This is a genomic window from Aeromonas sp. S19(2024) (genome assembly GCF_041402625.1).
Taxonomy (GTDB): domain Bacteria; phylum Pseudomonadota; class Gammaproteobacteria; order Enterobacterales; family Aeromonadaceae; genus Aeromonas; species Aeromonas caviae.
The window spans coordinates 1-229,782 of record NZ_JBGLQU010000002.1 but is presented as its reverse complement, the minus strand read 5'-3'; the positions used below and the strand labels follow the sequence as shown (position 1 = coordinate 229,782).

The 229,782-nt window shown below is 61.6% G+C and carries 206 protein-coding genes, 3 tRNA genes, 3 pseudogenes and 2 riboswitches (1 of these 214 only partly in view); of the genes and pseudogenes, 87 read left to right on the top strand and 125 right to left on the bottom strand.

The window, feature by feature from the left end; genetic code table 11:
- Positions 1–897: the 5' portion of an FAD-binding oxidoreductase gene (locus ACB037_RS05425; protein WP_045523899.1), read on the bottom strand. 381 nt of this gene lie to the left of the window's left edge; the window shows 897 of its 1,278 coding nt (coding positions 1–897); the start codon lies at positions 895–897; its stop codon lies beyond the left edge, outside the window.
- A gap of 49 nt (positions 898–946) precedes the next feature.
- Positions 947–1,555 carry an HTH-type transcriptional regulator PuuR gene (puuR, locus tag ACB037_RS05420; RefSeq protein ID WP_029314011.1) on the bottom strand — a complete coding sequence of 203 codons (609 nt, stop codon included), beginning with the start codon at positions 1,553–1,555 and terminating at the stop codon, positions 947–949.
- A 309-nt stretch (positions 1,556–1,864) separates the two neighbouring features.
- On the opposite strand from puuR, the gene ACB037_RS05415 reads away from it, so the two are divergent.
- From ACB037_RS05415 to ACB037_RS05395, 5 genes are all read left to right on the top strand, one after another.
- Positions 1,865–3,328, top strand: a complete 1,464-nt coding sequence (locus ACB037_RS05415) for an NAD-dependent succinate-semialdehyde dehydrogenase (protein WP_371174997.1) — start codon at positions 1,865–1,867, stop codon at positions 3,326–3,328.
- Between the two features lie 232 nt (positions 3,329–3,560).
- A complete protein-coding gene (gene gabT, locus ACB037_RS05410) occupies positions 3,561–4,850 on the top strand; it encodes a 4-aminobutyrate--2-oxoglutarate transaminase (protein ID WP_042014742.1) in 1,290 nt (429 codons plus the stop codon).
- A gap of 233 nt (positions 4,851–5,083) precedes the next feature.
- Entirely contained in the window at positions 5,084–5,221 is a 138-nt protein-coding gene (locus ACB037_RS05405; protein ID WP_164882979.1) for a hypothetical protein, read from the top strand.
- Positions 5,221–6,564: an APC family permease gene (locus tag ACB037_RS05400; protein WP_041214747.1), complete on the top strand. Its 1,344-nt coding sequence runs from the start codon at positions 5,221–5,223 to the stop codon at positions 6,562–6,564. Before ACB037_RS05405 ends, ACB037_RS05400 begins: the two co-directional genes overlap by 1 nt.
- A gap of 470 nt (positions 6,565–7,034) precedes the next feature.
- Entirely contained in the window at positions 7,035–8,378 is a 1,344-nt protein-coding gene (locus tag ACB037_RS05395; protein ID WP_041213316.1) for an APC family permease, read from the top strand.
- Between the two features lie 75 nt (positions 8,379–8,453).
- On the opposite strand, the gene ACB037_RS05390 is transcribed toward ACB037_RS05395, so the two are convergent.
- Entirely contained in the window at positions 8,454–8,846 is a 393-nt protein-coding gene (locus ACB037_RS05390; protein ID WP_371174996.1) for a hypothetical protein, read from the bottom strand.
- 255 nt (positions 8,847–9,101) lie between these two features.
- Between ACB037_RS05390 and ACB037_RS05385 the strand changes: the two genes are divergently transcribed.
- From ACB037_RS05385 to ACB037_RS05370, 4 genes are all read left to right on the top strand, one after another.
- Positions 9,102–10,256, top strand: coding sequence for a Na/Pi symporter (locus ACB037_RS05385; protein WP_371174995.1), 1,155 nt, complete (start codon positions 9,102–9,104; stop codon positions 10,254–10,256).
- 133 nt (positions 10,257–10,389) lie between these two features.
- Positions 10,390–10,860, top strand: a complete 471-nt coding sequence (locus ACB037_RS05380; RefSeq protein WP_325781956.1) for an FKBP-type peptidyl-prolyl cis-trans isomerase — start codon at positions 10,390–10,392, stop codon at positions 10,858–10,860.
- A 382-nt stretch (positions 10,861–11,242) separates the two neighbouring features.
- Positions 11,243–12,010: a class III extradiol ring-cleavage dioxygenase gene (locus tag ACB037_RS05375; RefSeq protein WP_209794486.1), complete on the top strand. Its 768-nt coding sequence runs from the start codon at positions 11,243–11,245 to the stop codon at positions 12,008–12,010.
- A gap of 164 nt (positions 12,011–12,174) precedes the next feature.
- Positions 12,175–15,399 carry an ATP-binding protein gene (locus ACB037_RS05370; RefSeq protein ID WP_371174994.1) on the top strand — a complete coding sequence of 1,075 codons (3,225 nt, stop codon included), beginning with the start codon at positions 12,175–12,177 and terminating at the stop codon, positions 15,397–15,399.
- Positions 15,400–15,666: 267 nt separating this feature from the next.
- Here ACB037_RS05370 and ACB037_RS05365 read toward each other — a convergent pair whose 3' ends face one another.
- On the bottom strand, positions 15,667–15,867 hold the full coding sequence (locus ACB037_RS05365) for a YbfA family protein (RefSeq protein WP_010673543.1): 201 nt from the start codon (positions 15,865–15,867) through the stop codon (positions 15,667–15,669).
- Positions 15,868–16,081: 214 nt separating this feature from the next.
- Between ACB037_RS05365 and ACB037_RS05360 the strand changes: the two genes are divergently transcribed.
- Positions 16,082–16,369, top strand: coding sequence for a hypothetical protein (locus ACB037_RS05360; protein WP_102948758.1), 288 nt, complete (start codon positions 16,082–16,084; stop codon positions 16,367–16,369).
- A 63-nt stretch (positions 16,370–16,432) separates the two neighbouring features.
- On the opposite strand, the gene ACB037_RS05355 is transcribed toward ACB037_RS05360, so the two are convergent.
- Together ACB037_RS05355 and ACB037_RS05350 are read right to left on the bottom strand one after the other, a co-directional pair.
- Positions 16,433–16,506: transfer RNA gene (locus ACB037_RS05355), tRNA-Cys, on the bottom strand.
- 55 nt (positions 16,507–16,561) lie between these two features.
- Positions 16,562–16,637 (bottom strand) — tRNA-Gly (locus ACB037_RS05350).
- Between the two features lie 249 nt (positions 16,638–16,886).
- On the opposite strand from ACB037_RS05350, the gene ACB037_RS05345 reads away from it, so the two are divergent.
- Positions 16,887–20,324, top strand: a complete 3,438-nt coding sequence (locus ACB037_RS05345; RefSeq protein WP_371174993.1) for an ATP-binding protein — start codon at positions 16,887–16,889, stop codon at positions 20,322–20,324.
- 380 nt (positions 20,325–20,704) lie between these two features.
- Here ACB037_RS05345 and ACB037_RS05340 read toward each other — a convergent pair.
- Positions 20,705–20,794, bottom strand: a tRNA-Ser gene (locus ACB037_RS05340).
- A 340-nt stretch (positions 20,795–21,134) separates the two neighbouring features.
- Here ACB037_RS05340 and ACB037_RS05335 point away from each other — a divergent pair.
- A complete protein-coding gene (locus ACB037_RS05335) occupies positions 21,135–22,052 on the top strand; it encodes a L,D-transpeptidase family protein (protein WP_323951642.1) in 918 nt (305 codons plus the stop codon).
- A gap of 13 nt (positions 22,053–22,065) precedes the next feature.
- Positions 22,066–23,058 (top strand): DUF481 domain-containing protein, encoded by a 993-nt coding sequence (locus ACB037_RS05330; RefSeq protein WP_045523882.1) that lies wholly within the window; start codon positions 22,066–22,068, stop codon positions 23,056–23,058.
- 63 nt (positions 23,059–23,121) lie between these two features.
- On the opposite strand, the gene ACB037_RS05325 is transcribed toward ACB037_RS05330, so the two are convergent.
- The 3 genes from ACB037_RS05325 to ACB037_RS05315 form a co-directional block, all read right to left on the bottom strand.
- On the bottom strand, positions 23,122–23,847 hold the full coding sequence (locus ACB037_RS05325; RefSeq protein ID WP_010673529.1) for a MaoC family dehydratase: 726 nt from the start codon (positions 23,845–23,847) through the stop codon (positions 23,122–23,124).
- Between the two features lie 236 nt (positions 23,848–24,083).
- The gene (gene rlmF, locus ACB037_RS05320; RefSeq protein ID WP_371174992.1) at positions 24,084–25,037 is read right to left on the bottom strand and encodes a 23S rRNA (adenine(1618)-N(6))-methyltransferase RlmF; all 954 of its coding nucleotides are present in this window, start codon (positions 25,035–25,037) and stop codon (positions 24,084–24,086) included.
- 150 nt (positions 25,038–25,187) lie between these two features.
- Positions 25,188–25,676 carry a C40 family peptidase gene (locus ACB037_RS05315; RefSeq protein ID WP_039039319.1) on the bottom strand — a complete coding sequence of 163 codons (489 nt, stop codon included), beginning with the start codon at positions 25,674–25,676 and terminating at the stop codon, positions 25,188–25,190.
- Positions 25,677–25,952: 276 nt separating this feature from the next.
- Here ACB037_RS05315 and ACB037_RS05310 point away from each other — a divergent pair, with 276 nt between their 5' ends.
- Both ACB037_RS05310 and ACB037_RS05305 read left to right on the top strand, forming a co-directional pair.
- Positions 25,953–26,675, top strand: a complete 723-nt coding sequence (locus ACB037_RS05310) for a 4'-phosphopantetheinyl transferase superfamily protein (protein ID WP_371174991.1) — start codon at positions 25,953–25,955, stop codon at positions 26,673–26,675.
- On the top strand, positions 26,672–27,520 hold the full coding sequence (locus tag ACB037_RS05305; RefSeq protein WP_319872820.1) for a tetratricopeptide repeat protein: 849 nt from the start codon (positions 26,672–26,674) through the stop codon (positions 27,518–27,520). The genes ACB037_RS05310 and ACB037_RS05305 overlap by 4 nt, the downstream gene beginning before the upstream one ends.
- A 142-nt stretch (positions 27,521–27,662) precedes the next feature.
- Here ACB037_RS05305 and ACB037_RS05300 read toward each other — a convergent pair whose 3' ends face one another.
- Positions 27,663–27,905 carry an Lpp/OprI family alanine-zipper lipoprotein gene (locus tag ACB037_RS05300; RefSeq protein WP_010634682.1) on the bottom strand — a complete coding sequence of 81 codons (243 nt, stop codon included), beginning with the start codon at positions 27,903–27,905 and terminating at the stop codon, positions 27,663–27,665.
- A gap of 225 nt (positions 27,906–28,130) precedes the next feature.
- Complete coding sequence (gene ribB, locus ACB037_RS05295; protein ID WP_010673523.1) at positions 28,131–28,784, bottom strand: 3,4-dihydroxy-2-butanone-4-phosphate synthase; 654 nt, start codon at positions 28,782–28,784, stop codon at positions 28,131–28,133.
- Positions 28,785–28,888: 104 nt separating this feature from the next.
- Positions 28,889–29,046, bottom strand: a riboswitch (FMN riboswitch).
- Between the two features lie 209 nt (positions 29,047–29,255).
- Between ribB and purU the strand changes: the two genes are divergently transcribed.
- Positions 29,256–30,092: a formyltetrahydrofolate deformylase gene (gene purU / locus ACB037_RS05290; RefSeq protein ID WP_029313992.1), complete on the top strand. Its 837-nt coding sequence runs from the start codon at positions 29,256–29,258 to the stop codon at positions 30,090–30,092.
- A gap of 58 nt (positions 30,093–30,150) precedes the next feature.
- Here the strand turns inward: purU and ACB037_RS05285 are convergent, their stop codons facing one another.
- A complete protein-coding gene (locus ACB037_RS05285) occupies positions 30,151–31,419 on the bottom strand; it encodes a DUF945 family protein (RefSeq protein ID WP_043152436.1) in 1,269 nt (422 codons plus the stop codon).
- A gap of 109 nt (positions 31,420–31,528) precedes the next feature.
- Positions 31,529–33,010 carry a cardiolipin synthase gene (gene cls / locus ACB037_RS05280; protein ID WP_010673520.1) on the bottom strand — a complete coding sequence of 494 codons (1,482 nt, stop codon included), beginning with the start codon at positions 33,008–33,010 and terminating at the stop codon, positions 31,529–31,531.
- A gap of 96 nt (positions 33,011–33,106) precedes the next feature.
- On the opposite strand from cls, the gene ACB037_RS05275 reads away from it, so the two are divergent.
- A complete protein-coding gene (locus tag ACB037_RS05275) occupies positions 33,107–33,649 on the top strand; it encodes a DUF1439 domain-containing protein (RefSeq protein WP_029313991.1) in 543 nt (180 codons plus the stop codon).
- A gap of 4 nt (positions 33,650–33,653) precedes the next feature.
- On the opposite strand, the gene ACB037_RS05270 is transcribed toward ACB037_RS05275, so the two are convergent.
- On the bottom strand, positions 33,654–34,094 hold the full coding sequence (locus ACB037_RS05270; RefSeq protein ID WP_223919618.1) for a GNAT family N-acetyltransferase: 441 nt from the start codon (positions 34,092–34,094) through the stop codon (positions 33,654–33,656).
- Between the two features lie 342 nt (positions 34,095–34,436).
- Here ACB037_RS05270 and ACB037_RS05265 point away from each other — a divergent pair, with 342 nt between their 5' ends.
- Positions 34,437–35,177: a lytic transglycosylase domain-containing protein gene (locus ACB037_RS05265; RefSeq protein ID WP_371175113.1), complete on the top strand. Its 741-nt coding sequence runs from the start codon at positions 34,437–34,439 to the stop codon at positions 35,175–35,177.
- Positions 35,178–35,279: 102 nt separating this feature from the next.
- On the opposite strand, the gene aqpZ is transcribed toward ACB037_RS05265, so the two are convergent.
- From aqpZ to ACB037_RS05245, 4 genes are all read right to left on the bottom strand, one after another.
- Positions 35,280–35,966, bottom strand: a complete 687-nt coding sequence (gene aqpZ, locus ACB037_RS05260; RefSeq protein ID WP_010673516.1) for an aquaporin Z — start codon at positions 35,964–35,966, stop codon at positions 35,280–35,282.
- 300 nt (positions 35,967–36,266) lie between these two features.
- Entirely contained in the window at positions 36,267–36,788 is a 522-nt protein-coding gene (gene ruvC, locus ACB037_RS05255) for a crossover junction endodeoxyribonuclease RuvC (protein WP_010673515.1), read from the bottom strand.
- Positions 36,789–37,022: 234 nt separating this feature from the next.
- Complete coding sequence (locus ACB037_RS05250; RefSeq protein WP_371174990.1) at positions 37,023–37,931, bottom strand: Gfo/Idh/MocA family protein; 909 nt, start codon at positions 37,929–37,931, stop codon at positions 37,023–37,025.
- Positions 37,932–38,214: 283 nt separating this feature from the next.
- Positions 38,215–38,442, bottom strand: a complete 228-nt coding sequence (locus tag ACB037_RS05245) for a hypothetical protein (RefSeq protein ID WP_039039312.1) — start codon at positions 38,440–38,442, stop codon at positions 38,215–38,217.
- Positions 38,443–39,076: 634 nt separating this feature from the next.
- On the opposite strand from ACB037_RS05245, the gene ACB037_RS05240 reads away from it, so the two are divergent.
- Genes ACB037_RS05240 through ACB037_RS05230 form a run of 3 tightly spaced genes read left to right on the top strand, consistent with a single transcriptional unit; the run spans position 39,077 to position 43,061 of the window.
- Positions 39,077–40,612 carry an OmpA family protein gene (locus ACB037_RS05240; RefSeq protein ID WP_371174989.1) on the top strand — a complete coding sequence of 512 codons (1,536 nt, stop codon included), beginning with the start codon at positions 39,077–39,079 and terminating at the stop codon, positions 40,610–40,612.
- A 17-nt stretch (positions 40,613–40,629) separates the two neighbouring features.
- Entirely contained in the window at positions 40,630–42,225 is a 1,596-nt protein-coding gene (locus ACB037_RS05235; RefSeq protein ID WP_139737448.1) for an SPOR domain-containing protein, read from the top strand.
- 2 nt (positions 42,226–42,227) lie between these two features.
- Entirely contained in the window at positions 42,228–43,061 is an 834-nt protein-coding gene (locus ACB037_RS05230) for a hypothetical protein (RefSeq protein WP_342040306.1), read from the top strand.
- A 743-nt stretch (positions 43,062–43,804) separates the two neighbouring features.
- Here the strand turns inward: ACB037_RS05230 and ACB037_RS05225 are convergent.
- Positions 43,805–44,755 (bottom strand): transposase, encoded by a 951-nt coding sequence (locus tag ACB037_RS05225; protein ID WP_371174988.1) that lies wholly within the window; start codon positions 44,753–44,755, stop codon positions 43,805–43,807.
- A 445-nt stretch (positions 44,756–45,200) separates the two neighbouring features.
- Here ACB037_RS05225 and ACB037_RS05220 point away from each other — a divergent pair, with 445 nt between their 5' ends.
- On the top strand, positions 45,201–46,232 hold the full coding sequence (locus ACB037_RS05220; protein ID WP_371174987.1) for a DUF4917 family protein: 1,032 nt from the start codon (positions 45,201–45,203) through the stop codon (positions 46,230–46,232).
- A gap of 127 nt (positions 46,233–46,359) precedes the next feature.
- Positions 46,360–46,677, top strand: coding sequence for a hypothetical protein (locus ACB037_RS05215; protein WP_371174986.1), 318 nt, complete (start codon positions 46,360–46,362; stop codon positions 46,675–46,677).
- Between the two features lie 59 nt (positions 46,678–46,736).
- Here ACB037_RS05215 and ACB037_RS05210 read toward each other — a convergent pair whose 3' ends face one another.
- The 3 genes from ACB037_RS05210 to ACB037_RS05200 form a co-directional block, all read right to left on the bottom strand.
- A complete protein-coding gene (locus ACB037_RS05210) occupies positions 46,737–49,103 on the bottom strand; it encodes a YgiQ family radical SAM protein (protein WP_371174985.1) in 2,367 nt (788 codons plus the stop codon).
- A 196-nt stretch (positions 49,104–49,299) separates the two neighbouring features.
- Entirely contained in the window at positions 49,300–52,452 is a 3,153-nt protein-coding gene (locus ACB037_RS05205; RefSeq protein ID WP_371174984.1) for an efflux RND transporter permease subunit, read from the bottom strand.
- Entirely contained in the window at positions 52,452–53,504 is a 1,053-nt protein-coding gene (locus tag ACB037_RS05200) for an efflux RND transporter periplasmic adaptor subunit (RefSeq protein WP_039039307.1), read from the bottom strand. Before ACB037_RS05200 ends, ACB037_RS05205 begins: the two co-directional genes overlap by 1 nt.
- A gap of 210 nt (positions 53,505–53,714) precedes the next feature.
- On the opposite strand from ACB037_RS05200, the gene ACB037_RS05195 reads away from it, so the two are divergent.
- Positions 53,715–55,271 (top strand): sensor domain-containing diguanylate cyclase, encoded by a 1,557-nt coding sequence (locus ACB037_RS05195; protein WP_039039306.1) that lies wholly within the window; start codon positions 53,715–53,717, stop codon positions 55,269–55,271.
- Between the two features lie 34 nt (positions 55,272–55,305).
- Positions 55,306–56,175 carry a patatin-like phospholipase RssA gene (gene rssA, locus ACB037_RS05190; protein ID WP_029313973.1) on the top strand — a complete coding sequence of 290 codons (870 nt, stop codon included), beginning with the start codon at positions 55,306–55,308 and terminating at the stop codon, positions 56,173–56,175.
- A 65-nt stretch (positions 56,176–56,240) separates the two neighbouring features.
- On the opposite strand, the gene ACB037_RS05185 is transcribed toward rssA, so the two are convergent.
- Positions 56,241–57,602, bottom strand: coding sequence for a sodium-dependent transporter (locus ACB037_RS05185; protein ID WP_042882462.1), 1,362 nt, complete (start codon positions 57,600–57,602; stop codon positions 56,241–56,243).
- Positions 57,603–57,797: 195 nt separating this feature from the next.
- Positions 57,798–58,064, bottom strand: coding sequence for a helix-turn-helix domain-containing protein (locus tag ACB037_RS05180; protein ID WP_371174983.1), 267 nt, complete (start codon positions 58,062–58,064; stop codon positions 57,798–57,800).
- Between the two features lie 258 nt (positions 58,065–58,322).
- On the opposite strand from ACB037_RS05180, the gene ACB037_RS05175 reads away from it, so the two are divergent.
- From ACB037_RS05175 to ACB037_RS05160, 4 genes are all read left to right on the top strand, one after another.
- The gene (locus ACB037_RS05175) at positions 58,323–58,910 is read left to right on the top strand and encodes a hypothetical protein (protein ID WP_103244459.1); all 588 of its coding nucleotides are present in this window, start codon (positions 58,323–58,325) and stop codon (positions 58,908–58,910) included.
- Between the two features lie 305 nt (positions 58,911–59,215).
- Positions 59,216–60,235, top strand: coding sequence for a porin OmpA (gene ompA / locus ACB037_RS05170; RefSeq protein WP_010673501.1), 1,020 nt, complete (start codon positions 59,216–59,218; stop codon positions 60,233–60,235).
- Between the two features lie 422 nt (positions 60,236–60,657).
- Positions 60,658–61,659, top strand: coding sequence for a porin OmpA (gene ompA / locus ACB037_RS05165; RefSeq protein WP_039039303.1), 1,002 nt, complete (start codon positions 60,658–60,660; stop codon positions 61,657–61,659).
- Between the two features lie 219 nt (positions 61,660–61,878).
- Positions 61,879–62,937: an OmpA family protein gene (locus ACB037_RS05160; protein ID WP_048208140.1), complete on the top strand. Its 1,059-nt coding sequence runs from the start codon at positions 61,879–61,881 to the stop codon at positions 62,935–62,937.
- 74 nt (positions 62,938–63,011) lie between these two features.
- Here ACB037_RS05160 and ACB037_RS05155 read toward each other — a convergent pair whose 3' ends face one another.
- Positions 63,012–64,706: an NAD-dependent malic enzyme gene (locus ACB037_RS05155; protein WP_039039301.1), complete on the bottom strand. Its 1,695-nt coding sequence runs from the start codon at positions 64,704–64,706 to the stop codon at positions 63,012–63,014.
- Positions 64,707–64,761: 55 nt separating this feature from the next.
- Positions 64,762–65,619 carry an AraC family transcriptional regulator gene (locus tag ACB037_RS05150; protein ID WP_041213342.1) on the bottom strand — a complete coding sequence of 286 codons (858 nt, stop codon included), beginning with the start codon at positions 65,617–65,619 and terminating at the stop codon, positions 64,762–64,764.
- Positions 65,620–65,739: 120 nt separating this feature from the next.
- Between ACB037_RS05150 and ACB037_RS05145 the strand changes: the two genes are divergently transcribed.
- Positions 65,740–67,119: an MATE family efflux transporter gene (locus ACB037_RS05145; RefSeq protein WP_041213343.1), complete on the top strand. Its 1,380-nt coding sequence runs from the start codon at positions 65,740–65,742 to the stop codon at positions 67,117–67,119.
- 151 nt (positions 67,120–67,270) lie between these two features.
- Positions 67,271–67,519, top strand: coding sequence for a YciN family protein (locus tag ACB037_RS05140; protein WP_010673495.1), 249 nt, complete (start codon positions 67,271–67,273; stop codon positions 67,517–67,519).
- Positions 67,520–67,549: 30 nt separating this feature from the next.
- On the opposite strand, the gene ACB037_RS05135 is transcribed toward ACB037_RS05140, so the two are convergent.
- Entirely contained in the window at positions 67,550–68,689 is a 1,140-nt protein-coding gene (locus tag ACB037_RS05135) for a diguanylate cyclase (protein ID WP_219596010.1), read from the bottom strand.
- A gap of 243 nt (positions 68,690–68,932) precedes the next feature.
- On the opposite strand from ACB037_RS05135, the gene ACB037_RS05130 reads away from it, so the two are divergent.
- Both ACB037_RS05130 and ACB037_RS05125 read left to right on the top strand, forming a co-directional pair.
- Positions 68,933–70,330, top strand: coding sequence for a nucleobase:cation symporter-2 family protein (locus tag ACB037_RS05130; RefSeq protein ID WP_180906983.1), 1,398 nt, complete (start codon positions 68,933–68,935; stop codon positions 70,328–70,330).
- Positions 70,331–70,430: 100 nt separating this feature from the next.
- Positions 70,431–71,144, top strand: a complete 714-nt coding sequence (locus ACB037_RS05125; protein WP_371174982.1) for a protein ligase — start codon at positions 70,431–70,433, stop codon at positions 71,142–71,144.
- Positions 71,145–71,345: 201 nt separating this feature from the next.
- On the opposite strand, the gene ACB037_RS05120 is transcribed toward ACB037_RS05125, so the two are convergent.
- Positions 71,346–72,722 (bottom strand): alanine/glycine:cation symporter family protein, encoded by a 1,377-nt coding sequence (locus ACB037_RS05120; protein ID WP_371174981.1) that lies wholly within the window; start codon positions 72,720–72,722, stop codon positions 71,346–71,348.
- Between the two features lie 249 nt (positions 72,723–72,971).
- Positions 72,972–73,082: riboswitch (glycine riboswitch) on the bottom strand.
- Positions 73,083–73,588: 506 nt separating this feature from the next.
- Between ACB037_RS05120 and ACB037_RS05115 the strand changes: the two genes are divergently transcribed.
- The gene (locus tag ACB037_RS05115) at positions 73,589–74,737 is read left to right on the top strand and encodes a type III PLP-dependent enzyme (RefSeq protein WP_010673490.1); all 1,149 of its coding nucleotides are present in this window, start codon (positions 73,589–73,591) and stop codon (positions 74,735–74,737) included.
- Between the two features lie 65 nt (positions 74,738–74,802).
- Here the strand turns inward: ACB037_RS05115 and ACB037_RS05110 are convergent, their stop codons facing one another.
- The 3 genes from ACB037_RS05110 to yfcD all read right to left on the bottom strand — a co-directional run bounded on the left by ACB037_RS05110 (position 74,803) and on the right by yfcD (position 77,009).
- Positions 74,803–75,771 (bottom strand): calcium/sodium antiporter, encoded by a 969-nt coding sequence (locus ACB037_RS05110; RefSeq protein ID WP_010673489.1) that lies wholly within the window; start codon positions 75,769–75,771, stop codon positions 74,803–74,805.
- Positions 75,772–75,895: 124 nt separating this feature from the next.
- Positions 75,896–76,366: a peroxiredoxin gene (locus ACB037_RS05105; RefSeq protein ID WP_069651707.1), complete on the bottom strand. Its 471-nt coding sequence runs from the start codon at positions 76,364–76,366 to the stop codon at positions 75,896–75,898.
- Positions 76,367–76,478: 112 nt separating this feature from the next.
- Entirely contained in the window at positions 76,479–77,009 is a 531-nt protein-coding gene (yfcD, locus tag ACB037_RS05100; protein ID WP_080769921.1) for an NUDIX hydrolase YfcD, read from the bottom strand.
- Positions 77,010–77,186: 177 nt separating this feature from the next.
- Between yfcD and ACB037_RS05095 the strand changes: the two genes are divergently transcribed.
- The gene (locus ACB037_RS05095) at positions 77,187–77,402 is read left to right on the top strand and encodes a DUF1107 family protein (protein WP_010673486.1); all 216 of its coding nucleotides are present in this window, start codon (positions 77,187–77,189) and stop codon (positions 77,400–77,402) included.
- A 95-nt stretch (positions 77,403–77,497) separates the two neighbouring features.
- On the opposite strand, the gene ACB037_RS05090 is transcribed toward ACB037_RS05095, so the two are convergent.
- From ACB037_RS05090 to ACB037_RS04985, 22 genes and pseudogenes are all read right to left on the bottom strand, one after another.
- Complete coding sequence (locus tag ACB037_RS05090) at positions 77,498–78,241, bottom strand: amino acid ABC transporter ATP-binding protein (RefSeq protein WP_010673485.1); 744 nt, start codon at positions 78,239–78,241, stop codon at positions 77,498–77,500.
- A 13-nt stretch (positions 78,242–78,254) separates the two neighbouring features.
- Complete coding sequence (locus ACB037_RS05085; protein ID WP_010673484.1) at positions 78,255–79,349, bottom strand: amino acid ABC transporter permease; 1,095 nt, start codon at positions 79,347–79,349, stop codon at positions 78,255–78,257.
- Between the two features lie 9 nt (positions 79,350–79,358).
- Positions 79,359–80,546, bottom strand: coding sequence for an amino acid ABC transporter permease (locus tag ACB037_RS05080; protein ID WP_371174980.1), 1,188 nt, complete (start codon positions 80,544–80,546; stop codon positions 79,359–79,361).
- Positions 80,547–80,608: 62 nt separating this feature from the next.
- Positions 80,609–81,628, bottom strand: coding sequence for an amino acid ABC transporter substrate-binding protein (locus ACB037_RS05075; RefSeq protein WP_010673482.1), 1,020 nt, complete (start codon positions 81,626–81,628; stop codon positions 80,609–80,611).
- Between the two features lie 460 nt (positions 81,629–82,088).
- Positions 82,089–82,400: a DUF2845 domain-containing protein gene (locus ACB037_RS05070; protein WP_029313965.1), complete on the bottom strand. Its 312-nt coding sequence runs from the start codon at positions 82,398–82,400 to the stop codon at positions 82,089–82,091.
- Entirely contained in the window at positions 82,385–83,398 is a 1,014-nt protein-coding gene (locus ACB037_RS05065; protein ID WP_371174979.1) for an ABC transporter permease, read from the bottom strand. Before ACB037_RS05065 ends, ACB037_RS05070 begins: the two co-directional genes overlap by 16 nt.
- Before the next feature lie 79 nt (positions 83,399–83,477).
- Positions 83,478–84,359 (bottom strand): ABC transporter ATP-binding protein, encoded by an 882-nt coding sequence (locus ACB037_RS05060; protein ID WP_045523520.1) that lies wholly within the window; start codon positions 84,357–84,359, stop codon positions 83,478–83,480.
- Positions 84,360–84,496: 137 nt separating this feature from the next.
- On the bottom strand, positions 84,497–85,108 hold the full coding sequence (locus ACB037_RS05055; RefSeq protein ID WP_010673478.1) for an FKBP-type peptidyl-prolyl cis-trans isomerase: 612 nt from the start codon (positions 85,106–85,108) through the stop codon (positions 84,497–84,499).
- A gap of 191 nt (positions 85,109–85,299) precedes the next feature.
- A pseudogene (locus tag ACB037_RS05050) lies at positions 85,300–85,389 on the bottom strand (copper homeostasis protein CutC); the annotation flags it as partial.
- A 38-nt stretch (positions 85,390–85,427) separates the two neighbouring features.
- Positions 85,428–85,547, bottom strand: a complete 120-nt coding sequence (locus ACB037_RS05045) for a copper homeostasis protein CutC (protein WP_371174978.1) — start codon at positions 85,545–85,547, stop codon at positions 85,428–85,430.
- An 8-nt stretch (positions 85,548–85,555) separates the two neighbouring features.
- Positions 85,556–85,645: pseudogene (locus ACB037_RS05040) on the bottom strand (copper homeostasis protein CutC); the annotation flags it as partial.
- A gap of 38 nt (positions 85,646–85,683) precedes the next feature.
- Positions 85,684–85,788, bottom strand: a complete 105-nt coding sequence (locus ACB037_RS05035) for a copper homeostasis protein CutC (RefSeq protein ID WP_371174977.1) — start codon at positions 85,786–85,788, stop codon at positions 85,684–85,686.
- Between the two features lie 18 nt (positions 85,789–85,806).
- Complete coding sequence (locus tag ACB037_RS05030) at positions 85,807–86,532, bottom strand: copper homeostasis protein CutC (protein WP_151028551.1); 726 nt, start codon at positions 86,530–86,532, stop codon at positions 85,807–85,809.
- Positions 86,533–86,573: 41 nt separating this feature from the next.
- Positions 86,574–87,476 (bottom strand): ROK family protein, encoded by a 903-nt coding sequence (locus ACB037_RS05025; protein ID WP_201894445.1) that lies wholly within the window; start codon positions 87,474–87,476, stop codon positions 86,574–86,576.
- Positions 87,477–87,585: 109 nt separating this feature from the next.
- Positions 87,586–88,092: a GNAT family N-acetyltransferase gene (locus tag ACB037_RS05020; protein ID WP_039039287.1), complete on the bottom strand. Its 507-nt coding sequence runs from the start codon at positions 88,090–88,092 to the stop codon at positions 87,586–87,588.
- Complete coding sequence (locus ACB037_RS05015; RefSeq protein ID WP_010673474.1) at positions 88,080–88,895, bottom strand: M48 family metallopeptidase; 816 nt, start codon at positions 88,893–88,895, stop codon at positions 88,080–88,082. Before ACB037_RS05015 ends, ACB037_RS05020 begins: the two co-directional genes overlap by 13 nt.
- Before the next feature lie 152 nt (positions 88,896–89,047).
- Complete coding sequence (locus ACB037_RS05010) at positions 89,048–90,022, bottom strand: PstS family phosphate ABC transporter substrate-binding protein (RefSeq protein ID WP_270821877.1); 975 nt, start codon at positions 90,020–90,022, stop codon at positions 89,048–89,050.
- A 273-nt stretch (positions 90,023–90,295) separates the two neighbouring features.
- Positions 90,296–91,591 carry a phosphate regulon sensor histidine kinase PhoR gene (phoR, locus tag ACB037_RS05005; protein WP_266142290.1) on the bottom strand — a complete coding sequence of 432 codons (1,296 nt, stop codon included), beginning with the start codon at positions 91,589–91,591 and terminating at the stop codon, positions 90,296–90,298.
- A 72-nt stretch (positions 91,592–91,663) separates the two neighbouring features.
- Positions 91,664–92,353 (bottom strand): phosphate regulon transcriptional regulator PhoB, encoded by a 690-nt coding sequence (phoB, locus tag ACB037_RS05000; protein WP_010673471.1) that lies wholly within the window; start codon positions 92,351–92,353, stop codon positions 91,664–91,666.
- A gap of 102 nt (positions 92,354–92,455) precedes the next feature.
- Positions 92,456–92,866, bottom strand: coding sequence for a VOC family protein (locus ACB037_RS04995; protein ID WP_010673470.1), 411 nt, complete (start codon positions 92,864–92,866; stop codon positions 92,456–92,458).
- Positions 92,867–92,934: 68 nt separating this feature from the next.
- Complete coding sequence (locus ACB037_RS04990) at positions 92,935–94,221, bottom strand: GGDEF domain-containing protein (RefSeq protein ID WP_143237890.1); 1,287 nt, start codon at positions 94,219–94,221, stop codon at positions 92,935–92,937.
- A 283-nt stretch (positions 94,222–94,504) separates the two neighbouring features.
- Complete coding sequence (locus ACB037_RS04985) at positions 94,505–96,181, bottom strand: sigma-54-dependent Fis family transcriptional regulator (protein ID WP_371174976.1); 1,677 nt, start codon at positions 96,179–96,181, stop codon at positions 94,505–94,507.
- 290 nt (positions 96,182–96,471) lie between these two features.
- Here ACB037_RS04985 and ACB037_RS04980 point away from each other — a divergent pair, with 290 nt between their 5' ends.
- Positions 96,472–97,989: an aldehyde dehydrogenase family protein gene (locus ACB037_RS04980; RefSeq protein ID WP_371174975.1), complete on the top strand. Its 1,518-nt coding sequence runs from the start codon at positions 96,472–96,474 to the stop codon at positions 97,987–97,989.
- Between the two features lie 51 nt (positions 97,990–98,040).
- Here ACB037_RS04980 and ACB037_RS04975 read toward each other — a convergent pair whose 3' ends face one another.
- Positions 98,041–98,835 carry a helix-turn-helix transcriptional regulator gene (locus tag ACB037_RS04975; protein WP_010673466.1) on the bottom strand — a complete coding sequence of 265 codons (795 nt, stop codon included), beginning with the start codon at positions 98,833–98,835 and terminating at the stop codon, positions 98,041–98,043.
- A 96-nt stretch (positions 98,836–98,931) separates the two neighbouring features.
- On the opposite strand from ACB037_RS04975, the gene ACB037_RS04970 reads away from it, so the two are divergent.
- Positions 98,932–99,819: a DMT family transporter gene (locus tag ACB037_RS04970; RefSeq protein ID WP_371174974.1), complete on the top strand. Its 888-nt coding sequence runs from the start codon at positions 98,932–98,934 to the stop codon at positions 99,817–99,819.
- Positions 99,820–99,914: 95 nt separating this feature from the next.
- Here ACB037_RS04970 and ACB037_RS04965 read toward each other — a convergent pair whose 3' ends face one another.
- Positions 99,915–100,319, bottom strand: a complete 405-nt coding sequence (locus ACB037_RS04965; RefSeq protein WP_039039282.1) for a carboxymuconolactone decarboxylase family protein — start codon at positions 100,317–100,319, stop codon at positions 99,915–99,917.
- Positions 100,316–101,299 (bottom strand): aldo/keto reductase, encoded by a 984-nt coding sequence (locus tag ACB037_RS04960; protein WP_201922277.1) that lies wholly within the window; start codon positions 101,297–101,299, stop codon positions 100,316–100,318. Before ACB037_RS04960 ends, ACB037_RS04965 begins: the two co-directional genes overlap by 4 nt.
- 99 nt (positions 101,300–101,398) lie before the next feature.
- Here ACB037_RS04960 and ACB037_RS04955 point away from each other — a divergent pair, with 99 nt between their 5' ends.
- On the top strand, positions 101,399–102,307 hold the full coding sequence (locus ACB037_RS04955; protein ID WP_371174973.1) for a LysR family transcriptional regulator: 909 nt from the start codon (positions 101,399–101,401) through the stop codon (positions 102,305–102,307).
- A 114-nt stretch (positions 102,308–102,421) separates the two neighbouring features.
- Here ACB037_RS04955 and ACB037_RS04950 read toward each other — a convergent pair whose 3' ends face one another.
- Positions 102,422–103,114 (bottom strand): response regulator, encoded by a 693-nt coding sequence (locus ACB037_RS04950; protein WP_039039279.1) that lies wholly within the window; start codon positions 103,112–103,114, stop codon positions 102,422–102,424.
- 3 nt (positions 103,115–103,117) lie between these two features.
- Positions 103,118–104,683, bottom strand: coding sequence for a sensor histidine kinase (locus ACB037_RS04945; protein ID WP_010673460.1), 1,566 nt, complete (start codon positions 104,681–104,683; stop codon positions 103,118–103,120).
- A gap of 258 nt (positions 104,684–104,941) precedes the next feature.
- Here ACB037_RS04945 and slyA point away from each other — a divergent pair, with 258 nt between their 5' ends.
- The 4 genes from slyA (at position 104,942) to ACB037_RS04925 (ending at position 108,054) form a co-directional block, all read left to right on the top strand.
- Positions 104,942–105,415 (top strand): transcriptional regulator SlyA, encoded by a 474-nt coding sequence (slyA, locus tag ACB037_RS04940; protein WP_010673459.1) that lies wholly within the window; start codon positions 104,942–104,944, stop codon positions 105,413–105,415.
- 1 nt (position 105,416) lies between these two features.
- A complete protein-coding gene (locus ACB037_RS04935) occupies positions 105,417–106,472 on the top strand; it encodes an HlyD family secretion protein (RefSeq protein WP_010673458.1) in 1,056 nt (351 codons plus the stop codon).
- A 10-nt stretch (positions 106,473–106,482) separates the two neighbouring features.
- Entirely contained in the window at positions 106,483–107,511 is a 1,029-nt protein-coding gene (locus ACB037_RS04930; protein WP_010673457.1) for a DUF2955 domain-containing protein, read from the top strand.
- Between the two features lie 183 nt (positions 107,512–107,694).
- Complete coding sequence (locus ACB037_RS04925) at positions 107,695–108,054, top strand: MliC family protein (RefSeq protein ID WP_010673456.1); 360 nt, start codon at positions 107,695–107,697, stop codon at positions 108,052–108,054.
- A 58-nt stretch (positions 108,055–108,112) separates the two neighbouring features.
- On the opposite strand, the gene ACB037_RS04920 is transcribed toward ACB037_RS04925, so the two are convergent.
- The 4 genes from ACB037_RS04920 to nrdD form a co-directional block, all read right to left on the bottom strand.
- Positions 108,113–108,505 (bottom strand): energy transducer TonB, encoded by a 393-nt coding sequence (locus ACB037_RS04920; RefSeq protein ID WP_371174972.1) that lies wholly within the window; start codon positions 108,503–108,505, stop codon positions 108,113–108,115.
- Between the two features lie 133 nt (positions 108,506–108,638).
- A complete protein-coding gene (locus ACB037_RS04915; protein ID WP_010673454.1) occupies positions 108,639–108,809 on the bottom strand; it encodes a YqaE/Pmp3 family membrane protein in 171 nt (56 codons plus the stop codon).
- 57 nt (positions 108,810–108,866) lie between these two features.
- The gene (nrdG, locus tag ACB037_RS04910) at positions 108,867–109,376 is read right to left on the bottom strand and encodes an anaerobic ribonucleoside-triphosphate reductase-activating protein (RefSeq protein ID WP_371174971.1); all 510 of its coding nucleotides are present in this window, start codon (positions 109,374–109,376) and stop codon (positions 108,867–108,869) included.
- A 109-nt stretch (positions 109,377–109,485) separates the two neighbouring features.
- Positions 109,486–111,603, bottom strand: a complete 2,118-nt coding sequence (gene nrdD, locus ACB037_RS04905) for an anaerobic ribonucleoside-triphosphate reductase (protein WP_069651718.1) — start codon at positions 111,601–111,603, stop codon at positions 109,486–109,488.
- 439 nt (positions 111,604–112,042) lie between these two features.
- Here nrdD and ACB037_RS04900 point away from each other — a divergent pair, with 439 nt between their 5' ends.
- Positions 112,043–113,011, top strand: coding sequence for an ABC transporter substrate-binding protein (locus tag ACB037_RS04900; RefSeq protein ID WP_371174970.1), 969 nt, complete (start codon positions 112,043–112,045; stop codon positions 113,009–113,011).
- 57 nt (positions 113,012–113,068) lie between these two features.
- Here ACB037_RS04900 and ligA read toward each other — a convergent pair whose 3' ends face one another.
- From ligA to ACB037_RS04885, 3 genes are all read right to left on the bottom strand, one after another.
- Positions 113,069–115,075: an NAD-dependent DNA ligase LigA gene (gene ligA, locus ACB037_RS04895; RefSeq protein ID WP_371174969.1), complete on the bottom strand. Its 2,007-nt coding sequence runs from the start codon at positions 115,073–115,075 to the stop codon at positions 113,069–113,071.
- Positions 115,076–115,174: 99 nt separating this feature from the next.
- On the bottom strand, positions 115,175–116,305 hold the full coding sequence (gene zipA, locus ACB037_RS04890) for a cell division protein ZipA (protein WP_371174968.1): 1,131 nt from the start codon (positions 116,303–116,305) through the stop codon (positions 115,175–115,177).
- 15 nt (positions 116,306–116,320) lie between these two features.
- Positions 116,321–119,695, bottom strand: a complete 3,375-nt coding sequence (locus tag ACB037_RS04885; RefSeq protein ID WP_371174967.1) for an AAA family ATPase — start codon at positions 119,693–119,695, stop codon at positions 116,321–116,323.
- Positions 119,696–119,805: 110 nt separating this feature from the next.
- Here ACB037_RS04885 and cysZ point away from each other — a divergent pair, with 110 nt between their 5' ends.
- Entirely contained in the window at positions 119,806–120,570 is a 765-nt protein-coding gene (gene cysZ, locus ACB037_RS04880; protein ID WP_010673447.1) for a sulfate transporter CysZ, read from the top strand.
- A gap of 134 nt (positions 120,571–120,704) precedes the next feature.
- Complete coding sequence (locus ACB037_RS04875) at positions 120,705–121,319, top strand: trimeric intracellular cation channel family protein (protein ID WP_371174966.1); 615 nt, start codon at positions 120,705–120,707, stop codon at positions 121,317–121,319.
- Positions 121,320–121,413: 94 nt separating this feature from the next.
- Here the strand turns inward: ACB037_RS04875 and ACB037_RS04870 are convergent, their stop codons facing one another.
- From ACB037_RS04870 to ACB037_RS04855, 4 genes are all read right to left on the bottom strand, one after another.
- Positions 121,414–121,665 (bottom strand): DUF3862 domain-containing protein, encoded by a 252-nt coding sequence (locus ACB037_RS04870; protein ID WP_371174965.1) that lies wholly within the window; start codon positions 121,663–121,665, stop codon positions 121,414–121,416.
- 103 nt (positions 121,666–121,768) lie between these two features.
- Positions 121,769–122,314 (bottom strand): DUF882 domain-containing protein, encoded by a 546-nt coding sequence (locus ACB037_RS04865; RefSeq protein WP_039039271.1) that lies wholly within the window; start codon positions 122,312–122,314, stop codon positions 121,769–121,771.
- A 148-nt stretch (positions 122,315–122,462) separates the two neighbouring features.
- Positions 122,463–123,944, bottom strand: a complete 1,482-nt coding sequence (locus tag ACB037_RS04860; protein ID WP_371174964.1) for a murein L,D-transpeptidase — start codon at positions 123,942–123,944, stop codon at positions 122,463–122,465.
- 91 nt (positions 123,945–124,035) lie between these two features.
- Positions 124,036–124,803 (bottom strand): ABC transporter substrate-binding protein, encoded by a 768-nt coding sequence (locus tag ACB037_RS04855; RefSeq protein WP_069651724.1) that lies wholly within the window; start codon positions 124,801–124,803, stop codon positions 124,036–124,038.
- Between the two features lie 309 nt (positions 124,804–125,112).
- Between ACB037_RS04855 and ACB037_RS04850 the strand changes: the two genes are divergently transcribed.
- The 5 genes from ACB037_RS04850 to ACB037_RS04830 all read left to right on the top strand — a co-directional run bounded on the left by ACB037_RS04850 (position 125,113) and on the right by ACB037_RS04830 (position 130,639).
- Positions 125,113–125,658: a hypothetical protein gene (locus ACB037_RS04850; protein WP_010673441.1), complete on the top strand. Its 546-nt coding sequence runs from the start codon at positions 125,113–125,115 to the stop codon at positions 125,656–125,658.
- A gap of 57 nt (positions 125,659–125,715) precedes the next feature.
- Positions 125,716–126,774: a glycosyltransferase family 2 protein gene (locus ACB037_RS04845; protein WP_371174963.1), complete on the top strand. Its 1,059-nt coding sequence runs from the start codon at positions 125,716–125,718 to the stop codon at positions 126,772–126,774.
- Positions 126,771–127,142 carry a GtrA family protein gene (locus ACB037_RS04840; protein ID WP_010673439.1) on the top strand — a complete coding sequence of 124 codons (372 nt, stop codon included), beginning with the start codon at positions 126,771–126,773 and terminating at the stop codon, positions 127,140–127,142. The genes ACB037_RS04845 and ACB037_RS04840 overlap by 4 nt, the downstream gene beginning before the upstream one ends.
- Positions 127,142–128,308: a membrane protein gene (locus tag ACB037_RS04835; RefSeq protein WP_029313951.1), complete on the top strand. Its 1,167-nt coding sequence runs from the start codon at positions 127,142–127,144 to the stop codon at positions 128,306–128,308. Before ACB037_RS04840 ends, ACB037_RS04835 begins: the two co-directional genes overlap by 1 nt.
- Positions 128,309–128,515: 207 nt before the next feature.
- Positions 128,516–130,639 (top strand): alpha-amylase, encoded by a 2,124-nt coding sequence (locus ACB037_RS04830; protein WP_371174962.1) that lies wholly within the window; start codon positions 128,516–128,518, stop codon positions 130,637–130,639.
- A gap of 63 nt (positions 130,640–130,702) precedes the next feature.
- Here the strand turns inward: ACB037_RS04830 and ACB037_RS04825 are convergent, their stop codons facing one another.
- A complete protein-coding gene (locus ACB037_RS04825) occupies positions 130,703–131,329 on the bottom strand; it encodes a glutathione S-transferase (protein ID WP_214005284.1) in 627 nt (208 codons plus the stop codon).
- A 158-nt stretch (positions 131,330–131,487) separates the two neighbouring features.
- On the opposite strand from ACB037_RS04825, the gene ACB037_RS04820 reads away from it, so the two are divergent.
- The 5 genes and pseudogenes from ACB037_RS04820 (at position 131,488) to ACB037_RS04800 (ending at position 135,303) form a co-directional block, all read left to right on the top strand.
- The gene (locus ACB037_RS04820; RefSeq protein WP_319885689.1) at positions 131,488–132,132 is read left to right on the top strand and encodes a response regulator transcription factor; all 645 of its coding nucleotides are present in this window, start codon (positions 131,488–131,490) and stop codon (positions 132,130–132,132) included.
- 147 nt (positions 132,133–132,279) lie between these two features.
- A pseudogene (locus tag ACB037_RS04815) lies at positions 132,280–132,354 on the top strand (DNA-binding response regulator); the annotation flags it as partial.
- A gap of 159 nt (positions 132,355–132,513) precedes the next feature.
- Complete coding sequence (locus tag ACB037_RS04810) at positions 132,514–133,095, top strand: TetR/AcrR family transcriptional regulator (protein ID WP_201888666.1); 582 nt, start codon at positions 132,514–132,516, stop codon at positions 133,093–133,095.
- Positions 133,096–133,167: 72 nt separating this feature from the next.
- A complete protein-coding gene (locus ACB037_RS04805; RefSeq protein WP_324035794.1) occupies positions 133,168–134,025 on the top strand; it encodes an alpha/beta fold hydrolase in 858 nt (285 codons plus the stop codon).
- 117 nt (positions 134,026–134,142) lie between these two features.
- A complete protein-coding gene (locus ACB037_RS04800) occupies positions 134,143–135,303 on the top strand; it encodes a patatin-like phospholipase family protein (RefSeq protein ID WP_288212477.1) in 1,161 nt (386 codons plus the stop codon).
- A gap of 27 nt (positions 135,304–135,330) precedes the next feature.
- Here the strand turns inward: ACB037_RS04800 and ACB037_RS04795 are convergent, their stop codons facing one another.
- Positions 135,331–137,283: a monovalent cation:proton antiporter family protein gene (locus tag ACB037_RS04795; RefSeq protein ID WP_164882937.1), complete on the bottom strand. Its 1,953-nt coding sequence runs from the start codon at positions 137,281–137,283 to the stop codon at positions 135,331–135,333.
- 164 nt (positions 137,284–137,447) lie between these two features.
- Between ACB037_RS04795 and ACB037_RS04790 the strand changes: the two genes are divergently transcribed.
- Positions 137,448–138,374 (top strand): GGDEF domain-containing protein, encoded by a 927-nt coding sequence (locus ACB037_RS04790; RefSeq protein ID WP_039039444.1) that lies wholly within the window; start codon positions 137,448–137,450, stop codon positions 138,372–138,374.
- Positions 138,375–138,416: 42 nt separating this feature from the next.
- On the opposite strand, the gene tilS is transcribed toward ACB037_RS04790, so the two are convergent.
- A complete protein-coding gene (gene tilS, locus ACB037_RS04785; RefSeq protein WP_371174961.1) occupies positions 138,417–139,751 on the bottom strand; it encodes a tRNA lysidine(34) synthetase TilS in 1,335 nt (444 codons plus the stop codon).
- Positions 139,752–139,880: 129 nt separating this feature from the next.
- On the opposite strand from tilS, the gene ACB037_RS04780 reads away from it, so the two are divergent.
- The 4 genes from ACB037_RS04780 (at position 139,881) to ACB037_RS04765 (ending at position 145,149) form a co-directional block, all read left to right on the top strand.
- A complete protein-coding gene (locus ACB037_RS04780; protein WP_371174960.1) occupies positions 139,881–141,911 on the top strand; it encodes a M13 family metallopeptidase in 2,031 nt (676 codons plus the stop codon).
- A 112-nt stretch (positions 141,912–142,023) separates the two neighbouring features.
- Complete coding sequence (locus ACB037_RS04775; protein ID WP_010673427.1) at positions 142,024–142,461, top strand: PliI family lysozyme inhibitor of I-type lysozyme; 438 nt, start codon at positions 142,024–142,026, stop codon at positions 142,459–142,461.
- A 351-nt stretch (positions 142,462–142,812) separates the two neighbouring features.
- The gene (locus tag ACB037_RS04770) at positions 142,813–144,540 is read left to right on the top strand and encodes an ABC-F family ATP-binding cassette domain-containing protein (protein ID WP_371174959.1); all 1,728 of its coding nucleotides are present in this window, start codon (positions 142,813–142,815) and stop codon (positions 144,538–144,540) included.
- A 72-nt stretch (positions 144,541–144,612) separates the two neighbouring features.
- Entirely contained in the window at positions 144,613–145,149 is a 537-nt protein-coding gene (locus ACB037_RS04765; RefSeq protein ID WP_039039439.1) for a GNAT family N-acetyltransferase, read from the top strand.
- A gap of 43 nt (positions 145,150–145,192) precedes the next feature.
- On the opposite strand, the gene yjeH is transcribed toward ACB037_RS04765, so the two are convergent.
- Both yjeH and ACB037_RS04755 read right to left on the bottom strand, forming a co-directional pair.
- Positions 145,193–146,473: an L-methionine/branched-chain amino acid transporter gene (gene yjeH, locus ACB037_RS04760; RefSeq protein ID WP_371174958.1), complete on the bottom strand. Its 1,281-nt coding sequence runs from the start codon at positions 146,471–146,473 to the stop codon at positions 145,193–145,195.
- A 126-nt stretch (positions 146,474–146,599) separates the two neighbouring features.
- Positions 146,600–147,892 carry an HAAAP family serine/threonine permease gene (locus tag ACB037_RS04755; RefSeq protein WP_042864259.1) on the bottom strand — a complete coding sequence of 431 codons (1,293 nt, stop codon included), beginning with the start codon at positions 147,890–147,892 and terminating at the stop codon, positions 146,600–146,602.
- A 496-nt stretch (positions 147,893–148,388) separates the two neighbouring features.
- Here ACB037_RS04755 and ACB037_RS04750 point away from each other — a divergent pair, with 496 nt between their 5' ends.
- Positions 148,389–149,294, top strand: a complete 906-nt coding sequence (locus ACB037_RS04750) for a LysR family transcriptional regulator (RefSeq protein ID WP_039039436.1) — start codon at positions 148,389–148,391, stop codon at positions 149,292–149,294.
- Between the two features lie 106 nt (positions 149,295–149,400).
- Entirely contained in the window at positions 149,401–150,792 is a 1,392-nt protein-coding gene (locus ACB037_RS04745; RefSeq protein ID WP_113977720.1) for an MATE family efflux transporter, read from the top strand.
- A gap of 80 nt (positions 150,793–150,872) precedes the next feature.
- On the opposite strand, the gene accA is transcribed toward ACB037_RS04745, so the two are convergent.
- From accA to rpsB, 17 genes are all read right to left on the bottom strand, one after another.
- Positions 150,873–151,823 (bottom strand): acetyl-CoA carboxylase carboxyl transferase subunit alpha, encoded by a 951-nt coding sequence (gene accA, locus ACB037_RS04740; RefSeq protein ID WP_010673419.1) that lies wholly within the window; start codon positions 151,821–151,823, stop codon positions 150,873–150,875.
- Positions 151,824–151,839: 16 nt separating this feature from the next.
- Positions 151,840–155,319, bottom strand: a complete 3,480-nt coding sequence (dnaE, locus tag ACB037_RS04735; protein WP_039039451.1) for a DNA polymerase III subunit alpha — start codon at positions 155,317–155,319, stop codon at positions 151,840–151,842.
- A 53-nt stretch (positions 155,320–155,372) separates the two neighbouring features.
- Complete coding sequence (gene rnhB / locus ACB037_RS04730) at positions 155,373–155,963, bottom strand: ribonuclease HII (RefSeq protein ID WP_039039433.1); 591 nt, start codon at positions 155,961–155,963, stop codon at positions 155,373–155,375.
- Between the two features lie 78 nt (positions 155,964–156,041).
- A complete protein-coding gene (gene lpxB, locus ACB037_RS04725; protein WP_039039432.1) occupies positions 156,042–157,181 on the bottom strand; it encodes a lipid-A-disaccharide synthase in 1,140 nt (379 codons plus the stop codon).
- A complete protein-coding gene (lpxA, locus tag ACB037_RS04720) occupies positions 157,174–157,965 on the bottom strand; it encodes an acyl-ACP--UDP-N-acetylglucosamine O-acyltransferase (RefSeq protein WP_371174957.1) in 792 nt (263 codons plus the stop codon). The genes lpxB and lpxA overlap by 8 nt, the downstream gene beginning before the upstream one ends.
- Positions 157,966–157,967: 2 nt before the next feature.
- Complete coding sequence (gene fabZ / locus ACB037_RS04715; protein ID WP_010673414.1) at positions 157,968–158,429, bottom strand: 3-hydroxyacyl-ACP dehydratase FabZ; 462 nt, start codon at positions 158,427–158,429, stop codon at positions 157,968–157,970.
- A gap of 24 nt (positions 158,430–158,453) precedes the next feature.
- Positions 158,454–159,473, bottom strand: a complete 1,020-nt coding sequence (lpxD, locus tag ACB037_RS04710) for a UDP-3-O-(3-hydroxymyristoyl)glucosamine N-acyltransferase (protein ID WP_039039449.1) — start codon at positions 159,471–159,473, stop codon at positions 158,454–158,456.
- Positions 159,474–159,476: 3 nt separating this feature from the next.
- Positions 159,477–159,989: an OmpH family outer membrane protein gene (locus ACB037_RS04705; protein ID WP_029313943.1), complete on the bottom strand. Its 513-nt coding sequence runs from the start codon at positions 159,987–159,989 to the stop codon at positions 159,477–159,479.
- Positions 159,990–160,136: 147 nt separating this feature from the next.
- Entirely contained in the window at positions 160,137–162,560 is a 2,424-nt protein-coding gene (gene bamA / locus ACB037_RS04700) for an outer membrane protein assembly factor BamA (RefSeq protein WP_029313941.1), read from the bottom strand.
- A 34-nt stretch (positions 162,561–162,594) separates the two neighbouring features.
- The gene (rseP, locus tag ACB037_RS04695; protein ID WP_043152308.1) at positions 162,595–163,947 is read right to left on the bottom strand and encodes a sigma E protease regulator RseP; all 1,353 of its coding nucleotides are present in this window, start codon (positions 163,945–163,947) and stop codon (positions 162,595–162,597) included.
- A 76-nt stretch (positions 163,948–164,023) separates the two neighbouring features.
- Positions 164,024–165,220 carry a 1-deoxy-D-xylulose-5-phosphate reductoisomerase gene (ispC, locus tag ACB037_RS04690; protein ID WP_010673409.1) on the bottom strand — a complete coding sequence of 399 codons (1,197 nt, stop codon included), beginning with the start codon at positions 165,218–165,220 and terminating at the stop codon, positions 164,024–164,026.
- 67 nt (positions 165,221–165,287) lie between these two features.
- Positions 165,288–166,145, bottom strand: coding sequence for a phosphatidate cytidylyltransferase (locus ACB037_RS04685; protein WP_039039428.1), 858 nt, complete (start codon positions 166,143–166,145; stop codon positions 165,288–165,290).
- A gap of 27 nt (positions 166,146–166,172) precedes the next feature.
- Positions 166,173–166,949: a polyprenyl diphosphate synthase gene (gene uppS, locus ACB037_RS04680; protein WP_039039427.1), complete on the bottom strand. Its 777-nt coding sequence runs from the start codon at positions 166,947–166,949 to the stop codon at positions 166,173–166,175.
- A gap of 72 nt (positions 166,950–167,021) precedes the next feature.
- On the bottom strand, positions 167,022–167,579 hold the full coding sequence (gene frr, locus ACB037_RS04675; RefSeq protein WP_010673406.1) for a ribosome recycling factor: 558 nt from the start codon (positions 167,577–167,579) through the stop codon (positions 167,022–167,024).
- 95 nt (positions 167,580–167,674) lie between these two features.
- Positions 167,675–168,409: a UMP kinase gene (gene pyrH, locus ACB037_RS04670; protein ID WP_010673405.1), complete on the bottom strand. Its 735-nt coding sequence runs from the start codon at positions 168,407–168,409 to the stop codon at positions 167,675–167,677.
- Between the two features lie 71 nt (positions 168,410–168,480).
- A complete protein-coding gene (gene tsf / locus ACB037_RS04665) occupies positions 168,481–169,362 on the bottom strand; it encodes a translation elongation factor Ts (RefSeq protein ID WP_010673404.1) in 882 nt (293 codons plus the stop codon).
- Between the two features lie 104 nt (positions 169,363–169,466).
- Positions 169,467–170,195, bottom strand: a complete 729-nt coding sequence (gene rpsB / locus ACB037_RS04660) for a 30S ribosomal protein S2 (protein WP_010673403.1) — start codon at positions 170,193–170,195, stop codon at positions 169,467–169,469.
- 358 nt (positions 170,196–170,553) lie between these two features.
- On the opposite strand from rpsB, the gene map reads away from it, so the two are divergent.
- The 4 genes from map to ACB037_RS04640 all read left to right on the top strand — a co-directional run bounded on the left by map (position 170,554) and on the right by ACB037_RS04640 (position 175,714).
- Positions 170,554–171,342 (top strand): type I methionyl aminopeptidase, encoded by a 789-nt coding sequence (gene map / locus ACB037_RS04655; protein WP_371174956.1) that lies wholly within the window; start codon positions 170,554–170,556, stop codon positions 171,340–171,342.
- Between the two features lie 64 nt (positions 171,343–171,406).
- Positions 171,407–174,049, top strand: a complete 2,643-nt coding sequence (glnD, locus tag ACB037_RS04650) for a bifunctional uridylyltransferase/uridylyl-removing protein GlnD (RefSeq protein ID WP_042015535.1) — start codon at positions 171,407–171,409, stop codon at positions 174,047–174,049.
- 178 nt (positions 174,050–174,227) lie between these two features.
- Positions 174,228–175,055, top strand: a complete 828-nt coding sequence (dapD, locus tag ACB037_RS04645) for a 2,3,4,5-tetrahydropyridine-2,6-dicarboxylate N-succinyltransferase (RefSeq protein WP_010673400.1) — start codon at positions 174,228–174,230, stop codon at positions 175,053–175,055.
- 275 nt (positions 175,056–175,330) lie between these two features.
- Positions 175,331–175,714, top strand: a complete 384-nt coding sequence (locus ACB037_RS04640) for a DUF3461 family protein (RefSeq protein ID WP_039039426.1) — start codon at positions 175,331–175,333, stop codon at positions 175,712–175,714.
- 161 nt (positions 175,715–175,875) lie between these two features.
- Here ACB037_RS04640 and ptsG read toward each other — a convergent pair whose 3' ends face one another.
- The 6 genes from ptsG to ACB037_RS04610 all read right to left on the bottom strand — a co-directional run bounded on the left by ptsG (position 175,876) and on the right by ACB037_RS04610 (position 182,393).
- Positions 175,876–177,309, bottom strand: a complete 1,434-nt coding sequence (gene ptsG, locus ACB037_RS04635) for a PTS glucose transporter subunit IIBC (protein ID WP_045523587.1) — start codon at positions 177,307–177,309, stop codon at positions 175,876–175,878.
- Between the two features lie 429 nt (positions 177,310–177,738).
- Entirely contained in the window at positions 177,739–178,713 is a 975-nt protein-coding gene (locus tag ACB037_RS04630) for a MalM family protein (RefSeq protein WP_042015533.1), read from the bottom strand.
- A gap of 90 nt (positions 178,714–178,803) precedes the next feature.
- Entirely contained in the window at positions 178,804–180,129 is a 1,326-nt protein-coding gene (locus ACB037_RS04625; RefSeq protein ID WP_069651741.1) for a maltoporin, read from the bottom strand.
- 527 nt (positions 180,130–180,656) lie between these two features.
- Positions 180,657–181,097 carry a flavodoxin gene (locus ACB037_RS04620; RefSeq protein ID WP_039039423.1) on the bottom strand — a complete coding sequence of 147 codons (441 nt, stop codon included), beginning with the start codon at positions 181,095–181,097 and terminating at the stop codon, positions 180,657–180,659.
- 184 nt (positions 181,098–181,281) lie between these two features.
- Positions 181,282–182,058, bottom strand: a complete 777-nt coding sequence (gene truC / locus ACB037_RS04615) for a tRNA pseudouridine(65) synthase TruC (RefSeq protein ID WP_324046314.1) — start codon at positions 182,056–182,058, stop codon at positions 181,282–181,284.
- Positions 182,058–182,393 carry a YqcC family protein gene (locus ACB037_RS04610; RefSeq protein WP_041211288.1) on the bottom strand — a complete coding sequence of 112 codons (336 nt, stop codon included), beginning with the start codon at positions 182,391–182,393 and terminating at the stop codon, positions 182,058–182,060. The genes truC and ACB037_RS04610 overlap by 1 nt, the downstream gene beginning before the upstream one ends.
- A 197-nt stretch (positions 182,394–182,590) precedes the next feature.
- Here ACB037_RS04610 and ACB037_RS04605 point away from each other — a divergent pair, with 197 nt between their 5' ends.
- From ACB037_RS04605 to ACB037_RS04585, 5 genes are all read left to right on the top strand, one after another.
- On the top strand, positions 182,591–183,619 hold the full coding sequence (locus tag ACB037_RS04605; protein WP_371174955.1) for a DUF3549 family protein: 1,029 nt from the start codon (positions 182,591–182,593) through the stop codon (positions 183,617–183,619).
- A 68-nt stretch (positions 183,620–183,687) separates the two neighbouring features.
- Positions 183,688–183,984 (top strand): DUF3301 domain-containing protein, encoded by a 297-nt coding sequence (locus ACB037_RS04600; protein WP_039039421.1) that lies wholly within the window; start codon positions 183,688–183,690, stop codon positions 183,982–183,984.
- Positions 183,985–184,043: 59 nt separating this feature from the next.
- Positions 184,044–184,280 carry a DUF2789 domain-containing protein gene (locus tag ACB037_RS04595; RefSeq protein ID WP_039039420.1) on the top strand — a complete coding sequence of 79 codons (237 nt, stop codon included), beginning with the start codon at positions 184,044–184,046 and terminating at the stop codon, positions 184,278–184,280.
- Between the two features lie 181 nt (positions 184,281–184,461).
- Positions 184,462–184,767, top strand: a complete 306-nt coding sequence (locus ACB037_RS04590) for a hypothetical protein (protein WP_371174954.1) — start codon at positions 184,462–184,464, stop codon at positions 184,765–184,767.
- Between the two features lie 9 nt (positions 184,768–184,776).
- Positions 184,777–185,562, top strand: a complete 786-nt coding sequence (locus ACB037_RS04585; RefSeq protein ID WP_257709635.1) for a Zn-ribbon-containing protein — start codon at positions 184,777–184,779, stop codon at positions 185,560–185,562.
- A 73-nt stretch (positions 185,563–185,635) separates the two neighbouring features.
- Here the strand turns inward: ACB037_RS04585 and syd are convergent, their stop codons facing one another.
- The gene (gene syd / locus ACB037_RS04580) at positions 185,636–186,184 is read right to left on the bottom strand and encodes a SecY-interacting protein (RefSeq protein ID WP_049636267.1); all 549 of its coding nucleotides are present in this window, start codon (positions 186,182–186,184) and stop codon (positions 185,636–185,638) included.
- 105 nt (positions 186,185–186,289) lie between these two features.
- Between syd and queF the strand changes: the two genes are divergently transcribed.
- The 7 genes from queF (at position 186,290) to ACB037_RS04545 (ending at position 195,359) form a co-directional block, all read left to right on the top strand.
- Entirely contained in the window at positions 186,290–187,138 is an 849-nt protein-coding gene (queF, locus tag ACB037_RS04575) for an NADPH-dependent 7-cyano-7-deazaguanine reductase QueF (RefSeq protein WP_371174953.1), read from the top strand.
- A 116-nt stretch (positions 187,139–187,254) separates the two neighbouring features.
- Positions 187,255–189,525 (top strand): hypothetical protein, encoded by a 2,271-nt coding sequence (locus ACB037_RS04570; protein ID WP_041214682.1) that lies wholly within the window; start codon positions 187,255–187,257, stop codon positions 189,523–189,525.
- An 85-nt stretch (positions 189,526–189,610) separates the two neighbouring features.
- Complete coding sequence (locus ACB037_RS04565; protein WP_029313929.1) at positions 189,611–191,212, top strand: diguanylate cyclase; 1,602 nt, start codon at positions 189,611–189,613, stop codon at positions 191,210–191,212.
- 157 nt (positions 191,213–191,369) lie between these two features.
- Positions 191,370–192,725 (top strand): nucleotide 5'-monophosphate nucleosidase PpnN, encoded by a 1,356-nt coding sequence (gene ppnN / locus ACB037_RS04560; protein ID WP_010673382.1) that lies wholly within the window; start codon positions 191,370–191,372, stop codon positions 192,723–192,725.
- Between the two features lie 122 nt (positions 192,726–192,847).
- Positions 192,848–193,645, top strand: coding sequence for a flap endonuclease Xni (gene xni, locus ACB037_RS04555; protein WP_069785575.1), 798 nt, complete (start codon positions 192,848–192,850; stop codon positions 193,643–193,645).
- Between the two features lie 142 nt (positions 193,646–193,787).
- On the top strand, positions 193,788–194,795 hold the full coding sequence (locus ACB037_RS04550) for an isocitrate dehydrogenase (RefSeq protein ID WP_010673380.1): 1,008 nt from the start codon (positions 193,788–193,790) through the stop codon (positions 194,793–194,795).
- Between the two features lie 120 nt (positions 194,796–194,915).
- On the top strand, positions 194,916–195,359 hold the full coding sequence (locus tag ACB037_RS04545) for a hypothetical protein (protein WP_371174952.1): 444 nt from the start codon (positions 194,916–194,918) through the stop codon (positions 195,357–195,359).
- Positions 195,360–195,425: 66 nt separating this feature from the next.
- Here ACB037_RS04545 and rlmM read toward each other — a convergent pair whose 3' ends face one another.
- The 6 genes from rlmM to dinB all read right to left on the bottom strand — a co-directional run bounded on the left by rlmM (position 195,426) and on the right by dinB (position 202,053).
- Positions 195,426–196,520 carry a 23S rRNA (cytidine(2498)-2'-O)-methyltransferase RlmM gene (gene rlmM / locus ACB037_RS04540; protein ID WP_371174951.1) on the bottom strand — a complete coding sequence of 365 codons (1,095 nt, stop codon included), beginning with the start codon at positions 196,518–196,520 and terminating at the stop codon, positions 195,426–195,428.
- Positions 196,513–196,899: a DUF423 domain-containing protein gene (locus ACB037_RS04535; RefSeq protein WP_010673377.1), complete on the bottom strand. Its 387-nt coding sequence runs from the start codon at positions 196,897–196,899 to the stop codon at positions 196,513–196,515. Before ACB037_RS04535 ends, rlmM begins: the two co-directional genes overlap by 8 nt.
- Before the next feature lie 43 nt (positions 196,900–196,942).
- Positions 196,943–197,578: an alpha/beta fold hydrolase gene (locus ACB037_RS04530; RefSeq protein WP_069785574.1), complete on the bottom strand. Its 636-nt coding sequence runs from the start codon at positions 197,576–197,578 to the stop codon at positions 196,943–196,945.
- 12 nt (positions 197,579–197,590) lie between these two features.
- Positions 197,591–198,511 carry a transcriptional regulator GcvA gene (locus ACB037_RS04525; RefSeq protein ID WP_029313926.1) on the bottom strand — a complete coding sequence of 307 codons (921 nt, stop codon included), beginning with the start codon at positions 198,509–198,511 and terminating at the stop codon, positions 197,591–197,593.
- A gap of 286 nt (positions 198,512–198,797) precedes the next feature.
- The gene (locus ACB037_RS04520; protein WP_045523602.1) at positions 198,798–200,933 is read right to left on the bottom strand and encodes a methyl-accepting chemotaxis protein; all 2,136 of its coding nucleotides are present in this window, start codon (positions 200,931–200,933) and stop codon (positions 198,798–198,800) included.
- Between the two features lie 67 nt (positions 200,934–201,000).
- Positions 201,001–202,053: a DNA polymerase IV gene (dinB, locus tag ACB037_RS04515; protein WP_371174950.1), complete on the bottom strand. Its 1,053-nt coding sequence runs from the start codon at positions 202,051–202,053 to the stop codon at positions 201,001–201,003.
- 216 nt (positions 202,054–202,269) lie between these two features.
- On the opposite strand from dinB, the gene ACB037_RS04510 reads away from it, so the two are divergent.
- On the top strand, positions 202,270–202,479 hold the full coding sequence (locus tag ACB037_RS04510) for a hypothetical protein (protein ID WP_069785571.1): 210 nt from the start codon (positions 202,270–202,272) through the stop codon (positions 202,477–202,479).
- Positions 202,480–202,559: 80 nt separating this feature from the next.
- On the opposite strand, the gene nqrM is transcribed toward ACB037_RS04510, so the two are convergent.
- The 9 genes from nqrM to ACB037_RS04465 all read right to left on the bottom strand — a co-directional run bounded on the left by nqrM (position 202,560) and on the right by ACB037_RS04465 (position 210,386).
- Positions 202,560–202,784, bottom strand: coding sequence for a (Na+)-NQR maturation NqrM (gene nqrM / locus ACB037_RS04505; protein ID WP_010673371.1), 225 nt, complete (start codon positions 202,782–202,784; stop codon positions 202,560–202,562).
- Positions 202,785–202,795: 11 nt separating this feature from the next.
- A complete protein-coding gene (locus tag ACB037_RS04500) occupies positions 202,796–203,833 on the bottom strand; it encodes an FAD:protein FMN transferase (RefSeq protein ID WP_029313924.1) in 1,038 nt (345 codons plus the stop codon).
- Between the two features lie 3 nt (positions 203,834–203,836).
- The gene (gene nqrF, locus ACB037_RS04495; RefSeq protein ID WP_010673369.1) at positions 203,837–205,060 is read right to left on the bottom strand and encodes an NADH:ubiquinone reductase (Na(+)-transporting) subunit F; all 1,224 of its coding nucleotides are present in this window, start codon (positions 205,058–205,060) and stop codon (positions 203,837–203,839) included.
- Positions 205,061–205,077: 17 nt separating this feature from the next.
- Entirely contained in the window at positions 205,078–205,674 is a 597-nt protein-coding gene (gene nqrE / locus ACB037_RS04490) for an NADH:ubiquinone reductase (Na(+)-transporting) subunit E (RefSeq protein ID WP_005303538.1), read from the bottom strand.
- Between the two features lie 3 nt (positions 205,675–205,677).
- Positions 205,678–206,310 (bottom strand): NADH:ubiquinone reductase (Na(+)-transporting) subunit D, encoded by a 633-nt coding sequence (locus ACB037_RS04485; RefSeq protein ID WP_005303545.1) that lies wholly within the window; start codon positions 206,308–206,310, stop codon positions 205,678–205,680.
- A complete protein-coding gene (locus ACB037_RS04480; protein WP_029313922.1) occupies positions 206,303–207,091 on the bottom strand; it encodes a Na(+)-translocating NADH-quinone reductase subunit C in 789 nt (262 codons plus the stop codon). Before ACB037_RS04480 ends, ACB037_RS04485 begins: the two co-directional genes overlap by 8 nt.
- Entirely contained in the window at positions 207,081–208,310 is a 1,230-nt protein-coding gene (locus tag ACB037_RS04475; protein ID WP_371174949.1) for an NADH:ubiquinone reductase (Na(+)-transporting) subunit B, read from the bottom strand. The genes ACB037_RS04480 and ACB037_RS04475 overlap by 11 nt, the downstream gene beginning before the upstream one ends.
- 3 nt (positions 208,311–208,313) lie before the next feature.
- Positions 208,314–209,657 carry a Na(+)-translocating NADH-quinone reductase subunit A gene (locus ACB037_RS04470; protein ID WP_029313920.1) on the bottom strand — a complete coding sequence of 448 codons (1,344 nt, stop codon included), beginning with the start codon at positions 209,655–209,657 and terminating at the stop codon, positions 208,314–208,316.
- A gap of 420 nt (positions 209,658–210,077) precedes the next feature.
- Positions 210,078–210,386, bottom strand: a complete 309-nt coding sequence (locus ACB037_RS04465) for a BolA family transcriptional regulator (protein WP_010673364.1) — start codon at positions 210,384–210,386, stop codon at positions 210,078–210,080.
- A 207-nt stretch (positions 210,387–210,593) separates the two neighbouring features.
- Here ACB037_RS04465 and ACB037_RS04460 point away from each other — a divergent pair, with 207 nt between their 5' ends.
- The 6 genes from ACB037_RS04460 to ACB037_RS04435 all read left to right on the top strand — a co-directional run bounded on the left by ACB037_RS04460 (position 210,594) and on the right by ACB037_RS04435 (position 215,786).
- Complete coding sequence (locus ACB037_RS04460) at positions 210,594–211,727, top strand: methyltransferase (protein WP_371174948.1); 1,134 nt, start codon at positions 210,594–210,596, stop codon at positions 211,725–211,727.
- Positions 211,728–211,751: 24 nt separating this feature from the next.
- Entirely contained in the window at positions 211,752–212,324 is a 573-nt protein-coding gene (locus tag ACB037_RS04455; RefSeq protein WP_201888484.1) for a YajG family lipoprotein, read from the top strand.
- Between the two features lie 14 nt (positions 212,325–212,338).
- Positions 212,339–212,890: a peptidylprolyl isomerase gene (locus tag ACB037_RS04450; protein WP_041211273.1), complete on the top strand. Its 552-nt coding sequence runs from the start codon at positions 212,339–212,341 to the stop codon at positions 212,888–212,890.
- Between the two features lie 114 nt (positions 212,891–213,004).
- A complete protein-coding gene (locus ACB037_RS04445; RefSeq protein ID WP_371174947.1) occupies positions 213,005–213,334 on the top strand; it encodes a hypothetical protein in 330 nt (109 codons plus the stop codon).
- A gap of 85 nt (positions 213,335–213,419) precedes the next feature.
- On the top strand, positions 213,420–214,823 hold the full coding sequence (locus ACB037_RS04440) for an MFS transporter (protein ID WP_010673359.1): 1,404 nt from the start codon (positions 213,420–213,422) through the stop codon (positions 214,821–214,823).
- A gap of 156 nt (positions 214,824–214,979) precedes the next feature.
- On the top strand, positions 214,980–215,786 hold the full coding sequence (locus ACB037_RS04435; RefSeq protein ID WP_039040713.1) for an outer membrane protein OmpK: 807 nt from the start codon (positions 214,980–214,982) through the stop codon (positions 215,784–215,786).
- A 102-nt stretch (positions 215,787–215,888) separates the two neighbouring features.
- On the opposite strand, the gene ACB037_RS04430 is transcribed toward ACB037_RS04435, so the two are convergent.
- Positions 215,889–216,371, bottom strand: a complete 483-nt coding sequence (locus ACB037_RS04430) for a YajQ family cyclic di-GMP-binding protein (protein ID WP_010673357.1) — start codon at positions 216,369–216,371, stop codon at positions 215,889–215,891.
- A 358-nt stretch (positions 216,372–216,729) separates the two neighbouring features.
- Here ACB037_RS04430 and ACB037_RS04425 point away from each other — a divergent pair, with 358 nt between their 5' ends.
- Together ACB037_RS04425 and ACB037_RS04420 are read left to right on the top strand one after the other, a co-directional pair.
- The gene (locus tag ACB037_RS04425) at positions 216,730–217,677 is read left to right on the top strand and encodes a ketopantoate reductase family protein (protein ID WP_371174946.1); all 948 of its coding nucleotides are present in this window, start codon (positions 216,730–216,732) and stop codon (positions 217,675–217,677) included.
- Positions 217,678–217,707: 30 nt separating this feature from the next.
- On the top strand, positions 217,708–218,283 hold the full coding sequence (locus ACB037_RS04420; RefSeq protein ID WP_371174945.1) for a DJ-1 family glyoxalase III: 576 nt from the start codon (positions 217,708–217,710) through the stop codon (positions 218,281–218,283).
- Between the two features lie 117 nt (positions 218,284–218,400).
- Here ACB037_RS04420 and ACB037_RS04415 read toward each other — a convergent pair whose 3' ends face one another.
- The 10 genes from ACB037_RS04415 to tssI all read right to left on the bottom strand — a co-directional run.
- Positions 218,401–219,132 (bottom strand): hypothetical protein, encoded by a 732-nt coding sequence (locus tag ACB037_RS04415; protein ID WP_139736608.1) that lies wholly within the window; start codon positions 219,130–219,132, stop codon positions 218,401–218,403.
- The gene (locus tag ACB037_RS04410) at positions 219,132–219,392 is read right to left on the bottom strand and encodes a hypothetical protein (protein WP_139736609.1); all 261 of its coding nucleotides are present in this window, start codon (positions 219,390–219,392) and stop codon (positions 219,132–219,134) included. Before ACB037_RS04410 ends, ACB037_RS04415 begins: the two co-directional genes overlap by 1 nt.
- Before the next feature lie 376 nt (positions 219,393–219,768).
- Positions 219,769–220,554, bottom strand: coding sequence for a hypothetical protein (locus ACB037_RS04405; protein ID WP_371174944.1), 786 nt, complete (start codon positions 220,552–220,554; stop codon positions 219,769–219,771).
- The gene (locus ACB037_RS04400) at positions 220,551–220,844 is read right to left on the bottom strand and encodes a hypothetical protein (RefSeq protein ID WP_371174943.1); all 294 of its coding nucleotides are present in this window, start codon (positions 220,842–220,844) and stop codon (positions 220,551–220,553) included. The genes ACB037_RS04405 and ACB037_RS04400 overlap by 4 nt, the downstream gene beginning before the upstream one ends.
- Before the next feature lie 295 nt (positions 220,845–221,139).
- Entirely contained in the window at positions 221,140–221,934 is a 795-nt protein-coding gene (locus tag ACB037_RS04395; protein ID WP_319859976.1) for a hypothetical protein, read from the bottom strand.
- A 498-nt stretch (positions 221,935–222,432) separates the two neighbouring features.
- Positions 222,433–223,176, bottom strand: coding sequence for a hypothetical protein (locus tag ACB037_RS04390; RefSeq protein ID WP_371174942.1), 744 nt, complete (start codon positions 223,174–223,176; stop codon positions 222,433–222,435).
- 119 nt (positions 223,177–223,295) lie between these two features.
- Entirely contained in the window at positions 223,296–224,102 is an 807-nt protein-coding gene (locus tag ACB037_RS04385) for a hypothetical protein (protein ID WP_111736017.1), read from the bottom strand.
- Positions 224,102–227,275, bottom strand: coding sequence for a T6SS effector BTH_I2691 family protein (locus tag ACB037_RS04380; RefSeq protein ID WP_139736613.1), 3,174 nt, complete (start codon positions 227,273–227,275; stop codon positions 224,102–224,104). The genes ACB037_RS04385 and ACB037_RS04380 overlap by 1 nt, the downstream gene beginning before the upstream one ends.
- The gene (locus ACB037_RS04375) at positions 227,272–228,141 is read right to left on the bottom strand and encodes a DUF4123 domain-containing protein (RefSeq protein WP_371174941.1); all 870 of its coding nucleotides are present in this window, start codon (positions 228,139–228,141) and stop codon (positions 227,272–227,274) included. Before ACB037_RS04375 ends, ACB037_RS04380 begins: the two co-directional genes overlap by 4 nt.
- Positions 228,141–229,782 (bottom strand): type VI secretion system tip protein TssI/VgrG (gene tssI / locus ACB037_RS04370; protein ID WP_371174940.1); only part of this gene is annotated, 1,642 nt, incomplete at its 5' end. The genes tssI and ACB037_RS04375, both read right to left, overlap by 1 nt.

The following is a 229,782-nucleotide window of genomic DNA, read 5'->3' as shown; positions in this document are numbered from 1 at the left end:
GCCGCCATAGATGAGCCGGTGATCGCCGGAGGTACGGTAGTAGTCGAGCAGGTAGTTGCAATCCTCCAGACAGTAGTTCTGTGGCAAGAGTGAACGGGCCCGCTCCTCTCCCAGCACTTCGGTGGCGATCACCTGGGTGCCGCAAGGCATGCTCTTGCTGGCCAGTTCCGGCACCAGATTGCCGAGGTAGGCGTTGCCGGCCACCACGATAAAGCGTGCCTTCACCGCCCCTTTGGCGGTCTTGACCAACGCCGGCTGACCCGGAGTAATGCTGGTGACGGCGGACTGCTCGAAGATAAGCCCCCCCTGCATGCGGATGGCTTCCGCCTCCCCCAGCGCCAGATTGAGAGGGTGAATATGGCCGCCGCTCTTGTCGAGCAGGGCGCCGACGTAGCGATCGCTCGCGACCACCTCGCGCACCCCCTTGGCATCGAGCAGCTCCAGCTGGTCGTTGCCCCACTTCTCCCAGCGCGCCTTCTGCGCCTTGAGCTCGTGCAGCTGCTTCTCGGTCTCGGCGGCAAAGACGCCCCCCTCCTGCAGATCGCACTGGATGTTGTAGCGCTTGATCCGCTCGCGGATGATCTGGCCCCCCTCAAACAGCATGGAGCCGAGCAGCCTGGCCTGATCCGGCGGGCAGTTCGCTTCGATGGTGTCGATGTCGCGGCTGTAGGAGTTGACGATCTGGCCGCCGTTGCGGCCGCTGGCGCCAAAGCCGACTCGCGCGGCCTCCAGCACCACCACCTTGTACCCCTTCTCCACCAGATGCAGCGCACTGGAGAGGCCGGTGTAGCCTGCGCCTATGACGCAGACGTCGCACTCCAGCTGCTCGGTGAGCGTGGGATAGGGCGCGTGTTTGTTGGCACTGGCTGCGTAGTAACTCTTTACATGTTCGGTCATGATCCCTGTTTCCTTACCGGTTCGTTTCCAACACAACGGGTTGTTCACATTAAAAGCTGGCCGGGGTGTGGGCGCTGACGATGCGGCAGACCTGCCCCGAGGGATTGCTGAAACTGTGGGGCTCGCCGGTGTCGATGACATAGCTGTCCCCGGCGCACAGTTCATAGGTCTGGCCGGCCAGGGTCAGCAGCACCGACCCTTCCAGCACGGTCCCCACCTCTTCCCCCTGATGCTTCACCACGCCGCCGGTGTCGGTGCCGGGGGCATAGGTCTCCAGCATGAAGCCGAGCTGGCGCCGATTGTTGCCGTTGTGCACCAGCTTCATGGAGACCCCCTGGCTGCCGAGCTCGATGAGCTGCTCCGCCTTGATCACCACGCTGGGCGTGCTCGCCACCTCCTCTTCGGCGAAGAAGCGCGACAACGGCAGCTCGTAGACGCTCAGCAGCTTTTGCAGGGAGGCCACCGAGGGGCTCACCTTGTTCTGCTCTATCATGCAGATGGCGCCGTGGGTCAGGCCGCTCAGCTCCGCCACCCGGCGCTGGGAGAGCCCGAGCTCCCTGCGGATCCGGGCAAGCCGCTCCCCCATGTTTCTCTCGTGCTCCGCCAGGGGGTTGTCCGTCATGGTCCGCCACCGGACCTCGCCACGGGATTGCTCCATCGCCCACCTCCTTCCATGGTCATTCGAATACCTGGGGCCGACTGGTCAATATAGTGAGTCAGGCACGTCAGCCCCGTTCACTATCCTGCACAACCCAGAGCGTTCATTATTTTGCACACCCTGCGCAATGAAAACCGCTACAATCGCGCTAACAGCCCCATTTCTAGCATGTGACGCCCAGTTCACTCAAATATATTTAACACTTGAAAAACATTTCGGCTCATTTTATGGTCGTTACGTGCTTATTATTCTATACGGCGGTGCCCACATAAACGCGCCACCCAGACCCACTATCGAGGCCCCTTACATATGTCAGCATCACAACCTGCTCTCTCCCTGATCAAATCCCTGGCCTATGTCGACGGCCGCTGGTGCGAGTCCCTGGGCGGGCGCCGGTTCGAGGTCCTGAACCCGGCCACCGGCCAGGTCATCACCCAGGTGCCCGACATGGACGGGGAGGATACCCGCCTCGCCATCGCGGCCGCCCACGCGGCGCAACCCGCCTGGGCGGCCCTCACCGCCAAGGAGCGCAGCAGCAAACTCTACGCCTGGTTCGAGCGCATCATGGCCAACCAGGAGAAGCTCGCCCGCATCATGACCTGCGAGCAGGGCAAGCCGCTGGCGGAAGCCAAAGGAGAGGTGGCCTACGGCGCCAGCTTCATCCAGTGGTTCGCGGAAGAGGGCAAGCGTGCCTATGGCCGCACCATCCCCGGCTTCTCCGCCGATCGGCGCCTGGCCACCATCAAGCAGCCGGTGGGGGTCGTGGCCGCCATCACCCCCTGGAACTTCCCCATCGCCATGATCACCCGCAAGGCGGGTCCGGCGCTGGCCGCTGGTTGTACCATCGTCATCAAGCCCGCCGCCGAAACGCCCCTCTGCGCCCTGGCGCTGGCGGTACTGGCGGAGCTGGCGGGCATTCCCGCCGGGGTCATCAACATCGTCACCTCCCATCAGGCGAGCGCGGTGGGCAACGAGCTGTGCAGCAACCCCGTGGTGCGCAAGCTCTCCTTCACCGGCTCCACCCGCATCGGCAAACTGCTGATGCGCCAGTGCGCCGACACCATGAAGCGCCTCTCCCTGGAGCTTGGCGGCAACGCCCCCTTCATCGTCTTTGACGACGCCGACCTCGACGCCGCCGTGGCCGGGGCCCTGGCGTCCAAATACCGCAACGCCGGCCAGACCTGCGTCTGCGCCAACCGCATCCTGGTGCAGGCCAGCGTCTACGACGCCTTCGCCGAGAAGCTCGCCGCCGCGGTCAAGGCCTTCAAGGTGGGGGACGGCATGGGCGAGGGCGTCCAGATCGGGCCCCTCATCAACCCGGCCGCCGCCAGCAAGGTGGCCGAGCTGGTGCAGCAATCGGTCGCCGCCGGTGCCCGGGTGCTGGTGGGGGGCGACGCCCACCCCGCCGGTCCCCTCTTCTATCACCCCACCATCCTGACCGGGGTCACCCGGGGCAACCCCATTCTGGACGAGGAGATCTTCGGGCCCGTCGCCCCCCTGGTGCGCTTCGAGACGGAAGCCGAGGCCATTGCGCTTGCCAACGACACCCCCTATGGCCTGGCCGCCTACTTCTATGGCCGCGACATCGCCCGGGTGTGGCGGGTGGCCGAGGGGCTCGAATACGGCATGGTGGGGATCAACGAGGGGATCATCTCCACCGAACTGGCCCCCTTTGGCGGGATCAAGGAGTCGGGACTGGGCCGGGAAGGGGCGGCCGAAGGGCTGGAGGAGTACCTGGAGACCAAATACCTCTGCTTTGGCGGCATTCGCTGAGGAAAATGAAAGGGCAATCGCATCGTTAAAACAGATGCGTTATGACACAGCCCATCGCTTTTACAGATAGAAAGAGGGGGTCGCCGGTCACGACCGAGCGCCTTGTGGGCCCTGAGGGCACGCCCGGGGCCCCCTTTTGCGAACAGGCCGCCCTGCCCGAAGGCAGTTGGCGGCACACATATGGCCAGATGGCACAGGAACAGCGGGGGCCCATGCCCCTCAGGGAGGAAAGATGAGTCATTCAAGCAACAACCAGCAGTGGCAGGCCCGCCGCGAAGCGGCCGTGGTCCAGGGGGTCGGCACCCTGCTGCCGGTCTTCATCGACCGGGCGCACAACGCCGAGCTGTGGGACGTGGAGGGCAACCGCTACATCGACTTTGCCTCCGGCATCGCCGTGCTCAACACCGGCCACAACCACCCCAAGGTGGTGGCGGCGGTGCGCGAGCAGCTCGAGAAGTTCAGCCACACCTGCTTCCAGGTCACCCCCTACTCCGGCTATATCGAGCTGGCGGAAAAATTGAATGCCCTGGTGCCCGGCCCCACCCCCAAGCGCACCCTCTTCCTCTCCACCGGCGCCGAGGCGGTGGAGAACGCCATCAAGATCGCCCGCGCCCACACCGGTCGCAGCGGCACCATCGCCTTCAAGGGGGGCTTCCACGGCCGCACCATGATGGGCATGGCCCTCACCGGCAAGGTGGTGCCCTACAAGACCGGCTTCGGCCCCTTCCCGGGGGAGGTCTATCACCTCCCCTTCCCCGCCGACTACCTGGGAGTGAGTGAAGACGATGCCCTGGCCGCGCTGGATCTCTGCTTCAGCGCCGACATCGAACCCACCCGGGTGGCCGCCATCATCATCGAGCCGGTGCAGGGGGAAGGGGGCTTCTACCCCGCCTCCGCCAGCTTCATGCAGCGCCTGCGCCAGGTGTGCGACCAGCACGGCATCCTGCTCATCTGCGACGAGATCCAGACCGGTTTCTGTCGCACCGGCAAAACCTTCGCCACCGAATACAGCGGTGTCGAACCCGACATCATGACGCTGGCCAAGAGCCTGGCCGGCGGCTTCCCGCTCTCTGCCGTGGTGGGCAAGAGCGAGGTGATGAACGCCGCCAAGCCCGGTGGCCTGGGGGGCACCTATGCGGGCTCCCCCATCGCCTGCGCCGCCGCCCTGGCAGTGCTGGAGGTGATCGAGGAGGAGCGCCTGAACCAGAAGGCCCTGGCCCAGGGGGAGCAGATCAAGGCACGCCTGCACCAGCTGGCGACACGGTTTGACTGCATCGGCAACATCCGTGGCCCCGGCGCCATGGTGGCCATGGAGCTGGTGAAGGAGGGAGATGCCGCCAGACCGGACCCGGATCTCACCAAGCGGCTGGTGGCCGAGGCGGGCAAGCGGGGGCTGGTGCTGCTGGCCTGCGGCGTGCGTGGCAACGTGATCCGTTTCCTCGCCCCCCTGACCGCCCCGGCGGCCATCGTCGACGAGGGACTCGACCTGCTGGAGCAGGCTCTGTCCGCCTCCCTGGCCTGATCCGGAAGACCGCGTTCGCCCACGTGCAAAAAAATGCGTTTTTGCTCCCTTGATATGCTTGTCAAGGGGGCATCACGAATGCACAATGCGCCGCCGTATTCAAGGACCGTCCGCTCATCGGAGCCCGGTTCTTTTTTTGCGCCAAACAAATCCATAACGAGGCCGGAACAGACCGGAAATGATAACGAGGTGGCACGCCATCTCACGACACCCGCTTCTTAGTGAGGAACTCCATGGGGCATATCATCGCTTTCCTGCCGGCCCGCGCCGGTCTGCGCCATCCGTCCGCATCCCGGACTGGCGCCCCCACCGTGCAGGATGACCTCACCGTCAGCCTGATCCCGTCAGCCAGCCTGCGGGGGATCGCCTGATGCACCCGCACCCCGCCGGTCTGAAAAAAAGCCTGAAACTCTGGCACGTGGTCATTATGGGGCTGGCCTATCTCACCCCCATGGCGGTGTTCGACACCTTCGGCATCGTCACCGAGATCACCGAAGGCCATGTGCCGACCGCCTACCTGCTCGCCCTCATCGGCATGCTGTTCACCGCCATGAGCTACGGCCACCTGGTGCGCAAGTTCCCCTCGGCAGGCTCCGCCTACACCTATGCCCAGAAGGTGTTCCACCCCTATGTAGGCTTCATGGTGGGTTGGGTCTCCCTGCTCGACTACATGTTCATGCCCATGATCAACATGCTGCTGGCCAAGATCTACATGGAGGCCCTCTTCCCCGGCGTGGCCCCCTGGACCTACATCCTGGCCCTGGCCGCCGTCATGACCTTCCTGAACCTGCGGGGCATCAAGCTGGTGGCGAACTTCAACAGCCTGATCGTCATCATGCAGTTCAGCATCATCGCCGTCTTCATCGGCCTCATCGCCTGGGGCGTGAGCCACGGCGAGGGCCTCGGCACGGTGGCGAGCAGCCGCCCCTTCTTCTCCGAGCAGATGCACATCAATCCCCTGCTGACCGGCGCCTCCATCCTCTGCCTGTCGTTCCTCGGGTTTGACGCCATCACCACCCTGTCGGAGGAGACCCCGAACGCGGATCGGGTGATCCCCCGGGCCATCGTGCTCACCGCCCTCATCGGCGGCGTGCTCTTCATCTCGGTCTCCTACTTCCTGCAGCTCTTCTTCCCGGACATCTCCCGCTTCCAGCAGCCGGATGCGGTGCTGCCGGAGATCGCCCTCTATGTGGGCGGCAAGCTGTTCCAGGCGGTGGTGCTGGTCTGCACCACGGTGGCGGTGCTCGCCTCGGGGCTCGCCTCCCACGCCGGGGTGTCGCGCCTGCTCTACGTGATGGGCCGGGATCGCGCCCTGCCGAGCCGTGTCTTCGGCTACATCCACCCCACCTGGCAGACCCCGGCTCTCAACGTGCTGCTGGTGGGCATGCTGGCCCTCTCGGCGGTGGCCTTCGATCTGGAGATGGCGCTGGCGCTCATCAACTTCGGCGCCCTGGTGGCCTTCACCTTCGTCAACCTGGCGGTGATTGCCCACTTCTATCTCAGGCTGGGCCACAACAAGACCCTGAAGGATCACCTGCTGTTCCTCGCCCTGCCCCTGTGCGGCGCCGCCTGCATCGGGGTGCTCTGGCTCAACCTGGAGCCCGCCTCCTTCGAGCTGGGGCTGATCTGGGCCGCCCTCGGCGCCATCTACCTGCTGCTGCGCCTCACCGTGTTCCGGGTCCGCCTCGGCCGCCCCGAGCAGGACGCCTCCTGAGCAAAACCGGCGCCCCCAGGGCGCCGGTTTCACATGGCGGCAAAGCAGGACCCCGTCTGATGACAAGGTTGTCATCGACTTTCCGGCAGCGGTGGCGAAGTGATCGCTCACGGGGGGAACAAATTCCCCGCTGGCGGCCTTTTTCGCTTGTCTCCTCCCCCCCCTGAGGGCACAATACGGCGCCCCTTGAGAGCCGATGTTTCAACAACATCGGTTCTTTGCTTTTCTGGGGCACACCACCATTCACCAAGAGGCCGGCCATGTGCCGGAATTGATACCCAGATTGCCAAGCAATCTCCCGACGTTGTGAGGAAAAACATGGGGCATTTCACTGCTTTCCTGCCGGTCCCCGCCGGCGTGCGCCACGCATCTGTGCCACAGATGGGCGCCCCCTGTGTCCAGCGACGCGTTCCCGCGTCCCTGATCCCGTCCCATCTCGCCCACGGGGCCTGTGCAGAGGAGAAAGCGTGATGGCCGGTGCCAAGCTGCTCAAGACCCTCACTCTGTTCCAGGTCGTGGTGATGGGTCTGGCTTACCTCACGCCCATGGCGGTATTCGATACCTTCGCCATCGTCGGTGACATCACGGATGGTCGCGTGGCCACCGCCTACCTGCTGGCGCTCGGCGGCATCCTGCTGACCGCGTTCAGCTACGGCCACCTGGTGCGCCGCTTCCCGTCCGCAGGCTCCGCCTACACCTATGCCCAGAAGGTGTTCCACCCCTACGTGGGCTTCATGGTGGGCTGGTCTTCCCTGCTGGACTACATGTTCATGCCGATGATCAACATCCTGCTGGCCAAGATCTACCTGACCGCCATGTTCCCCACCGTGGAGCCCTGGATCTTCATCTTCGGTCTGGTGACCGTGATGACCTTCCTGAACCTGCGCGGCATCAAGCTGGTGGCGAACCTCAACGGCTTCATCGTCTTCATCCAGATCGCCATCATCGTCACCTTCCTCGGCCTCATCGCCTGGGGCCTGAGTCACGGTGAAGGGGCCGGCACCCTGATGAGCAGCCGTCCGTTCCATGTGGAGTCTGCCAGCATGCTGCCGCTGTTCACCGGCGCCACCATCCTCTGCTTCTCGTTCCTGGGCTTCGACGGCCTGAGCTCCCTCTCCGAAGAGACCCCGAATGCCGGCAAGGTGATCCCCCGTGCCATCGTGCTGACGGCCCTCATCGGCGGCATCATCTTCGTCACCGTCTCCTACAGCCTGCAGCTCTTCTTCCCGGATCTGGCCCGCTTCAAGGAGCCGGACGCCGTGCTGCCGGAGATCGCCCTCTACGTGGGTGGCACCCTGTTCCAGAGCGTGGTGCTGGTGTGCACCACCGCGGCCGTGCTCGCCTCCGGCATGGCGGCCCACGCCGGCGTGTCGCGCATCCTCTACGTGATGGGGCGCGATCGCATGATCCCGGAGCGGGTGTTCGGCTATATCCACCCCACCTGGCGCACCCCGGCCATCAACGTGCTGCTGGTGGGGGCCCTGGCCCTCTCCGCGGTCTCCTTCGATCTGGACATGGCCCTGGCCCTGGTGAACTTCGGCGCCCTGGTGGCCTTCACCTTCGTCAACCTCTCGGTGATCGGCCAGTTCTGGGTCCGCGAGCAGCGCAACAAGAGCCTCAAGGAGCACCTGCTGTTCCTGGTGCTGCCGCTGCTGGGGGCCGCCACCATCGGCGCCCTCTGGATCAACCTGGAGCAGAGCTCCCTGGAGCTTGGCCTCATCTGGGCTGGGATCGGGGTCACCTACCTCTTCCTGCGCCTCGCCGTGTTCCGCATCCCCTTCCGTCAGTACGAGGAAGCGGCCGACGGCCAGTAAGGCGGCACACACGCCCAAACAGAAGGGGAGCCCATGGCTCCCCTTCTTGCATTCAGACGTCCGGTGCGCGGACCCTCACCCCTGATTGAGCACGGCCGTGGCGGCCGCCTTGACCGGATCCCTGGTCACGGCGTTGACATCCTTGCGGGTCCGGTTGACCTTGTCCTGCGCCTGCTTCACACCGGCACTCTGCTTGTTCAGGGCCGCATTGGTGTGCTGCCTGGTCTCTTTCAGTCCCGCCGTCTTCTTGTCCAGCACGTCCGTGGTGTGTTTCTTCACCTCGGCATTGGCCTTCTCCTTCTGCTTGCGCACCAGCTTGTCGGCATCGCAGTTGCCCTTGACCCCCAGGGTGGCGTTCATCGCCTCGTTCCTGACCGCCTTGTCGAGGTTGCATTCGGACTTGAACACGCCAGCCTGCGCACCGGCAGACAGCAGACCCAGGGAAAGACACAACACCCATGCTTTCATAACAGCACCACTCTCGTTGAAGGAAAGGGTCAGCATATAACCCTGGGCGCACGGTGCAAGGCGCCCGTCGGGTTGTGGGCCGGATGGCGCCCTAATCCGGCTGGCTCCGACACTTTCTGTCAGCACCCGGCCGCAGGCACCGCCCTGAGAGATGTCATCAAACCATCATAAAAGTGTCACTTTGTCATATTTCTGTCATGGAGCACTGCTCTAATGCGCCCGTCCCATTCAACGCAGCACGTCCCAAGAGGCCACATGCACAGCACCGCTTCTTCCACACCGCACGAGTCCCGCGCGACCAGCCCATTGTTCAACTGGCTGGCGGTGATCACCCTCGTCTACCTGATCCTGGTCGCCGTCGGCGCCGTCTCCCACGGCTTCAAGGGCTTCTCCGGTGGCGCCGAGGGCGCGGCCCAGATCTTCGCGTTTGCCAACAACCCCTTCGTCGCGCTGCTGCTCGGCATCCTGGCCACGGCCCTGGTGCAGTCCTCCAGCACGGTCACCTCGGTGATCGTCGGCCTGGTGGCCGGCGGCCTGCCCATGGGCATGGCCATCCCCATGGTGATGGGGGCCAACCTCGGCACCACCATCACCAACACCATCGTCTCCCTCGGCCACATCCGGGACAGGGGCGAGTTTCGCCGCGCCTTCGCCGCCGCCACGGTGCACGACTTCTTCAACCTGCTGGCGGTCTTCATCTTCCTGCCGCTGGAGCTGATGTTCGGTCTGCTGCAAAAGAGCGCGGAAGGGATCGCCGGCCTACTGTTGGGCTCCGCCGACCTGTCCATGAAGGGGATGGACTTCATGAAGCCCCTCATCTCCCCGTCCCTGGATCTCATCGACGGTGCCGTCGCCTTCCTGCCGGGTAAGGGGGCATCCATCGCCACCATCGTCATCGGCATCCTGCTGATCCTGTTCTGCGTCACCGCCCTCGGCAAGGTGCTGCAACGGGTCATGGTAGGCCGCGCCAAGGAGCTGCTGCACAAGGCCCTGGGCCGCGGTCCGCTCACCGGCATCGCCTCCGGCACCCTGGTCACCGTCATGGTGCAGTCCTCCTCCACCACCACCAGCCTGATGATCCCCCTGGCGGGCGGCGGCGTGTTCAACACCCGCCAGCTCTACCCCTTCACCCTGGGGGCCAACATCGGCACCACCATCACGGCCCTGCTGGCCGCCACCGCCATCAGCGGCGCCGGAGCCCAGCTGGCCCTGACCATCGCCCTGGTGCACGTGCTGTTCAACCTGTTTGCCGTGGCGCTCATCTACGGGGTGCCCTTCCTGCGGGAGCTGCCCATCCGGGCCGCCGAGACCCTGGCCCGGGTCGGCAGCGAGAACAAGCTGCTGGCGCTGGGGTACGTGGGCGGGCTCTTCTTCGCCCTGCCCGCCCTGATGATGGTGGCGGTCAAGTAACGGCACGACGGCCGGGGGAGACGCCGCAGCCCCCGGCACATTGCCCGCCCGGTCACATCCCCCGGCATCCCCCCTCGCCCTCCCTCCCCGGCTGGGATAAGATGCGCCCTTCATGGCATGTAAGGAAAACCCGATGAAATTCATTCTGATCGCGCTGCTGGTTGCCGGCGTCGCCTACTACTTCTATTCGAGCAGCAACAACCGGAAGCTGGCGGAAGAGAACGTGCGCAAGGGCGCCGAGTTTCTCGCCGGCAACAAGGAGAAGCCCCTGGTGACCACCACGGCTTCCGGCCTGCAGTACGAGGTGCTGACCCCGGGCACCGGCACCGTCCACCCCACCGCCACCAGCAAGGTGAAGGTGCACTACGAGGGCAAGCTGCTGGACGGCACAGTGTTCGACAGCTCCATCGCCCGTGGCGAGCCCATCGAGTTCGGCCTGAACCAGGTGATCAAGGGCTGGACCGAAGGGGTGCAGCTGATGGTGGAAGGGGAGAAGACCCGCTTCTACATCCCCGCCAACCTGGCCTACGGCGATCGCGCCGCCGGCAAGATACCGCCGGGATCCGTGCTGATCTTCGATGTGGAGCTGCTGGGTATTCAGTGACGCCCTCCGGCCAGATACCACTGGGTACAGTACTCATCTTCGACGTGGAGCTGCTGGGCATTCAGTGACGCCCTCCGGCAAGATCCCACTGGGTACAGTACTCATCTTCGACGTGGAGCTGCTGGGCATTCAGTGACCCCCCTTCGTCACGGCAACAAGGCCGGCGCACTGCGCCGGCCTTGTTGTTTCTGTTCCTGTCGTTGCCGCCCGCCATCTCAGCCCCATGACTATCAACCCAAGGTGAACAGTGCTTACACATTGCACTAGATTGTTAACTCCACTCCCGGGGCAGATAATGACCTCATCGTCAGCGGCCCAGCCCCTGACCCGTTTATCGCGGTGCCGGCCAAGCGGGCCCACACCGCCAACAAGGAGTCTCGCCATGGCTATCGCCCCCGTCTGGTTCATCTCTCACGGCGCCCCGGATCTGGTCTTGCGCGACCAGCCTGCGACCCAATTTCTCAAGACCCTGCGCCTTGGGGATATCAAGGGGCTGGTGGTGCTCTCGGCCCACTGGTTCAGCCGAAGCGAGCCGCAGATCAACGTCGAGCCCAGCCCGGCCTTGATGTACGACTTCTACGGCTTCCCCGAGCCCCTCTACCGGATCCGCTGGCCCGCCAGGAGCCCCCAGTGGCTGCAAGAGGCGGTGAGCGATCAGCTGCTGCTGGCCGGCCTGCCCGCCACCCCGGTCAGGCGCGAACTGGATCACGGGGTCTGGTCGCCGCTCTCCCTGATGGATCCCCACAGCGAGATCCCCCTGGTGCAGCTCTCCCTGCCCGCCGGCTTCGGCCCCGGCCAGCTGTGGCGGCTTGGAGAGGCGCTGCAGAGCCTGCGCGAGCAGGGGATCGGCATCCTCGCCTCCGGTGCCATCACCCACAACCTGCGCGCCCTCGGGCCGGACGGCGCTCCCGTCCCCCTGTGGGCGAGCCAGTTCGCCCGCTGGCTGGAGCAGGCCATGGAGGAGGGGGACAGGGAGGCGCTGGAGGATTACCGCGCCCGTGCCCCCGGGGCGGTGGAGTCCCACCCCCACGACGATCACCTGCGCCCGCTGTTCGTGGCGCTGGGGGCCGCCGGCACCGACAGGCCCCGGAAGCTGCACGACAGCTGGGACTACGGCAGCCTCTACATGGGGGCCTACAGGTTCGGGTGAGCGAGGGACGCGACGGGGGTGTCCGGCGGGTGGCCAGGCCGTCGACCGGGCGCCTTTTTATGGGGGGATGAGCCCAAATAAGGGACTCGTTATAGCCGTTTTCCGGTAGAATGGCCGCCTTTGAACAAGACCGGGCAGGGATGACTGTCGCGTCGGGTGGCATGATGAACCTCTATCGATCACTGATCCTGCTCTGTCTGCTGTGCCTGCAACCGGTGCAGGCCTTGACCCTCTACAGCCGCCACACTCCCGAGATCCTCCCGCCCCGCTGGTCAGACGCCGAGCTGGCGTGGCTGCGGCAGACCCCGCAACTGCGGGTCGGCCTCCTGCAGCACGACTATCGCCCGTTCAGCATGATCATCGCGCAGCAGCGTTTCGAGGGCCTCTGCGCCGATTATCTCGATCTCCTGGCCAGGACCCTGCAAAAACCCCTGGAGCTGCGCACCTTTCCGGACAAGGCGCACCTGCTGCGCGCCCTGCGCCAGGGGGAGATCCACCTCGCCAGCCTCGGCAACCTGACCCTGGCGGACACGGACAGCAGCGGCATCCGCCTGAGTGTCCCCTACTTCAGTGCCCCCCTCGTCTTCTCGACCCCGAAAGCCCATCAGGGGCCTCTGCTGACACCGGGTCAGCGCGTCGCCGCCGTCCAGGGCCAGATCGACGTGCAGCGGTTCAAGCGCTACTACCCCACCCTCATCCTGGCGACCTACCCCTCCAACGCGGAGGCCTTCGACGCCGTCTTCTTCGGCCGCCAGGACGTGCTCTTGGGGGATGCCCACTCCATGCACTACCTCAACAGCGAGCGCTTCGACTACCTGCGCCAGCGCGGCGAGGCCCCGCCCGAGCTGGCGCCTGCCGAGTTCCGCTTTGCCGTCCCGGCCACCGAGCCCGCCCTGCTCAGCCTGGTCAACCGGGGGCTGGCGGCCATCGACGACCGGGCGCGCAACACCCTCTTCACCCAGTGGAACGGGCCCATCCGCGACATGAGCGAGCGAAGCGCCGATCTCTATGATGCCGCCGAGCGGGCCTGGATGCGGCAAGCGCCCCCCATCAGGGTGTGGCTGATGGACAACCTCTACCCCTATGGCGCCCTGGATCATGACGGCCAGCTGGTCGGCATGACGGTGGACATGCTGGACAAGATCCGCACACGCACCGGCCTCACCTTCGAGTTCGTGCGGGCAGACTCCGAGCGTCAGCTGGCAAAAGCCATGCAGTCAGGCGCCATCGACCTCATCGGCGCCATCTCCCAGCAGGTGGCCGAACACTACGGGCTGCACACCTCGGTGCCCTACGCCACCGACAACATCTATGTGATCCTCACCCGCCAGGAGGAACAAGGGATCGACACCCTCCGGAGTCTGGCGGGCAAGACGGTGGCGATGACGCACCATGTGCCCCTCGCACAGAGACAGGAGGGCAGCCGCATCACCCAGGTGGAGAGCGCAGCAGAGGCAATGGAAGTGCTCGCCCAGGGACGGGTGGATGCCGCCATCGTGCCCCTCTATTTTGCCCGCCATGCGCTGGACAATGACCCCCAGAGCCCGCTGCGCATCGCCGGCCCCGCCGATGACGAGCCGATCCGGATGGGGTTTGCCAGTCTGCCCGGACAGGGGATGCTGATGGGGATCCTCGACAAGACCATCCTCGCCATCCCCCCCAACGAGCTCGCCATGATGAGTTACGAGTGGCGCAACCGCAAACTGCCGGTTCCCGGCTTCATGGATCGCCACGCCCACATCGTCTACCTGGTGTTCGTGGGGCTCCTCACCCTGGCGCTGGTGCTGCTCTATCGCAACCGCATGTTCAAGCGGATGGCCAGCGCCGAGCAGGCTTCCCGCCAGCAACTGGAGGCCCATGTCAGGTTCATCCGGGCACTGGGGGAGAGCCTGCCCCACCCCATCGTCGTGCGGGACAAGAGCGGCAAGGTGCTGCTGTGCAACAGCAAATACCTGACCCAGCTCGGCGCCGAGCCAAAGGCCATCCTGGGTCAGCCCTTCGCCCAGGGGCTGTCAGGGATGCTCGATGCAGGCAGCATCGCCGTGCTGGAGCAGGACTTTGCCAGGGTATTGCAGGAGGGGCAGCCCATCTTTGCGGATCGCCTCTTCCATCACAGGGGAACCCAGAGCGACATCTATCACTGGATGGTGCCCTATTTCGACGGGGAGGGGGCCATCAGCGGGGTGATCGACGGCTGGATAGACATCACGGACCGCAAGCGGCTGGAAGAGGCGCTGCGCGAGGCCAAACAGCAGGCCGACAGCGCCAGCCGCGCCAAGAGCGACTTCCTCGCCACCATGAGCCACGAGATCCGCACCCCCATGAACGCCATCCTCGGCATGCTGGAGCTGGCCACCGAGGATCCCGCTCTCAGCCGTCACAGCGGCGAGCTGCTGCGCATCGCCGCCGACTCCGCCAACGGCCTGCTGGATCTGCTGGGGGACAGCCTGGATATCGCCTCCATAGAGGCGGGCCAGATGACCCTGACTCCCACCCCCTGCGATCTCGCTCCCCTGCTCTCGTCCGTCACCCGGGTCTTTGCGGGCATGGCCGAGCAGAAGGGGCTGCTCTATGAGGTCAGGCTGCCCGACACCCCCATGCCAAGGGTGCTGATCGATCCCCTTCGCCTGCGCCAGATCCTCTTCAATCTCATCGGCAACGCCATCAAGTTCACCGAGCAGGGCCGGGTCGCCATTACCGCCACTCTGACCGGGGGCGAGCAGCCTCCTGTGCTGCACCTCACCATCACCGACACTGGAGCCGGCATTCCTGCGGACAAGCTGCCCCGGCTCTTCACCCCCTTCTATCGCGCCCACGGCCAGGGCCAGTTCCCCGGCAGCGGGCTGGGCCTCAACATCGCCCGCATCCTGTGCCAGATGATGGGGGGGAAGATAGCCGTTCACAGCCAGGTCGGCGAAGGTACCCGGCTCGAGATAAGGCTGCCCCTCACGCTCGCTCAGCAACCCCCCGCCCCGATCACGGCAATACCGGCGCCCCAGCCCCACCAGGCTCAACCCCTCCCCCATCGGCTGCATATCCTGGTGGTCGATGACAATCACGCCAACCAGATCCTGCTGCGCCAGCAGCTCAAGCACCTGGGACACGACATCAGTGTGCGCAGCAATGGCCTGGAGGCCCTGCGCGCCCTCGCCAGCCACCCCTTCGATCTGGTCATCACCGACTGCCAGATGCCGGTGATGGACGGCTTCGAGCTAACCCGCAGCCTGCGTGCCCTTGGCCATGGCCTGCCCGTCTGGGGCTTCACCGCCCATGCCCAGCCTCGCGAGCGGGAGCTTTGCCTCGCCGCCGGCATGAACGACTGCCTGTTCAAGCCCATCGGCCTCGCCCGTCTGCGCGCGGCGCTGGCCACCCTTGGGCCTGCGCCCTGAGTACCGCCAGCCCTTCCTCCCGTCATGTCGCAAGGGCGCGGCTGAGAGTGCGACTGAGAGTGCGGCTGAGAGTGCGCCGGCGTTTGCCGCATAAAGGATCGCCCACAGGGACAAAAGACAACGTGGACCGGCCATGGATACAAGGCCGGTGGCGGTTCGAGACCCATAAAAAAACCGACACCAGGGTGTCGGTTTTTTTATATCGGGAGGTGCGCCCTGCCTGCCACGCCAGTCTGGCGCCGGGTGAAGCGGGCGTCACGGGGAGGATCAGTAGAAGATCCGCTCCCCTCGCTCGCTCATCTTGAGCCAGACCGGCTTGGTGCTGGTCTTGCTCCAGATGCGGTGCAGGTAACTGTAGAAACGGGCGCGATCCCGGCGAAACAGCATCACCGGGAAGGCGAGCAGACCCGCCATCAGGACGAAGATGCGGCGAAGGATTATCTGAGTCAGGGAGAAGGGATGAAACATGATGTAACGCCTCACTGGTAAGACCACTGAACAAAGATTACGCCAATCATTGTAGGATTACTACACCGACAGCGCCATTTTTTGATAAAAAATGGGGCTAAAAGCCTAAAAATGAAACCGGGTTACATTCTTTAACTAAAAAACAACAAAGGTGGCAAAACGCGGCCCCTGTTCCAGAGTTAACGAGGACTGGACCAGAACGGGAGAACACAGGATGAAACTTGTGGATGCAGTGCTGCTGGGGGCATTGGGCGTGCTCGCCTGGAGCCAGTGGCAGGAGTGGCGGCTCAATCGTGACGTCGCCATCGACATCCCCTATCACGGGGTCCCCACCGCCAGCCTGTGGCAATGCGGTTTGCTGATAAAGGAGATGGCCGCGCTGGCAGAACAGGGGGGCGAAGAGAGGTCCGGATCCAGGGGCGAGGCATTGGCCGAGATGGATCAGCATCTGCACAAGACGTGGCAACGGGAGGGTTGTTCACGGCTGACTGACATGCAATGAAGCATCATCTTGGGCCGCCATGGCGGATGGACAACGTCAGTGACGTGGAAAACAGGGAGAAGATGGAGGCACGTTCCGGAGTCGAACCGGACTAAACGGATTTGCAATCCGCTGCATAACCGCTTTGCTAACGCGCCATGCTGACAAGGCATTGCCTTGAGAGTGATGTCCATGGTTGGTGCCATGGAGTATTGGAGCGGGAAACGAGACTCGAACTCGCGACCCCGACCTTGGCAAGGTCGTGCTCTACCAACTGAGCTATTCCCGCATTACTGCTTGCGTGCCAGTTGCCTGACAACGAGGCGCATTATACGTACCCCGAGCCCGGGCACAACCCTTTTTTCTCACTTTGAGCCCTTTCCCGTGCTGTTTGCTCACCCTTTAGACGCCTTGGTCGAAAATCCCCCCGCTCCCTGTGACCCGACGAGCGAATTTAAGATAAAGCCATTGAAATAGTTAGCCTTTAGTCAGAAACTCATCGCGCTTAGTAACTGGATTCTCAATTGAAAATCATGCGATGAAATGGAACTTCAGGCCTCGGGGGCTCAGACCGCAGCTGATGCTGGCTTTTTTCATGTTGGGCCTGGTGCCCTTCCTGGTCGTCACCCTGTTTTTCCTCTATAGCCACGGCAAGGATCTCACCACCCAGACCTCCAACCATCTGGTCTCGGTGCGCAACATCAAGAAAAACCAGCTGCAAGACTACTTCGGCAACCTCAAGGAGCAGATCATCAACTTCTCCCAGCAGGACTTTGCCGGCAACAGTATCGGTCGCTTCTACGGTTTCACCGGTGCCTTCGAGAAGCTCGGCACCACGCCGCAGGAGGCCCGTGCCCGCGCCCAGGCCCGCTATGTGCCGGGCTCCTGGGACAAGCTGCAACAACCTGACAGTCAGGTGGAGATAGAGCCCTCCATCAGCGCCCTCATCCTGGCGGACGAGATGTATGGCCGCGTCCACCAGCGCTTCCATCGCGGCTACGCCGACATGGTGCGCAAATCGAACTACAGCGACATCTTCCTGGTCGACCTCAACGGTGACGTGGTCTACTCGGTCACCAAGCAGGCCAACTTCGCCACCAACCTGCTCTCGGGCCCCTACCAGTCCAGCGGTCTTGGCAACACCTTCGCCAAGATCAAGCGCCGCCTCGATGGCGGCCAGAAGCCCCAGCAGATCTTCGAGTTCACCGATTTTGGCCGCAACGAGCTGACCGGCCAGGTGGTCGCCTACCTCGCCGCTCCCGTGATGCAGTACGACTATGTGCGCGGCGTGGTCATCTTCGAACTGCTGCCGGACAAGCTCAACCAGATCATGGCGGAGCGGGAGGGGCTCGGTGCAACCGGCGAGACCATTCTCATCGGCCCGGACAAGCGGATGCGCGCCAACGCCTGGCTCGCCCCCGAATTCAGCGTGGAGAACAGCTTCAGCCCCGACTTCCGACCGCTGCAGACCCCCCTCATCATCAAGGCCCTCTCCGGGGAGCAGGGGGTCGGCCCCTTCCTCTCCTACCACGATGACGAGGTGCTGGCCGCCTATACCCAGGTGAAGGTGTTCGATACCGAGTGGGCCTTCATCGCCGAGATCTCCACCAGCGAGGCCTATGCCCCCATCCGCCAGCTCGAGACCCTGGTGATCCTGCTGGGAGCTGGCTCACTGCTGCTGCTGATCCTCTTCTCCCGCTGGCTCTCCCACTCCATCACGGCGCCCCTGCGATCCCTCACCGCCGCCGCCGAACAGGTGGCGGACGGCGCCCTGGATCACCCCATCACCATCCCCCGCACCGACGATGACATCGACCGGCTGGCCCAGGCGTTTCGCCACATGCAGCGCTCGGTGAAGGACAAGATCGAGCTCATCGAACGCCAGACCCAGGAGCTGCAACAGCAGGTCAAGCTGACCCACAAGCAGAACCTCAGCCTGCAACAGGCGGACAAGCTCAAAGACGAGCTCCTGGCCAACACCTCCCACGAGCTGCGCACCCCCATCCACGGCATCAAGGGGATGGCCGAGTCCATGCTCGCCAGCCAGCAGGACCTGACCGAAGGGCAGCAGAAACAACTCGGCCTCATCATCAAGAGCGCCGACGGTCTGGCCCGCCTCGTGGACGACTTGCTCGACTACCACCAGATGCGCTACGGCCAGCTGGAGATCCACCCCCAGCCGGTCTCCTCCAAGGGGGTCATCCGGCTGGTGCTGGATCTCTGCCAGCACCTGGTGCAGGCCAAGCCCCTCACCCTGGTGGACAAGAGCCCCGCCGAGCTGCCCCCTGTGCTGGCGGACGAGCAGCGCCTCGAGCAGGTGCTCTACAACCTGGTGGGCAACGCCATCAAGTACACCCCCCAGGGCAAGGTGGTGCTGAGCGCCCTGGTGGAGGGCAACTTCCTGCGCATCAAGGTGACCGACACCGGCATCGGCATCGCCAGGGACCATCTGGAGCACATCTTCGAGCCCCTGGTGCAGATGAGCCCGGAAGTGAGCAAGCAGGGAGCAGGCCTCGGTCTCTCCATCACCCGCCAGCTGGTGCACCTGATGGGGGGGGAGCTGTTCGTGGAGAGCGAGCCGAGCGTCGGCTCCACCTTCGCCTTCACCCTGCCGCTGGCCAGCGGCAAGGCGGGCAGTCTGACCCTCGACAGCCGCCAGATAGAGCACCAGCTGGTGCGCCAGCAACCCGTCATCCTGCCGGACTGGGAGAGCGAGGATCTGCCGCCCCCGCCGCAAGATGCCCCCGTCATCCTGGTGGTGGATGACGAGCCCATCAATTTGCACATACTGCGCCACCTGCTGCAGCCCTGCGGTTATCGCATCCTGCCCAGCAGTGACGGTCACGACGCCCTGACCAAGCTGGCTCAGGAGCCGGTGGATCTCATCCTGCTTGACGTGATGATGCCCACCCTCTCGGGCTTCGACGTCTGCCGCCGTCTGCGCCAGCAGCACCCCAAGGAGAAGCTGCCGGTGCTGCTGCTCACCGCCCTCAACCAGCCCAAGGAGATTGAAGAGGGTTTCAACGCCGGGGCCAACGACTATCTGGTCAAACCCTTCTGCAAGGAGGAGCTGTTCGCCCGGGTGAGGGCCCTGCTGGAGGCCTGCGCCGGGCGCGCCTCCTTGGTGGAGAACCGCCTGCTCAAACAGGAGATAGAGCACCGTCTGCTGCTCCAGGAGCAACTGCACCAGGATCAGGAACGGCTCCTCGCCCTGCTTGGCGAGGGGGCCGACCCCATGGTCTTCCTCGATGAGCAAGGAGGTGTGCTGTTTGCCTCCCGGGCCCTGGCGCGCCTGCTGGGTCAGGAGCCGGAAGCCATGGAGGGGCAGAGGCTGGACGAGTGGCTGGCCGCCCCGCTGGCAAGCCAGTGGCCCGACATGACCGCGCAGCCGGAGCGGGAGCTGGACTTCCTGGTGGCGGGCCAGCGAGACACCCTCAACGCCCGCGCCCTGCCCATCAACCTGGGGGGGCAGCACGCCTATGCGCTGACCCTTGGCACAGAACCGCGCCAGGACGACAATCGCATGGCTGCACTGGAGAACGCCCTCAAGAGCCTCTCTCGCCAGGCCATCATCGAGGATGGCCAGTTGCTGGGGGAACTGAGCCGGCTGGGAGGGGAGTTCAGGTCGCTGGCGGACGATCTCATTCGCCAGCAGGATGACGAACCTCTGCGCCGCGCCCTGGTGGACACCATGCGTCTCACCCTGGAGACCTGGCAGCAGAGCACCGGCAAGGGCAAGATAGTGCTGGCGGAGAAGAGCAAGCTGTGGCGGGTCTACATGGACCGCTCCAGTCCCCAGACCCGCACCCTCGACAAGTACCTGAACCTCGACACCCTGCCCAAGGCACCGCGCTGGAAGACGGTGGTGGCCAGCGCCGAGTACGTGCTCAAGCACTGCGCCCTGAACGAGGTGCAGCACCAGAGTCTGCACCAGAGCACCCAGCGCCTTCGCCAGCTCGCCAGCCGCAAGGCATGAGTCTCCAACCCGCAGCCACGTTGCTTTGATGATGGCTGCGGGATAGAAAACCAAGCACCAATAGCGAGCTCTGGACACATCTACTAGCAGGCTTTCTGCGCCTATCAGGGGGATCGCGATGGCTGAGCTCGCGGGGTCGCCCAGATGACCCTGCAGGTGCGGGCCCATTCCCCATCACCATGTTGGTGATGACCCCGGGAGACCTGACTGGGCCGGCAAGTGGCTAATCAGGTGAATAGACATTCGAGAGAATGGGGTGAGACTTCGCGACCCCGTGACCACAGGCCCCAAATCGGAAAAGACATTGGGAGATAGCTGAGCCGGGGGATGGACAGTAGAAATGACAAACCCGCGACAGGCGCGGGCTTGAGGGGAATAAATGGCGGAGAGACAGGGATTCGAACCCTGGGTGGCATTGCTGCCACAATTGATTTCGAGTCAATCCCGTTCGGCCACTCCGGCATCTCTCCACGGGCACTCATATTGACCCAACCCTAGCCGGGAAATCAATGTAAATCTCGTTGCAGATCAGACGACTGGCGATAAAACCGCCATCCGGCGATCCCGCCCCTCCCGACACCAGTGACGTTCACCCTGCAGCGCCTCCTCGCTCACTGTCTCCACCCTGTACCCGGTTCCGGGCGGGTGAATACGGCGAGCCTGATGGGCCGGTGACACCCGGTGACGCGCTCGCCACCGCCCTCCCGGCAGTCATGGTGCCGGACTGGTAATCCCCGCGGGATTCGTTGACAATCTCTCCTCATTTTTTGGAAGGGAACCCGTCCCTCGCCCCAGCCGATAGGAACAACCATGCTCAACACTCGTATCGTCTCACTGCTGCTGGCCGCCGCCAGCCTCTGGGCCGCACCTGTCTGGTCCAACACCTATCCCCTGCCGCCAGCGGACAGCCGTCTCATCGGCGCCCTGGAAGATTACATCGTACAGCCTGGCGATCATCTGGAACTGGTCGGCAAGCATACCCGGACAGGCTTTCTGGCACTGCTCGAAGCCAATCCCGGCGTAGACCCCTATCTGCCCACCCCGGGCACCCGGCTCACTCTGCCGACCCAGATGCTGCTGCCCGACGTGCCGCGAGAAGGCATCGTCATCAACCTGCCTGAACTTCGCCTCTACTACTTCCCCAAGGGCAAGCAGGAGGTGATGGTGCTGCCCATCGGGATCGGTGACATCGGCCGCGAGACGCCGGAGATGACCACCACCGTCATCGCGAAAAATCCCAACCCGACCTGGGTGCCCGGCCCCATGGTCCGCAAGTCCTGGCTGGAGCAGAAGGGGATCGATCTGCCCGCCGTGGTCCCCCCCGGCCCCGACAACCCCCTCGGCAAGTTCGCCATGCGTCTTGGCTATGGCAACAAGGACTACCTCATCCACGGCACCAACAAGGATTTCGGGGTCGGTCTGCGAGTCAGCGCGGGTTGTATCCGGCTGCGCCCGGATGACATCGAAACCCTGTTTGGTCTTGTTCCCGTCGGCACCCCGGTCCGTGTCATCAACCAGCCGGTCAAGATGGCGGTGGAACCCGACGGTCGTCGCTGGCTGGAGGTACACTCCCCCCTCTCCCGCACCGAAGCGGAGATGGCACAGGGGGCGCCGCTGGTGCTCTCCCCCGAAGCCGAGCAGTTCATCGCTGCCCCCGACATCGACAGTGCTCGGGTGACCTCCCTGCTCGAGCACAAGAGCGGGCTGCCCAAGCCCGTGAGCGGCTGAAGGCCTGACCACCATGAACAGAATCAGTCATGTGGTTTGCCTGTTGTTTCTGCTGCCTGGCTCCGCGGCGATGGCGGACATCCTCTGGATGCGCAACGGCGATCGTCTGAGCGGGACCATAGAGGAGATCACGGACGAGCAGATCCGTATCAAGCCCGCCTACAGCCAGGCCATGACGGTCCCGCGCCACGCCATCAAACGCTGGCGTCTGGACAAGCAGGAGAAACCCAAGCCGCTCACCAAGACGGGGATCCCCCTGCTGGACTCTCCTGATGAGGCCAATGCCTGGCTGCTGACGGGGAACGGGGATCTCAACATCAAGCTCAAGGAGAACACCAAGAAGACCAACAACGTCAATCTCAAGGTCTCCACCGAGTTTGCCAATCTGGACTGGCGTTACAGCCTGGATGGCGAGTACATCTACGAAACGGCGAACAATATCACCGACAGCCACGAGTACAAGCTCAAACCCAAGCTCGACTTCTTCTTCGACGATCACTGGTTCCTGCGATCTTCCGTCGACATCGATTACAACATGATCGAGGCAGGCTATCTGGAGATTGACTATGCCTCCGGTCCCGGATACCGCTTCTGGAATGACAGACAACGCCGGCTGGAGATCATCAGCCAGCTCGGCCTGGAGCGGGCCTATTTCAGACCGGAGGTGTGGAGCAACTCAGACCTGTTTGACGACAGGATCATCAATTACCCCTTCGTCAGCCTGGGTTGGGACTACCGGCAGCCCTTGGCACTCTGGGAAGAGAAGTTCGAGCTGTTTGGCAAGGGCAGTTATGAAAGGTTCGTCGACCAACCCTCCCCCTATCTGACCAGAAAGCAGTCCGTCAGCGGCAGCCTGGGCCTCAGGTATTACTTCAGCGATCATTTGCGTCTCTCTTGGTCAAGCGAGCTGGATTGGGACGATGCCTGGCTCGACTACCATGGCCTGAACATGGATGTGAGCGAGAAGGAGTGGCGTCACCTCATCACCCTGGGGGCGAGTTTTTAACCCGCCAGAAACGACACAGGCCCACCGAAGTGGGCCTGTGTTCATGGGTGCAAGACGAGCGCGTCAGAAATAGATCCGGGTGACCGACTCGATGACGCAGCCAGGGCGACGGATCCCCTCGATCTCTATCTTGATCTCCTTGAGGAGCTCGATGCCTCCCTTGATGGGCGTGACACGCGACAGCTTGGTCCGGGCGCGGATGTTGCTGTCCACCTTGATAGGATAAGGGAAGCGGACCTGTTCCAGGCCGAAATTCACCACCATGCGGGCGGTCGGGAACTCCGGCGTGCTCTCATCCACCGAACCGGTCAACTGGGGCAGCAGGGCCAGAGTCAGGAAGCCATGGGCAATGGTGGTCTTGAAGGGAGACTCGGCTGCCGCACGCTCGGGATCGGTGTGGATCCACTGATGATCGCCGGTCACGGTCGCGAACTGGTTGATCAACGCCTGGGTGACCTGCAACCACTCACCCACATGGGTCTCTTCACCGATGCGGGTCTGCAACTCGGCATAGAGTGCCGCCGCTTCGCCTTCGAGCTCCACCACGGGATCCTGCGCCAGGGCAGGCTGGCCATTCGCGACCTGGGTGACTCTGGCAGCCTCTTGCTGGCGGGCATCCTGTGACTCCCCCTGCAGATCCAGCACTCTTCCCAGCAAGGGGTGAAGGTGTGCCTTTTGCTGAAACTCACGCCAGTAGTCGCGGATCGCCGGAGAGAGCCAATCCTTGAGCTCAAAGGGGTGTTGCGCCAGAATTTCGCGCTTGTGCTTCAGAAAATCGACAACTTTCATTTACCGATCCCTATTCGATTCAAAGCCTGTAAAGAGGTCTAACCAGTCCTATTTTATGAAAGTTTCATCAGCAAGTACAAAAAAATCTCGGCGTACACCTGTACCAGGCGCGAAAGTGGTCACTAACATGCGAGCAAACACGGGCAGGAAAACGATTGAATGGAAGGCTGCAAACGAATCAACATCTGATCTGAAAAAGAGACAGGGCGCGTGTCGCCACTGAGCCCCGTCCTCGATCATCTCCCCTGGGCTGTCCACCAGGTCTTGCGCTGCCCATCGTCCAGGAAACTCCAGGCGAGGATCCGGCTCACCTTGTTGCCTTGCGCCATGTCGATCACCCTGACATCCTGCGCCCCCACCCGAGCCAGCGCCTTTCGTGCGGCAGGCAGATTTTCCTTTTTCGACACCAGCGAGCTGAACCAGAGGCATTGGCTGGCAAACTCCTTGCTCTGCTCTATCATGGCCGCCAGAAACGCCGCCTCGCCCCCCTCGCACCAGAGCTCGGCCTTCTGGCCGCCGAAATTGAGCACGGGCGCCCCGGCCACTGCCTGGCCCTTGCCCTTGCCCAGGTTGCGCAGCTTTCGCTCCGTCCCCTTGCTCGCTTCCGCCAGAGAAGCATGAAACGGCGGGTTGCACAGAGTCAGGGCAAAGTGCTCCTTCGGCCCCAGGATCCCGCGAAAGACATGCTTGGGGTTACCCTGATGACGGCATGTGATCTGGTTGCCCAATCCATTGCTGGTGGCCAGCAGGGTCGCCGCCTTCACCGACACAGGATCGATGTCTGAGCCCACGAAGCGCCAGCCATACTCCCGGACGCCCAGCAAGGGATAGATGCAATTGGCCCCGACACCGACATCCAGCACTCGAACCTGCTTGCCCGTCGGTACGCATCCCGCGCTCTCGGCCAGCAGATCCGCGGCTCGATGCAGGTAGTCTACCCGACCCGGAATGGGCGGGCAGAGATAGCCGGGGGGCAGATCCCAATGCGCAATGCCATAGTGCAGTGCCAGCAATGCCCGGTTGAGCGTCTTGACGGCGGCCGGATCGGCAAAGTCCAGGGTTCGGGTGCCGTGCTCGTTGGTGAACACGAAAGGCGTCAACGTCGGGGTACGCTGGCAGAGCGCGTCGAAGTCGTAGGGTGCCTGATGGCGATTGCGCGGGTGCAATCCGGTTTTCTGCTGGGGTGTCATGCTGGACCTGCCGAGGATCAAGGGGGCCACACTATAGAGAGTCGACCAGGGAAAGTCTAAACGAGGGTCATAAAAAACCGGGCCCTGAGGGCCCGGTTCAAGTGAGGTTGGAAAAACAGTCCGTACTGCGAGCCGTTTGTCCAGCCTGACTCAGATGTCTATCCGGCGTGCCTGCCAGAATTTACTGCGCCAGTAACTGCTGTCGAGCTTGGAGCGTGTCACCCCGGCGCGGGTGGAGGCATGGATGAATTCGCCATTGCCGACATAGATGCCCACGTGATTGAGGCGGCGGTTGATCTTGAAGAAGACCAGGTCTCCTTCGACCAGATCCTGTTTGGAAACCCGGGTGCCTTCATGGACCTGGGAGCGGGTATCGCGGGGTAATTCGATGCCGACTGCATTGCGGAACACTTCACGGGCGAAGGCGGAGCAATCGATGCCTCGCTGGCTGCTGCCTCCCATCCGGTAAGGAACGCCGCGCCACTCTTTGTATACGGTCAGGATTTCGTTGACGTCAGGGGTTGGTGAAACTTCGGGTTCAATCACGGGTTCCATCATGGAAACCTCGATCTTGCTCGCGACCTCGGGTTGGGGTGCCGATGCACAACCCACCATTCCGAGCGCGACCAGCAGTAGCATCAGGTGGCGCAATCCTTTATCCCCGCAAAAAGAGTGAAACTTGTTAAAATGCAGCCCGAAAGGGCAATTTATAAGGCAACAGCACCCGACTATATCCAAGAATTCTATCGAGGCAAGCGAAAATCCCAATCGACCTCACATTTTTGCAAGGAAATGCTCTGTTTAGCGCAATTTATGTGATCATGCCCAAACAATATACAATCTTGAAAGCATCGGTTTTGAGCGCATCAAACGGACTGTTATCGCTATTTCACCCCCATTTTTAAGTGAAATATTATGCTATCTGCGGATCTCTATTTGTTAAATACGGCAAGCGTTGATGCAGACCTGGTGATCAGGCTGGCATCCGAACTCGCCCCGGATGAACGCCGTCACTGGCACGAGATCCACCAGGCGGGTCGCCAGCATGAGTACCTGCTCGGCCGGGTGCTGCTGCGCCGCCTGCTGGCCGAGCGACTCCATTGCCGGGCCGATGCCCTGACTTTTGGCATCGGTGCGCATGGCAAACCGACACTGCTCAGTCATCGCTGGCAGTTCAACCTCAGCCACAGCGGAGAGTGGCTGGTGATCGCCCTCTGTGAGGAGGGCCCCCTTGGGGTGGACATCGAGATGGGATTGCGTCACCGCCCCATACTGCCGCTGGCCAAACGCTTCTATGCGCCAAGCGAATACCAATGGTTGAACACCCGGCCCCGAGAGGAGCAACATTCGGCCTTCTATCGACTATGGTCTCGCAAGGAAGCTGTGCTCAAGGCGCATGGCGATGGTATTTCCGCCGGACTCGACAAGATCTGCTTCCTTCCGGAGCAGGCATGGCAGCTCAATAATCACCTCGACAATCGCCACTATGAAATCCGTGACTGGCCCACGGGCAGCGGATGGCTCAGCCTGGCTGCCCCGACCCGCCGGGTCGATGCCCATCTGCTGGACGCACGCTTGAATTCCACCCCGCTGGACCCCATGTTGATCCACACCATTTTTCGAGAGTCAGCCTCATGATCGTCGACATCACTCCCCAGAACTTCCACGCAGAATTGCTCGATGCGTCCATGAAAAAGCCGGTCGTCATCTATTTCCACGCGCCCCAGATGCCGGAGTGCCAGGCCATGACCCCGCAGGTGGAAGCACTGGTCGGCCCGGCCAATGCAGCGGTGACCCTGGCCAAAGTCGACATGAACGACCCCCAGTTGCAACCTCTGGCCAGCCAGCTTGCCTTGCGCGCACTGCCAGCACTGGTGCTGTTCCATCAGGGGCGCCCGGATGAACAGGCCATTCTGGAAGGGCCGCAGGATGAAGCCACATTGCGCCAGTATTTCGCCGCCTTTGCCCCCAAAGAGGAGGAGTTGCTGCTCGATCAGGCAAAGCAGGCGCTGGAGAACGGGCAAGCCGATGTGGCGCACACCCATCTTGGCCAGGCCCATCGCCTCGCCCCCGAGCGTCACGACATCACGCTCTGGCTGATACAGGCCGCGCTGGATCTCAATCTCCTTGACGAGGCGCAGAGCCTGCTCTCGACCATCCCCATGGTGGCACAGGATGATCATTACCAGACCCTGAGCTCCCGCCTCTCGCTGGCGCTGCAGGCCAGCGACAGTCCTGAGCTACGCGCCCTGGAGCTGCGCCACGCTGAACAGCCGGATGACCATGCCCTCGCCCAGGAGCTGGCGGTGCTTTACAGCCAGGTTGGTAGACAGGAGGAGGCATTGGTCCTGTTGTTCACCATCCTCAAACGTGATCTCGCCTTTGGCGATGCCAAGAAGATCTATCTCGATGTGCTGGCAACCATGGGCGCACACCCTGCAGCGCAGAGTTATCGTCGCAAGCTCTACAGCCTGCTCTACTGACCGATGCGGAAATGAAAAACGGGGTGATGCCGAGTGTTCGGCATTGCCTTGTCAGGCGGGTATTAGCGGGAAAAACGCGGGTATTTGACGAATTTCAGGCAAAAAAAATGGCGCATTGAAATGCGCCATTTTTTCGCATGGATTACTTCTTGTAGGAAGTAGCCATGTTGTCGATGCGCTGGTTAGCACGCATAGCTTCTTGCTTGGCTTCTGCAACATCAGCAGCGATCTTGGACTGATCAGCACGAACAGCGCTAACATCTTGAGCCAGTTGGTCAACTTTGTTAGACAGATTCTGAACGGAAGTTTCCAGTTCGCTGGTGTTTGCACAACCGCCCAGCAGAGCGGACAGACCAACAACACCTACCAACAACATTTTTTTCATTTTTAAAAGCTCCCTTTAACTCGCCAGACGTTTAGCAAGCGGCGTGATTATGGCACAAAAAAATCATAGTTTGGATAGGCCTCATCACAGATAAATGCGTTAAAACCCTCATTTTTTTTTAGTTGCACACTTTCCGTACAAACTTTAAGCAAAAATGAGTGTCCCTGGATGAGGTTCGCACAAAGCGTAACCAAAATTTGGGCTTATTACAATTTCGTATGAGGCTCAGGCTGAACGTTCTGACAGCAATTGACGATATTGCACCAGATCTTCGATGGTCAGGACCGGCATCCGGTGCTGGCGACCGAAGGCCACCAGGTCCGGCAACCTGGCCATGGAGCCATCTTCCTTGGTCAACTCGCACAATACTCCGTAAGGTTTGAGCCCGGCGAGCTGCATCAGATCGACGGTCGCTTCGGTGTGACCACGGCGGGTCAGCACCCCACCCGTGCGGGCGCGCAGCGGGAAGACATGGCCGGGTCGATGCAGATCGGAGGGCCGGGCACCGTCGGCGATGGCCGCACGGATGGTGGTGATGCGATCGGCGGCGGACACCCCGGTGGTCACCCCCTGCGCCGCTTCGATGGTCACAGTGAAGGCAGTCTGATAGTGGCTGGAGTTGGCCTCCACCATCATCGGCAGCTCGAGCTGGCGAACCCGCTCGTCGGTCAGACAGAGGCAGACGATGCCGGAGCACTCGCGGATCATCATGGCCATCTGCTCGTTGGTCATGGTTTCTGCGGCAAAGATGAGATCGCCTTCGTTCTCGCGATCTTCATCATCGGCCACCAGCACACCCTGACCGGCACGCAGGGCGGCCAGCGCGGCTTCGACGCGAGCAATGGGATCACCGAATTCACTGAGTAGAGACTGATTCATGGTAAGACTCCTAAAAAAGACAAGGACCAGAATCAGGGCATGGAAAGGCAGACAGAAGTAGCCATGCGGCAGCCAACCCGGCAGGGTCTGGCCAGCAATATCTGTCTTATCCTCTTTCATCCGGACTATGACCGTCGGCTCCGGCATCTCACCGGATCTGCTGACCCCGTCCCGGATGAATGCCGGGTCGGGCGCTCGCGGGCTCCCCGAGTCACATCGGGATACCGCCGGTGGGGAATTTCGCCCCGCCCTGAGAATAAGCGCAGACAGCCTAAAGAAAAAAGACGCAGGATGCCAGCCAAAAACCCATCAAAGACAAACCGGGTGCTGGCTGCACGGCAATTTTCGCGCGAGCACCACCCGATACACGGCGCGCTGTCCTTTCTGATTTCGTTTGTGGCATAGTGCCAGCAAAAACGCGCGCGCCCGCGCAGACCGGGTGCCAACATCACAAACGGAATCATGACAGAGATGGAAAAGAAAATACTGCTGACCGATTGCCCCGATGCCAAGGGTCTCATCGCCAAGATCACCAACATCTGCTACAAGCACCAGCTCAACATCAACAAGAACGACGAGTTCGTGGATCACGAAAACGGCCGCTTCTTCATGCGCACCGAGCTGGAAGGGCGCTTCAACGACGAGACCCTGCTGGCCGACCTCGATGATGCCCTGCCTGCCGGCGCCCAGCGTCGTCTCGTCAAGGCGGGCAAGAAGCGCATCGTCATCCTGGTGACCAAGGAGACCCACTGCCTCGGCGACATCCTGATGAAGAACTATGCCGGCGCCCTGGACATGGACATCGTCGCGGTCATCGGCAACTACGACACCCTCGCCGAGCTGACCGGCAAGTTCGACATCCCCTTCCACTGCGTGAGCCACGAGGATCTCAGCCGCACCGAGCATGAGGAGCAAGTGCGCACGCTCATCGATGGCTACCAGCCGGATTACGTCATCCTGGCCAAATACATGCGTGTGCTGACCCCAAGCTTCGTGGAAGCCTATCCGCGCAAGATCATCAATATCCACCACTCCTTCCTGCCTGCCTTCATCGGCGCCCGCCCCTATCGTCAGGCCTTCGACCGCGGGGTCAAGCTGATTGGTGCTACCGCCCACTTCGTCACCGACGATCTGGATGAAGGCCCCATCGTCGAGCAGGACGTGATCCACGTCGATCACACCTTCAGTGCCGATGACATGGCCAAGGCCGGACGCGACGTGGAGAAATCCGTGCTGAGCCGGGCGCTGGAACTGGTGCTGAACGAGCGGGTCTTCGTCTACGGCAACAAGACCGTCGTGTTCAAATAAGCGGCTGCGCGCCCCCAGAAAAAAGGCTCCCGAGGGAGCCTTTTTCATTGCGCGGCACTCACGGGTGCAGCGGCAGACCATTGACGGTCACGGCCCCTTTGTCGAGCTTGAGCTCGGCCTGAAGCTGTGACTCCTGCGCCTTCAGATATCCCATGGCAGTGAATTGCTCCAGCATGGGGGCCAACTGGGGAACGGCCTGGCCCAGCTTCTCCCCAAGGTGGGCATGAAGCAGACCGGAGAGTGCCTGCATCCCCTCCTCGCTGCCCATCAACTGTGCCAGGGTGGTGGACGCCAGCTTGGCCTCCCCTTGCAGGCTGACAGGCTCACCGTTCAATCGCGCACTCAGATCCGCCAGTTCCAGCGTGGCCCCTCTCTGGAGCATCTTGTCCAGCGCTTCCTGGATGGCCGCTTCGTCCACCCGTTTGCTGCTGGCCTCTTGCAGCGTCTGATACCCCTCGAGATCCAGCCCCTTGAGGGAGAGATCCAGATTTCCCTGGGTCAGCGCGAGCCGGTCTTCCTCGCTCTCCATGTTGAGGGTCGCCACCTTCATCTGATAGCGAGTGGAGAGCGTCTGAAGATCGTCCCCCGCCAGCTCGGTGGCCGTGGTCAGCCCCTCCAGCGTGATCTTGACGTTCCCCGGCTGGGTCAGGGTGAAGGCCGTGAGGGTCGCATCGCTGCGGGGAGAGAGCCAGAGCCCGCTGATCTCGGCCATGTCGGCACTGCCCTTGAGATCCGCCAAGGCCAGATCTGTCTTGCTCTGGGCATCGTGGACCGTCATCCCCAACCAGTGGGCGGTGAGATGGCCATTGCCGTCGAGATCCCCGCGATAGTCGCCGTTCAAGGGCAGGAAGGTGAACTCGTTGAGCCCCTCCTTGACCTTGAAGTCACTCACCCAGAAGCGGGAACTGTTGCTCATGGTCCAGAGGCTGCTCGCCGATTCTGCCCCCAGTTGCCACTGCTGCATCCCCAGAGAGGTCAGGATGGGCGCCAGCGTGCCCTGTGCGGTATCAAGCTGGAGGTGGCTCTTGATATAGAGCGGCAACAGGCGGCTGTTGAACGCGAACTGCATCTCGATGGGTTCGCTTCCCGCCAGCTGGGGATCAAAACTCGCCAGCGTCTGGGGCGGCACCACCACCTTGAGCACGCCGTCGCGGGTGAACAGATTCTCCGTCTCCGGGCTCCAGGTGACTTCGATTCCGCTCTCCTGCTGCGCCCTGGCGATCTGCTCGGCCAGGATCCGGTCGAACGTATTGCCCGTGTACCAGCAGGCGCCAAGCCCTCCCACCACCAACACGGCTCCGACGGCCAAGGCCACTTTTTTCTTCATCAGTTCTGTTTCTCCACAATGGTTCAATGGCGGGTGCATGGGCGCACTCTACGGGGAGGATGGGCATCAACACAAGCCAGACAACGGCTTGGGTTCCACGCTCTGGCTGTCACAGCAGGGGGCTGAACAGGTAGAAGATGTTCTCAAGCAATTTTTTGTACCAGGGGCGGGCACGCCACCTGGTCAGTGACATGGGGGTCGCCTCCAGCATGTAGCCCTGCACCAGCTGGTTCATCTCGGCGACAAACACCGGGTTGTCGATGAGCAGGGTGATCTCGAAATTGAGCCAGAGACTGCGCCGGTCGAGGTTGACCGTGCCCACCAGGGCGAAATCATCGTCCACCAGCACGCTCTTGGTGTGCAGCAGTCCGGCATCATAGCGGTATATCTCCACTCCTGCCGCCAGCAGATCCTCCATGAAGGAGTTGCTGGCGTGGTTGGCCATCAGGGAGTCGTTGCGCGCAGGCAGAACTAACTGCACCAGCACGCCGCGGGCCGCCGCCGAAGAGAGGGCCGCAGCCAGCGGATCGTCCGGCACGAAATAGGGGGTGGTCAGCACCAGATGGTGACGAGCCTGGTAGATGGCGAGCAGCAGGCTCTGCTGGATGCAGTCACCGCCGACGAAGGGGCCTGAGGGAATGAGCTGGGCTCGATAGTTGGTCTGTGGCCAGGCTTCCGGCTCATGTTGCAGACTGTCGAGCAGCCGCTCGCCGGTCTCCATCTCCCAGTCCCAGACGAAGGTGGACCACATCAACGGCACCACGGGGCCCTGCACCCGGATCATGATGTCGACCCACTGGCCGACCCCGGCATCCTGCTTGAAGAAACGGGGATCCACCATGTTCATGGAGCCGGTATAACCAACCTTGTCATCGATCACCACCAGCTTGCGGTGCATGCGCAAGTCCTGGCGCTGGAAGGGGATTCGCCAGGCGCCGACCGGCAACACTTCCACGACTTTGACGCCGGCGGCGCGCAAAGTTTTGGGCCAGGAGGAGCGGAAGAAAGTCTTGCTGCCGATGGAGTCGAGCAAGACACGACAATCCACGCCGCGTGCCGCCACCTCCATCAACGCCTCGCACACCTCGTCCACATCCCCGCCGGGGTGCCAGATGTAGAACTCCAGATAACAGGATTGGGAGGAGCCCCGGATGTCGCGCACTATCTCCTCTACGATACTCTTGGGCTTGTGCAGCAGGGTCATCCGGTTGCCCGAGAGCATAGGCATGGCCAAGCGTCCCTGGATCAGATCGTGGAGCGGGCGTGCCTTGCTGCCCACCTCGCAGCAGTGCTGGGGGAAGAGGCGCGCGAGCTGGCGGATCCAGATGGCGTAAGGACGGTACATGGCCTGGGCCCGCTCCGCCCGCTTGCGACCAAGGCGTATCTCGCCAAACAGCACGTAGAAACCGACCCCGGCGAAGGGGATGGCATAGATGAGGGCCAACCAGGCAAGAGATACCCCGATGGGACGTCGCTTCATCACCACCCGCAGGGAGATCCCTGCCACGATCACGGTGTGAAACAACAGCAACAACCAGCCGAGAAAGCGGGAAAACAGCAACTGAATGTCGTATTCCAGACCGTCGAGCAAGGCGACTCCTTGGTGTATTGGACAGATGGCACGGGCAGACCCCACAGGGTCGGGATGGTATGCTATGGGGCACACCCATTCTATCAGGTCGTTAGCATGATCCTGCAATCTATGCTGCTGAGTCTGGCCATGCTAGGTCAAGGCTCATATGACATCAATGAGCAGCAGATAAATCAGTACCTGCAATCCCAGGTGCAAGTGGACAAACAGCTGGAATTGCCCGGCATCATCAAGGCCCATGTGCAACTCGAGCAGAGCGATGTGCAGATTGGTCGCCAGAGCCCGGATACCGCCAGGGTGTTTGGCAAAGGCAAGTTGAAAATCGCGCTCCCGGATCAGACCGAGTACGACGCGCGCCTCAACATGACCTATGAGGCGAGGCCCCGCTACGACAAGGCCAGGAGTGCGCTCTTCCTCGACAACATGAAGCTCATCGATTACAAGCTGGAGCCTGCTGCTGCAGAACAGAAGTTTGGTTTCATGCTGAGGATGCTGCTGCAGAGCATGGAGAAACGGCTGGAGACCCAGCCTGTCTACAAGCTGGATGACAAGGACCCCAATCAGGCCTGGCTCAAGGAAAATCTGCTGGGGCTGGAGCTGTCACCAGGTAAGATCCACCTGCTGACCAAACCCCAATAAGACGTCAGTTGAAAACAGGCGCCTTCGCCTGACGCACCAGCAGCTCGATCTGATAACCCTGTTCGTGCTGCTGGTGATAGTGGGAGTGAAGGGGTCCGTCGAGTTCATGCAGGGGAAGGTGGTCAAATCCCGCCTTGAGGTAGAAGGGTTTCTCGAACGGCAGGGCGTGACAGATCACGGGCTTGTCGGAAAGATCGCGGCAGGCATGCTGCAGCAGGCGGGACCCCAGCCCCAGAGACTGGTAGTGAGGGAGCAGACGAAAGCCGCACAAGTGGTAGTAATCCTGTTCATCGCGCAGGCGCACCGCCCCCACCAGCCAGTGCGCATCACGAACCACAAAAATCCGTTCTGCCAAATCCGGCACATAGTGGGAAAACGTCGTCTCGTAATAGTCTCTGATGAGGGAAAGATCCGCATCACAGTACTCTTCGAATCTGAGCTCCATCGCTCGCCTGCTTGTCATGCCCATTTCGCTCTGGCCATACCGGCCCTCTCCTGCTCGCTCTCTGGCTCCACGAAGAGATCTGACCAGAGTGGAGCAACAGCAAGATAACACGCCTTTAACTTACAAAAAAGCCAATAACTAGATGGAAAAGACGAGGTTGCGATCATGCGTCCCTTGACGCCATGAGCCGCGCCCCTTGTCCTGAGTGAGCACACAGGTGGGACGTCCCTCTGCCATCACATTTCCAGCCTCCCCTGTTCACGGGCACTTGTTCTGCGCCATCCCGAATGCTTTACTCAACGTGGCTAACGAGGCTTAAGGAGCAAGCCGTTGAAAGCATGGATGTTGCTGGGCATAATGCCGCTGTTTTCCCACGCAGCCCCGGCTCAGATACCGCCGCCGGCAGAGGTGGTGATCCTGACCCCGGAGACGGCTGTCTCCTCCCCGGTTCCCACGCCGCGTACCGTGGCACTCACCACGGCGCCGCTCCCCTCCCCTGAACCCGCTAAGCCTGCAAGCCGTCAGATCCAGGTCTACAAGTCGGTACAAAAGAACGGGGTCATACGCTATTCCGACATGATGCCGGAGCAGGGTCACTACGAACTGCTGTTGTTCAACGACTGCTATGCCTGCGATCCGGCGTCCAAGGTCAACTGGCGCACGACAGGCCTCTTCCTCTATGACTACGCCAGCACCATACAGGCGGCAGCCAAGGCTTATCAGGTCGAGCCTGCCCTCATCCGGGCACTTATCCATGCCGAGTCCGCTTTCAATCCTCTGGCCGTCTCCCGCAAGGGCGCCATGGGACTGACCCAGCTGATGCCCGCCACGGCGCGCGAGCTCGGGGTCGGCAACGCCCTGCTGGCGGAGCAGAACATCTTTGGCGGGGTGAAATACCTGGCGGGTCTGCTCAAGCAGTATGACGGCAATGTGGCCCTGGCCACCGCCGCCTACAATGCAGGCGCCGGTGCGGTGCAAAAACACGGCGGCATACCGCCCTATGCCGAAACCCGGGCCTATGTGGAACGGGTCAAGCTGCTGCATCAGCGCTACAAAGAGATGCTGAGCGCCAAGGGACTGTGATCATGCCGCCCCCTGTCAGCATGGCGCCCTGCCCGGTATTCCTTCAGGCATAAAAAAACACGCCCGGGGGCGTGTCGATACCACACGTTAACTAGCAACACATCACTCTTTCGTGGCGATCACACGATAGGCCAATGCACCCAGAATGGCACCGACAATGGGGGCAACCCAGAACAGCCAGAGCTGGCCCACGGCCCAGTCACCGACAAAAAGCGCCACGCCAGTGCTGCGCGCCGGGTTGACCGAGGTGTTGGTGACCGGAATGCTGATGAGGTGGATGAGGGTCAGGCACAGACCGATGGCGATGGGAGCAAACCCGGCCGGCGCACGGCTGTCGGTGGCACCCATGATGACAAACAGGAAGAAACCGGTCATCACCACTTCACACACCAGTGCGGCCAGCAGGCTGTAACCACCGGGGGAATGCTCGCCATAGCCGTTGGAAGCAAAGCCGGCGCTCACATCAAAACCCGCCTGTCCGCTGGCAATGACATAGAGCACGCCACCTGCCACGATCCCGCCAAGCACCTGGGCCACGATGTAGGGCAGCACGTTGGAGGCCGGGAAGCGGCCACCGGCCCAGAGCCCGACGGTCACGGCCGGGTTAAGGTGGCAACCCGAGATATGACCGATGGCATAGGCCATGGTCAGCACGGTCAGACCAAACGCCAGGGCGACGCCCAGCAGGCCGATCCCCACATTGGGGAAGGCGGCAGCCAGCACGGCGCTCCCGCAACCCCCCAGTACCAGCCAGAAGGTTCCCATAAATTCAGCAGCAAAAGGTTTCACTCTTGTCTCTCCCATGATGATTAACACGAGAGCCAGAAAGGCTCATACGGACACTGTTATTGAACAGGCGCCATATTATGGGAGTGTGGCGGAGCAAGACGAAACCGACCCGGCTCATCGCGGATATGTGATGAAGGTCACAAGTTATTGATAAAGTAGAAAGATATCCCCCCGCCCGGTGCGCTTCTCCACGGGAGTCCTATGGAGGGACGCGACAGATTGTGACCCTACCAGCGATTTTGCCAGCAGCTCCGGCACCCGGCGCTCCCCTGCCAACACCGGGTAGCCCTCCTCCAGGGATCAGCGATAACGGCCGCGCACCGATCCGCTGGCCCGCCCGGCCATGCGAATGAGGCTCTGACGGGTGTGGAAGTGGCAGAGCGCCACCCCGAGGGCATCCGCCGCATCCGCCTGGGGGGTGGCAGAGAGCTTGAGCAGGTGAGTCACCATGTGCTGCACCTGCTCCTTGGCGGCGCCACCGGTGCCCACCACCGCCTGCTTGATCTGGGTGGCCGAGTACTCGCTCACCGGCAGCAGGGCATTGACCGCCGCGACGATGGCACTTCCCCTGGCCTGGCCGAGCTTCAGGGCCGAGTCCGCGTTGCGCGCCATGAAGACCCGCTCGATGGCGAACTCGTCCGGCTTGAACTGGGTGATGATCTCGCTCACCCCGTCATAGACCTGCTTCAGGCGAGACGGCAGCTCCCCCAGATCGGTGCGGATGCAGCCCGATCCCAGATATTCCGCCTTGCCCGCGACGATGCGAATGACCCCGTAGCCGGTGATGCGCGAACCGGGATCGATCCCCAGAATGATGCTCATGAACGGAATACCCCGCCCACTGCGGTCAGCCATCTCATCTTCGACACCTTCTTCATTGCGATCTCTTGCCCTGCTGCTCTTGATGGCCGCCAAGATAACAAACCCGCCTTCGCTTGGCTCGCTCGCTGGCACCTTTCCCGGCTGACTGCGCAAGGAGCCACCATCTCATACAGTGCTCTGCCGCTTCTCTGGCCAGTGATGCCTGTCGGTGTCACCCAGCCCCTTGCCTCCGGGTCATCCCTTTGCCAGGGCGACGAGGCGCTCCGCCAGTCGATGGCTTTTCAGGTAGCTCTCGACCAGCGCCCCGTCTGCCCGCCCGGCGTCAATCTGCCCATACCAGTGCTCGAGCATGGCGACAAAGCCTCGGCTCGCCAGCACGGGCTGCCAGTCGCCCGGAGCCAGAGTCTGCACAGTGTTGTCTCGCGCAAGCAGGCCACGGGTGCAGTTCTCGATATGCAGAGTGAGGTTGTCGCCATAGGCATCGATGCGCTCCTCGGTGATGCCGGCGCTGCGATTCATGCTGCCGCTCACCGCCATCTGCCCGCTCTGCCAGGCGATGCTCACCCCGGCCAGCAGTTCGGGCTGCTCACTGCTGCGTCGCAGCACCGCATGCAGCTCCCCGTCCGGCTCGCCGCCATAACAGCAGAGGCTGTCGAGCACATGGATACAGTCGTCGAACAGGAACTGGCGAGGCGCCCCTGGCAGGGCGTGCCTGTGCTTTTGCCAATGGAGCTCGGTCAGCGGCTGGTCTCGTGCGGCAGCCATGGCGGGCAGATAGCGACGGTTGAAGCCCACAAACAGCGGGCAGTCCCTGGCGATGGCGAGATTGGCGAGCGCCTCCACCTCTCCTGCGTTGTCACACAGCGGCTTGTCCACAAAGGTGGGAATGCCGGCACGCAGGCACAGCTCCGCCAGTTTGCCGTGCACGACGGTGGCAGCGTGGATCATCACCGCATCAGGTCGGCTCGCCAGCAGCGCATCGACCTCGGTAAAACACTCGCCAATCCGGTACTGGCGCGCCAGTTTGCCGAGCACCGAGGGACTCCGGGTACAGAGCAGCGGGGTGACTCGCTCGTCGTTTGCCAGCAGCGGCAGATAGGCCTTCCGGGCGATATCGCCAAGGCCAATCAGGGCAATGCGCATGGGCACTCCTCTCAAGGGGATAACCAGATAACTGCCTGCACGATCTCAGGATTTCCCTCGCAGATCCAGCCTTGGCGCCATCTCGCTCCAGGCGCCTTCTGATGCAATGCGGCATCGCCCCGCGACACCCTGGCCACCTTCCTCCATCGAAGCGACCCCCGGCGGCGCGGCGCTTGAGCGGCAAACCGCGATAGCAAAACAGGCAGGGCGACAACTGTCGCCCTGCCTGTTACACCCGCACACACCGCCGCACTCGGGCGATTGGCGCTCTTCTCACGTCGAGTTACTCTGCCGATCCGGCCTGCTCTTTGGCATCCCACCACTTGCCAATCCTGGCGCCCAGCTCGGCGCAAAGCATGGCGCTGACCATGGCACCTATCATCCGGGTCATATCCGACATCTCTGTTGCAACCGGAAGCAGGGGTACGATCAGGTTAAAGGCGATGAGCCCCATCACCAGCCCGAGCCCGCTGCCTACCTTCTCTCTTCGGGATCGCGTTGTTATCGCCATCTGATTGCTCCTGACCAAACCCTTTCGACAATATTATCAAACAATGCGTTCAACAGAGGTCTTGCAATGCTTCGCACTGCCTGTGCCCCACTCTATAAACTGTTGTCAGACATATTTATCGACAATTAATCCATTATATAAACGGGCTGCCAGACGTTATTCTGCCCATGAACATTATTTCGCCAGCACTGTCAGTGGAGGCAACCACATACTTCCCCCAACAGCCCTCATCCTCAATAGCGATAATCGGCCTGCGCCTTTCACAAATCACAAGAGCGTCACAATAACCCTCTTTGTGTTCAGCGTCGGGGAGATGGGCAAAGATATTGGAAAGTCGATGTTTTTCCTATGGTTGCATCACTTTTCCACTCGCATGATCAGGTTCGTTTGGCTTATCATAGCCACTCGATACCTATTGAACCGCATAGATAATTGCCTCTTCTGACACTCAGGACATATCAGACACAGCCGCTTGCGAGAATGAGCACGCCTGGCGCCGATATTAAACATCAGCCCGCGCTAATATCTTTTATGTCAGCAAGTGTCGATATTTCACTCCACCCGAAGACGCTTTTCTCTGGCCTCACTGGCATGTCTGAATCTCGCTATTAAATATAAATGGCAAGGAATCGCTATGGATAAATCGTTTCGTCTTGCACCTCTCAGCTGTGTATTGATTGCCGCCGTGGGTTGCAGCTCTCAGCAGATGCAGAATTTCAAATCCACGGTCAATGATATCGGCAAGGATTACGGCATGCCGGTGCTTTGTGGAGCTGGCATGATTGCAGGAGGGGCTGCGGGCTACGCCATCAACGGGAAAAAAGGGGCTGTCGCGGGGGTTGCCCTCGGTGGGGCGCTGGGCTGCGCGGCAGGCTATATGTGGCAGTCCAGGCTACAAGAGCTTGACCGGATAGCAAAGGAAGAGAATCTCAACATCGCTACCGAGAAGCTGACCGTTGCCGAGCCAGCCGCAGTGACCGGTGTCCCTCAGGACGCCGGCCTTGTGGCCCAGATCCCCGATTCCGGCATGTTCTCGAGTGGTTCTGCCCAGCTCACAGAAAGCGGCCTGCGAGTGGTCACGAAACTGGCCCAGCTCTATGCCAAACCCGCAGCCGCAGACGCCTCGGATCAGCGCCGTATCCTTCTCGTCGGCCACAGTGACGCCACCGGCCCTGCAGAACTCAACCTGCGACTCTCCGAGCAACGTGCGCGAGCCGTCGGCAAGGTCCTGGTCGCATCGGGGATCCCGGCCTCTTCCATTTACTATCAAGGCGCGGGTTCGTCGCGTCCCATCGCAGACAACAGCGATCCCTTGCTTCGCGGTCAGAATCGCCGGGTCGAAATTGTAGAACTGGCGAACGAGCAGGCTCTGGTCATGCGGGCCCAATCCGAAGAGAACAACACCCGCTATCTGCGTTATGGGGCTTCCGATACCGCCAAACCGCGTGTGGCTGCGACCAAACCGGCGGCTCAGTCCGCAAGCGGTTCAAGCAAGGTGGCGGCCACGTCGCAAACCGCCCCTCGCCAACCCGCCGCCAAGCAGAGCGCTGACACCAGCACGGCCAAGGCCCTGCCCGATGCCAAGGCCGCAGTGGACTTCGGCGGCAAGCCTGCCGGCACCTATCAGTGGAACATGGCTCAGAACATCAAACCCAAGGCGAGTGGTTTTGCACTGATCAGCAGCGCATACGCAAGCGACATGCCGATGTCGAGCTGTGAGGCAGATAAGCCACGCAGTGCAGGCCAGGTACTGAGCATGGCAGACGACAAGCCTCTCCCGCGCCATGCCACCAAGGAGTACATGCCCGGCTATAACAATCGCGTCTGGGCCAATACCGTCAACGGCCACCTGGTGACTGTCTCTCCGGTTTCCATCTTGCGTGACAACGCCCAGGTCGATCGTCAACCGATCCTGCAAGTCGTTCAGGGTTACAAATCCTCGAATCAGAAGAAGCCCCAGACCCTCAAGGCGGTGGCCAACACCTATGAGGGCGAGAGTGAGGTGCTATACCGCGTCTTCACCAGCGATCCCAAGGCGTCGGTGTCCTGCATGGATCTCGTGTTCAGCAAAGGCAACGCCAAGGTAAGCCAGGGAGCCCTGTTCTATCCGGCAGGTTCCGAGGCTTATGTGGCTTCGTACATGCCCATTCCCGCCACCCATTCCAAATAAGAAAACGGAGAAACTTAGTGGAAGACTTTTCTTTGGCAGCGCTCAAGACGCTGATCCTCGCCAACCAGATGCTGACCGTTGGCATTGTTTCATTCCTCGTCAGCGCCGTGGTGGTGTGGCGGCATTGGGAGCATGTCTCCTACTTCCTGATCCGGGTATGGCACAGCCTGCCGCTGATCGGCACAGTGGCCCGTCTCGCCCGCAAGCCGGCCTCGGTCGATGGCGATGGCTGGATCAACCATGAAGTGACCCTGTCGAATGTGTACTACCGCGAATACAAGAAGCATTTAAAGGGAACAGATGCCTACAACGCCTCCCTCGACTACCTTGCCAAGGCAGGAGAGGCCGGCCGCTCCCCGCGCCCGGCGTGGGTGCTTGCTCTGGTGCTGGTGCTGGTGCTGGTCGAGGCAATGGGCTTTGCCTATGTGCTGGCAGGCTGGATGAACATGGATGCCTCCACCAATGACCGTCACCTGCTGGCAGCCGCGACGGCTCTGCTGCTCGCCGTTGCATCCGCATTCCTGGCTGAAGTGGCCGGACACTCCCTGCATCACAACAGCCTGATCGCCCGGGCGCGTCACTGGTGGCAAGGGGAAGAGCCCTCAAAACGCTCCCGTACCCTCAAGGCAAACAAGGCCATCAATCTGGAAGACTCCTTCTCGGACTCTGACAAACCTGACTACGAGCAGCTGCTGGCCCGCCTGAAAGACGTGAATTCAGGTGTCAGCCGCAAGTTTGTCTGGCTGATTGTCTGTGCTTCGTTTGTTGCCTGCATGGCAGTGGGCGCCTTCGTGGTGCGTTCAGCCACCCTCGACAGCATCGAAACCGAGATGGTCAACAACATGCGCGCCGAAACAACGGCACAGAGTGACAGCAGCATGGGGTCGCCGTTTGATCTGCCGGAAGAGTCTCAAGCCATCAACAACGAGGCGGAAGAGGCCACCATCGAAGACAAGATGCAGGCCATCCGTGAGGCCAGCCTGACCACCTACGTCATGCTGTCGCTCATCTACATCGCCATCCAGGGGATCAGCATCTGGCTTGCCAGCAAATACCACTTTGCAGGCACCCATTCCAAAACAGCCTGGCGTCTGACACACGAATACGCGACCGCCGAAGAGATGCTGGACGCGATGGACCAGCAACGCACCGCCATTGCCAGCCATGCCGATGACAAGCTCCGCCGCTTGCAGACCCTGTTGTCGAGCCGTGACCATACCAACTCGGGTGTGCTGGGGGCGCTGGAAGGGGAGAAATCCGCCCATCGCAATTTCCTGGCCTTTATCGAGTACAAGGCAGGCACCGTGCCGCCCAAGCCGGCCCCTCAGGCGGCCCCCCAGGTCGCACCGGCAGTGCAAGCCGAGCCGGCACCCGCCGTACAACCGGCTGTTGCGCAGGCAAAGGCGGCTCTCCCGCCCACCACTGACGCCCCCGGCCAGACCGGCGCTGCCGTCAAGGCCGCCGATTTCCATGATGTCACTGGCCTGCCCGAAGAGAGTCTGGCAGCAGCCAGCCGCGCACTGGGGGTAGACGAAGCGCAGTTGCGTGATATCCGTGAACAGCAGATGGCCCTCAAGACCCTGGGCCTCTTTCCCACCAAGCAGAGTGCCTAATCGTGAAGAGCACCCAGGTATTGCTACTGGCGTTGACGCTGCCTTGTGCAGCGTTGGCGGCCGAGCGTAACGACATACAGAGCTGCTATGAGCGCAATGGCCTGACCGACATCAAGCCTGCGGGCACCGGCCGCGAACTGGTGGTCATCATCGACCAGACCATTCCGATGCCTGACGATCTGCAACGCAGCAGTTGGGGGCAGATCGAGCGGTTCGTGCAGGCTGGCGATCGCGTCAAGCTCTATACCTTCTCCGCCTTCTTGCCTGGCGAATACCTTCGCCTCGCCTACGCGGGGCAACTGGATATGCCGCTGAAAGGGGAGATCCGGGACGATGTCAGCATGCGCAAATTGCGCGGCCTGGACACCTGCCTGACGACGCAGACCAAGGTCTTTCGTAACGGCTTTGGCAAACAGTTCGTGAAAGCACTTCGTGATGCCCGCCAGGACATCCCCAAGAGCGAGATCATGAACTCGCTGCGCAAGGTGGGTGAAGATATGAAGGCCGAGCAAGGCGTCAATGACCGCGTCGTGTTCCTCATTTCGGACATGCTGGAGCACTCCGATTACACCAGCTTCTATGCCACCAACAAGATCAAGCAGCTCAATGTCGGTGACGAGCTCAAGCAGGCCAAGAGCAAGGGGCTGTTTGCCGATCTGCAAGGCGCTCGCGTCTACGTCACGGGGGCCGGGCTGGTGACCGACGCGGTGAAACACGCCTATCGTTCCGGCAAGACCATGGATGCACTCGGTGACTTCTGGTCACAGTACTTCGAGCACTCCCATGCCACCCTGGTGAACTTCGGTGCTCCCAGCCTGAGCACGGATTTGCAATAACCGTCACGTTCACAGGCAGAGCCCACGCTTCTGCCCATCACACAAGGGCGACCAACTGGTCGCCCTTGTTATTTTGCCAACGCTGCCCCCCTTCGAGATATCGGCCAACCCGCCCCTTGGCATCAGGTTTGGTCATGTGAGCCAAAGGTGGGTCCCCATATTTGCCGACTCTCGTAAAAGATCCCCAAGGGACGTCGTCATCCACCCCCTTCCCCATAGGCCGAGCACGATAAGCTCCGTCATTTGGGACAGCCATCTCTATGTGCGGGAGTCCCCGGTTTGGGGCAGCCATCTTTGTGTGTGGATTGTTCCAATGACTACTTTTTTATTTGGCACAGCCATCTTTGTGTACGGATTGTTCCATTGGAGGAACCATATCACCTAATCAGTTTCACTGATGCAAAAATCACCTGCTCAAGCAACACCCACGGTGTCGCAGCGTGGTGAAAAAGGGCCTGTTGACAAAGGACCGATAGCCCCTCTCCCCAACCCGCCTTATCAACGCCTTATCAGGAGACCGCCTTATCAGGACGACCGCCTTATCAGGACAGCCATCTTTTAGAGAAAGCCCTCATCCAGCGCCCAGCACAGCACAACTCGTCATCCAGCATTTGCGATGGCATTTGTGAAACTCGGGGGATTAAAGAGAATGTCTTGGCATCGATGACGCCAATTCAGATGCGATCACACAGGCGGGGTGCTGGCGCGATACCGGACGTTGCTATGACACAAGTATTCATCACTCAAAGGGATGGTTGATGACACCGTCGCTGGCCACAGTGCCAGGCAAACTGCTGACAATGCTCTTTGTCACCCACCACTCTGATACCCTGGCGCCGAAACAGCGTCACTTGCTTGAGCCAGCGCACCTCGTCCAACCCCAGCCGCACCAGGATGGGGGCAAGAGAAGCCGGGATGTGACCCCGTTTGTCCACTCGGATGGCGCGACCTGTCCAGTCCACCAGCATCAGGTAATCCGCAAAGGCATATGGCAGGCTATCGGGTCGCGCGTCGTGCGCAAATGGCAACAACAACGGCGACAATGGGGCGGCGGACTGCTCGCCATCGAGACGCTGCTTGAGGCTGGTGTAATCGCTCTGCTCAGGCCGGTCGGCAATCGCCGCCCGTATCGGATTGAGATCAACATAGGCCATGCAGGCCAGCAGGGCTGATTCGGTGAGCAGGGCCTGGCTCTTGAAGCGCCCTTCCCAGAAATGGCCCTTGCAACCATCTTCCCGATTGGCCTGCCGAGCCAGGTTTTCGTTGAGCAACCGCACAAACCAGCTGATGGAATGTAACCGCTCCCGCCACTGTCCTATCAGTTGTTGCACCACAGCGAGTTCAGGCTCAATCAGGGATTCCCCCTGATACCAGCGTCGTACCAGCAGCGGCCACTGGAACAGCGCCGCCCAACGCTCGGCCACCTCTCGCTCGCTCCAATTGGCAGCGGTATCCGACTCGACCTTGAGCACCAGGTGATAGTGATTGCTCATCACCGCATAGGCACACACACCGATGGCAAACAGTCGCGACAATTGGCCCAACTTGTCCACTACCCACTGGCGCCGATGCTCGTAACTCTGGCCGGAGTGGGCATCTTCCCCGCACAGAAACGCCCGCCGCACACAGCGACTGACCATATGGTAGTAAGGCGTATCCTGCAAACTGATTTGACGTGAACGGGCAATGGTCATGGCTCACCCCCAGGGCAGTGACACCTCAAGCCAAGTACAGGGCTACGCCGCTGTCAAAAAGGTGGGTGTCCCAGATTTCACCCCAGGGCTACGTCGCTGTCAAAAAGGTGGGTGTCCCAGATTTTGTTGGTGTCCCAGATTTCCCAGATACCCCCAGATTTCACAATTTGCTGATCAAGTTCAAAAAACGATGTGATTCCGATGGTTACATCATTTTAAGGCTCGCTTAGGTAGCTTAGTTTGTCTTACAGTGGCTATCTGGAACCTGTTGAACTGCGATGGGTCACTGCCCTCGCTGGTCAATGGAGCATATTGGAAGCTGTCATCCATGGGCGGTAGCGTGTGCTTTAGTAGAATTACGCCTTGCTCAAAAAGGGGGACCTAGATTTCCATCCCGAATTTTTAGCTCTAAAAGTTTGGTTTCAACATATTTGAGAGATATCAAATGGAAATTAAGAGCTTTGCTGAATGTTTAGCTATCGCTGGAAATGCTAAAAAACACCTAATGTTAGGTAATGGTTTTAGCATATCACTATTCCCTAAAATTTTTAATTATAAAACATTGTCGGAAAACATTGAGTCAGCAAGGATGAAGGATCTATTTAGATCTATCGGCACGTATGACTTCGAATTTGTTATGCGACGCCTTCTCGAGACTCTTGATATAATACAGCATTATGATATAGATGGAGTTATATCTGGCCACATTAGCAATGATATTGAAGAGTTAAAACAAACATTAATTCATGTGATAAGTAAGGCCCACCCACCTAAACCATCAGAAATCACAGATCGACAATATAATAGCTGTCGTGAGTTTCTAATGCATTTCGACGGAGGAAAGATATATACATTCAATTATGATCTCCTTTTGTACTGGGTTTACATGCATTTTTTGGATATACCGAACCAGACATTGAAGTGTGATGACGGTTTTAGACATCCATATCAAGATGAATATCTTCCCCCTGAGGAAAGAGATACATCACTCCATTGGGAGATAGGCATGGAACAAGGGCAGTCTGTTTATTATATACACGGTGCCATGCACATTTTTAGTGATGGTTCAGATATAGAGAAACTATCTTACTCTAGTACTGGTATTCCCCTTGCTGAACAACTCCAAGCTTCTATTGCAAAAGATAAATTCCCAGTTTTCATATCTGAAGGTTCTACAAGCCACAAACTGGCAAGAATAAAAAAGAATGGTTATTTATCTAGAACATTCTCGTCATTAAAAAGCATTACAGGTACTTTATTTATATTTGGTCATTCAATCAGAGATGAAGATAATCATGTTTTTGACTTTATAAACCAGAATAATAACAAACTTACTATTTTCATCGGAGTTTTTGGCGATCTTGAGCAAGATCATAACAAAAAGATATTGAATAAAGTAGAAATGTGGCGCGAGGCATTTCCTAAAAAGAAATTTGAAATTTATGATGCAGCTACTGTAAACGTATGGAATAAATAATTCTTAAAAAGCAAGCTAGGATACACACCATTTCGCTGACCTAAATTAGCATCCTCACCGAAAAAGAAGGTCTATCGCGGTCAAAAAGGTGGGTGTCCCAATTATTATGATTAAATCTGGAGTTGACATGAAAAAAATAGAGAATTTTCAAGGGAAAGCACCAAAGATAAAGGGTGGTGGTCATATTCAATATCATTTATGGATTGATGATTCTGGAGCACTATATGTTCAGATGTTTGAAAATGACATTGACACACCTACCCCTGGTACATTTGACGATTTATTATTCCCAGTTTCACAATATATGAATAGTAGATGCTCAGAAGGTAAAATGTCGGTATCTCAAGGGTATAATATTAGTACTTGTGCATTTCAAAACATCAACAACAACAACACCAGTGCATTTTTAAAAGCTATTCTAAGACACCTACTACCATGTTCATAAAATTAAAAAGGCGACCATCCGGTCGCCTTTTTATTTCTATCGCTTTCCAATCAACCAACTCACCTTGCCGGTCGCTTGGCACCATTCCCTTTGGCTGCAGGCTTGCCGCCCTGAGTAGCGGGTTTGGCCCCCGGCTTGGCAGAGCCAGCGCGGGTCGGGGCTTTACCCTTGTGAGCGGGTTTCCCCTGCCCTACTGGTTTGCCCTGACCTGCGCCTTGAGAAGCTGGCTTGCCATTGCCAGCACCTTTCTGCAACTGAGAACCAGCCGGTTTGCCATTGCCTGCCTTGCCGCCAGCAGCCTTGTTGCCCGCCCCATTGCTGCGCTGATGGGTGATGGCACTGTGGCGGGTCAACGCGGGCTTGAGGCCCTTGCTGCGGCTGCGCTCGGCCTTGGCTTCACCACGGCCTTCCGGCGGCACCAGGCAGTCGGGGCCGTTGCCGATGAGGTGACCCTTGCCCATCTCCAGCAGGGCTTCGCGGATCATCGGCCAGCCGGCCGGATCGTGATAGCGCAGCAGCGCCTTGTGCAGGCGACGGCGACGCTCCCCTTTCACCACGAACACGTCCCCGCCCTGGCGGCTCACCTTGTTGAGCGGGTTTTTCTCGGTGTAATACATGGTGGTGGCGTTGGCGAGCGGCGACGGGTAGAAGTTCTGCACCTGATCGAGCTTGAAGCGGTTTGCTTTAATCCAGAGCGCCATGTTCACCATGTCTTCATCCGTGGTGCCCGGGTGGGCGGAGATGAAGTAGGGGATCAGGTACTGCTGCTTGCCCGCCTCTTTGGAGTACTTGTCGAACAGCTCCTTGAAGCTGTAGTAGCTGCCCATGCCCGGCTTCATCATCTTGGAGAGCGGGCCCTCCTCGGTGTGTTCCGGCGCGATCTTGAGGTAGCCGCCGACGTGGTACTTGGCCAGCTCCTTGATGTAGCGCGGATCTTCCACCGCGATGTCGTAACGCACCCCAGAGGCGATCAGGATCTTCTTGATGCCCTTGAGGTCGCGCGCCTTGCGATAGAGGTTGATGGTCGGGCTGTGGTCGGTGTCCATGTGCGGGCAGATGGTCGGCCAGACGCAGGAGGCACGGCGACAGGTCTGCTCGGCCTTGGGGCTCTTGCAGCGTAAGCGGTACATGTTGGCGGTGGGGCCGCCCAGATCCGAGATGACGCCGGTAAAGCCCGGCACCTTGTCGCGGATCTCTTCGATTTCTTTGAGGATCGACTCTTCCGAGCGGCTCTGGATGATGCGCCCCTCGTGCTCGGTGATGGAGCAGAAGGAGCAGCCGCCAAAGCAGCCGCGCATGATGTTGACCGAGGTCTTGATCATGTCGTAGGCCGGGATCTTCTCGTTGCCATAGGCCGGGTGCGGCACCCGCTGGTACGGCAGGCCGAACACCCCATCCATCTCGTCGGTTTCGAGCGGGAAGGCGGGCGGGTTGACCCAGATGATGCGATCACCGTGGGCCTGGGAGAGGGCGCGGGCGCAGCCCGGGTTGGTCTCATGGTGCAGGATGCGCGACGCATGGGCGTAGAGCACCTTGTCCTCCTTCACCCGCTCGAACGCCGGCAGCTTGACGTAAGTCTGCTCCCACGGCTTCTGCTTGGGCGGCTGCACCAGGATGGGCTTGGCCTCCTGCGCAGCCGGTGCAGTGCCTTCATCATCGCTGCAAGGCGCCCCTTCCATGTAGGGGTTGGGGATGGGATCGATGCGGCCAATCTGGTCGAGCTTGCTCGAATCCACCCCGCGCCAGCCCGGCAGCGGCTCCTTGCGGATGACGGCGGTGCCGCGAATGTCCTGCATGGTGTCGATGGTCTCGCCGCCTGCGATGCGGTGAGCCACCTCCACCAAGGGGCGCTCGGCGTTGCCGTAGATGAGGATGTCGGCCTTGGCGTCGATGAGAATGGAGCGACGGATGGTCTCGGACCAGTAGTCGTAGTGGGCGATACGGCGAAGCGATGCCTCGATGCCACCGATGACCACCGGGACCTCTTTATAGGCCTCCTTGCAACGCTGGGTATAGACCAGGGTGGCACGATCCGGCCGCTTGCCGCCCACATCCCCCGGGGTGTAGGCGTCGTCGTGGCGCAGCTTCTTGTCGGCGGTGTAGCGGTTGATCATGGAGTCCATGTTGCCCGCCGTCACCCCGTAGAAGAGGTTGGGCTTGCCCAGGCGCATGAAGTCATCCTTCGATGACCAGTCTGGCTGGGCGATGATGCCGACCCGAAAACCCTGGGATTCGAGCATGCGGCCAATCACCGCCATGCCGAAGCTCGGATGATCCACGTAGGCGTCGCCTGTCACCAGCACGATGTCGCAGCTGTCCCAGCCAAGCTTGTCCATCTCCGCGCGGGACATGGGCAGGAAGGGCGCCGTGCCGTAGCACTCGGCCCAGTAACGGGGATAGGAGAAGAGGTTGGTAACCGGCTGCATTTTGACCACCTGGAACAATTCGGGTCGCGCATTATACCGGCAGAGCAAGGCGGGGGCGACGGCTTTTTGCCCCTACAGAACGCGAGGGGAAGGGGCGCCTTCGAGAGGGCGCGACAGGTCGGCGTGACAGACTCCGATCTCATCAACAAGCAGGGCGCCCATTGGCGCCCTGCTTGCTGTCATCCGGGTCGGCACGCTAGGCCGCCGGTTTGTCACGCCCCTCGGGGGCCACCGCCCCCGGCACCGTGGAGGGACTGGCCGGGATTGCCGTGGCCAGTATTTCGTCCACCAGTCGGTCCCGCGCTCCCGTCATCCCCGCGCGTCTGGCGATCAGGTGATAGATGGCGGGCACCACCAGCAGGGTCACCAGGGTCGCCAAGGACAAGCCGAAGAAAACCACGGTCCCCACGGCCATCCGGCTCTCGTACCCCGCCCCCATGGAGAGCATCAGGGGCACGGCGCCGATGATGGCGGTGAGCGAGGTCATCAAGATGGGGCGCAAGCGGCGCACCGACCCCTTGATGATCGCCTCCTCGAACCCTTCACCCCGCTGGCGCAGCTGGTTGATGAACTCGACGATGAGGATGCCGTTCTTGGTCACCATGCCGATGAGCATGATCATGCCTATCTGGCTGTAGATGCTGAGCTCCTGCCCCGTGAGCCAGAGGCCGAGCAGGCCGCCGAAGATGCCGAGCGGCACCGTCATCATCACCACCGCCGGGGTCAGCAGGCTCTCGAACTGAGCCACCAGCACCAGATAGACCACCAGCAGGGCCAGGCCGAACACCAGTGCCATCTCCCCCTGGTTGTCGCGATAGTCCTTGGACTCGCCGGCGTAATCCACCGACATGCCGGTGGGCAGGTGATCTGCGGCCCAGCCATCCAGGAAGTCGAGCGCCTCCCCCAGGGTGTGGCCGGGGGCCACGTCCGCGGTGAGGGTGACCGCCTTCTGGCGCTGGTAGTGGTTGAGGCGCTGGGGGCTGGCCACCTGAGTGACGGTCGCCAGGGTGGAGAGGCTCACCATCTCGCCGCTCGCGGCCTTCAAATAGATGCGGCTGATGTCGGAGATGCCGTTGAACTGGGTCTGGTTGGCGCGCAGGTAGACATCATACTCTTCGCCCCTGTCCACATAGGTGGTCTGGCTGACGCCGCCGAGCAGGGCCTGCAGGGAGCTTGCGATGGTGGAGACCGGAATGCCGAGCTGAGTGGCTCGCTCCCGCTCTATGGTCACCTGCAGCTCCGGGGTCTTCTCGGCATAGTCGAGATCCGGGCTCTGCATCAGCCCGCTCCGGGCCGCCGCCTCCTTGAGCGCCAGCCCCTGCTGGTTGAGCTCGCCGTAATCGGAGCCTTGCAGCACGAACTGCACCGCCGCGGTGGAGCCGCCTCTGAACCCCGGCTGGAAGGTGCGGATCATCACGTCGGGGATGCCGGCGAGGCGACCGCTCAGGGAGCGGCCAAACTCGGTGGCCGTTTCGTCCCGCACCGCCCAGTCACTGAGCTGGATGATGGCCATGCCGGTCTGATCGCCACCGCGCCCGAAGGCCGGGGTGCTGAAGCTCATGGCCTGCACCACCCCCTTGCCGAGCAGCGGCAGGATGGCGGCCTCCACCTGCTGCATGTTGCGCTTCATCCGCTCGATGCTGGTGCCCTCCGCCCCTTTCACGAACACATAGAGCACGCCCCTGTCCTCGGTCGGGGTGAGGCTCGCGGGCAGCTTGCCAAAGAGGGCGCCAATGCCGCCAAGGCAGAGCAGCAACACCAGGGGCATCCAGACGGCGCGGCGCAGCACGGCTCCCAACACACGGCGATAACGCTCCTCCACCCAGCCAAGTCCCTTGTCCAGGGTGGCGGTCAGGGCGTTGGGTTTGTCCACGGCACGCATCAGCCAGGAGCCCATGGCCGGGGTCAGGGTGAGCGCCACCAGGGAGGAGAAGAGCACGGCCAAGGAGAGCAGGATGGCGAACTCGGTGAAGAGGCGCCCCACCATGCCGTCCATGAAGGCGATGGGCACGAACACCATCACCAGCACGGCGGTGGTGGCGATGACGGCAAAGCCCACCTCCCGGGTGCCGTGCCAGGCCGCCATCAAGGGGGACTCGCCCCGTTGCAGGTGGTGGTGGATGTTCTCTACCACCACGATGGCGTCATCCACCACCAGGCCAATGGCGAGGATGAGGGCCAGCAAGGTAATGAGGTTGATGGAAAAGCCCAGATACCAGGCACCGATGAAGGCCGAAATCAGGGAGACGGGTACCGTGATGGCGGGGATGAGCGTGGTGCGCCCCTGCCCGAGGAAGAGATAGAGCACGGCGACCACCAGCAGGGCGCAGATGGCGAGTGTCTCGTATACCTCGTCGATGGCCTGCTTGATGAAGATGGTGGAGTCGTAGTCGACCTCAAGGGTTGCCCCCTCCGGCAGGAAGCGCTGCATCTCCACGAGCTTTTTCTCGATGCCCTGGGCCACCGCCAGAGGATTGGCGGTGGACTGGGCGACGATGCCAATCCCCAGGCTCTCGCGGCCGTTGCGCTGATAGGCGCTGTCTTCGTTCTTTGCCCCCACCTCCACATCCGCAATGTCCGCCAGATAGATGCTCTGACCATTGGTGGCGGTTTTCACCGGCAGGGTGCGAAAATCTTCCGCACTGTGATAGAGCCGTGCGATCTGCACCGCCATGGTCATGGTGTTGTTGCGGATCTCGCCGCCCGGCAGCTCGATGTTCTCCCGCTTGAGGGCATCCTGCACGTCGGCCACCGTGATGCCGCGGGCCGCCATGTCGGCGGGGCGCAGCCGCACGTACATCACCTGGGTCAGGTCGCCGGAGAGGGAGACCTCGCTCACCCCGTCCACCAGGCTCAAAGGGTCCACCAGCATGCGATTGGCGTAATCCGTCATGGCGGTACGATCCATCTGGGTGCTGCTGAAGTTGAGCCAGATGGCCACATCCCCGTTGCCGTTGTCCTTGGTCACCATGGGCTCGTCCGCCCCGTCTGGCAGCTTGGGTCTGGCCCGGGAGATGGCGTCACGCACGTCGGAGGTGCCCTCCAGCATGTTCCAGCCGAGCTTGAACTCCACCGTGATGGAGGAGCGCCCCTTGCGGGTCACCGAGTTGATGTTCTTGATGCCGCTGATGCCGGAGAGCTGATCCTCGATGGGCTTGGTGACCTGGCTCTCCATCACCTCGGGGGCCGCCCCCTCATAGGTGGTGGTGATGGAGACGGACGGGGTCTGCACATCCGGCATCTCCCGCACGGTGAGTTTGCTGAAGGCCACCAGGCCGAACACGGTGAGCAGGGCGCTGATGACCACCGCCACCAGGGGACGGCGTACTGAGATATCGGAGAGCCACATCAGCCTTTCACCTCGCCCAGATCACGTACCTGGGCGCCGTCGCGCAGATTGACCAGCCCCTCCACCGCGATGCGATCGCCGACGTTCAACCCCTTGAGCACCCAGACGGCCTCGCCATGGGTGTCGCCAAGCTCCACCGGCACCCGCTTCACCCGTCCGTCCGCCTCCAGGCGATAGACGAAGCGCTGCTCGCCGGCGTACTCCACCGACTGGGCGGGGATCAGGGTCATCTTCTGGGGCGGCAGAGAGAGATCCACGTTCATCAGCATGCCGGGCCGCAGCTGGCCACCGGTGTTGGGCAGGATGACACGGGCCTTGATGTTCTGGGTGTCGCTGGAGATCCGGCTGTCGAGGGTCTCCAGCACGCCGGAAAAGGATTGATCCGGCCAGGCCGAGCTGGTTGCCGTCACCGCCATGCCGGGGCGCAGCAGGGAGAGGTAGCGCTCGGGCACTGCCAGATCGAGCCGCAGTTTTGCCAGCTCGTCCAGATGCAAGAGCACGTCGCCGCTGTTGACCAGGGCTCCTTCGCTGAGATCGATGAGGCTGACGGTGCCGTCGAAGGGGGCGGCCAGGGTGCGCAGGGAGAGCTCGTAACGGGCCGCATCGACCCGGGCCTGGGCCTGGGCAACAGTCGCCTCCTGCCCCTCCAGCTCCGAGGTGGTGACGGCGCCTCGCGCCACCAGCTTGCGCATGTCCCGCAGCTTGCGGGCCTCGTCGCGCACGCTGGCGCTCTGCTCGGCCAGCTCCGCCTGCTGCTTGCCCGCATCCAGGGCGATCAGGGTCTGCCCCTGTTTGACCTGCTGGCCGGAACTCACCGCGATGGTGGCAATGCGGCCGGTCACCTCGGGGCTGATGGCCACGGAGCGATTGGCCGCAAGCTTGCTCACCAGCTTGATGGAGGGCTCGGCCAGACTCTGCCTGACGGTTTCGGCCCTGATATTGATCTCTCTTGGTGCAGGCTTGCTGGCGGGTTCAGCCTGCCGCAGATGCCAGGCGCCCGCCGCCAGCAATAGAAGAAGAGGGAAAAGCCACAGCCACACGCGCGTTTTCATCACAAGATCCATGCAGTCAAAGAGAGAGGAAGAAGAGATAGCTTCATCAAGGATGGCACCATGTTACCCCCTGACTATGCCGTGACTATGTATAAATGTGACAAAACGTAACAGTCCGGTGAGAAGATCATCAAAAACGCATCTTGTCGGCACGCGCGTCAGGGTTCTGCTTTACACTGATGCCGACTCTCGCCATCTTCCGGTACGCCCATGTCCATTCCCTCCCCCGCCTTTGCCAGATACCGATTGCAGTGGCTGCTGCTGGGCCTCGGCCTGCTGCTGTTGCTGCTCGCCCTGCAACATGCGTTTCGCCAGGTTACCGAGATCAACAAGCGTGACACCATCAACGCCGCGACCCAGCTCAGCAGCCAGCACCAGCGGATGGAGACCTTCCTTGAGGCCATGCGCGGCCAGGCGGAGGAGCGCCTGCGCAGCAATCCCCAGTCCGTGCTCTCTCGCCAGCTCTATCAGGCGCTGCAATCCGACGGGGAGCACGGCATCAATCTGGATCGCATCCCCGTCGATCTGCCCCCCGCCCTCATCGGCAACCTGACCGGGCAGGGCCCGCTGCCCCATGACGGCAGCGAGCGGCAAGCCAGAATACATCTCGCCCTCAGCCTCTCCCCCCTGCTCGCCACGGCCAGCAAGCTGCTAGACAGGGACGTGGCCTGGATCTACTTCACCGGTACGGACAATTTCATCTACCTCTATCCCTGGGTGCCATCCAGCCAGTTTCGCTTCGATCCCGTGATTTACAGCAAGGCCTACTGGCAGGAGGCGATGGCCAGGTATCCCCACCTGGAGCACGCCATGCTCTCGCGCCCCTACCAGGATTTTGCCGGACGGGGGCAGATGATCACCCTCTCCCAGCCCATTACCCAGGGCGGCCAGATCATTGGCCTGCTCAGCATCGACATCCAGACCGTCACGCTGGCGCAGACCCTGCACCGCCTCGCCCCCCGGATTGGCACCCTGTTCCTGCTCAACGCCCATCAGCAGATCCTCGCCAGCAGCCAGTCCGGTACCGCGCCGCCCCCCGTCAGGACGGCGCAGTCAGCGGAATATGAGTGGCAACAGGGCGCCTTGCAGCTCGTCTATCCCATCCCGGAGACACCGCTCTCCCTCATCCATCGCATCCCGCTGCTGCCTCTGCTGCAGACGCTGTTGTGGCAATCGGCGACGGCGCTCATCACCATTCTCTGTCTGGTGGTGGCGACCGTCTCCAGCCTGCGTGCCCAGCGCCTCAACCGGCGCCTCAACTACCTGTCACGCCACGATGCCCTGACCGGCGCCTTCAACCGCCACTACTTCGATGCCTTCGAACACCGCCAGGCCCTGGCAGGCCGCCAACGTATCGGCGCCATCATGTTTGACTGCGATCACTTCAAACAGGTCAACGACCGTTTCGGCCACGGGGTGGGCGATCAGGTCCTCATCCGTCTGGTGCAGCTCTGCCAATCCCTGCTGACACGGGAGTGCCACCTGATCCGCTGGGGCGGCGAGGAGTTCCTGCTGCTCGTCGCCGATGAAGCGATCCCTCTGGCCCCTTTGGCCGAGCGGCTTCGCCTGTGCATAGCAGAGCATCCCTGGAGCGCCATCGCGGCCGAGCTGAAGGTGACCGTCAGCCTGGGCCACTGTCGTCAATCACCGGCTATCTCCTTGCAGGAGGTGATCCGCCGCGCCGATATCGCCCTCTATCAGGCCAAGGCCAACGGCCGCAATCGCAGCGAAGCGTGGCGGGATGACGGACAGGAGAAGCCGGAGTAAGCTGGACTCCCACTTCATGTCAGGAGACGCAACTGTGTCACGAAAACCCCGTCTGGGATTGGCCCTGGGTAGCGGTGCGGCCCGAGGATGGGCCCACATCGGCATCATCCGTGCCCTGGAGCGACTGGGCGTCAAGCCGGATCTGGTGGCTGGCTGCTCCATCGGCAGCTTTGTCGGCGCCGCCTATGCCGCTGGTGAACTGGACAAGCTGGAGAGCTGGGTGCGCGGCTTCAGCCGCCTGCAGGTGATGGGACTGCTCGATCCTGCCCTCTCCGGCGGCCTGTTTCGCGGTGACAAGGTATTTGGCATCGCCGCCGGCCATCTGGGGGATCCCGCCATCGAAAGCCTGCCGCTGCCCTTTGCCTGCGTCGCCACCGAACTCGATACCGGTCGCGAGATCTGGTTGCAGGAAGGGCCGCTTCGCCAGTGTGTGCGCGCCTCCTGCGGCATGCCCGGCCTCCTCACCCCGACCCGGGTGGAGGATCGCTGGCTGGTGGACGGGGCCGTGGTCAACCCGGTCCCCATCTCCCTGGCCCGCGCCATGGGAGCCGAGGTGGTGATCGCCGTCAACCTCAACACCGACATGCACCAGCCCTGGACCGACGAACCGGACGAGCCCGTGCAGGGGGGGCTGCTCAGCCAGTGGTTGAACCGGGGCGAGCGCGAACCCAGTACCCCCGGCATGTGGGGGGTGATGACGGGCTCCATCAACATCATGCAGGAGCGCATCACCCGTGCCCGGATGGCCGGGGATCCCCCCGAGATCCAGCTCTGCCCGCGCCTTGGCAACCTCTCCATCATGGATTTCCACCGCGCGAGCGACGCCATCAACGAGGGGGAAGCCTGTGTCGAGCGCAACCTGGAGCAGCTCAAGGAGGAGCTGTCACGACTCTGCCTGATATGAAGGCATATCGGGGTAAAAGACAAAAAGAGCGCCAATAGGCGCTTTTTTGTTTCGGGCGACGCGCCTCAGAACAGCCCCAGCCCCTTGAGCATCACTACCAGGATCAGCAGCGGCGACACATAGCGGATGATGAAAAACAGGGGCCTGAGGATGGGCAGCGCCAGCTTGCCTCCATTGGTCAGCGCCGTCGTCATCCGCTCGAATCCCCATACCCAGCCCACAAAGAGGCAGAGGAAGATGCCGCCAAGGGGCATCAGCACGTTGGAAGAGACGAAGTCGAACAGATCGAAGAAGGTTTTCCCGCCAACCTGCACATCCGCCAGCGTGCTGCTCGAGAGCGCACAGGTCGAGCCGACCGCCCCCAGCACCAGCAGGTTGATCAGGGTCGCCCTTGTGCGGCTCATGTGAAAGCGCTCGGAGAGCACCGAGACCGGCACCTCCAGGATGGAGAGCATGGCCCCGGTGGCTGCGATGGCGGAGAGCACGAAGAAGAGCACCATGAAGAGGTGTCCAAACGGGATGCTGGCAAAGACCGCGGGTATGGTGATGAACAGCAGGGAGGGGCCTGCGCTCGGCTCGAAGCCAAAGGCAAAGACCGCCGGGAAGATGGCGATCCCCGCCAGCATGGAGACGAAGAGATCCGCGCACATCACCCGTACCGTGGTGAGAGGGATGTGCTGATCGTCCCGAAAGTAGCTGCCATAGGTCATCATGCAGCCCATCCCGATGGAGAGCTTGAAGAACGCCAGCCCCATGGCCGTCAGCACGACGCCTGCGGTCACCTTGGAGAAATCCGGCGAGAACAGGAAATGCAGTCCTTCGCTCGCTCCGGGCAGAGTCAGGCTGCGCACGCCTATCACCAGCAGCAGGATGAAGAGCAGTGGCATCAACCGCTTGGTGACCGCTTCGATCCCCCTGGAGACCCCCATCAGCAAGATCCCCCCCATCAGGGCCAGCACCAGCCACTGCCAGAGCAGACTCTGCAAGGGATCCGTTATAAGCGAATTGAAGGCAGCACCCGTGACGGCGGGATCGGTGGAGAGGATCTCGCCGCTGGCAGCCTTGAAGATGTAGGCAAACACCCAGGCCGCCACCTCGGAGTAGAACGACATGATGAGGAAGGCCGCGCTCACCCCCATGGCGGCGATCAGCCACCAGGGTTGCCCCTTTGGAGCCAGCTTGATGAGCCCGCTGACCGCATCCGTCCTGGCCTCGCGCCCCAGCATGATCTCGGAGATCATCACCGGCAATCCCACCAGCAGGGTGGCGATGACATAGACCAGCAGAAAACCGGCGCCACCGTTCTCACCGGTCAGATAGGGAAACTTCCAGATATTGCCGAGCCCGACGGCAGACCCCAGGGTCGCGGCCAGCACGCCAAAGGTGCTGGTAAACCCATCTCTGGCTTTGGTAATGGATTGGCTCATCGTTGTCTCGCTGTGTGGATCACCGCCTGAATTAAAAGGGTCGGAGTGTTCCGTGGATTAATCCAGCCCGACAAGATGATTTAGTGAAAATCGCCGTTGACCGCACACAACGCATTATTTAATTAAATAATCATCCATTTTGACAAATAAAAAATGCCGCCTCGAGGGCGGCATTTTTATCAAGGTTGAACTGAATCAAGTCTTGGCAATATCGTCCGGACCGATCTGGCCGATTTCGGCGACTTTCTTGTCAGCCAGCAGCCAGAGGGTGAACTTGTGCAGATCGGGGTGGTGGGCCAGGGCAACCAGGAAGGCGCCTCCGACTTCACGGTAACCCAGTTCATAGTTCTTCAGGGTGGTTGGGGGGACGCCCAGCAGATCGGCAAACTTGGGACGGCTCAGGCCTACCGCTTCGCGGATCTGACGGATCTTCTTGCCAACAGTTACGATATTTGAATTCATGTGTTCCATACTCCGTTCGGCGGATTGACTCCACCTTTATTTTTCGCGACGACTCGTAGTCAAGTGTATCAGTTTTGAACGGACTCGTTATGGTCGAGCCTCTATCTATAATCAGCGTCTTTCGACGACAACCCTTCACAAACCTCGGGGATGGTAATCGCTGCGTCGCCTCAGGTAAACAGTCTCGAAAAGAAACCTTTCTTGTTGCCCGGCCATCCCTCGTATAATTCGCCGGTTATTTTCAAGAGAGTCATCAACATGGCATTTCCCGGCATCATTTCCCGTCTTCATTCCGACCCGGACTCCCTCCCCCGTCAGCTCGCCCAGGGTCTGCAGACCCGGGCCGAAGCGTTCTGGTTGCCCATGGCCATGCAGGGGGACGCCACCACCGTGCTGGCGGCCCTCCCGGACAGCTGCAGCCTCTATCTTGAAGGCCAGGCGACGCTTCCCCTGCGCAGCCACGACGGCGTCGTGGCAGAAAACGGCACCCTGGCACTGGGCAATGGTCATACGATGACGCTGGCCAGGGAGAAAGGCGATGGCGGCATCGTGCCGGAAGAAAGCCTCGCCGAGATGGCCCAATGGCTGGAAGCGGGTCATCGGCACTTCATCTGCTCCACCGCCGTCCAGCCCGTGGCGCGGGCCATCCTCAACATCTGGCCTCTCGATCCCTACCTCGCCCGTCACTTCTTGCTCAGTTTCACACCCTTGCTGTGCGAAGCAACTGAGGCGGACTATCTTGCTGTCCTCTCGGTCAGGGCGGGTGACGCCACCCCGCGGCACGCTTGGGCTGAGGCTTATATGAAGCTTGAGAAGAAACTGCATCGCGCCTACTTGGATCACTAATAAATCCCAAGAAACAGCCAGTTATCCCTACGACACAATTTGCCCCATCCCTTATCTGTGAGCTTGATCATGTTTTGAAATGGGCATAAAGTGCGCCACGTCATCGGAATGACGTCGGCTGTTCGTGGCGGAGTATGCATTGTCGACAGTGCAACCCGCGCACTTGTGCACCCAGATATGTGCCTCCTGGATGGATCTAGGATCCCTGTTCGCACCAACGTCGTTGGTCGACAGAGCCAGCAGCTTACATAAATTACAAAGTGCGAAGCACGTGAACAACGTGCCATCTCAACGAGGATTATTTTATGATGAAAATGGCTCCTTCCCTGATCGCCATCGCTATGGCCACCATGGGTGCAACTGCAGCTCACGCCGCTGACGACATCTACTTCGGCGCCGGTGTTGGTGCAACTCACTTCAACGGTCTGAACAAGATCGAAGGCGTGAACGTTGGCGAAGAAGATGCGGCTGCTGCCAATGCCTTCGTTGGTTACAACTTCAACGAATACTTCGGTTCCGAGCTGGGCTACCAGTACACCGGCCGTGGCAACACCGACGGCAACCGTTACGAGAGCCAGGGTGCCACCCTGTCCGGTATCGCTCGTCTGCCGCTGGGCAACGATTTCTCCCTGTTCGGTGAAGCTGGCGCCTACTGGGGCCACACCGACGGTCTGGGCACCAGCGATACCAAAGTATCCCCGCTGGCCGGTGCCGGTGTGACCTACAAGGTCAACGACGCGCTGGATCTGCAAGCTCGCTACCGCTACATGTGGGACGTGGCTGACCTGCACGCCGACAACGTACGCTACAAGTCCAACCAGAGCGTTGCGACCCTGGAAGCCGTTTACCACCCGTTCCGTACTTCCTACGTAGCGCCTGCTCCGGCCCCGGTTGTTGAAGAAGCACCGGCCCCGGCTCCGCAAATCGTTGAGAAGAACTTCGCCCTGAACTCCGACGTGCTGTTCGCCTTTGGCAAAGACAGCCTGAAGGCCGAAGGTGTGCAAGCCCTGAACGCTCTGTACCAGCAAATCGTTGAGTTCCAGCCGAAAGACGGCAACGCCGTTGTTGTTGGTTACACCGACCGTATCGGTTCCGACGCTTACAACCAGAAGCTGTCTGAAGCTCGTGCCCGCACCGTTGCCAACTTCCTGGTCAGCAAGGGTATGGCTGCCAGCAAGGTTGCCATCGAAGGTCGCGGCGAAGCCAACCCGGTCACCGGCACCAAGTGTGACGGCGTCAAGGCCAAGGCTCAGCTGATCTCCTGCCTGGCTCCGGACCGTCGCGTAGAAGTTCGCGTATCCGGCGTACAAGAAGTTCAAAAGTAATCTGACTTCGCTCAGGTAACGTAAAAAAGGGGATGCCACGGCATCCCCTTTTGCTGTCTCTCTCCTCCCCACAGCGACACTCTCTGTCTCACCTTTTCTCCCCTTTTCTCCCCTTTGCTCCCCTATTGCGGCCCCGCGACACCGGTGTCGGCGCTGCATATCTGTGCAGAAACTTGATCACGCTGATTCAAAAGAATACAGTAGCAACGCTTGTAAGACATTGGATGAACTATTAAAAGTGCTCAGTGCCCGGTTAGTTGTCCATGGAGAAACAGCTTCATGAGAATCCAGGTTTCCATCCATTTTTTATTCAAGCCGTCCGTGATCCGCTCACGGTGTCGCACATGAAGTGTCATCTGCGACCGGTATAACAAAGAGTGCGCAGTACGCCCATAGCACGGCAACTCAACGAGGATAAAACGATGAAAATGAAAATGGCACCAACCCTGATTGCTCTGGCCATTGCAGCCATGGGAACCACCACCGCTCAGGCGGCCGACGACTGGTACACGGGTATGGGTGCAGGTTGGGCCTATGGCCACGACCTGGATACCTTCGGCCAGGATGCTGACAAGGACGCCACCGCGCTCTCCCTGTTCGGCGGTTACAACTTCACCGAGAACTTTGCCGCCGAGCTCGGCTATCTCTATGCCGGCAAGGCCGGCGTCGATGGCGTCGACTTCAAGACCCAGGGTGCCACCCTGTCCGGTATCGCACGCCTGCCCATGAATGACATCTTCTCCGTCTTCGCCGAAGGGGGAGCCTACTTCAACCACGTCAACGGCAATGGCCAGAGCGACAACGGCACCTCGCCGCTGGCGGGTCTGGGTCTGACTGCCAAGCTCTCCGACCTTATCGACCTGCAGGCCCGCTACCGCTACATGTGGGATCTGGGTGACGATCAGAAAACCTGGAAAACCGACATGAGCGTCGCCACCCTGGAACTGGTGATGCACCCGAACCGCACCACCTATGTGGCACCGGCCCCGGCACCGGCTCCCGAGCCGGTTCCCGAGCCCGTAATGGTCGACAAGAACTTCTCCCTGAGCTCGGACGTGCTGTTTGCCTTCGGCAAATCCACCCTGAAGCCGGAAGGGGCTGCTGCGCTCAACACCCTGTATCAGCAGATCGTCGACGTCCAGCCGAAAGATGGCAGCGCCGTGGTGGTGGGTTACACCGACCGCATCGGCTCCGATGCCTACAACCTGAAGCTGTCTGAAGCCCGTGCCCGCACCGTGGCCGACTTCCTGGTTGGCAAGGGTCTGCCGGCTGGCAAGGTATCCATCGAAGGTCGTGGTGAAGCCAACCCGGTCACCGGTACCCAGTGTGACGGCATCAAGGCCAAGGCTCAGCTGATCGCATGCCTGGCACCGGATCGCCGCGTCGAAGTGCGCGTCACCGGCGTACAGGAAGTGCAGCAATAAGAGGTTGACCACCTGTTGCAAAAAGGGGCCATTCAGGCCCCTTTTTTAATGCCCGGACGGCACCGACAGCGCGGGCAGCCCACCTGCCTGCCCCACCGATTCTCCATACAGATGCGTCACTTAAATGGTTAAAGCGCTCACATCGCCTATACATAATGTTGGCTATACATAGCAAAGGGCTGGGAGCCCTATAACACCCAACATCGACGAGGATACGCGATGAACATAAGACTGAAACCTGTGTGGATTGCATTGGCATTGGCGACGAGTGCCGCCCAGGCGGCACCTGTTCACGACTGGTATGTGGGGGCTGGGGGTGGCTGGGCCTTTGCCCATGACATCGATGATTTCAGCCAGGACGTCGGCAAGGACGCAACCGCCATCAACGCCTTTGTCGGCTACAACTACAACGAGAATCTGGGGGCAGAGCTCGGCTACCTCTCCACCGGTGACTGGGATATTGCCGGCCAGGACTTCAACAGCAAAGGGGCCACCCTGTCGGTCATTGGCCGTTTGCCGCTGGGGGACATCTTCTCTGTCTTTGCCGAAGGGGGCGGTTATCTCTATCACGTCGACTCCGTCAACGGGGGAGATGACAATCTGGCTCCCCTGGCGGGTCTGGGACTGACCGCCAGACTGAGCGACTGGGTAGACATCCAGACCCGCTACCGCTACATGGTGCGAGTCGGGGACGATCCTGACAACGACAAGGTGGGCAGCGGTACCAAACGCTGGGTCAGCGACATCAGTACCGCCACCATCGAGCTGGTGCTTCACCCCAATCGCACCGTCGCCGCAGTGCCGGTGGCCGCGCCTCTGGTCGTGGCACCGCCGCCCCCGGCTCCCGAGCCGGTGGATCAGACCTTCAACCTGAGTTCGGATGTGCTGTTTGCCTTTGGCAAGGCGGAGCTCAAACCGGAGGGGATGCAGGCACTCGACGCCCTCTACCAGCAGATCGTCGACGTCAAACCCAAGGATGGCAACGCCATGGTGATGGGCTACACCGACCGCATCGGCTCGGATGCCAACAACCAGGCACTGTCGGAGGCCCGTGCAAGCACGGTCGCCAACTTCCTGATTGGCAAGGGGCTGCCCGCAGACAAGGTGAGCATTCAGGGCAACGGCGAGAGCAACCCGGTCACCGGCACCCAGTGTGATGCCATCAAGGCCAGGGCTGCCCTCATCGACTGCCTGGCCCCGGATCGCCGGGTCGAAATCCGGGTCACCGGTGTCAGCAATCCCGCCGAGCCCGCCCCCGCCGAGCAACCGGCACAATAACCTCCTCTTCCTTCACAGCCGTGCACAAAAAAGGGATGCCGAGGCATCCCTTCTGCATGTCTGTCCCCTTGGGATCAGAAGGAAGTACGACGATAGCGGCGGTACTCGGGGCGCCAGAAGTTCGCCTCGATGGCCTGATCGATCACATCATCGGGGGTCTGCACCGCCTTGCCCTGCAACATGGCGGTCTTGGCCACCATCTTGGCGATGTAGCGGGAGACCTGATGGATGTCCGCCAGATCCGGCAGCAAGGAGCCCTCTTCCCCCTTCACCAGGGGTGAACAATCCGCCAGGGCACGGCTGGCCGACATCAGCATGGCATCGGTCACCCGGTTGGCACCGGAGGCGATCACCCCAAGGCCGATACCCGGGAAGATGAAGGAGTTGTTGCACTGGGCGATGACGTAGCGCTTGCCCTTGTACTCCACCGGTGCGAACGGGCTGCCGGTGGCGACCAGCACCTGGCCGTCGGTCCAGCGAATGAGATCCGCCGGGGTGGCTTCCACCCGGGAAGTGGGGTTGGAGAGCGGGAAGATGATGGGACGGGCACAGTGCTTGTGCATGGTCTTGACCACCTCTTCGGTGAAGAGGCCCGGCTGGCCGGAGACCCCGATCAGGATGTCCGGGCGACCGTGCTCCATCACCTCCAGCAGGGAGATGTTGTCCCCCACCGGCCACTCCTTGATCCGTTCGACCGGCTGGGAGAGCTTGCGCTGGAAGTCGAGCTGGTTGGGGATCTTGTCGGTGATGAGACCGAATCGATCCACCATGAAGACCCGGCCCCGCGCCTCGGCGTCGGTCAGCCCTTCGGCCTTCATCTGCGCCACGATCTGCTCGGCGATGCCGCACCCGGCACTGCCCGCCCCGAGGAAGGCGACCCGCTTCTCGGAGAGCTTGGCACCGGAGGCCTTGCAGGCGGCGATGAGGCTGCCCAGGGTCACCGCGGCGGTCCCCTGAATGTCATCGTTGAAGCAGCACAGCTCATCCTTGTAGCGGTTGAGCAGCGGGGTGGCATTGCCCTGGGCGAAATCCTCGAACTGCAGCAGGATATCCGGCCAGCGGCGCTTGACCGCCTGGATGAAGGCATCGACGAACTCGTCGTACTCTTCGCCGGAGATGCGCGGATGGCGCCACCCCATGTAGAAGGGGTCGTTCAGCAACTGCTGGTTGTTGGTGCCCACGTCCAGCACCACCGGCAGGCAGTAGGCCGGGGAGATGCCGCCACAGGCGGTGTAGAGGGAGAGCTTGCCGATGGGAATGCCCATGCCGCCGATGCCCTGATCCCCGAGGCCCAGGATGCGTTCGCCATCGGTGACCACGATCACCTTGACGTTCTGCTTGGTGGCGTTTTGCAGCATGTCATCGATCCTGTCCTTGTCCGGATAGGAGATGAAGAGGCCGCGGGCACGACGATAGATGTTGGAGAACTCCTCGCACGCCTTGCCGACCGTCGGGGTGTAGATGACCGGCAGCATTTCGGTGAGGTGATTGTTCAGCAGGCGGTAGAAGAGCGTTTCGTTGGTATCCTGGATGTTGCGCAAATAGATGTGCTTGTCCATGTCGTTGCCAAACGCCATGAACTGGCGATAGGCACGCTCTGCCTGCTCTTCGATGGTTTCGATGTTCTGGGGCAGCAGACCTTCCAGGTTGAAGCTGCTGCGTTCTTCGCTGGTGAAGGCGCTGCCCTTGTTGAGCAACGGCGTCTCCAGCAGGGCTGGACCTGCGTAGGGAATGTAGAGGGGACGTTTCTGATTATTATCTTCAAACATGGATCTGTACCTTGACTGTGTGGCCCGTCGATCCTATGGGCTTGAGCCAACAATTTCAAAGGGTTTGCACCTCCCTTGCGAAAGGTTTGCGACCCAGTCGACGAAAGGCCCCCGGAGTCTGACCCGTCAGACGTCGAAAACGGTTGGCAAAGTTGGCGCCGTCGCTGTATCCGACCCGGGCCGCCAGCTCGGCCAGCGGCCAGTTGGTGTAGAGCAGCAACTGGCGCGCCTTGTTCATGCGAAGTCCGGTGAGCCAGGCCATGGGGCCCATGCCGAACACCTGCTGGCAGAGCCGGTGCAGATGGGGCACCGAGCAGGCCATCTGGTCGGCCAGCAGGGCCACGCTCCAGGGCTCGTCCAGACGCGCCTCCACCCGCCGAAACAGCGCCTGTAGCCGCAACTCCGGCGTGCCGCGCACCTCCCCCTGCAGGGTCCGCTCCAAGAGCGCCAGCAGCAGGCTCAGCAGCTGGGGCTGGAGTGGCGAACGTATTCCCTCCCCCTGCATCAGGCTGAGCAGATGGTAGAGCTGCTCCCCCTCCTCCCCCTGCCAGATGCGATGGCCAAGCCGGTGCAGATGCTGCCAGCGCGGCACGTCGTCCAGCAGGATCCAGCTGGTATGCCAGGCTTCCCCCACCAGCCTGAGGCCCCCCGGCACGGCGGCCGGGAGAAAGACCAGGGCTCCCGCCGGGATGGGCTGCTCCCCGCCATCGGTGAGCAGGGCGCCCCCCTCGTCATGGCTCACCATCAGGATGTGAAACTCCGGTCGGTTGCGGCGGATAAGGTAGTGCTCCCGTATCGTCGAGAGGCCGGTCAGGAAGACGCCAGCCTCCCCAAGCAGGGGCAGCCCTTCGCGTCCCAGCATCCGCTCTTCGCAGGCCGGGGCAATTTCCAGACACTCGCTGATAAATGGCATAGCACCTCAACAGGATAGTTTTGCACAAGAAAGCCGAGAGAGGCTCACAGTGAAGCCTCCCGATATCACCCCTATCATACCCACGACAAACCCTGATTTTTACCAACCCGGTTAACATAAATGAATTATTGGCAAGCGATTTTAAAACAAACCACCGATCGCGAGTTCATGACGCGACTGTGGCGACTGGCCCTGCCGGTTTCGCTGCAATCCATGATGTTCTCCCTGCTCGGCCTCATCGACATCATGATGGTGAGCCAGCTCGGCACCACGGCTGTGGCGGCGGTCGGCTTGGGCAACCGGGTCTTCTTCTTCAATCTGCTGGTGATAGCGGGGCTCTCGGGCGGGGTCTCGGTGTTGGCGGCACAATATTTCGGCCGTGGCGAGATGGCCGGGGTACGCCGCTCCCTGGCCCTGGCCCTGGTGGGCGCCCTGGCGGTGAGCCTGCCCTTTGCCCTCGTCTATGTGCTCTCACCGGGCAGCGTGCTCGGGTTTGCCAGCCAGGAGCCCGCGCTGCGCGAGCTGGCCGACGAGTTCCTGATGATCACCGGCGCCACCATCCTCTGCACCGCCGTGGTGGTGCCCCTGGAGTCGGCCCTGCGCTCGGTGGGCAATGCCGCGGCGCCGACCCGCATCGGCATCATCGCCATCATCGCCAACGTCATCCTCAACTATGCCCTCATCTTCGGCCATTTCGGCGCCGAGGCCATGGGAGTAGCCGGTTCCGCCTGGGGCACCACCCTTTCGCGCCTGCTGCAGACCGCGCTGCTGCTTGCCTATGTGTGGCGTGCCGAGCCCCGTCTCATCCCGCGCAAGCAAGACTGGCTCGCCGCCTTCAGGCGCAAGGAGGTGGTGCGCTTCACCCTGATCGCCCTGCCGCTGTTGCTGCACGACGGGCTCTGGGCCTTCGGCATGCTACTCTACGGCTTCCTCTACGCGCACCTCGGCACCGACGCCCTGGCCATCATGACCACCCTCGGCACGCTGGAGAGCATCCTCATCTCCCTCTTCTTCGGGCTGGCGGTGGCCTGCTCCACCCTGCTCGGTCACCGGCTCGGGGCAGAGGAGTATGACGAGGCCTGGCAGCACTCCCAGCTCTTCCTGCTGCTGGCCCCCGTCGGCGCCCTGCTGGTGGGGACCGCCGTCTGGCTGATGCAGGGCAGCCTGCTGCAATGGGTCGGCAACCTGCCGGGCGAGCTGATGACTGAGGCCGGCCAGGTGCTCGCCATCATGTGCCTCGGCATGCTGCTCAAGGTGTTCAACATGGTGGGGATCGTCGGGGTGCTGCGCTCGGGGGGGGACGTCAACTACAGCATCTTCATCGACATCGTCGGCATGTGGTGCATCGGCCTGCCGCTGGCCTGGGTGGCGGTCAGCCTGCTGGGCTGGCCCCTCTCCTGGGTGGTGGCGGTGGTCCTGCTGGAAGAGCTCTCCAAGGTGCTGCTGGTGCAGCGCCGCATTCGCCAGCGGCGCTGGCTGCGCAATCTGGTGCTGGGATAAGGGAAGAGCGCAAAGCGGGAAAATGCGGGGTCATATCAATGACAGAAAATCCCGCTTTGCAGTATGCTGGCCCCCTCTTCAATCAGAGGCGGGGTGCGCCGGCCATGCCGACCCTTGTGCCCCTGCCCAGTAGTCGTTTAAGGAGACGAGCATGCAACCACAAAAAGAGCGGATCACCGAGACTGCCCTGCTGGAGATGGCCAACAAGATCATTCGTGAACACGAGGACTTCATCCACGGCATGCGCGCCGACTCGGTGGAGCAGAAGGGGGACATTCTGGTGTTCAAGGGGGAGTTCTTCCTGGCTGAGGACGGCACCCCGACCGGCAAGACCATGGCGGTGTTCAACATGTTCAAGCTGCTGGCCCAGCAGCTCTCCGGCAAATACACCCTGGCCTGACGCCAGCCCCGTCATCACCGGATGCCGCCCTCAGGCGGCATCCGTTTTTGTGCGCCCTGTATCGCCCGCGGCTTTCCCTGCCTCGGCCACCACGCAGTTGCGACCCGCCATCTTGGCCATGTAGAGGCACTCGTCCGCCCGGTTGAGCAGCTCCTCCACCCCCTCGCCACGCTGGGCCAGGGTCAGACCGATGCTCACCGTCACCTCCAGCAGCTCGTCGGAGGTGGGGCTTTTCACCAACCGCGCCTCCACCGCGACCCGCAGCCGCTCCGCCACCCGCTTGGCCTGTGCCAGATCCGTGCAACCGGGCAACAGGATGGCAAACTCCTCCCCGCCGTAACGCCCGAGCACCATGCCGGGCTCCAGCTGCTCCGACAGGGTGGCCGCCACCTCCTTGAGCACCGCATCCCCCGCCAGATGGCCGAAGGTGTCGTTGATGCGCTTGAAGCGGTCCAGATCCAGCAGCAGCACCGCGAAGGGAGCCTGTTTGCGGATCATGGCGGCCCTCGCCTTCTCGAGCTGCTTCATCAGCAGGCGGCGGTTCATCATGCCGGTCAGCTCGTCCGTGGTGGATTCCCGATAGAGTTGCAGCAGCATGTTGAGCTGGCCGCACTGCACCCAGGCGCTGGCGATGGCAAAGAGCCCCAGCAGCCAGACCTGGTTGAGGGTCTGCACGCTCCAAAGAGGCTGGCCCACCAGCAACCAGTTGCCCGCCAGCATGGTGGCCAGGATCCCCCCCGCCAGTTGCAGGCTGAGGGAGAGGGGAATGGGGAAGATGGCGAACAGGCTGATGAGCAGATAGGGGAAGGCCATGTAGCCCGCCTGCATCTCCTGATCCGCGCCGAAGCTGTGCAGGCAGATGAGGGAGAAGAGCATCATCACCGCCATCAGGTAGCCCAGCGCCAGCTTCATGCGCTCGCGCTTGAAGTGGATGAGATAGGAGAGGGGGATGAGGGGCGAGAGGGCCAGCAGGCAGAAGATCCTGACCTGGAACAGCGCCTCGAACTGGATGGCTGGCAGGGTCAGCCAGTCCACCAGGGCCCAGCTCGGGAGCCCCGCCATCAGCAGACAGGTGAGCAGCCGCAGCCGCACCGTCATGAAGCCCATCCGGGTCAGGGTAAAATCTTCGGAGTGGGCGCGGGCACTCCAGAACTCCGACAGCTTCAGCATCCAGAGTCTCCATCTTCGAACCGAGGGCTCATTCTACACCGTCCCCATCCTGATGCATCAGCCTCCATCCCCTTTGTGAGGGATCGGTCTCACACAAACCGGCGGATCTTAATCGCCACAGGAAAACGTTTCAACCCATCGAGAAATAAACGAGTTTGCGCTCAATTAGCGCTGGAAAGCGCGATACCAATCACTAAAATAGCGCCCAATTTTCTCCCCTCCCCCCACACATTCGAGGTATTTATGGAACAGGCTGCCGCCCCAAGCGCCATCCGAGAGGCCCATCCCCCCAGGCGAGCCCACAGCGAACTGGTCTACGGCATCGAGGATGTCCCCCCCCTGCCCCAGACCCTGTTCGCCGCCCTGCAGCATATGCTCGCCATGTTTGTCGCCATCATCACCCCGCCCCTCATCATCGCCAACGCCCTCGGCCTCCCTGCCGATGACACCCGCTACATCGTCTCCATGTCCCTGGTCATGTCCGGCATCGCCTCCTTCATCCAGACCCGCCGTTTCGGCCCCCTCGGTTCCGGCCTGCTCTCGGTACAGGGCACCAGCTTCAACTTCCTCGGCCCCATCATCGCCTCCGGCCTCGCCCTCAAGCAGGCGGCCATGCCCACCGACGATCTGCTGGGCACCCTGTTCGGCACCATGCTGGCAGCGGCCCTCACCATCGTCGTCATGAGCCGCTTCCTGCACCTGGTCAAACGGATCATCACCCCGCTGGTGACCGGCATCGTGGTATTGCTCATCGGCCTGACCCTCATCAAGGTAGGGCTCATCAGCATGGGGGGCGGCTACGGCGCCCTGGCGGACGGCAGCTTCGCCAGCCACACCAACCTCTTTCTCTCCCTGCTGGTGCTCGGCCTCATCGTGTTGATGCAGCGCAGTCGCAACCCCTGGCTGCGCCTCTCCGCCATCATGATCGCCATGCTGGCGGGCTATGCGGTGGCACTGCTGCTGGGCAAGGTGGCTGCTCCCACCTTCGACGGCCCCCTGATGATGGTGCCTGTTCCGCTGCACTACGGGCTCGGCTTTGACTGGCAGCTGTTCGTGCCGCTCGCCATCATCTTCGTGGTGACGGCGCTGGAAGCCATCGGCGACATGACCGCCACCTCCGACATCTCCGGCGAGCCGCTGGAAGGGCCGGTCTACATGGCGCGGATCAAGGGGGGCGTGCTGGCCGACGGCGCCAACTCCATGCTGGCGGCGGTCTTCTCCACCTTCCCCATGTCCACCTTCGCCCAGAACAACGGCGTCATCCAGCTGACCGGGGTGGCCAGCCGCCACGTCGGCCTCTTCATCGCCGCCATGCTGGCCCTGCTCGGCCTGTTCCCGGCGGTGGCGAGCCTGGTGCAACAAATACCTGAACCCGTGCTCGGCGGCGCCACCATCGTCATGTTCGGCACCATCGCCGCCGCCGGGGTGCGCATCATCTCCCGGGAGGAGCTCGACCGCCGCGCCCTGATGATCCTGGCGGTGTCGCTCGCCATGGGTCTCGGAGTGGCCCAGGTGCCCGAGGTGCTGCAACACCTGCCGGAGCTGGCCAGGAGCGTGCTCTCCTACGGCGTCGCCACCGGCGGCCTCACCGCCATCCTGCTCAATCTGCTGCTGCCCAGGCGCGCCGCCGCACAGGCCTGACACTCCGCCATCCTTGCACCAAAGCCCCGCCATGCGGGGCTTTACCTTGTTTGCCCCCGCGCGTACTGTGCTTGGCAGCCTCTGCCAAAGGATGCCTTTCATGCCTTATACGCTGCTGCCCCCGCCGCCCGCCCACCAGACACCCGACCAGATCCTGGCCGAGGAGCAGCGCTGGCTGCGGGAGTGCGCCGGTGACGGCGAGCCCAGGGCCCTCCTCTGGCAGGGCCCCCAATGCCTCATCGTCACCCGCAAGGATACCCGTTTGCCCCGCTACCAGGCCGCCTGCGAGCAGCTTGCCGCCGAGGGCTGGCCGGTGTTCGTGCGCGACAGCGGCGGCACCGCCGTGCCCCACGGCGCCGGCATCCTCAACCTCTCCCTCATGCTGCCCCGCATCACCACGGATCTGGCCCACTACTACCGGCTGCTGGGGGCGCCCCTGCTCGCCCTGCTGGAGGAACACGGTCTTGCGGGCAGCTACGACTTCGTGCCCGGCTCGTTTTGCGACGGCCAGTACAACCTGGTGATCGGAGGGCGCAAGGTGACCGGCACCGCCCAGCGCTGGCTGGCGCCGGGCCGGGAGCACGACGGCGCCGTGCTGGCCCAGGCCATGCTGCTGGTGGCGGGGGATGTGGACGAGGGCACCCGGATGGCGAGCCGCTTCTACGAACTGGCCGGGGGCGATCTGCGCTTTGCTCCAGGCACCTCCACCACCCTGGCCCACGCCATTGGCTGGCAGGGGGATGAGGCGGCCCTGGTGAGACGGGTGAGCGAAGCGCTGGCGCAGCGGCTCACCGGAGATATTCCCTCCCCCTGACCCCCTGGGGGCAACAAGCGCCGCCATTCATTGCGTAAAATGCAAAAAAGCCACGATGAGCGTCGTGGCTTTTGCGTATTTCGCACAGATATTGTCAGAGGAGCCGGGATCAAGCCCCGGGTTTTGCCATCCCAGCCCGGATCCCGGTTGACACCATGGACAGGAGCCCGGTGACAGGACTTCCCGCAGGCCCGCTTCTCATCAGGCCGTCTGCGGCTCGGACTCGGACTCCGTATCCCGGTCCCGGCTGAAGTAGGCACGGGTCTCGGCGATCACCACGTGGCGTAGGCCGATGAGGCCGATGAGGTTGGGCACCGCCATCAGGCCGTTGACGATGTCGGCCAAGAGCCAGATCAGGTCCAGATGGAGGAAGGTACCGCTCGCCACCAGCACCAGATAGATGAGGCGGTAGGGTTTGATCGCCTTCACCCCGAACAGGTACTCGGTGCAGCGCTCGCCGTAGTAGTTCCAGCCAAGGATGGTGGTAAAGGCGAAGAACAGGAGGCCGATGCTCACCAGATACTGGCCCACATGGGCATCCAGCCCCTGGGCAAAGGCCAGACTGGTCATGGCCGCACCGCTTGCATCGCCGCTCCACACCCCGGTCACCACCAGCGTCAGGCCGGTCATGGTGCAGATGATGATGGTGTCGATGAAGGTGCCGGTCATGGAGACCAGCCCCTGCTCCACGCAGGAATCGGTCTTGGCCGCCGCCGCCGCGATGGGGGCCGAACCCAGGCCCGACTCGTTGGAGAAGACCCCGCGCGCCACCCCGGACTGGATCGCCAGCATAATGCCGGCGCCGACGAAACCGCCGGTGGCCGCATGGCCGGTGAAGGCGCTCCCGATCACCAGCATGACCGCATCGGGCAGGGCGCCTGCATTGTTCACCAGCACCCCGGCACAGGCGACGATGTAGAAGATGGCCATGAAGGGCACCACCTTGCTCGACACACTGGAGATGGACTGGATACCCCCCAGGGTCACCAGCGCCACGATCAGGGTCAGCACCACGGCGGTCACTTCACGGGGCACCGAGAAGGAGAGGCTCATGGCATCACTGATGGCGTTGACCTGGGGGAAGGTACCGATGCCGAAGAAGGCGACGCCGATGCCGAACAGGGCAAACAGCTTGGCGAGCGGCCTGGAGCCGAGCCCCTTCTCCAGATAGTACATGGGGCCACCCGCCATCTGGCCGTTGGCGTCCTGCTGGCGATATTTCACCGCCAGCAGGCACTCGGCGTACTTGGTGGCCATGCCGAACAGGGCGGCCATCCACATCCAGAACAGGGCGCCCGGGCCGCCGAGCTTGATGGCGGTGGCGACCCCGACGATGTTGCCGGTGCCGATGGTGGCGGAGAGGGCGGTGCACAGGGCACCAAAGCTGGAGACATCCCCTTGCTTGCCCTGCCCCTGATCGCGGCCAAAGACCAGCTTGAGGGCCAGCGGCAAACGCACGATCTGAAGCAGACCCAATCGCCAGGTGAGATAGATACCGGTCCCGACCAGCAGGATCAGCAGGGGGGGACCCCAGATAAAGCTATCGATGGCGGCGAGCGCCGATTGAAATGATGACATGCATCCTCCTTAAAAAACCACGATTAAGGAGGAGAAGGATGATCTTCCCATAGGTGTCGCGATCCCCAAAGGCGATCGGATGCAGGCAAAGAACGTGTTCACACTCTTGCTGCGAGGCCGTGATCAAGGCTCATGCGCTGCTCGAAAGCCTCATGTATTTACATACACTCCGGTTCCTGCGCTGCTCTTTGCCTTGCTGACGACCTCTCGCTACAGATCGTGAACAGTTCCAAGCTCAGGTACAACCATCCCATCCCCTCTGTCCTTTTGCCTGAGAGTTTCCGGCGCCAGATTGCGATGCAATCACGGTGCCTTGCTCCTTCGGCGCCCGATTCAACGGGTCTCTCCAGAGTATCGTCCAGTAGCAGTCCACACCGGTTGCCCGGTACCTGAAAGATTCACTTCTTCGGTGGATGGTTGCCCATCGCTCTCCTGCTACCTTCATCCGAACTAGTTTGGATTAGGAAGCGGGCATGGTAATCCAAAAAATGTGAGCTGTCTCGCACTCCCTGGCCCCGGCGCCCCCTTTTTACCTGGCCTCAACCCCCAGGCCTGATGTTATTAGTTCGTTAACTATCAACAGCTTATCAAGCTCCCTTCGGAGGTGCTCCCCATCACGGCCCTGATCGCTCCCCGTATCAAGAGCCTGTTTCGTCTCGACCAGAAAAACTTGCCGACATATCCAATCAAAATGCTTGCACACAAACTCAATAAGCCGATAATCCCGCGCATAACTAAGCACTTTGCAAGGGAGTTATGCAATGTGCCTGGTGGGTCCCTCCGGACCGCTCGCCTGAGCCGGCCGTCGCCGGTTCAATCGCATATGGCTTGGGCATATCACGCCCCCTAAGGACTATCAAAAGAGAATGAACGAGACCCTGGTCGCACAAGATTACCGTCAGTTGGTTGAACAATTCGGCTCCCCCCTGCTGCTGCTCGACAAGGCAGCCGTCCGCAAACAGTATCGGGCCCTGGCGGCCGCCCTGCCCGATGTGCGCTTGCATTATGCACTCAAGCCCCTGCCCCACGAGGCGGTGGTCTCTGTCTTGAAGGAAGAGGGGGCCTGTTTCGATCTGGCCACCAATGGCGAAGTGGATCTGGTGCGCAGCCAAGGGGTTCGCCCGGGACGCTGCATCCATACCCATCCCATCAAGCGTGACAGCGACATCCGTTATGCCCTGGAATTCGGCTGCACCGTGTTTGTCTATGACAACCCGCTGGAGCTGGAAAAGTTCCTGCCCTACAAGGATGAAGTGAAACTGCTGCTGCGGGTCAGCTTCCCGAACCCCGAGACCAAGGTCGATCTTTCCAAGAAGTTCGGCTGCACCCCGGAGCAGGCACTGCCGTTGCTGCAACTGGCCCAGGCCAAAGGGATCAAGGTGATGGGGCTGTCGTTCCACGTCGGCTCCCAGGTGCCCCACGCCCGTCGCCACGTGCAGGCCATCGACGCCTGCCGCGAGATCATGGAGCAGGCCTGGGAGCTCGGGCTCAAGCCCTGGGTGCTGGACATCGGCGGCGGCTTCCCGGTGGACTATGACGGCGGCGAGTTCGACATCGACGGTTTCTGCGCCCCGATCCGCGAGGCCCTGGCCAAGCTGCCCGCCACGGTGCAGAAGATTGCCGAGCCGGGCCGCTTCATCAGCGCGCCGGCCATGACCTCGGTCTCCAGCGTGATGGGCAAGGCCCACCGCGGCGACAAGATCTGGTACTACCTGGATGACGGTCTCTACGGCAGCTACAACGGCCAGCTCTACGACCACGTCACCTACCCGGTGAGCACGCCCTATGCCCACGGCGAACTGCACAATGCGGTGCTCTCCGGCCCCACCTGCGACAGCGTGGACGTCATCCGCGACAGCATCATGCTGCCGGATCTCGAGATCGGCGAGCTGGTGGTGGGTCGGGTGATGGGGGCCTACACCTGGGCCTCCGCCTCCACCTTCAACTTCTTCCCCAAGGCGAGCATCCTGATCCTTGACAGCGCCCAGAAGCAGAAGCTGGTTGCCGTGGCCTGAGACCAGGACCCGCGCACAAAAAAGAGGGGACGCCGCGGCGTCCCCTCTTTCATTTCATCGTCAGACTAGATGAACTGGCTCGTCAGCAGCCAGCCTGTGTAGGCGACGAAGCAGGCGAGCAGCACGCCCCCCTCCAGCCGGTTGATGCGCCCCTGCCCCTTGCGGCCCAGACACATCACCAGCAGCAACAGGGTCAGCCCCATCATGATGCTCCAGTCGCGGGAAAGCACTTCGGGCGCCACCTCGAGCGGGTGGATGCCAGCGGCGATGCCCACCACGGCCAGGGTGTTGAACAGGTTGGAACCCAGCACGTTGCCAAGGGCCAGATCGTGCTCGTTCTTGCGAATGGCGATGAGGGACGATGCCAGCTCCGGCAGGGAGGTCCCCACCGCGACTATGGTCAGGCCAATCACCAGATCGCTGATGCCAAAACCCTGGGCGATGGTCACCGCCCCCCACACCAGCAGACGGGAAGCCCCGATCAGCAGCACCAGGCCGACGATGAGCCAGAGGATGGCGCTCTTGAGAGACATCCCCTCGGAGACGATGTCCTCCTCGGTATCCGTATCCAGCGCATCCCCCTTGCCGTTCATGCCGGCCCAGATGGACCAGCCCATCAGCACTGCGAATACGGCCCCCAGAATGGCGGCATCCATCCGGCCCAGATTGCCATCGATGAGCAGGGCGCCGGAGAGCAGGGTGATGCCGAGCAGGATGGGGATCTCCTTGCGCACCACCTGGGAGGCGACGGCAATGGGGCTGATCAGGGCGGTCAGACCCAGGATCAGGGCAATATTGGTGATGTTGGAGCCATAGGCATTGCCGAGCGCGAGCCCGGGATTGCCCTGGGAGGCCGCCAGCGCGGAGACCACCATCTCGGGAGCCGAGGTACCAAAACCGATGATCACCATGCCGATCAGCAGCGGCGGCATACCGGCGTAACGGGCGGTGGCGGCGGCGCCGTCCACGAACTTGTCGGCACTCCAGACCAGCAACGCCAGTCCGGCAATCAGGGCAACAAAAGCCAGGGTCATATTGTTCTATCTCATCCACGGCAAACACGAGAGCCAGGCAAGTTGCCTGGCTCCATCCAAACGCGGCCTCAGTGTAACGGGGCCGCTTGCTATTTCAAGGTGTAATCAAACACCGATTAATCTTTCACAGCGCCGCCAGCAGGCTCTGGGCATCCGACACCTCGAACTTGCCCGGCGCCTCCACGAAGAGCCGCTCCACCACACCGTCGTTGGCGATGAGGGCAAAACGCTGGGCCCGCACGCCGCCGAAGGCCCCGGTCTCCTTGGCCAGACCCAGTGCCCGGGTCCAGCTGCCGTCGCCGTCCGCCAGCATGGTGATGTCAGAGGCGTTCTGTGCCTCCTGCCACGCCTTCATCACGAAGGCGTCGTTGACCGACAGACAGCACAGTTCCACCCCCTTGGCCTTGAACTCATCGGCCAGGACCACATAGCCCGGCAGGTGAGCGTTGGAGCAGGTGGGGGTGAAGGCGCCGGGCACCGCAAAGAGTACCACCCGCTTGTCGGCAAACAGGGCCTGGGTATCCTTCACCTGCTTGCCCTCGGCGGTGATAAAGGTAAATTCCCCTGCGGGCAGGGATTGACCGACCGTGATCATGATGACGCATCCTTCTGTGGTTCAAAGAGGCCCAGTCTACCCCATTCCACCAGAAGGCGAAGGGGTCCATCGAGCAGCAACAAAGCGATCGGGGAGCGAACGCCTGTCGCCCCTATTTCTGGCCTGATGGCAGGCGCCTTGCCTGCCAGGTGGCGATGGCGAGCAGGGAGTCGGGCGTGAACTCGCCCGCCCGATCGGCTATCTCGCCCAGGCTCATCCAGTGCACCTCGCTCACCTCTTCGGCCTGCAGTTGCAGCGGCCCCTGATAGTGACAACTGAACAGGCCGCCCCAGACCCGGTAGCGGCTGCCGCTCGCCTCCCCTTCGGCATAGAAGGTGCCGTAATCCTGTAGGGGCACGTCGCGGATCCCCAGCTCCTCGGCCAGCTCACGCCGGGCGGAAAGGGCCATGGCCTCCCCCGTGGTCACCACGCCACCGGCGCAGGCATCCAGCATGCCGGGGCAAAAATCCTTGCTCGGGGTGCGCCGCTGCACCAGGATGCGCTCAGCCTCATCCAGCACCAGGATGTAGCTGGCACGATGGCGCAGGTTTTCCTGACGCACCCTGGCGCGCTCGGCCACCCCGATCACCCTGTCCTGCTCGTCTACTATATCCACCCACTCCACGTGCGGCACCTTTGTCATGTCTGCAATGGCCGCAGTATATCGGGCCCCGGACCCGGACTCTCACTACTTTTTCAACGCCGGGGCTGCACGCCAGTCGATCACAAGACAGATTCATACAAATCTTTATTAAGTGTCACATCAGTGTCACGGTCCGTCGGCATAGTGTGCCCTGTCCAAACAACAGGGTCTCTTGCCATGAAGGTGTTCAAGCAGTGGTCTCCCCGTCGAATTGCTCGCTATATCAAGAGCTTCCATCATGGAAGTTTCATGGTTGAAGCACTGGGGCGGTTTGAGTTTCAAGGGGGGATCATCGATGTGAAGCCGTTGAGCTGTCATCAGGCGCTGAGCCTGGCCCGGCAGATCAACCTGGCCGTGCGCGATCTGCGCACCACCACCCTGTTGCCGGGCTGACATACTCCTTTCTGTCTGTCGTCGACTTCCATGTACACATTTGCCCGCCGCTCATTCGAGCGTGCGGGCTGTTTTTCTGAAGGTTGTGCCCTGCCTCAGTGCTGCAGGATCTGGGAGAGGAAGAGCTTGGTCCGATCGGACTGGGGGTTGTCAAAAAACTGATCCGGCACGTTCTCTTCGATGATTTGCCCCCGGTCCATGAAGATCACCCTGTCCGCCACCTGCTTGGCAAACCCCATCTCGTGGGTGACGCAGAGCATGGTCATCCCCTCGTGGGCCAGCTCCACCATCACATCCAGCACCTCCCGCACCATCTCGGGATCCAGCGCAGACGTCGGCTCGTCAAACAGCATCACCTGGGGATTCATGCAGAGACTGCGGGCGATGGCGACCCGCTGCTGCTGGCCACCGGAGAGCTGCCCCGGGTACTTGAGCGCCTGTTCGGGGATCCGCACCCGGCGCAGGAAGTTCATGGCGATCTCCTCGGCCTCCTTGCGCGGCAACTGCTTGACCCAGATGGGCGCCAGGCAACAGTTCTCCAGCACGGTCAGATGGGGGAAGAGGTTGAAGTGCTGGAACACCATGCCCACCTCCCGGCGCACCGTCTCGATGTTCTTGAGATCGGAGGTCAGGGCCGTGCCCTTGACCAGGATGTCTCCGCTCTGGTGCTCTTCCAGCCGGTTGATGCAGCGGATCATGGTGGACTTGCCCGACCCCGATGGTCCACAGATGACGATCTTCTCCCCTCTGCCCACCTGCAGGTTGATGTTGCGCAGCACGTGAAACTCCCCGTACCACTTGTTGACCTCTTTCAGTTCGACAACTGCGTCCGTTTTCATATCAGAACGACTCCTAATGCTTGTGGCCCGTGTTGAGTTTGCGCTCCAGATAGATGGAGTAGCGGGACATGCCAAAACAGAACATCCAGAAGATCATGGCGATAAAGACATAAGCTTCGGTGGAATACCCCAGCCAGGCCGGATCCGCCAGGGCCACCTTGGAGATGGCCAGCAGATCGAACAGCCCGATGATCAGCACCAGGCTGGTGTCCTTGAACAGGGAAATAAAGGTGTTCACCAGGGAAGGAATGGTGATCTTGAGGGCCTGGGGCATGATGATGAGGCCCATCACCTTCCAGTAGGAGAGCCCCAGGGCATCCCCCGCCTCATATTGCCCCTTGGGGATCGCCTGCAGCCCCCCTCTCACCACCTCGGCCACATAGGCCGCCTGGAACAGGATGATGCCGATGAGCGCCCGCAGCAGCTTGTCGAGCTCCACCTCGGTACTCATGAACAGTGGCAGCATGACGGACGCCATGAAGAGCACAGTAATGAGCGGCACCGCCCGCCAGAACTCGATGTAGACGGTACAGAGGCTGGAGATGACCGGCATGTGGGAGCGACGCCCCAGTGCCAGCAGGATGCCGAACGGCAGTGCTACCACTATGCCCACCACCGCCAGCACCAGGGTGAGCATCAGCCCGCCCCAGCGGTTCGTTTCCACCACCTCCAGCCCCGCTCCCCCATGGATGAGGAAGAAGGCGATGACAGGGAACACCAGCAGGGTGAAGAGCGCCAGCCACCCCTTGCGCGGGGTCTTTGGCCAGATGAGCAAGGCCAGCAGCGCCGCCAGACCGGCGAAGGTCAGGTTGATGCGCCAGTACTGATCAGCCGGGTAGAAGCCATAGAGATACTGCCCCAGCCGGCTCTCGATGAAGATCCAGCAGGCACCGCCCTGGACGCAGGCCTCGCGGCTGCTCCCCTGCCAGGTGGCCGAGAACAGCGCCCAGTCCAGTGCAGACCAGATGAGTGGCAGCAACAGATAGGCCAGCACCAGGGTCAGCAGGCCGTTCCACCAGTTGGGGAAGAGGTTCTGCCTGATCCAGGCGAGCGGCCCCCGACGGTGGTTGGGAGGCGGCAGCGCCTCCTGCAATTCATTCACGAACATGACAGCTCCCTAGCGCTCAACCAGCGTCATTCTGCGGTTGTAGATGTTCATCAGCACCGAGGTGGTGATACTGATGACGAGATAGACCCCCATGGTCATGGCGATGACCTCGATGGCCTGCCCTGTCTGGTTGAGAGTCGTCCCCATGAACACCGAGACCAGATCCGGGTAGCCGATGGCGGTCGCCAGGGAGGAGTTCTTGGTGAGGTTCAGATACTGGCTGGTCAAGGGAGGAATGATGACCCGCATGGCCTGGGGAATGATCACCAGCCGCAGCGTCTTGGTGGGCGAGAGCCCGAGGGCGGAAGCCGCCTCCGTCTGCCCCTTGCTGATGGCCAGGATGCCGGATCGCACTATCTCGGCGATGAAGGCCGCCGTATAGATGGTGAGCGCCAGCAAGAGGGCCGCGAGCTCCGGCAGCACCGTCAGCCCGCCCCGGAAGTTGAACCCCTGCAGCGCAGGCACGCTCCAGCTGAGCGGGCTGCCCGCCAGCAGGAAGGTGATGCCCGGGAGCAGCATGACCTGGGCGGCCACACAGCGCCAGAACGGGAAGATCCTGCCGGTCAGGGCCTGACGGCGGCGAGCCCAGCGGCCCAGCCCCCAGCTCAGCAGCACCGCGAGCACCAGTGCCCAGAGCACGTAGCCGAATCCCTCTTCGAACAGGGGCTTGGGCAGATAGAAACCCCGCACGTTGAGGAAGGCGAGCCCGCCTATATCCACGCTCTGACGCGGGGAAGGCAGGGTACGCAGCACCGAGAAGTACCAGAAGAAGATCTGCAGCAGCAGCGGGATGTTGCGAAACGTCTCTATGTAGACGGCCGCTATCTTGGCCACCAGCCAGTTGCGCGACAGGCGCGCGACCCCGAGTGCGAACCCGAGCAGGGTGGCAAACAGAATGCCGAGCACGGAGACCAGCAGGGTGTTGAGCAGACCCACCACGAAGGTGCGACCGAAGGTATAGGTCTCGTCGTAGGGGATGAGGCTCTGCAAGATGCCGAAACCGGCCGTGTTGCCCAGAAAATCAAAGCCTGTAGTGATACCACGGGTGGCCAGATTGGTCAGGGCATTGTTGACGATGTAGAACAGAAACCCGATAACCGCCGCGATGGCCAGGCACTGGAAGAGCAGCGCCCGCACCTTGGCGTCATACCACCAGCGGCCCTGTTCTTTCCTATGGTTTGATGCGTGTAACGCCATGAGGATGACTCCGACAAAGCCAGGGAAAACATGGGGGGCCAGGCCCCCCGGTGACTGTCGACTCAGCGGATGGGTGGCGCGTACATCAGACCGCCCTTGTTCCAGAGGGCATTGATGCCGCGATCAATCTTGAGGGGGGAACCGGCACCGACGTTGCGATCGAAGGATTCACCGTAGTTGCCGACCTGTTTGACGATGTTGTAGGCCCATTTGTCATCAAGCCCCAGCACAGTCCCTTTGGGCTCTTCCAGCCCCAGCAGACGACGGATGTCAGGGTTGGTGGACTTGAGCATCTCGTCCACGTTGGCACTGGTGACCCCGGCCTCCTCGGCATTGAGCATGGCGTTGAGGCTCCAGCGCACCACCTTGAACCACTGATCGTCACCCTGACGCACGGCTGGGCCCAGCGGCTCCTTGGAGATGACCTCCGGCAGCACCACGGCTTCCTCTGGCTTGGTGAGCTTGATCTTAAGGGCATAGAGCTGGGACTGATCCGAGGTCAGCACGTCACAGCGGCCGGCTTCGAAGCCCTTGACGGTTTGATCCGAGGTATCGAACACCACTGGAGTGTACTTCATGCCGCCATTGGCGCGGAAATAGTCGGCCAGGTTGAGCTCGGTGGTGGTACCGGACTGGATACAGACGGCGGCACCGTCAAGCTCCTTGGCGCTCTTGACCCCGAGGGACTGCTTGACCAGGAACCCCTGCCCGTCGTAGTAGTTCACCCCGGCGAACGTGAGGCCCAGCGACCCATCCCGGGTCAGGGTCCAGGTGGTGTTGCGCGAGAGCAGATCCACTTCCCCGGACTGCAGGGCAGTAAAGCGCTCCTTGGCGGTGAGGGAGACATACTTGACCTTGCTGGCGTCCCCCAGTACCGCGGCGGCCACGGCGCGGCACACGTCCACGTCGAGCCCGGTCCAGGTTCCCTTGGCATCCGGGTTGGAGAACCCGGGCAGGCCGTCACCGACCCCGCACTGCACGAATCCCTTCTTCTTGACAGCATCCAGCGTACCGTCCGCCCACGCATTGGCTGCCATCAGCGACAGCGCCATCACCATACCTGCCTTGTGTATCTGCTTCATGTCACTCTTCCCTGTGGTTTGATTCGAACAGGCATCAAAATCTAGCGAGATGCCATCGTTTCCCTGCTTTTTGGCAGCTTATCCAGCCGCAGAAAAACCTGTCAATCGGTGCAATCCGGCCCAACCATGGTGCAACAGAACAAAATATCTAAACGGGGGAATATGCACTCTCAGAATCAAAAGTAGACCCTTATTTGCCAAATAGCCTGCTGCTTAAAACCCTTCTTGGCATGAGGATTATTTTTCGAAAATAAATCGGCTGCACCGCATTGGGGCAGCCATTTCTGCTGACAACTGACTCATCAGATTCAGTTTTATGCCAAAAGCACCAGAGTGAGGCAGCATGAGCCCATATGGAAAAATGGCGATAACAGGCAGGGAAAAGCAACAGAAAAAGAGGTAAAAGGCGGGGAAATGGCGACCTCATCTCCCGCAGGCTGGGCTTCAGAAAACCAGGAGGTCATCCTCCCCGTGGACCATCCGCAATGTCGGTGATGACGCCGTTTTCGACGGTGACAAACTGCATGAATTCCCGCTTGCCGAAGTTGTAGGTCCAGCGCTCGGCATACTTGACCGTCACTCTCGCCCCGAAGCCGTTCTCCTCGAAGCGGGTGAGATCTTCCTTGAGCATCGGCTGGCCGCAGCGAACCAGCAGCTCTGCCGTGGTGTCTCCCTCGGTCAGCAAGGCGTTCTTGCAACGCAGGGTACCTGCCTGCACAGGCAAGGCCGCCACCAGCAACAACCACAGAACAGGTTTCATTTTGCACTCCATTTGAACAGCATGGCTCCCAGCGAGATGCACACCAGGGCGAACACCATGACCTGACCCAGAGGGCCTGCCACCTCCTGCCATCCCGCCCCTTCCAGCATCACGGCGCGGGCTGCTTCGATGATCTGGCTGAGGGGCAGCCTGGCCGCAAGCTGCTGCAGCCAGGCGGGCGCGCCTTCCAGCGAGAACCAGACACCGGATAAAAACATCATGGGCAAGCTGATGAGATTGAGCAAACCGCTCGCCAGCTCCTCGTTCTGCAGGCGAGCGGCGATGAGCAGGCCAAGGGAGGCCATGGCCGTTCCTCCCGCCAGAGCGATCATCAGCAGCAGCCACCCCGACCCGATGAGGGGCATATCCAGCAGCCAGTAGGCCGCGCAGAAGACCAGCAGGCTCACCACCAGGGTGATCAGCACCCGTGACAGCAACTGGGCGAAGAGAAACTCCAGCGCGCCGAGCGGCGTGGCTCGCAGCCGTTTCAGCACCCCGTTCTTGCGATAACGCACGATGACAAACCCGACCCCGAACAGGCCGGAGAACATCAGGTTCATGCCGATCACCCCGGGCAGCAGCCAGTCGCCGTAGCGGATGGCGCGCCCGCTCAGGGACTCTCTTTGCAAGGGCTCCTGCACCGCCTGGCGCAGCAGATACTCGGCCATGGCCCCCTGAGGGGCGTCCGGGTTTATCCAGTAACGCCCCCCGGCGGGTGAGAGCAGCAGGTCCAGCTGATGGTGACGGACCTTGAGCTGGCCTCTCGACGCCTCGTCATAGGGGATGATCTTGAGCAGCGGCACGGCGCGCAGCGGGGCATAGGTTGCGGGCAGTTCCCCCACCACCCCGATCTGCACCAGCGGTTTGGGCGGGCCGGAGAAGATGAGGGAGAAGCCGATGACCAGCAGGAGCGGGAAAAGCAGGTTCCACACCAGGGCCGCGCGATCGCGTACGAACTCGAGGGTGCGGGCATAGAAGAGCGCCCCGATGCGCTTGAGGGATCCCTTCATCGTCCACTCCCGGGATTACATGTCGGCAAGGCGTACCACAGCCCGGAGGCCACGGTCAGACAGAACTCGGTCATCCCTCTCATGCGCCGCTCCGCAGGCTGTGGCCGGTCAGGTTCAGGAAGAGATCTTCCAGATTGGGGGAGCGCACCTGCATGCCGGTGAGCGGCACACCAAGATCCAGCAAGGCTGGCAGCAGGGTCGCCACGTCGGGGCAACAGAGCTCCACCTGATCGCCTACCGGACGCAGGGGATAGCCGAGCCCAGCCAGGGCCGGGTGCCCCCCAAGGCGCACCAGCACGCCGTCGAAGTGTTGCGCCAGCAAGGCCGCCGGCGTATCCAGACTGAGCAGGTGGCCGTGATCGACGATGGCAATCAAATCGCACAGTTGCTGCGCTTCGTCCATGTAGTGGGTGGTGAGCACCACCGTCTTGCCCTGGGCCTTGATCGCCTCTATTCGCTGCCAGAAGTGGTGGCGCGCCTGGGGATCCAGTCCTGTGGTGGGCTCATCCAGAAACAGCAGTTCGGGATCCCCGAGCAGGGCCAGAGCCAGCAGCAGGCGCTGACGCTGGCCCCCCGAGAGCTTGCGACTGTCCCTGTCGATGAACTCGCCCAAGGCGCACAGATCGATGAGCAGCTCCCGTGGCAAGGGATTGGGGTAGAGGCTGGCGAACAGGCGCAGGGTATCGCGTACCGTCAGGAAATCCTGCAGCGCCGTGTGCTGGAACTGGATGCCGATGCGGGAGCGATAATCCGGGCCGCGCGGGGCGCCGTGAAACAGGATCCGGCCGCTGTCCGGGGTGAGGATCCCCTCCAGCAATTCTATGGTCGTGGTCTTGCCCGCCCCGTTCGGGCCGAGCAGGCCGAAGCAGCTGCCGGCGGGAATGGCAAAGCTTAGCCCGTCCACCGCCTTGACGCCGGGGAAGTGCTTGACGAGATCGACGACCTCGATGATGGCTGCCATGGCGTGTCTCCCTCACCTGGCCGGAATGGACGACGCTCTGACTATATCCAAATCCCCGCCGAAGGCACATGGCCCGTTTGGGCGGCCCAAAAACAAACGGCGACCCCAGGGTCGCCGTTTGCATCACGCCAGCCGGATCACAGGATGTCCAGCAGCTCCACTTCGAATACCAGAGCGGAGTACGGCGGGATGGAGCCGGCACCACGGGCACCGTAGGCCAGATCTTGCGGAATGTAGAGCTTCCACTTGGAGCCAACCGGCATCATCTGCAGCGCTTCCACCCAACCGGCGATCACGCCGGTCACCGGGAACTCGGCCGGTTGGCCGCGCGCAACGGAGCTGTCGAACACGCCACCGTGGGTGAAGGTACCGTGGTAGTGCACGCGCACGGACTGACCGGCAACCGGCACGGCGCCATTGCCTTCGACCATGACTTCATATTGCAGACCGGAGTCGGTGGTCTTCACTTCGGCGCGCTTGGCGTTGTCGGCCAGGAAGGCTTCGCCTTCGGCGGCAGCGGCCTTGGCGGCAGCTTCCTGCTCTTCCTGCATGCGGGCGGTGATGACCTGGAAGGCATCGTTGATATCGTCACGGCTGACCGCGAACTCCAGACCGTTCAGGGCATCTGCCAGACCTTGTTGCAGGGCCGGGATATCCAGACCGGCGAAGGCTTGTTGAGCCAGTTGGTCGCCCATGTTGCGGCCGATGCCGTAGCTGGCCTTCTGTTCGATAGAGTCGTATTGGGACATTGAGAGATTGCTCCGGGTCCTGATGGTAAAAGAGTCGGGATGATAACAGACTTTTTCGCACCGTGCTGCCAAGACGCCCCTCAATTGCCCGCCGGTGGGAGACGCTTCACATCGGCCCCCTCATCCCCGCCCCCTCTCCCGCAAGGGGAGAAGGGAGCAAAACAGGGCACCATGCCGCCGCACAGTCTGTATCAGGCCCTGTCCAGCAGAGCCCGCACCGCCGCGACCTTGGCGCCGTCGGTGATGTTGACCCGGCCATCGTCCGAGGTACCCATGTTGACGTCACAAAGAGAGGCACCATGGCGCCGCACGGTTTGTATCAGGCCCTGTCCAACAGAGCCCGCACCGCCGCGACCTTGGCGCCGTCGGTGATGTTGACCCGGCCATCGTCAGAGGTACCCATGTTGACGTCACAGAGAGCGGCACCATGGTGCCGCACGGCCTGTATCAGGCCCTGTCCAGCAGTGCCCGCACCGCTGCAACCTTGGCGCCGTCGGTGATGTTGACCCGGCCGTCGTCCGAGGTGCCCATGTTGACGTCACAGAGAGCGGCACCATGGCGCCGCACGGTCTGCATCAGGCCTTGTCCAGAAGTGCCCTCACCGCCGCGACCTTGGCGCCGTCTGTGATGTTGACCCGGCCGTCGTCCGAGGTGCCCATGTTCACACATAGAGGCACCATGGCGCCGCACGGTCTGCATCAGGCCTTGTCCAGAAGTGCCCGCACCGCCGCGACCTTGGCGCCGTCGGTGATGTTGACCCGGCCATCGTCCGAGGTGCCCATGTTCACACCATGGGGAACCATGCCGCCGCGCCAGCCCATGCCGGACATGTGCACTTCATTGACGCCGGTGAATTCGATGATGGTGCGCACGTTGTCGGCGTTGACCCCGGCCCCGGGCATCAGGCTGGCCCGTCCCGCCAGCGCCTGGTGCATGGCCTGCAGGGTTTCGAGCCCCGCCAGCGCGGTCGGCGCATGGCCGGAGCTCAGAATGCGCTCGCAACCCGCCGCGACGATCGTCTCGAGATCCAGCCGCCAGTCGGAGGAGAGATCGATGGCCCGGTGGAAGGTGACGCCGAGCGGCCCCGCCGCCTCGACCAGTTGCCGGAGCTTGCCTTCGGGTACCCGTCCATCTTCATCCAGCAGACCGACCACCACCCCTTGCAGGCCGGCGGCACGGGCGGCGGCGATATCCTGCAGCATGATGTCGAACTCCCCCTCGCCAAAACAGAAATCCCCTGCACGTGGCCGGATCATGGCGTAGACGGGGATGGTGGCGTGGCGCGCCACCTGCTGCATGAAGCCATAGGAGGGGGTGAGACCGCCCAGCCCCAGCGCAGAGCAGAGTTCGATGCGATCGGCGCCGGCCGCCTGGGCGGTGAACAGGGATTCGAGGTTGTCGATACAGATTTCAAGACGGGTCATGATGACTCCTTGTTCGGGGAGATCAGACCCTCTGTCCGATCTCACAGATTGAGCAGGGCTGCACCGCGCACACCGCCGGCTCCACCGAAGCGGGCCTCGCGGATCGCCGGCAGGGCAACACCGGGCAGCAGGTGGCCGGGCAGACGTTTGGGCAACTCCTCATAGAGGGCTGGCAGGGCGCTCAGGCCGCCCCCCAGCACCACCACATCGGGATCAATCACCGAGATGGCGGTGGCGAGGCCGGCGGCGATGATCTCGAGCCAGCAGTCGATGGTCGAGAGGGCCGCCGCCTCACGGGCATCGGCACGGGCGACGATCTGGTGGCCGCTCACCCGTTCCCCATGAACATGGTGGTATAGCCGCTCCAGGCCCGTGCCCGACGCATAAGTTTCGAAACAGACCAGGCGCCCGCAGCCACAGCGGGGACGGGGCAAATCCGGGTATTTCATCAGGATGGTGGCGGGCAGCGGGTAGTGACCTATCTCCCCCGCCAGCCAGTTGCGCCCCTGGATGAGCTTGTCCGCCAGGTAGACGGCGCCGCCGATGCCGGTGCCTATGGTGACGCCGAGGGCGCTGCCAGCACCGTCTGCGGCCCCCTGATGCACTTCCGACCAGAGGAAACAGTTGGCATCATTGTCGACCTTGACCGGTCGGCCCAGCAGCTCGGCCAGATCCGCCCCCAGATGGCGGCCATGGATGGCGGGCAGGTTGGCCGCCACTATGCTCCCGTCGAGGCGATTGAGGATCCCCGGAAACCCGATGCCGACGGCCCCTTTCACCCCGAAGCGCGCATCCGCCGCCTCGACCCGCTCGCGGATCAGCTGCTGCAACCCTTCGTAATCATTGCCGGGAGTGCTCATGCGCTCCTCGTGACAGAGATTCAAGGCGCCGTCATACACAGCGAACGCTATCTTGGTGCCGCCAATGTCAAATCCGTAGTACATGCCACACTCCCTTGCGGTGGACCCGGCCACCTCAGTCTGTCCAGATGGGGCACATTGTATTAATTCGCAAAAAAAATAAAGTGACCGAGGGCGAAAAACGGGAGCCAGCTCAAAGCAAACGGAACATTTGTCGCTGTTGGCAAGGTTGTCCGAGGCTCATCAGGGTGCGCTCCTGACCGTCGAACATGAAGCCGCGGCGCAGGTAGAATCCCTCGCCGATGTGATTGCCATCCAGCAGCCAGAGCCTGACGCACTCGCAACCGGCCCGGCGCATCTGCACCGCCACCGCCTGCCACAGCCGTTTGCCATGACCCTGACGCCAGTGATCGGGATGAAGGTAGAGCGCCCGGATCCGCGCCGTCATCAAGCCTTCCTCCAAAGAGGGCTGCCAGTAGAGCAGGCCGATGACCACGTCGTCCTGGCAGACCAGCATGGGAACGGGGCCGGGCTCGGCGAGCCGGTGTCGCCAGATCTGCAGGTGGTCGGTCACCGCCAGCTGGGCCAGCATGTCGGCCCCCAGCACCTCCCCGTAGGCCGCCAGCCAGCTCGCCCGCTGCATCACCGTCATGGCGGCGGCATCGGCGGGACGCGCCAGGCGCAGGCTTACGCCTTGCACTGGGGAACCAGCCCTGATGCTTTCGCCTGCTGGTACAGGGGCTGCACTTCGGCCTGCTGGGCCTGCAGGTTGGCGATCCGGCTCTGGTCGCTGGGGTGGGTGGAGAGCAGCTGGGGCGGTGCCTTGCCACCGGAGGCGGCGCTCATGTTCTGCCACAGGGTGACGGCTTCGGCCGGGTTGAACCCGGCGCGGGCCATCAGCTCGAGGCCGAGCCGGTCCGCTTCGCTCTCCTGGGTTCTGCCATAAGGCAGGGCTATCCCCACCTGGACCCCGAGGCCCAGGGCGGCCATGGTGGCAGCGCCCCCGAGGCTGTCGCTGCTGCCGATGGCGGCGTCGGCCACCGCCAGACCGATACCGGTCAGCTGATCCCGGGAGAGGCGCTCGTTGGAGTGCTGGGCCAGCACGTGGGTCAGCTCGTGACCGATGACGGTGGCGAGCTGGTCCTGATTCTTGGCGACTTTCAGCAGGCCGCTGTACACGCCTATCTTGCCGCCGGGCAGGGCGAAGGCGTTGATCTCCTTGGAGTCGAACACCACCACCTCCCAGCTGGTGATGCCATAGCTGGCAGGCACCTGGGCGGTCACCGCCTTGGCCACGCAGCCCACATAGGCATTCATCCTGGCATCCGTGCTCACCTTCTCCTGCTGCTTCATCTGGGTGAAGGAGTCGGCGCCCAGCTGGTTCATCTGCTGGGGGGAGAAAAGCAGCATCTGGTTGCGACCGGTCGGTGACTGGGCGCAGCCGGCCAGCAGGGCGCTGCACAAGGCCGTCAGGGCCAGTCTGGAGAGGGAAGATGCGCGCATGAGAGGGTCCTTTGCCGTGAAGTTGCCCTATTCTCGGAAATGCCGCCGCCCGGCGCAAGCCGGGCGCTGCGCCCTGCGACCAAAAAGATCCTGGAGCGCACCAATGAAAACGAGCCCGCATGGGGCTCGTTTTTCTGCAAGGGCTCGTTCTGTTACATGATGCCCAGCTTCTTCAGGTCGGCCTGAACCACCTTGGCAGGGACCGGCACATAGCCGTCCTTGGCAACGATGGTCTGGCCCGCCTTGGAGAGCATCATCTTCACAAACTCCTGCTCCATCGGGGAGAGCGGCTTGTTCGGATGCTTGTTCACGTAGACGTACAGGAAGCGCGACAGCGGATACTTGCCGGTGATGGCGTTGTCGGAGGTCGCCTCGATGAAGGTCTTGCCATCCTTGGAGAGCGGAACGGCGCGCACCCCGGAGGTGACGTAGCCGATACCGGAGTAGCCGATGCCGTTCAGGGAGGAGGAGACGGACTGTACCACGGAGGCGGAGCCCGGCTGCTCGTTCACGCCGCTCTTGAAGTCACCGTTGCACAGGGCGTGTTCCTTGAAGTAACCGTAGGTACCGGACACGGAGTTGCGACCGAACAGTTGCAGATCCTTGCCGGACCAGCTGCCGTCCAGACCCAGATCAGACCACTTGGTGGCCGCCTTGGCTTCGCCGCACTTGAGGGTGCTGGAGAAGATGGCATCGATCTGAGACATGGTCAGCCCCTTGATGGGGTTGTCCTTGTTGACGAACACGGCCAGGGCATCGACGGCGACGCGGATGGCGGTCGGCTTGTAGCCGTAGCGCTTCTCGAATGCCTCCTCTTCACCGGCCTTCATGGCGCGGCTCATGGGGCCAAACTGGGCGACGCCCTCGGTCAGGGCAGTCGGTGCGGTGGAAGAACCGGCGGCCTGGATCTGCACGTTGACGTTGGGATACATGCGCTTAAATTCTTCGGCCCACAGGGTCATCATGTTGGCCAGGGTGTCCGAGCCGACAGAGGACAGGTTGCCCGAGATGCCGCTGGTCGGTGTGTATTCCGGCAGGTCTTTATCCACACCGGCAGCCAGAGCGCTGACAGAAAACAGGGTTGCTGCGGTGAATCCGATGACACCAGCCAGTTTGTTGAGTTTCATCCAATCTCTCCAAGTCCAAGGTTGCAGAAGGCAATCGTCAGGTTGACGTCTAAACGTGGTTGACACCCGATCGCAATGATCCGTGGGCCAGCACCACTCCTTCTCCAGTGTTACAGAAGGTCCGTTCTTTAAGACGGCGCCAGTATCTGGCCTGGCAGTGACAAATTTATGGAATTTATATGACACTTTGATGACATGGGCCGAGAATGGCCCGGATGAAAAAAGGGCTGCGATGCAGCCCTTCTATCGTTGCTAACACATTGACACAAAATATTATTTCACCAGCACCATGCGGGCGGGAATGAGAAAGCTGAAGCGGCTGCCCGCACCGATCCGGCTCTCGATATCGAGATGGGCATCGTGATGACTCAGGGCATGCTTGACGATGGCAAGGCCGAGCCCGGACCCTCCGGTGTGGCGCGAGCGGGCCTTGTCGACCCGATAGAACCGCTCGGTGAGCCGTGCCAGATGCTCGGGGGGGATCCCCTCCCCCTCATCCTGCACCGCAAACAGCGCCATGCTCCCCTGCTTGCGCCACTCCACGGTGATCTTGCGCCCCGCCGGGGTGTAGTGGATGGCGTTGTAGACCAGGTTGGAGACGGCGCTGCGCAGCTGATCCTGATCCCCGCGCACCAGCAGATTGGGCTGGACCATGAAGACGATTTCGTGGGCCCGCTCGCCGGAGAGCGCCCGCGCCTCCTGCTCCAGCAGCCCCAGCATGGCGGGCATGTCCACCAGATGGGAGAGATCCACGGTGGGCGCCGCCTCGATGCGCGACAGGGTGAGCAGCTGGTTGACCAGATTGTCCATGCGGATCGTCTGCTCCATCATCACCTTGTGCGCCTTGGCCCACATGGCGGGGGGCGGCGGCTCCTCGGTCATCTCCAGATACCCCTTGAGCACGGTGAGGGGGGTGCGCAACTCGTGAGAGACGTTGGAGACGAAGTGCTTGCGCGTCTTCTCCAGGCTGCGCAGCCGGGTCACATCCCGCACCACCAGCATGGCCTGGTCCTCCGCATAGGGCATGATGCGAAATTCGAGGAACTTCTCCTCGTTGATGGGGGAGTGCATCTCGAACGGCTCGTCATACTGCCCCTTGCCCAGATAGGCGACGAAGGCGGGGTGACGGATCAGGTTGCCGATGTGCTGGCCGGCATCCTCGGGCCAGCGAAAGCCGAGCAGTTGCTCCGCCAGCCGGTTGCACCAGAGGATGCTGCCGTCGGTGCGAAACACCACGGCCGCATCGGGCAGCGCCTCCGCCCCTTCCCGAAAGCGGCGGATGAGGCCCGCCAGCTCCCGGCGCCGGGCCCGGTGACGCTGCTGCAACTTGTAGATACCGTTGAAGATGTGCTCCCAGCTGCCGCTACCGTGAGGCGGCACCAGGCTGCGATCGTGCCACAGCCAGTCCGACAGCCGCTTCTGGAAGCGGTAGTGCCAGACCAGGTGCAGCACAGTGGCCACCAGCAGGCAGAGAACGAGATGATCGATTAACCAACCTACCAAGACGAAGGGGCTGTAGAAGAACGCCATTCGCCACAACTGTCGCCGCCAGGCGTAAGGTTGCAACATTAAGATCTCCTAGAGACAGCAAAGAGCCGGGTCCAATGCCCGCCGGCAGGCGCTGGCGGCACTGGCCCTGACCTAGAGACGGGTCGAGAAGCGGTAGCCGGCCCCGCGCACCGTCTGGATCAATCTGTCGTGCCCCGTCTCTTCGATGGCCTTGCGCAGGCGGCGAATGTGCACGTCCACCGTCCTGTCCTCGACATACACATTGGTACCCCAGACGTTGTTGAGCAACTGCTCGCGGCTGTAGACCCGCTCGGGGTGGGTCATGAAGAAGTGCAGCAGCTTGAATTCGGTCGGCCCCATGTCGAGGGCCTTCTCCTCGGCACTGACCCGGTGGGAAACGGGATCCAGCTTTAGCCCCTGCACCTCGATCACCTCGTCCACCGAGGTGGGAGAGACACGGCGCATCACGGCGTGCAGGCGGGCGGTGAGCTCCTTGGGGGAGAAGGGCTTGGTGATGTAGTCGTCGGCACCGGCCTCGAGCCCGCGCACCTTGTCCTCTTCCTCGCCCCGGGCGGTCAGCATCACCACCGGGATCTGGCGAGTCATCTCATCCTGCTTGAGCTGCTTGAGGAACTGGATACCACTGCCACCTGGCATCATCCAGTCCAGCACGATGAGTTCGGGGTAGGGTTCGCGCACCTTTGCCAGTCCATCGGCGTAATCTTCAGCTTCTACTGTTTCATATCCCTTCTGCTCAAGCACGAAGCAGAGCATTTCGCGGATCGGTGCCTCGTCCTCGACCACCAGAATTCGCTTAGCCATATCCCTTCTCTCTCCTCTGTGAAGATGGGTGCGCCAATTATTAGAACTTTCTGTGACACTTTTATGACTTTATGACGGGCGGGATGATAAACGTTTTCAGATTCAGTTGGCAGCAGCGAGTTGCAGCAGGTCCCAGCGATTGCCACTGATGTCCTCGAACACCACCACGGTGCCGTAGGGTTCGAGGCGCGGCTGTTCACAGAAATGAACACCATAGGCCTGCATCCGCTCGTAATCGCCCCAGAAGTCGTCGGTCTCGAGGAACAGGAAGACCCGACCGCCCCCCTGGCGACCGATGGCGGCGCGCTGCTCCTCGTTGGCCGCGCGGGCCAGCAGCAGGGCGGAGCCGGGAGCCCCCTTGGGAGCGACCCGCACCCAGCGTTTGCCCGGTTTGCCCGGCTCGTCGAGGGGGGTGTCTTCCAGTAGCTCGAAGCCCATTCCCCGGGTGAAGAAGGCGATGGCCTCGTCGTAATCCGCCACCAGCAGCGTCAGGGCGCCAATGTGTTGTGCCATGGCATCTCTCCTCGGATGGATGATGGGGCGCATGATAGCCCCGCCCGGCCATGGGCTCCAGCGCCGGATCAGTCGGGCGCCACCTCCACCCGGTTGCGACCATTCTGCTTGGCCTGATAGAGCGCCTCGTCGGCCCGCTTGAGCGCCTGCTCCAGGCTATCCTTGCGCCGCTCGGCCACCCCGAAGGAGGCGGTGATCCCGAGCCCCAGCGGCCAGTGCCTGTACCCCTCCAGCGCCCCTCTCAGCCGCTCCGCCAGGGCGGCGGCCCGTCCCTCGTCGTAATGGAGGCAGACCAGCACGAACTCCTCCCCGCCCCAGCGCACCAGTCGGCACAGGCTGTCGCAATGGCGCAGCAGCTCGCTCACCATGTGCTTGAGCACCTCGTCCCCCACCGGGTGGCCGTGACCGTCGTTGACCCCCTTGAAGTGATCGATGTCGATATAGATGAAGGAGAGCGGCATCTCGCCGAGCTCCCCGAGCAGCTTTTCGCCGCCGAGCCGGTTGAGGGCCCCGGTCAGGGGATCGTAGCGGGCCTCCTCCTCGGTGCGCCGGTTCTGCTCGCACAGGCTCGCACTCAGGGCTTCAGCCGCGAGGCGCGCCTCCCTGGCCTTGCGCAGCCGATCCCCGAACATCAGGTTCTGGACCAGGAAGAGCAGCACGCCGTAGACAAGCCACCCCAGCAGCAGATAGCGATAGAAGTCCCCCGGCTTGCACCAGCGGCCATAGAACTCCAACCGCTCGAGCCGCAACCGGTACTCCCCCGGCAACATCTTGTCATCGGAGGCGATCTCGATGGCGTAGACATGGTGCAGATCCGGCCCCTGCTGGACCAGCGGAATGTCGTACTGCTGCACCCACCAGGAGCTGGGGGCAAAGACATTCAGGGGGACATCCTGCTCGCGGCCAAAATCCCTGGCGGTGAAGAGCACTTCGTTGAACTTGTGGGAACTCTCGTCTTCCCGCGTCGAATAGACGGGATCGTAGTTGCGCAGATAAAGGCGCCAGGCCTGTACCCCCTGCCCTTCTACATCCAGCCTCACCCGCACCCCGGTGAAGCCGGAGAGATCCAGCCCCTGCTCGGGGTTGGTCAGGGTCAGAACCAGCTCGCAGAAAGGATAGGCATATTGGCTTCGCAGGGTGCACTGGATGGCGGGTCTGTCGCCCCCCTGACTCAGGGTGGCGACGGAGGAGCCCTTGTGGGCCCTGTCATCCTGGGCACGCACGGACAAACCGGCCTGGCTCAGGATGTCGAGCCGCCGCTCGGGTCCGAATTCGAATATCGCCATGGCCAGCAGGCTCGCCGCCAGCAGGCACCAGAACAACAGCGTCGTCATGCGGGAATAGGAAGGGATCATCGGCATCACACCTGAAAAAGGGCTTTTACCCTACACCTTGAAGCGCCGGACCGCGCTGATCCAGATCCAAGGTTATTACACGCGCCGCACCGGGCGCAGACGGGTGCCGACTAACCCGCACGGGCCCCATGGGGCGCAAGCGGCATCGGCCAGCAGCCGGGAGAGAGGCGGGGGGCCTCGTCGGTCGTAAGATGGATCATTGCGCACTCCCTGCGATAGAAACATAACGAAAAAACGTCCTTGCCACCGCAGTCTACACAAGCGCTGGACGGCGCGACACCCTTCACCCCTCCTCCCGCAGCGCCCGATAGAGGGTGGTGCGACTGATGCCAAGACGGCGCGCCGCCTCGCTCACGTTGCCGCCGCACTCTGCCAGGGTCTGCTGCACCCGCTGCCGGCTCTGCTCGCGCAGGGTACTCCCTCCCAAAGGTGAGCTCTGCCCCCCCGCCACGGCGGGCAGATGCAGATGGGCAGGTTCAATCCAGCCCTGCCCCTCTGCCAGTACACAGGCCACCTCCAGCGCCTGTTTGAGCTGACGCACGTTGCCGGGCAGAGGGTGGGCCAGCAACCGCTGCTCCGCCTCCCGGCTCAGTTGTAGCCGGGGGTCCATCTGGGCGAGCAGGTTCAGGATCAGCCCCTGACGCTCGGGCACCGACCAGGCCCGCAGGGGTGCCAGTTGCTGGCGCCAGCCGCAGATGCGGTAGTAGAGATCTTCGCGAAAGGTGCCGGCCGCCACCATGGCCGCCAGATCCCGATGGCTGGCGCTGACCAGCCAGAAGTCCACCGCCTCGGGTCTGTGGCTGCCCACCGGGGTGACGACGCGCTCCTGCAACACCCGCAGCAGCCGGGTCTGGGCCTGGAGCGGCAGCTCGCCAATTTCATCCAGCATCAGGATGCCGCCGTGGGCGGCGCGCAGATAGCCCTGGCTGCCCTGGCTGCGGGCACCGCTGAAGGCCCCCCCCACGTAGCCAAACAGCTCGGCCTCCACCAGCTCCGCCGGCAGGGCGCCACAGTTGACGCACACCAGAGGGCGCTCCCGACGGCTCGAACTGGCGTGCAGGGTGCGCACCAGGTGCTCCTTGCCGCTGCCGGTCTCCCCCTCGATGAGCAATGAGATGCCCCGCTCCAGCATCTTGAGCGGCACCTGCTGCGCCTGCGATCCCCCCTCCTCAACCGCGCTCGGCAGGGGGAGCCTGGCGGCGCGCTCCCCCGCCTCCGGCACCAGCCGCAGGCCGCGGCGCTCGCGCAGCAACTGCTGACCGTCGAAGGGGTGCTGGCCGAGCCAGAGCCGACCGGCCCGGTTGGCCCCGAGCAGCTCGCCCCCCTCCCCCAGCAGCAGGCGGGCAGACCAGAGACTCTGGGGATCGAGATCCACCAGCCAGCCCGGCTGGCGGGCCAGCAGGGCGTTTTCCAGGGTCATGGCCAGGAGGCGCACGGTGCCCAGCATGTCGCCGCCGTGGTGGGCCGCATCGGTGGAGATGTCGAGCACGCCGAGCAGTTGCCCGTCCGGCCCGAGCAGGGGACAGGCGCTGCAACTGAGAAAACTGTGCTGGGCGAAGAAGTGCTGCGCCCCCAGCACCTGCACCTCGCTCTGCTCGGCCAGCGCGGTGCCGATGGCGTTGGTGCCCTTGCTCGCCTCCCCCCAGCGGGCGCCGCTGCGCAAAAAAATGCGCTCGGCATGGCGGGCAAACCGGTCGTCTCCGCTCACCGCGAGGATGGCACCCTCGCCGTCACACAGCAGCAGACGACAGGGTCTGCCCGCCAGCAACTGGCCAAAGAGCGGCAGCACGAAGCGCTGGAAGCAGGCGATGAGCGTCCTGTGCTGCTCCTGGCGAGCCGACAGCTCCCCCTGGGGCAGCAAATCCAGCTCGGCGCTCTGCTGGCGGCTCAGCCCCTGATGCAGGCAGCGCTCCCAGGAGCGCTGGATTGGGCTGGCACCGGATTGAGGCAACTCGCTCATCACACCTCCTTCTACACACTCGCGAATAGGGCCGCCTTGGGGAAGCGCCTTCATCACGTCTCCTGTTCACAAACGGCACAGTGTCACACCCGGTGTTCCGAAACGGCACAGTTCGGGGGCCGTCCTGGGGGGCACTGGTTAACCAAGATACCCCTTGGCACCCCGTTTGATAACGTTTTTGCAACCTTTTTGTGTAGAGCGCCGCCCGCTGGCACGCCCCTTGCGATGACAGGAAGCAACCGGACTGCCCGCCAGGCCGGTCAGGACCACACACACATAAGGATGATGAGATGATTTATACCGCTCCCGGTCAGGCAGGTGCCCTGGTCAGCTTCAAATCCCGTTATGACAACTTCATCGGTGGCGACTGGGTGGCGCCGCGCGCCGGCCGCTACTTTGAAAACATCTCGCCGGTGGATGGCCGGGTGTTCTGCGAGGTGGCCCGCTCCGACGCCGCCGACATCGAGCTCGCCCTGGACGCGGCCCACAAGGCGTTCGCCAGCTGGAGCAAGACCAGCGTCACCGAGCGCAGCAACCTGCTGCTGCGCATCGCCGATCGCATCGAACAGAACATCGAAGTGCTCGCCATCGCCGAGACCTGGGAGAACGGCAAGGCGGTGCGCGAGACCCTGGCCGCCGACCTGCCGCTGGTGGTGGATCACTTCCGCTACTTCGCCGGCTGCATCCGCGCCCAGGAGGGCTCCGCCGCCGAGCTGGACCAGAACACCGTCAGCTACCACTTCAAGGAGCCCATCGGCGTGGTCGGCCAGATCATCCCGTGGAACTTCCCCCTGCTGATGGCCGCCTGGAAGCTGGCCCCGGTACTGGCGGCCGGCTGCTGCAGCGTGCTCAAGCCCGCCGAGCAGACCCCGGTCACCATCATGCTGATGATGGATCTCATCAAGGACATCCTGCCCCCTGGCGTAGTCAACGTGGTCAACGGCTTCGGCGCCGAGGCGGGCCAGGCGCTCGCCACCAGCAACCGGATCCAGAAGCTGGCGTTTACCGGCTCCACCGAGGTGGGCGCCCATATCCTGCGCTGCGCCGCCGACAAGCTGATCCCCTCCACCGTGGAGCTCGGTGGCAAGTCCCCCAATATCTACTTCGCCGACGTGATGCAGCACGAGAGCAGCTACATCGACAAGGCGGTGGAAGGGATGCTGATGACCTTCTTCAACCAGGGGGAGGTGTGTACCTGCCCCTCCCGCGCCCTGGTGCAGGCCAGCATCTATGACGACTTCATGGACCGGGTGCTGGCCCGCGCCCGCACCATCGTGCAGGGCAACCCCCTCGACACCACGACCCAGGTGGGGGCCCAGGCGTCCCGCGAGCAGTTCGACAAGATCCTGAGCTACATGGAGATCGGCCGCGGCGAAGGGGCCAAGATGCTGCTAGGCGGCGGCCCGGCCAAGGTGAGCGGGCTGGAGGGGGGCTTCTACATCCAGCCCACCATCTTCTCGGGCCAGAACAAGATGCGGGTGTTCCAGGAGGAGATCTTCGGGCCGGCGCTCGGGGTCACCACCTTCAAGGACGAGGCGGATGCCCTGGCCATTGCCAACGACACCCAGTACGGGCTGGGGGCCGGCCTGTGGACCCGGGACAGCAACCTGGCCTGGCGCATGGGGCGCGGCATCCAGGCCGGCCGGGTCTGGGTCAACTGCTACCACGCCTACCCGGCCCATGCGGCCTTTGGCGGCTACAAGAAGTCGGGGATCGGTCGCGAGACCCACAAGATGATGCTGGACCACTACCAGAACACCAAGAACCTGCTGGTGAGCCACGACATCAACCCCCTCGGCTTCTTCTAAGCCCATCCCGTGATCCACAAGGGCGCCTGCGGGCGCCCTTTTTCATGCGGTTCAGGCCACGGGTTGGCCCAGCTGCTGGCGATAGCGCTGGGGGGCGCAGCCCTGTTCCCGCTGGAACATGGCGATGAAAGCCGAGGTGGAGGCGTAACCGAGACGCCAGGCGATCTCCTGCACCGGCATCTCGCCCCGCAGCCAGTCCAGCGCCTTCACCAGCCGCAGCCGGGTGCGCCACTGGCCGAGGCTCATGCCAAGCTCCTTCTGGCAGCGCCGCGCCAGGGTGCGCTCCGTGGTGTGCAGCGCCCTGGCCCACTCCACCAGCGTGCGGTTGTCCTCCGGCGCCGCCTGCAATGCCGCCAGCAAGGGTGCCAGCAGGCGATCCCGGCTCTGGGGCAGGTAGCTCGGCTGGCAACGGGTGCGGGCCAGCTTCTCGATGAAGAGCTCACCCTGACGGGCATCCCACTCATCCTCCATGTGCCCGACCCGGCGCTGGGTGAAGTCCTCCAGCAGGGCCCGCAGCAAGGGGGTGAGGGCCAGCAGCTGGGGTTCCCGTGGCAGACGCGGGGCCAGGGCGTGGCTCACGTAGATGGAGGTGTAATCCAGGGTCTGCTCGTTGAAGGCGGTGTGGGGCAGGTCCGCCGGCACCCAGATGAGGTAGTCCGGAGGCGCCACCAGCCGCTCTCCCCCCACCTCCACCACCATGACCCCCAGGCTGATGAGGCTGAGCTGACCCCAGGGGTGGGCGTGCTCGGCGCAGGCGTTGCCCCCCTGGATCTGGCTGTAGCGAAAGTAGAGGGGGTTGGGGTCGGCCAGCAGGCGATCCTGCTCGGCCAGGGTGAGGGTGCCCATGCAGATTGTCCCAAAGCGGTTATGACATGTCTTATTTACGCTACTTACCTCGTTCAAGACAAGGCTAGACTCTCCCCATCGTACCAAGGAGTGCCTATGCCTTTTCTCTTCCCCCTGCTCGCCATCCTGATCTGGGCCGCCAATACCGTGGTCTCCAAGGCCGCCGCCAGCGTGCTGGATCCCGCTGCCATCTCCTTCTATCGCTGGGTGATCGCCGCCCTCGCGCTCTCCCCCTTCTGCCTGCCGCAGCTCTGGCGCCGCCGGGCCGACATCCGCCCCTGGCTCGGCAAGCTGCTGGTGCTCTCCCTGCTCGGCATGGTGCTCTACCAGTGCCTCGCCTACTACGCCGCCCACAGCACCTCGGCCACCAACATGGGGGTCATCGGCTCCCTGCTGCCCCTGCTCACCCTGCTCATCGGGGCCTGCTGCTTTGGCCAGAAGTCGGGCAAGCAGGCGCTGCTCGGCATGAGCCTCTCCCTGTTCGGGGTGCTCTGGCTGCTGGGTCAGGGCAATCCCCTGGCATTGCTGCACAGCGGCATCAACCCCGGCGACGGCATGATGCTGCTGGGGGCGGCCAGCTATGCCCTCTATGGCCTCTTGATCCGCCGCTGGCAACTGCCCTTCGGCCCCTGGCTCAACCTCTATCTGCAGATCCTGCTGGCGGTGCTGCTGCTCATCCCGGTGGCCCTCTCTGCCGACTCCCTGGCCATTCCCGCCCAGGGCTGGAGCATGGTGCTGTTCGCCGGCCTCGCCTCCTCCATCTTCGCCGCCTACTGCTGGATGCGCGGCCTCGCCACCCTGGGGGCGGAGCGCACTTCGGTCTTCATGAACCTGATGCCCCTGTGCACGGCCCTCATCGCCGTCATTACCCTGGGGGAGCCCATCCACGGCTATCACCTGCTGGGGGGCGGCCTCATCCTGACCGGGGTCATGCTCTCCCAGCTCAAGCCGAGGGTACGCCGTCCTCTGCCGGAAGGGGCTTGAGCCGGCCAGCACCATGAAAGAAGGGAGCCTCGGCTCCCTTCTTGCTGCCCCCGTCAGGGCACGCCTGACCTTTTCGCCAGGGTGGCGTCTCCTCCTTAATCCCTGCCCCCCCGCCCCTTGTCATGGGCGGCGAAGGCGCTGCGGGCCGCACTGATGCCATTCATGCAGGCGGGCACTCCGGCATAGACGGCGACCTGGAGCAGGATCTCGATGATGGTCTCCCGGCTGACCCCCACATTGAGGGCGGCCCGGATATGGAACTCGAGCTGTCCGGGCGCCGTCCCCATCCCCATCAGGGTCGCCACCGTGAGCATCTCGCGGGTGCAGAGATCGATGCCGGGTCGGGCGAGCACATCGGCAAAGGCAAACCCCAGCACCAGCTCGGCAAGCTCCGGTGACAGGGCATCCAGGCTGGCGGCGACCCGCGTGGGCGCCTGGGGATCGAGCCGGGCCAGCAGCGCGAACGCCCGTTCACGGCGATCCGTGTGCGAGCCGCTCATGCGTTCACCCCCTTCATCCCCTCGGCGGTATAGCGCTCCCCCGCCACCGGCAGGGTCCGGATGGCCTGTCCCAGGGCCCCGAGTTCTGCTGGGGAGAGGCGCACCGAGAGGGCGCCGAGGTTATCCGCCAGGTGGGTCAGGCGCCGGGTGCCGGGGATGGGCACTATCCCCTCCCATTGCGCCAGCAGCCAGGCCAGGGCTATCTGCGCCGCCGAGCATCCCTTCTGCTGCGCCAGGGCCATGACCGCCTGCACCAGGGTGCGGTTGGTGGCGAGGTTCTCCCCCTGAAAGCGCGGCAGACTGGCCCGAAAATCCCCTTCCTCGAACACCGCCTCCTGCTGGTAACGCCCGGTCAGAAACCCGCGCCCCAGGGGGGAGTAGGCCACCAGACCAATCCCCAGCTCCCGGCAGGCGGGCAGCACCGCCGCCTCCACCTCCCGCGTCCAGAGGGAGTATTCGGTCTGCACCGCCGCCACCGGGTGCACGGCATGGGCGCGCCTCAGGGTGGCCTCGCTCACCTCGCACAGACCGATGCGGGCTATCTTGCCCTCCTGTACCAGCTGCGCCAGCCCGGCCATGGTCTCCTCGACGGGATGGGCCGGATCGAGGCGGTGCACATAGTAGAGATCGATCTGCTCGATGCCGAGGCGGCGCAGGGAGCCCTCGCAGCTCTGGCGTGCATAGCGGGCGCTGTTGTCGAGGGTACGCCTGTACTCCCCGTGCTGGCGCACGATGCCAAACTTGGTGGCGACCTTCACCTGCCCCCGCCGGGTCGCGAGAAAACGCCCGATCAGCGCCTCGTTGTGGTGGGGGCCGTACATGTCGGCGGTGTCGAGCAGGTCGATGCCCCGCTCCACCGCCTCCGCCAGCACCCGCAAGGACGTCTCATCGTCCCGCGGCCCGTAGAATTCGCTCATCCCCATGCAGCCCAGCCCCAGGGCAGAGACCTGCAGGTTGGCTCCCAGTGTTCGTCGTTGCATCGCATTTTCTCCCTGACAAGTTGCAGGGGAGTATGGTCTTCCGAAAATGAATGAGATATAGAGGTAACTGGCAACCTATCTTCCGATTATGGAAACACCATGCACGATCCCCTGCTCTGGGACGACGCCCGCGTCTTCCTGGCCATCACCCGCAGCGGCACCCTGAGCGGTGCCGCCCACGCCCTTCGCATGGGGGTGGCCACCGTCTCCCGGCGCCTGGACAGGCTGGAGGCGGCCCTCGGCCTGCCCCTGTTCAGCCGCCACCAGCAGGGTTATCGCCTGACCGACGACGGGGAGGCCCTGCTTGAGCGAGCCGAGGCGCTGGAACATGCGGGGCTGGCCTTTGGCGAGGCGGGGCAGTTGCAGGGACAGGTGGCCGGCACCGTGCGCCTCGCCACTGCCGAGAACCTGGCCAATCCCCTCATCATCCCCTCCCTGCCGACGCTCTTTGCCCAGCACCCCGAGCTGAGGGTGGAGCTGGTCACCGGGGTGCAGACGGTGAACCTGCACCGGCGCGATGCCGATCTCGCGGTGCGCATGGTCAAGCCCGATGCCGGCCACCTCACCCTGCGGCGCCTGGGCACCCTGGGCTTTGGCCTCTACGGGACCGGCGCCTACCTGGATGCCCGCAGCCCCGGGGTGGATGCCGCCAGCTTCGATCAGGATGACTTCATCGGCTGGAACGAAACCCAGAGCCACCTGCCCGCCGCCAGATGGATGACCCGCATGCTGCGCGGCCGCCCCTGCCGGGTGGAGACCGGCACCCTGGCGGCCCAGCTCGCCGCCGCCCAGGCCGGTCTGGGGCTCGCGGTGCTGCCCCACTACCTGGCCCGCCAGACGGATCTGGTCTGCCTGCTGCCGGAGCTCGGGGTGGATCAGCCCATCTGGCTGGTGCTCCACAGCGATCTCGCCCACTCCCGGCGGGTGCGGGCCGTGGCGGATCACCTCATCGCCCTGTTCGAGCGCGCCCGTACCGCCCTGCACCCCTTCTCGGGCGACCCCAGATAGAGGGGCCGGGTCGCATCGGGGCAAAACAAAAGGGAGCTCAAAGGCTCCCTTTTATCTGCGCGGCCTGCGCAGCATGGTGTGCGCGGCCTCTTCGGCGTTGTGCCAGCGGCGGGGTCACGACTCCCGGCGCCAGTGGTAACGCCGCTCCGGGCGGCCACGCTGGCCGTAGTTGAGCTCCACGTCCAGCCGATCTTCTGACTCCAGAAACTCCAGGTAGCGGCGGGCCGTGGTGCGACTCAGGGAGAGGCGCAGGGCCACGGTGTCGGTGGAGAAGGTGTTGTCCGGCTCCCCCGCCAGCAGGTCCAGCACCTGGCGCAGGGTGATGGCGTCGATCCCCTTGGGGGTTTCCCGCGCCTCCCGCCCCTGGTTGCGCGCCTTGCCCATCAGGCGGTCCAGGTCGCTCTGGGCCAGCTCCCCCGGCTCGCACAGGCGGCGATGGAGGACCAGGATCTCCTCCAGGCTCTGCTGGATACGAAACAGCCGCAGCGGCTTGATGACGTAGTCCTGCACGCCCAGGTTGAGGGCCTGCTGTATGGTCTCCACGTCGCAGGAGGCGGTCACCATCATCACCATCACCTCCCGGTTGTGGCTGCGCAGCCGGCTCACCCACTCCAGGCCCGAGCCATCGGGCAGGGAGATGTCGACCATCAGCAAGCGGGGCTCGCTCCCCGCCATCAGGCGATCCGCCTCGGCCAGGGTGCCGGCCCGCCCCATCAGGGAGAACCCGGCCGTGGAGGAGACCAGCTCCCCCAACATGGCGCCTATCCGCTCGTCATCCTCGATAATCAGCGTGAAGATTGGCTTCATGACTTACACCAATTGGTTTTTATTCAAATAGATACCGAACAGGGTCGTCTGCTCGGCGGTGCGGCGCCATTCTATCACGCCCCCCCGTCTGGCCACCGTCTTCTTGACCAGGAAGAGGCCGACACCGTGATCCCCGGTCTGGCGGCTGACACCGTAGTCGAACAGGTGATCCGCCAGCGCCTCGTCCACCCCCTCGCCACTGTCCTCCACCTCGATCACCAGCCGCCGCCCCAGATCATCGAGGGAGAGCAGCACCCTGGGCGCGGCGTGCTCGCGGTTCCCCCAGGCGGCGCGAATGCCGTTGTCCAGCAGGTTGCCGATGCAGGTGATGAGATCCGCCGACACCTCGGCCGGATACTCCCCGAGGGCCGACCCCGCATCCAGCACCAGCTCCACCCCCAGCTCCCGCGCCCGGCTGAACTTGCCGAGGATGAGCCCGGCCACCGGCTTGTTCTCGATGACCCGCAGCAGATCCTGCAACATGTTCTGGCAGGCTTCGTTCTCCTGCTGGATGAGGTCTACCGCCTGATCCACGTGGCCGAGCTGGAGCAGGCCGGAGAGGCTGCTGAGCTTGTTGGCGAATTCATGGGTCTGGATGCGCAGCATCTCGCCGTACTGGCGCAGGTGGGTCACCTGCATGCCCAGGCTGCCGGTGCCGTCTGGCCGGCTGAAGATAAGCATGCGCCCCGGCTCACGACCGCTGAGCTCCTGCCAGTGGCCGACGAAGTCATCCCCCTGCACGGTGAACCTGACCGCCCCCCCTTGCTGCAACGTGGGCACGAGGCCGGGGGCCAGCTCCGCCAGGGAGCGGCCCAGCAGGGCGTGGCGCCCGGTGCCGGGCAGTCGCAACTGATAGAAGGCTGCGCTGTTGAGCATGGTGATCCTGTGCTGGTTGTCCAGGGCCACAATCCCCTCCGAGATCCCCTCCAGCACCAGATCCTGCTGGGCGAAGCGATTGGCGATGGTCTCCGGCTCCAGATCCAGCAGGGTGCGGCGCAGCAGGTGCTGCACCCAGAGCGCCAGCAGCAGGCCGCACCCCAGCACTGCCGCGATGGCGCCGACCAGCAGGGCGATCCGCTCCTGATAGGTGCCCTCCACGGTGCGCATCAGATAACCCACCGCCACCGCGCCGATGGCCTGGCCATCGGGCCCCACCACGGGAGCGAAGCAGCGGATGGCGGGGCCCAGGGTGCCCACGTCCCGGGAGCAGTAGCTCTCGCGCGACTGGAGTGCAGGCCAGATGTCCTCCCCCCGGAAGGTCTGGCCCACCAGCTCGGGGGAGGGGTGGCTCAGGCGCCTGGCATGTTCGTCGGTCACCACCATGTAGGCGGCATCGGTGCGGCTGCAGATCCCCTGCACATAATCCCGCAGCCCGGGATCGCTCCCCTTCTCCAGGGCCCGGACCACCCGGCTGTCCGCCGCCAGCACCCGGGCCAGATCGCTCCCCTTCTCCTTCAGGTTGTTCTCCAGCAGGTGGCGCATGAAGAGAGCAAGCAGACAGCCCAGGATCAGGATCAGCAGCAGTGACAAGCCAAGCGAGAGGGTGACTAGCTGGTGGCGCAGTTTCATCGTTCAACCTTGCAGCGGACAGGAAAGCCCAGGGTGAGGGTGTCGCCCCGCCGGGTCAATGGCCAGCCTGGCGCACCTCAAAGGTGGCCACTCTAGCGCCTCCTCCGGCCGTTGTCGGTTAGCTGGCCCGCAAAGCCATATAAAAACTTAAACACCACGGCCCGGGCAAAAAACCTGAACGTGAGCTGTATCACACTATTTACTTAGCCTGCGAAATAAATATAATGCTTCGCAAGCTAAGTAATTGAGGTGCCCGTCATGAAAAAGGATCTGGAGATGTTGCGAGAACTCTCCCTCGCCGAGCAGCTGGGGCGATTGCACCGGCTCTGGCGCACCGTGGCCGATCTCGAGCTGGCGCCTCTGGGGCTCACCCATCCCCGCTGGACCGCCCTGTGGAAACTCAGCCGCCTCGGCGGCCACCTCAGCCAGAAGACCCTGGCCGAGGCCCTGGAGATAGAGCTCCCCTCCCTGATGCGGACCCTGGGTCAGCTCGAGGAGCAGGGGCTGATCGAGCGCCATTGCTGCAGCCAGGACAAGCGGGCCCGCATCGTCACCCTGACCCCGGCGGGCAAGGCGCTGCTCGATCAGATCGAGGGCCGCATCATCGCCGTGCGCCGGGAGCTGCTCACCGGCATCAGCCAGCAGGAGCTGGCCCAGTTTGAAGACATTGTGCACCGCATCTCCGCCAACGCCCTCGGCAAGATAGCCGCACAGCATGAAGAGAGAGAATAAGATGACACCGGATCAACAATTCAAGCGCTGGATAAAGTGGGCCATCGTCTGCTTCGTCCTGGTGTTTGGCTACTTTCTGCTGGCCGACATCAAGATGCCCCTGACCCCCCAGGCCATGGCCACCCGGGTCGTCACCCGGATGGCCCCCCAGGTCAGCGGCAAGGTGGTCGAAGTCGCCGTCGCCAACAACCAGCACGTCAAGCAGGGGGATCTGCTGTTCGCCCTCGACCCGGAACCCTTCCAGCTCGCCGTGGATCAGGCCAGGCTCGCCCTGGATCAGGCCAGGCAGCAGAACCGCCAGCTGGACGCGACCCTGACCGCCTATGAGGCGGAGTACAGCTCGCTGCGCACCCAGGCCGACCAGAAACAGCGGGAAGCGGCGCGTATCGACGCCCTCTACCGCCGTCACATGGTCTCTGAGCAGCAGAAAGATGACGCCGACAGCGCCGCCCGCACCGCCCGTGCCAACCTGCTCGGCAGCCAGGCCCGGGTAGAGCAGGCCCGCGTCAACCGCGGCTTGCCAGGGGAAGACAACCTGCTGCTGCGCCAGGCCCGCAACCGCCTCGCCCAGGCCGAGCTCAACCTCGCCTACAGCCGGGTTCATGCAAGCCAGGACGGCATCATCACCAACCTGCAGCTCAAGCCTGGCAGCGTGGCCAATGCGGGCTCCCCCCTGCTGGCCCTGGTCTCCGAGCAGGTGGACGTGATCGCCGATTTTCGCGAGAAGAGCCTGCGCCACGTCAGCGCCGGCAGTCAGGCCCTCGTCGCCTTCGACGGCGAGCCCGGTCGCCTCTATCCGGCCCGCGTCGCCAGCCTGGATGCCGGGGTCAGTGCCGGCCAGTTTGACGCCAACGGCCAGCTTGCGAACCCCGTCGAGTCCGATCGCTGGGTCCGGGATGCCCAGCGCCTGCGCCTGCACCTGACCCTGGAGCAACTGCCCGCCCACCTGCCGGCCGGGGCCCGCGCCACAGTGCAGCTGCTGCCGGACAACACCCTGACCGGGCTGCTGGCCCGAGGCCAGATCCGTCTGCTCAGCCTGCTGCACTACATCTATTGAGATGACGACCATGAACCTGTGGCACAGACCCCTCACCCCCAACGAACTGCGCCAGTGTCTGCGCATCGCCTTTGGCTGTACCCTGGGGTTTGTGCTGTGCAAGATCTTCGGCTGGAGCAACGGGGTCTTCTTCACCGTCACCCCGGTGCTGCTGCTCGGCCTGGTGCCGGTGATGAACGGTCACGCCGCCCGCCAGCTCATCGCCTCCGCCGCCATGTGCGGTCTGGAAGTGGGACTGCTCGGCGGCCTGTTTGGCGGCCACCCAGGGCTCATGACCCCCCTGGTCTTTTTGCTCTTCCTCTACCGTTTCGCCGCCATGTCCCGGGGCAGCCTGTTCCTGTTCGGTGCCAACGGGGTGCTCAGCCTCAGCATCATGCTGCACTTTGCCAGCTACCCCGGGATTGATCTGAACGACCTCATCTTCAGCAACCTCTGGGCCAGCGTCCTGTCGGTGCTCATCGCCTATCTGATGACGGCCCTCATTCCGGACGTGGAGGAGCGCCCCAGGCCGGCCCCCTCCCCCAAGGCGCCTCACCGGATGCGCCACGAAGCCCTGCTGGGGGCATCCATCGCGACCCTCTCGTTCCTGGTGTTCCAGATCTTCGATCTGCGCGACTCCATGTCCGCCCAGGCCACCACCCTGCTGCTGCTCTTCCCCATGCACTGGAACGGCGCCCTGGACTATGCCCGCAAGCGGGCCATGGGCACCCTGCTGGGGGTGAGTTTCGGCATCCTGGGGCAGCTGGTGCTCTATGACTGGTCCGGCTTGCTGCTGCTGGTGACCCCGGTGCTCTGGCTCGGTGCCATGCTGTTCAGCTATGCCCATGTGAAGGAGGCGAGCGGCTCCGGAGTCGGCTTCGGTGCCCTCACCACCCTCGGCATCCTGTTCGGCCAGTACCTGACCCCGGGCAACGACCTGGTGTTCAGCGCCCTCTATCGGGTGAGCAGCATCCTCTTTGCCATCGTGGTCACCCTGCTCGCCTGCTACCTCATCCACCGGCTGCTCAATCGCTTCGAGGCGACACGGTTCGGCCACTGACCCTTTTCTGCAGCCATTGGATGGCTCCCTTTCGCCCCGCTTGCCTGCCGGGGCGTTTTTTTGCCTGCCCCACGGACCGGAGGGAGACGGACGCATCCCGACGCAGGGCTCCCGCCATGAGGTTGCAGTTGTGCCTCATCCTGTTAGGCTCAAGGCCATATGACACCGTTGTGAGGATCAAACATGAAACACGCCAAGCTCTTTCTACTGGGGGCGGGCGCCATCACCCTGCTCGGCGGCTGCGATCTGGGCAGCGGCAAGCTGGGAGTGACCGGCGGCGATCCCGTCACCTATCTGTGTGAACAGAACCAGAAAGTGCAGGTTCGCTACTTCTCCCTCTCGGACGAGAGCCTTAACTTCGTCAAGCTCTCCCTCCCCGATGGCAAGGATTACACCCTGCCCCAGGCGGTTTCCGCCTCCGGCGCCCGCTATACCGACGATCACGAGGTGGTCTGGTGGAACAAGGGCAAGGAGGGGTTCGTCGAGATGCGTGATGACGCCGGGGAGTGGCAGAGCCGCTACAACGACTGCAAGGAGCAGTGATCCGCGCCGTCATGGCACACAGCACACACGAAACACCCCGGCCTGGCCGGGGTGTTTGTCATTTCACTTCCACTTCAAATCGGGCCACAACCCGAGCCGGAATGGCTTGCAGATTCTGCTCCGATGGCCGGTAGCGCAGCTGCGCCAGCCCGGAGATGGCGATGAGATCCAGCACGCCGGGAGGCTGGGACTCCAGTACCTCTGGGCTGAACAGCGTGCCATTGGAATCGATGAGGTAGCGAAGGGTCACATACCCCTTGACCGGCCTCTTCGCCGGCAGCCCCCCGACCGGGTTAAAACTGATGGCATCCCCCACCAGCACCCAGTATTCGGGCAGCGTTTCCCAGGTGACATCCACCGGAGGCTGATTCAGCTTGGCGGTGGGGCTGGCACAGCCCCCGAGCAGGGCCAGGGCGGCCCACAGAAACAACCCTTTCACACGCACTGACATTCCCTCTTCGTTGTATCGCTCGACTCCATGAGCGACGCGCCAGTGTCAGGCAAAGGGGCTCATCCGGGAAGCCCCCATCTGGCAGGCAAAAAAAAGCCAACCCCGGAGGGCTGGCCTTGTGATCTCTCACGGCTCAGGCGCGCTTGTCGCTTACCACCAGCCAGAGGGCATGAACCATGCCGGGCAGACCGCCCAGCAGGGTCAGCACTATGTTGATGAGGAAATGGAGGCTGAAGCCTACCTGGATAAAGGCGCAGACCGGGGGGAGAAAGATGGCCAGCAGGATCTTGAGCAGATTGTTCATCGGGATTCCTCGTGTAAACAGCACTTGGGGTTGGCCTAACCATAAACACCCAAGGCCTCAACTGCAAACCAGACAGGGGATCCGCTCTCCTCCTTTCCACCAGGCGTTGAGGTCGTGAACCATCTGGTTGCTGCTGCCGCGCCAGAGCAGACCGGGATCCGCCAGGGCCTTCTCGAACCTGCCATCCACCAGCACGTCCAGCAAGGCCACCAGCTCCCGCTGGGCCGGGCTGAGATCGGCCAGCAGATAGCCGGTCCAGCACCAGATGTCCTTGCCGGGGCACTCGGCCCGCACCCGCTTCACCAGCGCCAGCACATGCGGCACGTTGGCGGGGTGGAGCGGATCGCCGCCGGAGAGCGACAGTCCGCGCCGCTTGATGCGGCTGTCGTTGAGATCGTGAATGATGCGATCGCTCATCGCCTCATCGAACGGCTTGCCCCCATCGAGCCGCCAGGTGCTCTGGTTGTAGCAACCGGGGCACTGGTGCTCGCAACCCGACACGAACAGGGTGGCGCGGGTGCCGGGGCCGTTGATCACATCGACCGGGTAGTACTGGTGGTAGTGCATTCGAGTTCTCTGGGTTAACGGCCAACCCCCTCCCAACCTCCCCCTTCGAAAGGGGGAGGAGCTTCTTTGCCCCCCTGCCAAGGGGAGGGCTGGGGTGGGGTCTGCTCGCTTACATATGCTTGACGCGGCGTTTGACCTCTTCCTGCTTGCCCGCGTTGAAGGGGCGCGCATCCGGGCTGCCGAGATAGCCGCACACCCGGCGTGTCACCGACACCTTGGCCGGGTCGTGGTTGCCGCAGCGCGGGCAGGTGAAGCCCTTGGAGGTGCACTCGAACTCGCCGGTGAAACCGCAGTCGTAGCACTCGTCGATGGGGGTGTTGGTGCCGTAGTAGGGCACCTTGTCATAGCTGTAGTCCCAGACGTTCTCCAGCGCCTCCAGGTTGTGCTGGATGTTGGGGTACTCGCCGTAGCAGATGAAGCCGCCGCTGGCGATGGGCGGATAGGGCGCCTCGAAGTCCAGCTTGTCGTAGGGGTTCACCTGCTTCTCCACGTCCAGGTGGAAACTGTTGGTGTAGTAGCCCTTGTCGGTCACCCCGGCCACTACGCCAAACTCCTTGGCATCGATGCGGCAGAAACGGGTGCAGAGGTTCTCGCTCGGGGTGGAGTAGAGGCTGAAGCCGTAGCCGGTCTCCTCCTTCCACTCGTCGGTGGCCGCCTTGAGCCGCGCGATGATGGCGATGGCCTTCTGGCGCAGGGTCTCGCTGTCGAACAGGTGGACGTCGGTGCCATAGAGGGCGTTGATGGTCTCGTGTACCCCGATGTAACCCAGCGAAATGGAGGCGCGGCCATGTTTGAAGATCTCGCTGATGTTGTCATCGGCCTTGAGGCGCACCCCGCAGGCCCCTTCCATGTAGAGGATGGGGGCGACCCGGGCCTTGACCCCGTCCAGGCGCTTGATGCGGTACATGAGCGCTGTCTTGGCCACCCGCAGGGCGGCGTCCAGCTTGTCCCAGAAGTCCGCTTCATCGCGGGATTTCAGGGCAATGCGCGGCAGGTTGAGGCTCACGACCCCCAAGTTGTTGCGCCCTTCGTGGACCAGCTCGCCATTCTCTTCAAAGGCACCGAGGAAGGAGCGGCACCCCATGGGGGTCTTGAAGGAGCCTGTGACCTTGACCACCTGGTCGTGGTTGAGGATGTCCGGGTACATCCGCTTGGAGGCGCACTCCAGCGCCAGCTGCTTGATGTCGTAGTTGGGATCCCCCGGTTTGTGGTTCAGGCCATCCTTGATGGCGAACACCAGTTTCGGGAAGACGGCGGTCTTCCTGTTCTTGCCAAGGCCGGCGATGCGGTTGCCTAGGATGGCGCGCTGGATGAGGCGCGATTCCCAACTGTCCCCCAGGCCAAAGCCGAAGGTGACGAACGGCGTCTGACCGTTGGCGGTGTGCAGGGTATTGACCTCGTATTCGAGGGACTGGAAGGCGTCGTGGCACTCCTTCTCGGTGCGGGCCATGGCATAGGCATCCACGTCCCGGATCCCCCACTCCTCGGCCACCTCCCGGTGCTTGTGCCAGCTGATGGTCACATAGGGTGCCAGCACTTCGTCGATGCGGTTGATGGTGGTGCCGCCATAGATATGGCTCGCCACCTGGGCGATGATCTGGGCGGTCACCGCGGTGGCGGTGCTGATGGATTTGGGAGTGTCTATCTCCGCGTTGCCCATCTTGAAGCCGTGGGTCAGCATCCCCTGCAGATCGATCAGCATGCAGTTGAACATGGGGAAGAAGGGGGAGTAGTCGAGATCGTGGAAGTGCAGGTCGCCGCTCTCGTGGGCCTGCACCACGTCACGGGGCAGCATGTGACTGATGGCGTAATGCTTGGCAACGATGCCCGCCAGCAGGTCACGCTGGGTCGGGATCACCTTGGAGTCCTTGTTGGCGTTCTCGTTGAGCAGGGCCGCGTTGGTCTGCTCCACCAGGCCGCGGATCTCCTGGGCCAGGCGACCCCGGGCCTCGCGGGCCTGATCCCGGTCGTGACGGTATTCGATGTAGGCACGGGCGATGGCCTTGTCGTCGGAGGCCATCAGGTGGTTCTCGACCCGGTTCTGGATCTCGTGGATGTCTACCTCCCCTCGCCCCTCCAGCTCCTGGCTGACAGCGGCGGCAATGCGCTCTGCCAGCGCCGGACTGGCCTGATTGACCGCGGCCGCCGCCCGGCTGACCGCATCGCGGATCAGTTGGCCATTGAATGGTGCACGACATCCATCGCGTTTGATCACTACCGGTTTCATCGATTTTCCCCGTATTGAAAGACCTGGTGGCCACCCTCGGCTCACCCTCGTTGAGTCCCCTTCTCCACGCCCGTCCCCGGCGCAAACAAGGTCAGCCAAGGCTTGAAACACCTGGGCTGACACTGAGAGGGCGACCACTTATGCACAGCTTTATAACACTATATATGGGTATTTTTTTTATGCTTACCCCTATATGTGGGGTCTATTAGGCACCAAAGCGGTACCCTGTTTCTTGATCCAGAACAGGTTTTGGAAGGAGTGGGGCAGTTCACGACCAGCGCCAAAAGGCGCTCTTTTTGCTCACCCCAGACGGGATGCGGGCTCCCGCCCGGCAAGGGATAAAAAGAGAGGGGCACGCCTTCCGACAACAATTGACCGAGGCGCCAGAGAGCGGGAGAGCACATACTGGGGAACAGTCTGTCCCTTGCGGAAAACACACGTGACCAAGGTCTTGCTCCTGCTCTCCCTCCTCTCCCTCCCGCTGCTGGCCGCCGAGATCCTGGTGATCAGCAGCTATCACCAGAGCAACCAGTGGGATCAGAGCTACAGTGCCGGCCTCGAGCAACACCTCAAGCAGGCGCATCACCTCGGGTATCTCTATCTGGACACCAAGCGCCAGCCCGGCCAGACCCGTGACGAACTGCTCGCCAAGGGAATGGCCGCCTACCGGACCCACCAGCCGGCGCTGGTGATCCTGGGGGATGACAACGCCATCAACGCCCTCGCCCGACCCATCGCCGCCCGGGGAACGCCCGTGGTGTTTCTCGGGATGAACGAGAATCCGCGCCCCAAGGGGCTGGTCGGCCACCCCCTGATCACCGGCGTCTTGGAACGCCCTCTGCTCAAGCGCAGCATCAACGAGATGAGTCAGTTGATGGGAGGGCTGGAGCGTGCCCTGGTGCTGTTTGACGAAAGCGAGGTGTCCCGCACCGCCGTCGCCCACGAGTTCAAGGGGCGAGGCGAGCTGACGATCGGTCAGACCCGGGTCAGCAGCCGCCAGTTCACCGACTACGGACGCTGGCAGGAGGCAGTGCTCGCCAGCCGGAAAAACGGCTATCAGGCGCTCTTCCTCGGCCTCTACCACACTCTCACCGACGCTCAGGGCCAGCATGTAAGCGAGCAACAGGTACTGGCATGGACCAGCGCCAACAGCCCGGTGCCACTGTTCTGCTTCTGGGCCTTTGCGGTGGGCAGGGGAGCCGCCATCGGCGGCCTGGTGCTCGACGGCCACAGCCAGGGAGAGAGAGCCGCCGAACTGGCCAATGCCATCCTCTCGGGCACGGCGCCCGGCGCCCTCTCCCCCCGCGCCGCATCCCGCGGGGAATATCTGTTCAGCAAGAGCGAACTGGCACGCTGGCACCTGACGGCTCCCGATGCCTGGCAGAACAAGGTGAGCTACGTCGAGTGAGCCCACCAACGACAAACCCGGCCAGTGGGCCGGGTTTGTCTGCTCAAACGTGCATTCTCAGTGCTGAATGGCCGCCTGCAACTCGGCCTCGGTCCAGATGGTGATCCCCAGCTCCTGGGCCTTGGCGAGCTTGGAGCCTGCCGCCTCCCCCGCCACCAGCACGTCGGTCTTGGCCGACACCGAGCCCGCCACCTTGGCCCCCAGGGCCTGCAGCGCCGCCTTGGCATCGTTGCGGGACAAGGCGGTGAGGGTGCCGGTCAGCACGAAGGTCTTGCCGGCAAAAGGCTGATCGCTTGCCTCTTTCTTCTCGATGACCGGCCAATGGATACCGGCGGCCAGCAGGGCGTCGAGCACTTCGATGTTGTGGGGCTGGCGCAGGAAGTAGTAGACATGCTTGGCCACTATGTCTCCCACGTCAGCCACTTCCAGCAACTGCTCCACCGAGGCGGCGCGCAGGGCATCCAGGGTGAGGAAGTGGTTGGCGAGGCTCAAGGCGGTCGCCTCCCCTACTTCGCGGATCCCCAGGGCAAACAGGAAGCGGGGCAGGGTGGTGCTGCGGGCGGCATCGATGGCGGCCACCAGGTTGAGGGCCGATTTTTGCCCCATCCGATCGAGCCCGGCCAGCTGGATGGCGTTGAGGCTGAACAGGTCCGCCGGGGTCTTCACCAGCCCCTTGTCCACCAGTTGCTCCACTATCTTGTCGCCAAGGCCATCCACATCCATGGCGCGACGCGCCGCGAAGTGCTTGATGGCGGCCGCCCGCTGGGCCTCGCAGAAGAGGCCGCCGGAACAGCGGGCCACGGCCTCCCCTTCCAGCCGCTCCACCGCCGAGCCGCACACCGGGCACTCGGTCGGGAAGAGGATCGCGCGGGCATCCGCCGGGCGCTGCGCCTCCACCACAGCCACGACCTGGGGGATCACGTCCCCGGCCCGGCGCACGATCACTGTGTCGCCGATCATGACGCCAAGGCGCGCGATCTCGTCCGCATTGTGCAAAGTGGCGTTGGACACGGTGACGCCGCCGACAAACACCGGCTTGAGCTTGGCCACCGGGGTGATGGCACCGGTGCGGCCCACCTGGAACTCAACATTCTCCAGCAGGGTCATCTCCTCTTCTGCCGGGAACTTGTGGGCAGTGGCCCAGCGCGGCGCACGGGCAACGAAACCGAGCTCCCCTTGCAGGGCGATGTCATCCACCTTGTAGACCACGCCGTCGATCTCGTAGGGGAGCTCGCTACGGCGCGCCAGGATATCATCGTGAAACGCCTGGCAGCCGGCGGCACCCTCTTTGAGCTTCACTTCCGGGCTGAGCGGCAGACCCCAGGCCTTGAGCTGATTGAGGCGACCGAAGTGGGACTCCCCCAGCTCGTCGCCACCGACTCCCACGCCGTAGGCATAGAAGCTGAGGGGGCGGCTGGCGGTGATGCGTGAATCGAGCTGGCGCAGGCTGCCGGCAGCGGCGTTGCGCGGGTTGACGAACACCTTCTCCCCCGCCGCCAGCGCATCGCGGTTCATCGCCTCGAACCCCGCCTTGGGCATGAAGACCTCCCCACGCACCTCCAGCCGCGCAGGCCACCCCTGGCCGCGCAGGGTCAGGGGAATGGCCTTGATGGTGCGCACGTTCTCCGTGATCTCCTCCCCCGTGGTGCCGTCCCCGCGAGTGGCGGCCTGTACCAGCTGGCCAGCCACGTAGAGCAGGCTCACCGCCAGACCGTCGAGCTTGGGTTCGCAACAGAAGGTGAAATTCACCTCCCGCTTGAGGCGATCACTCATGCGTTGCTCGAACGCCTGCAACTCCTCGCTGCTGAAGACGTTGTCCAGACTCAGCATGGGGATCTCGTGGCGTACCTGCTTGAAGGCGGTCAGCGGCTGGCCTCCCACCCGCACGCTCGGCGAGGCCGGGGTTTTCAGCTCGGGATGCTCGGCCTCCAGCGCAATCAGCTCGCGCATCAGGCGATCGTATTCGGCGTCCGGCACCGTGGGGTTGTCCAGCACATAGTACTGATGGCCGTACTCGGTCAGCAGCTCACACAGTTGACGGTGGCGGGAGAGGATATCGCTCATGAAAAAGTCTCGAAGTGTGATGGAACATTCAGTCTGGGGCAGAAACAAAAATGCGGCACCGGGGTACCGCACTTTTCATTGTTCAAGCCCCATGGCGCATCAGTCGCGGCTGGCCTCGTAGGCCGCCAGCTCGTGACGGTAGCGGGCGATGTCGTCGTCGCTGAGGGGACTGCGCGAGGCGTCGGTCAGCATGGCATCGAGATCGCTCGCCAGCTGATCCGCGGCCTGCAACATGTGCTCGAAGGCGAAGGCGGCATTGCTGCGAAGGGGCAGTTGCATGAAGAGGGACACACCCGGGGTGCTGAACTGCTCCATGCGATAGGGGTTGAAGGTACCCGGCTTGACCATGTTGATCATGGAGAAGAGCACTTCACCCTTGCCGCCCAGATCTTCGTGACGGTGGAAGATGTCCATCTCGCCAAACTTGAAGCCCAACGCCAGCAGGGAAGAGAGCAGGGTCGCACCTTGCAGATCGTGGCCGGGACGGGCCATCAGGTTGATGACATAGACATCCTGCCAGATCTTCTCGGCCGGGGCCGGAGCGGGTTCTGGCTCGGCTGCGTGAACCGGCTCTTCATAGGCTGGCTCGTCATCGTAAGCGGGCTCTTCATAAGCCGGCTGGGCGTAGCGGGGAGCCTGCTGGGCAACCGGTGCCGGCTCGCGTGCACCGAAGGTCGGCGCCTGGGCATAGGCCGGCTCCACCAGCGGCTCTTCGTCCAGCGGCTGCATCATGGGCTCGCGCTGCGGACGGGAACGGTGTACCGGGGTACGGCGGATCACCTGGGCAGGTTTGCGCACCGGCGCGGCAGGGGCCTCTTCAACAGGGGCGGCAACCGGCTCTTCATAGTCCTCTTCTTCCTCATACACAGGCTGAGGGGGGACAGGGCGAGCGGCAGGCTTGCGCACCACGGGAGGCGGCAGATCGGCGTCGTCATCTTCATCATCGAAGGCGGGAACGGGGGCGACACGGCGGGGTTCGGGCTGACGGGCCTCGTCGCTGCGCAGTTTGGGCTCGGCACGACGGCCACCGCTCACCACACGCACCTGACCGATGCCATCGCTGTCGAAGGCGTCGTTGTCACGCTCACGGGACTTGGACTCCATCCGACCCAGGGGTTTCTCCTTGATCGGTGCCTGACGATTCTTTCTGTTGCTCCACAACCCGTGAATGAGCAATGCCGCGATGGCAATACCGCCCAGGGCAACCAAGATGTAACGCAATTCCTGCATTAGCTGCTTCTCTTTCTAGTTTTGCTCAGCCAAAGCGACGGCTTCACCGATATCGACCGACACTATGCGCGAAACCCCGGGCTCTTGCATCGTGACGCCAACCAGCTGCTCGGCCATCTCCATGGAGACCTTATTATGACTGATGTAAACGAACTGTACTGTGCTCGACATCTCTTTGACAAGAGAACAGAAGCGACCGACGTTCACTTCATCGAGCGGTGCATCCACCTCATCCAGCAGACAAAATGGTGCTGGATTGAGTCTGAAGATGGCAAAAACCAGCGCAAGGGCGGTTAGCGCCTTCTCCCCCCCGGAAAGCAGGGCAATGGTAGCATTCTTCTTGCCCGGAGGTCTTGCCATGATGCTCACTCCGGCCTCCAAAAGATCATCCGAGGTCAGCTCAAGCCAGGCACTGCCCCCCCCGAACACTTTTGGGAACAGGGATTTTAAATCTTCATTGACCTTATCGAAAGTGTCGCGGAAGCGTATTTGTGTTTCTTTATCAATTCTTTTAATGGCTTGGCTCAAGGTGTCGAGGGCCTGCTCCAGATCCTGGCACTGATTTTCCAGGTAGCTTGCGCGGGTTTTCGCCTCCTCATACTCCTCCAGTGCCGCCAGGTTAATGGCGCCAAGCGCCTCCACCTGCGCCTCCAGCGTCTGGATCTCCTGGCGCAGCTTGCCGCGATCAGCGGCAATCAGCACAGCCTGATCGAGGTCCACCAGGCGCACGCCCAGCTCTTCGAACTGCTCGTGCAGTCCCTGCCTGCGCGTCAGGTTGCGCTCGCGCTCGAGCCGCAGAGTCGCCAGCTTCTCCTGAATTTTCACCAGCTGCTTGTGATCGGCGCTTCTGGCCTGCTCCAGCTCGGTCAGCTGACGATCCAGCTCTGAGAGCCGTTGGTGACAGGCCAGTTGCTGCGCCTCAAGATTGCGCTGCTCGACCAGCAGGGGCGACAGATCCTGACTCGGAGCGGCCCCTGGCTCCTTGAGTTCCGCCAGCTCCAGGCCGAGACGGGCCAGCTCCTGCTCGCGCAGCGTGATGAGCTGGCGCTGGTTCTGCTGCTCCAGTTGCAACCGCTGGCAGGCCGCCTGCTGCTGCTCCCGGCGAAGGCGCGCCTCTTCCAGCGCCCGCTCCGCCCCGCTTACCTGCTCCTGGGCAAGCAGCAGCGCCTCGGCGAGTACCTCCCCCTGCTCCTGCTGCTCGCCAAGGGCCGCTTCATCCTGCTCAAGCCGCTCCCCGGCCGACGCCAGCCGCTGCGCCTCCTCAGCCTGCTCCTTATCGAGCCGGGCCAGCTCTTCCCCCAGCTGGCCCAGGCGCTGCAAGCGCTCCTGGCGCTGCCCCTCGCGCAGACTCCAGGCTTCGCGCAGTTGCTGCCACCGCAGCTCCTGCTCGCGCAGGGTGCGCTGAGCTAGCTCATGCGCTCCATGCTGCTGGGCCCGCGCTGCATCGGCGGCGACAAGCTGCTCGTCGAGTCTGTGCAGCGCCTCCCGGCCCGCGGCCCGCTCGGTGTGCAGCCGCTCACGCTCACCGAGCAGCGCCAGGGTACCGAGGGCCATGCCCTCCCCCAGATCCGCCCAGTTGGGGCCGAACCAGTCGCCGGCGGGAGTGAGCAGCGACTCACCGGCAGAGAGGCTGTGCAGGCGGGACAGCGCCTCCTCCCTGCTCTCTGCCAGCCAGATGGCGTTGAGGAAAGCCGGAATGTGCTCGCCCCCCAGTTGCGCCGCCAGGGTACCGGCCCTGGCTGCCTGGGCCGGGCCAATCCAGAGTCCGGGTTGCGCCAGGTTGCACTCGTCCGCCGGGATTGCGGTGAGCCAGCGGCCGAGCACCTTGTCCAGCCCCCGGGCCCACTCGGGGGGAACCTGCAACCGATCAGCCAGGGTCGCGCCCGCCATCTGCTCCCCCAGGATCTGATCCAGGGTGGCGAGGCGCGCCTCCAGCTCGCGCAGCAGGCCCTGCTGGTGACCCTGCTCTGCCTTGAGTGCTTCATGGCGCGACACACCGGCCTGCCACGCCGCATCGGCTTCCTCATGGCGGGCGCGGGAGAGCGAGAGTTCCGCCGCCAGGGCATCGAGGGCCGGTTGCAGGTTCTCCCCCTCCCCGCCAAGGGGCCCGGCCTGTTCGTCTTCCAGCTTGAGGCGGGCAAGCCGGGTCTTGGCCTGCAGCTCCTGCAGGCCATTCACCTCGGCGCGGGTCTGGTTGAGCCGCCCCTGCAACTGCCCCAATTGCTGCTGCCACTGCTGCTGACGCTGGCGCGCCTGCTCGAGCCGATCGCCCGCTGCCGCCCGCACGCTCTGCTGGTCGGTAAGCAACTGCTCACACTGCTCGAGGCGCGCCGACGCTACCTCCCCCTGCAACGTGCTCTCGCCCAGTTGCTCTAGCTGGCCGGCCAGCTGGGCCTTGAGCCCCTCGATACGCTCGCCGAGGGCCTGCCGCCTCGCCTGCCAGTCACGACCGAGTTCGTTCTGATGCAATTGCTGCTGCTCGAGGCGGGCGATGGCTTGCCCGCCGAGAAAAATCTGTTGCTGGCGGCTGGCCTGCTCGGCCTGCGCCTCCTGGCGGGCCACCGACAGGGTGACGTGACGCCCCTCGTCGGTGGTGCGCTTGGCATCGAGGGCCGCCAGCGCCTGCTCGGTCTGGGCCAGTTCGGTCTTGGCTTCGCCAAGACGTGTCTCCAGCGCCCACAGTTCCGAGCCGATCAGTTCGCTGCGGGCCGCGCGACTGCGGCTCTTGAGCTGCTTGTAGCGCTCGGCGGTCTCGGCCTGGGCCTTGAGATGCTCGAGGCGCGAGCCCAGTTCGCCGCGGATATCGCCGAGGCGTTCCAGGTTCTCCTGGGTATGGCGGATGCGCTGCTCGGTCTCCCGGCGCCGCTCCTTGTAGCGGGAGACCCCGGCGGCCTCTTCCATGAACAGCTTGAGATCGGCGGGGCGGGACTCCACCAGCCGGCTGACGGTGCCCTGTTCGATGATGGCGTAACTGCGGGGCCCAAGGCCGGTGCCGAGGAAAAGGTCGGTCACATCCTTGCGGCGGCACTTCTGGCCGTTGATCTGGTAGTGATTGGAGCCGTCGCGCAGCACTTCGCGGCGCACCGAGATCTCGGTAAAGCGGCCGAACTCGCCGGGTACCCGGTTGTGGGGATTGTCGAACACCAGCTCCACCGAGGCGCGGCCATGGGCGCTGCGGTTGATGGAGCCGTTGAAGATGACGTCGGTCATGTTCTCGCCGCGCAGATGGCGGGCGGAGCTCTCCCCCAGCACCCAGCGCACGGCGTCGATGACGTTGGATTTGCCGCAGCCGTTGGGGCCCACCACGGCGGTCATGTCGGCGTTGAGTTCGATGCGGGTCGGCTCGACAAACGACTTGAAACCGGCGAGTTTGATCAATTTCAGACGCATGGCGGCCTATGTGGGTAACGAAATAAAGAGGAGGCGGGCAGGCGACTTTACCAAATCAAAGGCTTGTTTGTAATATGCTGGCACTTTCCCCATTCACTGATGGAGCTCACATGAGCCAATCACCCCACATGGTCAAAGATTCGGTCAGCGGTGCAGACTACTTCCTGCGCGGCTTCTCACTCATCCGCCAGCCCGGCATCCGCACCTTCGTGCTGATCCCCCTGCTGGTCAACTTCGTGCTCTTTGCCGGTGCCTTCTACGCCCTGTTGCTACAACTGGACGGCCTGTTCGCCTGGCTGCACCAGCAGATCCCGAGCTGGCTCTCCTGGCTTGATTACCTGCTCTGGCCCATCGCCCTCATCACCATACTGGTGGTCTTCTCCTTCATCTTCAGCTCGGTGGCCAACTGGATAGCTGCCCCTTTCAACGGCCTGCTGGCAGAGAAGGTGGAACAGATCCTCACCGGTGAAGCCATGAATGACACCGGCATGCTGGATGTGGTGAAAGATGTACCTCGTACCTTCGGCCGCGAATGGACCAAGCTGAAATACTATCTGCCCAAGGCCATCGGTTGCCTGATCCTCTTCCTGATCCCGGTAGTGGGCCAGACCCTGGCACCCGTGCTCTGGTTCCTGCTCAGCGCCTGGATGATGGCGATCCAGTATGTCGATTATCCGTTCGACAACCACAAGATCGGCTTCATCACCATGCGCGACGCCCTCAAGCAGCGTCGTGGAAAGTGCCTGAGCTTCGGCGCCCTGGTGACCCTCTTCTCCGCCATCCCGGTGGTGAATCTCTTCGTGATGCCGGTGGCCATCTGTGGCGCCACCGCCATGTGGGTGGACCAATACCGCAGCGAGCAACTTGGACGCTGAACCGCGTCATCATGATCAAAAGAGGGGGCGAAAGCCCCCTTTTCATTACTTAATCTAATGCATAACCAAGATAGCTTGTCGCCCCAGCGCAGGGTTGTTAGGATGCGGGCCTTTCTCGCACCCTGGGATATCTCATGTTACATGCACTCTTCTTGCTCGGCCTGGTGGCCGAAGGGATGACTGGCGCGCTGGCAGCGGGTCGGCGACGGATGGATCTGTTTGGCGTCGTGATCATCGCCTCGGCGACGGCCATCGGTGGCGGTACCATTCGGGATGTGCTGCTGGGCCACTATCCCCTGCTCTGGGTCGAGCACCCCGAATACGTGCTGCTGGTGGCGGGCGCCGCCATGGCCGGGGTCATCTCGGCCCCGCTGATGCGCTACCTTGGCAAGCTGTTCCTGGCGCTCGATGCCCTGGGGCTCGTGGTCTTCTCCATCTTCGGGGCTGCCCGGGCGCTCGAGATGGGCCACGGGGCCGGCATCGCCTGCATCATGGCCGTGGTGACCGGCGTGTTCGGGGGGGTGCTGCGGGACTTGCTGTGCCAGCGTATCCCGCTGGTGTTCAAGCGCGAGCTCTATGCCGCCGTCTCGCTGATCACCGCCGCGCTCTACTGCTTTGCGCTGCACCATGGGCTGCCCAACGACTGGGCCGCTTTCGGTGCCATCGGCATCGGCTGCGTGCTGCGGCTCCTGGCGGTACGCTTCAAGTGGGGACTGCCCACCTTCAACTATCAGTACGCCACCCATTGATCGCGCCAGTTCCTGGCCATATCGCACGGATAACGAGCAACAAAAAAGCGCCATACGGCGCTTTTTTGTTGGGCATCGGCAAGAGAGGAAAGGGTCAGTTGATCCCTTCCGAGCTGAAGAAGGTCGCCTTGTCGGCGATGAAACGCACCTTGATGTTCTTGCCTTCCCCTCCCCAGACACAGCTCGTGGTGCCGAGAGCATCGTCGCAACGCTCGGCCTTGCCGAGGATGGCGCTCGCTTCGGCATAGCTCATCCCGACTTTCAGCTTGTCGTAGCTCTCGCGGTTGAGCTTGCCGCAACCAGTCAACAACAGGGCGATGAACCCCCCGATCACAATCTGCTTCATCTTTCTCTCCTCTGGCTGGAGTCCAGAGCCTAGCAGCTTGGTCCCCCTCAATGCCAGCGGCAAAAAGACACAATCGTCACTCAACCCTTGAGGAAATCCCGACTCACCAGCTGCGAACGGGACCCGTGTCCAAGTGCACGAAGTTGTCGGAAGGGTAATAACCCACACCGCCCACCTTGAGGTTCAGGGCGGCCTTGCGCAGGTGCGCCAGCTGCACGCCGGGGATGCGCACGTCAACCGCCTGCCCCAGGGTGTGGTAGCTGTGCTTGGCGACGCCGCGACTCTTGCGCCGCTTCTGCTGATTGGTGGCCGGGGAGCGATAGCCCGAGATGAGCTGGATTTCGCCGTGGCGTCCCAGCTTGTGTTGTAGCAGAAAGAGCTGATCGAACAGCTTGCGGTCGATGTTGAACACTTCGTTGCGACGGTAGTCACGGAAAATATGGTTGAGCTCCGCCAGCCCGTCGCTCAGATAGTGGCCATCTTCCCAATAACTGGCGCGTACCCGCTCGCCGGTATTGAGGTTGAAGAAACTCAGTTCCCGTCCCGAAGTGCTGCGGCTCGCCAGCGCAGGGAACGACAGCAGGCTGGTCCCCATCAGGCAACCCGCCCCCAGCAGCAGACGGCGTCGGCTTATCTCTTGTCCCAGCATCCGTTGTCCGTCCATCTCATGGTGAAGTCACACAGGTGAATGAATTTGATACAAGGGCCGAAACTACCTGCCAGAAAAAGCGCTGTCAAACCCCATTCACCCATGAAAAAGCCCGGCACGGGCCGGGCTTTTCACTCTGTGGCGAGGATCACAGCAAGCGGCTTTGATAGCTGACTCTGTCGAATCCGTAGATATCGTTGCGCAGTTGCTGACGTCCCTCTTCATCAATCCAGCTGCTCCAGTAGACGGTAAACACCGGGATAGGGTTGCTCAGGGGCAGCCACTTGGTCTGGGTCTCTTTCAGGATGCTGGCCACCTTGTCCGGCTGATAGCGGGAGTCCGCCAGCAGCAGCTCTGCCAGATCGTCGGCGTGTTCCACCCGGATGCAACCCGAGCTGAAGGCACGGGCCCCCTGCTCGAACAGCGCCTTGCGCGGGGTGGAGTGGAGATAGATGGCATCGTTGTTGGGCAGATAGAACTTGTAGCGACCCAGGGCATTGTGATCCCCCGGCTTTTGCCGCAACCGGTAAGGGAAACCGGAGGCCAGCGCATGGTGCCAGCCATCTTCGCTGAACTGCACCGGATTGCCCTCGCCGTCGATCACCTCGAACTGTTCACGATCCAGGTAGGCAGGATCGCGCCCGAGCTTGGGCAGAATGTCCTTGCTCAGGATGGAGCGCGGCACGTGCCAGGCCGGGTTCAGCACGATGGAGCGGATCTCGCTGGCGAGGATGGGGGTGGCCCGCTGCTCCTTGCCGACGATGACCCGACTGGTGAAGACCTCGCTGCCAGACTCCACCACGCTCAGGCGGTAGTCCGGAATGTTGACCAGCACATAGCGACCGGCAAGGTGATCCACCAGATCACGGCGCCACAGGTTGCGTACCAGCAGGCTGGCGCGCACCTCGGGGCCGGTATTGAGCCAGCTGCGGGTCTGACGGCCGATGATGCCGTCGGCGGTCAGGCCGTGGCGGCGCTGGAACTGCTTGATGGCCTGTTCGGTCTCGGGATCGTAGAGGCTGTCCTGGTGAGTCGGGGCACTGTCCCCCAGTTCGTTCAGGATGGAGCGGATCTGGCCGAGCTCGGTCGAGCTCTCCCCGGCCCGCAGGGTCGGCATGGAGAGGGTGGGCCAGTGCTTGGCCATGGGCATGGCCAGCAGCTTGCGCACTTCTTCGCGCACGGCGTCGTATTCCTCCACCTGTGGCCTGAGTTGCCTGACCTGCTCCAGCAGATTGTCTCCCTGGGGGGCATGGGCCAGGGGGCGGTTCAGATCCAGCTTGAGGGTCTGCATCTGTTCGCGCGCGACCAGATCCATCCCTCGCCAGGCCTGCTGGAACCGGGCCAGCTTGCCAAAGGCCTCATCGTAGAGGGCACCGCGTCGATCCGCCGGGGTCTTTTGCAACTGCTGCCAGAGGCGGTAGAAATCCGGATGCAGCTGGGCCAGCACCGCTTCCTGCAACTGCTGTTCAAGCTCATGACGAGCCTGCTCGGCCACCTCGTTCTGATACCAGTCATGCTGAATGCTGGGACTGGCCACTACCGCCTGTTCCGTGCTGGCATGAACCATGCTGGCCGGCCAGCAGCCCAGCCAGATGAGATTCGCCAATGCCAACCAATACTTCTTACCCATGCTTCTTACCACGCTTGCCTCAAATCGGTTCATTTCGGCCTGTCAGGCGCGACGGTCAGGACCCCATGATGCGTGAATGCTGGCGACTTTGCTAGCGGACGGAGGTGTAACGACGCCAGATGAGTTCCTGCTCCCCGCTGTCGCCGACGGCCACTATCGCCTCGTTGAACCGCGCTACGAATTCCCCGGACAGGGTCTTCTTGCTCAACATGAAAAAGGTGGGCGTCTCATGGATCGCCATGGTGTGGGGGACGACCGCATCCGACAGACCCTCTCTCTTCAGACCCCAGGGCGTGGCCAGACTATCCCCGAGAAAACCGTCTATCCGCCCAAGCAACAGCTTGCGATAGTTTTGCACATCGTTGACCTCGCTCACCTGGTTGCGGTATCGCTGCAGAACCTTGGTAATTTCCGGGCCGTAATAGTAGTCCCTGGTCACACCGAGGCGATGCCCGTGGGCCAGCCAGCTCGCCAGATCCGACTCCTCACCGGTACCGGATTTGCGTACCCAGAGCGATGTCCGGCCCGGGTTGTAGGGGATGGAGAACCAGGCATAACGCGCCCTCTCATCAGCAAAATACGCCTCCATCACGATGTCCAGCCGACCCCGCTCAAGATCGTGCAACCCCCGCTTCCAGGGACGCTCCACATAGACCAGACGACAACCCAGCCGATTCGACACGGCATTGAGATAGTCGACCGCAAATCCACGCAGTTCCCGACGTGCACCCTCTTGCTGGTAATAGTGGTATGGGGGCCAGTCATCGAAACCGACGCGAAGGGGGGAGGAGCAGAACGATTGCGCCCACAACGGTTGGAGGGGCAGACAGCAGAGCACACAGAGAGAGAAGAGTCTCATGGGTCATCCTTGACGACGGGACAGGCCATCTTAATTCTGCCCGGGTGAAATGGCGACAGATCCTGCCACAACAAAGCACAATATCAGCCGTTTGCCTGATGCGCCCCAGGTGGCGGCAGACAGGTTGGCGCCGAGAAAGCCACAATCAAGAAGAGGAAGCAAACGACCCCAAAGCCCCTTGGTAAGCAGGGTGATTGAGGGTTAATATGTGAGCAAATATATTTTTGTGATCCACTATGCTTTTTTTGCAATTGGATTAGCATATGCGCGAAATCTGCCTATCAATCTGTCGGGCGTCGAGTGAGTAATATGACCTACAAAAAGTTCGGTTTTCTGGCTGCCATCCTGGCACTGAGCGGTTTCTACCTTTATACCCTCTATCTGGCCGCTCACCCCAACGTGAGCCTGGCTTACAAGCTCTATTACCTGGAAGGCAAGACCCGTTTCTGGGAGCACAACTCCAGCATGACCTACCAGCCCGGCAACGAACTCAACCTGACCAAGCCGAGCCGCTTCCTCTCAAGCGAAGGCTGGGCCAAGAAGCCCAGCGAGCAAGGCACCGAGCTGAGCGGTCAGGGCGGTCTCTATTTCGTGCTGCCCAAGCAGCAGGCCCAGCCGGAGCAGCTCACCATCCAGGCCAGGATCAACAGCCCCCAGGCTGGTGCCCTGCTCAAGGTGGCGCTGGGTCATGATTTCACCACCACGGTCAAGCTGGCCAAGGCGGGCATTAACGAGATCCGCCTCAGCCTGCCGGGCGACTCCCTGACCGCCGATCCCAAGCGTCCCAACTTCCTGGCGCTCTCCGCCCCGACACCGCTCAACGTCCAGTCCGTGCGACTGACCGTGGCTCAGTGAAGCGGAATGCCCCAAGCATCTGTTCCGTAAAATAATTCTTTCAATAAGGAAGTTCCCATGTCCCGTGCCGATTTTCGACTCTCTCTGGTCGTTCCCGTTTACAACGAGGAAGAGAGCATAGACGCCTTCATCAGCGCGATAGATACCGAACTGGCCCCGCTCAAAGACCAGCTTGAAATCGTGTTCGTCAACGATGGCAGCCGTGACCGCACCCGTGAGGTGGTCGAGCAGGCCATCGCCCGGGATCCCCGTGTGACCCTGGTCAACCTGGCCCGCAACTTCGGCAAGGAATCGGCCATGACCGCCGGCCTGCACCAGGCCAAGGGCGATGCCATCGTCCCCATGGACGTGGACCTGCAGGATCCCCCCTCTCTCATTCTGGAGTTCGTCAAGCTGTGGCAGACCGGCGACTATGACACCGTCTACGGCATCCGGGTGGATCGCAGCGCCGATACCCCGATGAAACGCCTCACCGCCGGTGGCTTCTACCGCTTCTTCAACGCCCTCTCCACCAGCACCAAGCTGCCGGAGAACGCCGGTGACTTCCGCCTCATCGATCGCAAGGTGGTCGAGGCCATCAAGCAGTTGCCGGAGCGCAACCGCTTCATGAAGGGGCTGTTCGCCTGGGCCGGTTTTCGCGCCGTCGGCGTTCCCTACGAGCGCCCGGCCCGCCATGCCGGCGAAACCAAGTTCAACTACTGGAAGCTGTGGAACTTCGCCCTTGACGGCCTGATGAGCTTCTCCAGCTGGCCGCTGCGGGTGTGGAGCTACATCGGGGTCGGAGTCTCCTTCATCGCCTTCCTCTATATCCTCAAGATCATCACCCAGGTGCTCTTCTTCGGCATCGACGTGCCCGGTTACGCCTCCCTGATGTCGGTCATGCTGTTCCTCGGCGGCATCCAACTGCTGTCGCTGGGCATCATCGGCGAGTACATCGGCCGCATGTTCGTCGAGGTGAAACAGCGCCCCGTCTACCTCATCGAAGGGGTCTACGGACAGTACGCCAAGCAGGATGAAGAGCAGAAGCAGGAAGTGCCCACCACCAGCAAGAAGAGCACTGGCAAGAAGGCAGCCGCGAAAGCCGCTGATGATCAGCAGGAGCAGGCGTCTCAATGATCTCCCGCGAGGAATTCTGGCGGCTGGTTCGCTTCGGTTTTGTCGGCGGGGGGGCCACCCTCGTCGATCTGGGCACCTCCATCGCCCTGTTTCATACCTGGCCGGCCATCTCCGAGCACCTGGTCACGACCCTGGCCTTTGCCGTAGCGTTCTGGTTCTCGTTCTTCGGCCATCGCTACATCACCTTCCAGAAACAAGGTGCCGCCAGCAAGTTCCTGCTGGTTGCCCTCTTCTCTCTGGCGGTGCGTAATCTCATCCTGAGCGGTTTGCTGTTTGCCGGTCTCTCCGGCCTGTTGCCGGTGGTGATCGCTACCCTGACCGTCACCGTGCTCACCTACGTTCTCTCCCGTATCTGGGTTTTTGCCTGATGAATGATATGACCAATACCGCCCCGTCAACCGGGGCTGCACTCCCCTATCGCCCGTCACTGCGCATCAGCGGCCGCGACTGGCTGATGATCGTCGCCGCCTTCGTACTGAGCCGGGTGGCGCTCTATGGCATGGGCTATTTCGGCGTCCAGCTCTATGGCGCCACCGACATCGGGCCGCTGCAAGCCTACTGCCAGTTCGACTGCGTCTGGTTCCAGCGCATCATCGAGAATGGTTACGACCTCTATCCACGCTGGTTGAGCAAGGGCAATGCGGCGAACTGGGCCTTCATGCCACTCTATCCCATGCTGGCCGGCGGTCTCTCCAGCCTGTTTGACATGGAGAGCCTCATCGGCCTGATGCTGGTAGCCAACATCGCCTTCTTCATCAGCCTGCCCCTGATGCTGCTGGTGCTGCGCCAGCTCAAGCTGGGGGACGACACCGCCCGCTTCGGGGTCTGGCTGCTGGCCTTCTCCCCCTTCTCCGCCTATTTCGTCTCCGGCTATACCGAGCCCATGTTCATGGCCTTGATGCTGGGAATGTTCCTGTTCGCCTACCGCGAACAGTGGCTCATGGTCGCCTTCCTCGGCATCTTCATCTCCGCCACCCGCAACCTGGGGGTGATGATGGTGTTCCCGGTGCTGATCCTGGCCCTGCAGGCCTACGGCTGGCGCGAGTTCTTCCGCTTCACCGAGCGCGCCTTCAAGGTGGTGTTCACCCTCTGGCTCATTCCCCTCGGCCTCTTCTCCTACATGGTCTATCTCTATCACCTCACCGGGGATGCCCTGGCCTTCAAGCACATCCAGGTGGCCTGGGGCCGCTATATGGACAGCCCCCTGGACTGGTGGCTGAGCGGCTTCGAGCTGGGGGGGCGCAAGGCCTATCTCTCCATCATGGTGATCTTCGGCTGGTGCCTGAATGGCTACCTGTTCAGCCAGAAACGCTGGGCCGAAGCGACCCTGATGTTCATCTGCTGCACCATCCCCCTGATGACCGGTCTCAACGCCATGCCCCGCTACATGTTCGGCCTCTATCCGACTCTGCTGGCCATCGTGCTGCTGGCCCATCGCTGGCCTGCCATCCGCCCTGCGGTGCTCTGCATCAGCGGCATGGTTGCCTCCTTCATCGCGGTGGCCTTCGTCAACTTCAAGTTCTTCACCGTGTGACGCCACCCCGAATGCCTACAAGCCGGTCAACTGACCGGCTTTTTTCATGGCCGCGACACCCGGTTCACACTTTTCCATTCTTGAAAACGTAACCATTTGAACTGACGTCACAAATCGGTATTTTACCGGTCCAAGCCTGCCCCAGCGCGCCCTAGAATGAGTGCCTCAACGGACCCTGCTCCTCACACTCTGCTCAAGGAATGGCTTATGCGTCTCTCTTCGCGCCCCGCTCTTCGCCCATCACCCCTGTGGCTGGCCGTGCTCGCCACACCGCTGTTCATCGGTCAGGCGATGGCCGCCCCCGAGGTCTATCTCCATGTGGATGGCAAACCGGTGGCCGAGGCGCTGACGCTGGACAAGGGCACCGTCACCCTGACCCACAGACTGGACAAGGGGAGCCACCAGATCCGCATCAGCGATGCGGGCAACAGCTGCGGCACCAGCTTCGGGCCAACCGAGGCCAGGCCCCTTCCCTTCGGCACCGCCCAGCCCATGGACAAGTGCAACAAGGGGACAGACTTCCATCTGAGGGTGATGCTGGCGGGGGACTACGAGTTCACCTTCAACCCCGATACCCCCAGCCTCAAGGTGTTGCGGGCAACCAAAAAGAGCGAGTTCAAACGCCAGCCTCCGGAAGAGCCCTGCATCAGCTGGGATGGCGGCCCGGTCACGACATCACTCAAGGGAGTCTGGCCCGACGGCACCCGGTTGCGGGATGCCTACTCGGGACAGGAAGCCGTGGTCAAGGGCGGCAAGATCACCCTGACACCGAGCAAGGAGAGCGGCGGCCTGCTGCTGCTCGAGCCGGTCAAGGCCGCCAAGCCTGCTCCCTTTAGCTGGGATCAGGCGAGCGTCTATTTTCTGCTGACCGACCGCTTCCACAACGGCGATCCCGCCAATGATCACAGCTTCGGTCGTCAGAAGGATGGTCAGGACGAAGTGGCCACCTGGCATGGCGGTGACTTCAAGGGGCTGACCGAGAAGCTCGACTACATCAAGCAACTCGGCATCAACGCCATCTGGATCACCCCCATGGTGGAACAGGTCCACGGCTTCATCGGCGGTGGCGAACAGGGGAACTTCCCCTTCTACGCCTACCACGGCTACTGGGCGCTCGACTTCACCAAGATAGATCCCAACTACGGCGACGAAGAGAGCCTGAAAACCCTGGTGGACGAGGCCCACAAGCGCGGCATGCGGATCATCCTCGACGTGGTGATGAACCACGCAGGCTACGCCACCCTCGCCGACTTGCAGGATCTGGGGCTCACCGATCTCACCCAGAACACCGGCAAACTGCCGAGTCGCTGGAACGAATGGCGCCCGAGCGGCGGCCTCAACTGGCATGGCTACAACCAGTTCATCGACTACCAGTCATCCCACTGGGACAAGTGGTGGGGCCCTGACTGGGTGCGGGCCGGCCTGCCCGGCTACCCGCAACCCGGCACCGACGACGTCACCGGCTCGGTGGCGGGACTGCCGGACTTCCTGACCGAATCCACCAGATCGGTGGGGCTGCCACCGCTGCTCGCTGCCAAAAAAGACACCAGGGCCAAGGCCCTGCCCAACGCCACCGTGAGCGATTACCTCATTGCCTGGCACACCGACTGGGTGCGCCGCTTCGGCATCGACGGCTTCCGTGCCGACACCGTCAAACACCTGGAGCCCGCGGTCTGGGCCAAGCTCAAGCAGGCGGGCACCGACGCGCTCAAGGAGTGGAAGGCCGCCAACCCGGGCAAGGCCCTCGATGACCTTCCCTTCTACATGGTGGGCGAGGTGTGGGATCACGGGGTCGCCAAGGACTTCTGGTACCAGCACGGCTTCGATTCCCTGATCAACTTCGACTACCAGCGTGAATTCGCCCTGCCCCAGGCCCAGTGCATGGCGGGGGCAGAGCCCACCTATGCGAGCTACGCCAGCCGCATCAACCAGGATCCCGAGTTCAACGTGCTGAGCTACATCAGCTCCCACGACACCAAGCTCTTCTTCGGCGACTACCAGGACGTGGCGCTGCAACGGCGGGTGGCCAACAGCTTCATGCTGCTGCCGGGGGGCATCCAGATCTACTATGGCGACGAGTCCGGCCGGGGACTGGCCAAGGATGGCGGCGTGTTCGATCAGAGCGTGCGCTCGGACATGAACTGGCAGGAGCTGGCGAGTGGCGAGAAGGCGGAGCTGGTCAAGCACTGGCAACGGCTCGGCCAGTTCCGTGCCGCCCACCCTGCCATCGCGGCGGGCAGCCACAAGAAGATTTCCGATGCCCCCTACGGCTTCGTGCGGGAGAAAGGAGAAGACAAAGTGGTCGTGGTCTTCGCGGGTCGGCAGAAATAGCGACCTGGCCTGAATAAAAAGGGGGAGCCGATTGCTCCCCCTTTTGTCTTGCCGACGCCCGCATCAATCAGACTGGCGGGCCGCCTTTGGCCACTGCAACCTCGCCCTGAGCAGGGTTTCCTGCCACAGGGGCCAGGCCAGCAAGGCCTGCTGATAGGAGCCAGCCTGACCGGGCAGCGAAATGCCATAGCTTGCCAGCCGATAGGCCATCACCGCATAGAAGGCATCCAGAATGCTCGCCTCGTCGAAATAGAAGGGCCCCCGCGCCTGGGACCAGAGGGTCTGCAACCGGGCCAGCTCGTCGATGACCTCCACCGGCGGTTCACTCTGGGTGGGCGCCCCCAGGAAGAAGGGCAGCAGGGTGCGGATCTGGCGAAAACCGGCGTGCAGCTCGGCGCACAGGCTGCGGGCCAGGGCCCGTTCGGCCTTGTCCACCGGATAAAGGTGGCGCTCCGGGCAGCACTCGTGGAGATATTCGGCGATGGCCAGAGAGTCGTGAATACGCAGCTCACCGTCGTCGAGCCAGGGCACCAGGCCGGCGGGGGCCGTGCGCTTGAGCCGTTGCAGCTCCTTGGCATCTTCCAGATCGAAGACCTGCTCCTGCCACTTGAGCCCGCTCATGGCCAGCACCAGCGCCGTTCTCATTGCCCAGGTGGAGCCCGTGCCCACCGTCAAAACCAGGGATCCCATCGATTGCCTCCTGCATGGGTTGTTTACTGGCCATCCCGCCGGCCCCGTGGCACGACATCCGATGACCACCTCACATTTGCGTACTGGCGGGTTTGACCCACTTGGGTAGCAGTGCTAGTTTGATTTTTCAAAACAATCAGTTAGCAACAATGTGAGCTATGGACAGCCAATTTACCATCGTCATCGCAGATGACCACCCCCTGTTTCGGGGCGCCCTCTATCAAGCGGTGCACATGGCCATCGACGACGCCAGATTGCTGGAGGCTGACTCCATCGACAGCCTGAGCCACCTGCTCGATGAACATCCCGACGTCGACCTGCTGCTGCTGGATCTCAAGATGCCGGGGGCCAACGGCTTCGAGGGGCTGGCCTATCTGCGCGGACATCACCCGGATCTCCCCATCGTCGTGGTCTCGGCCTCCGAGGATCCCGCCATCATCCAGCAGGTGCTGCGCCTGGGCGCGCTCGGCTTCATTCCCAAGTCCGTCCCCATGAAAGAGCTGGTCAGCGCCCTCAATACGGTGATCGGGGGGGACAACTGGGTGCCGGAAGGCATCTCCCTCCATCCCGAGCCCACCGAAGGGCCCGATTTCGCCACCAAGCTGGCCAGCCTCACCCCCCAGCAATACAAGGTGCTCATCATGTTGCGGGATGGCAGCCTCAACAAACAGATCGCCTGGGAGCTCAACGTCTCCGAGGCGACCATCAAGGCCCATATCACCGCGATTTTCCGCAAACTAGGGGTCAAGAACCGCACCCAGGCAGTCATCGCCCTCCAGCAGATGGATATAAAGGACAGTTGAGCCCCTTGCCATCATCAGAGCCCATATCACTCCGCCTTCCGCAAACTTGGGGTCAAAAACCCCACCCAGGCGGTCATCGCCCTCCAGCAGATGGATATCAAGGACAGTTGAACCCCTTGCCACCATCAGAGCCCATATCACTCCGCCTTCCGCAAACTTGGGGTCAAGCACCGCACCCAGGCAGTCATCGCCCTGCAGCAAATGGGCATCAAGGACGACTGAGCTCGTCCCCGGCTGGCTTGTATCGAGCCAGCCACCCCCGCCTCCCAGAAGACTCTCTTGCCCCCCGCGGCAGCCGGAAACGACCTCCCTGCACCATTTGCGGCTCGACAATTAGCACGGTCGTACTTTATGCTGCCAACCCAGAGAGAGGAGAGCCGGATGAGCAAGGGACGTCTGACCCGCGACACCATTTTGCAGACTGCATTCGAGCAGGCGAGCCAGCAGGGGCTGGAGAGCCTCACCATAGGCTCCCTCGCAACGGCCTGCGAGATGTCAAAAAGCGGTCTGTTCGCCCACTTCCAGTCCCGCGACAACCTCCAAATCGCCGTGCTCACCCATTCCGCCGAGGTATTTCGGGAGCGGGTGATCCAGCCGGTGCGCCAACAGGGGTACGCCACCCAGCAGGAGAAACTGCTCGCCCTGTTGCAGGCCTGGCTGGCCTGGAACCAGAGTTTTGCCGGCCGCTGCATGTTCCTCGATGCCTGGACCTCCGCCCAGGAGGGTGAGGTCCAGCAGGCGGCACGCGAGCTGGTCCGTTTCTGGCTCGACTACCTGGCACGCCAGGTAGTGCAGGGGCAGGCCAGCGGGGAGTGGCGCAGCGATCTCGATCCCTGGCGCGCCGTCTATCGCCTCTATGGCCTCTATCTCGGGGATCAGGTGTTCCATGCCCTGGCGCTCAGCGAGGATCCGGCCCGCCACTTCTGGCCCGAGGTGGAACAATTGCTGACCAGCTGGCGCTGACCCGACGGGCTCTTCTTTTTAAAAACTCGCAAAAAAGCACGATCGTTCGCACACAAAAGACACAGGATGACCATGAGCAGCAAGATCTACTTCAACACACGCCGCTTCAGCCCAAGCAAGTTGCTGCTGGGCCTCGGCACCCGCCTGCATCACGTGCTCGCGCCCACCCACGCCAAGCGCACCGCCAGCAAGCTGCTGCTCACCCCGCAGCGGGCGACCCGGGGCGTCACAGCCCCGGCTGGCCTGGTCGAGCAGGCCATCCACACCAGTGAAGGGACCCTGATGAGCTACCGGCTCGGGCAGGGGCCGGTCTGGCTGCTGATGCACGGCTGGTCAGGCAGTGCCAGCCAGTTCTATCCGCTGATGAGCCACATCGCCGCCCAGGGCTATACGGCGCTCGCCTACGATCACCCCGCCCACGGCCGGAGCGAAGGGAACAGGGGTCACCTGCCCCGCTTCGTGCGCGCTTTCGACGAGATCCTCGAGCGCGTCGGCCCCGTCCAGGGCGTCATCACCCACAGCATGGGGGGTGCTGTCACCCTCAGCAGCCGTCACCCGGCAATCGATGCGCTGCCGCTGCTGCTCATCTCCCCGGTACTCGACTACGTGCCCCAGCTCTACGGCATGGTGGCGCGCTCCGGCTACTCCATCCGGCTGTTCGATGCGGTGGTCAAGGAGATAGAACACGAATACCAGCACCCGCTCAGCACGGTTGACCCCCTTGGCCGGCTCGCCCGGCGCAGCGGCGCCGCCCTCATCGTTCACGATGAGGAAGACCGCTTCGCCCCCCACCGGGACTCCCTGCGCGCGGCCCAGGATGGCAGAACCCGACTGGTCAGCACCCGGGGGCTCGGCCATGGCCGTATTCTGGCAAGCCCTCCTGCCTTCGCCGCCTTCGATCAACTGAGCCAGACGCCCTTGGCAAACTGAAAATGAAACGGGCCGCAAAAATTGAGCGTGCGGCCCATTTTTATCCGGTATACAACGTCTTATAGTTGAATTGCGCGGTGGCAACCCGCCCTGGCGATCACGATAAGGCGCACCCTCATGGCCAGACCCAATACTGCTCTTCTGCTGACTGGTGGTGGTGCCCGCGCCGCCTATCAGGTCGGCGTACTCAAGGCGGTGGCCGAACTCTACCCCCGCAACATCGGCATCCCTTTCCCCATTTTGTGCGGCACCTCGGCGGGGGCTCTCAACATCACGGCGCTGGCGTGCTACGCCTCCTGTTTCCATCTGGGGGTGCGCAAGCTGGAGTGGGTCTGGCGACGATTCGAGACCCACCACATCTTCGACTTCCACCCTTGCCAACTGCTGTGGCGCACCCTCTATCAGGGCTCGGCCGGCCTCATCACCCCCCAGAGCAACCGAGCCTTTCACCTGTTTGACAACGCCCCCCTGCGCCGTCTGCTGGATCAGCTCATCGACTATCACCGCATCGATGACAACATCCTCTACGGCAGCCTGGAGGCCATCGCCATCACGGCCTCCGACTACGATGACGGCCTCTCCACCACCTTCTTCCAGGGGCGGGCCGAACATCAGCCCTGGGAGCGCGCCAGACGACGTGGCCTGCGTACCCTGCTCACCTCGGATCATCTGCTGGCCTCGTCGGCGCTGCCCTTTGTCTTTCCCGCCACCTCCATCGGCGATCGCGTCTACGGGGATGGCTCCATCCACCAGTTGAGCCCGCTCAGCCCCGCCATCCACCTGGGGGCGGAGCGGATCCTGCTGGTGACCCTGGACTCCCCTCACAGGGAGAACCCGACTCCCCGCCAGGGGCACCTGACCAGCTCCAACATCGCGAGCCATCTGCTCAACACCGTCTTCTCCGACACCCTTAATTCGGATCTGGAGCGGCTCGGGCGCATCAACCAGACCCTTTCCCTCATTCCGGCACGGGAGCGCAGTCGACTGAAACTGCGCCAGGTGGAGACCTGCGTGATCCGCCCCAGCCAGGATCTCGACCTCATCGCCCTCGAATACCTCCCACGGTTGCCGACCCAACTGCGCCGTCTGCTGCGAGTGCTCGGGGTCAACGGCGAAGAGAGCAGCAGCCTGGCCAGCTTCCTGATGTTTGACCCCGGCTATTGCCAGCGGCTCATCAAGCTGGGATACCAGGACGCGCTGGATCACCGCCAGCGCATCGAGGCCTTCCTCGACCTGCCGGGCAGCGGGAGGCAGGAGCAATTTCGCGAAGAGGCCTGAGGGGCCTTATCCCATGGGAAGGAGATCCTAGCGTCCCTCCAGCAGGCGCTGCTCGGCCTGTTCCATGGCCACGGCCGTGCCGAAGAGCACCAGGGTATCTCCCGCCGCCAGTACCAGCTCGCGCCTGGGATCCAGGCTGCGCTCCCCGCGATGAATCGCCTTGATGCGCACCTCTCCCAGGGCGAGATCCCGTACCCTGTGTCCCACCGCCCAGGCCTGGTCGTGCAGCAGTACGGGATGCAGCCGCTCGAGCTGTTGATCCGTCTCCAGATTGCCCGCACTCTTGCCGCCCCAGTAGAAACCGTGCAAAAAGCGATACTGGCTGCTGCGCTCGTGCTCCATGCGCCGGATCACCCGGCCGATGGGAATGTCGCAGTTGAGCAGCAGGTGGGAGACCAGCATCAGGGCTCCCTCCTGGGATTCGGGGATCACCTCGAAGGCGCCGGCCTGCTTGTAGTGTTCAAGGAAACTGTCATCCCGGGTACGCACCAGCACCTTGATCTCCCCCGCCAGCTCCCGGATCAGCGTCAGCATGGCATCGACCCGCTTTTGATCGTCGAAGGTGATGATCACCAGCCGCGCCCGCAGCAGACCGGCCGCCAGCAGGATGTCGCGCCGGCTGGCATCGCCGAACGCCACCTGCTCCCCCGCGAGCTTCGCCTCGCTCACCCGCTCGGGATCGAGATCCAGGGCCAGGAAGGGGATCTCTTCGAGCTTGAGAAAGCGGGCACAGGTTTGGCCGGTGCGTCCGAACCCGGCGATGATGACGTGCTGGTGTTTGCTCAGGCCCGACTGGGCCACCTCGGCGCGAGAGAGCAGGGCACTGTCGGTGAGGGAGTGGGCAAGTCCCAGCGCCCGCAACACCAGCCAGGGGGTGAGGGCGATGGAGATGACACCGATGCCGATGAGCAGAGAGACCAGTTGGTGATCCAGCAAGCCGTGATGACTCGCCAGCGCCAGCAGCACAAAACCGAACTCCCCGACCTGGCTCAACATGATGCCAGCGGCCATGGCGTCGCGCTTGCGCTCCCCCATCAGGCGGCCCGCCAGCAATATGAGCAGCGACTTGCACAGGATGAGCCCCGTCACACAGGCCAGCACCTGCCACCAGGCGCCCGCCACCAGCGCCCAGTCCATGGTCATGCCGATGGTAATGAAGAAGAGTCCCATCAACACGTCGCGAAACGGCTTGATGTCCACTTCGAGCTGATGACGATAGTGGGACTCCCCCAGCATCATGCCCGCCAGAAAGGCACCGAGCGCCATGGAGAGCCCCATCCACTGGGTCAGGGAGGCCGCCAGCAATGCCACCAGCAGGGCACTCAGTACGAAGAGTTCATCTGAACGTGCGCGCGCCACCTCGAAAAACAGCATGGGCAGCAGCCACTTCCCCACCGCCAGCAGCACGGAGAGCGCAAACAACCCCTTGAGGGAGGCCCAGGCGACCTCCGCCAGCAGGGCGCTGCCCTGCACCTCGGGCTGGGCCAGGATGGGGATCATCACCAGCAGGGGCACCACGGCAAGATCCTGGAACAGCAGCACGCTCACCCCGAGCTGGGCTCGCCGGGTATGGAGCTGCTTGAGCTCGCCGAGCTGCTTGATCACCACGGCGGTGGAGGAGAGCGCCAGGGTGCCTGACACCACCAGCGCCTGGGCCAGGCTCAGCCCCCACCACCAGCCGAGCCCGAAAAACAGCAGTGAGGTGAGCAGCACCTGCAGGCTGCCGACCCCCAGCACCAGCTTGCGCATGGCGAGCAGACGCGGCAGGGAGAACTCGAGCCCGAGGGAGAACATCAGGAACACGATGCCAAGCTCCCCTATGGTCTGCATCATGGCCTGACCCGTGACGATGGCCACGCCGTGGGGGCCGAGCAGCATGCCGGCAAACAGATAGGCAAGGATCACCGGCTGGCCGAGGCGCCGGAAAATAGCCACCAGCACAACGGCGAAGATCAGCAGGATCAACACATCGGCGTACACCCATCCCTCTCCTTCATCTGCCCGGCGCCCGCTCCCCATATGGCACGCCACTCGCTCAGCGGCAGGGATTTCCCCTCCCGTTTCATCCCGTTAAGCCTAGCCAGCCCCCTTGTTTTTCATCGGACATATTTTAGGCACAGGGCTTGCAAGAGCCTGAGCAATGAATGGAGAGGTGTAAGGGCTGTAACGTGGAAAACACATCGTCATTGAACGGCTTCGGACATGGCATAGAGCAGTGGGTACAGCAGATGGAGCGGCTTGCGCCGTTGACCGGGCAGGACCGCTATCAGCAGATAGAGCAGTTGCTGGGGCAACGGGATCTTGACGCCCTGCTGGCAATCTTTGCCGAGCGGGTGGCAAACATTGTCCGGATCCACTCGCTCCAGTTCGACTGTGGCCAGCCCCACCCCCTCATCTCGCACCCGCCCCAGGCCAGGCTGACCCTGCATGCCTATCGCTTCGAGCTGCGGGGACGACACGAGCAGTTGCTCGGCCAGTTGCACTACGAGCTGGAGCACCCCCTGAGCGACGGCCAGAGGCGGTTGCTTGAGCAATATCATCAGCTGTTCAGTCTCCCCCTGCCCCTCTATCTGCGGCTGGATCGGCTGGAACAGCAGGTGCGGCTCGACCACCTGACCGGGCTTGGCAATCGCGCCTACTTCGATGAGGCCATCGGCCGGGCGGTGGAGCAACACAGCCGGGAACCCCACGGCCTGGTGCTGGTGCTGCTGGATCTCGACAGATTCAAGCAGGTCAATGACACCTGGGGCCACCCGGTGGGCGACCTGGTGCTAAGCCGCTTCGCCCAGTTGCTGCAGGGGTGCATTCGCGGGACGGATCAGGCGTTTCGCCTCGGCGGTGACGAGTTTGCCCTGCTGCTGCAACCCGCGGACCCCGAGGCCTGGCGCCCGGTCTGGCTGCGGTTGCAACATGTGCTCCACAGCCACAAGGAGCTCAGCGCCTTCTCGGTGGGGTGCAGCCTGGGAGCCGCCAGCTGGCAGTCTGGCATGGATGTGCAGCGCCTCTACGAGACGGCCGATACCCATCTCTACGCCCGCAAGAAAGCCGGGGGCTCCGGCCTGCCCGAATAGGGCATCACCCTTCACCTCCCGGCCCCCTGTCACTCTGCGATGTCAATCCGCATCCGGGGTGGCGGGGGACCGCCACTCCCACGCCACCCCCTCTTCTGGCGCCAGAAATCCGTCGCAGACAAAGAGCCCGGCCACCAGTGCCACCTGTTCACCGTAGTAGAGGATGGGAATGCGCCCCCGCTGCCAGGAGGGCACCCCGTACTCTTGCAGCAGCTTCTTGAGCCGCCGGCTGCCCACCCGCCCCACCGGTTTCAGCATGACGCCGGGGGCGACCTGAAAACGCACCGAGAGCGGCTCGTCCCCCCTCGGTGTCCGCAACCCTTCGCCATCCGTTCTCCAGAGCCTGAACTGCCCGAGCCCGTCCGGCAGGGTGAGCGTCTCTTCCATCCCGATGGGCAGCACCTCCTCGCGGGGGGCGAGATCCGGCGCCACCAGGTACAGGCGCCCCTGATAGCGGCGGCACGCCAACCCTTGCAGGCTCAGCCTGGGGTTGGCGTCATCGCGCGCCAGCGCCACCTCCTGCCACAGCAGGCCCAGCAGCTCGCGGGAGGGCATCTCCCCCCCCTGGCGGCGGATCCAGTGGCGCAGCAGGTTGTTGCGCCGCACGGGGGAGAGGGAGAGGAGTCCGTCAATGCGCAGCCCTTCTCCCTCACCCACCGCCTGCCAGTCCGCCTCGGCCAGCTCGCTGATGAGCGCCTCCTGCTCGGCGCACAGGGCCATGGTGCGCGCCGTCGTCCGGGCCATGGCGGGCCAGCGGTCCTTGAGCAGGGGGATGATCTGCTGGCGCAGGAAGTTGCGGTCATAGCTCGGGTCCTCGTTGCTCTCATCCTCAACCCAGCCATAAGGAAGTGACTGCGCGGCTTCCGCCAGCTCGGCCCGGCTCATGTCGAGCAAGGGGCGCAACAGATGGCCTGCGGCAAAAGGCTGGCTCGCCACCATGCCCGCCAGTCCGCGCAGACCAGCACCCCGCTTGAGCGCCAGCAGCAGGGTCTCCAGCTGATCGTCCTGATGGTGAGCGGTGAGCAGCCACTCCCCTTCCCCCAGGTGGGCGGCGAGTCGCTCATAACGCACCGCCCGCGCCTGGGCCTCCAGGCTCTCCCCGTTGCCCCGACAGAGCTGCACCCGCTCCACGATGAGGGGCACCGCCAGTTGCCGGCACACCCCTTCGCAGTGAGTCACCCAGTGGTCGGCATGTGGGCTCAGGCCGTGATGAACGTGCAGGGCGTTCAGGGCGAGGCCGTGGGCGCAGGCAAAACGGGCCGCCAGCACCAGCAAGACGGTGGAGTCGAGCCCGCCGCTGAAAGCCACCAGCAGACCGCGGGAACCTTCCGGCGCGGGCAGGGTCTGACAAAAACGAGAATAAATACGAGAAATCATAGGCTTCCCCAATACGACCAGGCCGATCTTAGCAGAGTCGGGCTTATCAAGCGCTAACCCGGCTGCTAGAGTGAATCGCTCCCTGCGTGGGCAAGGAAGCCATATAACCCGAATTGGAATAAAACCATAATGAACAACAAGAAACACATCCTGGCCACCCTCGTCGGGCTGGCCCTGCTGGCCGGTTGCAGTCAGGCACCGAGCCAACCGGACAAACACTCCGGCCTTGCGCTGGCCAACATGGACACCAGCGTCAAGCCTGGTGACGACTTCTTCCGCTACGTGAACGGCCACTGGCTCGCCACCGCCAAGATCCCCGATGACAGGCCCGCCGACGGCGCCTTCTACCTGCTGCGGGACAAATCCCTGGCGGACGTGCGGGTGCTGGTGGAGGGGCTGGATGGCAAGGCCGCCGCCGGCACCCCTGCCCAGCAGATCCACGACCTCTACCAGAGCTATCTGGATCAGGCCGCCCGCAACGCCAAGGGCACCACGCCCCTGCTGCCGATGCTGAGCGAGATAGAGCAGATCAGCACGCCGCAGGATCTCGCCCGCGCCTTCGCCCAGAGCGCCCGCACCGGTGGCGGCTCCCCCTTCGGTTTCTGGATAGACGCCGACGCCAAGGCTCCTGACAGCTATGCCGTCTACCTCTACCAGGCCGGCCTCGGCCTGCCGGATCGGGACTACTACCTCAAGCGCGACCCCAGCAGCCAGGCGCTGCTGCACAAGTACGAGCAGCACATCGCCGCCATGCTGGCCCGCTTCGGTGAGACGGATGCCCAGGCCAAGGCGAAACGCATCCTGGCCCTCGAGACCAGGCTCGCCCAGATCCAGTGGGACAACGTGGCCCTGCGAGACAGAGAGAAGAACTACAACAAGGGACCGGTGAGCGAGCTGGGGCGCCTCGCCCCCGCCATCGACTGGGACACCTACCTGGCCCAGGCCGGCCTTGCGAGGCAACAGAGCCTGGTCATCGGCCAGCCCACCTACCTCTCGGCCCTGAACGAGGTGATGCAGCAGACCCCGGTCGCTGACTGGCAGGCCTACCTCAAGTGGCAGCTCATCACCGATTACGCCCCCTACCTCGACAGCCAGACCGATGCCCAGAATTTTGCCTTCTTCGGCACCGCTCTTAGCGGCACGCCCAAGCAGCGCGCCCCCTGGGAGCGGGCCCTCGGGGTACTGGACAACAACCTGGGGGAGGCGGTGGGCAAGCTCTATGTCGAGCGCTACTTCCCGCCAGCGGCCAAGGCCCGTATGGAGCAGCTGGTGGAGAACCTGCGCACCGCCTACGGCCAGAGCATCCAGGAGCTGGACTGGATGTCCCCGGCCACCAAGACCCAGGCCCTCGAGAAGCTCGCCAAGTTCAGACCCAAGATCGGCTACCCGGACAAGTGGAAGGACTACAGCGCCATCACCATTCGCCCCGACGATCTGGTGGGCAACCTGCAGCGGGCCCGCGCCTTCGAATACGCCGACAACCTGGCTCGCCTCGGCAAGCCGGTCGATCGGGACGAGTGGCACATGTCGCCCCAGACGGTGAACGCCTACTACAACCCGAGCAACAACGAGATCGTCTTCCCGGCCGCCATTTTGCAGCCCCCCTTCTTCGACATGACGGCGGACGATGCGGTCAACTACGGCGCCATCGGCGGGGTGATCGGCCACGAGATGGGCCACGGTTTTGATGATCAGGGGGCCAAATCCGACGGTGACGGCGTGATGCGCGACTGGTGGACGCCGGCGGATCTCAAGGAGTTTCGCTTTCGCACCAGCCGGCTGGTGGCCCAGTACAACCGCTTCGAGCCCATCAAGGGGCAGTACGTCAACGGCCAGTTCACCCTGGGGGAGAACATCGGCGATCTCGGCGGCCTCACCATCGCCCACAAGGCCTACCTGCTCTCCCTGGATGGCAAGGAGGCCCCGGTGCTGGACGGTTTTACCGGCGAGCAGCGCTTCTTCCTCGGCTGGGCCCAGGTGTGGAAGGGCATGTATCGCCCCGAGCTGATGCAGATGCTGCTCGCCTCGGATCCCCACTCGCCGCCGGAATACCGGGTCAACGGCGTGGTACCGAACATCCCCGCCTTCTACGAGGCGTTCAAGATCCAGCCCGGCGACAAGCTCTATCTGGACCCGGCCAAACGGGTCAAGATATGGTGATGACAACCCGGGCAGGGGGCGCCCGACCAGCGGCCCCCTGCCCGCTTCCGACGTGGCAGGGAAGCGTCCCCTGCCCGTCACAGACACACAAGCAGCAACAAGGGTCCTCTTCATGAAAGCCTTATTCCTTACTCTCGGCCTGCTCACCCTGCCCCTCGCCAGCCAGGCGGCGGACGGCTTCTTCAAACAGCTGACACTCCCCTCCGGCCAGGTGGTGACCGTCAGCGAAGGGCGCGGCGAGCCCGCCTCCACCGGCAGCTACGACGTGCGCCTCTACTCCGGTGCCAACCCGCAGTTTCCGCTGGATCAGTTCATCGACGGCAAGGTGCTGCCGCGCGATGGCAGTATCAAGGAGATCAAGTTGCTGGATCTCAACGGCGACAAGCAGCCTGAAGTCATCGTCGTGGTGGAGAGCGCCGGCAGCGGCAGCTACCTGAGCGCCGACGCCCTCACCATCAATCCCCAGGAGGGGCTGGAGAGCTTCAACCACGTGGAGGGACTGGCCCCCAGTGACGATGTGATTGAGGCCCTCAAGACTCCCCGCGACTGACAACCCCCACGCCCCGTATCACGGGGCGTTTTTTACCCCGCGCCTCCCGATGCGGTGCCCACGGCCCCCCACAGGGCGGATGGACGACTGTTTTTTTCTGTGCCTATAATCGCCGCACCCTGCCATAACGAAACACAAGGAGGTAAAAAATGGTTATCCAAGCGTGTCCGATGTTCTCGGCTCGCCTGTTCGGCACATTCAAGTGCTCTTGCCTGCATACCATCGCGCTGCGATAGCGGGTTCGAGCAAAGCCGACTCCCTTCCATACCGAGACCTTTCTCGACTCTGCCGTTGTCGCCAGCGCTCCTGATGACAGGGATTTCCCATCCCGCGATTTAAGAGAGCAAGAGCATGACAACCCTGATGAGTACCCATTCCCTGCAGATGAGTGCGGGGCACCTACCCTTATTTGATCACCTCGAACTCGGCATTCGCGCAGGCGACCGACTCGGCCTGATTGGCGCCAACGGCTGCGGCAAGAGCACATTGCTCGCGCTGCTGGCGGGCGAGCGCACGCCCCAGGCCGGCCGGATCGTGCAGGCCGCCGCCTGCCGCTGCGAGTTCGTGGCCCAGCAACTGCCCGCCGGGCTTTCCACCCTCAGCACCCGCGCCGTGCTGCTGGATGCCCTGGGCAACGACCCCGCCGCCGAATGGCAGGTGGACAAGCTGCTGGCCGAACTGCAGCTGGAGGCCCAGGCCACGTTGCCGGTCAGTGCACTGAGCGGTGGCCAGCACAGCCGGCTGCAGATAGGCCGCGCCCTGCTGCGCCAACCCAACCTGCTGCTGCTCGATGAGCCCAGCAACCACCTGGACTTGCCCGCCTTGCTCTGGCTCGAGCAGTTTCTGCTGGGCTGGCGCGGCGCCTTCGTGCTGGTCTCCCACGACGGTCGCCTGCTGGACAGCGTCACGGATCAGACCCTGATCCTGCGAGACGGCCAGTTGCACCGCTTCGCCCTGCCCTGCAGCCAGGCCAGGGCGGCGCTGGCTGCCGAGGATGAGCAGACCCGTCTGCGCCGGGCGGACGAGCAAAAGGAGATAGACCGCCTGAGCGCCAGCAGCAAGCGCCTCGCCATCTGGGGGCGGGAGCATGACAACGAGAAGCTGGTGCGCCAGGCCAAGTCCATGGAAAAGCGCATCGCCCGCCTGCAGGAGGAGCAGAGCCAGGTGGCTGCGCTGGCCCCCTGGCGGCTCGAGCTGCGCGGAGTGAGCCTGCCCGCCGACACCCTGCTGCGGCTGGAGGCCCTCGACGTATCGCCGGCACCGGCACTGCCGCCGTTGCTGCGCGCCGAGGGGCTCTGGCTACGGGCGGGAGACAGGGTCGCCCTGCTCGGTGCCAACGGCACCGGCAAGTCCTCCCTGCTGCGCCAGTGCTGGCGCGAACTGGCCGCGCAGAGCCTGCAGGCAGGCTGGTACTGCCACCCCGGCGCCAGCATCGCCTATTACGATCAGTCCCTGCAGCAGCTGGCGGACGACGCCACCCTGAGCGACGCGCTGTACCCCCTGGCCCCTCTGCCTGAGGTGACGCGGCGACAGGCGCTGATCCGGGCGGGCTTCCCCTATGCCCGCCACGGCCAGCAGGTGCACACCCTGAGCGGGGGCGAGCGGGCACGGTTGCTGTTTCTCGCCCTGTCCCTCGGCAGCCACCACATGCTCTGGCTCGACGAACCCACCAACCACCTGGATCTGGCGGGCAAGGAGGAGCTGGCCGAGGCGATTGCCGCCTTCCCGGGGGGCGTGCTGCTGGTCTCCCACGACCGGGAGCTGATCGAGCGCAGTTGCAACCGCTTCTGGCTGATACAGGACGGGCGCATCCAGGAGGCTCACAGTGCCGAGCGGGCCTATGCCGAGCTCCTGGGCGATGCCCCCTTGCCGCAGGCGGGCAGCCCGGCTCGATCAGGTGACCCGCAGGCCTCGGCCGCCACGGGGGATGACGAAGAGGCGCTGCTGGCGCGCTGGTATGAGCTCGATGCCCTGCTCGTCGCCGATCTGGCCCGCAAGCCCAGGCACCAGACCCCGCGCCTGCAGCAGCAGTGGCGTGACGAGCTGGCGCGCCTTGCCGAGCGGCTCGGGTTTGCCTGACGCCAGCCCGGATCATCCATCTCTTGTTACGCAACACACGCGGCCAGCCACGGCTGGCCGCAAGGAGTCATCATGACATCAGCACCACCCCACATCAGGCTGGATCCCGTCACCGACACCGACCTGCCTCACATCTATCGCGGCCTCTCCGATCCCCGGGTCGTCGCCTACTACGGCGTCAGCTACGACAGCCTGGCGGCATGCCGGGCACAGATGGATTGGTATGCCGAGCTGACCCGCACCGGCCGTGGCGCCTGGCACCTCATTCGCGACCGGCACACGGGCGAACCGCTGGGGGCCATCGGCTACAACGATGCCGACCCGACTCACCGGTGTGCCGAGCTGGGCTACTGGCTCTATCCCGAACACTGGGGCAAGGGGGTAATGAGCGCGGCGCTGCAACTCTGGCTCCCGCTCACTTACCGCACCACCGACCTGCACCGGCTTATGGCGGTGGTGGAGGAGCCCAACCACCCCTCCGCCCGCCTGCTGGAGCGGGCCGGTTTTCACTACGAGGGAACGGCGCGGGAGTGCGAGCGCAAGGGGGATGGCTTCATCTCCCTGCGCCACTACGCCATCTTGCGCAGCGACTTGCCCGCCAGCCTGTGACCCGCAACAACAAGCCCCGCACTGCGGGGCTTTTTTTCGGGAGTTACTTGATGGCGCAGACACCGTCATCGGACGCCGAGCGGCGGCGTCTGCGCCGCCACAGGGAGAAGCCGCCATACCCCAGGCTCAGCACGACGGCATAGAGCACCTGGGTGGCGAGGGCCAGCAGCACCAGGGCACAGAGCAGCACGCTGAGGCCCGCCAGCCCCTTGCCGGTCCCCGACAACAAGCGCCAGCCCGCCGCCATGCAGAGCAGATAGACCAGCACGAAGTTGCCGTTGGCGTAGCGAATCAACGCATCGAGGGGCAGACGCAGCCAGAGGATCAGGGTGATGGAGACGAAACAGATGGCGAGCACCCAGGCAAGGGCATGCAGGGGAGCGCCCCGGGCCGAGAGGCGAGAGAGGGAGACCGGCAGTTTGCCCTCCCGCGCCATGCTCCAGATAAGGCGCGCAAAACCTTGCAGGTAGATGTTGATGCTGGCGAAGCAGGAGAGATAGCCCAGCACCGCCACCAGCCACTTGGCGGTGGGGCCGAACAGCAGGGAGAGCAGGGCCGGAATGGCGGTGGCATTGGTCGCCTCGTCCCCGTAGAGGTCATATTTGAGCACCACCAGCGAGTGCACCCAGTAGATGAGCCCCGCCAGCAGCACGCCCCCCAGCAGGGCAAGGGGGTAGTCCCGCTCTGGCCGCTTGAACTCCTCCCCCATGTGGGCGAAGGCCTCGAGCCCCACGAAACACCAGAACATCACCGCCAGCGCCGAGCCCATGGCGGGCCATTCGCTCGCCGTTGGCAGAGGCTGGGCGGCATCGCGCCAGCTGAGATCCCCCTTGAACCAGATGAGCAGGGTGAGCCCCAGGATAGCCAGGGCGATCAGCAGTTGCAGATTGCCGGAGGAGCGCGCTCCCCGCAGCCCCAGCAGAAAGACCCCGAGCAGGGTGAGCAGCTGGATGCCCCAGAGGGTCCACTCCCCCATGTCGAACAGGGCGTGCCAGAAACCGGCGGCGATGGTGAGGGCGGCAGGCAGGCCCACCGGCAGCACCGCCAGAAAGAGGAAAGCGGAGAAGCGCTCGGCGCCGTTGCCAAAGGCGAGGCCAATCAGATGGGGCGCGCCCCCCGCGTGGGGATAACGCCGCCCGAGGCGGGCGAAGGTAAAGGCGATGGGCAGCACCAGGGCAATCAGCAGCAACCAGGCCCACAGCGACGCCCCTCCCGCCAGCGAGGCGGCGGTGGCCGGTACCACGAAGATCCCGGTACCGAGCAGGGAGGTGGCGAGCAGCCCCATCCCCTGCCAGAGCCCGAGATCCTTTTTCAACCCAGACATATCCTGTTGTCCCGTCTAGAAAAACATCCCGCCATGTTAGGCCGCCACCACCGCTTTGTTAAGCATTTGTACCCATAAAAAAAACCGCCCCAGGGGGCGGCTTTCTCACAGGGATGAACGCTGTCATCAGGCAATCAGCTTGTAGATGATGCCGGACATGGCGATGAGGCCGATGAGGGTGACGAAGCCGTTGCTGAGGTTGCCGGCATATTTGCGCATGGCCGGTACCTTGGCGATGGCGTACATCGGCATCAGGAAGAGCAGCATGGCGATGATGGGGCCGCCCAGATCTTCAATCATGCCGAGGATGCTCGGGTTGATGGTGGCCACGGCCCAGGTGGTCAGGATCATGAAGACCGCGGTCACCTTGTTCAGCTGCTTGACGTCGACGTTCTTGCCCTTCTCGCGCAGGGACTTGGCCATCAGGCCGTTCATGCCCTCTTGCGCACCCAGGTAGTGACCCAGGAAGGACTTGCTGATGGCAACCATGGCGATGAGCGGTGCCACGGTGGCGATCACCGGGTTGTCGAAGTGGTTGGCCAGGTAGGAGAGGATGGAGATGTTCTGCTCCTTGGCCGCCGCCAGGTCAGCCGGGGAGAGGCTCAGCACGCAGCTGAACACGAAGAACATCACCGTCATCACCATCATGACGTGGGCGCCCAGCAGGATGTTGCTGCACTTCTTCTCGGCGTTGGCGCCGTAGCGGCCTTTGTTGTCCACCGCGAAGGAGGAGATGATCGGGGAGTGGTTGAAGGAGAACACCATCACCGGGATGGCCAGCCACAGGGTCTTGATGAAGTCGCCGTTGAAGGCCTCACCCAGCGCAGGGGCTTCGGTGATGATGGCACCGTTCCAGTGCGGGATCAGGTAGAGCGCCAGGCCCATCAGGGTGATCACGAACGGGAAGACCAGCACGCTCATCGCCTTGACGATGACCTGGCCGCCCAGGCGAACGATCGCCATCAGACCCAGGATCAGCACCAGGGAGAGGATGGCACGGGGAGGTGCCGTCATGCCCAGCTGGTGCACCATCAGGCTCTCGACGGTGTTGGTGATGGCCACGGAGTACATCAGCAGGATGGGGTAGATGGCGAAGAAGTAGAGCAGGGTGATGAACTTGCCTGCGGTCTTGCCGAAGTGCTCTTCCACCACCTCGGTGATGTCGCCGTCACGGGTGGAGCCGGACAGCACGAAGCGGGTCAGGCCACGGTGGGCGAAGAAGGTCAGCGGCAGGGCCAGGATCAGCATGGCGACCAGCGGCCACAGGCCACCGACACCGGCATTGATCGGCAGGAAGAGGACACCGGCGCCGATGGCGGTACCGTACAGACCCAGCATCCAGACCACGTCGGCCTTGTTGATGCCACGGGAGGAGGCTTTGCTCAAGCTGCCTTCAACTGCAATGTTCATGTCAGACATAGGGGTGTTCCTGTCATCAAGGAAAGTGGGATCTTAACTTGTCAGTGGGCCTGGGCCCGGTTCCTTTCCCTGGAACTCCAGCTATTCGTCCTGTTTGTTCCTCCGCCCCGGCCATCCGGCCGCCACTCCCTGTGGCAACCTGATTGCAACAAACACGGGCGGGGAGTCGTAATACAGAGGGGATCGTGCTCGCTCGTTAACAACGGGATAACGCTCACCTCATCCGATGAGATGACTCTAGTTAAAAGGCCCTATTAATCACAGCGTTTTTTTGAATTAATCAACCAAAGTTTGATTGGAATCGCCTTTCCGTCGCTTCAGATCACACTTGAATCGCCATATTGCGATTTTTTTTTAACATATAAACTTTTCAGTGTGACCCACCTTACCCTTGAAATGCGCAACAATTTCGTCACAACCCCCTCATTGCCCCCCGATTGTCTCCCGTCGCCCCATGGCGTACCCTTTGTGTCCGCCCCTTTTCTGCGTACCGACCATGACCCTCTCCCGCACCGATCTCGCCGAGCTGGCCGTGTTTGCCGCCGTCGCCCGTCACCGCAGTTTCAGCAAGGCCGCCCTCGAGCTCGGGGTCTCCGCCTCGGCCCTGAGTCATGCCCTCAAAGGGCTGGAGAGTCGCCTGGCCGTCAGGCTGCTCAATCGCAGCACCCGGGCCGTGGTGCCGACCGAGGCGGGCGAACGGCTGCTGGCCCAGGTGCTGCCAACCCTGGGGCAACTGGAGGCGGCGCTGGCGGAGCTGACGCGCCACGCGGGCGAACCCGTGGGCAGGCTCAGGCTCTGTGCCCCGCGAGCCGCCATCCAGGAGGTGCTGGCCCCGGTGCTCATCGACTATCTGGTGCGCTACCCGCGCATGCAGGTGGAGGTGGAGGAACTGGAGCTGATGCCCCGCCTCATCGAGGATGGCTACGACGCCGCCCTCTTTTACGGCGACCTGCTGCCCCAGGAGATGATCTCGGTTCCCCTGGGCCCGCAGCAGCGCTATCTGGTGGTGGGCTCCCCCGACTATCTGGCACGGCGTGGCACCCCTCGCCACCCCTCGGATCTGCGCCAGCACGACTGCATCGGTTATCGGCTCACGCCCCATCACCACTATCGCTGGGCCTTTGCCGCCGAGGGGGAACTGCTGGAGATCGAAGTGACGGGCCCGCTCACCACCAGCACGCCCGCGCTCTACCTGGGGGCGGCCGAGGCGGGGCTCGGGCTCGCCTACTGCCATGAAGGGGAGGTGTTCGACGCCCTGGCATCGGGGCGGCTGGTGAGCGTACTGGATGACTGGAGCCCCAGCTTTGCCGGGTTCAACCTCTTCTATCCGGGCCGGCACCAGCTGGGGCAAGGGCTGCGAGCCCTGATCGACATGCTGAAGGAGTATCACAGGATCCGTTGATTGATGAGCTGTATTCAGCAATTCATCAAATGAAAGCCTGATTATCAATTAATCCATAAGAAACTAGACTGTCTGCTCGATTCCGGCCCTTTTCCCGAGTACAGATATGTCCGCCTACTTCCGTCTGCGTCAACGGGCCATGGCCCGCCGTTTCTGGGGCTATGCCCTCCCCTCCGTCATGGCCATGCTGGTCTCCGGCGCCTACTACCTGGTGGACGGCATCTTCGTCGGCCACTACGTGGGGGCCGCCGGCCTTGCCGGCATCAACCTGGTCTATCCGGTCATCATGGTGCTCATCGGCCTTGCCGCCATGATCGCCATGGGGGCCGCCACCGCCATCTCCTTCCAGCAGGGCGCCAGGAACCTCGCTCTGGCCCGCCAGGCTCTGGTCAGCGCCCTCTGGCTGCTGCTGATCCTGGGCACGGTAGCGCCGCTGCTGCTGCACCACTGGCACACCGATATCCTGCAGGCCCTGGGAATGGCCCCCGGCACCGACACCTGGCAGCAGGCCAGCGACTACCTCACCTGGATTGGCGGTGGCACCCTGCTGCTCGCCAGCAACCTGGCGGTGCCCTACCTGCTTCGCAACGACGGCCGCCCTCGCCTCGCCATGGTACTGGTGAGCGGCGGCGCCCTCCTCAACATCCTGCTCAACTACATCATGGTGGGCCGGCTCGGGCTCGGCCTCACCGGCACGGCCCAGGCCACCCTCCTCTCGGAGGCCATGGTCAGCCTGCTCGGCCTGGGGTACTTCTTCACCCGCCACGCCCGGTTGCGGCTGACCTGGCGCCAGCTGGTGCCCCGCTTCCCGGCCATGCCCGGCCTGCTCTTCACCGGGCTGCCGAGCCTCATCGCCCAGTTCAATCTGGGGCTGCTGTTGCTGCTGCACAACAGCCAGCTGATGGTGCACGGCACGGTCAAGGATCTGGCGGGCTTCACCGTGGCGGGGTACACGGAGGCGGTCTTCATCGTCATCCTGCAGGGACTGGCATTTGGCATCCAGCCCCTGGTGAGCCAGGCAGCGGGGGCCGGGCGCCATCGCGACCTCCAGTTCCTGATGGCGATGGGTCTCAAGATCACCCTGGTCTATGGCCTGGGGGTCTGGCTGATTGTCCAGCTGCTGCCGCAGCCGGTCGCCATGCTCTACACCGGGGATCAGGATGCAGAGCTGCTCGCCGCCGCCATCAGCAGCCTGACCCTCAACCTCGCTGCCCTGCCCCTGGAGGGAATCGTCATGTTCGGCATCGTGCTGTTGCAGGCCATGGCCCGCACCCGCCAGGCCCTCGTCATCTCCGTGGCCAAGACGGTGCTGCTGCTGCCCCTCATCTTCCTGCTGCCCCTCTGGTGGGGGCGCGACGGGGTCTTGATGGCCCAGCCCGCCACCGTGCTGCTGCTGACGCCCCCCCTGTGCTGGCTGCTGTGGCGGGAGTGGCGGGCCCTGAGCCCTGCCGGAGGGCGTGCTTCCGTCCCCATGCAACGGGCGCTGACCGCCCCCTGAGGCCCGCCCCGGCGTCCCCCACAAACGTCGCCCATAAAAAAAGTCCCCGCATGCGGGGACTTTTTATTGGAAGCGGCAGATCAGCAGTAGCCGTAACCCAGCAGACGCTGGTAGCGCTGCTCCAGCAGTTGCTCGCTGTCGAGGGGGCGCAGGGCATCCAGATCCTGCTTGATGCGCGCTTTCAGGTGCTTGGCCATCTTCTCCACGTCGCGGTGGGCACCGCCGAGGGGCTCCTCGACGATGTTGTCGATGAGCTTTAGCTCCTTCAGGCGCTGGGCGGTGATGCCCATGGCATCCGCCGCCACCGAGGCCTTCTCGGCGCTCTTCCAGAGGATGGAGGCGCACCCTTCCGGGGAGATGACGGAGTAGGTGGAGTACTGCAGCATGTTGACCCGATCACCCACGCCGATGGCGAGAGCGCCGCCGGAGCCGCCTTCACCGATCACGGTGCAGACCACCGGCACGGTCAGGCCGGCCATGACTTTCAGGTTGCGGGCGATGGCTTCGGACTGGCCACGCTCCTCGGCACCCACGCCGGGGTAGGCACCCGGGGTGTCGATGAAGGTGATGATCGGCATCTTGAAGCGCTCGGCCATCTCCATCAGGCGCAGGGCCTTGCGGTACCCTTCCGGGCGCGGCATGCCGAAGTTGCGCTTGATCTTCTCCTTGGTCTCGCGACCCTTCTGGTGACCGATGATCATCACGGGCTCGCCGTCGAGACGGGCGATGCCGCCGACAATGGCCTTGTCATCGGCATAGGCGCGATCCCCGGCCAGCTCGTCGAAATCGGTGAAGATCTGCTCGATGTAGTCGAGGGTGTAAGGGCGCTGGGGATGACGTGCCATCTGGGATACCTGCCAGGCACCCAGATCGCCGAAGATCTTCTTGGTCAGCTCTTCGTTTTTCTTCTCCAGCCGGCGAATGTCTTCGCTGAGATCCACGGCACTGTTGTGCTCGCTCACATGGCGCAGTTCATCGATCTGTGCCTGCAACTCGGCGATCGGCTGTTCAAAATCCAGAAAAAGACTCATAGGGACAATAGATCCTCTAATCAAAAACCAATTCAACCCGCTCTCGTCCAAGCAGGACTCGCAAGTCATCTATCAGTTGATCGGTGGGCGTCACCCGCCACTCGGTACCGAGCGTCAATCGCACCCGGGAACCGGGGCGACGATAGTTTACCTGAACCGGACAGACTCCGGCACGGGCGGGCTCCAAAATCTCGCACAAACGCGGGAAAAAGCGCTCGTCAATGCGTTGTTCATCGAGGGAGATGCGGATTGCCCTGGCAAAACGCTCCCTCGCATCGTTGATATCCAGCAACTCGCGGGCCGACATTTTAAGGCCACCGGAGAAGTCATCAAAGCTGACCTGTCCAGAAACCACTAAAATACGGTCTTTTTGCATCAATTCTTCGTATTTTTCCAGCGCTTCACTGAAAAGGGTCACATCCAGACGGCCGGATCTGTCGTCCAGGGTGAAGATCCCCATCTTGTTGCCGCGCTTGGTCACCATGCTGCGCGCCGCGATCACCAACCCCGCCGCCGTGGTCACCGTATCCCGGGAGGTGGGATGCAGATCGCACAGTCGGCCCGAGGTGTAGCGCCGCAGCTCGCTGCTGTACTGGTTGATGGGGTGACCGGTGAGGTAGAGCCCGAGGGTCTCCCGCTCCCCTTCCAGCCACACCTTGTCGGGCCAGTGCGGCACGTTGGCGAACGCCTTCTTGACGTCGTCGATCTCCTCCGTGAGCACGCCGAACATGTCGACCTGCCCCACCGCCTGGGCCTTGGCGTGCTGCTCGGCGGCGCGCATCGCCTCCTCCAGGGTCGCCATCAGGGCGGCGCGGTGGGGGCCGAGCCTGTCCATGGCGCCGGAGAGGATGAGCTTCTCCATCACCCGCTTGTTGAGCTTCTTGATGTCGACCCGGTTGCAGAAGTCGAACAGGTCGCGGAACGGACCGTCCCGATCCCGCGCGTCCAGGATCGCCTCGATGGGCCCTTCCCCTACCCCCTTCACCGCGCCGATACCGTAGACGATGTGACCGTCCTCGTTCACCGAGAAGCGATAGCGACCGGTGTTGACGTCCGGCGGTATCACGGTCAGCCCCATGCGCTGACATTCGTCCACCAGGGTCACTATCTTGTCGGTGTTGTCCATGTCCGCGGTCATGACCGCCGCCATGAACTCCGCCGGGAAGTGGGTCTTGAGCCAGAGGGTCTGGTAGGAGACCAGCGCATAGGCAGCGGAGTGGGACTTGTTGAAGCCGTAGCCCGCAAACTTCTCCACCAGATCGAAGATCTTCATCGCCAGTTCGCCGTCAACGCCGTTCTTGACCGCCCCCTCCTCGAAGCCCGCCCGCTGCTTGGCCATCTCTTCGGGTTTTTTCTTGCCCATGGCCCGGCGCAGCATGTCCGCGCCACCCAGGGTATACCCCGCCAGGGTCTGGGCGATCTGCATCACCTGCTCCTGGTAGAGGATGATGCCGTAGGTGGGCTCGAGTATGGGTTTGAGGCTTTCGTGCTGCCACTTCTCGTCCGGGTAGGAGATGGCCTCCTTGCCGTGTTTGCGCTCGATGAAGTTGTCCACCATGCCCGACTGGAGCGGGCCCGGGCGGAACAGGGCCACCAGCGCGATCATGTCTTCGAAGCAGTCGGGCTGCAGCCGCTTGATGAGGTCCTTCATGCCGCGGGATTCGAGCTGGAACACCGCCGTGGTCTCGAAGCGCTGCAAGAGGGCGAACGACTTCTTGTCGTCGATGGGGATGGCGGCGATGTCCACCGGCGGCTTGCCCTCTTTGGCAAGACGGGGGTTTATCATGCCAAGGGCCCAATCGATGATGGTGAGGGTGCGCAGCCCCAGGAAGTCGAACTTCACCAGGCCCGCGTACTCCACGTCGTTCTTGTCGAACTGGGTGACCGGGTGATGCCCTTCGTCGTCGCAATAGAGCGGCGCGAAGTCGGTGATCTTGGTGGGCGCGATCACCACGCCACCGGCGTGCTTGCCGGCGTTGCGCACCACCCCTTCCAGGCGGCGGGCCATGTCGATGAGGTCCTTGACCTCCTCGTCCTGCTCGTAGAGCTCCGGCAACTTGGGCTCGGCTTCGAACGCCTTGGCCAGGGTCATGCCCGGATCCGGCGGGATCAGCTTGGAGATGCGATCCACAAAGCCGTAGGCGTGGCCCAGTACCCGGCCGACGTCCCGCACCACCGCCTTGGCTGCCATGCTGCCGAAGGTGATGATCTGGGATACCGCCTCCCGACCATACATCTCGGAGACGTGATCGATCACCTCGTCGCGCCGGTCCATGCAGAAGTCGACGTCGAAGTCGGGCATGGAGACCCGCTCGGGGTTCAAGAAACGTTCGAACAGCAGGTCAAATTCCAGCGGATCGAGATCGGTGATCTTGAGGGCGTAGGCCACAAGCGACCCCGCCCCCGAGCCCCGGCCCGGACCGACGGGGATGCCGTTGTCCTTGGACCACTGGATAAACTCCATCACGATGAGGAAGTAACCCGGGAAGCCCATCTGGTTGATCACTTTGAGCTCGATGTCGAGACGCTCGTCATACTCGGGACGGCGCTCGGCCCGCACCGCCGGATCCGGGAACAGGAACTCCAGCCGCTCCTCCAGCCCTTCCTTCGACTTCATGACCAGGAAGTCCTCGGTGGTCATGTCGCCGGTGGGGAAGTTGGGCAGGAAGTATTCGCCGAGGCGCACCGTCACGTTGCAGCGCTTGGCGATCTCCACCGTGTTTTCCAGAGCTTCCGGGATGTCGGCAAACAGCTCCGCCATCTCCTCCTGACTGCGCAGGTACTGCTGGGGGCTGTAGCGGCGCGGTCGGCGCTTGTCCATCAGGGTGTAGCCGTCGTGGATGGCGACCCGGATCTCGTGGGCATCGAAGTCATCGGCGGTGAGGAACACCACCTCGTTGGTGGCCACCACCGGCAGTTCGAACTCGGTGGCAATGGCCACCGCCATGTGCAGGTAAACCTCTTCATCGGGGCGGCCGGTACGCAGCAGCTCCAGGTAGTAGGCATCCGGGAAGTGGGTCTGGTAGAAGGCGAGGCAATGCTCCACCATCTGGCGGTTGCCCTTGAGCAGGAACTTGCCCACATCCCCCTCGCGCCCGCCGGAGAGGACGATCACCCCCTTGGCATGTTCGCCAAGCCAGGCCTTGTCGATGACGGGGCGCCCCTGCACATGACCACGCTGATAGCCGCGGGAGATGAGCAGGGTGATGTTCTGGTAGCCGTCGTTGTCCATGGCGAGCAGGGTGAGGCGAAACTGCTCGTCCCCAAGCTCGTCGCTCTGCACCCAGAAATCCGCCCCGACCAGGGGCTTGATCCCCTTGCCGTGGGCAGAGCCGTAGAAGCGCACCAGGCCGCACATGTTCATCTGGTCCGTCAGGGCCAGGGCCGGCATGTTGTTGGCGGCGGCAGCGGAGACGATGGGACCGATCTTCTGCAGGCCGTCGACCATGGAGAAGTCGGAATGCACCCTCAGGTGGATGAAACGGGGATCAGCCATGGTCACGCCCTCTCATTGCGCAAGCAGAAATCGTTCAGACAGATCGGCATCGGTTATTCGATCCCCAGGGCGCGGCGCACCGGCTTGAAGCTCTGCCGGTATTCGGGCAGCGGGCCCCGTTCGGCCAGAATGGCGAGGTGCTCCGCCGTCGGGTAGCCCTTGTGGCGGGCGAAACCGTACTCGGGATGGCGGCTGTCCAGCTCGGTCATCTCGGCGTCCCGGGTCACCTTGGCGAGGATGGAGGCAGCGCTGATGGCGGCCACCAGGCTGTCCCCCTTGACCACGGCGCGGGCCTCCATCGGCAATCTGGGGCAGCGGTTGCCGTCGATGAAGACCAGCTCGGGCGTCACCTTGAGCCCCGCCACGGCGCGCTGCATCGCCAGCATGGTGGCGTGCAGGATGTTGAGCTCGTCGATTTCCGCCGGGCTGGCGCGGCCGATGGCATAGGCCAGCGCCTTCTCTTTGATCTCGCCAAACAGGGCGAGCCGCTTCTTCTCGGAGAGCTTCTTGGAGTCGGCGAGGCCAAGGATGGGATTGGCAGGATCCAGGATCACCGCGGCGGTGACCACGTCACCCACCAGGGGGCCGCGACCCACTTCGTCCACCCCGGCAATCAGCTTGTCTTCGGGAATATCGATCGTCATCTCATAGCCTTGAATCAAAACCGGCCCCGCAGGGCCAGTATCAGCACAACATCACGCCTGACACACAGGCAGAGCCCACTAGCGTTCCAGCAGCGCGGCAACCGCTTCCGCTGCCTGCACATCCGCATTGCAGCGGATCTTCTCGTGCAACCGGGTGAAGGTGGCGATGAGCTCGCTGTTGTCATGGTCCAGCAGCTTGCTCACCTCTTCCACCAGGTTGGCCGGGGTGCACTCGTGCTGGATGAGCTCGGGCACCAGCATCTTGTCCGCCAGCAGGTTCGGCAGGGAGACATAATCCGTCTTCACCAGCCACTGGGCCAGCAAGTAGCTGAAGGGTTTGAGTTTGTAACCCACCACCATGGGCTTTTTCACCAGCATGGCCTCGAGGGCCGCGGTGCCGGAGGCGAGCATCACCACATCGGCGGCAATCATGGCCTCGCGGCCCTGGCCGTCCAGCAGCACCATGTCGAGCTCCGGGGCCACCTCGGCCTTGATGGCGAGGAACTGCTCGCGCCGTTTCTGGTTGACCAGAGGCACGATGAAACCGAGATCCGGGTTGTGCACCGTCAGGTGCTTGCACGCCTCGAGGAAGACCGGCGCCATGAAGCCCACTTCCGCCGTGCGGCTCCCCGGCAGCACCGCCAGCCAGCGACGGGCGGGATCGATGCCGAGGGCCTCGCGCACCGCCCCTTGATCCGGCACCAGCGGAATGTCGTCCGCCATGGTGTGGCCGACGAAGCGACAGGGGGCATCGAAACGGTCGTAGAAGGCTTTCTCGAACGGCAGGAAGGCGAGCACCATGTCGGTGGCGGCCTTGATCTTGTGAATGCGGCCCTGACGCCAGGCCCAGACGGAGGGGCTGACATAGTGGACCGTCTTGATACCGGCACGGCGCAGTTTCAGCTCCACCCCGATATTGAAATCCGGTGCATCCACACCGACGAAGATGTCGGGGGGATTGGCGATGAAGTGGCGCAGCAGTTCGCGGCGCACCTGGAGGATGCGGGGCAGACGGCCCAGCACCTCGGTGATGCCCATGACGGAGAGCTCCTCCATCTCGAACAGCGCCTTCACGCCGAGAGCCTGCATCCGCGGCCCGGCGATCCCTTCGAACTGCGCATCCGGGTAGCGGGCTTGCAGTTCGCGCACCAGCCCTGCGGCCAGGATGTCGCCGGAGGTCTCTCCGGCGACGATGCCGATGCGAATGGGATCAGGCACGGATGATCCCGCGCTCGTTGTCCTTGAGGAAATCCACATAGAGCTGGATGGCAGGTTCGCTCTGGGCCATCTCGCTCAGCACGGGCAACACCTCTTCAATGGTCTTGCCGGAGCGGAAGATCTCCTTGTAGGCGCGCTTGACGGCGGAGATCGCCTCGGCGCTGAAGCCACGACGACGCAGGCCTTCGGAGTTGACCCCGAACGGCTTGGCGTAGTTGCCGGCGGCCATCACGTAGGGCGGCACGTCCTTGTTCAGGGCAGCGCAGCCACCGACGAAGGCGTGGGAGCCGACGCGGCCGAACTGGTGAATGGCAGACAGACCGCCGAAGATCACGAAGTCACCGATGTGCACATGGCCCGCCAGGGTGGCGTTGTTGGCGAAGATGCAGTTGTCACCGATGATGCAGTCGTGGGCCACGTGAACGTTGACCATGAACAGGTTGCCGCTACCCACCTTGGTCAGGCTCTGGTCCTGGGTGGTGCCGCGGTGCACGGTGCAGTTCTCGCGAAACACGTTGTTGTCGCCGATCTCGAGGAAGGTGCGCTCGCCGGCATACTTCTTGTCCTGGCAATCCTCACCGATGGAGGTGTGCTGGAAGATCTTGTTGCCGCGACCGATCTTGGTCGGGCCCTTGATCACCACGTGGGAGCTCACCCAGGTGTTGTCACCGATTTCGACCTCGGCGCCGATGACGGTGAAGGGGCCGATTTCAACCCCTTTGCCGATGATGGCAGACTCATGGACGATGGCGGTGTCGTGGATGATGGCAGTCTGATCGATCACGGTTATACCTCGCGCTTGGCGCACATCAGTTCGGCAGTACAGACCACTTCACCGTCGACGGTGGCGACACCGGTGAACTTGGCGATGCCGCGACGCTCCTTCAGGAACTCCACATCCAGCACCAGCTGATCGCCGGGACCCACCGGGCGCTTGAAGCGGGCATTGTCGATGGAGGCAAAGTAATAGAGCTCGTTGGGGGACGGCTTGCCCACCATGGTGAAGGCCAGGATACCGGTGGCCTGGGCCATGGCTTCCAGGATCAGCACGCCGGGGAAGACCGGCTTGGCCGGGAAGTGGCCCTGGAAGATCGGCTCGTTGAACGAGACGTTCTTGATGGCGCGCAGGGTCTTGCGCTCATCGCTGATCTCGTAGTTTTCCACCTTGTCCACCATCAGGAACGGATAACGGTGGGGCAGCAGATCCATGATTTCCTGGATGCCCAGGCTCTTCTTTTCAGTAGTCAAAACAGTACCCTATACCAATCGTGATTATTCTTGATCCAGCTTTTTCTCAAGCTTGCTCAACCGCTTGTGCATCTCTTCGATACGCATCACCCGGGCGGCAGTCTTGCGCCACTCTTTATTGGTTTGCAGGGGGATGCCGGAAGAGTAGATACCGGGCTCGGTGATGGGACGCATCACCATGGCCATGCCGGTGACGGTGGCCTGGTCGCAGATCTCCATGTGCCCGTTAAAGACGGAGGCACCACCAATGATACAGTATTTGCCGACCTTGAGACTACCGGCCATCACGGTGGAGCCCGCCACGGCAGTGCCGTAGCCGATCTCGACGTTGTGGGCGATCTGGCACTGGTTGTCGATGATGACGTTGTCAGCGATGCGGGTATCTTCCAGCGCACCGCGGTCGATGGTAGTGCAGGCACCGATCTCGACCCGGTTGCCGATGGTCACGCCACCGAGCTGGGGGATCTTGATCCACTCGCCGCGCTCGTTGGCATAACCGAAACCGTCTGCCCCGATCACGGTGCCGGCCTGTACCAGACAGTCCGTGCCCAGGGTCACGTTGTGATAGAGGGTGACGTTGGCCCACAACCGGGAGCGCGCTCCCAGTCGGGTATCCTTGCCAACGAAACAGCCCGGGCCGATGCGCACATCGTCACCCAGCACGACGCCGGATTCGATCACCGCATTGGCACCGATGGCCACTCTCTCGCCCAGTTGCACGTCCGCCGCGATGACGGCGCTCGGATGGATATCCATGGCCGGCTGCGGGGTGGTGTCCAGCAGTTGGGCAACCCGTGCAAAGCCCACGTAGGGGTCCTTGAGCACCAGGGCGTTGGTGGGGCAAAACGGCAGGTCTGCCTCGGTGATGAGCACGGCAGTGGCCTTGCTCTGCTCCAGAAAATGCCGGTACTTCTTGTTGGACAGGAAGGCTATCTCCCCCTCCCCGGCTTTTTCCAGTGTCGCGACCTTGCGAATTTCCCGGGTCCCATCCCCATGGACCTCGGCCCCCAGTTGCTGGGCCAGCTGTGCGAGAGTGAATGCCATCAATTAGTTGCTCTTGCTAACCTGAGAAATAACCTGGCCGGAGATGTCCAGCTTGCTGGCTGCATACGGGGCGGCGTTGCGCTCCAGCACCAGATCGTAGCCATTGCTCTTGGCGATGGCGTCGATGGCAGCCTGCACCTTGGTCAGGATCTTGTTGCGCTCTTCGGACTGACGGCGACCGTTGTCCTGTTCAAACGCCTGACGCTTCTGGTTGAATTCCATCTGCAGCTTGGCCAGCTTCTCCTGGCTCTGCTTCTTCTGTTCGGCGCTCATGAAGGCTTCGTCCTTCTTGAACTTCTCGACCAGTGCCTGACCGTCGGACTCCAGCTTCTGCAGTTCACGCATGCGCGGCTCGAACTCGCCCTTCAGCTTCTTGGCAACGGCTTCACGCTGGGGCAGCTTTTGGAAGACTTCGCCCATGTCGACCACGGCAATCTTGGTCTCAGCGAAGGCAGAACCCATGCCGGCAGCCATCAGTGCAAAGCTCAAACCAGCTACTTTCAACGCTTTATTCACACTTACTCCTTGGTCCCTCGGTCGAGGGCTACCTGATTTACCTGATTGTGCAAGCGATCCACGAGATCGTCTTGTTACCTGGTGAGGCACGCAAACGCGCGACCCATCATGCTTCCCCCGCCATGGCGGGGGGGGCGTCCGCTCCCCTTAGAAGGTACGGCCGATGTTGAAGGAGAAGACTTCGGTGTCGTCCCCTTCGTATTTCTTGATTGGTCTTGCCAGCACGAACACCAGCGGGCCCATGGGAGAGAGCCACTGCAGCGACAGACCGGTCGACATCCGGATGTTGCTCGGGTCGGAGTAGTCCATCAGATAGTTGCAACCACTGAAGCAACGGTTCTGATACTGGCTGTAGTCGAAGTGGGTATCCCACACGGAACCGGCGTCGATGAAGAAACTGGTCCGCAGCTGGGGCTGATAGGTCTCGGAGGCAAAGGGCGTCGGCACGATCATTTCCAGCGAGGCCACCGCCAGGGCGTTGCCCCCGACCGAGCTGTCAGTGCCCTGGATGACGTCGTTGCCGCTCAGGTTGTAGTAGTAGAGCGCCTTCGGACCGACCGTGTTGCTCTTGAAGCCACGCAGGGTATCGAAACCACCGGCGTAGTAGTTCTCGAAGAACGGCAGGACGTGCTCGTAATCGCCATTGGTGCCGTAGCCATCGCCGTAGGAGGCACGGGCCTTGGCCAGCATGACCCACTTGTGGTCGGCATCAAACGGGAAGTAGTGGGCATCTTCGGCGTTGAGCTTGAAGTACTGCAGATCCATGCCCGGCACCGTCACCTTGGCGTTCACCCGCTGGCGATCACCGGAGGTCGGGAACTGACCCTTGTTGAGGGTGGAGCGGGTCCAGCCGGCGGTGACGTCCACGGTGTTGAACACCATGCGGTTGTCGCCATCCAGATTGCCGTTGTAGACCTTCCAGAACTCGTCCACCTGTACATAGGGGTTGGGCTGGGAGAGCTTGTTGTTCTCGTAGCCCAGGCTGAAGTCGAGACGGTTGTTCTCGTTGACCGGGAAGCCGCTGGAGAGACGGAAACCGACGGTGGTGTTCTCGTAGTCCACGATGTTGGCGTCGGCCGCACTGAACTTGTTGTAGTAGAGACGGCCGCCCAGGCTCACCCCGTCCACGGTGAAGTAGGGGTCGTTATAGCTCAGGTCGACGCTCTTGGAGTAGTCGTTGGTGCTGGCGTTGATGCCGATCTTCTTGCCGGTCCCCATGAAGTTGTCCTGCTGCAGACCCGCCTGCAGGCTCAGACCCGACTCGGTGCCGTAGCCGATACCGGCGTTGATGGACCCCGCCGGCTGCTCCTTGACCTTGAAGTCCAGATCGACCTGGTCATCGCTGCCCGGCACCCGCTTGGTGTCCACTTCCGCGGTCTCGAAGAAGCCGAGGCGGTTGAGACGGGTCTTGGACTGCTCGACGTTGTCGGAGGAGAGCCAGGTGCCCTCCATCTGGCGCATCTCGCGACGCAGCACTTCGTCCTTGGTGGTGACGTTGCCGCTGAAGTTGATGTTGCGCACATAGACCCGGGGACCCGGCTCCACGTTGACGATGAGCTCCACTTCCTTGGTCTGGTCGTTGATCTGGGGGAAGGTGACCACTTTCGGATAGGCGTAGCCGTAACGGCCGAGGAACTTGGAGAGCACCTCTTCGGTATGGGTCACCTGACTGGCGGAGTAGACGCTGCCCGCCTCGATGGGGATGAGGCCCTTCATCTCGCCGCCGCGGTCGATGAGGTCGCCCTTGAGCTGGATGCCGGAAACCTTGTACTGCTCCCCTTCCTTGACGTTGAGGGTGACATAGACCCCCTTCTTGTCCGGGGTCATGGAGACCTGGGTGGACTCCTGGGTGAAGCGGATGTAGCCGCGGTCCATGTAGTAGGAGCGCAGCACTTCGATGTCACCGGCCAGCTTCTGCTTCTGGTAGCGCTGATCGCCGGTGAAGTTCCACCAGGGCACGTCGTCCTTGAGGGAGAGCTGGGCCAGCAGCTTCTCTTCCGGGAAGACGTTGTTGCCGACGATGTTGATCTGCTGGATCTTGGCCGCTTCCCCTTCCACGAAGGTGAACTTGAGGTCGACCCGGTTGCGCGGCAGCGGGGTGACGATGGCCTTGACCTTGGCGGAGTACTTGCCCACACCGTAGTAGAAATCTTCCAGCCCTTTCTCGAGGGAGCTCAGCACGGTGCGATCCAGCGGATCACCCACGCGGATCCCGGAGGATTCCAGGCTCTGGGTCAGTTGCTCTTCCTTGATGTCCTTGTTGCCGGAGAACTCGATGCTGGAGATGGTCGGGCGCTCCTTGACCACCACTTGCAGCACCTGACCGTCGCGATAGACCTTGACGTCCTCGAAGTTGCCGGAGGCATAGAGCTTCTTGATGGCGTTCGCCAGGGACACGGAGTCGACGGAATCACCGACCCGCACCGGCAGATTCAACAGGGCGGCACCCAGGGTCACCCGCTGCAGGCCCTCGACCTGAATGTCTTGCACCACAAAAGAGGCCGGGGCAGCCTGAGCCAGGAAGCTGGCCCCCAGCAGGCAACTCAACACCAATGCTTTTTTAACAGCCATTTTGTTCTTATGTGTCCTTGTTGATGCTCTGGCCTCAGAGGCGAGCGAAATCATTAAACAGCGCAATGCCCATCAGTAACATCAGAATGGCGGCGCCGATCCTGAACCCAACTTCCTGAATTTTTTCCGATACCGGCTTGCCGGTGATCGCCTCGATGAGGAAATAGACCAGATGGCCACCATCGAGCACCGGCAGGGGGAACAGGTTGATGATCCCCAGGTTGACGCTGATGAGCGCCAGGAATCCGAGGAAATAGACCAACCCGTAATCGGCGCTGCTGCCGGCCCCCTTGGCGATGGAGATGGGGCCGCTCAGGTTGTCCAAAGAGACGATGCCACCGATCAGCTTGCCTATCATGTCGAAGGTCAGGGTGATCAGGCTCCAGGTCTTCTGGACCCCATGCCACAGGGCTTGCAAAGGCCCATACTGTAACAGAGTTCGATACTCATCCGGTAATGGAACCAGTTGCGGCGACAAGCCCACAAAACCGACCAGCTGGCCCTTCACTTTCTTCCCGTCCGGGGTCAGGGTCAGGGTCATCTCGCTGCCCCCGCGCTCCACCGTCACCTGCAGCGGCTGCGCCGGTGACTGCTGGACACGCTCGACAAACTGGGTCCATTCGGTGATGGCCTCTCCATCGACCCCCTTGATGCGATCCCCTATCTGAAGGCCGGCCTTCTCGCTGGCGCTCGATGGCACCACGGCCTCCACCACGGGCAGCACCTTGCCACCGAGGGGCACTATCCCGAGGCTGCCGATGGGTGACTCTTTGTCCGGATCGAATTTCCAGCCGGCCAGCTGCAGGGTCTTGTCCACTGCATAGCTGGTGTTGGCCGCCTTGAGCTTGAGCTGGACCGAGTCATCGCCAAGGTGGCTGATGAGGGCGTAGGTGACGCTCTCCCAGTCACCGGTCTCCTCGCCGCCGACGCCGACGATCTCCATGCCTGGCAGGATGCCGGCCTCTGCCACGATGGAGGCGGGACGCACCTCGCCCACCACGGGTTTGACGCTCGGCACCCCTATCATGAACATCAGCCAGAAGGCGAACAGGGCGAACACGAAGTTCGCCATGGGGCCGGCCGCGACGATGGCCATCCGGGCCCAGACGCTCTTGTGGTTGAAGGCCTGCGCCTCCTCCCCCGGCTTGAGTTCGTCGACCCGGCCATCCAGCATCTTGACGTAACCGCCAAGGGGGATCAGGGCCAGCACGTATTCGGTGCCATCCTTGCCAAGGCGACGCCAGATGGCCTTGCCAAAGCCGATGGAGAAGCGCTCCACCTTGACGCCGCAACGACGAGCCACCCAGAAGTGGCCAAATTCATGCACCGCCACCAGCAGTCCGAGGGCCACGATGAAGGCGCCGATATTCCACAGAACCCCGCCCATCAGCCGCGTACCTCGCGGTCATGTCCAGTCCTGCGCTCGAGAGCATGGAGAGGGGCTGGCTGCCACCACAGTCCGTTCATACGGCAAGCTCCTTTATCAGTTGCTGGGCACGGGCTCGGGCCGTACCGTCCAGGGCGATGAGATCCGCCAGAGAGCCGGCAGCACTGCTGCCCAGCTCGGCCATGACGGATTCGTTGACTCTGGCAATATCCATAAATCCGATCCGCTCTGCAAGAAAAGCCGCGACGGCCTCCTCGTTGGCGGCATTGAGGGAGGTGGTCGCCCCCTGCCCCTGCTGGCACGCGCTCATGGCCAGCGCCAGGCAGGGATAGCGCTCATAGTCGGGCCGGATAAAGCTGAACTCTCCGACACTGAAGAAATCCAAAGGTTCCACACCGGACTCGATCCGTTCCGGATAGGCCAGAGCGTGGGCAATGGGGGTGCACATGTCCGGGTTGCCGAGCTGGGCCAGCACGGAGCCATCCTTGTACTGCACCATGGAGTGAATGACGGACTGGGGGTGAATCACCACCTGGATCTGCTCGGGGGCCGCATTGAACAGCCAGCGCGCCTCGATGTACTCCAGCCCCTTGTTCATCATGGTGGCGGAGTCCACCGAGATCTTGGCCCCCATGGACCAGTTGGGATGGGCAATGGCTTGCGCCGGGGTGACATGGTGCAGTTCACCCACATCGGCATAGCGGAAAGGTCCGCCGGAGCCGGTCAGCAGGATCTTGCTGATCCCCGCCCCGGCCAGATCGCAGAAACCGGGCTGGCGCTGCACGTCGACCGGCAGGCACTGGAAGATGGCGTTGTGTTCGCTGTCGATGGGCAGCAGCTCGGCGCCATGCTCGCGCACCGCCTCCATGAAGAAGGCTCCTGACATCACCAACGCCTCCTTGTTGGCCAGCAGAATGCGCTTGCCGGCGCGCACGGCAGCCATGGTGGGTGCCAGACCCGCCGCACCGACAATGGCCGCCATCACGCTGTGGGCATCGGGGTGAGCAGCCACGTCGCACAGGGCTGCCTGACCGGACAACACCCGGGTGGTGCTGCCGTGAGCCTTGAGCCGACCCGCCAGCTCGCTGGCGGCGCCTTCGTCCACCATGACGGCGAACCGGGGGGAGAATTCGAGACAGTCGCGCAGCATGGCGTCCACGCTGCGTGCAGCGGTCAGCGCCAGCACCTGCCAGCGCCCGGGGTTGTGGCGCAGTACCTTGAGGGTGCTCTGACCGATGGAGCCTGACGCTCCCAGGATCACCAGGTTTTGCATCAAGACTCCTGATTGGGTAACAGACTGATGGAGCGGGACGCTCCCGGGATCATCAGTGCGCGAAACATCAAAACTCCGGACCGAGCAACAGGTAGCTGAGCAGGAAGACGGGCAGCGCCGCCGTCAGGCTGTCGATGCGATCGAGAATGCCCCCATGGCCCGGCAACAGGGTGCCGGAATCCTTGATGCCGGCTTCCCGCTTGAACATGCTCTCGGCCAGATCGCCGAGCACGGAGGCCAGCACCGCCAGCAGAGAACAGAGCAGCACGGTGCCCATCTTGGCAGGCACGAAGCCCATGAACCAGGTCACGCCGATGGCCAGCAGGCTGGCGGTAAACAGCCCGCCCAGCATGCCTTCAATGGTTTTCCCCGGGCTCACGGCCGGCGCCAGCTTGTGTTTGCCGAACGCCTTGCCGAAAAAATACGCGCCAGAATCTGCCGCCCAGACCAGTCCCATCACGAACAGCAGGATCCAGGCCCCCATCATGGGGTCGTGGTAGAAGTTGTAGCCGCGAATGGCCACCAGGGACCAGAAGAAGGGAACCAGGGTCACCAGACCGAACAGGGATTTGAGCCAGATGGATTCACGCCACAGCCTGGCGCTTTGCGGGTAGCGCAGCACCAGCAGCAGCCCCAGCAGCCACCAGCTGACGGCGGTCCAGAGCACGCCCATCACCAGCGGATGCAGTTGGGGGATCCAGAGTTGCTCCACGGGCACCCAGAACAGGCTGGCCCCCAGCAGCAGACAGAACACCAGCGGCAACCACTGTTGCGGCTGGGCTGTGACGAAGGCACTCCACTCACGGCTGGCCAGCAGAAAGACCAGGGCGGCGAGCAGGGCAAAGAATTTCAACGGCAGAAAAAACAGCGCCCCCAACACCAGGGGAACTAACAGTAATGCGGTAATAATTCGTTGTTTTAGCAAAAGAAACCTCTCTCTTGGGAGCGGGGTTTAGCCGGTCTGTTGCGCGGCGATCAATTCCCGGATCTGTTCACCCGTACACCCGAAGCGACGCTCGCGAGCAACGAAGGAGGCAACTGCCCCACTGAACTCGGCCTCGTCAAAATCGGGCCACAGGACCGGGGTAAAATAGAGTTCGGCATAGGCGAGCTGCCAAAGGACAAAGTTGCTGATGCGATGATCCCCGCCGGTGCGGATCAACAGATCCACGGGGGGCAGATCAGCCATGCAGACATGACGACCCAATGCCGCCTCATCGACCGCCTCGGCATCCAGTTCACCCGCCGCCACGGCCCGTGCCAGGGTCCGGGCCGCCTGGGCGATGTCCCACTGACCGCCATAGTTGGCGGCGATATTGAGGGTCAATCCCTGATTGTTGGCGGTCAGGGCCTCGGCCTTGGCGATCTTGGCCTGCAGCCGCTCGCTGAAACGGGCAGTGTCGCCAATCACCCGAAGGCGAATGCCGTTGCTGTGCAACTTGCTCACCTCGCGACCCAGCACCGTCATGAACAACTCCATCAGGGCGTTTACTTCCCCTTCCGGACGGCGCCAGTTCTCGCTGGAAAACGCAAACAGGGTCAGCGCCTCCATCTTGGCACGGGCGGCAAAGGCCACGGCCTCACGCACGGATTTCACGCCCGCCTTGTGCCCGGAAACCCGCATCTTGCCGCGGTTCTGGGCCCAGCGACCATTGCCATCCATGATGATGGCGACGTGACGGGGCAAGGACGAGCTGGCGCTATCGCCTAGCGCTGCCAAAAGCGACATTCATTTCTCCCACAAAGACAAAAGCGCCGTGCAGGGGCACTACACGGCGCTCGTAATATACCTGTCGGAGGCTTAGATTTCCATTAGCTCCTTTTCCTTCACAACCAGGGCGTCATCCACCAGCTTGATGAAGGTATCGGTCAGCTTCTGGATCTCTTCCTGGGCGCGACGGTCGTCGTCTTCGGAGATCTCTTTCTCTTTCAGCAGGGCTTTCAGGTCGGCGTTGGCATCGCGACGGATGTTGCGAATGGCAACCCGGGCACCTTCGGCTTCGGCACGGACGATCTTGGTCAGATCACGGCGACGCTCTTCGGTCAGCGGCGGCAGCGGCACGCGCAGAGTCTGGCCGTTGCTGGACGGGTTCAGGCCCAGATCGGAGGTCAGGATGGCTTTTTCCACCGCCTGGATCATGGAGCGATCGAAGATGGAGATGGAGAGAGTACGGGCATCTTCTGCCACCACGTTGGCCAACTGCTTCAGAGGAGTGGCAGCACCGTAATACTCCACCTGGATGCCGTCGAGCAGGCTCGGGTGAGCACGGCCGGTACGGATCTTGGACATCTGGGTCTTCAGCGACTCTACGCTTTTGCCCATGCGGTCCTTGGCGTCGTTTTTAATCTCGTTGATCACAGTGGTTTTCCTTTTGGCGAACGAGCCGACAGGCGGCTCGTATCTATCTTGTTGACTGGCGTAATGGACAAGCGAGCCTGGGGCTCACACTTGCCTTACTTGCTGGCCTGGTGGATCAGGGTACCTTCCGGCTCACCCATGATCACGCGGCGCAGCGCGCCCGGTTTGTTCATGTTGAACACCCGGATCGGCAGATCGTGGTCGCGGGCCAGGGTAAAAGCAGCAAGATCCATCACTTTGAGTTCTTTTTCAAGAACTTCATCATAACTCAGTTCCTGATAGAGCACGGCATCCGGGTTCTTGACCGGGTCATCGGTGAACACGCCATCGACCTTGGTGGCTTTCAGCACGACGTCGGCTTCGATCTCGATACCGCGCAGGCAGGCTGCCGAGTCGGTGGTAAAGAAGGGGTTGCCGGTACCGGCAGAGAAGATCACCACCTTGCCGGCACGCAGCTGGCTGATGGCTTCGGCCCAGCTGTAGGAGTCGCAGACCCCTTGCAGGGAGATGGCCGACATCAGGCGGGCATTCACATAAGCACGATGCAGGGCATCACGCATGGCCAGGCCGTTCATGACGGTCGCCAGCATGCCCATGTGGTCACCCACCACGCGATTCATGCCTGCCTTGGCAAGGCCGGCACCACGGAACAGGTTGCCGCCACCGATGACCAGACCGACCTGAACACCCAGCTCAACCAGCTCTTTGATCTCTTGGGCCATCCGTTCCAGCACCGCCGGATCAATGCCGAAACCCTCGGATCCTTGCAGGGCTTCACCACTCAACTTCAGAAGAACACGTCTGTATGCAGGCTTGGGATTGGTACTCATGTCACTGATTCCTGGTCATATAAAGACCGCGACATAAGTCGCGGTCTGGGGAAACGGAAAAACCGGTTCGATTAGGCCTTCTGAGCGGCCGCGATCTGGGCTGCTACTTCAGCAGCGAAGTCAGTCTCTTGCTTCTCGATGCCTTCGCCCACTTCGAAACGGGTGAAGGAAACAACGTCAGCGCCTTCTTTCTTCAGCAGCTCGGCAACGGTCATGGAAGGATCTTTCACGAACGGTTGACCAGTCAGGGAAACCTCACCGGTGAACTTCTTCATGCGGCCTTCAACCATCTTCTCGGCGATCTCTTTCGGCTTGCCGGAGTTGATGGCGATGTCGATCTGGATTTCGCGCTCTTTGGCAACGACTTCGGCAGACACGTCTTCCGGTTTGACGAATTGCGGGCTGTTGGCAGCAACGTGCATGGCCAGATCTTTGGCCAGCTCGTCGGTACCGCCAACCAGCTTGGTGATAACACCGATGCGGGAGCCGTGAACGTAGGTGCCCAGGTTGTCACCTTCAACCAGCATCACGCGACGCAGGTTCATGTTCTCACCGATCTTGGCGATCAGGTTGGTGATGGTCAGCTCGACGGACTCGCCGTTGCCGAAGTCGGCGGCTTTCAGCGCGTCAACGTCAGCGATTTTCTGGGTAGCAGCGATCTCGACGATCTTCTGACCCATGGCCAGGAAACCGGCATCCTTGGAAACGAAGTCAGTCTCGCAGTTCAGCTCGATCATGACGGCAACGTTGCCTTCGGTACGGGCGAAGATCACACCTTCAGCGGCGATACGGCCAGCTTTCTTGGCGGCCTTGGCCTGACCGGATTTACGCATGTTCTCGATAGCCAGCTCGATATCACCGTTGGCTTCTTCCAGCGCTTTTTTGCAATCCATCATGCCAGCGGCGGTGCGCTCGCGCAGTTCTTTTACCAGGGCGGCAGAAATGTTTGCCATGTCCAGTATCCTCGGTCTTGAATTGACAAGAAACAGGGGCCACAAGGGCCCCTGCTAACCAATTACATCAGCTTGGTTAATAAGGGCTTTTCAGTCCTTATCAATTACTCAGCTTCAACGAAGCCATCTTGTTCGGCTTGAACAACGATGTCCTGCTCGCGGGCTTCCAGAACGGTGTCAGCAGCAGCGTTCAGGTACAGCTGTACGGCACGGATAGCGTCGTCGTTACCCGGGATGACATAGTCAACGCCGTCCGGGTTGGAGTTGGTATCAACGATGGAAACTACCGGGATACCCAGGTTGTTGGCTTCTTTGATAGCGATGTGCTCGTGGTCGGCATCGACAACGAACAGAACGTCAGGCAGGCCGCCCATGTTCTTGATACCACCCAGGCTCTTCTCCAGCTTTTCCATTTCGCGAGTACGCATCAGCGCCTCTTTTTTGGTCAGCTTGTCGAAGGTACCGTCTTCGCTCTGGGTTTCCAGATCTTTCAGGCGCTTGATGGACTGACGAACGGTTTTCCAGTTGGTCAGCATGCCGCCCAGCCAGCGGTGGTTAACATAGAACTGGTCGCAACGCTCAGCGGCTTCTTTGACGGCTTCAGACGCGGCACGCTTGGTACCTACGAACAGTACCTTGCCTTTCTTGGCAGCTACGGAGCTGATGAAGTTCATGGCATCGTCAAACATCGGAACGGTTTTTTCCAGGTTGATGATGTGAACTTTGCTGCGGGCGCCGAAGATGTAGGACTTCATTTTCGGGTTCCAGTAACGAGTCTGGTGACCGAAGTGAACGCCGGCTTGCAGCATGTCGCGCATAGAAACTTTAGCCATTTTATACCTCTGTATTGGGGTTAGGCCTCCACACATCCCATATAACCGACCCGTTAAGGCACCCCGGCATATGTGTCGATGTGTGTGTGTTGTTGAGTAAGGGTGATGGCATGAGGACACGAGTTCCCCATTCCGGCGCGCTTTATACCATAACTTTGGTCATGACACCACCAGCCCGGGTGCTAAAAATGGATCCCGGACCATGGTGCGACCGCCTGATGACGTTGCGATGACGATCACACTGGAAGTAAACGGGGGTTGGGGATAAAATTTCGCCCTGATTGCAAACGCATCTATTTTTCATTACCTGGTTGTTGGGCATCGGCAGGATGCGCAATCAGGCCCCAAGAGAGATCCCATGTCCATTAAAATCAAGACACCGGAAGAGATTGAAAAAATGCGTGTCGCCGGCCAGCTGGCCGCCGACGTGCTGGTCATGATCGCCCCCCACGTCAAGGCGGGCGTCACCACAGACGAACTGAATACCCTCTGCCACGACTACATCGTCGACGTGCAGCAGGCCATCCCCGCGCCGCTCAATTACCACGGTTTCCCCAAGTCCATCTGTACTTCGGTGAACGATGTCATCTGCCATGGCATCCCGAACCACAAGAAGCTGCGGGAAGGGGACATCATCAATCTGGACATCACCGTCATCAAGGATGGCTATCACGGCGATACCTCCGCCATGTTCATCGTGGGCCAGACCACCCCCCTGCGTCGCCAGCTCTGCAAGGTGGCCCAGGATAGCCTCTATGCCGCCATCAAGCGGGTGCGCCCGGGCATGTGCATCACCGAGATCGGCGCCGTCATCCAGCCCATCGTCGAGCAGGCAGGTTTCTCCGTGGTACGCGACTACTGCGGCCATGGCATCGGTGCCGAGTTCCACGAAGAGCCGCAGATCCTCCACTACCGCAACGGCGGCAAGCTGGAGCTGAAAGCAGGCATGTGCTTCACCATCGAGCCCATGGTCAACAGCAAGAAGTACCACTGCAAGGTCAATCCGAAGGATGGCTGGACCGTGACCACCAAGGACGGCGGCGACTCCGCCCAGTGGGAGCACACCCTGCTGGTGACCGTGGATGGCTGCGAGGTCCTGACCCTGCGCCCCGACGACACTATCGAGCGTTTTATCCGCCACGTTTGACATTCAACCCCGGCCGCGCGCCGGGGTTGCTCTTTACCCGGCCCGACCGAGAGTGTGACATGCCATGGATGCCAGCCTGCTTTCTCCCCATCTGCTCCCAGACGATCAGCTCACCCGTGACAACTGCAAGGAGTACCTGAGCCGCTTTCTCGCCTGGCTGCACGAGCGCTTCGACGCCGGTGACAACATCATCGAACTGGTGGCCACCCGCTCCGAATACATGGACGCGCTGCTGACCAGGCTCTGGCACAAGTTCGGCTTCGACAGGACCGAGCTCACCCTGATCGCGGTAGGCGGCTATGGCCGCGGCGAGCTGCACCCCCACTCCGACATCGACCTGCTGATCCTCTACGAAGGAGATGAACTGGACGAGGTGCTGGGGCTTCGCATCGGCGAGTTCATCACCCTCTTGTGGGATCTCAAGCTGGAAGTAGGGCAGTCGGTGCGCAACGTGGCCGAGTGCATCGAGCAGGGCCGCAACGACATCACGGTTGCCACCAACCTCATCGAGGCCCGTTACATCACGGGTCGCCTGGCGGGATTCGAACAGTTGCAGGCGGCCACCCAGCCCCAGCACTTCTGGCCGAGCGAAGCCTTCTTTCGTGCCAAACGCGAAGAGCAGGCCCTGCGCCACCAGCAGTTTCTCGGCACCGCCTACAAGCTGGAGCCGGATCTCAAGAACAATCCCGGGGGCCTTCGCGACATCCAGACCCTGGCCTGGGTCGCCCGCCGCCACTTCGGCGCCACCACCCTGTTCGAGATGACCAGCCACGGTTTTCTCAACCGGGCCGAGTACCGGGAGCTGCTCGACTGTCAGAACTTCCTGTGGAAGGTGCGCTTCGCCCTGCACATGGCCATCAACAAGGGGGATAACCGTCTCTTGTTCGACCGCCAGCGCACCGTGGCCCAGATGCTGGGGTTCGAGGGGGAAGGCAACGGCCCGGTCGAGCAGATGATGAAGCGCTTCTACCAGACGGTTCGGCGGGTGGCCGAGCTCAACGAGATGCTGCTGCAACTCTTTGACGAGGCCATTCTCGGCAACACCGCCATGGACGTGCGCCGCATCAGCGACGAATTCCAGCTACGCGGCCGCCTCATCGATGCGGTGGACTCCGAGCTGTTCGGCCGGGATCCTGCCGCCATCCTGCGACTCTTCTACCAGATAGCCCAGCACCCGGAGATTGCCGGCATCCACTCCGCCACCTTGCGCCAGTTGCGCGAGGCCAGACGCACCCTCAACTGCTGGCTGCAAGATCTACCCGAGTGCCGCCGTCTCTTCATGGCGCTCCTGCGCCACCCCAACGGCATCGGCCAGCCGCTCACCCTGATGCACAAGTACGGGATCCTCGCGGCCTACCTGCCCCAGTGGAACCTCATCGTCGGCCAGATGCAGTTCGACATGTTCCACGCCTACACGGTGGACGAGCACACCCATCGGCTGCTGCAGAACATCCATCGCTTCCCGAATCCGGCCAGCCGCCAGACTCACCCGCTCTGCCACGAGGTGTTCACCCAGTTGCGCAAGCCCGAGCTGCTCAGCATCGCCGCCCTCTTCCACGACATCGCCAAGGGCAGGCGTGGCGATCATTCCGAACTCGGGGCCGTGGATGCGCTGGAGTTCTGCCAGTTGCACGGGCTGGATCGCTACGAGAGCCGACTGGTCGCCTGGCTGGTGCGCCACCATCTGCTGATGTCGGTCACCGCCCAGCGCCGCGACATCTACGACCCGGATGTGGTCACCGACTTCGCCCAGAAGGTGCGGGATGAATTGCACCTCGACCTGCTCTATTGCCTGACCGTGGCCGACATCTGTGCCACGAACGACAGTCTGTGGAACGACTGGAAGGGCACCCTGCTGCGCGAACTCTACTTCGCCACCCAGAAGGCCCTGCGCCAGGGGTTGGAAAACCCGCCGGACATGCGCCTCAAGATCCGTGAAAACCAGCGTCAGGCCAGGCAGATCCTGACCCAGCGCGAGGTGCCACAGGAGGCGGTCACCGCCCTCTGGAACGACTTCAAGGCCGATTACTTCCTGCGCCACAGCCCGGAGCAGATCGCCTGGCACTGCCGCAAGATCATCGCCCACGGTGACAACCCGGCCCCCCTGGTGCTCATCGGCAAGCATCCCATACGGGGCGGTAGCGAGGTGTTCATCTATTGTCGCGATACCCCCAACCTCTTTGCCACCGTGGCCTCGGCGCTGGATCAGAAGAACCTCAGCATCCACGACGCCCAGATCATGAATTCGCGCAACGACTACGTGCTCGATACCTTCATCGTGCTGGAACCGAACGGCGAGCCCATCAGCCCCAACCGTACCGCCACCATCAAGAAGGCGCTGGAGAAAGCCCTTCAGGAGCCGGGCAAGCTGGTGCTGCGCAGCAAGCCCCTGTCCAGACGCCACCGCCAGTTCAGCGTGCCGACCAGGGTGGTCTTCCTGCCCCACAAGGGGGAAAACCGCCACACCCTGCTGGAGCTGACGGCCCTGGACACTCCGGGCCTATTGGCCCGTATCGGTGCCGTGTTCCAGCAGTGCGGCCTCTCCCTCCATGCCGCCAAGATCACCACCATCGGTGAGCGGGTGGAGGACTTCTTCAGCCTCACCACCCTGGCCGGAGAGCCGCTGAACCCGGAGGAGCAACAGGCCCTCGAGGAGAGGCTGGTCAATCAGCTCAACCCCCAGGAACCGGTTGGCGAGAGTGCCTGACACGCTCGGATGAAGCCTCGAAAGAGGCTTTTTGACGTATTGATTCCTCAATCAGAACAAATGGTTGGACCACTCAAGTACAATAAATCGCCCTGATTCTGAAGAAATCGGCGAGAGCCCTTAAAAACGATTGGAAAAGTGTGATACAACAAACAGAATTTTATAAAGGAAACCTGTCATGACCCAGTTGCAACAGACCATCGAAGCGGCCTTCGAGCGCCGTGACTCCATCACCCCCGGCTCCGTCGATGCCGCCACCAAGGCCGCCATTCTGGAAGCCATCGACCTGCTGGACTCCGGCAAAGCCCGGGTTGCCGAGAAGATTGCCGGCGAGTGGGTCGTCCACCAGTGGCTGAAGAAGGCCGTGCTGCTCTCCTTCCGCATCAACGACAACGGCATCATCAAGGGCGACGATGCCCAGTACTACGACAAGGTTCCCCTGAAGTTCTCCAACTACACCGAAGAGCAGTTCAAGGCTGCCGGTGTTCGCGTCGTGCCGCCCGCGACCGCGCGCAAAGGCTCCTTCATCGCCCCGAACACCGTGCTGATGCCCTCCTACGTCAACATCGGCGCCTTCGTCGATGAAGGCACCATGGTCGACACCTGGGCCACCGTGGGCTCCTGCGCCCAGATCGGCAAGAATGTGCACCTCTCCGGCGGCGTCGGCATCGGCGGCGTACTGGAGCCACTGCAGGCCAACCCGACCATCATCGAAGACAACTGCTTCATCGGTGCCCGTTCCGAAGTGGTGGAAGGGGTGATCGTCGAGGAAGGCTCCGTCATCTCCATGGGGGTCTTCATCGGCCAGTCCACCCGCATCTATGACCGCGAAACCGGTGAAATCCACTACGGCCGCGTCCCGGCCGGCTCCGTGGTCGTTTCCGGCTCCCTGCCCTCCAAGTGCGGCAAGTACAGCCTCTACGCCGCCGTCATCGTCAAGAAGGTGGATGCCAAGACCCGCGCCAAGGTCGGCATCAACGCCCTGCTGCGCTCCATCGACGAGTAATCCACGCCGATGTCATCAAGGGCACCTCTGGTGCCCTTTTTCATGCCAGCTCTCATGGGTGGGCGCCAACTCCCCTGCCCCACCAGCACTGCACACCCCCATGAGACGATACCGCTTATGGCAGGGCTGACAAGGCGTTCACCTCTCCCCCTTGGCTCGTTGATTAAAAAAGACCTTTTTGACACCAATTTGAATTTGGCGCGCCTGTCACAGGCAAGGCGCCCGGACTCGGGTAAGATAGAGGGGTCAGGATCGTTTCAAACCAAGGAAGCCCGATGTACGAGAATCTCAAGAGCCTGGGGATCCAGGAACCCACCTCGGTGGACAGCTACACCCTGCGCCAGGAAGCCAACCACGACATCCTCAAGATCTATTTCAAGAAGCAGAAGGGTGAATTCTTCGCCAAGAGCGTCAAATTCAAATACCCTCGCCAGCGCAAGACCATGCTGGTCGACTCGGGGACCCATGAGTACAAGGATGTCACCGAGATCAACGCCAACCTCAAATACGTGGTGGATGAGCTGGACAATCTGACCCAGGGCGGCCAGCCTTCCGCCGATCCGGACATCAAGCAGAAGATACTGCGCGACCTGCGTCATCTGGAAAAGGTGGTGCAGAACAAGATCAGCGAGATAGAACGGGATCTCGAAAAGCTTTAGCCGGGCTGATGCAGCAAAGGCGCCCAGGGGCGCCTTTTTCATTGGGTAACACCATGCTGGCGCCGTCAGGAAAGTCCCCGCACATGTCCCGCCACCAAACGCAACCCAGCAAAAAGGGAGGCTTGCGCCTCCCTTTTCGGAACTCGGATATCGGAGCGCAATCAGTTGCTCTTCATCCAGATGTCCATTTCAGTTTTCAGGTTGTCGGACTTGGTGCCGAAGATGGCTTGTACACCGGAACCAGCCACCACCACACCGGCGGCACCCAGCTTCTTCAGACCAGCCTGGTCAACCTTGGCCACATCCTTCACACCGACACGCAGACGGGTAATGCAGGCGTCCAGAGAGGCGATGTTCTCTTTGCCACCGAAGGCGGAGACCAGTGCAGCAGACATCTCGTCCTTGCTTTGACTGGCAGAGGACTCTTGAGCGGCTTCGTCTTCACGACCCGGAGTTTTCAGGTTCATGGCACGGATGACCACGGTGAAGACCACGTAGTAGATGACCGCGTAGACCAGACCCAGACCCACCAGCAGCAGCATGTTGTCGGCACGCGGGGATTGCACCACGAAGTCGATGAAGCCGTTGGAGAAGGTGTGACCGTGAACGACACCCAGCATGTTGGTCAGGACATAGGCCAGACCGGCAAGCAGGGCGTGGATGGCGTACAGTACCGGGGCCACGAACAGGAAGGAGAATTCGATAGGCTCGGTGATACCGGTCAGGAAGGAGGTCAGGGCAGCAGAAGCCATGATACCTACGATCTTGGCGCGGTTTTCCGGCTTGGCGGAGTGCGCAATGGCAAACGCGGCAGCAGGCAGACCGAACATCTTGAACAGGTAGCCACCCGCCAGTTGACCGAAGCCGTTACCGGCAGCACGGGAAGCGTCATCAGCAGTCAGGAAGCAGGTCATGATGCCGTGTACGGTTTCACCGGCGGCGTTGACGCAGGTACCAGCCTGATAGAAGAACGGCACGTTCCAGATGTGGTGCAGACCGAACGGGATCAGGGAGCGCTCAACCACGCCGTAGATGCCGAAGGCCAGGACCGGGTTCTGGTTGGCAGCCCAGTCGGAGAAGGCACCGATGGCACCACCAATCGGCGGCCAGATGAAGGAGAGCACGACACCCAGACCGATGGAAACAAAACCGGTGATGATGGGCACGGCGCGCTTGCCAGCGAAGAAGCCGAGGTACTCTGGCAGCTGGATCTTGTAGAAGCGGTTGAACGCCCAGGCAGCCACGCCACCGGCGAGGATACCACCCAGCACACCGGTATCGATCTTCTCGACACCCATCACAGGCGCCATCACAGTCAGGGTGGCGGTCATGATGCCGTAGCCGACGATGGCGGACAGGCCGGAAACACCGTCGTTATTGGTGAAGCCAAGGGCAACGCCCACGGCGAACAGCAGAGCCATCTGGCCGAATACGGAACCACCGGCCTGCTCCATCAGTTGGGAGACGATTTCCGGCAACCAGCTGAAGTGGGCAGCCCCCACCCCCAGCAGAATACCTGCAACGGGCAAGACCGATACGGGCAGCATCAGCGCCTTACCGACCTTTTGCAGATTAGAGAAAGCATTTTTTAACATGTGTGCGCTCCTGAATGGATTTTTTTCCGACAACGACTCAGGGCAGTTTATTGATGACGATATGCTTCATCCGTCACTGCGCCAAGTGCGTTTTCCGGGTTGCTTATTTTGACCAGCAGAATATAACCCAGCGGGGGTGGAAATGCCTCTGTCGGAAACAAGGGAATAATAAATTTGGAGGAGAGATCACAAGATAATAAATAAGCAGAGAGGGGACTGTCTTGAATATTATTTCGTATTGTTATAGCTTTGCCGCAAAAAGAAATAAACCACTTCAAAATAAATCACAAAGAAACCAAATAATACTCAGCGATACTTACTGTAACCAAATGTAACCTATTGCGGATTTATATTATCCAGTCTACCTATTAAAAAGGCCTCCAACAAGGGAGGCCTCCAATAAATATCGATTTTAATAAACCGAGATATTTAGTTCTTCTGTGAACGTTTCACTGCATCAATAAAGACCGATTTCGCCTTGGTTGAACCGGCGCGCTCGGCTTCATTCACGAGTTGCATCGCCTTGTCGATGTCACCGGCCTTCACCGCTTTCTCGATCTGGGCGTTGTAGAAGCTCTCGGTCTCGCTCAGCATGGCGGGAGCCGGCTTGCTCGGCGCTGCGGCAACGGCTGCCGTGGTGGCCGCCGTCGCAGCCACGGCAGTGGTTGCAGGCTTGGCCTGGCTCATCGCCACCTTGTCGGCGTATTCAGGCTTGAACACGGCTTCCAGGCCTTGTCCCTTGGCCATGTCCGTGACCTTGATCTGTACCAGACCCCAGGGCGAATGCGGGATCACGGGGTCCTTGATATCCGGCTCGACCGTGCCGTTGGCACGGGCAAAGGCCTTCGCGGGGTGCAAGATGGTGGTGCTGCCCGCCGTCTCGTTGGCCGGCGCATAGACCACCATATAGGTTTCAGTGGCGGGATTGCCCGGCATGCTGCGGTCCACAAACACGCGCCCCTCAATCCTGTCGTTGTCGAGCAGGTGGGCTGGTTGATAGGCAAAGACCGACTCACCCAGCACGCGAGTCACCTTGAACTGGGCATCCAGCATGATCACCTTGGGAACCAGGACCGTCTTGCTGACCTGGGAGGCCAGGGTGATGGCCAGATTGCCGGTATTGGCCGGCAGACGATAAGCGGCAAAATAGCTCATGCCCTCGTCAAACTGATAACTGGGCTGCTTGCCGTCGATGGCCAGCAGCGTCTCGCCTTCCGGCAGGGAGACATAATTGAATTCGTTGAACCCTGTGCAACAACTGGTTGCCTGGGAGAGCGCCTGCTTGGCCTGATCGGCATTACTCAGAATGGAGGCGTGCTCCTGCACGGGCACCACCATGCTACCGGAACAACCGGCCAGCAGCGCGGTAACCATGGCCGCGATAGACATCTTTACCAGTTTCATTCTTCTTATCTCCATAACCCGGTTGCCACATCATGCGAAACAAAACTGCCCCCATAAGGGGGCAGTGACTAACTTAACTGAAGATATTGCTTACCACCAGGCTTCTGCTTGTACGCCAACCTGATAGGTGTCTTTGGAGGTGTTGCCTTCGAAGACTTCTTGATCTTCTGTGTTGGCCAAGTAAGAGGCGAACACCCGGATTTCCGGACGGGCCCAGAAGCTGGAGCCAGCGGACCAGGCCTGAGCCAGGGTCAGCTTGTAACCGCCATCCTTGTCGCTTCCGCCGTTGTTATAACTGGTCTTGTCCTTGAACACACCACCTTCGAAGATGGTCTTGTTGAAGTCATCCCACTTGTACATCGGGCGGACTACGGCAGACATGGTTTCGGTCTTGTCGTGGCCATTCCACATCTCGTTGCCTACACCGTAGACCAGCTGGTGGCCCATCTCCCAGGAGTTGCCCATCGGGATGACGCCCCAGTTGATGAAGCGGTAGCCGTCGGCACCGGCTTTGGCTTCGGCACCGTACCAGGAACCGTCACCGTAGTAGGCCATGGTCTTGGAGTAGCCTTCGGTACCGTACTGCAGCACGGTCTTGTTGAAGCCACCGAAGATGCCTTGAGTCAGTTCGGCAGTCAGCATGACGCCGTTCTTCATGTTGTCGTTCTTCAGATCTTTCTGGGCATCGGTCTCATTGACCAGGGCATACATGGCGCCCACTTCCAGAGAGCCGTCCTGCCACAGCGGGATGCCGGCATAACGTACATCCAGGGTGTTGACGTTCAGATCTTCGTTTTTACGATAGATGGGGTCGCCAGTATTCGGATCGGTACCAATCTGGTTGTACTGACCGAACACATCAGCCGCGCTGCGGTCGTTGCGTACCCAGGCCAGAGAGAGCTTGCCAGGACCAGCCTGGATGCCTTCGATACCAGCACCCGGACCAGAGATGTTCCAGTAGTAGAAGTCAGAGATGTGGATGTCGTGACGTTGGTAGAAACGCTTACCGGCCCACAGGGTGGCTTCCGGCGCGAAGCCCAGCAGACCCTTGGCTTGCACGTTGAACTGACGCAGTGCGAATTCGGAATCGCCATTGCACTGCTTGGCGTCGAAGTTACAGACGGTACCAGTACCTTCCCAGTCGTTGGAGCCGTTGGAGGTCATGGCAAACATGGAGTCTACGTAGAAAGTCTTGCCATCTTTGTTGAAGACTTCCTGACCCAGCTGGACTTCGCCGTAGGTATCATTTTCGTTACCCAGACGACCAACCTTGTTGACGTTGTATTTGACCATGTCCCCGTCACCGGAAACACCGACACCGGAACGGAAGTAGCCGTGGAAATCAACGGCGAAGGCGGCTTGAGAAGCCAGGGCTGCGGTTACTGCTGCAGCGATCGGGAGCCACTTTGCTTTCATTTTCATTTTCCTTATTCCCGCTGAGAGGAGTGTGATCCTGATATTCAAGTTCTTATCACCGGAAAAACGTTTTGGTGATAACCGGGGTCGATTATAGGTACCCAAATTCCCTGCAAACATGAGCTGATTCACAAAACGATGACAAATCGCACGCCACCGACAGCCACAGCAACAAAAGTTCAATAAACTTTCATTTTTTGGCACCAACCACCCAAAACAAGCACAAAAAAGAAAAACAACAACCAAAGAAAGCGCTTTCAAATATTAATTTGCGACGAGAGTTAAGTGATAAATCCGTGTCGCAGTAGCAAAAACATGACTGAAATCGCTTTCAATGCGGAACTTTTAATTTTTCAATTTGTCGTGGGTGATGATGAATATGGCCAACCGGTTATCATAATTTGCGAGAAAAATAACCGGACGAAAGAGAGGATATATTTGGGGGCTGAGGCGTGACGCCCCAAAAATAAAACACCCCCGTCAGCACACTCACGGAGGTGAATTTATTCTCGGGGAGAAGGGTCTGGCTACAGTCTATTTTCCCAGGTTTTCAACCAGGCCAGCGCCGCCACTTCAGGCTCATCTTCTACCGTCGCATCGATTTCCAGGCGCACAACCAGTGGCTCGGCAGCCAGCTCCTGCAACAGGGCATCCAGCGTTCGCCCCGCTCCGCAGAAGTGTTCATAGCTGCTGTCTCCCATGGCGATGAGGGCATAGCGCCATCCCTTCATATAAGGAGCACGATCGGCCAGGGCACTGGCAAAGGGCTGCAAATTGGGCGGTATATCCCCCTGCCCCGTGGTGGCGGTCACGATGAGCAGAAAGCGGGAAGCATCGATGTCGGTCAGCGCCGCGTCATCGAAGATCTGGCAGACATGGCCATTGGCTTGCAGGTGGTCACAGAGGGTCTCGGCCACCAACATGGCAGAGCCGTAGACGGTGCCGACCAGGATGTCGATCTCGGCCATCAGCGACTCCTCAGGGACAGACATTGGGCCCGGCAAGACCGGGATGGGTAGGAAGAGCCCCCTTGAACAGGCGGGGGGTACGCGATTGCGCAGGCGATATCTCGTTGAGCCATAAGTCATTCCTCTGACGTACCTGGGTTACAGCATGCCACAGCCCGGTCAGAGGCAACAGATGGAAAGAGGCTCAGGCGCCGTAGTCTTGCTCGCTGGCAGGCCAGCCCAGACGGGCGAACAGACCCAGCACCTCGGGGCCCAGGGGCGCCTGGATCCGCATCGGCACCTTGAGCACCGGATGCTCGAAGCTCAGACGGTGCGCGATCAACAGCAGGCGGTCGCACCCATAGTGCTCGCGAAAGAACCGGTTGTGCCGGCCATCCCCGTGGGTGGTATCACCAACGATGGGGTGGAACAGGTGATCCAGATGGCGGCGCAGCTGGTGCTTGCGCCCCGTCTTGGGAAAGAGGCGGACCAGGCTGTAGCGACTGGTGGGATGCTTCTTGGAGACGGCGAAGGGCAGCTCGACCTGATGCAGACGACGAAACGCGGTCACCGCCTCCTGGGCGGGGCGATCCGGGTCGCTGAAGGCATCGGCAATCTTGTCCAGCTGCTCCTTGAGCGGATAGTCGATGAGCCCCTCTTCGGGGGCCCATCCCCGCACCAGTGCCAGGTACTCCTTGTGGACCTGACGGGCAGCAAAGGCCTCGGTCAGGGTACGGGCCACGGCAGGATCGAGAGCAAACAGCAGCACACCCGAAGTGGGCCTGTCCAGTCGGTGCACGGGGTAGACATGACGACCCCCGATCAGATCCCGGGTCATCTGCATGGCGAAACGGGTCTCGGCCTTGTCGAGCCAACTGCGGTGCACCAGGAGACCGGACGGTTTGTTCACCGCCACCAGCCAGTCATCCTGATAGAGCAGAGTCGGCTGCAAGGCATCCGCTGTCCGGGTCTGCTCGTCCATCATTGTTCGACCACTTTGCCGGAGAGCAGCAGATCGAAACGGGCGATCAGACGAAGCAGGGCCTCGACCTCCGCCAGCTCCTCTTTATAGACCTCACTCGCCATGGGATAGAGGGAGACGCTGGTCGGCAGCGGAGCCTGCTGCACCACCAGTTGCTCCATGCGCGGGATCAGCACGAACTGCAGCCATTGATCGAAACTCAGGGTATCGACACAGAACGGCAGCTCGCTTGCCAGCGCCTCGCTCCCCGGATGGTCGGCTTGCCAGCGTTCCAGACGTTGCAACTCGGCAGTCAGCTCTCCCAGCAGACCGGCAACCAGCAGATATTGATTCATCTCGCTCACTTCCTCATCGCGGGCCCGGTCTGCGACGGGGCCCCACTCAATACGGCCATCAAAAAGGGGCGCTACTATACACCGACCCCGCAATGGCTGCCATGTTGCCGTCACCTTCATACCCTGCATCACCGCCTCTGGCTATCTGGTGCAGCCCCCTTATAATCGCCCGCATTATCTTCAAGCGGGATCTCTTCATGTCTTCCATCAACACCCTGACCGAGTTTCTGACCCAGGCCGATACCCAGTTCCAGCTGTTCGATCTGGGCCGCCAGGTGCGCCCGCTCCCCAGCGACCTCTTCGTGCGCATCGAGCAGCAGCAGGAGCCCTACCCCTGGCCGTTGCAGCAGCACGCCTGGCTCGGCGTGCACTTCTTCCAGCCGACCGAATCCAGGCACTACCTCTGGTTCCTCAAGTTCGCCCTCGATGAGCGCGGCCTGCTCATCTCCAGCGGCCCCAAGCATTTCATGGATCAGGTGGTAGAGACTCTGGGCTACAAGCTCACCGGTGAACTGGACGAAGAGAAGGCCCAGCGTCTGGCGGACAACCCCTACACCTTCCGTCCGGCCGAGGCCAAGATGGCCAGTGTGCACGCCAAGCTGGCCCGCCAGCTGGAACAAGCCCCTTCCGCTTACTACGAGGCCCTCTGCCACTATCTGGCGGCGCCGGGGGAAGAGGGGTGGCAGGCCCTGGGACTACAAGGGTTTGCAGATCTCGCGGAGCAGCTGCAGGTTGAACGCAACCTGGCACTGGTCTGCAAGGCCTTGCCCGTACTGCCGCAGGCCCCCCTTTACGCCCTGTGCCAAAGCCTGGAGAACGCCCCCCTGCCCCCTGCCCTGCAAGGCGCATTGCTGGAGCGCATCGGCAAGGAGCAGGAGTGCGCCGAGCCCGATGCCGAGACCCTGGCCTATCTGTGCCGGGCCCTGGCCTCCTGCCCGGGCAACGAGCTGCGCAGCAACAAGCTGCTGACCCTGCTGCAGACCCGTCCCAGCCCCTCCCTGCTGCTCGCCATCGCGGGCCGCCTCTGGCCCGATCTGAAAAGCCCGGCGCTGCTCGGCCTGTTCCTCGAGCAGCTCGCCCTGCAACCCACCCAGTTCTTCAACCAGGTATTTGCCGAGCTCGTCACTTTACCGGCCCTGCGCAATGATATGCTGGCAAAACTGCGTGACCCCGAACGCAGCGAGGCCCTGGGTCTGGCCATCGGTCGCCTGTTCGCTGCCACCTAGGCCCGGCACGACGGCCCTGTTGCCTGAGGTGAACAGGGCCCCCCACACATCACAGAAGGAACCCGCTGATGGGAGAAATGCTTGGGATCTTGCTGCTCGGCCTCGTTGGCTGGGCCTTCTGGCAACAGCGCCGCCAGGCGGAGCTGGCCTGGCAATACATGCGCCGCTACTGCCAGCACCACGACCTGCAACTGCTGTCGCTGGCGCGGACACACCGCGCCCTGGGGCACAAACCCCTGCGCCTGCTCACCTACTACCAGTTCGAGTTCTCCAGCGACGGAGAGAGCCATTATCAGGGACAGCTCTGCATGCAGGGGCTGCATGTCGCCGGTGTCGAGCTGCCACCCCATCGTCTCCCCTCCTAGATTTGAGAGCACGGGGGCTGGCTATACTCTTCCACAGCCCCCTTCCAAGGAGTACCGACATGGAATTGCTCACCCATGACATGGCCGCCCTGTTTGCCCAGCTGGGGCTGGCCAGTGACGACATCAGCCAGCAGCGTTTTATCCGCGACCATCCCATCGATCGCCATACCCAGTTGCCCGACGCGCCGTTCTGGACTCCTTCCCAGGCAGGCTTTCTGCGCGATGCCCTCAGCCACGACGCCGACTGGGCGGAAGCCATCGACCAGCTGGATGTGATGCTGCGCCAGGGGACCTGATCCCCCCACTCCCGGCGGCCAGCGTTGGGTCGACGCGGAGCCGCCAATCCCCTCCCTCCATCGCCCAGGCGCCCCTCCCTCTCGCCACCCACGCCCTTCGCTCCGCTTTCCTGATGGACAGGCTTTGATTAAGCTCTGTGCCACTATCCACCCGCAGCAAGACGGCCGTGCAGGAGCCAAGATGTCAGCCCAAGAGATCATCCAGATAGCCAACGAACTCAGTGCCAGGGGGATCACCCCCTCTACCGCCATGGTCAAGGCCCGCCTCAGCCATCCCGTGCCCATGGCCGAGCTGCTCAAGGTGTTGAGCCAGTGGAAGCAACAACCCCAGCCCGCGTCGACAGCGCTCGCCCCCGCCAGTGCCCCCGAGGCATCCCCCTTGGCCACGGAAAGCGTCACTCTTCAGCAACTGAGCGAACAGCTCGCCCGGCTGGAGCAGAAGGTCGATCGCCTCACCGATCTGCTGCTCAACCAGAAGCCGGATTGACCCATCGCCATGTATATCCTCGAACTCACCTTTGAGTGCTACCGCGATACGTCCCTCGGGGAGGCCGAACGGGCCATCGTCCACTACCTCGACATGCTGCGCTATCAGGGGCAGATCCTGGGGCGGGAGTTTCCCACCAGCATGCACGAAGGCTATTTCGTCAGCCGGGTGGTCTGCCCGGAGCAGGACAGCCTGCACCCTGACAACCAGAGCGAGCTGGTCGCCCTTGCCGAGCAAGGTCTGCACCAGGCGGGCCTGCTCGCCCCCAAACTCCACCTGCAAGGGGCGGATCTGCTCTCGGACAGTACGGACCCGTGCGCAGAGCAGGGGGAGCGTCCCAGCTGGATGCTGCTCTACACCAGCTTCCTGCACAGTTGCTCTCCCCTGCGCTGTGGCGATCACTTCGCCCCCATCCCGCTCTATCGGCTGCCCGCCGTCGCCAACGGTGACCACAAGCAGATCATCAAGTGGCAGGAAGATTGGGAAGCCTGCGATCAGTTGCAGATGAACGGCTCCATCGCCGAGCACGCCGCCCTGCACGAAATCGGCGAGGTGGGCAGCCGCCTTCATCGTCGGGGCAGTGATCTCGCCAGACGGCTGGAGCTCCTGAGCAGCATTCCCACCTATTACTATCTCTACCGGGTAGGCGGCCTGAGCGCCGCCGAAGAGCGGGCTCGCCCCTGCCCTGGCTGTGGTGGCCCATGGGCGCTGGACGCCCCCCTGCACGAGATCTTCGACTTCAGGTGCGAGCCTTGCAGGCTGGTGTCCAACCTCTCCTGGGACTTCAAGGAGTAGGAGCCTACCGCGCACAATGGTTCAATAAAAAGAGAGGGCCTTGCCAGGTGGCAAGGCCCTCTCTTTTGGGGCATCACTGGGGCAAGGTTTCCAGTCGCGCCAGAAAGGCCGGCAACGAGGGAGCCAGCGTCAGGCGCCGTCCGGAGTCCAGCCACTCCAGCCACACCTGGCCGCTCTCGTTATCGAGGGAGACCAGCGTCATCTCGTTGCGGGTCGTGGCAATGAAGAGTGAAGGGGATCGCTTCAACTTGCGCAGCATCAGCAGGTGGCCGATGAGGTTCTCCTTGAGCAGATCCAGATCGGCGTCGTTCCACGGCAGGATGAGTTCGATGCGCAGCCCCTTGAAAGAGCAGGGCAGAGGGCGGCTGAACCAGTGGCCAAACAGGGCGATGGCGCTGGGATGCAGCGTCAGCTCCAGGGCGTTCTCCATGGCCGTGAAGTCGGCTGCCTGCTCCCGCTGGAACGGACGCCAGGCGACTCGCCCCTCCCTGGGTTCATCCAGCTCGCAAGGAGAGCGCCAGTCGGCCTCCCAGTCGCACAGGGGCAGCCCCCGCCTTCCTTCGCCATCGCGCTGCCAGCGTAAAAAGAACTGCTCCAGGGCAGACAGGACTTGATCCGACATCGATATTCCCCACAATAGCGGCCTCTGATGGCCGCAAGTACCTGATCGAAAAATCGGGCCATTGCACCATCAAACCCCTTATCAGACAAGCGTGAGCAAACCAGCATGAGCAAACAAGAGAGATACGCCGGCGCCAGTGCGCTGCAAGGCCTGAGCCTGGGGCAGCAGTCAGCCTACATCAGCCAGTACACCCCGAGTCTGCTGCAGCCCGTGCCACGCAGCCTGAACCGCGACGATCTTGGCCTGAGAGGTGAACTGCCGTTCCAGGGGTGCGACGTCTGGACCCTGTATGAACTCTCCTGGCTCAATGCCAAAGGCAAGCCCGTGGTTGCCATCGGGGAGGTCTTTGTGCCGGCCACCAGCCCGAATCTCATCGAGTCCAAGTCGTTCAAGCTTTACCTGAACTCCTTCAACCAGACCCGCTGCGACTCCCTGGAGGCAGTGCAGGCGCTGCTGGTTCAGGACCTGAGTGGCTGCGCTGGTGCCCCGGTGAGCGTCACCCTCTTCACCCTCGACCAGGCCCCCCACCAGATAACCCAGCTGCCCGGTGAGTGCATCGACAACCTGGATATCGAGGTGGATGGCTACGAGTTTGACGAGACCCTGCTGCAAGGGGCCGCCGGTCGCGAGATCGTGGAGGAGACCCTGCACAGCCACCTGCTCAAGTCCAACTGCCTGGTGACCAGCCAGCCGGACTGGGGATCCGTGGTGATCCACTATCGCGGCCCGCGTCTCGACCGGGAGAAGCTGTTGCGCTACCTCATCTCGTTCCGCCAGCACAACGAGTTCCACGAGCAGTGCATCGAGCGCATCTTTACCGATCTCAAGCACTTCTGCGCCCCGGAAAAACTGACCGTCCATGCCCGTTACACCCGCCGCGGCGGCCTGGACATCAACCCCTTCCGCAGCGACTGGGAGCCGGTTCCGGCGAACCTGCGCCTCATTCGCCAGTAATCACCGGCGCCGCCATCCTGCGGGCTGCGGCCCGCTGCGCATCACCTCAGTAAACTCTGGACGGGCGGGGGTGGGCTTGGATAACATGCCTGCACCTCCGTGCCGTTCTTAATCCAATGAATCAACTGTTTTTTCTGGCAATGATGATGTCCTCCCTGTCGGCTCCTGATCTGGATCTGGCCAAGGAGCAGTTGTCCATCGACCTGCAGCAGGCCCAGACCCTGGTGCTGACCGATCCCGCCAGATGTGCCCAGATTGCCACCTCCTTCCTCGAACGCACGGCCAACAATCCCAAGCAAATCATCAGCAACCGTCAGGAGTACGGCTATCGCGAGCCAATGCTGAACTACGGTACCGCCACCCAGACCACGGGCGCCTATCTGCTCAAGGGGGAGTGTCTGCAGCAGCTAGGGCAGTTCGCCCAGGCACAGGAGTCCTTCGAGCAGGGCATCGCCATGGCCGAGAAAGAGCAGCAGTTCGAGCTGCAGGCCCATGGGCTCTATCTGCTGGTTAGAAGCCGCAACCTGCAACAGCATACCCATGGCGCCGCGGCCCCCCTGCTCGACAAACTCGACAAACTGCTGGCCAATCCCGACCTCAAGGAGAGCCAGTTGCAGGTCTACAGCCGCTTGCTGCGCGTCAACGCCAGCATAGAGGAGCGGCAATTCGATCTCGCCAAACAGCAGCTGGCCGAGACCCGCAAATGGGCGGATCACGCCAAACAGCCTCTGGCCAGGGCCTGGACCAGCGCCGTGGGCGGGGATCTCTATCAGGCGCTGGGTCAGCCCCAGCTTGCACTGGGGGAGTACATCGAAGCACAACAGCAAGCCAAGCCCCTGCAGGATCCCCTCTTCCTCGGCCTGCTCTCGAACCAGATGGTCAGCCTCTATCAGGAAGAGCAGGAGCCACAAAAAGCGCTGCAATACGCCAGCGAGGCGGCCAACTATTTTCATGCCCTCGGCAATCCTTCCATGCTGAGCGACGCCCTGATCGTGCTCGCCCGCCTCAACCGGGATCAGGGCGAGATGAACATGGCGCTGGTCTATTTCTTCAATGCCCTCGACCTGCTGGACGAGAGCAGCAACCGTACCCGCATCGCCCATCTCAAGTTCGAGATAGGCAAGACCTACCTGCAGACCGGCAACCTCAACCTGGCGCGAAACTACCTGAACGCCGCACGCCAGTCCCATGAGCTGGGGGATGACAAGGAGTCGCTCATCGACACCCTGCTGTTGCTGGGAGAGCTGCACCTCAAGCAGCAGGAGGCGGGCATCGCCATCCTGCAGTTGGAGAACGCTCTCACCCTGGCCAACCGGATTGGGGACATCCGGCGCCAATTCGAGATCTTCCGCCTGCTCTCCGTCGCCTATGAGCAGAAGGGTTACCTCCAGCAGGCCCTGGAGAGCTACAAGAATTACCACCAGCGCAGCGAACTGGTTCGCCAGCAACAGCTGGCGCTGGAGCAGGAGGCGGTGCGCGACAACTACGCCCAGGTGGAGCGGGTGCAACAGGTCAAGGAGCTGGAACAGCAACTCGACGCCAGCCAGCACCAGCAGGAGCGATACCTCTGGACCAGCGTCAGCACCGGGCTGCTGCTGGCACTCTTCATCTATCTGTTCTTCACCCTCTGGCTGAAACTGCGGGTCGCGCGCCTTCATGCCAAACAGCTGGGAGAGGCCCTGCTGGTAGAGCCGCGCAGCGGCCTGGCCAACTGGCAGCGACTGATGAGCCGCTGGCCGCGGGAGATGGCCAAGCGCCAGCAGAAATCCGAGCGCTGGTACCTGAGCGAACGCCCCACCAGCGAATTTGACGACAAGCTGCACTACCTGCTGTTCCGGGTTCCCTTCCTGATCAACAGCCTGGAGCAGCACGGCTATCAGGTCAGCCGCGAGATAGAGCAGGCCTTCGGCCGCTACGTCAACGAACTGACCCCGCAGGATGGCCGCATCTACGACCTGCGCGAAGGCCACCTCCTCTATGTGGTGCCCCAGCGCCACGTGGCCCAGTTGCATCAGCTGGCCCAGACCCTGCTCGACACCCTGGCAGCCTTCCCCTGCGAGCACCCGCTGGACAGGCGCATCAGCCTCGGCATCGTCAGCCATCCCTTCCTGCCCAAGGCAGCCATGGCCCTCGATCACCACGGCCTGTTCGATCTCTGCTACCTGGCCCTCTCGGGTGCCATTCAGCTCAGCGAAAAATGCCAGCAGAGCGTCTGGCTTGAGCTGGCCGCCATCGATTGCCAGCAGGCCGCATTTTTTAACGGAGATGTGTGGCAATGCTGCTTGATGGCAATTGACAAGGGACTGGTAAAAGTAAATTCTTCTCATGAAAAGCAATGGGTTAACTGGCTTGCGCTTTCACGGACGAAGGTTGCGGACAATCCGTGACAAAAAGGTACTCAACGGGGTCTTTGATTGGCTTTCTGTTGCTGGACGAAACAAAAACGATAATGACAACAGGGCGACCTGAAGAATGAATGATATGGCTGCCGTAACAGGACAACTGGCAAGACTCAGGGAATCCCTCCAGCAGAAACAGCAGGAGCTTGACGGCATGGCGAGCTTCTCCGATGCCGAACGCACCCGCAGTATCCAGTTCATCGGCAAGCTGATGCAAGCCTGTCGTGGCCACGATCGCGAGCTCGACAACCGGCTCGCCAAGCTCAAGCAGAAACTTGAAGGCAACCCTCCGCTCACCTCCATCGATGCCGATCTGATCGCCATCGAGAAGCTGTTGCAGCAGCACAGCCACACCATGGAAGAGTCCATCAGCCTGACCCGGGCAGCCATCGATCTCGGCAGCAAACAGCTCAAAACCATCAAGGGGTTTCCGGAAGATACCCGCCGCGCCCTCAAGGAGTTTCTCGCCAGCCCGGAGAGTTACGGCATCGGCGATCACCAGAAGAAGGTGATCCGGCTGCTGGAGTTCTACCAGCAGGCGATCAAGATCCAGCTGCTGCCGCGCAAGCCGCTGATCCCCCCTTCGGCGGAGATCCCCACCGAGCTCTCCAGCCCGGCCCCTACCGACTCCTTTGACATCAAGGCACATGCCCAGATTTCAGACGAGTTGCAGCGTCTCATCACCGAGCTCGACTTTGCCGGCGCCGTGGGCGAGAGCCTCGCAGACATCCGCCGCCAGTTGCTCGGGGGCATCACCCCTGCCCTGCTGGCCGAAGTCTGCCTGCAGATCATCGAACTCATCATCGAGGGTACCCGGGAAGAGCGCAAAGCCTCCCAGGCGTTTCTCAGCACCCTGAACGAGAGTCTCTCCTCGGTCCATTACAGCTTTACCGAATCCCTGGATGAAGGGCGGGCGCTGCAAAATGCCGCCCATCTCAGCGGACAGGCGCTGGAGCGGGAACTCGCCGCCATCGATCGCGCCATGGCAGCCCATGACTCGCCACAGATACTCAGGGGCGCCATTTCTGGGCATCTGGACACCATCCGCCGGCTGCAGCAGGAGCGGGAGGAGATGGCCAACCGCGAGCGCCACCTGCTCACCCACCTCTCCAACATGGAAGCCAAGCTCAGGTTGATGAAGGACGAGACCGCCGAGTACAAGAAGCGGCTCACCATCCAGAAACACAAGCTCTTCCTCGACAGCCTGACCCAGGTACACAACCGGGCGGCCCTGGACGAGCGACTCGAGCTCGAATACAAACGCTGGCTACGCTATGGCACCCCCCTGTGCCTGGCCATCATCGACATCGACCACTTCAAGCACATCAATGACAACTACGGCCACATGGCCGGCGACAAGGCATTGAAGGTGGTTGCCAAGGCCCTGCAGAACGCCTTGCGCGACACCGACTTCATCGCCCGCTTTGGCGGTGAGGAGTTCGTGGTCCTGCTGCCGAACATCAATCCGGACAAGTACCAGAAGCCGCTGGAGAACCTGCGTCAGACCATCAAGAGCATCCCGTTCCGCTTTCGCGATGCCAGGGTCGAGATCACCATCTCCATCGGTGCCACCCTGTTTCGGACCGGCGACCATACCACGGATGCGTTCGAGCGTGCCGACAAGGCGCTTTACAGTTCCAAGCACTCCGGCCGGGATCAGGTCAATCTCGCCTGAATCCGCTTTGAGGAGCGGCTAAAAAAGCGGCAAACGCACAGTCCCCCTATTCCCCTGCCCCCCCCTTGCCTCTACTATCGAACCCGAGGGATGCCAAAGCATCCCGTTTTCTCCCCAGGGAAAGCACAACGATAACAAGCGAGTGAAAGGGGAAATTATGATTACACACATCAATCCCGTGGGCAGCATGGACCTGCTGTCCCAGCTCGAGGTGGATCGCCTCAAGCAGACGGCCTCCAGCGATATCTATCAACTGTTTCGCAACTGCTCGCTGGCGGTCCTCAACTCCGGCAGCCATACCGACAGTTCCAAAGAGATACTGGAACGTTTCAAATCCTTCGATATTCACGTGATCCGGCGCGAGCGCGGGGTCAAGCTCGAGCTGTTCAACGCCCCCGAGCACGCCTTCGTCGATGGCGAGATCATCCGCGGCATCCAGGAGCACCTGTTCTCCGTGCTGCGGGACATTCTCTATGTGTCGACCCAGCTCGAGTCCAATCGTCTGGTCAACCTGACCAGCTCCACCCATATCTCCAACGTGGTGTTCGCCATCCTGCGCAACGCCAAGGCGATCCTGCCCGGCGCCGACCCCAACCTGGTGGTCTGCTGGGGCGGCCACTCCATCAACGAGGTGGAATACCAGTACACCCGGGCAGTGGGTAGCGAGCTGGGTCTGCGCGAGCTCAACATCTGTACCGGCTGCGGTCCGGGTGCCATGGAGGGCCCCATGAAAGGGGCCGCCGTCGGCCACGCCAAGCAGCGGGTGCGCAACGGCCGTTACATCGGTCTCACCGAGCCTTCCATCATCGCCGCCGAACCGCCGAACCCCATCGTCAACGAGCTGGTGATCCTGCCGGACATCGAGAAGCGGCTGGAAGCCTTCGTGCGTCTGGGTCACGGCATCATCATCTTCCCGGGCGGGGTCGGAACTGCCGAGGAGCTGCTCTACCTGCTCGGCATCATGATGCACCCGGCCAACGATCGCCAACCCATCCCCATCGTGCTGACAGGCCCGAAAGAGAGCGCCGACTACTTCCGCGCCATCGACGACTTCGTCAAGGCGACCCTGGGGGAAGCCGCCACCAGTCTCTACCGGATCATCATCGGCGATGCGCCCGAGGTGGCCCGCGTGATGAAGGAGGCGATGCCGAAGATCCGCGAATACCGCAAATCGGTGGGAGATGCCTACTCCTTCAACTGGTCCCTGCGGATCGAGCCCGAGTTCCAGCTGCCGTTCGAGCCGGATCACGCCAGCATGGCCAGCCTGGATCTGCATCGCAACCAGCCGCCCCAGCTGCTGGCAGCCAACCTGCGCCGCGCCTTCTCAGGCATCGTCGCAGGCAACGTCAAGGAAGGGGGCATCAGGGCCATCGAGAAGAAGGGTCCCTTCAAGCTGCACGGCGACAAGGAGCTGATGCACCTGATGGACAGGTTGCTGGAGAGCTTCGTCAAGCAGCAGCGCATGAAGCTGCCGGGCAGCCAGTACGTTCCCTGCTACGAGATAGTCAAATAGCCGGGACACCACAATGCACCGGAGGGGCCCATGGGCCCCTCTTTCATTGACTGGTCTTCTACGGGGTTAGCAGGAGACGCCACCATTGTTACAATGGCACTCCCCGACGCCCGGAGTGCCCCATGCCACACCTGCTCATCATCGATGCCCTCAACCTCATCCGCCGACTGCACGCGGTGCAGAGCCAGCAGGGACTGACCCCGGCCCAGGCCCTGCTCGCCACCCGAGCCAACCTCATCAACACCTGCAAGAAGCTACTGGCAGCCAGCGAGCCGACCCACGCCATCGCGGTCTTTGACGGTGAGGTCCACAGCTGGCGCAAGACGCTCTATCCCCCCTACAAGGAGGGCCGCACCCCCATGCCGGATGAGCTGAGGGAAGGGCTTGCCGACCTGCAGGACGCCTTCTGGGAGTGCGGTGTGGATGCCCTGCTCTCCCAGACCGACGAGGCGGACGATCTCATCGCCACCCTGGCAAGCGGCATTGCCCAGCACGGCGCCAGCGCCACCATCATCTCCACCGACAAGGGGTTCTGCCAGCTCATCTGCCCGCAGATCCGGGTGCGGGATTACTTCAACAAACGCTGGCTGGATGCCGCCTTCGTCCAGCAGCAGTACGGCGTTACACCGACCCAGCTTGTGGACTTCTGGGCCCTGACCGGTATCAGCGGCTCCAACATCAAGGGGGTGCCCGGCATTGGCCCCAAGACCGCCACCCAGTTGCTGCAGCAATACGGGGACCTGGCTGCCATGCTGGAGGCCTGTGAGCGGGAGGAGGCCACCAGACCCCTGCTCAAGCTGCGCCAGCACCGGGAAGAGGCCCTGCTGGCCCAACGCCTGGTCCGGCTGCAGCACGATATCCCGCTCGGGTTCAACCTGCGGGAGATCCGCTACCCTCCCGTCCCTGATGCCGGGGCGTGATCCCCAGCACACCATTTCCCAAGACAGGCCGTACCTGTTGACATAAATGGGTAAAATGTAAAGAAACATGGAGGATGTGGTGCAAAAATGGTATAAAGCCGACGAATCCTCCCCCTCTGTTCCCTAGAAGTGGATACGCCTCATGTCAAAAAGAAAGATTACCGTCATCCCGGGCGACGGCATCGGCCCCAGCATCATCGAATCCGCCATCCAGATCCTGACCCACGCGGGTTGTGACTTCGACTACGAATACGCAGACGCCGGTCTGGTAGCCCTGGAAAAACATGGTGAGCTGCTGCCCCAGGCCACCCTCGACCTGATCGAGAAGAACAAGGTCAGCCTGAAAGGCCCGCTCACCACTCCGGTCGGCGGCGGCTTCACCTCCATCAACGTCTCCCTGCGCAAGAAGTTCAATCTCTACGCCAACGTGCGCCCCGTCCTCTCCTTCAAGGGCACCAAGAGCCGTTACGACAACATCGACATCATCACGGTGCGCGAGAACACCGAAGGCATGTACTCCGGTGCCGGCCAGAAGCGCAGCGATGACAACCAGAGCGCCGAGGCGATGAGCATCATCACCCGGGAAGGGGCCGAGCGCATCGTCACCTTCGCCTTCGAGCTGGCGCGCCAGGAAGGACGCAAGAAGGTCACCATCATCCACAAGGCCAACATCCTCAAGTCCACCTCCGGCCTGTTCCTGGAAGTGGCCCGTCAGGTCGCGGCCCGCTACCCGGACATCCAGAACGAGGAGATGATCGTCGACGCCGCCTGCATGAACCTGGTGATGTACCCGGAGCGCTTCGATGTGATGGTCACCACCAACCTGTTCGGCGACATTCTCTCGGATCTCTGTGCCGGTCTGGTGGGGGGGCTGGGCATGGCGCCGGGCGCCAACATCGGTGAAGGGGCCGCCATCTTCGAAGCGGTACACGGCTCTGCGCCGGACATCGCCGGCAAGAACATCGCCAACCCCACCTCGGTGATCCTCGCCTCCATCCAGATGCTGGAATATCTCGGCATGCAGGACAAGGCGGAGCGCATTCGCGAGGCCGTGCGGGCGACCATCGAGTCCGGTGATCGGGTGACCCGTGACCTGGGGGGCACAGCGTCCACCAGCGAATTCACCCAGGCCATCATCGACCGTCTATAAATAGAATCCAACCATATGATTTTAAAAGGGAGCTTCGGCTCCCTTTGTTTTATGCCAACGCCTCCCTACCTCCCTCGCCAGATGAATACTATGTTGATATGAGGGATAAGGAGATCCACCATGCGTGCTACTTTCATCTTGCTGATTGTCAGCAGCAGTGCCACGGCATTAGACAGGCCAGTCGACAATGCCTGGTTGACGCCGCCCCCCCAGCACGAGGCGCCAGCCAAGCAGACCTGGCAATCCACCCTGGATACCAACGATCTGCTCAAACAGCCCAAGCAGCTCTCCCTGGGGGTGGATATCACCACCGACAGCAACGGCAATCGGCAGATCACCCCCTATCAGAAACTGAACCTCACGGCAGAGAAGAGCGTCAGCCTCTCCTTCGAAAAGCAAAAGCCCAGGATCAAGTTCAACGCTGGCGGCATCAACACCTCGGTCAAGCTTCGCGGGGATGGCGTCAAGATGCAGTTCAACCCCAGTGACAAGACCATTCCCCTGCAAATTGAGCTGAAGATCACCGACGACGAGTCCATGATGCGTCTGGACTACCGCTTCTGATGGCCCAGACACAAAAAAACCGGACGTCACCGTCCGGTTTTTTCATGCCCTGTTCCCGATGCTGCTTCAGGACTTGGGGGACAGCTTGGAGACCCAGAACTTGTTGTAGACGTGCACCGTGATCTCTTCGCGATCGTGATAGAGCTGTTTGGCCTGAATGATGAAACCGCCGTCGATGTCGGCCAGCAGTCCGCGCAGCACCTCGATGTTGTGCACCGCCTCGGCGTAGCGCTTCTTCATCGGCAGCTTGAGGTTGAACATGGCTTCCTGACAGTCGTTCTCCCTGAACCAGTCGGCCACCATGTGGGTCACTCGCGCCGGCTTGTCCACCATGTCGCACACCAGCCAGTAGGTATTCTTCTTGCTCGGCCGCCACACGAAACCATCGTCACGGATGTGCTTCACCTGGCCGGTGTCCATCAGGGATTGGGCCATCATGCCGTTGTCCACCGCCGTCACCATCATGCCACGACGCACCAGCTGATAGGTCCAGCCACCCGGGCAGGCGCCAAGATCCACGGCCTTCAGGCCGGAGCACAGGCGCAAGTCCCACTCTTCCTTCGGCACGAAGACGTAGAACGCCTCTTCCAGCTTGAGGCTGGAGCGGCTCGGGGCATCGGCCGGGAATCGCAGGCGCGGGATCCCCATGTGGAAGGCAGAGTTGTTGAAGGAGTAGGAGTACCCCAGCATCAGGTGGTCATTGGCCAGGAAGAAGGCGTGGAACACGGGACGGTTCGGGGTCTCCTTCTTGGTCAGGATCTCGTTGCTGCGCAGCGCCTGGCGAAGCGGCACGGTGAACTTGCGGCAGAAGGCGGAGAGCTCCTTCGCCTCGTTGGTATCGGCCGTCTCCACCCGCAGATCACCGCAAATGACGTAACCGCTCGCCGCCTCCAGGATGGGAGAGACCCGATCGCTTATTTCCAGATCTTTCAGCTCGTGGGTCACCACCAGCATCTGGCGAATGAAGATGAGCTCGCGGAACGGCAGCTTGCGCGCCAGCAGATCGGCCTGCTCCTCGTCATACAACTCGAAGATCACATAGCCGCTGTCGTCCTTGACCCGGGCAAAGCCGTAGCACTGCATGTTGCCGGCACGCTCGGTGATCTCTGCCGCCGCCTCTTTCTCAAAACCCGGGCGGCAATAAAGCAGCAGATTATTCATTCTTTCCTCCAAGACGACAGCCGGCCCACATCAGAGCCGCCCATCCCAACATAAAACAGAGGCCACCGGCCGGGGTGATGAGCCCCAGCCCCTTGCTGCCAAGCAGCACCATGGCGTAAATACTGCCGGAGAATCCCAGGATCCCCAGCACAAAGACGGCGCCCGCGAAGGTGATCACCTTGCCGCGCACGCCGCACAACCCCAGCACCAGCAGGGCCAGGGCGTGGAAAAACTGGTATTGCACGGCGGTGTTGAACGCCGCCAGCAACGAAGGAGCAATGCCGGTCGCCGCCAGCCCGTGAGCGCCGTAGGCCCCGAGCATGGTGGCCGTCAGGCCGAAGAAGCCCGCCAGCACCAGCCAATGTCGTTGGATCTGCATCTTCTCTCCTTGCACGCTTCTTCTCTCGACCCGCTCGAGATGGTCAGGAGCGGCCCACCGCCGCGATAAAACCCTTGATCCGCTCCGCGGCCAGTCGCAGGTTCTCCTGCTCGCTCATGCCGCTCGCCTTTCTCGGTTTGAAACCATGATCCCCGTCGGTCAGCCAGTGGACCGATACGGCGGGTGAGAAGGGGAAATCGGCCAGCTCGGCGCGAGAACCGAAGGTATCGCGCTCCCCCTGCAGCAGCAGCGTGGGCGTCGTGATCAGCTTGAGCACCTCGCCCCGCCATGCGTCGGGCTTGGCCGGGGGGTGGAAAGGATACCCGAGAACGATCAATCCTGCAGCATCCATCTCGTCGTCCCCCTCGCAAAACAGCTCGGCCGCCATCCTCCCCCCCATGGACTTGCCCGCCAGAAACAGCCGGGGATGGGCAAACTGACGCACCATCTCGCGCCAGTGAGCCAGCAGCACGGGTTGTCTGTCCGGCGGCCTGCGTTTGCCGTCCTGAGCCCGTTTGATCATATAGGGGAAGTTGAAGCGCACCACCTCGATATCCGGCCCCGCCAGCAGTCGCGACAACTCGGCCAGGAAGCCGTGCTCCATGCCTGCCCCCGCGCCGTGGGCCAGCAGAATGCGAACGGGGGCGTCACTCGCCCCCTCTCTTGTCAGGTCAGTCACCAGGTCAACTCCTCAGGCATCGGCAAGGCGGGCACGTCTGCGGGCCTCTTCCTGCTCCACCAGTTCCAGCATCCAGTCGCGAAAAGCCACTATCTTGCCCTGATCGGACTGCTGCTCCTGACACACCAGATAGAAAGCGTTCTTGCTCACCAGCACCTGTTCGAACGGGCAGATGAGACGACCCGCCTCGATCTCCGGCTGGGCCAGAACGCTGTGGCCGAGCGCCACCCCCTGACCGTGGATCGCCGCCTGGATCACCATGGTGGAGTGGCTGAAGATGGGCCCCTGATTGACATTGGGGGCATCGATGTCGAGCTGGCGGAACCAGGCCTTCCAGTCGCGCCGGGAGGTGTCGTGCAGCAGGGTGTGACGGGTCAGATCGTCCGGGGTGCGCAGGGGCTTGGGGCCGGTCAGCAACAGGGGGGAGCAGACCGGGATCAGGTACTCGGTGTGCAGCTTGTCCGAGCGCAGCCCGGGCCAGTTGCCGCGGCCGTAGTAGATGGCCACGTCCACGTCGTCGGTGAGGGAACCCTCGTCCATGTCCACCGCCTTGATCCGCACATCGATGTCCGGGTGGCGTTCGCTGAACTTGACCAGGCGGGGCACCAGCCACTGGATGGCGAAGCTCGGCTGCAGGGAGACGGTGAGCGCCCCCTTGGCGCTGCGGGCCAGCAGCTTGTCGGTCGCCTCGGAGATGGAGGCAAAGATGTCCTTGATATCGAGGAAGTAGCTCTGCCCCTCCTCGGTCAGTAGCAGGGAGCGATTCTTGCGGCGAAACAGCTTGATGCCGAGATACTCCTCCAGCGCCTTGATCTGGTGGCTGATGGCTGCCTGGGTCACGAACAGCTCTTCTGCTGCGCGGGTAAAGCTCAAGTGACGAGCCGCGGCTTCAAACGCTTTCAGTGCATTGAGCGGAGGTAAACGACGAGACATGGAATCGGCCGACGATGAATTTTTCTAATGGGGCGCATTATAAATTGTCGGTTGCGGGTCGACCAGTGAATAAACATAATTCGCCACGCAATTCGTTGTCATATGGCTCACACCTTCTCTTCCATGTTGGTTTACATGTGGTTTTTGTGAGTGAGTCGACAGTGATTGTGGTGTTGTGTTTCTTCCTCTGCGGGAAGAAGGGCTAAATCAGGTCGATTTAACCCAGTCTGTCATCTGAATGTGTTTGGCGCCTCCGGTTGGATGGCGCCTTTTTTCTTATCCTCCCCTACACCCGGAACTGGCCCACCAGTTGCTGCTGCTTGTCCGCCAGTTGCGACAGCTCGCGCCCGTTGTCGGCGGAGGTCGCCGCTTCCGCCCGAATGGTATGGCTCACATCGCGAATGTTGCTGACGTTGCGATTGATCTCGTCCGCCACTCCGCTCTGCTCCTGCGCGGCCCTCGCGATCTGCTCGTTCATCTGGTGGATGGTGCCGACAGCCTGGATGATCTGCTCCAGCACGCTGACCGACAGCTCCACCTTGGTGAGGGTCAGATCCGCCTGGTGATGACCGGTCAGGATCGCCTTCACCACCGCCTCCGTCCCCGACTGCAACTGGCCGATGAGGTTCTGGATCTCGACGATGGCGTTCTGGGTTCGGCCCGCCAGGTTGCGCACCTCGTCGGCGACCACCGCAAAACCGCGCCCCTGCTCACCGGCTCGGGCCGCCTCGATGGCCGCGTTCAGGGCCAGCAGGTTGGTCTGCTCGGCGATCCCCTGGATCACCACCAGGATGTCGTTGATGTTGTCGCTGTTGGCGGAGAGGTGCTCCACCACTGGTTTGGCATCGCTTATCACCGTCATCAGTCTGGACATGGCCTCCTGGGTCTGCGCCACCACGGACTTGCCCTCCTGGGCCGCCGTGTCGGCCTCATCGGCCGCCGCCACCGCCGCATTGGCATTGCCGGCGACCTGCAGGGCGGTAGCGCTCAACTCTTCAAACGCGGTCGCCACCAGATCCACCTCCTGATACTGGGACTGCATGCCGGCGCTGGTACGGGCTGCCCCTTGCGCCGCCAGGGCCGCACTGGCCCGAGTGCCCGCAACGGTGTCGATCACCTGGCTGATGGTGGATTGCAGCTTGTCCAGAAACTTGTTGAACCACTTGGCCAGCTCGCCTATCTCGTCATCCCTGCGCAGATCGATGCGCTGGGTGAGATCCCCCTCCCCGCTGGCGATGTCCTTGAGGCGTGCCACCACGGCGCGGATGGGCGCCACGATGCGCTGGGCCATCAGCCAGATGCAGAGCAGGGCGAGCGCCGAAATCCCGCCACCTATCGTGAGCTGGGTTGCCACGCTGCGCTGGGCCTGATCCTCAAGCTCCCCTTGCAGTTGCAGGGCCGAGGCGAGCACCACGGCGCGGGGCAGCTCGATATAGATGCCCCACTTGCGATCCGTACCGCGCATGCTGACCGGCACGAAGGTCTGCAACAGTGCGCCATCCGGGCTCCAGCGCGTCACCACATCTCCCTTGGTCAGCCACCCCTTGAGATCCTGCGCCAGCCCTTGCTGCTCCAGCAGATTGCCAAGGGCGACCGGGAACCCTTCCACGCCGGCCACCCGCCCTTCACTGCTGAGCAGAAGCACCTTGCCCTGCCCCTTGTAGAGGGTCCGGCCCATCTCTTCCACCAGGCTCTGCAGGGTCCCCAGGGAGATGTCGACCCCCACCATGCCCAGCAGGGAACCCTGGTCCAGCAGCGGCACGGTCACCGAGGTCATCAACACCTGCTGGGTCCCCACCTCGTCCACATAGGGTTCGAGCAGACAGAGCGCCTTGCTGCGGATGCTGCAACTGTACCAGTCGTTCTCAAGGCCGCCGTGTCCGGAGGGCTTGTCGTTGGCCAGCATCGCCTCGTCCATCACCTCCAGGTTGACCTTGCCGTCGACCCTGGCCCAATAGCTGGAAAAACGCCCCTTGTCGTTGGCGCCGAGCGCCGTCGACCCCTGATAGTTGTCATCCTCCCCGTCGAGCTGGTTGGGTTCGAATACCGCATAGACACCGAGCAGGTTCGCTGACGACTCCGCCGCATCCTGCAACTGCTGGTTGACGGCATTGCGCAGCGCCTCGGAGTGAACGAAGTTGTCGGCCGCGTTCTTGCGCTGGAACAAGATACCCTCGGCAAGCAGGGTCGCCCTGAAGTAAGCCTCATCGAGGTAGCTGGTCACCCGGGCTGCCTGGGTCGCTCCCATGGCCTGCATCCAGTTTTCTGCCGCGTGCTGCCCCTCCAGGGTGGTGGAGGTGAGCACCTGCTCCTGCATGCGGGCCGCGTTGAAAAGAGAAGAAGCCACCAGCGCGACGGCACTGGCCAGCAGACAGCAACCGGCGATCAGGGTGATCCGTCCCTGAACAGAAAGAGAACTCATGCCACTATTTCCTAACGTCTACAGATGTGAACACTGTATCGGTTTTGGATACAAAAACTTAACTAAATCAGCAGAAATCCAGGCTTAATTGATTGATTTCACCCGCTCCGGGCAAACCAACGACCAGACCGAGCAGGCGAATGGGCTTTCCTTGAGCCCGTTGCAGTCCCTCGTGCAGCAGATCGTGGAAACGTGCCGCCTGATAACTCCCCTTGCGATAGACGGTGGTCTGGTGAAAATCGGCAAACTTCAGCTTGATCCCCTGCCCCATCAGCATCTCCGCAGGGCAGGCCCTGGCAAAACGCTGCTCCAGCTCAGGAATGAGCCGGCTGAGCACCTGCCAGCAGGCGTCCTCGTCCAGCACGTCGCTGGCGAGCGTCGTCTCCACACCGATGCTCTTGCGCACCCGCCTGGCCTGCACCGGCTGATCATCATGCCCCCAGATGCGGCCGGCCAGCATCTCCCCGAGCTTGCCGAAACGGGCGATCAGCTCCTCGTTGCCGAGCTGGCGGGCATCTTCGCAGGAGTAGAGCCCGAGGGACTCCAGCCGCTCTGCCGTCTTGCGGCCGATGCCGGGCAGCTTGCCAAGGGGGAGCTGACGCACGAACTCGTCCACCTCCTGGGGGCGGATGACGAACAGGCCATCAGGCTTGCGCTGCTCGGAGGCGAGCTTGGCCAGAAACTTGTTCGGCGCCACACCGGCCGAGGCAGTCAGCCCAAGCTCGGCGCTGATGGCGGCGCGGATCTCCGCCGCCATCAGGGTGGCGCTGCCACCGCAGCGGGGACTCTGGGTCACGTCGAGATAGGCTTCATCGAGGGAGAGCGGCTCCACCTGCTCGGTGTAGCGCAGGAAGATGGCGCGCAACTGGCGCGAAGTTTCTTTGTAGACGGCCATCCGCCCGGGGATCAGCACCAATGGCGGACAGAGCTTTCTGGCCAGGGCGCTCGGCATGGCGGAGCGCACCCCGAAGCGGCGCGCCACGTAGTTGCAGGTGGAGATGACTCCGCGTCGGTCAGCAGCGCCACCAATGGCGAGCGGCACCTCCCTGAGGGCCGGGTTGTCCCGCATCTCCACCGCGGCGAAGAAGCAGTCCATGTCGATGTGAATGATCTTGCGCATGGCCGTGTCTGTTGCTGTGTCGACAGCCTCCCGAACAGATCATAGGGATAGACCCTGGGCATCCGGCGAGGAGGCGTGTCGAACGACAAAAATACTGTATGGATAACCAGTTTAACGTTCCATGCTACCCCAAGCCTGTCATTTCTGCCAGCGCGCCAGCGCGGGCTAGGGCATAGACTCTCAGGGCTCCCATTTGCGGGGGCTGGGAGGTGCAGGATGAGAAGATTCTGGCCGCTGCTGGGCCTGCTGCTGCCGCTGACGGGCGCGAGCAAGGATCACCCGACTGCGGAGTGCAACTGGCTCTATCAGCGCATCGCCGCCTTGGAAAAAGCCATACAGCAAGGGGATGAACTGGGCACCAGGGAGGAGCTGGCAAAGCGAAAGAAAGAGTTCAAGGCAAAGGCATGCAGCCAATATGACTACTGACCCCATGCCACATAAAAAACGAGCCGACCCAGGGGTCGGCTCGTTTCGTTGCAAGGCTGCCTTCAGAGCGATATCCGCCGTTAGATGATGCGGTTGTCCACCAGCATCTTGCGACGGGCCTCTTCCTTGGCCATCTTCTTCTTGCGGTTGTCGCAAGGCTCGGGGCAGTCGCACTCCTTCTCGATCCCGATGGAACCCAGGCCGCCACAGGAGCCGGAGATGGACTTGCGCTGGAAAATGTAGCCGATGGCCATGGCCACCACGACCATCAGAAACACCCCGAAGGTGATCAGAAAGATCTGCATGTAGTTACCCCTTACTTCTTGACCAGATATGGTTTGAAGGCATCCGAATAAGCCTCTTCGAACCCGTCATCCGTCTTGGTGATGGTGAAGATGGCCAGCCCCCGTTCCTTGGCATAGGCCAGGCTCTTCTCCGGCCCCATGACCATGAACACGGTCGCCAACCCGTCTGCAGTCATGCAGGAGGGGTGGATGACGGTCACCGACACCAGGCGGTGCTGGATGGGCTTGCCCGTCAGCGGATCCATGGTGTGGGAGAAGCGCTTGCCGTCCAGCTCGTAATAGTTGCGGTACTCGCCCGAGGTGGCCACCCCGTTGTCACCGGGCAGGATCACCTCCTGTACTGAACCGGCATTGACGGTCGGCTTCTCGATGGCGACACGCCAGGGATGCCCCTTGCCGTTGACACCGTTGATGCGCAGCTCGCCGCCTATCTCCACCAGATAGTTGCGCGCCCCCTGGGACTCCAGGTACTCGGCCACCTTGTCCACGCCAAACCCCTTGGCAATGGCGGAGAGATCCACGTAGAGGTCCGGGATGTCCTTTTGCAGGGTATCGGCATCGGCAGAGGTTATCACATGCAGATTGCCAAGGCCCGTCTTCTGCCGGGTCTGGGCGATCAGCTCGTCGGACGGCACCTTGGTCGGTCTGGCATCCGGCCCAAAGCCCCACAGATTGACCAGAGGACCGACGGTGACGTCCAGCGCCCCGCGGCTCTCGCGGCCAATGTGAATGGCCTCGGTCACCACCCGCGCGGTATCGCGGGAAACCACCACAGGGGTATTGCTCTTGTGCTGGTTGAAGCGTGACAGCTCGGAATCCGGGCGATAGGTCGACATCTGATCGTTGACCCGCTCCAGCAAGACGTCGACCTCGGCTTGCAGCCTGGCGGCATCCTGAACGGCGCTATCTGCCACCTTGATGGAGTAGTAGGTACCCATGGTGCTGCCGGTGATGTGGATCTCCGGCTTCGATTGGACCGTTTCCTGACCGCACCCAGTCAAGAAAAAGGCTAGCCCGAAGGCTAGCCAGGTCTTTACAACGCTGTGCATGGATTAACCACCGAAGTCATCCAGCAGGATGTTCTCGTCTTCAACACCGAGGTTTTTCAGCATGTTGATGACGGCGGCGTTCATCACGGGAGGCCCGCACATGTAGAACTCGCAATCCTCAGGCGCCTCGTGGTTCTTGAGGTAGTTCTCGAACAACACGTTGTGGATGAAGCCGGTGTAGCCATCCCAGTTGTCTTCCGGTTGCGGATCGGACAGGGCGACGTGCCACTGGAAGTTGTCGTTCTCGGCCTGCAGCATGTCGAAGTCTTCGACATAGAACATCTCGCGCTTGGAACGGGCACCGTACCAGAAGCTCATCTTGCGCTTGGTCTTCAGACGGCGCAGCTGGTCGAAGATGTGGGAGCGCATCGGCGCCATACCCGCACCACCACCGACGAACACCATTTCGGCGTCGGTGTCCTTGGCGAAGAACTCGCCGAACGGACCGGAGATGGTCACCTTGTCACCAGCCTTCAGGCTGAAGATGTAGGAAGACATCTGGCCGGGAGGAGCAGTCCAGTTGCTGGGCGGCGGAGTGGCGATCCGCACGTTCAGCATGATGATGCCGAACTCTTCCGGATAGTTCGCCATGGAGTAGGCACGGATGATCGGCTCGTTGACCTTGGACTCCAGCTCGAAGATCTTGAAGCGATCCCAGTCGCCACGATACTCCTCGGGAATATCGAAGTTCTTGTACTGCACGTGGTGGGCAGGCGCTTCGATCTGGATATAACCACCGGCGCGGAACGGCACGCTCTCGCCATCCGGGATCTGCAGCTTGAGCTCCTTGATGAAGGTGGCCTTGTTGTCATTGGAGATGACGGTACAGTCCCACTTCTTCACGCCGAAGATCTCTTCCGGCAGCTCGATGTCCATGTCGGAACGCACGGTGACCTGGCAGGCCAGACGCTCCCCATGACGGGCTTCGCCCTTGCTGATGTGATCCAGCTCGGTCGGCAGGATGTCGCCGCCGCCGGATTTCACGCGCACCTTGCACTGACCACAGGAGCCGCCGCCGCCACAGGCGGAGGAGACGAAGATACCACTGCCGGCGAGCACGCCAAGCAGCTTGCCACCCGCCGGGCTGGTCACAGCCTTGGCCGGGTCGCCGTTGATGCTGATTGTCACGTCACCGGCGGTCACCAGCTTGGACTTGGCGAACAGAATGACTGCCACCAAGGCCAGCAGGATCACGGTGAACATGACCACACCCAGAATAATTTCCATCTATATTTCCTTTCCGATTACAGGGAAATACCAGAGAAGGACATGAAGCCCAGCGCCATCAGACCCGCGGTGATGAAGGTGATGCCGAGGCCGCGCAGGCCTTCCGGAACATCGGAATATTTCATCTTCTCGCGGATCCCTGCCATCGCGACGATAGCCAGCATCCAGCCTGCACCCGAACCCACGCCATAGACCACGGACTCAACGAAGTTGTAGTCACGCTGCACCATGAAGGAGACGCCACCGAAGATGGCGCAGTTCACGGTGATAAGCGGCAGGAAGATACCGAGGGCGTTGTAGAGGGCCGGGAAGTACTTGTCCAGGGCCATCTCCAGGATCTGTACCAGGGCCGCGATCACCCCGATGAAGGTGATGAAGCTCAGGAAACTCAGATCCAGACCGGATACCAGGGCACCGTCCTTGAGGACGTAGTTGTAGATCAGGTTGTTGGCCGGGACGGCAACGGTCTGAACCACGATAACGGCAATCCCCAGGCCCATGGCAGTCTTGACCTTCTTGGACACCGCCAGGAAGGTACACATCCCCAGGAAGAAGGAGAGCGCCAGGTTCTCGATGAAGATCGAGCGAATCAACAGACTGATATAGTGTTCCATACCTTAATCCTTCGCCTCCACCTGCTTGGGATCCTTGGTGCGCACGCCCCAGATGATCAGACCAATGATGAAGAACGCACTCGGCGGCAGCAGCAGCAGGCCGTTGGGCACATACCAGCCACCATTGTTCACCAGCGGCAGCAGCTCGATGCCGAACCAGGTGCCGGAACCCAGGATCTCGCGCACGGTGGCCACGGTCAGCAGCACGGCGCCATAACCCAGACCGTTGCCGATACCGTCCAGGAAGGAGGGCAGCGGGGCACTCTTCATGGCGTAGGCTTCGGCACGACCCATCACGATACAGTTGGTGATGATGAGGCCGACGAACACCGACAGTTGCTTGGAGATGTCATAGGCATACGCCTTGAGCACCTGGTCAACCACGATAACCAGCGAGGCAATCACCGCCATCTGGGCGATGATCCGCACGCTGTTCGGGATCTGGTTGCGGATCAGGGAGATGAACAGGTTGGAGAAGGCGGTGACCGCGGTAACGGCCAGCGTCATCACGAACGCCGTCTTCATCTGGCTGGTAACGGCCAGCGCGGAACAGACACCCAGCACCTGCAGTGCGATGGGGTTGTTGCCGAGCACAGGCGTCAACAGCAACTTTTTCATTTCGCTCTTGTCAGCCATTGTTGATTTCTCCTGCACGTACTTTGGCCAGGAAGGGACCGAAGCCCTTGGGGCCCATCCAGAAGTCGAAGGTGTGCTGTACACCATTACCGGTCAGGGTTGCACCAGACAGGCCGTCGATTTCATGCTCGGAACCAGCCGGAGCATGGCCCTTGATCACACGCAGCGCAGGCTGACCGTTCTGGTCGAACAGCTTCTTGCCGACGAACAGCTCGCGCCAGGCCGGGTTCTCGATCTCGCCACCCAGACCCGGGGTTTCACCGTGGTCATAGTAGGTGATGCCCTTGATGGTCTGACCGTCGGCCGCGACCGCTACGAAGGCATACATGGTGGACCACAGACCCTGGCCGTAGATCGGCAGGATGATGTTGTCGACCTTGCCTTCGGCATCTTTGGCGAAGAACACGGGAACCAGCTTGGAGATCTGACGCAGACCGGCCTTGTCGTCGGCCGGAGCCAGGCGAATGCTCTTGGCCGGATCCTTGGCGGCAACCTTGGTGTCGAAGTTGTCGGCGTCGCCGTCAACGAACTCACCGCTGGTCAGATCCACCAGACGCGCTTCAATCTTGTCGCCATAGAGCTGGGCCAGATCACGCTTGGCCACGGCGCTGATGTCGACGCCGGCGACGGACAGGATGTTGCTTTGCTTGTCCAGCGCCTTGTTTTCCAGCTGGGCCGGACGCAGACCCACGGCAGCCACGGAGACCACGATGGAGCAGACCAGACACAGACCGGTCACTACGGCGAGGGTGCCGGTAGTAGAGTCTTTATTAAACGCCACGTGCGATCCTCCGCTTGATGTTCGCCTGCGCCACGAAATGGTCAAACAAGGGGGCAAACAGGTTGGCGAACAGAATGGCCAGCATCATGCCTTCCGGGAATGCGGGGTTCACTACCCGGATCAGCACCACCATCACGCCGATCAGGGCGCCATACCACCACTTGCCCTTGTTGGTAAAGGCAGCGGAAACGGGGTCGGTCGCCATGAAGGCCATGCCGAACGCGAAGCCACCCAGCACCAGGTGCCAGTGCCACGGCATGCTGAACATGGGGTTGGTATCGGAACCGATGACGTTGAACAGCAGGGAGGTCGCAACCATGCCGACCATGACGCCGGCGATGATGCGCCAGGAGGCGATGCGCATGTAGACGATCATGGCTGCGCCGATGAGGATCATCAGGGTGGAAACTTCACCGATGGAACCGGGCAGGTTGCCAAGGAAGGCGTCCATCCAGCTGATGACTTCACCGGTGGCACCGTTGATCAGCGCCATCTGGCCGCCCTGGGCCCACTGGCTCAGTGCGGTTGCGCCGGAGAAGCCGTCAACGGCAACCCAGACCGCATCACCGGAGATTTGACCCGGGTAGGCGAAGAACAGGAAGGCACGACCCGCCAACGCCGGGTTCAGGAAGTTTTTGCCGGTACCACCGAACACTTCCTTGGCCAGCACCACACCGAAGGTGATACCCAGGGCAGCTTGCCACAGGGGCAGCTCGGGCGGCACGATCAGGGCGAACAGGATGGAGGTCACGAAGAAGCCTTCGTTGATCTCGTGCTTGCGCACCATGGCGAACAACACTTCCCAGAAACCACCGACGATGAAGACGGTGATGTAGATCGGGAAGAAGTGCGCCGCACCGATCAGCATCTTGCTGCCGATGCCGGCGACGGCCGGATCCAGCGAGGCACCGAACAGGGTGGCCAGGGCGTATTGCCAGGAATCGGCACCGGCCGCGCTGCCCATGTGGGCGATAGCGGCGATAGACTGGTTGCCGACGTTGTACATGCCCCAGAACATGGCCGGGAACACAGCCAGCCACACCATGATCATCATGCGCTTCAGATCGATCGCATCACGGACATGGGCGGCATTGCGGGTCACGGAACCCGGGGTATAAAACAGGGTGTACGCCGCTTCGAACAAGGCATAGTACTTTGCGTACTTGCCACCCGGCTCGAAGTGATGTTCCATATTTTCAAGAAGTTGCTTGAAACTCATCGCTTAACCTTCCAGTTCGATCTTGGTCAGGCACTCACGCAAGACGGGGCCGTACTCTGTCTTGCCGGGGCAGACGAAGGTACAGAGCGCCAAATCTTCCTCATCCAGCTCCAGGCAGCCGAGCGCCTGCGCGCTGTCGGTATCACCGGAGATCAGATCCCGCAGCAGCAGGGTCGGCAGGATGTCGAGCGGCATCACGCGCTCATAGTTGCCGATAGGCACCATGGAGCGATCACTACCGTTGGTGGTGGTAGTGAAGTTGATGAGTTTGCCCTTCATCAGGTGAGAGAGGGTGGTACGGGTGATGGAGAACTTGTTGGCACTGGGTTTGACCCAGCCCATGAACTCTTTCTCACGGCCTTCGCCCAGCACGCTCACCTGGTTGTGGAAGCGACCCAGGTAGTCATGGACCCCTTCGGCCTTGGCACCGCTCAGCAGGGAACCGGAGATGATGCGGTTTTCGTCCGCACGCAGCTCGTTGTTGGTCAGCTGGCTGAGGCTGGCACCCAGACGGGTACGCAGCAGACGCGGCTTGATGACGTTCGGGCCAGCCAGGGAGATCACCTTGTCGGTAAAGATCTGGCCGGTGGTGAACAGCTTGCCGTAAGCGATCACGTCCTGATAGTTGATGTGCCACTGCACCTTGTTGGCACCGACCGGATCCAGGAAGTGGATGTGGGTGCCCGGCAGACCGGCGGGATGCGGACCGACGAACACGGCTTCCTTGACCTGGGCCAGGGAGGAGTGCGGCAGGCTGGCTTCGCCCTTGCAGACGTGGACGGTACCATCGGTCAGGCGGGTCAGCACGGCCAGACCGTCGAGGAAGGCCTGGGCCTGTTCCTTGATGATCAGCTCCGCACTGGCGGCCAGCGGATTGGTGTCCATGGCGGTGACGAAGATGGCGCGCGGGGTGGAACCCACGGCCGGTACCTTGCTGAACGGGCGGGTACGCAGCGCGGTCCATTGGCCTGATGCGACCAGGATCTCCTGCACCTTGCTGCGCTCGAGCTGTGCCAGCTCGGCGGAGGCAAAATGCTCAAAGGTCACCTGCTCGTCGGACCCATCGATGTCGATGACGACGGACTGGAGAACACGCTTGGCACCACGGTTGATCTCAGAAACCACACCGGTGGCAGGGGCCGTGAATTTAACGCCGGGATTCTTCTTATCTTCGAAGAGCTCCTGACCTTTAATGACGCGATCACCTACTTTGACAAACATAGTAGGACGCATCCCCACGAACTCTTCGCCGAGTGTAGCAACACGGGTGATGGCCGGGCCATCGTAGATTACTTGCTCCGGAGCACCCAGCACGGGGATGTCCAGTCCTCTTTTAATTGTAATCATACTCACTTGCACTACCGTTAAGGGAAGACAGGTTGGTTAGCGCCGAGAAATACATCACGACGAGTTGTTGAATGAGCCCGTCAACATCGCGGAAAGCTGTCGAAGAAATAAACAAATCAGCAACATACAGGATCATTCAAAAGCGCCTGAGTTTACCACCTTAGGCGAGTTAGCCGCCACGCCAAATGGGGAAAATCCCCGCCCTATCACAAAATTAACCTTCACTGAATATTTCGCGCACGTCCTTGCAAACCGTGGTTTTAAAGGACTTTTCGCAAAACTAACCATATAGGGGTATTTTTCAGGCGCAAGGAAAAGGATTAGAAAAAATAATGCTCCTCCCCCTCATCCCTGGCGGCACACCATTCGTGATAGCGCTGTTAATGGCCCGAGGAAGGCGCCATCAGAAGGTCCAACGGCTCATGCAAAGGGGGATTTGCTGACGCAACCCGGCGTCTTTGGCGCCTGCTCCCTGGCCTGCCACTCGGATTCGGTATAGGTATGCAGCGCCAATGCATGAATGGCTCCCGCCAGCTCGTCGGCCAGCACCCCGTTCACCTGACGATGGCGACCCAGCAAACGCTGTCCCTCAAACGCCTGGCTCACCACGACTACCTTGAAGTGGCTTTCGGAGCCCGGTGCCACCCTGTGCATGTAGCTTTCATTGATCACTTCCAGGTGGCTCGGGGAGAGCGCGGCGGCCAGCTTGGCCTCTATCTGTTGTTGCATGCTCACGGTAAGGACTCCTCGTTGAATATCCGGCCATTGTAGCCAGGGTTGTGCGCCCGATGCATCAGGTACGAAGGATCCGCTCGCTCTCGCCGCACCGGACTGGTGAATTTCTCCGCCGCCGCTAGAATAGCGCCACTTTCACCGCTGCCGGGCAACACGGGGCAGACGGTCGCCATTCATCAATCACACGTTGGACTCTTGCCTATGCAAACCCTGCTCGACACGGCCCACTGCCGCCTGACCCTGTATCGTTACCCACGGCAGAGCCAGGATCCCCTGCAGGCCTGGGATGCGGCGGACGAGTATCTGATAAGCCACCTTGCCGAATCGCAGCAGGCACCTGACGGCCCCGTCATCATCATGAACGACGGCTTCGGCGCCCTGGCAGGCTACCTGCATGCCCACGCCCCCGTCTGCGTGACCGACTCCCACATCAGCGAGCGGGCCACCCTGGCCAATCTGGCGGAAAACGGGCTGGATCCCCACGCCATCACCCTGCAGGATGCGCTGGCCCCCCTGCCCGATGCCCCCGCCCTGGTGGTGATCAAGGTCTCCAAGTATCAGGCGCTGCTGGAGCAGCAACTGCTTGCCCTGCGCGGGGTCGTGACCCCCGCGACCCGCATCATTGCTGCCGGCAAGGCCAAGGACATCCACACCTCCACCCTCAAGCTGTTCGAAAAGTATCTGGGGGAGACCCGCACCTCGCTCGCCTGGAAGAAGGCGCGCCTCATTCATTGCACCCCGGCCGCCGAGCGCCCGTCCCTGACCAGTCCCTTCCCGACCGTCTGGCCGCTGGAAGGCACCGACATGCTCATCCACAACCATGCCAACGTGTTCTCGCGCACCAGCCTGGATATCGGCGCTCGCTTCATGCTGGACAACCTGCCCATCCACAGTGCCCGCAGGGTGATCGATCTGGGCTGTGGCAACGGCGTGCTCGGGCTCTCCCTGCTCGCGCGGGACAGCGAGGTGGAGGTGACCTTCATCGACGAATCCCGGATGGCGGTGGCGTCCGCACGGCTCAACGTCGAGCACAACCTGCCCGATGCCCTGCCCCGTGCCCACTTCATGGTCAACAACTGTCTCGATGACGTTCCCGTCGGGGCAGCGGACAGGATCCTCTGCAATCCCCCCTTCCATCAGTTGCAGGCGATCACCGATCACATCGCCTGGCAGATGTTCAGCGACGCCCACCGGGTGTTGCCTCAGGGCGGCGAACTCTGGATAGTAGGCAACCGTCATCTGGACTATCACAACAAACTCAAGCGCCCGTTTGGCAACGCACAAGTCGTTGCGTCGAACAGCAAATTCGTTATTTTGAAAGCCATCAAACGCTAAAGATAAAGCTAAAGGAAACCCATGATGAAAAAGTCACTCTTGCTGCTGGGCGCTCTGGTATTGGGCGGTTGTGCTACTCACTGGCCCGAGAGCGCCCTGCTCAACCCGCAAGTCATCCCCTCCAACCAGCAGTACTACTCCGGCAACCGCATCACCATGGAAGGGGTGGACAAGCGTGAAGCCGCCTATGTCTTCTCCATCAAGAAGAAAGAGAAGGCCCCTGTGCTGGTGAACAGCAGTCAGCCTCTCAACAGCCTGCTGGCTGAAAAACTGGCGGAAGGGCTGCGCAGCCAGGGCCTGGAAGTGGGCAACAGCGGCACCACCAACCTGACGCTGGCCATCTCCACTGCCGCCGTCACCGTGGAAGAGAAGACCTTCACCTATGTCACCAAGTCCCGCGTCAGCCTGCAGGTGATTGCCGACTTCCAAGGCAGCAAGCTGACCAAGCAGTTCAACATGTCCTCCAGCAAAGAGAGCCCGGGCGAGCCGAGCATGGCCGATCTGGAATCCACCCTGAACCAGCAGCTGGGCAGCGTGCTGCAGCAGATCATGGCCGACGAGGCGCTGCGCGGTTATCTCAAGGGCCAGCCGAGCTGAGCGAGGACATATAAATGAAGAAACTCTGGTTACTGATCACCTTGATCGCCCCCCTGGCTTTTGCCGGTCAAAAAGTCCAGATGGAAACCAACCATGGCACCATCGTCGTGGAGCTGGCCCCCAAACAGGCGCCCCAGACCGTGAAGAACTTCCTGCGCTACGTGGCAGACGGCAGCTATGACGGCAGCCTGTTCCACCGGGTGATCCAGAACTTCGTGGTACAGGGTGGGGGCTACAACCAGCAGTTCCAGCCCCTGCCGACCTTCGATCCCGTGGTCAACGAGTCCAGAGGCGGCCTGCCCAACAAGCGCGGCACCATCGCCATGGCCCGCACCCAGGCGGTCGACAGCGCCACTCGCCAGTTCTATTTCAATCTGGTGGACAACGACAACCTCAACGCCAATGCCGGCGCCGGTTACACCGTGTTCGGCCAGGTCGTGAAGGGGATGGAGGTGCTGGACAAACTGGCCCAGGTCCAGACCGGCTACAGCTCCATCCTGCGTGCCAACGACGTCCCCACCAGCCCCATCATCCTGAAGAAAGTGGTGCTGCTCGCGGACAAATAACGCGGCCCGGATCACATTCCACCGCGTCCCTGAACGGGTCACCAATCTCTTTTTCTATACTCTGCTCCCCGATGTGTGCCACGCATCGGGGAGCAGAACCAGAAGGAGGAGCCGGTGACCTGTCATGATTACATAACCCGACACGCCGGCCCGCTGGCCCAGGCGGTTCGCCATTTTCTGGCACGCAAGATTCCCTATCAGCAGCTGGAAGACTTGAGTTGGCAGCTCCTCTCCCATTGGCAGGCGCTCTGCGTGATCCCCATGGACAAAACCCCCGCCAACGCACAGGAAGGAGTGTTCTGGCATCTGCTTCACAGCCTGCACCTGTGGGATGAGCAGCGTCTCCTCTGTGATGACGCGCTGCGCCTGCAACTCATGGCCTGCGCCAATTTTCTCGCCGACGAGGGCCCCTGCCCGCACCACTGCATCGGCTCGCGCCCCTGAAACCTGCCGCCCATCCCTCGGCTTGCCTTGGCTACGCCTGCCGAACCTGACAAAATGACCCCCTTTTCCCAGAGGAGTCAGGCTGTTGAACAATCTCCGCCCGCCCAGCCACACACCGGGCCGCGCCACCCGCTGGCGAGATGCCCTCGCCGTCTATCTGGAAGCGCGGGTACTCATCCTGTTTGCCATGGGATTTTCCTCCGGCCTGCCTTTGCTGCTGGTCTTTGGCACCCTCTCGTTCTGGCTGCGCGAAGCGGATGTCAGCCTGACCGACATCGGCTACATGAGCTGGGTAGCGCTGGCCTACGGTTTCAAGTGGCTGTGGTCGCCCCTGGTGGATCGGCTGCCCCTGCCCCTGCTGTCACGGCTGCTTGGGCGGCGACGCAGCTGGATGCTGTTCTCCCAGGTGCTGATCGCCCTCTCCCTGGTGGGGATGGCCTATTGCGATCCCAAGACCCAGCTCGCCCAGCTGGCCCTCTTCGCCCTGCTGGTTGCCTTCTCCTCTGCCACCCAGGACATCGTCATCGACGCCTATCGCATCGAATCCGCTCCCGAGCGGCTGCAGGCGGCCATGGCCGCTTCCTATATGACTGGGTATCGACTCGCCATGATCATGGCGGGAGCGGGGGCGCTGGCGCTGGCGGCCTGGCTCGGCAGCAACAACGGCTATGACTATCGCGGCTGGCAGCTCACCTATCTGCTGATGGGAGGGCTGATGTCTCTTGGCATCCTCACCACCCTGATGAGCCACGAGCCGCAGATCGATCTCAAGAGTCAGGACGAGCAGCAGATGGCGCGCAAGGCCACCCTGCTGGCACGGGGTTGGTCCCCCACGCTGGCCGGGTTGGGGGCCTGGACCTACGAGGCCATTTGGTGTCCCTTCGCCGACTTCTTCCGCCGCTACGGCTCCTCGGCCCTGCTGATCCTGGGGCTTATCGCCTGCTATCGCATCTCGGACGTGGTGATGGGGGTGATGTCCAACAGCTTCTATGTGGATCTGCAGTTCAGCAAGACGGAAGTGGCCACCATCACCAAGGTCTATGGCGTCATCATGACGCTGGTGGGGGCCGCGCTCGGGGGCGTGCTGGTGATGCGCTTTGGCACCCTGCGCATCCTGTTCCTCGGCGCCGTGCTGACCGCCAGCACCAACCTGCTGTTCGCTCTCCTCAACGAAGTGGGCCACAACCTGGAGCTGCTGACCCTCATCATCTCGCTGGACAACCTCAGCGCCGGCATCGCCACGGCTGCGTTTGTGACCTATCTATCGAGTCTCACCAACGTCGCCTTCTCCGCCACCCAGTACGCCCTGTTCAGCTCCATCATGCTGTTGCTGCCCAAGTTGCTGGCGGGGTTTTCCGGTCGGGTAGTGGAGCAGATCGGCTACAGCCACTTCTTCATCGGCACCAGTCTGCTCGGCATTCCGGTGATGATCCTGATCATCATGGTTGCCAAACGAGGCAGCACCTTGTCACCACAAACGCACAAATAGCAAGCGTTTGCGCATTTTAGGGGGTGATTAGATTCACAAATCCTGACAAAGTTCCCTGGTGCTTGTTTATCCGTTGAATTTATTTGGCTAGAATCCCTCCCGCTCCTTGTGGGCAGGCTACGGAAAACCTCAACTAACGCACAAGAGACCAATAAAATGGCCAAATTTACCAAGACTCTGATCGCTGCCGGTCTGCTGGCTGCCTCCGCCACTCCGGCCTTCGCTGCCGACTACAGCGGCGACATCCACAAGAACGACTACAAGTGGTTCCAGTTCAACGTGATGCACACCATCGATCAGCTGCCCTACGCTGAGTCCGAAGGTGGTTACAACGATACCTACTTCGAAATGGAGTTTGGTGGCCGTTCCGGTATCTTCGATCTGTACGGTTACGTCGACGTATTCGACATCTTCCAGAACCGTCACGACGACAAGCACAACCAGGACAACCTGTTCATCAAATTTGCACCGCGCATCTCCATCGATGCCATGACCGGCAAAGATCTCTCCTTCGGCCCGGTGCAGGAAGTCTACATCGCCAACCTGATCAACGTAGGTGGTCCGGATGGTCTGTTTGAAGCCATGACCGGTCTGGGTGCAGACGTCATGGTGCCCTGGTTCGGCAAAATGGGCATGAACCTGTATGCCCGTCACGTCAATGAAGGCGGTGGCGAGCAGGGCTGGAACGGCTATCAGTTCTCCATGAACTGGTTCAAGCCTTTCTACACCTTCTCCAACGGCAGCTTCGTAGCCTATCAGGGTTACCTGGATCACCTGTTTGATGCCAAGGACACTTCCACCGACGGTACCGCCATGTTCAACGGCCTGTACTGGCACTCCGACCGCTACGCCGTCGGTTACGGTCTGAAGTACTTCAACGACATCTACGGCATCCAGAACGGTTCCTACGGTCTGAAGACCACTGGTTTTGGCCACTACTTCTCCGTGACCTACAAGTTCTAATCGAACTCGTCACACGGATACAAAAAACCGGAGCAGCTGCTCCGGTTTTTTTATGCCCTCATGCTGGCAGTAGGGGGAGAGCCGCGCCCTCCCCGTTCGCCATCAGTCGCGGAAGTTCTGGAACTGCATCGGCTGGCCCAGTTCGGCGCCACGCACCAAGGCCATGGTCTCTTGCAGATCGTCGCGCTTCTTGCCGGTGACCCGCACCTCGTCGCCCTGGATGGCAGCCTGCACCTTGATCTTGGAATCCTTGATGAGCTTCACCAGCTTCTTGGCCACTTCCTTGTCGATCCCCTGCTTGAACTTCACGGTCAGGTGGAAACGCTTGCCGGAGTGGACGCTGTCACCCACGTCCATGGAACTGTTCTCGATCTGGCGCTTGAGCAGGGCGCCGCGCAGGATCTCGACCATCTGCTTGAGCTGGAAATCGGCGTCGGCTTCCAGCTTTACTTCTTCCTTGTTCAATTCGAAGCTGGCTTCCACACCACGAAAATCGAAACGGGTCGCCAGTTCACGGTTGGCGTTATCAACGGCGTTCAACACCTCGTTCATTTTGACTTCAGAGACAATATCGAATGACGGCATAGCCGGGCTCCTCATGCTGTACTTCAGGTTGTGCTGACAGGTGGGCAAATCTACCAGAAAACGGGCAAATTTGCTGATTTCGATGGGATTGCTCTGCTAGAATCCCCTGCGCACAGGAATGGTGAGACCCGTTAGAACCCGTCCAGGAGCGGTCGCGAGAGGTCCGACACTCGGTGAAGTGCAGCCCAGGAACCCGTATGGTCATGCATACATGAGGCTCCCTGGTTGCGCATGAGCCTTGAGCACGACCCGGCAGTCAGCTCATGCACCGGTTCCAGGTATTCACCAAGCGACATCTTCCCTTATCCCGGGTTGGCGGTTGACAGGATGGCAGCCCTTCCCATGATCGAGCCTCTTCATGCCAAGCGGATTACGCGACAACAACCTGAAAACACGCCGTCACCCTGTCTCTCCCGAGTGGACCTTGCTGGGCTGCGGCGCCCTGGGCGGCGTCTTCGCCTCCCTGTTGACCCAAAGCGGCCAAGCAACCCGCCTCCTGCTGCGCGAGCGCCATCGTGCCACCTTGCACCCCGGCGTCGACTTTACCTCCCTTGAGGGGCATACCCAGCTCCTGGCCATCGAACGCGCCTTCATCGACAAGCCGGGCAGCATCAAACGCCTGCTGGTCATGACCAAGGCGGGGCAGGTGATACCGGCCCTCACTCCTCTGGTCGGGCAACTGGCGGCAGGGGTGCCCATCGTGCTGCTGCACAACGGCATGGGGATCGCCGAACGGGTGGCGGCCCTTTTCCCCCACAATCCTGTCATCGCCGGCGTCACCAGCCACGGCGCCCTGCAGAGCGGCCACTTCGTGTTCCGCCACACCGGCAAGGGGGAGACCTGGCTCGGCCCCGTCAATGAGGCGGCCCGCTCCTGTGCCCATCTGGCGGACGAGCTCGCTCGCGCCCTCGGCCAGGCCGGCTGGGATGAGCAGATCCTGACCCGCCAGTGGCAGAAACTCGCCGTCAACTGCGCCATCAATCCCCTCACCGCCCTGTATCGACTCAAGAATGGCGAACTGGCGGGCCCGCGCTTTGCCGACGTCTTGCAGCAGATCTGCGTGGAAGTGGCGGACGTGATGCAGGCCGAAGGCCAGCCGACCGGCAGCGATGAGCTGCTGCGCCGGGTCATGACGGTGGTGGAGCTCACCGCCGACAATTACTCTTCCATGTATCAGGACATGGAGCAGGGCCGAGAGACCGAGATCGAGGCCATCACCGGCTTCCTGCTCGGCAAGGCCGCGGCGCACGGCATCGCGGTACCGGTCAACCAGGGCCTCTATCAGGCCGTCAAAGAGAAACGCTGAGCAGAGCAGCTGGCAAGCAAGGAGTGCTAGATGAGCGTACTGGTATTGGTGGCCCCCGGGTCAGAAGAGATAGAGACGGTTGCCATCGTCGATACCCTGGTTCGGGGTGGCATCGATGTGGTGCTGGCCTCCTGCTGCCCCACTGGAGCGCGCCAGATCCGCGCCTCTCGCGGGGTGCAACTGGTGGCGGATTGCCATCTCGACGAGCTGACTACCCGTGACTTCGATGCCATGGTCGTACCGGGCGGTCTGCCCGGCAGCGAAGTGATCCGCAACACCCCCCTCGCCATCGACCTGCTACGGGAGCAGGCAGGCCTCGGCCGCTGGCGCGCCGCCATCTGCGCCGCACCCGCCGTGGTACTGCACCATCACGGCTTGCTGGGGGATGCGAGCATCACCTGCCACCCGGGCTTTCAGGCCCATCTGCCCGCGACACAATTGAGCACGGCAAGGGTAGTGACCGATGAAGCCCATCGCCTGATCACCAGCCAGGGCCCGGGTACCGCTATCGAGTTCGCTCTCGAGATAGTACGGGTACTGCGAGGTGACGAGGCCGCCCGTACGGTGGCCGGTCCCATGGTGCTGCCCCCCTCGCTATCGCCATAACCACATCGGGCACTCCGATGAAAGCGACAGAGCCCCCTTGCCAGTGGCAAGGGGGCTCTGCTTTGGAGGCTCAGACGGCATGGAGATGGTCCTCACCTGACAGGTAGACTATAAAAGTCAGGTCATTGGATGACCTTTAATATACTTTATTTCGGCGCATCGAATCTGCTTTTTGAGCAGTTCAATAAAATTCTCAAAATCTTCAGATTTACAATATAAAGTATCACTGTATGATATTTTAAAAGGGGTTGATTCAAACCTTACAGCCTTCTTCTTATTGGATATAAAAAGTGTATAGACCCAATCTTTTTTAAACATGGTCTCATGCTCTGACACTTCACGTTTAAAGTCATTGAAAAATATCGCAAAAAAAGCCATTCCGCCAGCACCGACCAAGGCAAATGGCCCCAACACGGAAACGGCCATCACACATATTGCGATTGCCAACCAAGCAAGACCACGCACTATGGTATAGGCTGCCTCTGGAATAGCATCCTGATAGGTGACGATAACACCTTCCGTTGTGAGCCGGTAATGATAGTTTTTATCTGCCAACCATAAGTAACGAGTAAAGGCCGCAACTATTGCCCCCATGATAATAGGAGCCCAACCAGCATCATTATCGCTATACACTAGCCATATACCAATAGACATCATAATACCAACGGGGATTGAAATGACTAGCCAAACAAAAGGTGTTTCTACCCTAATATTCCACTCATGTAGCGTAGGGGCTTCACGCACTTTCTTCTGATTAGCATCGAGAATGCGCTGTTGATCTTCCTGCGATAATAGATGAAAAGGGGTCTCCTGCTCGCACGCTTCAACTACCTCGTTTACCTTATCCATTATTTATTCCCTTGCTTGCCGACCACCAACGCGGGCATGGTACCCAGATCGCCGCTGCTGCTATTCAATGTGACTGGGCCACCACTGCTACTGCTGCCCTTGAAGACAAATTGCCGCTGAATCATACCCCCGAGATACCCTAACTCCAGTTTGATAGCCGAATTGGTATCAATCCCCAGCGGCAGGGTATAGACCATCTCATCCCAACGTCCGCGCTGTGTCTCCAGACTCCTGGGCTTCATAGCCGCCTGATAACGCACCAGATCCTCCTTGGAGCGTATCGGCACCATTTAACCGGCCCGGGCTAGAGGTTGTCCCATGACACTTAACCCTATGGTTTGCCCTTTGAGGTGAGCAGGAAGAGATAGTTGTAATTGCCACTGGGCACGGCCGGTGTCCATCCAACCTTGGGGCGCGGAGCGCACCACAGTCAGGCTGGCGCCCGGTTTATTGACCAGCAATTCAAAGCGAGCCAGTTCGTCTTACGAGGACCAATTGGCAGGCTGCTTTCCCCTGGTGGATTGCAACAACCATTTCTCCAGATCTGAGCGTTTTAATGATATTGAGCAACATAGCCAATACAAACATTGAAATAATGAAAAATGACACTGTAATCGCACAGCGCCACCTGAGTCATTAGGTGTTAAGCTCATCAAATTTTCTTGGTACACCAACATCCAGAGAGCTATGGGGAGCCCTATTTAATGAGAAAACAGTTTTAAACTCTCTATACTCGCAGCAATTCAGCAACGATAACAAAGAAAAAAGAATCTTATTCAAGTCATTTTTATAACAATAGAAGCTTGCAAATCCAGAGTAGCCAAAAGGAACAGTCTCAAATTGAACAAAAGCGGCTTTCCTAGCCACCTTTATTATATTTATTTTTTCTTTATTGAATCGTGTATATTCAACTATCTCTTCTTTCTTGAAGCCAGTGAAAAATACCGCAAAGAGCGCCATGCCACCTGCACCAACTAATGCTAACGGTCCCAATACAGCCATAGCCATCACGCAAACTACCACCCCCAGCCAAGCCAACCCACGCACTATGATGTAGGCCATTTCGGGAATGGCATCTTGATAAGTGGTGATTAAACCTTCTGTCGTTAGCCGATAATGGTAGTTTTTATCTGCTAGCCATAAGTAACGAGTAAAGGCAGCAACTATTGCCCCCATTATAATAGGAGCCCAACCTGCATCATCATCGCTATACACTAGCCATATACCAATAGACATCATAATACCAACTGGGATTGAAATAACTAGCCAGACAAAAGGTGTTTCTACCCTAATCCCCCATTCATGGAGCGTAGGGGCTTCACGCACCATTTTCTGATTGGCATTAATTATACGTTGCTGCTCTTCCTGCGGCAGAAGATGAAAAGGGATGTCCTGCTCGCTCACCTCAATCTCCTCGTTCATGATTTATTCCCTTGCGTGCCAACTATTAGTGCAGGCATAGAGTTCACCTCACCACTGCTGGTATCCAATATAATGGGGCCGGTGCTATTACCGCTGCCCTTGAAGACAAATTGCCGCTGTACCATGCCACACATATATCCCAGCTCCAACTTGATGGCACTATTGGTATCGACCCCCAAAGGCAAGGTATAGACCAGACCATCCCAACCTCCGCGTTGTGTCTCCAGCGTCCTGGGCTGCATGGCTGCCTGATAGCGCTCCAGATCCTCTTTGGAGCGTACCGGCACCATCTGGCCAGCACTGACAAGTGGTTGAGAAGTAACATTTAACCCTATTGTTTGTCCTCGTAAATGGGCAGGGAGCGAGAGTTGCAACTGTCACTAGGAACGACCTGTGTCCATCCAGTCCTAAGGTGCGGTGCGTACCACAGTCAAACTGCCCCCTGGCTTATTGACCAGCATTTCAAAAGGAACCAGATCATCTACGATAGACTGATTGCACCAGAGTTGATTGAAATCACCACTTTTTTGACACCAATAATTTCTCTATAACTGTCACATCTGAAAAAGGTATTACTCGAAGGGTTTACTTATTAATCTCATCCAGCCTTCTTGGCGTGCCAACATCCAACACACCAACAGGAGCTCTGCGAAGAGATAATTCACTTTTAAACTCTCTATATTCATCACACCCAAGTTCTTTCATTAAGCTTGATAAGGTTTTATATAGTTCACCTTCATTACAATATAAATAAGAGAACTCGAACCAACTGAATGGTATGATATCAAAGCGAATAAGGCTTCTATTTTTCACCACTTTCACAACATATTTTTTATCTTTATTGAAAACCGTGTATTCAACTGATATTTTCTTTTCGAAGTTAGTAAAAAAAATAGCAAAAAGTGCCATGCCACCAGCGCCAACCAAGGCTAGTGGCCCCAATATGGCAACCGCTACGACACATACCACCACACCAAGCCAAGCCAAACCACGCACTATGGTGTAGGCCACCTCGGGAATAGCATCTTGATAAGTGACGACTACACCCTCCGTAGTTAACCGATAATGGTAATCTTTATCCGCCATCACTAAATATCGAAGATAGGGGAGCATAATTGCCCCCACTATAATAAATACCCAACCATTGGATGACTCATTCCATATCATGGCACTACCAATCAAGGTAGGTATTCCGATTAAAAAGAGTATCCCCAGCCAGGCAAATGCAGCTGGAACTCGGATGTCCCATTCATGAAGAGTTGGTGCCTCTCGCACCTTTTTCTGATTGGCATTGATTATACGTTGCTGCTCTTCCTGCGGTAGCTGATGGAAAGGAGTCTCCTGCTCATTGACCTCAATAACTTCGTGTGTCTTTTCCATTATTTATTCCCTTGCTTGCCGACCACCAACGCGTGCATGGTACCCAGATCGCCGCTGCTTCTATTCAATGTCACTGGGCCGCCACTGCTACTGCTGCCCTTGAAAATAAACTCCCGCTGAATCATGCCCCCCCGAGATAGCCCAGTTCCAGTTTGATGGCCGAATTGGCATCCACACCCAGCGGAAGGGAATAGACCATGTCCTCCCAGCTCCCGCGATATGTCTCCAGCGTTCTGGGTTGCATGGCGGTCTGATAGCTGGCCAAGTCCTCTTTAGTGTGTACCGGCACCATATGACCGACCAGAGCCAGAGGTTGGCCGATAACGCTTAGCCCAATGGTCAACCCCCGTAAGAGGTTAGCCACCAAGTGTTTAACTTTTATCAACCAGAAAGATGGCTTGATCTTGATGGATTACAACGGTAGAAATTTCACTACGTAAAATTGACGACCTGCTCTATTTAACATAGCTGATCGAATAAAAAACTTAATTTGTTTGGTTAAATCCCAGGGTGACCTTTGATATATTTCACACTCTCAACAAGGATATGAGACTTTATTAAATTGAGAATAACGTCTATATCCTCGACTCTACAATAAAGTGTACGACTGAACGCAGACTTAAACGGTACAGATTCAAACCGCAAAGCTCTATGTCTCTTCGAGATGGTAAAGACGTGTGGCCATTTTTTGTTAAATAGAGTGAATTCCTCACAGACTTCACTCTTAAAGTCAGTGAAAAATACAGCAAAGAGAGCCATGCCACCTGCACCAACCAGTGCTAATGGCCCCAATACAGCCACCGCCATCACGCAAACCACCACCCCAAACCAAGCCAAGCCACGCACTATGGTATAGGCCACTTCAGGAATGGCATCATGATAAGTGACTATTAAGCCTTCTGTCGTCATCCGGTAATGGTAGTTTTTATCCGCCATCACCAAGTAACGTAAATAGAGCGTCATCACTATCGACATTCCGACCATCATATAAACAAAAGTCCAATCATTATCCCCAGCAAACCATACCGCTGCACCTCCAAATAGCATCATAGAGCCAACGACTATTAATATCATTGGCCATGCAAATGCTGTAGATACCCGGATATCCCATTCATGAAGAGTTTGTGCCTCACGTACCCTTTTTCGATTGGCATCGATAATGTGTTGTTGCTCTTCCTGCGGTAGCTGCTGGAAAAGAGTCTCCTGCTCATTGCCCTCAATAACTTCGTTTTTCTTTTCCATTATTTATTCCCTTGCTTTCCGATTACCAGCGTCAAAAACACCATGGCGGCGAACCAATGTAACAGGACCGATGCTAAGGTTGAGCCAAGAGCAATAAACATGAAAGACTCTCAGAATGATTATTTTAGCTCATCCAGTGTTCTTGGTACGCCTACATCCAGAGAACTGTGAGGAGCTCTATTTAATGACAATATAGTTTTAAATTCCCTATACTCCCGGCAATTTAATATTGGCAACAAGGATGCCAATATTTTTTTCAATTCGTTTTTATAGCAGTAAAAATTTGCAAAGCCTGAATAACCAAACGGAATGGTTTCGAATTGAACGAAGGCTGCGTTATTGACAACCTTAATCACATTGGTTTTATTTTTATTGAACAATGTATATTCTATATGCTCTTCCTTTTTGAAATCAGTGAAGAAAATTGCAAAAATAGCCATGCCACCAGCACCGACCAAGGATAGCGGCCCTAATATGGCTACTGCCATAATACATACAAGTACACCCAACCAAGCAAGACCACGGACTACGGTGTATGCAATCTCCGGGATGGCATCCTGATAAGTCACAATTAGACCTTCCGTAGTGAGTCGGTATTTGTAATTTTTATCCGCCATCACCAAATAACGAAAATAAGGTATCATTACAGCAGTAACGCCCAACATAATATAAACAACGCTCCAATCCTCACCTGCAGTCAATAACAGCCCCCCCCCCCCAAGAAATAGTATCGAAAAGAGGCTCGTTATCATAATGATAATCCAGGCTAATGGCGTGGGAACCCTGATATCCCATTCATGGAGAGTCGGTGCCTCACGCACTCTCTTCTGATTGGCATCGATAATGCGCTGTTGCTCTTCCTGCGGTAGCAGATGAAAAGGGGTTTCCTGCTCGCTCACCTCGATTGCCTCGTTCACCTTGTCCATCAGTTATTCCCCAACTTGCCGACCACCAACGCGGGCATGGTACCCAGATCACCGCTACTGCTATTCAATGTGACAGGGCCGCTACTGCTACTGCTGCCCTTGAAAATAAACTCCCGCTGAATCATGCCCCCGAGATAGCCCAGTTCCAGTTTTATAGCCGAATTGATATCCACTCCCAGCGGCAGGGAATAGACCATATCATCCCAGCGCCCTCGTAGAGTCTCTATCACCTTGGGTTGCATCGCAGCTTGATAGCGCACCAGCTCCTCCTTAGAGCGCGCCGCTACCATCTGACCAGCTCTCGCAATTGGCTGGCCGATGACCTTCAGGCCTATGGTCTGCCCTCGCAAGTGCGCGGGGAGCGAGAGTTGCAACTGCCACTGGGATCGACCGGTGTCCATCCACCCCTGAGGTGCGGTGCGTACCACAGTCAAACTGGCCCCTGGTTTATTGACCAGCATTTCAAAGCGAGCCAACTCATCTTCGGCAGACCAGTTGGCAGGCTGCTTGCCCCAGGTGGATTGCAACAACCACTTCTCCAGATCCGAGCGTTTAAAAATATTGAGCAGCACAGTCAACACCAGATAGGCCGCACCCAACACAAAGAACCCCACGCCCATCCAAGTTGCACAGATGGCTCCGATGGATGAATAACCCAGTAAACCATTGATACCTAATTGCACAATCTGTGCAAAAAAAATAAAGAACTGCCCGCCCAATACGCCCATCTTCATCTGTGAGAGGGTCTTCTCCATACCACTAATTAGGGGATCATGAGTTGCCTGCAAAGTGTCCCACATCTCTGCCCCTGCAGCTGCCATACCGAGGCCAGCAAATGCCAACATCCGTAGAGAGAAGGCTTTAACTAGGACGCCATGCTCCCCATCTTTTGCCGTCTTTATTGACAATAAAGTCAGCGCCTTATCTCCGGCACTTGATATCTTGATTTTCTCCCAGACAGCCCCCTGATAGAGCGCGGCGATGGCATTGCCCGTCCAGGCAAAGGCCGAGCCCAGCTGCATATTTGCCCGTTCCCGACCGATGGACTGGGCGTTTTGCGCCGTCCCTGCGATGACCACTGTCAGATTCCAGAGGTTGAGCAGGGCAACCAGCCCGCCAAAGGTCGCCAGATTGGGAATTCTCTCGTTCATGGCCGTGATGCGTTGATTCACGCCGCTACGTACGCTCGCCAGATAGTCACCAACATATTGTCTGGCTTGTTGCTGGTAGAGATCACCTTTCAGCTTCACCAGCAGGGGCATTTCACTGGCAATCAGGGTATCAAGCTGTTGCTGCAAGGTTTTTAGCTGACCGTTGATGGCCTTCACCGTGGTGCTGCGCCCGGGAGGAGGAGAGCTGATGGCCGACATCTCCTTGACTATGATCCAGACCTTCTGCTGGAAGCGGTTGTGGAGCATCCGATAGTCTCGGTTGACCTGCAGCGGCTGGTCGCCGAGCAGGGACTCCAGCAATACGAGTCTGAGGTTGCCCGCCAGGCTGTTCTTCCAGGCATGGGGCAAGATGGCCGCCATGATCTGGGCGTGAGCCCCCTTGGCCATGGATTTTCCCGCTTCCTTCATCGCGCCGATCACGGCTTCCACCTTCTGGAACCAGGGTTTCTGCTTGAGCCTCTCCTCCCCCAATAATGTCTCCAGTTCAGCGATACGACTAAAGAGAGCTGTCATATCCCCAGAGGAGGTGCTGAGCCAGGCATTGTCTACCGTCAGCTCGCTCAATCCCTTGTGCAACGCGGCATCAAAGCCATAAGGGGCCAGCGCCAGCAAGTTGTCGCGGCTCTTTTCGCCCAGCAGTTTCTCCAGCGCTTTCTTCCTCTCCTCCGTGCGGCAGCTAAGAGAAAGAACCGGCCCGGCCTCGGCAAACAGGGTCTGCAGATAGGCTTGTCCCTTGGGTGTTCTGTTGTCCAGACCAAAGGGCAGCGGATCGGCCTTGAGGCGGGTCACACCGTTGAACAGGTCTTCATGAGCCCGCGTCAGGGCCAGATCCAGCTCATTGAGTGGCACCTGATACTGCTTGATAAAGGCATTGAGCCCGCTCCAGTTGACCTCATCCTGGAAGGCTGCGCGCTCTTTCCATTGGGAAACCTGTTTTTGGGATGGATTGAAACCATATTGTTCCCGCAAGATTTTCAGCTTCTCATCAGCCCGTTTCTCCATGGGGGAGTTGAACCGCACCATCCCGGGCTCTGCCGTCATGCTCTCCATGTCGGCGAGGTAGCGATCCCCAAGATAATCATCCAGCGCCTCTTCAAAGGCCTGGGTCCTGGCGACATTTCCCCTGACGGAGGCGGGCAACTCCTTCTCGTCGAGCCGCACCCTGGCCAGGTTGCGCGTGACCTCCGCCATCATCAGCTTGTGGCTGTTGACCTTCATGGTGGCATCATCTTTCCCCAGCAGTGCTTCGCGCTTGGCGAGCAGTTGATTGACCTTCATGGAAAGGTCGGCAAGGTCGGCCAGCGGGTCCTCCAGAGCGACCACCATGGCGCTCTTGGGATCCGGTATGCCCGCCTTGTAGGCAGTCGGCGAACTCGCAGGTTTGTGAGCCAGCAACTTGATCCCCTGCTTGTCCTCTTCGGCAGGCTTGGCAAGGGGGGTAGAAGAGAGCACAAATCCCTTGTTGGACATCCCCAGGTCCGCAACCTTGTCGAGCACATCTGGCAGACCGCAATGAGGGGCCTTCATGGTGCTGGCAAAACTGCCCAGTTTCACCTGCCGCATCCAGGTGGTGCGCAAACCGCCGCTCTTTTCCATCTCATGCTTGATGCGCCCCGTCCAGCGCTGGGGAGAATAAGCGAGGGAGAGGGTATGGCTCGCAGGGTAGAGCAGATGCCCCTTGCTTCCCTTGCTCTGGCTGATAAAGGTCGCTCCCTTTATCTCGTACTCATCAAATGTCTTGGTCTTTTCGTCATAGACATAGAGCCAGCCATCACGCAGTTGGCGCAAGGCATAACCGCTCTCTTTCAACTTGAGAGGCACCACAAAGCCTGCTCCGGCGGGGACTGGGTGAGACTGCTTTTGTGGCGGGGAGAACGGCTCATCCAGGGCATAACGCACCGGGATGATGGCAATCTTCTTGTTCTTGAGCGGACAGACTCCTGCCGGGCTCTTGCTGTCGGTCGTGTTTGCACACTGGGCGGCTTGATTGGGCGTACTCATGCGTCTTGATCCTTGTTGCTCAATGCGGCAGCAAGCTCGGCGGCCTGCTCGATACGTTGCGAAGGGGTCTGGGGCGAACGCTGGGTAATCAACGCCTTGATCCGGGGATGCTCATCTTCATCAAACCAGCCACTGCCGAGATACCCCATCACATTGAAAAACAGCAGCAGATCCCGCTCGCTCTCGAATCCCTGGGCATAGGCGTAATCAGCCCAATGGGCAATCCAGGCCATGGGTTCTGGCAGCGTCTGCATGCGAGCCCCAAACCAGGTGTGCATGTGTGCTCTTATCCCATCGAGGGTGTTCAACCAGCTCACCTCTCCCAGACGGCACCACTGCACGTCGGAAAGTCGCAGGCGCTCCCCCATGGGGGAGCCCATTCCAGGCGCGGCAACCTTGTGCTGCCACACCAGCCCCTCCCCTTGCCGGGTCGGGATCCAGACTTGAGCCACCCCCTGCCAGAGCCAGGGTTCATCATCCATAAACAGCCGCCACATGGTCTCCGGCATGGCCAGCTTGAGCAAAATCCTGCTGCCATAGGGACTCTCCACCTCGATAAGCCCACGCAGTCGCTCGGCCAACGGCAACAGAGAAAGAGGGGACGATAACAGGTAACCCCATGATGCATCGCGGTTTTGCATAAACCAATCCAGCAAATTGGGCGTTGCACAGACCAGACAGGGGCTCACTTCTCGCAAGCTGTCCCAGGGGGCGTGAAGGTAAACAGGCTGATAGGAAGGCGATGGGTCCTGCTCGAACAACGCGCGCTCCAGCGCGGGAATGCGCGCCCCATCGAGCAGCAGATAGAGTTGCTCACCGCTGTTCAGCTCGATGTCGGGACGCTCTGCGACGAAAGCCATGGCCATCAGCCACCACCCTCCTGTCTGGCCAGTTGCTCACAGATCTCGCACACAGGTTCGGCAGACTTGAGCGTCGCAATCTGACGTGCGGGGTCCATGGGCGGTGGTGGCGCCACCACTTCAACCGCTCCGGGCTGGATCGGCATCTGGCCACCCCAGCCAGAGCCAGACCCCGGGCTGCCGCCTGAGTTCATCTTGATGGAGCCGCCCGAGAGGGTGACACCGCTCGGGTCGATTTTGACAAAACTCCCCCCCACCTTGAGGGTCAGCTCGGCACCCGCCTCCATTACGATCTTCATGCCCGCCTTGTGGTGTACCTCGCTTCCCGCTTCCACCAGCAGGGATTGGCCGAGCTTCTGGTGCAGGCTGGCATCCACGGTCAGGGAATAGTCGGCCTTGATGTGATCGCGTTTCTCTCCATTGACGGTGAGATGGTCATTGGCCTTGATGCGGGTCACCCGCTCATTGTCGATGTCCCTGTGTTCGTCGTGCTTGATGTGCCAGGCAGCATCGTTCTCGATAAGCACGTTCAGGTCTTTCTGACCGTGGATATAAATCTCTTCCTTGCCCGCCTGGTCTTCAAAGCGCAGCTCGTTGAAGCCCTCGCCCTGGTGGGTTTCGGTGCGCAGCACGGTGCGGGTCTTGTTGGCCGGCAACTCGTAGGGCGGTCGGTTGGTGGCGTGATAAGTGCGACCAGTCACGATGGGCTGGTCGGGGTCCCCTTCCAAAAAGCTCACGATGACCTCGTGGCCGATGCGCGGGATGGCCATCATGCCGTACTGACCGCCGGCCCAGCCCTGGGATACGCGCACCCAGCAGGAGCTCTGGTCGTTGGAGCTGCCATATCTATCCCACGGGAATTGCAGTTTCACCCGGCCGTGCTCGTCGCAGTAAATCTCCTCACCGTCGGGGCCCACCACCATGGCAATTTGCGGGCCATCCACCATCGGCTTATGAGGGACTTCCGGGCTGCCGATACGCGCTCGCCAGGTGGTGCTCGCTTTCACCACCCCGAACTCGTTGTGGTAGACGGTGGGGCCGCTGCCCCCCTCCTCTTCCAGCGCCTGTGGCTGCAAGCCGGTGTGCTGGATGCGCACGATTTGCCAGTCGGTGTTGAGGCTGCCGTTGGGATGTCCAGTGAGTGCAAACGTCTGCCCCGGCTGCAAGGCGGCGCAGTTGGACTTAGCCTGGCCCGCCACGGCATCGCTGCGCAGGGCATCGAGCCGGTGCTGGGCAAACGCCTTGCCGCTCTGGTCCGCTTTGTAGCGGCCAGGGTAGTCAAAGTGCTGGTAGGTGTCGCGCTGGTGGGTCAGCTCCGCTCCCACCTTTTTGTGGGAGAGACCGTAGGCCGGGGTCTTGAAGCTGTAGTCCTTGAGCTCCACATCCGAGGGGCGCACTGCCTCCCGATAGTGGAACTGCCGCACATAAGGGCCCTGCTCCAGCGAACGGTTGCCGAGGTTGAAGAAAAGCTCGGGGCCTTGAGTCAATGCTGCCGCGTCGTCGGCAAACACGATGCGGTGCTTGCCCGCTTCAAACTCGTGGAAGTAGAACATCCCCTCTTCGGCGGCGAGGCGGTTCACGAAATCGAGGTCGGTTTCCCGGTACTGAACGCAGTATTCCCGCTTGGCGTGCTCGTTTTTGAGGGCA

Excerpts from the sequence above, each read along its gene's own strand:
- puuR (WP_029314011.1), bottom strand. The coding sequence starts at position 1,555 with ATGGAGCAATCCCGTGGCGAGGTCCGGTGGCGGACCATGACGGACAAC.
- ACB037_RS05415 (WP_371174997.1), top strand. The coding sequence starts at position 1,865 with ATGTCAGCATCACAACCTGCTCTCTCCCTGATCAAATCCCTGGCCTAT.
- gabT (WP_042014742.1), top strand. The coding sequence starts at position 3,561 with ATGAGTCATTCAAGCAACAACCAGCAGTGGCAGGCCCGCCGCGAAGCG.
- ACB037_RS05405 (WP_164882979.1), top strand. The coding sequence starts at position 5,084 with ATGGGGCATATCATCGCTTTCCTGCCGGCCCGCGCCGGTCTGCGCCAT.
- ACB037_RS05400 (WP_041214747.1), top strand. The coding sequence starts at position 5,221 with ATGCACCCGCACCCCGCCGGTCTGAAAAAAAGCCTGAAACTCTGGCAC.
- ACB037_RS05395 (WP_041213316.1), top strand. The coding sequence starts at position 7,035 with ATGGCCGGTGCCAAGCTGCTCAAGACCCTCACTCTGTTCCAGGTCGTG.
- ACB037_RS05390 (WP_371174996.1), bottom strand. The coding sequence starts at position 8,846 with ATGAAAGCATGGGTGTTGTGTCTTTCCCTGGGTCTGCTGTCTGCCGGT.
- ACB037_RS05385 (WP_371174995.1), top strand. The coding sequence starts at position 9,102 with ATGCACAGCACCGCTTCTTCCACACCGCACGAGTCCCGCGCGACCAGC.
- ACB037_RS05380 (WP_325781956.1), top strand. The coding sequence starts at position 10,390 with ATGAAATTCATTCTGATCGCGCTGCTGGTTGCCGGCGTCGCCTACTAC.
- ACB037_RS05375 (WP_209794486.1), top strand. The coding sequence starts at position 11,243 with ATGGCTATCGCCCCCGTCTGGTTCATCTCTCACGGCGCCCCGGATCTG.
- ACB037_RS05370 (WP_371174994.1), top strand. The coding sequence starts at position 12,175 with ATGAACCTCTATCGATCACTGATCCTGCTCTGTCTGCTGTGCCTGCAA.
- ACB037_RS05365 (WP_010673543.1), bottom strand. The coding sequence starts at position 15,867 with ATGTTTCATCCCTTCTCCCTGACTCAGATAATCCTTCGCCGCATCTTC.
- ACB037_RS05360 (WP_102948758.1), top strand. The coding sequence starts at position 16,082 with ATGAAACTTGTGGATGCAGTGCTGCTGGGGGCATTGGGCGTGCTCGCC.
- ACB037_RS05345 (WP_371174993.1), top strand. The coding sequence starts at position 16,887 with ATGAAATGGAACTTCAGGCCTCGGGGGCTCAGACCGCAGCTGATGCTG.
- ACB037_RS05335 (WP_323951642.1), top strand. The coding sequence starts at position 21,135 with ATGCTCAACACTCGTATCGTCTCACTGCTGCTGGCCGCCGCCAGCCTC.
- ACB037_RS05330 (WP_045523882.1), top strand. The coding sequence starts at position 22,066 with ATGAACAGAATCAGTCATGTGGTTTGCCTGTTGTTTCTGCTGCCTGGC.
- ACB037_RS05325 (WP_010673529.1), bottom strand. The coding sequence starts at position 23,847 with ATGAAAGTTGTCGATTTTCTGAAGCACAAGCGCGAAATTCTGGCGCAA.
- rlmF (WP_371174992.1), bottom strand. The coding sequence starts at position 25,037 with ATGACACCCCAGCAGAAAACCGGATTGCACCCGCGCAATCGCCATCAG.
- ACB037_RS05315 (WP_039039319.1), bottom strand. The coding sequence starts at position 25,676 with ATGCTACTGCTGGTCGCGCTCGGAATGGTGGGTTGTGCATCGGCACCC.
- ACB037_RS05310 (WP_371174991.1), top strand. The coding sequence starts at position 25,953 with ATGCTATCTGCGGATCTCTATTTGTTAAATACGGCAAGCGTTGATGCA.
- ACB037_RS05305 (WP_319872820.1), top strand. The coding sequence starts at position 26,672 with ATGATCGTCGACATCACTCCCCAGAACTTCCACGCAGAATTGCTCGAT.
- ACB037_RS05300 (WP_010634682.1), bottom strand. The coding sequence starts at position 27,905 with ATGAAAAAAATGTTGTTGGTAGGTGTTGTTGGTCTGTCCGCTCTGCTG.
- ribB (WP_010673523.1), bottom strand. The coding sequence starts at position 28,784 with ATGAATCAGTCTCTACTCAGTGAATTCGGTGATCCCATTGCTCGCGTC.
- purU (WP_029313992.1), top strand. The coding sequence starts at position 29,256 with ATGGAAAAGAAAATACTGCTGACCGATTGCCCCGATGCCAAGGGTCTC.
- ACB037_RS05285 (WP_043152436.1), bottom strand. The coding sequence starts at position 31,419 with ATGAAGAAAAAAGTGGCCTTGGCCGTCGGAGCCGTGTTGGTGGTGGGA.
- ACB037_RS05275 (WP_029313991.1), top strand. The coding sequence starts at position 33,107 with ATGATCCTGCAATCTATGCTGCTGAGTCTGGCCATGCTAGGTCAAGGC.
- ACB037_RS05270 (WP_223919618.1), bottom strand. The coding sequence starts at position 34,094 with ATGGAGCTCAGATTCGAAGAGTACTGTGATGCGGATCTTTCCCTCATC.
- ACB037_RS05265 (WP_371175113.1), top strand. The coding sequence starts at position 34,437 with ATGTTGCTGGGCATAATGCCGCTGTTTTCCCACGCAGCCCCGGCTCAG.
- ruvC (WP_010673515.1), bottom strand. The coding sequence starts at position 36,788 with ATGAGCATCATTCTGGGGATCGATCCCGGTTCGCGCATCACCGGCTAC.
- ACB037_RS05250 (WP_371174990.1), bottom strand. The coding sequence starts at position 37,931 with ATGCGCATTGCCCTGATTGGCCTTGGCGATATCGCCCGGAAGGCCTAT.
- ACB037_RS05245 (WP_039039312.1), bottom strand. The coding sequence starts at position 38,442 with ATGGCGATAACAACGCGATCCCGAAGAGAGAAGGTAGGCAGCGGGCTC.
- ACB037_RS05240 (WP_371174989.1), top strand. The coding sequence starts at position 39,077 with ATGGATAAATCGTTTCGTCTTGCACCTCTCAGCTGTGTATTGATTGCC.
- ACB037_RS05225 (WP_371174988.1), bottom strand. The coding sequence starts at position 44,755 with ATGACCATTGCCCGTTCACGTCAAATCAGTTTGCAGGATACGCCTTAC.
- ACB037_RS05220 (WP_371174987.1), top strand. The coding sequence starts at position 45,201 with ATGGAAATTAAGAGCTTTGCTGAATGTTTAGCTATCGCTGGAAATGCT.
- ACB037_RS05215 (WP_371174986.1), top strand. The coding sequence starts at position 46,360 with ATGAAAAAAATAGAGAATTTTCAAGGGAAAGCACCAAAGATAAAGGGT.
- ACB037_RS05210 (WP_371174985.1), bottom strand. The coding sequence starts at position 49,103 with ATGCAGCCGGTTACCAACCTCTTCTCCTATCCCCGTTACTGGGCCGAG.
- ACB037_RS05205 (WP_371174984.1), bottom strand. The coding sequence starts at position 52,452 with ATGTGGCTCTCCGATATCTCAGTACGCCGTCCCCTGGTGGCGGTGGTC.
- ACB037_RS05200 (WP_039039307.1), bottom strand. The coding sequence starts at position 53,504 with ATGAAAACGCGCGTGTGGCTGTGGCTTTTCCCTCTTCTTCTATTGCTG.
- ACB037_RS05195 (WP_039039306.1), top strand. The coding sequence starts at position 53,715 with ATGTCCATTCCCTCCCCCGCCTTTGCCAGATACCGATTGCAGTGGCTG.
- ACB037_RS05185 (WP_042882462.1), bottom strand. The coding sequence starts at position 57,602 with ATGAGCCAATCCATTACCAAAGCCAGAGATGGGTTTACCAGCACCTTT.
- ACB037_RS05180 (WP_371174983.1), bottom strand. The coding sequence starts at position 58,064 with ATGAATTCAAATATCGTAACTGTTGGCAAGAAGATCCGTCAGATCCGC.
- ACB037_RS05175 (WP_103244459.1), top strand. The coding sequence starts at position 58,323 with ATGGCATTTCCCGGCATCATTTCCCGTCTTCATTCCGACCCGGACTCC.
- ompA (WP_010673501.1), top strand. The coding sequence starts at position 59,216 with ATGATGAAAATGGCTCCTTCCCTGATCGCCATCGCTATGGCCACCATG.
- ompA (WP_039039303.1), top strand. The coding sequence starts at position 60,658 with ATGAAAATGAAAATGGCACCAACCCTGATTGCTCTGGCCATTGCAGCC.
- ACB037_RS05160 (WP_048208140.1), top strand. The coding sequence starts at position 61,879 with ATGAACATAAGACTGAAACCTGTGTGGATTGCATTGGCATTGGCGACG.
- ACB037_RS05155 (WP_039039301.1), bottom strand. The coding sequence starts at position 64,706 with ATGTTTGAAGATAATAATCAGAAACGTCCCCTCTACATTCCCTACGCA.
- ACB037_RS05150 (WP_041213342.1), bottom strand. The coding sequence starts at position 65,619 with ATGCCATTTATCAGCGAGTGTCTGGAAATTGCCCCGGCCTGCGAAGAG.
- ACB037_RS05145 (WP_041213343.1), top strand. The coding sequence starts at position 65,740 with ATGAATTATTGGCAAGCGATTTTAAAACAAACCACCGATCGCGAGTTC.
- ACB037_RS05140 (WP_010673495.1), top strand. The coding sequence starts at position 67,271 with ATGCAACCACAAAAAGAGCGGATCACCGAGACTGCCCTGCTGGAGATG.
- ACB037_RS05135 (WP_219596010.1), bottom strand. The coding sequence starts at position 68,689 with ATGCTGAAGCTGTCGGAGTTCTGGAGTGCCCGCGCCCACTCCGAAGAT.
- ACB037_RS05130 (WP_180906983.1), top strand. The coding sequence starts at position 68,933 with ATGGAACAGGCTGCCGCCCCAAGCGCCATCCGAGAGGCCCATCCCCCC.
- ACB037_RS05125 (WP_371174982.1), top strand. The coding sequence starts at position 70,431 with ATGCCTTATACGCTGCTGCCCCCGCCGCCCGCCCACCAGACACCCGAC.
- ACB037_RS05120 (WP_371174981.1), bottom strand. The coding sequence starts at position 72,722 with ATGTCATCATTTCAATCGGCGCTCGCCGCCATCGATAGCTTTATCTGG.
- ACB037_RS05115 (WP_010673490.1), top strand. The coding sequence starts at position 73,589 with ATGAACGAGACCCTGGTCGCACAAGATTACCGTCAGTTGGTTGAACAA.
- ACB037_RS05110 (WP_010673489.1), bottom strand. The coding sequence starts at position 75,771 with ATGACCCTGGCTTTTGTTGCCCTGATTGCCGGACTGGCGTTGCTGGTC.
- ACB037_RS05105 (WP_069651707.1), bottom strand. The coding sequence starts at position 76,366 with ATGATCACGGTCGGTCAATCCCTGCCCGCAGGGGAATTTACCTTTATC.
- yfcD (WP_080769921.1), bottom strand. The coding sequence starts at position 77,009 with ATGACAAAGGTGCCGCACGTGGAGTGGGTGGATATAGTAGACGAGCAG.
- ACB037_RS05095 (WP_010673486.1), top strand. The coding sequence starts at position 77,187 with ATGAAGGTGTTCAAGCAGTGGTCTCCCCGTCGAATTGCTCGCTATATC.
- ACB037_RS05090 (WP_010673485.1), bottom strand. The coding sequence starts at position 78,241 with ATGAAAACGGACGCAGTTGTCGAACTGAAAGAGGTCAACAAGTGGTAC.
- ACB037_RS05085 (WP_010673484.1), bottom strand. The coding sequence starts at position 79,349 with ATGTTCGTGAATGAATTGCAGGAGGCGCTGCCGCCTCCCAACCACCGT.
- ACB037_RS05080 (WP_371174980.1), bottom strand. The coding sequence starts at position 80,546 with ATGGCGTTACACGCATCAAACCATAGGAAAGAACAGGGCCGCTGGTGG.
- ACB037_RS05075 (WP_010673482.1), bottom strand. The coding sequence starts at position 81,628 with ATGAAGCAGATACACAAGGCAGGTATGGTGATGGCGCTGTCGCTGATG.
- ACB037_RS05070 (WP_029313965.1), bottom strand. The coding sequence starts at position 82,400 with ATGGAGTGCAAAATGAAACCTGTTCTGTGGTTGTTGCTGGTGGCGGCC.
- ACB037_RS05065 (WP_371174979.1), bottom strand. The coding sequence starts at position 83,398 with ATGAAGGGATCCCTCAAGCGCATCGGGGCGCTCTTCTATGCCCGCACC.
- ACB037_RS05060 (WP_045523520.1), bottom strand. The coding sequence starts at position 84,359 with ATGGCAGCCATCATCGAGGTCGTCGATCTCGTCAAGCACTTCCCCGGC.
- ACB037_RS05055 (WP_010673478.1), bottom strand. The coding sequence starts at position 85,108 with ATGTCCCAATACGACTCTATCGAACAGAAGGCCAGCTACGGCATCGGC.
- ACB037_RS05035 (WP_371174977.1), bottom strand. The coding sequence starts at position 85,788 with ATGGTGCCTCTATGTGTGAACATGGGCACCTCGGACGACGGCCGGGTC.
- ACB037_RS05030 (WP_151028551.1), bottom strand. The coding sequence starts at position 86,532 with ATGACCCGTCTTGAAATCTGTATCGACAACCTCGAATCCCTGTTCACC.
- ACB037_RS05025 (WP_201894445.1), bottom strand. The coding sequence starts at position 87,476 with ATGTACTACGGATTTGACATTGGCGGCACCAAGATAGCGTTCGCTGTG.
- ACB037_RS05015 (WP_010673474.1), bottom strand. The coding sequence starts at position 88,895 with ATGCGCGCATCTTCCCTCTCCAGACTGGCCCTGACGGCCTTGTGCAGC.
- ACB037_RS05010 (WP_270821877.1), bottom strand. The coding sequence starts at position 90,022 with ATGAAACTCAACAAACTGGCTGGTGTCATCGGATTCACCGCAGCAACC.
- phoR (WP_266142290.1), bottom strand. The coding sequence starts at position 91,591 with ATGTTGCAACCTTACGCCTGGCGGCGACAGTTGTGGCGAATGGCGTTC.
- phoB (WP_010673471.1), bottom strand. The coding sequence starts at position 92,353 with ATGGCTAAGCGAATTCTGGTGGTCGAGGACGAGGCACCGATCCGCGAA.
- ACB037_RS04995 (WP_010673470.1), bottom strand. The coding sequence starts at position 92,866 with ATGGCACAACACATTGGCGCCCTGACGCTGCTGGTGGCGGATTACGAC.
- ACB037_RS04990 (WP_143237890.1), bottom strand. The coding sequence starts at position 94,221 with ATGATCCCTTCCTATTCCCGCATGACGACGCTGTTGTTCTGGTGCCTG.
- ACB037_RS04985 (WP_371174976.1), bottom strand. The coding sequence starts at position 96,181 with ATGAGCGAGTTGCCTCAATCCGGTGCCAGCCCAATCCAGCGCTCCTGG.
- ACB037_RS04980 (WP_371174975.1), top strand. The coding sequence starts at position 96,472 with ATGATTTATACCGCTCCCGGTCAGGCAGGTGCCCTGGTCAGCTTCAAA.
- ACB037_RS04975 (WP_010673466.1), bottom strand. The coding sequence starts at position 98,835 with ATGGGCACCCTCACCCTGGCCGAGCAGGATCGCCTGCTGGCCGACCCC.
- ACB037_RS04970 (WP_371174974.1), top strand. The coding sequence starts at position 98,932 with ATGCCTTTTCTCTTCCCCCTGCTCGCCATCCTGATCTGGGCCGCCAAT.
- ACB037_RS04965 (WP_039039282.1), bottom strand. The coding sequence starts at position 100,319 with ATGAGCGGCTCGCACACGGATCGCCGTGAACGGGCGTTCGCGCTGCTG.
- ACB037_RS04960 (WP_201922277.1), bottom strand. The coding sequence starts at position 101,299 with ATGCAACGACGAACACTGGGAGCCAACCTGCAGGTCTCTGCCCTGGGG.
- ACB037_RS04955 (WP_371174973.1), top strand. The coding sequence starts at position 101,399 with ATGCACGATCCCCTGCTCTGGGACGACGCCCGCGTCTTCCTGGCCATC.
- ACB037_RS04950 (WP_039039279.1), bottom strand. The coding sequence starts at position 103,114 with ATGAAGCCAATCTTCACGCTGATTATCGAGGATGACGAGCGGATAGGC.
- ACB037_RS04945 (WP_010673460.1), bottom strand. The coding sequence starts at position 104,683 with ATGAAACTGCGCCACCAGCTAGTCACCCTCTCGCTTGGCTTGTCACTG.
- slyA (WP_010673459.1), top strand. The coding sequence starts at position 104,942 with ATGAAAAAGGATCTGGAGATGTTGCGAGAACTCTCCCTCGCCGAGCAG.
- ACB037_RS04935 (WP_010673458.1), top strand. The coding sequence starts at position 105,417 with ATGACACCGGATCAACAATTCAAGCGCTGGATAAAGTGGGCCATCGTC.
- ACB037_RS04930 (WP_010673457.1), top strand. The coding sequence starts at position 106,483 with ATGAACCTGTGGCACAGACCCCTCACCCCCAACGAACTGCGCCAGTGT.
- ACB037_RS04925 (WP_010673456.1), top strand. The coding sequence starts at position 107,695 with ATGAAACACGCCAAGCTCTTTCTACTGGGGGCGGGCGCCATCACCCTG.
- ACB037_RS04920 (WP_371174972.1), bottom strand. The coding sequence starts at position 108,505 with ATGTCAGTGCGTGTGAAAGGGTTGTTTCTGTGGGCCGCCCTGGCCCTG.
- ACB037_RS04915 (WP_010673454.1), bottom strand. The coding sequence starts at position 108,809 with ATGAACAATCTGCTCAAGATCCTGCTGGCCATCTTTCTCCCCCCGGTC.
- nrdG (WP_371174971.1), bottom strand. The coding sequence starts at position 109,376 with ATGCACTACCACCAGTACTACCCGGTCGATGTGATCAACGGCCCCGGC.
- nrdD (WP_069651718.1), bottom strand. The coding sequence starts at position 111,603 with ATGAAACCGGTAGTGATCAAACGCGATGGATGTCGTGCACCATTCAAT.
- ligA (WP_371174969.1), bottom strand. The coding sequence starts at position 115,075 with ATGAGCGATATCCTCTCCCGCCACCGTCAACTGTGTGAGCTGCTGACC.
- zipA (WP_371174968.1), bottom strand. The coding sequence starts at position 116,305 with ATGCAGGAATTGCGTTACATCTTGGTTGCCCTGGGCGGTATTGCCATC.
- ACB037_RS04885 (WP_371174967.1), bottom strand. The coding sequence starts at position 119,695 with ATGCGTCTGAAATTGATCAAACTCGCCGGTTTCAAGTCGTTTGTCGAG.
- cysZ (WP_010673447.1), top strand. The coding sequence starts at position 119,806 with ATGAGCCAATCACCCCACATGGTCAAAGATTCGGTCAGCGGTGCAGAC.
- ACB037_RS04875 (WP_371174966.1), top strand. The coding sequence starts at position 120,705 with ATGTTACATGCACTCTTCTTGCTCGGCCTGGTGGCCGAAGGGATGACT.
- ACB037_RS04870 (WP_371174965.1), bottom strand. The coding sequence starts at position 121,665 with ATGAAGCAGATTGTGATCGGGGGGTTCATCGCCCTGTTGTTGACTGGT.
- ACB037_RS04865 (WP_039039271.1), bottom strand. The coding sequence starts at position 122,314 with ATGCTGGGACAAGAGATAAGCCGACGCCGTCTGCTGCTGGGGGCGGGT.
- ACB037_RS04860 (WP_371174964.1), bottom strand. The coding sequence starts at position 123,944 with ATGGGTAAGAAGTATTGGTTGGCATTGGCGAATCTCATCTGGCTGGGC.
- ACB037_RS04855 (WP_069651724.1), bottom strand. The coding sequence starts at position 124,803 with ATGAGACTCTTCTCTCTCTGTGTGCTCTGCTGTCTGCCCCTCCAACCG.
- ACB037_RS04850 (WP_010673441.1), top strand. The coding sequence starts at position 125,113 with ATGACCTACAAAAAGTTCGGTTTTCTGGCTGCCATCCTGGCACTGAGC.
- ACB037_RS04845 (WP_371174963.1), top strand. The coding sequence starts at position 125,716 with ATGTCCCGTGCCGATTTTCGACTCTCTCTGGTCGTTCCCGTTTACAAC.
- ACB037_RS04840 (WP_010673439.1), top strand. The coding sequence starts at position 126,771 with ATGATCTCCCGCGAGGAATTCTGGCGGCTGGTTCGCTTCGGTTTTGTC.
- ACB037_RS04835 (WP_029313951.1), top strand. The coding sequence starts at position 127,142 with ATGAATGATATGACCAATACCGCCCCGTCAACCGGGGCTGCACTCCCC.
- ACB037_RS04830 (WP_371174962.1), top strand. The coding sequence starts at position 128,516 with ATGCGTCTCTCTTCGCGCCCCGCTCTTCGCCCATCACCCCTGTGGCTG.
- ACB037_RS04825 (WP_214005284.1), bottom strand. The coding sequence starts at position 131,329 with ATGGGATCCCTGGTTTTGACGGTGGGCACGGGCTCCACCTGGGCAATG.
- ACB037_RS04820 (WP_319885689.1), top strand. The coding sequence starts at position 131,488 with ATGGACAGCCAATTTACCATCGTCATCGCAGATGACCACCCCCTGTTT.
- ACB037_RS04810 (WP_201888666.1), top strand. The coding sequence starts at position 132,514 with ATGAGCAAGGGACGTCTGACCCGCGACACCATTTTGCAGACTGCATTC.
- ACB037_RS04805 (WP_324035794.1), top strand. The coding sequence starts at position 133,168 with ATGAGCAGCAAGATCTACTTCAACACACGCCGCTTCAGCCCAAGCAAG.
- ACB037_RS04800 (WP_288212477.1), top strand. The coding sequence starts at position 134,143 with ATGGCCAGACCCAATACTGCTCTTCTGCTGACTGGTGGTGGTGCCCGC.
- ACB037_RS04790 (WP_039039444.1), top strand. The coding sequence starts at position 137,448 with ATGGAGAGGTGTAAGGGCTGTAACGTGGAAAACACATCGTCATTGAAC.
- tilS (WP_371174961.1), bottom strand. The coding sequence starts at position 139,751 with ATGATTTCTCGTATTTATTCTCGTTTTTGTCAGACCCTGCCCGCGCCG.
- ACB037_RS04780 (WP_371174960.1), top strand. The coding sequence starts at position 139,881 with ATGAACAACAAGAAACACATCCTGGCCACCCTCGTCGGGCTGGCCCTG.
- ACB037_RS04775 (WP_010673427.1), top strand. The coding sequence starts at position 142,024 with ATGAAAGCCTTATTCCTTACTCTCGGCCTGCTCACCCTGCCCCTCGCC.
- ACB037_RS04770 (WP_371174959.1), top strand. The coding sequence starts at position 142,813 with ATGACAACCCTGATGAGTACCCATTCCCTGCAGATGAGTGCGGGGCAC.
- ACB037_RS04765 (WP_039039439.1), top strand. The coding sequence starts at position 144,613 with ATGACATCAGCACCACCCCACATCAGGCTGGATCCCGTCACCGACACC.
- yjeH (WP_371174958.1), bottom strand. The coding sequence starts at position 146,473 with ATGTCTGGGTTGAAAAAGGATCTCGGGCTCTGGCAGGGGATGGGGCTG.
- ACB037_RS04755 (WP_042864259.1), bottom strand. The coding sequence starts at position 147,892 with ATGTCTGACATGAACATTGCAGTTGAAGGCAGCTTGAGCAAAGCCTCC.
- ACB037_RS04750 (WP_039039436.1), top strand. The coding sequence starts at position 148,389 with ATGACCCTCTCCCGCACCGATCTCGCCGAGCTGGCCGTGTTTGCCGCC.
- ACB037_RS04745 (WP_113977720.1), top strand. The coding sequence starts at position 149,401 with ATGTCCGCCTACTTCCGTCTGCGTCAACGGGCCATGGCCCGCCGTTTC.
- accA (WP_010673419.1), bottom strand. The coding sequence starts at position 151,823 with ATGAGTCTTTTTCTGGATTTTGAACAGCCGATCGCCGAGTTGCAGGCA.
- dnaE (WP_039039451.1), bottom strand. The coding sequence starts at position 155,319 with ATGGCTGATCCCCGTTTCATCCACCTGAGGGTGCATTCCGACTTCTCC.
- rnhB (WP_039039433.1), bottom strand. The coding sequence starts at position 155,963 with ATGACGATCGATATTCCCGAAGACAAGCTGATTGCCGGGGTGGACGAA.
- lpxD (WP_039039449.1), bottom strand. The coding sequence starts at position 159,473 with ATGGCATTCACTCTCGCACAGCTGGCCCAGCAACTGGGGGCCGAGGTC.
- bamA (WP_029313941.1), bottom strand. The coding sequence starts at position 162,560 with ATGGCTGTTAAAAAAGCATTGGTGTTGAGTTGCCTGCTGGGGGCCAGC.
- rseP (WP_043152308.1), bottom strand. The coding sequence starts at position 163,947 with ATGGGCGGGGTTCTGTGGAATATCGGCGCCTTCATCGTGGCCCTCGGA.
- ispC (WP_010673409.1), bottom strand. The coding sequence starts at position 165,220 with ATGCAAAACCTGGTGATCCTGGGAGCGTCAGGCTCCATCGGTCAGAGC.
- uppS (WP_039039427.1), bottom strand. The coding sequence starts at position 166,949 with ATGTCGCTTTTGGCAGCGCTAGGCGATAGCGCCAGCTCGTCCTTGCCC.
- pyrH (WP_010673405.1), bottom strand. The coding sequence starts at position 168,409 with ATGAGTACCAATCCCAAGCCTGCATACAGACGTGTTCTTCTGAAGTTG.
- tsf (WP_010673404.1), bottom strand. The coding sequence starts at position 169,362 with ATGGCAAACATTTCTGCCGCCCTGGTAAAAGAACTGCGCGAGCGCACC.
- rpsB (WP_010673403.1), bottom strand. The coding sequence starts at position 170,195 with ATGGCTAAAGTTTCTATGCGCGACATGCTGCAAGCCGGCGTTCACTTC.
- map (WP_371174956.1), top strand. The coding sequence starts at position 170,554 with ATGTCCATTAAAATCAAGACACCGGAAGAGATTGAAAAAATGCGTGTC.
- glnD (WP_042015535.1), top strand. The coding sequence starts at position 171,407 with ATGGATGCCAGCCTGCTTTCTCCCCATCTGCTCCCAGACGATCAGCTC.
- dapD (WP_010673400.1), top strand. The coding sequence starts at position 174,228 with ATGACCCAGTTGCAACAGACCATCGAAGCGGCCTTCGAGCGCCGTGAC.
- ACB037_RS04640 (WP_039039426.1), top strand. The coding sequence starts at position 175,331 with ATGTACGAGAATCTCAAGAGCCTGGGGATCCAGGAACCCACCTCGGTG.
- ptsG (WP_045523587.1), bottom strand. The coding sequence starts at position 177,309 with ATGTTAAAAAATGCTTTCTCTAATCTGCAAAAGGTCGGTAAGGCGCTG.
- ACB037_RS04630 (WP_042015533.1), bottom strand. The coding sequence starts at position 178,713 with ATGAAACTGGTAAAGATGTCTATCGCGGCCATGGTTACCGCGCTGCTG.
- ACB037_RS04625 (WP_069651741.1), bottom strand. The coding sequence starts at position 180,129 with ATGAAAGCAAAGTGGCTCCCGATCGCTGCAGCAGTAACCGCAGCCCTG.
- ACB037_RS04620 (WP_039039423.1), bottom strand. The coding sequence starts at position 181,097 with ATGGCCGAGATCGACATCCTGGTCGGCACCGTCTACGGCTCTGCCATG.
- truC (WP_324046314.1), bottom strand. The coding sequence starts at position 182,058 with ATGGACGAGCAGACCCGGACAGCGGATGCCTTGCAGCCGACTCTGCTC.
- ACB037_RS04610 (WP_041211288.1), bottom strand. The coding sequence starts at position 182,393 with ATGAATCAATATCTGCTGGTTGCCGGTCTGCTGGGAGAGCTGACTGCC.
- ACB037_RS04605 (WP_371174955.1), top strand. The coding sequence starts at position 182,591 with ATGTCTTCCATCAACACCCTGACCGAGTTTCTGACCCAGGCCGATACC.
- ACB037_RS04600 (WP_039039421.1), top strand. The coding sequence starts at position 183,688 with ATGGGAGAAATGCTTGGGATCTTGCTGCTCGGCCTCGTTGGCTGGGCC.
- ACB037_RS04595 (WP_039039420.1), top strand. The coding sequence starts at position 184,044 with ATGGAATTGCTCACCCATGACATGGCCGCCCTGTTTGCCCAGCTGGGG.
- ACB037_RS04590 (WP_371174954.1), top strand. The coding sequence starts at position 184,462 with ATGTCAGCCCAAGAGATCATCCAGATAGCCAACGAACTCAGTGCCAGG.
- ACB037_RS04585 (WP_257709635.1), top strand. The coding sequence starts at position 184,777 with ATGTATATCCTCGAACTCACCTTTGAGTGCTACCGCGATACGTCCCTC.
- syd (WP_049636267.1), bottom strand. The coding sequence starts at position 186,184 with ATGTCGGATCAAGTCCTGTCTGCCCTGGAGCAGTTCTTTTTACGCTGG.
- queF (WP_371174953.1), top strand. The coding sequence starts at position 186,290 with ATGAGCAAACAAGAGAGATACGCCGGCGCCAGTGCGCTGCAAGGCCTG.
- ACB037_RS04570 (WP_041214682.1), top strand. The coding sequence starts at position 187,255 with ATGAATCAACTGTTTTTTCTGGCAATGATGATGTCCTCCCTGTCGGCT.
- ACB037_RS04565 (WP_029313929.1), top strand. The coding sequence starts at position 189,611 with ATGAATGATATGGCTGCCGTAACAGGACAACTGGCAAGACTCAGGGAA.
- ppnN (WP_010673382.1), top strand. The coding sequence starts at position 191,370 with ATGATTACACACATCAATCCCGTGGGCAGCATGGACCTGCTGTCCCAG.
- xni (WP_069785575.1), top strand. The coding sequence starts at position 192,848 with ATGCCACACCTGCTCATCATCGATGCCCTCAACCTCATCCGCCGACTG.
- ACB037_RS04550 (WP_010673380.1), top strand. The coding sequence starts at position 193,788 with ATGTCAAAAAGAAAGATTACCGTCATCCCGGGCGACGGCATCGGCCCC.
- ACB037_RS04545 (WP_371174952.1), top strand. The coding sequence starts at position 194,916 with ATGCGTGCTACTTTCATCTTGCTGATTGTCAGCAGCAGTGCCACGGCA.
- rlmM (WP_371174951.1), bottom strand. The coding sequence starts at position 196,520 with ATGAATAATCTGCTGCTTTATTGCCGCCCGGGTTTTGAGAAAGAGGCG.
- ACB037_RS04535 (WP_010673377.1), bottom strand. The coding sequence starts at position 196,899 with ATGCAGATCCAACGACATTGGCTGGTGCTGGCGGGCTTCTTCGGCCTG.
- ACB037_RS04525 (WP_029313926.1), bottom strand. The coding sequence starts at position 198,511 with ATGTCTCGTCGTTTACCTCCGCTCAATGCACTGAAAGCGTTTGAAGCC.
- ACB037_RS04520 (WP_045523602.1), bottom strand. The coding sequence starts at position 200,933 with ATGAGTTCTCTTTCTGTTCAGGGACGGATCACCCTGATCGCCGGTTGC.
- dinB (WP_371174950.1), bottom strand. The coding sequence starts at position 202,053 with ATGCGCAAGATCATTCACATCGACATGGACTGCTTCTTCGCCGCGGTG.
- ACB037_RS04510 (WP_069785571.1), top strand. The coding sequence starts at position 202,270 with ATGAGAAGATTCTGGCCGCTGCTGGGCCTGCTGCTGCCGCTGACGGGC.
- nqrM (WP_010673371.1), bottom strand. The coding sequence starts at position 202,784 with ATGCAGATCTTTCTGATCACCTTCGGGGTGTTTCTGATGGTCGTGGTG.
- ACB037_RS04500 (WP_029313924.1), bottom strand. The coding sequence starts at position 203,833 with ATGCACAGCGTTGTAAAGACCTGGCTAGCCTTCGGGCTAGCCTTTTTC.
- nqrF (WP_010673369.1), bottom strand. The coding sequence starts at position 205,060 with ATGGAAATTATTCTGGGTGTGGTCATGTTCACCGTGATCCTGCTGGCC.
- nqrE (WP_005303538.1), bottom strand. The coding sequence starts at position 205,674 with ATGGAACACTATATCAGTCTGTTGATTCGCTCGATCTTCATCGAGAAC.
- ACB037_RS04485 (WP_005303545.1), bottom strand. The coding sequence starts at position 206,310 with ATGGCTGACAAGAGCGAAATGAAAAAGTTGCTGTTGACGCCTGTGCTC.
- ACB037_RS04475 (WP_371174949.1), bottom strand. The coding sequence starts at position 208,310 with ATGAGTTTCAAGCAACTTCTTGAAAATATGGAACATCACTTCGAGCCG.
- ACB037_RS04470 (WP_029313920.1), bottom strand. The coding sequence starts at position 209,657 with ATGATTACAATTAAAAGAGGACTGGACATCCCCGTGCTGGGTGCTCCG.
- ACB037_RS04465 (WP_010673364.1), bottom strand. The coding sequence starts at position 210,386 with ATGCAACAACAGATAGAGGCCAAGCTGGCCGCCGCGCTCTCCCCGAGC.
- ACB037_RS04460 (WP_371174948.1), top strand. The coding sequence starts at position 210,594 with ATGCAAACCCTGCTCGACACGGCCCACTGCCGCCTGACCCTGTATCGT.
- ACB037_RS04455 (WP_201888484.1), top strand. The coding sequence starts at position 211,752 with ATGAAAAAGTCACTCTTGCTGCTGGGCGCTCTGGTATTGGGCGGTTGT.
- ACB037_RS04450 (WP_041211273.1), top strand. The coding sequence starts at position 212,339 with ATGAAGAAACTCTGGTTACTGATCACCTTGATCGCCCCCCTGGCTTTT.
- ACB037_RS04435 (WP_039040713.1), top strand. The coding sequence starts at position 214,980 with ATGGCCAAATTTACCAAGACTCTGATCGCTGCCGGTCTGCTGGCTGCC.
- ACB037_RS04430 (WP_010673357.1), bottom strand. The coding sequence starts at position 216,371 with ATGCCGTCATTCGATATTGTCTCTGAAGTCAAAATGAACGAGGTGTTG.
- ACB037_RS04425 (WP_371174946.1), top strand. The coding sequence starts at position 216,730 with ATGCCAAGCGGATTACGCGACAACAACCTGAAAACACGCCGTCACCCT.
- ACB037_RS04420 (WP_371174945.1), top strand. The coding sequence starts at position 217,708 with ATGAGCGTACTGGTATTGGTGGCCCCCGGGTCAGAAGAGATAGAGACG.
- ACB037_RS04415 (WP_139736608.1), bottom strand. The coding sequence starts at position 219,132 with ATGGATAAGGTAAACGAGGTAGTTGAAGCGTGCGAGCAGGAGACCCCT.
- ACB037_RS04405 (WP_371174944.1), bottom strand. The coding sequence starts at position 220,554 with ATGAACGAGGAGATTGAGGTGAGCGAGCAGGACATCCCTTTTCATCTT.
- ACB037_RS04400 (WP_371174943.1), bottom strand. The coding sequence starts at position 220,844 with ATGGTGCCGGTACGCTCCAAAGAGGATCTGGAGCGCTATCAGGCAGCC.
- ACB037_RS04395 (WP_319859976.1), bottom strand. The coding sequence starts at position 221,934 with ATGGAAAAGACACACGAAGTTATTGAGGTCAATGAGCAGGAGACTCCT.
- ACB037_RS04390 (WP_371174942.1), bottom strand. The coding sequence starts at position 223,176 with ATGGAAAAGAAAAACGAAGTTATTGAGGGCAATGAGCAGGAGACTCTT.
- ACB037_RS04385 (WP_111736017.1), bottom strand. The coding sequence starts at position 224,102 with ATGGACAAGGTGAACGAGGCAATCGAGGTGAGCGAGCAGGAAACCCCT.
- ACB037_RS04380 (WP_139736613.1), bottom strand. The coding sequence starts at position 227,275 with ATGAGTACGCCCAATCAAGCCGCCCAGTGTGCAAACACGACCGACAGC.
- ACB037_RS04375 (WP_371174941.1), bottom strand. The coding sequence starts at position 228,141 with ATGGCCATGGCTTTCGTCGCAGAGCGTCCCGACATCGAGCTGAACAGC.